General features: G+C 43.5%; 177 protein-coding genes, 8 pseudogenes and 1 riboswitch (2 of these 186 only partly in view). Of the genes and pseudogenes, 140 read left to right on the top strand and 45 right to left on the bottom strand.

Annotated features, from left to right (window positions below; translation table 11 throughout):
* The 3 genes and pseudogenes from PAEAM_RS11805 to PAEAM_RS11795 form a co-directional block, all read right to left on the bottom strand.
* A protein-coding gene (locus tag PAEAM_RS11805; RefSeq protein WP_100527628.1) for a Ger(x)C family spore germination protein crosses the window boundary here: on the bottom strand, positions 1–912 show its 5' portion. Its footprint begins 210 nt before the window's first position; only the first 912 of its 1,122 coding nucleotides appear in the window; the start codon lies at positions 910–912; its stop codon lies off the left edge, out of view.
* A complete protein-coding gene (locus tag PAEAM_RS11800) occupies positions 909–1,997 on the bottom strand; it encodes a GerAB/ArcD/ProY family transporter (RefSeq protein WP_100527627.1) in 1,089 nt (362 codons plus the stop codon). The genes PAEAM_RS11805 and PAEAM_RS11800 overlap by 4 nt, the downstream gene beginning before the upstream one ends.
* A pseudogene (locus PAEAM_RS11795) lies at positions 1,990–3,452 on the bottom strand (spore germination protein). The gene PAEAM_RS11800 and the pseudogene PAEAM_RS11795 overlap by 8 nt, the downstream one beginning before the upstream one ends.
* A 232-nt stretch (positions 3,453–3,684) precedes the next feature.
* Here PAEAM_RS11795 and PAEAM_RS11790 point away from each other — a divergent pair.
* From PAEAM_RS11790 to PAEAM_RS11735, 12 genes are all read left to right on the top strand, one after another.
* Positions 3,685–5,985, top strand: coding sequence for a copper amine oxidase N-terminal domain-containing protein (locus PAEAM_RS11790; protein ID WP_100527626.1), 2,301 nt, complete (start codon positions 3,685–3,687; stop codon positions 5,983–5,985).
* 116 nt (positions 5,986–6,101) lie between these two features.
* On the top strand, positions 6,102–8,387 hold the full coding sequence (locus PAEAM_RS11785; RefSeq protein ID WP_100527625.1) for a preprotein translocase subunit SecA: 2,286 nt from the start codon (positions 6,102–6,104) through the stop codon (positions 8,385–8,387).
* Between the two features lie 20 nt (positions 8,388–8,407).
* Complete coding sequence (locus PAEAM_RS11780; protein WP_100527624.1) at positions 8,408–9,163, top strand: class I SAM-dependent methyltransferase; 756 nt, start codon at positions 8,408–8,410, stop codon at positions 9,161–9,163.
* A 198-nt stretch (positions 9,164–9,361) separates the two neighbouring features.
* On the top strand, positions 9,362–10,309 hold the full coding sequence (locus PAEAM_RS11775; RefSeq protein WP_036671347.1) for an ABC transporter permease: 948 nt from the start codon (positions 9,362–9,364) through the stop codon (positions 10,307–10,309).
* Between the two features lie 13 nt (positions 10,310–10,322).
* Positions 10,323–11,192 (top strand): carbohydrate ABC transporter permease, encoded by an 870-nt coding sequence (locus tag PAEAM_RS11770; RefSeq protein ID WP_036615551.1) that lies wholly within the window; start codon positions 10,323–10,325, stop codon positions 11,190–11,192.
* A gap of 65 nt (positions 11,193–11,257) precedes the next feature.
* Positions 11,258–12,844 (top strand): extracellular solute-binding protein, encoded by a 1,587-nt coding sequence (locus tag PAEAM_RS11765; protein ID WP_100527623.1) that lies wholly within the window; start codon positions 11,258–11,260, stop codon positions 12,842–12,844.
* 315 nt (positions 12,845–13,159) lie between these two features.
* On the top strand, positions 13,160–14,677 hold the full coding sequence (locus PAEAM_RS11760; RefSeq protein ID WP_243391314.1) for a sensor histidine kinase: 1,518 nt from the start codon (positions 13,160–13,162) through the stop codon (positions 14,675–14,677).
* On the top strand, positions 14,677–16,287 hold the full coding sequence (locus tag PAEAM_RS11755) for a response regulator transcription factor (RefSeq protein ID WP_100527621.1): 1,611 nt from the start codon (positions 14,677–14,679) through the stop codon (positions 16,285–16,287). The genes PAEAM_RS11760 and PAEAM_RS11755 overlap by 1 nt, the downstream gene beginning before the upstream one ends.
* A 96-nt stretch (positions 16,288–16,383) precedes the next feature.
* Positions 16,384–18,615 (top strand): FAD-dependent oxidoreductase, encoded by a 2,232-nt coding sequence (locus tag PAEAM_RS11750; RefSeq protein ID WP_100527620.1) that lies wholly within the window; start codon positions 16,384–16,386, stop codon positions 18,613–18,615.
* A 17-nt stretch (positions 18,616–18,632) separates the two neighbouring features.
* A complete protein-coding gene (locus PAEAM_RS11745) occupies positions 18,633–19,841 on the top strand; it encodes an SGNH/GDSL hydrolase family protein (protein ID WP_100527619.1) in 1,209 nt (402 codons plus the stop codon).
* A gap of 307 nt (positions 19,842–20,148) precedes the next feature.
* Complete coding sequence (locus PAEAM_RS11740) at positions 20,149–25,176, top strand: golvesin C-terminal-like domain-containing protein (protein ID WP_165789883.1); 5,028 nt, start codon at positions 20,149–20,151, stop codon at positions 25,174–25,176.
* Positions 25,177–25,515: 339 nt separating this feature from the next.
* Positions 25,516–26,403, top strand: coding sequence for a cation diffusion facilitator family transporter (locus PAEAM_RS11735; protein ID WP_100527617.1), 888 nt, complete (start codon positions 25,516–25,518; stop codon positions 26,401–26,403).
* Positions 26,404–26,530: 127 nt separating this feature from the next.
* On the opposite strand, the gene PAEAM_RS11730 is transcribed toward PAEAM_RS11735, so the two are convergent.
* The 4 genes from PAEAM_RS11730 to PAEAM_RS11710 form a co-directional block, all read right to left on the bottom strand.
* On the bottom strand, positions 26,531–27,001 hold the full coding sequence (locus PAEAM_RS11730; RefSeq protein WP_100527616.1) for a ferritin-like domain-containing protein: 471 nt from the start codon (positions 26,999–27,001) through the stop codon (positions 26,531–26,533).
* A gap of 106 nt (positions 27,002–27,107) precedes the next feature.
* A complete protein-coding gene (locus PAEAM_RS11725) occupies positions 27,108–27,548 on the bottom strand; it encodes a hypothetical protein (protein WP_100527615.1) in 441 nt (146 codons plus the stop codon).
* Positions 27,549–27,997: 449 nt separating this feature from the next.
* The gene (locus tag PAEAM_RS11715; protein ID WP_243391332.1) at positions 27,998–29,374 is read right to left on the bottom strand and encodes an MmgE/PrpD family protein; all 1,377 of its coding nucleotides are present in this window, start codon (positions 29,372–29,374) and stop codon (positions 27,998–28,000) included.
* A 163-nt stretch (positions 29,375–29,537) separates the two neighbouring features.
* The gene (locus PAEAM_RS11710) at positions 29,538–30,497 is read right to left on the bottom strand and encodes a LysR family transcriptional regulator (RefSeq protein WP_076327529.1); all 960 of its coding nucleotides are present in this window, start codon (positions 30,495–30,497) and stop codon (positions 29,538–29,540) included.
* Positions 30,498–30,729: 232 nt separating this feature from the next.
* On the opposite strand from PAEAM_RS11710, the gene PAEAM_RS11705 reads away from it, so the two are divergent.
* Genes PAEAM_RS11705 through PAEAM_RS11690 form a run of 4 tightly spaced genes read left to right on the top strand, consistent with a single transcriptional unit; the run spans position 30,730 to position 35,210 of the window.
* Complete coding sequence (locus tag PAEAM_RS11705; RefSeq protein WP_100527611.1) at positions 30,730–31,287, top strand: DJ-1 family glyoxalase III; 558 nt, start codon at positions 30,730–30,732, stop codon at positions 31,285–31,287.
* 12 nt (positions 31,288–31,299) lie between these two features.
* Complete coding sequence (locus PAEAM_RS11700) at positions 31,300–31,854, top strand: DJ-1 family glyoxalase III (RefSeq protein WP_207765563.1); 555 nt, start codon at positions 31,300–31,302, stop codon at positions 31,852–31,854.
* A gap of 27 nt (positions 31,855–31,881) precedes the next feature.
* Positions 31,882–33,783, top strand: coding sequence for a glucose PTS transporter subunit IIA (locus tag PAEAM_RS11695; protein ID WP_100527610.1), 1,902 nt, complete (start codon positions 31,882–31,884; stop codon positions 33,781–33,783).
* Between the two features lie 11 nt (positions 33,784–33,794).
* A complete protein-coding gene (locus tag PAEAM_RS11690) occupies positions 33,795–35,210 on the top strand; it encodes a 6-phospho-beta-glucosidase (RefSeq protein ID WP_100527609.1) in 1,416 nt (471 codons plus the stop codon).
* A gap of 114 nt (positions 35,211–35,324) precedes the next feature.
* Here PAEAM_RS11690 and PAEAM_RS11685 read toward each other — a convergent pair whose 3' ends face one another.
* Positions 35,325–36,686, bottom strand: a complete 1,362-nt coding sequence (locus PAEAM_RS11685) for an alkaline phosphatase (RefSeq protein ID WP_100527608.1) — start codon at positions 36,684–36,686, stop codon at positions 35,325–35,327.
* A 354-nt stretch (positions 36,687–37,040) separates the two neighbouring features.
* On the opposite strand from PAEAM_RS11685, the gene PAEAM_RS11680 reads away from it, so the two are divergent.
* From PAEAM_RS11680 to PAEAM_RS11640, 9 genes are all read left to right on the top strand, one after another.
* The gene (locus tag PAEAM_RS11680; protein WP_100527607.1) at positions 37,041–38,855 is read left to right on the top strand and encodes a glycoside hydrolase family 43 protein; all 1,815 of its coding nucleotides are present in this window, start codon (positions 37,041–37,043) and stop codon (positions 38,853–38,855) included.
* A gap of 232 nt (positions 38,856–39,087) precedes the next feature.
* Positions 39,088–39,402, top strand: coding sequence for an ArsR/SmtB family transcription factor (locus PAEAM_RS11675; RefSeq protein ID WP_036615511.1), 315 nt, complete (start codon positions 39,088–39,090; stop codon positions 39,400–39,402).
* Positions 39,399–41,867: an FAD-dependent oxidoreductase gene (locus tag PAEAM_RS11670; protein WP_100527606.1), complete on the top strand. Its 2,469-nt coding sequence runs from the start codon at positions 39,399–39,401 to the stop codon at positions 41,865–41,867. Before PAEAM_RS11675 ends, PAEAM_RS11670 begins: the two co-directional genes overlap by 4 nt.
* Positions 41,868–42,119: 252 nt before the next feature.
* A complete protein-coding gene (locus PAEAM_RS11665) occupies positions 42,120–42,938 on the top strand; it encodes a MerR family transcriptional regulator (RefSeq protein ID WP_100527677.1) in 819 nt (272 codons plus the stop codon).
* Between the two features lie 24 nt (positions 42,939–42,962).
* Complete coding sequence (locus tag PAEAM_RS11660) at positions 42,963–44,135, top strand: MFS transporter (RefSeq protein ID WP_100527605.1); 1,173 nt, start codon at positions 42,963–42,965, stop codon at positions 44,133–44,135.
* Positions 44,136–44,364: 229 nt separating this feature from the next.
* Positions 44,365–44,949 carry a TetR/AcrR family transcriptional regulator gene (locus tag PAEAM_RS11655; protein ID WP_243391313.1) on the top strand — a complete coding sequence of 195 codons (585 nt, stop codon included), beginning with the start codon at positions 44,365–44,367 and terminating at the stop codon, positions 44,947–44,949.
* Positions 44,950–45,107: 158 nt separating this feature from the next.
* Positions 45,108–45,977: an NAD(P)-dependent oxidoreductase gene (locus PAEAM_RS11650; RefSeq protein ID WP_100527604.1), complete on the top strand. Its 870-nt coding sequence runs from the start codon at positions 45,108–45,110 to the stop codon at positions 45,975–45,977.
* A gap of 28 nt (positions 45,978–46,005) precedes the next feature.
* Positions 46,006–47,058 carry an LLM class flavin-dependent oxidoreductase gene (locus tag PAEAM_RS11645; RefSeq protein ID WP_036671403.1) on the top strand — a complete coding sequence of 351 codons (1,053 nt, stop codon included), beginning with the start codon at positions 46,006–46,008 and terminating at the stop codon, positions 47,056–47,058.
* Between the two features lie 56 nt (positions 47,059–47,114).
* Positions 47,115–48,068: an alpha/beta hydrolase gene (locus PAEAM_RS11640; protein WP_100527603.1), complete on the top strand. Its 954-nt coding sequence runs from the start codon at positions 47,115–47,117 to the stop codon at positions 48,066–48,068.
* Between the two features lie 139 nt (positions 48,069–48,207).
* Here the strand turns inward: PAEAM_RS11640 and PAEAM_RS32275 are convergent, their stop codons facing one another.
* Entirely contained in the window at positions 48,208–48,360 is a 153-nt protein-coding gene (locus PAEAM_RS32275; protein WP_243391333.1) for a hypothetical protein, read from the bottom strand.
* Here PAEAM_RS32275 and PAEAM_RS11635 point away from each other — a divergent pair.
* Positions 48,289–48,468, top strand: coding sequence for an ROK family protein (locus tag PAEAM_RS11635; protein WP_243391331.1), 180 nt, complete (start codon positions 48,289–48,291; stop codon positions 48,466–48,468). The two genes, PAEAM_RS32275 and PAEAM_RS11635, sit on opposite strands and share 72 nt — an antisense overlap.
* A 196-nt stretch (positions 48,469–48,664) precedes the next feature.
* Here the strand turns inward: PAEAM_RS11635 and PAEAM_RS11630 are convergent, their stop codons facing one another.
* A complete protein-coding gene (locus tag PAEAM_RS11630; RefSeq protein WP_100527602.1) occupies positions 48,665–49,474 on the bottom strand; it encodes a helix-turn-helix transcriptional regulator in 810 nt (269 codons plus the stop codon).
* A gap of 135 nt (positions 49,475–49,609) precedes the next feature.
* Here PAEAM_RS11630 and PAEAM_RS11625 point away from each other — a divergent pair, with 135 nt between their 5' ends.
* Complete coding sequence (locus PAEAM_RS11625) at positions 49,610–51,031, top strand: family 43 glycosylhydrolase (RefSeq protein ID WP_100527601.1); 1,422 nt, start codon at positions 49,610–49,612, stop codon at positions 51,029–51,031.
* 121 nt (positions 51,032–51,152) lie between these two features.
* On the opposite strand, the gene PAEAM_RS11620 is transcribed toward PAEAM_RS11625, so the two are convergent.
* Positions 51,153–52,067: an AraC family transcriptional regulator gene (locus tag PAEAM_RS11620; protein WP_100527600.1), complete on the bottom strand. Its 915-nt coding sequence runs from the start codon at positions 52,065–52,067 to the stop codon at positions 51,153–51,155.
* 216 nt (positions 52,068–52,283) lie between these two features.
* On the opposite strand from PAEAM_RS11620, the gene PAEAM_RS11615 reads away from it, so the two are divergent.
* From PAEAM_RS11615 to PAEAM_RS11585, 7 genes are all read left to right on the top strand, one after another.
* A complete protein-coding gene (locus PAEAM_RS11615) occupies positions 52,284–53,159 on the top strand; it encodes a fumarylacetoacetate hydrolase family protein (protein WP_076253160.1) in 876 nt (291 codons plus the stop codon).
* Positions 53,160–53,180: 21 nt separating this feature from the next.
* On the top strand, positions 53,181–54,647 hold the full coding sequence (gene gucD / locus PAEAM_RS11610) for an alpha-ketoglutaric semialdehyde dehydrogenase GucD (RefSeq protein WP_036671416.1): 1,467 nt from the start codon (positions 53,181–53,183) through the stop codon (positions 54,645–54,647).
* A gap of 16 nt (positions 54,648–54,663) precedes the next feature.
* The gene (locus tag PAEAM_RS11605) at positions 54,664–56,640 is read left to right on the top strand and encodes a YjhG/YagF family D-xylonate dehydratase (RefSeq protein ID WP_100527599.1); all 1,977 of its coding nucleotides are present in this window, start codon (positions 54,664–54,666) and stop codon (positions 56,638–56,640) included.
* 62 nt (positions 56,641–56,702) lie between these two features.
* Positions 56,703–58,319, top strand: coding sequence for a glycoside hydrolase family 43 protein (locus PAEAM_RS11600; RefSeq protein WP_100527598.1), 1,617 nt, complete (start codon positions 56,703–56,705; stop codon positions 58,317–58,319).
* Positions 58,320–58,591: 272 nt separating this feature from the next.
* On the top strand, positions 58,592–59,815 hold the full coding sequence (locus PAEAM_RS11595) for a sensor histidine kinase (RefSeq protein ID WP_100527597.1): 1,224 nt from the start codon (positions 58,592–58,594) through the stop codon (positions 59,813–59,815).
* Positions 59,812–60,459 (top strand): response regulator, encoded by a 648-nt coding sequence (locus PAEAM_RS11590; protein ID WP_100527596.1) that lies wholly within the window; start codon positions 59,812–59,814, stop codon positions 60,457–60,459. The genes PAEAM_RS11595 and PAEAM_RS11590 overlap by 4 nt, the downstream gene beginning before the upstream one ends.
* A gap of 112 nt (positions 60,460–60,571) precedes the next feature.
* Complete coding sequence (locus PAEAM_RS11585) at positions 60,572–61,846, top strand: alpha/beta hydrolase (protein WP_243391312.1); 1,275 nt, start codon at positions 60,572–60,574, stop codon at positions 61,844–61,846.
* Between the two features lie 220 nt (positions 61,847–62,066).
* On the opposite strand, the gene PAEAM_RS11580 is transcribed toward PAEAM_RS11585, so the two are convergent.
* A complete protein-coding gene (locus tag PAEAM_RS11580; protein ID WP_100527595.1) occupies positions 62,067–62,426 on the bottom strand; it encodes a DUF3221 domain-containing protein in 360 nt (119 codons plus the stop codon).
* A gap of 173 nt (positions 62,427–62,599) precedes the next feature.
* On the opposite strand from PAEAM_RS11580, the gene PAEAM_RS11575 reads away from it, so the two are divergent.
* Both PAEAM_RS11575 and PAEAM_RS11570 read left to right on the top strand, forming a co-directional pair.
* On the top strand, positions 62,600–62,902 hold the full coding sequence (locus PAEAM_RS11575; RefSeq protein WP_243391311.1) for an immunity 53 family protein: 303 nt from the start codon (positions 62,600–62,602) through the stop codon (positions 62,900–62,902).
* A 41-nt stretch (positions 62,903–62,943) separates the two neighbouring features.
* A complete protein-coding gene (locus tag PAEAM_RS11570; protein WP_100527593.1) occupies positions 62,944–63,315 on the top strand; it encodes a hypothetical protein in 372 nt (123 codons plus the stop codon).
* 285 nt (positions 63,316–63,600) lie between these two features.
* On the opposite strand, the pseudogene PAEAM_RS11565 reads toward PAEAM_RS11570, so the two are convergent.
* Positions 63,601–64,214, bottom strand: a pseudogene (locus tag PAEAM_RS11565) (TetR/AcrR family transcriptional regulator).
* A 176-nt stretch (positions 64,215–64,390) separates the two neighbouring features.
* Between PAEAM_RS11565 and PAEAM_RS11560 the strand changes: the two are divergent.
* On the top strand, positions 64,391–65,128 hold the full coding sequence (locus tag PAEAM_RS11560; protein ID WP_100527592.1) for an SDR family NAD(P)-dependent oxidoreductase: 738 nt from the start codon (positions 64,391–64,393) through the stop codon (positions 65,126–65,128).
* 128 nt (positions 65,129–65,256) lie between these two features.
* Here PAEAM_RS11560 and PAEAM_RS11555 read toward each other — a convergent pair whose 3' ends face one another.
* Positions 65,257–66,129 (bottom strand): helix-turn-helix transcriptional regulator, encoded by an 873-nt coding sequence (locus tag PAEAM_RS11555; RefSeq protein WP_100527591.1) that lies wholly within the window; start codon positions 66,127–66,129, stop codon positions 65,257–65,259.
* Between the two features lie 208 nt (positions 66,130–66,337).
* Between PAEAM_RS11555 and PAEAM_RS11550 the strand changes: the two genes are divergently transcribed.
* The 8 genes and pseudogenes from PAEAM_RS11550 (at position 66,338) to PAEAM_RS11515 (ending at position 83,366) form a co-directional block, all read left to right on the top strand.
* The gene (locus PAEAM_RS11550) at positions 66,338–72,721 is read left to right on the top strand and encodes a rhamnogalacturonan lyase family protein (protein WP_100527590.1); all 6,384 of its coding nucleotides are present in this window, start codon (positions 66,338–66,340) and stop codon (positions 72,719–72,721) included.
* 285 nt (positions 72,722–73,006) lie between these two features.
* A complete protein-coding gene (locus tag PAEAM_RS11545; protein WP_100527589.1) occupies positions 73,007–74,719 on the top strand; it encodes a sensor histidine kinase in 1,713 nt (570 codons plus the stop codon).
* A complete protein-coding gene (locus PAEAM_RS11540; protein WP_100527588.1) occupies positions 74,716–76,122 on the top strand; it encodes a response regulator transcription factor in 1,407 nt (468 codons plus the stop codon). The genes PAEAM_RS11545 and PAEAM_RS11540 overlap by 4 nt, the downstream gene beginning before the upstream one ends.
* A 251-nt stretch (positions 76,123–76,373) precedes the next feature.
* Positions 76,374–78,110 (top strand): type 2 periplasmic-binding domain-containing protein, encoded by a 1,737-nt coding sequence (locus tag PAEAM_RS11535; RefSeq protein ID WP_100527587.1) that lies wholly within the window; start codon positions 76,374–76,376, stop codon positions 78,108–78,110.
* A 60-nt stretch (positions 78,111–78,170) separates the two neighbouring features.
* The gene (locus PAEAM_RS11530) at positions 78,171–79,085 is read left to right on the top strand and encodes an ABC transporter permease (protein ID WP_047843154.1); all 915 of its coding nucleotides are present in this window, start codon (positions 78,171–78,173) and stop codon (positions 79,083–79,085) included.
* A gap of 13 nt (positions 79,086–79,098) precedes the next feature.
* A complete protein-coding gene (locus PAEAM_RS11525; protein ID WP_100527586.1) occupies positions 79,099–79,992 on the top strand; it encodes a carbohydrate ABC transporter permease in 894 nt (297 codons plus the stop codon).
* A 22-nt stretch (positions 79,993–80,014) separates the two neighbouring features.
* Entirely contained in the window at positions 80,015–81,643 is a 1,629-nt protein-coding gene (locus PAEAM_RS11520; protein ID WP_100527585.1) for a glycoside hydrolase family 13 protein, read from the top strand.
* 52 nt (positions 81,644–81,695) lie between these two features.
* Positions 81,696–83,366, top strand: a pseudogene (locus PAEAM_RS11515) (glycoside hydrolase family 13 protein).
* A gap of 102 nt (positions 83,367–83,468) precedes the next feature.
* Here PAEAM_RS11515 and PAEAM_RS11510 read toward each other — a convergent pair.
* Both PAEAM_RS11510 and PAEAM_RS11505 read right to left on the bottom strand, forming a co-directional pair.
* On the bottom strand, positions 83,469–83,750 hold the full coding sequence (locus tag PAEAM_RS11510; protein WP_036615433.1) for a GNAT family N-acetyltransferase: 282 nt from the start codon (positions 83,748–83,750) through the stop codon (positions 83,469–83,471).
* Positions 83,743–83,994 carry a (4Fe-4S)-binding protein gene (locus PAEAM_RS11505; protein ID WP_100527584.1) on the bottom strand — a complete coding sequence of 84 codons (252 nt, stop codon included), beginning with the start codon at positions 83,992–83,994 and terminating at the stop codon, positions 83,743–83,745. The genes PAEAM_RS11510 and PAEAM_RS11505 overlap by 8 nt, the downstream gene beginning before the upstream one ends.
* Positions 83,995–84,570: 576 nt before the next feature.
* Between PAEAM_RS11505 and PAEAM_RS11500 the strand changes: the two genes are divergently transcribed.
* Positions 84,571–85,149 carry a YiiX/YebB-like N1pC/P60 family cysteine hydrolase gene (locus PAEAM_RS11500; RefSeq protein ID WP_165789882.1) on the top strand — a complete coding sequence of 193 codons (579 nt, stop codon included), beginning with the start codon at positions 84,571–84,573 and terminating at the stop codon, positions 85,147–85,149.
* A gap of 63 nt (positions 85,150–85,212) precedes the next feature.
* On the opposite strand, the gene PAEAM_RS11495 is transcribed toward PAEAM_RS11500, so the two are convergent.
* Entirely contained in the window at positions 85,213–85,584 is a 372-nt protein-coding gene (locus tag PAEAM_RS11495) for a CcdC protein domain-containing protein (protein ID WP_100527582.1), read from the bottom strand.
* A gap of 377 nt (positions 85,585–85,961) precedes the next feature.
* On the opposite strand from PAEAM_RS11495, the gene PAEAM_RS11490 reads away from it, so the two are divergent.
* From PAEAM_RS11490 to PAEAM_RS11480, 3 genes are all read left to right on the top strand, one after another.
* A complete protein-coding gene (locus tag PAEAM_RS11490; protein ID WP_100527674.1) occupies positions 85,962–86,537 on the top strand; it encodes a cupin domain-containing protein in 576 nt (191 codons plus the stop codon).
* A 445-nt stretch (positions 86,538–86,982) separates the two neighbouring features.
* The gene (locus PAEAM_RS11485; RefSeq protein ID WP_100527581.1) at positions 86,983–91,347 is read left to right on the top strand and encodes an AAA family ATPase; all 4,365 of its coding nucleotides are present in this window, start codon (positions 86,983–86,985) and stop codon (positions 91,345–91,347) included.
* A 236-nt stretch (positions 91,348–91,583) separates the two neighbouring features.
* Positions 91,584–95,057 carry an S-layer homology domain-containing protein gene (locus tag PAEAM_RS11480; protein WP_165789881.1) on the top strand — a complete coding sequence of 1,158 codons (3,474 nt, stop codon included), beginning with the start codon at positions 91,584–91,586 and terminating at the stop codon, positions 95,055–95,057.
* Between the two features lie 115 nt (positions 95,058–95,172).
* Here the strand turns inward: PAEAM_RS11480 and PAEAM_RS11475 are convergent, their stop codons facing one another.
* Entirely contained in the window at positions 95,173–96,012 is an 840-nt protein-coding gene (locus PAEAM_RS11475) for an alpha/beta fold hydrolase (RefSeq protein ID WP_100527579.1), read from the bottom strand.
* Between the two features lie 151 nt (positions 96,013–96,163).
* On the opposite strand from PAEAM_RS11475, the gene PAEAM_RS11470 reads away from it, so the two are divergent.
* Complete coding sequence (locus PAEAM_RS11470; RefSeq protein WP_083684771.1) at positions 96,164–97,027, top strand: LysR family transcriptional regulator; 864 nt, start codon at positions 96,164–96,166, stop codon at positions 97,025–97,027.
* A gap of 18 nt (positions 97,028–97,045) precedes the next feature.
* Here the strand turns inward: PAEAM_RS11470 and PAEAM_RS11465 are convergent, their stop codons facing one another.
* The gene (locus PAEAM_RS11465) at positions 97,046–97,450 is read right to left on the bottom strand and encodes a VOC family protein (RefSeq protein ID WP_100527578.1); all 405 of its coding nucleotides are present in this window, start codon (positions 97,448–97,450) and stop codon (positions 97,046–97,048) included.
* Between the two features lie 264 nt (positions 97,451–97,714).
* Between PAEAM_RS11465 and PAEAM_RS11460 the strand changes: the two genes are divergently transcribed.
* Positions 97,715–99,454, top strand: coding sequence for an ABC-F family ATP-binding cassette domain-containing protein (locus PAEAM_RS11460; RefSeq protein WP_100527577.1), 1,740 nt, complete (start codon positions 97,715–97,717; stop codon positions 99,452–99,454).
* Positions 99,455–99,524: 70 nt separating this feature from the next.
* Here PAEAM_RS11460 and PAEAM_RS31775 read toward each other — a convergent pair whose 3' ends face one another.
* Positions 99,525–99,899, bottom strand: coding sequence for a collagen-like protein (locus PAEAM_RS31775; protein ID WP_165789880.1), 375 nt, complete (start codon positions 99,897–99,899; stop codon positions 99,525–99,527).
* Between the two features lie 474 nt (positions 99,900–100,373).
* Here PAEAM_RS31775 and PAEAM_RS11450 point away from each other — a divergent pair, with 474 nt between their 5' ends.
* The 7 genes and pseudogenes from PAEAM_RS11450 to PAEAM_RS11425 all read left to right on the top strand — a co-directional run bounded on the left by PAEAM_RS11450 (position 100,374) and on the right by PAEAM_RS11425 (position 112,228).
* Positions 100,374–103,046 carry an endo-1,4-beta-xylanase gene (locus PAEAM_RS11450; RefSeq protein ID WP_100527575.1) on the top strand — a complete coding sequence of 891 codons (2,673 nt, stop codon included), beginning with the start codon at positions 100,374–100,376 and terminating at the stop codon, positions 103,044–103,046.
* Between the two features lie 206 nt (positions 103,047–103,252).
* A riboswitch (TPP riboswitch) is annotated at positions 103,253–103,350 on the top strand.
* Positions 103,351–103,463: 113 nt separating this feature from the next.
* Positions 103,464–104,126 (top strand): thiaminase II, encoded by a 663-nt coding sequence (gene tenA, locus PAEAM_RS11445; protein ID WP_100527574.1) that lies wholly within the window; start codon positions 103,464–103,466, stop codon positions 104,124–104,126.
* A gap of 320 nt (positions 104,127–104,446) precedes the next feature.
* A pseudogene (locus PAEAM_RS11440) lies at positions 104,447–104,713 on the top strand (CD3324 family protein).
* Between the two features lie 168 nt (positions 104,714–104,881).
* Positions 104,882–105,964, top strand: a complete 1,083-nt coding sequence (locus PAEAM_RS11435; RefSeq protein ID WP_100527573.1) for a nucleotidyltransferase domain-containing protein — start codon at positions 104,882–104,884, stop codon at positions 105,962–105,964.
* Positions 105,965–106,163: 199 nt separating this feature from the next.
* Positions 106,164–106,310 (top strand): hypothetical protein, encoded by a 147-nt coding sequence (locus tag PAEAM_RS31770; RefSeq protein WP_165789879.1) that lies wholly within the window; start codon positions 106,164–106,166, stop codon positions 106,308–106,310.
* 394 nt (positions 106,311–106,704) lie between these two features.
* Positions 106,705–108,297 (top strand): glycoside hydrolase family 32 protein, encoded by a 1,593-nt coding sequence (locus tag PAEAM_RS11430; protein WP_100527572.1) that lies wholly within the window; start codon positions 106,705–106,707, stop codon positions 108,295–108,297.
* A gap of 127 nt (positions 108,298–108,424) precedes the next feature.
* Positions 108,425–112,228, top strand: coding sequence for a GH32 C-terminal domain-containing protein (locus PAEAM_RS11425; protein WP_100527571.1), 3,804 nt, complete (start codon positions 108,425–108,427; stop codon positions 112,226–112,228).
* A 105-nt stretch (positions 112,229–112,333) separates the two neighbouring features.
* Here PAEAM_RS11425 and PAEAM_RS11420 read toward each other — a convergent pair whose 3' ends face one another.
* On the bottom strand, positions 112,334–114,085 hold the full coding sequence (locus PAEAM_RS11420; RefSeq protein ID WP_100527570.1) for a PucR family transcriptional regulator: 1,752 nt from the start codon (positions 114,083–114,085) through the stop codon (positions 112,334–112,336).
* Between the two features lie 163 nt (positions 114,086–114,248).
* On the opposite strand from PAEAM_RS11420, the gene PAEAM_RS11415 reads away from it, so the two are divergent.
* The 6 genes from PAEAM_RS11415 (at position 114,249) to PAEAM_RS11390 (ending at position 121,394) form a co-directional block, all read left to right on the top strand.
* The gene (locus PAEAM_RS11415; protein ID WP_243391309.1) at positions 114,249–115,457 is read left to right on the top strand and encodes an amidohydrolase family protein; all 1,209 of its coding nucleotides are present in this window, start codon (positions 114,249–114,251) and stop codon (positions 115,455–115,457) included.
* 23 nt (positions 115,458–115,480) lie between these two features.
* Positions 115,481–116,701: an amidohydrolase family protein gene (locus PAEAM_RS11410; protein ID WP_100527568.1), complete on the top strand. Its 1,221-nt coding sequence runs from the start codon at positions 115,481–115,483 to the stop codon at positions 116,699–116,701.
* Between the two features lie 332 nt (positions 116,702–117,033).
* Positions 117,034–117,966: an ABC transporter permease gene (locus PAEAM_RS11405; protein WP_036615375.1), complete on the top strand. Its 933-nt coding sequence runs from the start codon at positions 117,034–117,036 to the stop codon at positions 117,964–117,966.
* Between the two features lie 41 nt (positions 117,967–118,007).
* Positions 118,008–118,865 carry a carbohydrate ABC transporter permease gene (locus PAEAM_RS11400; RefSeq protein WP_243391308.1) on the top strand — a complete coding sequence of 286 codons (858 nt, stop codon included), beginning with the start codon at positions 118,008–118,010 and terminating at the stop codon, positions 118,863–118,865.
* A 95-nt stretch (positions 118,866–118,960) separates the two neighbouring features.
* On the top strand, positions 118,961–120,415 hold the full coding sequence (locus PAEAM_RS11395) for an ABC transporter substrate-binding protein (protein WP_165789878.1): 1,455 nt from the start codon (positions 118,961–118,963) through the stop codon (positions 120,413–120,415).
* A gap of 16 nt (positions 120,416–120,431) precedes the next feature.
* Positions 120,432–121,394, top strand: a complete 963-nt coding sequence (locus PAEAM_RS11390; RefSeq protein WP_076327488.1) for an amidohydrolase family protein — start codon at positions 120,432–120,434, stop codon at positions 121,392–121,394.
* Positions 121,395–121,478: 84 nt separating this feature from the next.
* Here PAEAM_RS11390 and arr read toward each other — a convergent pair whose 3' ends face one another.
* Positions 121,479–121,895 (bottom strand): NAD(+)--rifampin ADP-ribosyltransferase, encoded by a 417-nt coding sequence (gene arr / locus PAEAM_RS11385; protein WP_100527565.1) that lies wholly within the window; start codon positions 121,893–121,895, stop codon positions 121,479–121,481.
* 385 nt (positions 121,896–122,280) lie between these two features.
* Here arr and PAEAM_RS11380 point away from each other — a divergent pair, with 385 nt between their 5' ends.
* The 9 genes from PAEAM_RS11380 to PAEAM_RS11345 all read left to right on the top strand — a co-directional run bounded on the left by PAEAM_RS11380 (position 122,281) and on the right by PAEAM_RS11345 (position 131,742).
* The gene (locus PAEAM_RS11380) at positions 122,281–122,763 is read left to right on the top strand and encodes a MarR family transcriptional regulator (RefSeq protein ID WP_100527564.1); all 483 of its coding nucleotides are present in this window, start codon (positions 122,281–122,283) and stop codon (positions 122,761–122,763) included.
* A gap of 20 nt (positions 122,764–122,783) precedes the next feature.
* Positions 122,784–123,359 carry a nitroreductase family protein gene (locus PAEAM_RS11375; protein WP_100527563.1) on the top strand — a complete coding sequence of 192 codons (576 nt, stop codon included), beginning with the start codon at positions 122,784–122,786 and terminating at the stop codon, positions 123,357–123,359.
* Positions 123,360–123,376: 17 nt separating this feature from the next.
* Complete coding sequence (locus tag PAEAM_RS11370; RefSeq protein WP_100527562.1) at positions 123,377–123,862, top strand: nitroreductase family protein; 486 nt, start codon at positions 123,377–123,379, stop codon at positions 123,860–123,862.
* A gap of 26 nt (positions 123,863–123,888) precedes the next feature.
* A complete protein-coding gene (locus PAEAM_RS31765) occupies positions 123,889–124,038 on the top strand; it encodes a hypothetical protein (RefSeq protein WP_165789877.1) in 150 nt (49 codons plus the stop codon).
* A gap of 369 nt (positions 124,039–124,407) precedes the next feature.
* Complete coding sequence (locus tag PAEAM_RS11365; RefSeq protein WP_100527561.1) at positions 124,408–125,274, top strand: carbohydrate ABC transporter permease; 867 nt, start codon at positions 124,408–124,410, stop codon at positions 125,272–125,274.
* Between the two features lie 16 nt (positions 125,275–125,290).
* Entirely contained in the window at positions 125,291–126,169 is an 879-nt protein-coding gene (locus tag PAEAM_RS11360) for a carbohydrate ABC transporter permease (RefSeq protein WP_100527560.1), read from the top strand.
* 36 nt (positions 126,170–126,205) lie between these two features.
* Entirely contained in the window at positions 126,206–127,363 is a 1,158-nt protein-coding gene (locus PAEAM_RS11355; protein ID WP_100527559.1) for an efflux RND transporter periplasmic adaptor subunit, read from the top strand.
* 40 nt (positions 127,364–127,403) lie between these two features.
* Positions 127,404–128,735: an ABC transporter substrate-binding protein gene (locus tag PAEAM_RS11350; RefSeq protein ID WP_100527558.1), complete on the top strand. Its 1,332-nt coding sequence runs from the start codon at positions 127,404–127,406 to the stop codon at positions 128,733–128,735.
* A gap of 94 nt (positions 128,736–128,829) precedes the next feature.
* Positions 128,830–131,742, top strand: a complete 2,913-nt coding sequence (locus tag PAEAM_RS11345) for a hypothetical protein (RefSeq protein ID WP_100527557.1) — start codon at positions 128,830–128,832, stop codon at positions 131,740–131,742.
* A gap of 167 nt (positions 131,743–131,909) precedes the next feature.
* On the opposite strand, the gene PAEAM_RS11340 is transcribed toward PAEAM_RS11345, so the two are convergent.
* Positions 131,910–132,872: an NAD(P)-dependent oxidoreductase gene (locus PAEAM_RS11340; protein ID WP_243391307.1), complete on the bottom strand. Its 963-nt coding sequence runs from the start codon at positions 132,870–132,872 to the stop codon at positions 131,910–131,912.
* A 159-nt stretch (positions 132,873–133,031) separates the two neighbouring features.
* On the opposite strand from PAEAM_RS11340, the pseudogene PAEAM_RS11335 reads away from it, so the two are divergent.
* Positions 133,032–133,334 (top strand): annotated as a pseudogene (locus PAEAM_RS11335) (MFS transporter); the annotation flags it as partial.
* A gap of 52 nt (positions 133,335–133,386) precedes the next feature.
* On the opposite strand, the gene PAEAM_RS11330 reads toward PAEAM_RS11335, so the two are convergent.
* The 3 genes from PAEAM_RS11330 to PAEAM_RS11320 all read right to left on the bottom strand — a co-directional run bounded on the left by PAEAM_RS11330 (position 133,387) and on the right by PAEAM_RS11320 (position 136,401).
* On the bottom strand, positions 133,387–134,943 hold the full coding sequence (locus PAEAM_RS11330; protein ID WP_100527555.1) for a glycine betaine uptake BCCT transporter: 1,557 nt from the start codon (positions 134,941–134,943) through the stop codon (positions 133,387–133,389).
* Between the two features lie 261 nt (positions 134,944–135,204).
* Positions 135,205–135,630 (bottom strand): MarR family winged helix-turn-helix transcriptional regulator, encoded by a 426-nt coding sequence (locus PAEAM_RS11325; RefSeq protein WP_100527554.1) that lies wholly within the window; start codon positions 135,628–135,630, stop codon positions 135,205–135,207.
* A 132-nt stretch (positions 135,631–135,762) separates the two neighbouring features.
* On the bottom strand, positions 135,763–136,401 hold the full coding sequence (locus tag PAEAM_RS11320; RefSeq protein ID WP_100527553.1) for a nitroreductase family protein: 639 nt from the start codon (positions 136,399–136,401) through the stop codon (positions 135,763–135,765).
* Positions 136,402–136,687: 286 nt separating this feature from the next.
* Between PAEAM_RS11320 and PAEAM_RS11315 the strand changes: the two genes are divergently transcribed.
* Entirely contained in the window at positions 136,688–137,623 is a 936-nt protein-coding gene (locus tag PAEAM_RS11315; RefSeq protein ID WP_100527552.1) for an NADP-dependent oxidoreductase, read from the top strand.
* A gap of 124 nt (positions 137,624–137,747) precedes the next feature.
* On the opposite strand, the pseudogene PAEAM_RS11310 reads toward PAEAM_RS11315, so the two are convergent.
* Positions 137,748–137,858, bottom strand: a pseudogene (locus tag PAEAM_RS11310) (GlsB/YeaQ/YmgE family stress response membrane protein); the annotation flags it as partial.
* 335 nt (positions 137,859–138,193) lie between these two features.
* Here PAEAM_RS11310 and PAEAM_RS11300 point away from each other — a divergent pair.
* The 5 genes from PAEAM_RS11300 to PAEAM_RS11280 all read left to right on the top strand — a co-directional run bounded on the left by PAEAM_RS11300 (position 138,194) and on the right by PAEAM_RS11280 (position 144,724).
* The gene (locus PAEAM_RS11300; protein ID WP_243391306.1) at positions 138,194–138,673 is read left to right on the top strand and encodes a sensor histidine kinase; all 480 of its coding nucleotides are present in this window, start codon (positions 138,194–138,196) and stop codon (positions 138,671–138,673) included.
* A 242-nt stretch (positions 138,674–138,915) separates the two neighbouring features.
* On the top strand, positions 138,916–141,276 hold the full coding sequence (locus PAEAM_RS11295; RefSeq protein ID WP_100527551.1) for a beta strand repeat-containing protein: 2,361 nt from the start codon (positions 138,916–138,918) through the stop codon (positions 141,274–141,276).
* 109 nt (positions 141,277–141,385) lie between these two features.
* A complete protein-coding gene (locus PAEAM_RS32270; RefSeq protein ID WP_243391305.1) occupies positions 141,386–143,053 on the top strand; it encodes a hypothetical protein in 1,668 nt (555 codons plus the stop codon).
* 57 nt (positions 143,054–143,110) lie between these two features.
* On the top strand, positions 143,111–144,319 hold the full coding sequence (locus tag PAEAM_RS11285; protein WP_100527550.1) for a hypothetical protein: 1,209 nt from the start codon (positions 143,111–143,113) through the stop codon (positions 144,317–144,319).
* Between the two features lie 51 nt (positions 144,320–144,370).
* Entirely contained in the window at positions 144,371–144,724 is a 354-nt protein-coding gene (locus tag PAEAM_RS11280; protein WP_076250592.1) for a hypothetical protein, read from the top strand.
* Between the two features lie 291 nt (positions 144,725–145,015).
* Here PAEAM_RS11280 and PAEAM_RS11275 read toward each other — a convergent pair.
* Positions 145,016–145,126: pseudogene (locus PAEAM_RS11275) on the bottom strand (GlsB/YeaQ/YmgE family stress response membrane protein); the annotation flags it as partial.
* A 157-nt stretch (positions 145,127–145,283) separates the two neighbouring features.
* On the opposite strand from PAEAM_RS11275, the gene PAEAM_RS11270 reads away from it, so the two are divergent.
* The 3 genes from PAEAM_RS11270 (at position 145,284) to PAEAM_RS11260 (ending at position 148,233) form a co-directional block, all read left to right on the top strand.
* Positions 145,284–145,991 carry a response regulator transcription factor gene (locus PAEAM_RS11270; protein WP_100527549.1) on the top strand — a complete coding sequence of 236 codons (708 nt, stop codon included), beginning with the start codon at positions 145,284–145,286 and terminating at the stop codon, positions 145,989–145,991.
* Between the two features lie 71 nt (positions 145,992–146,062).
* Positions 146,063–147,427 (top strand): sensor histidine kinase, encoded by a 1,365-nt coding sequence (locus PAEAM_RS11265; protein ID WP_243391304.1) that lies wholly within the window; start codon positions 146,063–146,065, stop codon positions 147,425–147,427.
* A gap of 101 nt (positions 147,428–147,528) precedes the next feature.
* Positions 147,529–148,233 carry a hypothetical protein gene (locus tag PAEAM_RS11260; RefSeq protein ID WP_243391303.1) on the top strand — a complete coding sequence of 235 codons (705 nt, stop codon included), beginning with the start codon at positions 147,529–147,531 and terminating at the stop codon, positions 148,231–148,233.
* A 122-nt stretch (positions 148,234–148,355) separates the two neighbouring features.
* Here PAEAM_RS11260 and PAEAM_RS11255 read toward each other — a convergent pair whose 3' ends face one another.
* The 3 genes from PAEAM_RS11255 to PAEAM_RS11245 are packed head-to-tail and all read right to left on the bottom strand — an operon-like array spanning position 148,356 to position 151,285.
* A complete protein-coding gene (locus PAEAM_RS11255) occupies positions 148,356–149,651 on the bottom strand; it encodes a sensor histidine kinase (protein ID WP_207765562.1) in 1,296 nt (431 codons plus the stop codon).
* Positions 149,638–150,336 carry a response regulator transcription factor gene (locus PAEAM_RS11250; RefSeq protein ID WP_036613934.1) on the bottom strand — a complete coding sequence of 233 codons (699 nt, stop codon included), beginning with the start codon at positions 150,334–150,336 and terminating at the stop codon, positions 149,638–149,640. Before PAEAM_RS11250 ends, PAEAM_RS11255 begins: the two co-directional genes overlap by 14 nt.
* Entirely contained in the window at positions 150,323–151,285 is a 963-nt protein-coding gene (locus PAEAM_RS11245) for a phosphatidylinositol-specific phospholipase C/glycerophosphodiester phosphodiesterase family protein (RefSeq protein WP_100527546.1), read from the bottom strand. The genes PAEAM_RS11250 and PAEAM_RS11245 overlap by 14 nt, the downstream gene beginning before the upstream one ends.
* 337 nt (positions 151,286–151,622) lie before the next feature.
* On the opposite strand from PAEAM_RS11245, the gene PAEAM_RS11240 reads away from it, so the two are divergent.
* On the top strand, positions 151,623–151,988 hold the full coding sequence (locus PAEAM_RS11240) for a nuclear transport factor 2 family protein (protein WP_235193835.1): 366 nt from the start codon (positions 151,623–151,625) through the stop codon (positions 151,986–151,988).
* A 302-nt stretch (positions 151,989–152,290) separates the two neighbouring features.
* Here the strand turns inward: PAEAM_RS11240 and PAEAM_RS11235 are convergent, their stop codons facing one another.
* Positions 152,291–152,860 (bottom strand): TetR/AcrR family transcriptional regulator, encoded by a 570-nt coding sequence (locus tag PAEAM_RS11235; protein WP_100527545.1) that lies wholly within the window; start codon positions 152,858–152,860, stop codon positions 152,291–152,293.
* Between the two features lie 165 nt (positions 152,861–153,025).
* Between PAEAM_RS11235 and PAEAM_RS11230 the strand changes: the two genes are divergently transcribed.
* The 3 genes from PAEAM_RS11230 (at position 153,026) to PAEAM_RS11220 (ending at position 157,686) form a co-directional block, all read left to right on the top strand.
* Positions 153,026–154,531, top strand: coding sequence for an FAD-dependent oxidoreductase (locus PAEAM_RS11230; RefSeq protein WP_165789893.1), 1,506 nt, complete (start codon positions 153,026–153,028; stop codon positions 154,529–154,531).
* A gap of 424 nt (positions 154,532–154,955) precedes the next feature.
* A complete protein-coding gene (locus PAEAM_RS11225; RefSeq protein WP_100527543.1) occupies positions 154,956–156,380 on the top strand; it encodes a glycoside hydrolase family 1 protein in 1,425 nt (474 codons plus the stop codon).
* A 133-nt stretch (positions 156,381–156,513) separates the two neighbouring features.
* Complete coding sequence (locus tag PAEAM_RS11220; RefSeq protein ID WP_100527542.1) at positions 156,514–157,686, top strand: MFS transporter; 1,173 nt, start codon at positions 156,514–156,516, stop codon at positions 157,684–157,686.
* Positions 157,687–157,778: 92 nt separating this feature from the next.
* Here PAEAM_RS11220 and PAEAM_RS11215 read toward each other — a convergent pair whose 3' ends face one another.
* Positions 157,779–158,531, bottom strand: a complete 753-nt coding sequence (locus PAEAM_RS11215) for a MurR/RpiR family transcriptional regulator (RefSeq protein ID WP_100527541.1) — start codon at positions 158,529–158,531, stop codon at positions 157,779–157,781.
* A 415-nt stretch (positions 158,532–158,946) separates the two neighbouring features.
* Between PAEAM_RS11215 and PAEAM_RS11210 the strand changes: the two genes are divergently transcribed.
* The 7 genes from PAEAM_RS11210 to PAEAM_RS11180 all read left to right on the top strand — a co-directional run bounded on the left by PAEAM_RS11210 (position 158,947) and on the right by PAEAM_RS11180 (position 166,442).
* A complete protein-coding gene (locus PAEAM_RS11210; RefSeq protein WP_100527540.1) occupies positions 158,947–160,809 on the top strand; it encodes a beta-glucoside-specific PTS transporter subunit IIABC in 1,863 nt (620 codons plus the stop codon).
* Positions 160,810–161,311: 502 nt separating this feature from the next.
* Positions 161,312–162,475 carry an MFS transporter gene (locus tag PAEAM_RS11205; RefSeq protein ID WP_243391328.1) on the top strand — a complete coding sequence of 388 codons (1,164 nt, stop codon included), beginning with the start codon at positions 161,312–161,314 and terminating at the stop codon, positions 162,473–162,475.
* Positions 162,476–163,057: 582 nt separating this feature from the next.
* A complete protein-coding gene (locus PAEAM_RS11200) occupies positions 163,058–163,303 on the top strand; it encodes a hypothetical protein (protein WP_100527538.1) in 246 nt (81 codons plus the stop codon).
* Between the two features lie 349 nt (positions 163,304–163,652).
* Positions 163,653–164,216 carry a GNAT family N-acetyltransferase gene (locus tag PAEAM_RS11195; RefSeq protein ID WP_100527672.1) on the top strand — a complete coding sequence of 188 codons (564 nt, stop codon included), beginning with the start codon at positions 163,653–163,655 and terminating at the stop codon, positions 164,214–164,216.
* Between the two features lie 95 nt (positions 164,217–164,311).
* Positions 164,312–164,887, top strand: a complete 576-nt coding sequence (locus PAEAM_RS11190; protein ID WP_100527537.1) for a TetR/AcrR family transcriptional regulator — start codon at positions 164,312–164,314, stop codon at positions 164,885–164,887.
* Positions 164,888–165,092: 205 nt separating this feature from the next.
* The gene (locus tag PAEAM_RS11185) at positions 165,093–166,133 is read left to right on the top strand and encodes an NADH:flavin oxidoreductase (RefSeq protein ID WP_207765561.1); all 1,041 of its coding nucleotides are present in this window, start codon (positions 165,093–165,095) and stop codon (positions 166,131–166,133) included.
* A gap of 72 nt (positions 166,134–166,205) precedes the next feature.
* Positions 166,206–166,442: a hypothetical protein gene (locus PAEAM_RS11180; protein ID WP_100527536.1), complete on the top strand. Its 237-nt coding sequence runs from the start codon at positions 166,206–166,208 to the stop codon at positions 166,440–166,442.
* Here PAEAM_RS11180 and PAEAM_RS11175 read toward each other — a convergent pair.
* Positions 166,422–167,441 carry an alpha/beta fold hydrolase gene (locus PAEAM_RS11175; RefSeq protein WP_100527535.1) on the bottom strand — a complete coding sequence of 340 codons (1,020 nt, stop codon included), beginning with the start codon at positions 167,439–167,441 and terminating at the stop codon, positions 166,422–166,424. The genes PAEAM_RS11180 and PAEAM_RS11175 overlap by 21 nt on opposite strands.
* A gap of 145 nt (positions 167,442–167,586) precedes the next feature.
* On the opposite strand from PAEAM_RS11175, the gene PAEAM_RS11170 reads away from it, so the two are divergent.
* The 12 genes from PAEAM_RS11170 (at position 167,587) to PAEAM_RS11115 (ending at position 180,849) form a co-directional block, all read left to right on the top strand.
* Positions 167,587–168,495: a LysR family transcriptional regulator gene (locus PAEAM_RS11170; RefSeq protein ID WP_100527534.1), complete on the top strand. Its 909-nt coding sequence runs from the start codon at positions 167,587–167,589 to the stop codon at positions 168,493–168,495.
* Between the two features lie 66 nt (positions 168,496–168,561).
* Positions 168,562–169,278, top strand: coding sequence for a class I SAM-dependent methyltransferase (locus PAEAM_RS11165; RefSeq protein WP_100527533.1), 717 nt, complete (start codon positions 168,562–168,564; stop codon positions 169,276–169,278).
* A 255-nt stretch (positions 169,279–169,533) separates the two neighbouring features.
* A complete protein-coding gene (locus PAEAM_RS11160; RefSeq protein WP_100527532.1) occupies positions 169,534–171,465 on the top strand; it encodes a fructose-1,6-bisphosphatase in 1,932 nt (643 codons plus the stop codon).
* A 192-nt stretch (positions 171,466–171,657) separates the two neighbouring features.
* A complete protein-coding gene (locus tag PAEAM_RS11155) occupies positions 171,658–172,545 on the top strand; it encodes an RCC1 domain-containing protein (RefSeq protein WP_100527531.1) in 888 nt (295 codons plus the stop codon).
* 303 nt (positions 172,546–172,848) lie between these two features.
* The gene (gene licT / locus PAEAM_RS11150) at positions 172,849–173,688 is read left to right on the top strand and encodes a BglG family transcription antiterminator LicT (RefSeq protein ID WP_076250546.1); all 840 of its coding nucleotides are present in this window, start codon (positions 172,849–172,851) and stop codon (positions 173,686–173,688) included.
* Between the two features lie 146 nt (positions 173,689–173,834).
* Positions 173,835–175,700, top strand: a complete 1,866-nt coding sequence (locus tag PAEAM_RS11145) for a beta-glucoside-specific PTS transporter subunit IIABC (protein ID WP_100527530.1) — start codon at positions 173,835–173,837, stop codon at positions 175,698–175,700.
* Positions 175,701–175,713: 13 nt separating this feature from the next.
* Positions 175,714–177,174 (top strand): glycoside hydrolase family 1 protein, encoded by a 1,461-nt coding sequence (locus tag PAEAM_RS11140; RefSeq protein ID WP_100527529.1) that lies wholly within the window; start codon positions 175,714–175,716, stop codon positions 177,172–177,174.
* A gap of 307 nt (positions 177,175–177,481) precedes the next feature.
* Complete coding sequence (locus tag PAEAM_RS11135; protein ID WP_165789892.1) at positions 177,482–178,699, top strand: DNA polymerase IV; 1,218 nt, start codon at positions 177,482–177,484, stop codon at positions 178,697–178,699.
* Positions 178,696–179,043, top strand: coding sequence for a YolD-like family protein (locus PAEAM_RS11130; RefSeq protein WP_100527527.1), 348 nt, complete (start codon positions 178,696–178,698; stop codon positions 179,041–179,043). Before PAEAM_RS11135 ends, PAEAM_RS11130 begins: the two co-directional genes overlap by 4 nt.
* Position 179,044: 1 nt before the next feature.
* Positions 179,045–179,413, top strand: coding sequence for a YhjD family protein (locus PAEAM_RS11125; protein ID WP_091029878.1), 369 nt, complete (start codon positions 179,045–179,047; stop codon positions 179,411–179,413).
* A 110-nt stretch (positions 179,414–179,523) separates the two neighbouring features.
* Positions 179,524–179,919, top strand: a complete 396-nt coding sequence (locus tag PAEAM_RS11120) for a Ger(x)C family spore germination protein (protein ID WP_100527526.1) — start codon at positions 179,524–179,526, stop codon at positions 179,917–179,919.
* A gap of 96 nt (positions 179,920–180,015) precedes the next feature.
* Positions 180,016–180,849 carry an SPL family radical SAM protein gene (locus PAEAM_RS11115; RefSeq protein ID WP_100527525.1) on the top strand — a complete coding sequence of 278 codons (834 nt, stop codon included), beginning with the start codon at positions 180,016–180,018 and terminating at the stop codon, positions 180,847–180,849.
* Between the two features lie 196 nt (positions 180,850–181,045).
* Here the strand turns inward: PAEAM_RS11115 and PAEAM_RS11110 are convergent, their stop codons facing one another.
* Positions 181,046–181,402, bottom strand: coding sequence for a winged helix-turn-helix transcriptional regulator (locus PAEAM_RS11110; RefSeq protein WP_036613919.1), 357 nt, complete (start codon positions 181,400–181,402; stop codon positions 181,046–181,048).
* A 369-nt stretch (positions 181,403–181,771) separates the two neighbouring features.
* Here PAEAM_RS11110 and PAEAM_RS11100 point away from each other — a divergent pair, with 369 nt between their 5' ends.
* Positions 181,772–182,191, top strand: a complete 420-nt coding sequence (locus tag PAEAM_RS11100; RefSeq protein ID WP_100527523.1) for an ester cyclase — start codon at positions 181,772–181,774, stop codon at positions 182,189–182,191.
* An 82-nt stretch (positions 182,192–182,273) separates the two neighbouring features.
* Here PAEAM_RS11100 and PAEAM_RS11095 read toward each other — a convergent pair whose 3' ends face one another.
* Entirely contained in the window at positions 182,274–183,584 is a 1,311-nt protein-coding gene (locus tag PAEAM_RS11095) for an amidohydrolase family protein (protein WP_100527522.1), read from the bottom strand.
* Between the two features lie 166 nt (positions 183,585–183,750).
* Here PAEAM_RS11095 and PAEAM_RS11090 point away from each other — a divergent pair, with 166 nt between their 5' ends.
* From PAEAM_RS11090 to PAEAM_RS11080, 3 genes are all read left to right on the top strand, one after another.
* Positions 183,751–184,179, top strand: coding sequence for a MarR family winged helix-turn-helix transcriptional regulator (locus tag PAEAM_RS11090; protein WP_036613915.1), 429 nt, complete (start codon positions 183,751–183,753; stop codon positions 184,177–184,179).
* 163 nt (positions 184,180–184,342) lie between these two features.
* Positions 184,343–184,789 carry a GNAT family N-acetyltransferase gene (locus PAEAM_RS11085; protein ID WP_036673639.1) on the top strand — a complete coding sequence of 149 codons (447 nt, stop codon included), beginning with the start codon at positions 184,343–184,345 and terminating at the stop codon, positions 184,787–184,789.
* Positions 184,790–185,195: 406 nt separating this feature from the next.
* A complete protein-coding gene (locus PAEAM_RS11080) occupies positions 185,196–185,987 on the top strand; it encodes an SDR family oxidoreductase (protein ID WP_100527521.1) in 792 nt (263 codons plus the stop codon).
* Positions 185,988–186,146: 159 nt separating this feature from the next.
* Here PAEAM_RS11080 and PAEAM_RS11075 read toward each other — a convergent pair whose 3' ends face one another.
* A complete protein-coding gene (locus PAEAM_RS11075; protein ID WP_074095306.1) occupies positions 186,147–186,404 on the bottom strand; it encodes a GlsB/YeaQ/YmgE family stress response membrane protein in 258 nt (85 codons plus the stop codon).
* A gap of 198 nt (positions 186,405–186,602) precedes the next feature.
* Here PAEAM_RS11075 and PAEAM_RS11070 point away from each other — a divergent pair, with 198 nt between their 5' ends.
* The 9 genes from PAEAM_RS11070 to PAEAM_RS11025 all read left to right on the top strand — a co-directional run bounded on the left by PAEAM_RS11070 (position 186,603) and on the right by PAEAM_RS11025 (position 196,873).
* On the top strand, positions 186,603–188,255 hold the full coding sequence (locus tag PAEAM_RS11070) for an extracellular solute-binding protein (RefSeq protein WP_243391327.1): 1,653 nt from the start codon (positions 186,603–186,605) through the stop codon (positions 188,253–188,255).
* A gap of 95 nt (positions 188,256–188,350) precedes the next feature.
* On the top strand, positions 188,351–190,168 hold the full coding sequence (locus PAEAM_RS11065; RefSeq protein ID WP_165789876.1) for a sensor histidine kinase: 1,818 nt from the start codon (positions 188,351–188,353) through the stop codon (positions 190,166–190,168).
* A gap of 3 nt (positions 190,169–190,171) precedes the next feature.
* Positions 190,172–191,713, top strand: a complete 1,542-nt coding sequence (locus tag PAEAM_RS11060; protein WP_100527518.1) for a response regulator — start codon at positions 190,172–190,174, stop codon at positions 191,711–191,713.
* A 153-nt stretch (positions 191,714–191,866) separates the two neighbouring features.
* Complete coding sequence (locus tag PAEAM_RS11055; RefSeq protein ID WP_243391301.1) at positions 191,867–193,915, top strand: glycoside hydrolase family 16 protein; 2,049 nt, start codon at positions 191,867–191,869, stop codon at positions 193,913–193,915.
* Positions 193,916–194,117: 202 nt separating this feature from the next.
* On the top strand, positions 194,118–194,492 hold the full coding sequence (locus PAEAM_RS11050) for a DUF2750 domain-containing protein (protein ID WP_100527517.1): 375 nt from the start codon (positions 194,118–194,120) through the stop codon (positions 194,490–194,492).
* A 32-nt stretch (positions 194,493–194,524) separates the two neighbouring features.
* Complete coding sequence (locus PAEAM_RS11045) at positions 194,525–194,962, top strand: Imm26 family immunity protein (protein ID WP_100527516.1); 438 nt, start codon at positions 194,525–194,527, stop codon at positions 194,960–194,962.
* A gap of 324 nt (positions 194,963–195,286) precedes the next feature.
* On the top strand, positions 195,287–195,493 hold the full coding sequence (locus PAEAM_RS11035; RefSeq protein ID WP_036613900.1) for a helix-turn-helix transcriptional regulator: 207 nt from the start codon (positions 195,287–195,289) through the stop codon (positions 195,491–195,493).
* Positions 195,494–195,934 carry a hypothetical protein gene (locus PAEAM_RS11030; protein WP_100527515.1) on the top strand — a complete coding sequence of 147 codons (441 nt, stop codon included), beginning with the start codon at positions 195,494–195,496 and terminating at the stop codon, positions 195,932–195,934.
* Positions 195,935–196,108: 174 nt separating this feature from the next.
* Positions 196,109–196,873 carry an AAA family ATPase gene (locus PAEAM_RS11025; RefSeq protein WP_430213944.1) on the top strand — a complete coding sequence of 255 codons (765 nt, stop codon included), beginning with the start codon at positions 196,109–196,111 and terminating at the stop codon, positions 196,871–196,873.
* Positions 196,874–197,541: 668 nt separating this feature from the next.
* Here PAEAM_RS11025 and PAEAM_RS11020 read toward each other — a convergent pair.
* Positions 197,542–197,742 (bottom strand): hypothetical protein, encoded by a 201-nt coding sequence (locus tag PAEAM_RS11020; protein ID WP_100527514.1) that lies wholly within the window; start codon positions 197,740–197,742, stop codon positions 197,542–197,544.
* Between the two features lie 300 nt (positions 197,743–198,042).
* Here PAEAM_RS11020 and PAEAM_RS11015 point away from each other — a divergent pair, with 300 nt between their 5' ends.
* On the top strand, positions 198,043–199,233 hold the full coding sequence (locus tag PAEAM_RS11015; RefSeq protein WP_036673649.1) for a glycine C-acetyltransferase: 1,191 nt from the start codon (positions 198,043–198,045) through the stop codon (positions 199,231–199,233).
* Between the two features lie 37 nt (positions 199,234–199,270).
* Positions 199,271–200,230, top strand: a complete 960-nt coding sequence (locus tag PAEAM_RS11010; RefSeq protein ID WP_076250511.1) for an L-threonine 3-dehydrogenase — start codon at positions 199,271–199,273, stop codon at positions 200,228–200,230.
* Between the two features lie 648 nt (positions 200,231–200,878).
* On the opposite strand, the gene PAEAM_RS11005 is transcribed toward PAEAM_RS11010, so the two are convergent.
* A complete protein-coding gene (locus tag PAEAM_RS11005; protein ID WP_051447337.1) occupies positions 200,879–201,463 on the bottom strand; it encodes a TetR/AcrR family transcriptional regulator in 585 nt (194 codons plus the stop codon).
* A 157-nt stretch (positions 201,464–201,620) separates the two neighbouring features.
* Between PAEAM_RS11005 and PAEAM_RS11000 the strand changes: the two genes are divergently transcribed.
* The 4 genes from PAEAM_RS11000 to PAEAM_RS10990 all read left to right on the top strand — a co-directional run bounded on the left by PAEAM_RS11000 (position 201,621) and on the right by PAEAM_RS10990 (position 205,831).
* A complete protein-coding gene (locus tag PAEAM_RS11000; protein ID WP_100527513.1) occupies positions 201,621–202,310 on the top strand; it encodes an SDR family NAD(P)-dependent oxidoreductase in 690 nt (229 codons plus the stop codon).
* Between the two features lie 424 nt (positions 202,311–202,734).
* Complete coding sequence (locus PAEAM_RS10995; protein ID WP_100527512.1) at positions 202,735–203,730, top strand: glycoside hydrolase family 43 protein; 996 nt, start codon at positions 202,735–202,737, stop codon at positions 203,728–203,730.
* Positions 203,731–204,329: 599 nt separating this feature from the next.
* Complete coding sequence (locus tag PAEAM_RS31555) at positions 204,330–204,467, top strand: paeninodin family lasso peptide (protein WP_106427116.1); 138 nt, start codon at positions 204,330–204,332, stop codon at positions 204,465–204,467.
* A 527-nt stretch (positions 204,468–204,994) separates the two neighbouring features.
* Positions 204,995–205,831 (top strand): class I SAM-dependent methyltransferase, encoded by an 837-nt coding sequence (locus PAEAM_RS10990; protein ID WP_100527511.1) that lies wholly within the window; start codon positions 204,995–204,997, stop codon positions 205,829–205,831.
* Positions 205,832–206,018: 187 nt separating this feature from the next.
* Here the strand turns inward: PAEAM_RS10990 and PAEAM_RS10985 are convergent, their stop codons facing one another.
* Positions 206,019–207,083 carry a GntR family transcriptional regulator gene (locus tag PAEAM_RS10985; RefSeq protein ID WP_017688249.1) on the bottom strand — a complete coding sequence of 355 codons (1,065 nt, stop codon included), beginning with the start codon at positions 207,081–207,083 and terminating at the stop codon, positions 206,019–206,021.
* Positions 207,084–207,344: 261 nt separating this feature from the next.
* Between PAEAM_RS10985 and PAEAM_RS10980 the strand changes: the two genes are divergently transcribed.
* From PAEAM_RS10980 to PAEAM_RS10915, 14 genes and pseudogenes are all read left to right on the top strand, one after another.
* Complete coding sequence (locus PAEAM_RS10980; protein WP_100527510.1) at positions 207,345–208,682, top strand: ABC transporter substrate-binding protein; 1,338 nt, start codon at positions 207,345–207,347, stop codon at positions 208,680–208,682.
* 84 nt (positions 208,683–208,766) lie between these two features.
* Positions 208,767–209,663, top strand: coding sequence for a carbohydrate ABC transporter permease (locus PAEAM_RS10975; RefSeq protein WP_100527509.1), 897 nt, complete (start codon positions 208,767–208,769; stop codon positions 209,661–209,663).
* A gap of 31 nt (positions 209,664–209,694) precedes the next feature.
* Positions 209,695–210,513 carry a carbohydrate ABC transporter permease gene (locus PAEAM_RS10970; RefSeq protein WP_415841495.1) on the top strand — a complete coding sequence of 273 codons (819 nt, stop codon included), beginning with the start codon at positions 209,695–209,697 and terminating at the stop codon, positions 210,511–210,513.
* A 28-nt stretch (positions 210,514–210,541) separates the two neighbouring features.
* Positions 210,542–211,525 (top strand): glycoside hydrolase family 43 protein, encoded by a 984-nt coding sequence (locus PAEAM_RS10965; RefSeq protein WP_100527508.1) that lies wholly within the window; start codon positions 210,542–210,544, stop codon positions 211,523–211,525.
* Positions 211,526–212,216: 691 nt separating this feature from the next.
* Positions 212,217–214,193, top strand: coding sequence for a sigma-70 family RNA polymerase sigma factor (locus tag PAEAM_RS10960; protein WP_100527507.1), 1,977 nt, complete (start codon positions 212,217–212,219; stop codon positions 214,191–214,193).
* A gap of 610 nt (positions 214,194–214,803) precedes the next feature.
* Complete coding sequence (locus PAEAM_RS10955) at positions 214,804–215,469, top strand: GntR family transcriptional regulator (protein ID WP_100527506.1); 666 nt, start codon at positions 214,804–214,806, stop codon at positions 215,467–215,469.
* A 15-nt stretch (positions 215,470–215,484) separates the two neighbouring features.
* Complete coding sequence (gene ilvD, locus PAEAM_RS10950) at positions 215,485–217,176, top strand: dihydroxy-acid dehydratase (protein ID WP_017688240.1); 1,692 nt, start codon at positions 215,485–215,487, stop codon at positions 217,174–217,176.
* A 701-nt stretch (positions 217,177–217,877) separates the two neighbouring features.
* On the top strand, positions 217,878–218,093 hold the full coding sequence (locus PAEAM_RS32695; protein ID WP_100527669.1) for a histidine phosphatase family protein: 216 nt from the start codon (positions 217,878–217,880) through the stop codon (positions 218,091–218,093).
* Positions 218,069–218,296 (top strand): annotated as a pseudogene (locus PAEAM_RS32690) (histidine phosphatase family protein); the annotation flags it as partial. The gene PAEAM_RS32695 and the pseudogene PAEAM_RS32690, both read left to right, overlap by 25 nt.
* Positions 218,297–218,360: 64 nt before the next feature.
* Positions 218,361–219,119, top strand: a complete 759-nt coding sequence (locus PAEAM_RS10935) for a formylglycine-generating enzyme family protein (protein WP_100527504.1) — start codon at positions 218,361–218,363, stop codon at positions 219,117–219,119.
* Between the two features lie 743 nt (positions 219,120–219,862).
* Positions 219,863–220,798 carry a hypothetical protein gene (locus tag PAEAM_RS10930; protein ID WP_100527503.1) on the top strand — a complete coding sequence of 312 codons (936 nt, stop codon included), beginning with the start codon at positions 219,863–219,865 and terminating at the stop codon, positions 220,796–220,798.
* Between the two features lie 377 nt (positions 220,799–221,175).
* Positions 221,176–222,336 (top strand): hypothetical protein, encoded by a 1,161-nt coding sequence (locus PAEAM_RS10925; protein ID WP_100527502.1) that lies wholly within the window; start codon positions 221,176–221,178, stop codon positions 222,334–222,336.
* Complete coding sequence (locus PAEAM_RS10920; RefSeq protein WP_243391300.1) at positions 222,333–222,869, top strand: hypothetical protein; 537 nt, start codon at positions 222,333–222,335, stop codon at positions 222,867–222,869. Before PAEAM_RS10925 ends, PAEAM_RS10920 begins: the two co-directional genes overlap by 4 nt.
* A 157-nt stretch (positions 222,870–223,026) precedes the next feature.
* Entirely contained in the window at positions 223,027–223,230 is a 204-nt protein-coding gene (locus PAEAM_RS10915; RefSeq protein ID WP_100527501.1) for a hypothetical protein, read from the top strand.
* A gap of 756 nt (positions 223,231–223,986) precedes the next feature.
* Here PAEAM_RS10915 and PAEAM_RS10910 read toward each other — a convergent pair.
* The 5 genes from PAEAM_RS10910 to PAEAM_RS10890 form a co-directional block, all read right to left on the bottom strand.
* Entirely contained in the window at positions 223,987–224,385 is a 399-nt protein-coding gene (locus tag PAEAM_RS10910) for an RDD family protein (protein WP_081746009.1), read from the bottom strand.
* A 314-nt stretch (positions 224,386–224,699) separates the two neighbouring features.
* The gene (locus PAEAM_RS31760; RefSeq protein ID WP_165789875.1) at positions 224,700–224,909 is read right to left on the bottom strand and encodes a hypothetical protein; all 210 of its coding nucleotides are present in this window, start codon (positions 224,907–224,909) and stop codon (positions 224,700–224,702) included.
* 403 nt (positions 224,910–225,312) lie between these two features.
* A complete protein-coding gene (locus tag PAEAM_RS10900) occupies positions 225,313–226,275 on the bottom strand; it encodes an ABC transporter substrate-binding protein (RefSeq protein WP_243391299.1) in 963 nt (320 codons plus the stop codon).
* An 83-nt stretch (positions 226,276–226,358) separates the two neighbouring features.
* A complete protein-coding gene (locus tag PAEAM_RS10895) occupies positions 226,359–228,107 on the bottom strand; it encodes an ABC transporter ATP-binding protein (protein ID WP_100527499.1) in 1,749 nt (582 codons plus the stop codon).
* Positions 228,104–229,903, bottom strand: coding sequence for an ABC transporter ATP-binding protein (locus PAEAM_RS10890; RefSeq protein WP_100527498.1), 1,800 nt, complete (start codon positions 229,901–229,903; stop codon positions 228,104–228,106). Before PAEAM_RS10890 ends, PAEAM_RS10895 begins: the two co-directional genes overlap by 4 nt.
* A 431-nt stretch (positions 229,904–230,334) precedes the next feature.
* Between PAEAM_RS10890 and PAEAM_RS10885 the strand changes: the two genes are divergently transcribed.
* Positions 230,335–230,686 carry the 5' portion of a helix-turn-helix domain-containing protein gene (locus tag PAEAM_RS10885; RefSeq protein WP_100527497.1) on the top strand. 206 nt of this gene lie beyond the right edge of the window, so 352 of the gene's 558 nt are visible here — the first part of the coding sequence; its start codon is at positions 230,335–230,337; the stop codon falls past the right edge of the window.

Raw genomic sequence — 230,686 nt, 5'->3', positions numbered from 1 at the left:
GTTCAGACGTTCAATCGTGTCCTTTTCCTGAAGATGATTCATTGCATACTCAACGATCGTTACTGGAAGTTCGATACGGAGGTTCACATCAATTTGGCTATCACTTGCCACCTTTACCGCAAGTTTGCGCTTAATTTGTGCGATATTTGCTTCATAAGTGACATAGTTCCGCGGGTTGTTGGAAGGCCCTGGGTGGACCTTTTTGACAAAACGCGCTGCTTTATTCCATTTCCCACTCATAATAATGTATAGAGAAGCCTGTTCGGTAGTAAGACTCCCATTGAACCTTTGCCCATGAAACAGGGCGATTCCCCGAGCATCAATCTCCTCTCCATCCTTATATAGATAAGGCAGTGTAAAATCCTGTCCCGGATCCAGCATGGGAGGGAGAAGGGTCTCTAACGTCATTTCCGGAAAAATACATAATTCCTCCAGACTCTTAATTTTTTTGGTAATAAAATCACCAATTAATATGCTGCCAACTTTTTTTTGGTGTACCAGATCTCCGGCATTGCCATCCACAATCGCAATTTTCACATGTGAGGTTGGGTAATCGGGTTCCCGATACAAGACGTCCAGGTAGGGGTAGATATCATTTTGTGCGAGTTTGTTGCCGTATAAGATCATCCCATATTTGAAAAACCGGATATCACCAGTCACTTTAGCACGAATTCTATCTGTACTTTGACGGACGGATCTCCCGGTGCCTGAGTGGACTTCATTACCGTTGCTCCCTTGTTGACTCTCAGAATCATCGACAATTTCAAGCGTCTGTTTAATTTCACCCTCTGAGGTGATGTCGAACGCCGAAGCATTAGCCAGTCTTGCATCTTTTAAACTATCCTGATCCCAGCATCCCGTCATCACCATAAGCAGGATCAGCAGGACAAGGATTTTTCCTCGTTTACTCATATCATCTTCTCTTTTCGTTTCATTATATAAGATAGAACCAACAGTAGCAGAGGCAGGATCATGAGGAAAAAGTATGCCGATCTGTTGGCTACCGTACTAATTAACTCAAGTTTTTCCTTCTGTTGTGGCAGATAGGCAATTATGCAAGAAGCAAGAACGACATAAGGCACCGCTTTTTTATGGTGTTTTTGTTTGAAGAGATAACTTATACCATAGGATGCCGTATAGTAATAGCCACATATGGCCCCAAAAATTGAAATTAACCAGATAGGGAGGAACAGGAAATCGGCCCGATCCATTGTTCCGAGTGGGATAGAGCGGAGCAGATATATGACCGGTTCAGGCATTAAGTCAAGTTGCTGGGGGCTGAACGCCGTTGAACAAATGAACACGGTGAATGCATACAACACCACGACTACAGCACTTGCTAAAGCAACAGACTTGAGTTTGCCACCGCTGCTACCTTCAACCATAGGAAACACAACGAGAAAAAACTCGAATCCGAACATAGCCATTAATGTTTCGGTTGATCCACTAATGATATTGGGCCATCCTGCTTCGGTTAAAGGCAAAAGATATAACAGATTGATTTCCTTGAGTCCATAACTGATCAATACCATCATGGGCAAGACCAAAAAGGAGATGAGTACAAGTACTCGCGCAATGATTCGTAATTTTTGCCGAACCAAATAGATACTGCTGAACAAGAAGAGGGCTAATATAGCCCACCGAGGCGTATCCTGCAGCATCCAGCGATTAATCACACCGTAAGCGTTCACCAGAACAGAAGTACCCATTAACAGGAAATATCCAACGTATGCAATGATCAGCAACTTGCCAATCCATTTACCCGTAATCAGCGTTACGATGTGATAAATGGACGAACTCGGGAATCTTCGCATCAAAAGCCAGCACAACAGTATGACAAGTTGGATCAGGAACCCTCCAAGAAAAACAGAAATCCATCCTCCGCCTTTAGAGATAAGGTGTATACGGTAAGGGAGGGACAGAATATCTACACCGATCTCAAATTTCAAAATGAGCAAGAATAGTTGTCCCCGAGTGATTGTTGTTTCCTTATTCACGTTTTTTCCAACTCCTAGAGAACTTCTGCTGATTCAGCCGCTGCGGGCGGGCATCATGAGGACGCCCGCGAAGCGCCCAGATGGGAAATCGAATCCATACATCCTTCATGTCAGCTAATCGGAAAGGGCCACTGGAGCAAAATAAGGCGATCCGAAGTTTTCCATCTTACAGAGGTGAATGGTTAGAATCACCAGACCAAATGCGATGCCGATATATCCAAAAAGCGCCGCTCCAATCATCATTGGAAAGCGGAGAATACGGACTGCCGAACTCATCTCATGCGAAGGCACCAAAAACGACGAGATAGCGGTTAGTGAAACCACAATAATCATTGTATAGGATACAAGCCCCGCACGAACGATAGCATCTCCGATAACCAAACCGCCAACGATGCCGATGGTCTGGCCCACTCGGCTGGGAAGTCGGACCCCGGCTTCTCTTAATACTTCAAAGATCAGTTCAAGCAGCATTGCCTATACAAGTGCAGGAAAGGGGATGTTCTGCAATGATTTCTTGATCGTGTGTGCCAGTTCGATCGGTAAAATAGCGGAGTGAAAAGAGATGGTTGCAATATAAACAGCAGGTAATGTAAAAGCAATGACAAAACTCATCATGCGAATTAACCGTAAAAAGGAACTGACAATCCAGCGACCATGGTAATCATCCGGACTTTGATAAAAAGCAAAAAACGTAACTGGAGCGATAAGAGCTGAAGGACTTCCTTCCGCAAGTATGGCGACACGTCCTTCCATCAAGTTGGCAATAACCCGGTCAGGTCTTTCTGTATTGAGCTGCTGGGGAAACAGAGAGAAGGGGTTATCCTCCATAAACTCTTCAATAAAACCTGGAGCGAGCACCATATCTGAAGATATGGACGTGATTCGCTCTTTTACTTCGTTCACCAACTCCGGATTGGCCAAGTCCTGAAGATATACAACTGCAATTTTGGTATGTGTCTTCTCGCCGACGTTAAAATATCGAACGATTAAGGATGGACTAATAATTTGTCTACGGATCAGATTCAAATTAACCGAAAGCTGCTCTACGAATCCATTGTGCGGCCCTCGAATAACGCCTTCATTCTCCGGTTCGGTTGTGCTTCGGACATACATTTTCTCGGTAGAAAGAATGTAAAACTCCGGGTACCCATCGATTATGTAAAGACTTTTCCCTTGAATAAGTGAATCTATTCCACGTTGCAGATCCGTATCTTTTCTACTTTCTAAAGTGGTGAACGATGGGTAAATCTCCGAATGAGCTTGGCTATTCAGTGCTGTTAAGACATGTGTTTGAATGATCTCCTGATCTACAAGTGAATCGATATAGAGAAGCACACTCTGTACACCATTAAGTAGAAGCTGTTGTTGTTTCAAATCGTCAGTACAGTAGAGGGACTGTTCAACATAAGAAATATTCATTTTTAATTCAGAAAAAGCCTGATTGGTTGGGGTCATTGATCCACCTCTTTATAAAATGCGACATGGATTATCTTGTGCAAAATCAAAACTATTATTCAATAGGCGCTTCTTATTCAAAGAACTTATAACCAAACATTGAAAAAATAGTTGCACAAAAATCCATAATTTACAATTCAATTAGAAACTTTTTCCTAAATCTAGCGTCTAATACTATGACTTTTTGAGGGGTTATACATTACTAGAGAGTAGAAGGAGCCAAAGACAACACATGAATATGAAGAAGAAATTATCCATTTTTACCGCTTTAGCCGTTTTTCAAGCATTTGCAGTTGGTTCTGTGAGTGCGCAATCAGCACCGCAAGGTGACACCGCGTCAGTAAACACAGCCAATGTAGAATCAGTTGAGGTGTTACAGCAAGAGCAACCGATTGCAGAGCGTGAAGTGAAGACGGAGAGCAATAACAAATCTATCAATACTCCGCCCACTGAAGCCAAGGACACACAAACCTCAACCGGCACTGAGGCAACACCTAAAACAGAGAGCGAGAAACCTGCATTGGATGGGGGAGAGACCCCTGCAAACGAAACGGGTACAAAACCTGTAGTTCAAGAGGAAACCCCTGAGAAGGTTGAAACGCCAGCTACGCCTGCTCAGATAGAGCAACCATCCGTTGATGGGACGTCTCCTGCAGTAGCAGGTGGAAATCTGACGTTGTACATGAATAGCAACAAAATGGAGCAGGATGGAAAAACGTATCTTGCTGGACAGCCAATGGCTGTAAAAAACGGTGTATCCTATGTTGCAATCCGTGCGCTGGTTGACCGTGTGGGATATGGCGTCAAATACGATAACAAAACCAAGGAAACCATCATTATTAGTGGTGAGGATGAACTCCGATTCAAAACTAACAGCAAGGACTATACGGTAAATGGAGAGACCAGAACGATGAAAGGCCCTGCTTATCAGCAAAAAAGTACATTCATGGTGCCGTTAACTTCCATTACTCAAGCTCTGAACATCACCTATAAAGTGAATCAGTCGGCTAAAACGGTTGTGTTGAATCTTAATACAAAACCTGTTGCAAGCTTTACCATTTCCCAAAAGGAAATTTTTGCGGGTGATCAAGTAGACTACGTGACTTCTTCCAGTTCACCTAATGGAATGGATATCGTTGACGAACGCTGGGCTGGTCGCCAGGATTCATTTGATCAAGCAGGTACATATACGATTTCATATCAAGTACAGGATTCCAATGGTCAATGGAGCGATCCCTATTCAACTACGATTGAAGTTTTGGCTCCTAATCTTCCTCCTGTAGCCATGTTCGCCACGGATAAAGAAGAGTATAAAATGGGCGAAAAAATAACATACACAGACCAAAGTACAGATGATGAAAATAATATTGATAAAGCGGTGTGGGAGAATAATTCACTTGCGTTCTTTGAACCGGGTCCAAAAACGGTGACACTTACTGTTACCGATAATCACGGCGCTACAAACACGTACTCCAAAGTCATTACCATAACGAATGAGACCTTATATTCATTTACCGACTTCAATTTACTCTTCACGCCGGTAGGACAGAAATTCACCTTTAATGGCGGCGAAGTGACTACGATGGAGAAAGTGCCTTATACGTACATGGATGAGCCAAGTTTGCTGATCCGCAGTAACAGTCCGGAAACTGTGAATACGGAAGGCATTGTATATAAAGAATCATCTTCGGGGCAGACCCGTTTCATGATTCACCACGTGAACAATACAGGCAAAAGAGTAAAAATGTATGTAATTGCAACCAATAACAACCCAAATCCGGCAGTATTTGAACAACAGAATATGGGCTTTGCCGGACCTACACCGTATGCTACCGTAGCTGGGAAATTGTCTATTGATAAATGGTTCAAGTCGATTCAGACTGGAGCGGATCAAAAGAAAGAGTACCTTCAACCTGGGGAAAGCAAACTGATTTTGACAGAACTTAATAAAACGCCAATGAAAGAAGGACAAGTAATCTCCCTCTATTCGGACGCTTATAGTGATTATTCCTTAGACTATAACGTTATCCTGGTGGAAGAAAATAAAGATCCTTTCGAGGCTTTGTCATTGCTACCTGTGCTGGATCGTGACGGAGTGCACAACCGGGGTACGTACCCGAATGCGACTCGCATTATAAAATACGATGAGCACGTGGGAATCAAACCTGCCCGTCTGCCACTTGGTGACAATTCAAGCGATCCCAATCTGGTAGGAACAGATCCGATGGCTTACACAGACGCATCCAATGCGGGTAATTTTGGCGTATTGTACAAAATCACGCTGACCAATGTTGCACCGCGTACGCTTATCTCCTTTAACCCTCGTGGAGGGAAGTACTCCGGAGTAGCGCTGGTGAACAATCAGTTGGTATCGATTGCCGAAGGTAACGTTGCGGTTGCCAATTCAAGTGAACAAAGCGTTCTTTACCGCACCGGGTTAACTGGAGAGAGCGTAACGATTCTTTTCTCTGCCGCGCCAGGAAGCAACCTGCCGGTCAATCTGCTCTTTACACCACTCCCATCGGAGAAGTAAAGTAGGTTTCTCTTATAACGAATGGTTTGGTGGCACTTTAATCATCGACAGAAAAGACTCCATATGGAGTCTTTTCTTTTCACAACTTATTTCTACTAAGGAGGAATCAAATTCCGATGAATGTAGTCGTCAAGTTGATACGTGAATTCAAAGAGCGAGATAACCGGCGTTTGTTGAAGGATTATCGAGACAAAGTGGAGCTTATCAGGAAACGGAACTTGGAAATTTGGGATGATCAGCACCTGCAAGCGGAATCTCTTCGGCTGCAAGAAGAAGCAAGATCAGGCACGCCTTTGGATGAGCTACTTGTTGATGCTTATGCTTTAGTCTGCGAGGCTGCGAAGAGAACACTCGGATTACATCCTTATGATGTCCAGATTATGGCTGCTATCGCTTTGCACGAAAGATTTTTGATCGAGCAGCATACCGGTGAAGGAAAAACACTCTCTGCTGTTATGCCTGTTTATCTCAACGCTTTGACAGGCAAAGGCGTTCATGTGCTTACTTTTAACGACTACTTGGCAAATCGAGATGCAGCGTGGATGGGACCGATCTATCGCTTCCTCGGGTTAACGGTAAGCTCGGTTCAAGCGGGCATGAGCCTGTTCGAGAAACGGGAAGCTTACGCCAAGGACATAACCTATGTTACAGCTAAAGAAGCAGGGTTCGATTATTTGCGCGACACAATCGCATTTAATGAAGCTGATACCGTGCATCGTCCTTTCCATTACGTCATCGTCGATGAAGCAGATTCATTGCTTCTTGATGAAGCACGAGTGCCGTTAGTCATTAGTGGCGATTCGAGTGCTTCCAAAAGTGATGGCGTTCTTTTCGCAGAAGTGGCCCGGCAGCTGCAGCCAGGAGAGCATTACGATTTTGACGAGTTCCAGCGGAACGTTTACTTGAATGAAGCGGGTGCTGCAAAAGCAGAGTTGCTGCTGGGATGTGGCAATTTGTACGATAGCCATAACAGTCATTGGTTAACGTCATTGAATTGTGCGCTGCATGTGGAATCGTTATTAAAAAAAGACGTTGATTACATCGTCAGGGACGGTGTAATCGAGCTAATCGAAGAACACACCGGACGCGTGGCCGAGAACAGGTATTTGCCAGACGGGCTGCAAGCTGCGCTGGTGGCAAAAGAAGGGTTGCAGTGGAAGGCCGGTGGGAGAATTCTCGGCACGATCACTATTCAACATTTTATTAGCCTGTATTCGGGAATTTGCGGAATGACGGCTACGGCGCATGCTTCAGCAATGGAATTTGAGGATATCTATGCGCTGCAAGTCGTGCAAATACCGCCAAACCAGCCAAACATACGGATCGATCACAAACACCGAATTTACACCCATAAAGAAGCCAAATATAAGGCGCTTGTACAAGAAATCTCTTCCGTCCATAGGGTAGGACGCCCCATTCTTATTGGTACGTCAAGCGTCGAGGAATCTGATATGCTCGCGGAGGCGCTTTCCGTTGCTGGCGTACCTTGCCAGGTTCTGAATGCAAAAAACGATGCAAAAGAAGCCAAAATCATCGCTAAAGCGGGAGAAATAGGCGCGGTAACGGTATCTACGAATATGGCAGGGCGCGGCGTCGACATTCGTCTCGGTGGCGGTAATCCCGCACAGGCAGAAGTGGTTGCCAAACTGGGCGGATTATACGTGATAGGTACATATGTGAACGAAAGCATGCGGATTGACGACCAGTTGCGCGGACGTTGCGGCCGCCAAGCTGACCCTGGGTCTTCCGTATTTTATATTAGCCTGGAGGACGAGTTGATGCTTCGCTTTGGCATTCATAAACTGTTTCGCGCTCCAAATCAGGACGAGGTTCTTGATGATCCGGCGCTCCACAGCAAAATCGAGCATATCCAGCGCGTTATTATAGGTCAAAACTTCGATATTCAGCGGGAATTGAACTGTTATTCGGATATGGTGGAGGATCAGAGGCGAATTCTATATGAAGAACGGTTCGGAATTTTGAAAGCTGAGAGACTGATGAGTCCATCGGAGCGGCGTGTACGGCTTTTTTATATCGACGAGTTCTGGGCTGACCATCTGGCATACGTTTCTTACATTCGTGAAAGCATTCATCTCGAGAGCATTACCAGTCGTAACCCACTCGACGAGTTTCATACGCAAATCACCCAAGCATTCGAGCAAATTCCGGCTAAAATAGATCATGAATCGGCAAATATGCTTAGAAAACTCGCAGGTTCGAATGATCCCGAGAAATGGGAACAGTTCGGTCTGAAGAGTCCTATTTCGACTCGGACTTATATGATCAACGATCAATACAGCCAAGATAAGCGCAGCTCATGGACCGGAACGACGGTATTTGCTTTTTGGGGCAGCAAGATTTTGAAGCTATTACTGAAGCCAGTATATAGGATGTCAAAATAGTGATGGGAGCGTGACGATCGATGAACAATAGAGAACGGTTTTCGAGCCGGGTCGATTCGTATTTGAAATACCGCCCGAGTTATCCAAAAGAGGCTATTGACTATTTGTACGACGTCGTTGGTTTACGTGTGAGCAGTAATATAGCAGACATCGGTTCAGGCACTGGCATCATTTCAAAACTACTTCTGGAACGCGGAAGCTATGTAGTCGCAGTCGAGCCAAATCAGGCAATGCGGGAAGCCGCCGAGCAAATGTTAGAAAGTAATCCGAAATTTCAGAGTACATCAGGTTCTGCTGAGTCTACTGGATTACCTGATCAGTCGGTTGATTTTATTGTCTGTGCTCAGGCATTTCACTGGTTTGATCGCTCCGCAGCCCAAATCGAGTTCCGCAGAATTCTACGGCCAGGTGGGAGAGTAATACTCATCTGGAATTCACGTCTTACTAACGGTACTCCATTTCGTGAAGAGTACAATCAACTGCTCCATACATATGGAACCGACTACGAAAAAGTTAATCATAAAAATATTTCTCAGGCGATGCTTCTCTCTTTTTTCAAGGAAGGTTCAATGCATGAAATGCGATTCAGAATGAGTCAGGAGTTCGATTTCGAGGGATTGAAAGGCCGGTTGTTATCATCTTCTTACAGCCCTGTACCCGGGCATCCAAATTACGATCCTATGATGACAGAACTGCGTAATTTATTTGATAAAAATAATCAAAATGGTCTTGTTGAATTCGATTATGAAACTGAGATTTTTTGGGGAGAAGTATAAATACGGCATTTGAAAGTCGCTATTATAGCGGCTTTTTTTTATTTTAGTAGAACAGTTCTTGTCTCACCTGCCGGGATTAGCTGTTGGAACGAGCCAGGCACACTTCCTTAAAATCTTATAAGAAATTCTTGATATTTCAGAAATTTATCCGGTAGGTGGGTGCTATTATACAAATACAAACAAAGACGAGGTGATGAAATGCAAGCAAAATTGGCAGCGGACGCCATTCCCATCTCCAAAAAGCGAAAGACATGGATAAGGACGATACAAAAGCACAAAGTGATGTATGCTCTCTTATTACCAGCTTTAATTTACTTTGCGGTATTCAAATACATTCCTATGGCGGGAATTATGATTGCTTTTAAAAACTACAACCTGGCTTTGGGACTATGGGATAGCCCATGGGTGGGATTCAAAAATTTTACGGATTTTATGAACGGCGTTTATTTTTGGGACATCATGAAAAATACGATCGTCATATCGCTGTATAAGCTATTGTTCGGTTTCTCCGCGCCCATCGTGCTGGCTTTACTCCTCAATGAAGTTTACAGCCAATGGTTTAAAAAAATCGTACAGACCATCACTTATTTGCCTCATTTTCTATCATGGGTCATCGTGTATGGAATTATGGTAGCCTTACTAGCCCCAGGGGATGGTCTCTTTAACATGATTTTGAAGGATTTTGGTGTTGAACCCATCTCGTTTCTAACGGAACCTGCCTGGGGCAGAATGCTGATCATCTTATCTGAAGTATGGAAGGATATTGGATGGGGGGCGATTTTGTACCTTGCCGCCTTGGCAGGAATCGATCCAAGCTTGTATGAAGCAGCTCGAATGGATGGTGCATCCAAATGGAGACAGCTCTGGCATATCACGTTACCTGGTATTCGAGGAGTCATTATTCTGATGCTGATTCTTAAATTAAGCCATATCCTGGATGCGGGTTTTGACCAAATATTCATGTTTGCCAACACCTTTAACCAAGAGAAGATCGATATTATCGACACATGGGTATACCGGGAAGGGTTGGAGCGTCTTAAGATTGGCTTGGCTACTGCTGTAGGATTGTTTAAAGCTGTCATCGGATTTGCTTTAGTGTTGGCAGCAAACAAGCTCGCCAAAAAATTCGATGGGCAAATCTGGTGAGGTGGTCTTTAGAATGATCCATATGACAATCGGGGAAAAAGTCTGGCAAACCGTCGTTTATGTAGTTCTTATTATATTATCCCTACTGTGCGTGCTGCCCTTTCTATATGTGGTTGCTGTCTCCGTAACACCTGAATCGGAAGTATTAAGAAGGGGGATTGTGATTATACCAGAATCCTTTACCTTTCTGGCCTATAAAGAAGTATTCATTTCTCATGGAATCTGGCAGGCGTATAAAATTACGTTGTTCCGAACGATTGTAGGGACTGCGTTAAACGTGTTTTTTACGGTAATCGCGGCCTACCCGTTATCCAAAAAATATTTGCCCGGAAGAAGTCCATTTTTACTCTTCATTGTGTTTACCATGATGTTCAGTGGGGGATTAATTCCGACTTATTTACTAATCCGCTCTTTGGGATTGTTAAACAGTCCTTGGGTATTGATTATTCCAAATCTCATTAGTGCATTTAATCTGGTGATCATCAAAGGTTTTTTTGAACAATTACCTGGTGAAATTGAGGAATCAGCGAGGGTAGACGGTGCCAGTGAACTTCAGACGTTATGGCGGATCATTTTACCCCTGTCCTTACCCGTACTGTCCACCATTTCCTTATTCTACGCAGTCGGGCATTGGAACAGTTATTTTGATGCCATTGTATATATCAATGATTCCAACTACATGCCACTTCAAGTGATTTTGCGTAACATCCTGCTTAACGTTGCAACTCAAAGCGCTGATTCGCTCGCCAATTCCGGGGCTGTCAGTACGTTCGCTGTGCAGATGGCTACAGTAGTTGTAACTACAGTCCCGATATTGATCGTTTATCCATTTTTGCAAAAGCATTTTACCAAAGGTGTACTCCTGGGATCCGTTAAAGGATAAAAGGTGTACCAACCTAACTTATTACGGGGAAACCGTGATAATATACAAGCAAAGGAGAGGTCAATATGCAGCGTAAAAAGATTTCATTTGCTATTCTGTCGGCAATCTTAGGACTTGGAACGCTTTTGTCAGGATGTGGGGGAAATGAAGAAGTTGCATCGACAAATTCGGGTAATTCGCAAGGCCAGACTGGCCAGTTTGCAACCAAAATGAAAATCTCAATGTTTAACCAAGGCACTTTTAATGCTGCTGCTCCAGTACCTCCACGTGATGAAGATATTCAACGCCAAATGTTGGAAGAAGAGATGAACATCGACTTGGAGATGATGATTCCTCAGGCTGGGCAAGCAACAACCAAACTGAATACACTCATTGCAGGCGGGGATATTCCAGACTTGATCTTCTTGAAGAGTCGTGCTGACCTTGCGCAATATTACGACCAAGGTGTTCTTGCGGATTTGACACCGTATATGGACCAATTCCCTGAACTACAGAAACGGTTTGGCACCGACTCATGGGAGGCAATGTCCTATCAAGGAAAAACCATTGGAGTTCCAGGCTATGATAATGTAAACGGTATCAGTCGAAGCTTCTTCATCCGTAACGATTGGCTCAAAAAGTTGAATATGGAAGTACCAACGACACCTGATGAGTTGTTCGAAGTTATGAAAGCCTTTACAGAGAAAGATCCGGACGGGAATGGCAAAAACGATACGTACGGATTCATCGGCGGTATGAATAAAGAAGGTAATCTGCAAACATACGGCTTTGATAGCTTAATGTGGATGTTTGGCGTCAATCCTCCTTCAGCCGTTGAGATAAAAGATAATGAACCGGTATTTCTGTTTATCGATCCCAAAATGAAAGAGGCGCTTGCTTACATTAATAAAATGATGGCAGCCAAGGTGGTTGACCCGGACTGGGTGACAATGAATTCGCCTGATCTGTTGGACCAAAAGATGTTTAAGGGTAGAGTTGGCTTCATGATCAGAGATGCTCGTAGACTGGAACCGGACTATCAACAGAAAATGAAAGAAATTAGTGGAGAGGTGCCCGAATGGATCGTCATTCCTCCGATGAAAGGTCCTTACGGGGATCAAATTGTAGAGAGAAAATCATTCCAAGGCAATTCATGGGCCATATCCGCAAAAGCGGACGAGGATAAAATCATTCGGATCTTGTCCATGCTGAATTATCTCTTTACGGATGAAGAAGCTTATCCAAACTTTGCATACGGAATCAAAGGCATCCATTGGGATGTTGTAGACGGCAAGATCAAAAATAAAACCTCCGAGTTATCAAAGGAAATGAAAGAAAAGTACCTGTGGGTTGATCATTATAGAATGCCGCGCCGTGGTGATGATGCGGAGTACTTCAGCTTCCAGAATCCGAAGACGGCGGAAGCTTTCAAGGACAATCAGCAATATGTGGGGCCAACGTTGCCCGGAAATTTATTGACCCCAGACCCAAGCGATAGCTTGGATGCTGACCGCACACGCTTCATTAATGAAAGCTTGGTTAAATTTATGACGGGCAAAGAGCCTCTTTCCAACTGGGACAATTTCCTCCAGACGCTGGATACCAAGTTTGACATGCAGAAATATAAGGAAACAGCAATCCAGCAATTTAAAGAAGCCGGCCTTATCAAGTAAAAATAAACGAAGAGAGAGTGGCTATTCGTAGCCCCTCTCTTTATTAGCATATGCTATTCTTAGTTTAAAACGGAACTAAAAGGAAGATGATGGATGCGAAGAAGAATCAGCTTGCCTTTAAAATTATTTTTTATCGTATTTGCCTTTGTATTAGGCTGCATCATCTTGATAAGCCAATTGTCTTATCGTTATGTCCAAAAGGAAATAAGAACCAATGACATTTTTTACACCAATCAAATATTAGACAAGGTTGACCAGTATTTTACTGTTAATTTTTCCTCCTTCCAGACGATTCTCTTCTCAGTCGAAACATCAGTGAAAGCCAACATTAACAATACCGAAGTGATTAAAAAGCAATTAAGGGAGCTGTATGAACTCAACAGTATTTATGTCAGTAATATTTATTTGATCAAAAGTGATTTATCCATTCTGGGTGGAAGTACACCTACTCGAATATTCGATGAACCTTTATCTGAAAGAGCACCTTTATTTGATGCGGCTGACAAAAATAGAAGGACTACCTTTGTTAGTGAACCTTACAAATCGAAGTATTCTGGCTGGACCGTTACGATGGTTCGATATCTGAACGGTGCTCCGTTTCCTATGGCTATTGCGGTTGATTTGGATCTAAATGCCATTGAAGAAACCTTATTCAAGATTAATAAACAGGAACAAATGAATCTGGCTCTGATCACTTCGTCAGGTAAGATCATTGCCGGATTTTCTGAAAATAAAGGACCTCTGAATATTCAAGATCATTCTTTTTCGATCGGAGAGACGTCAGCGGAAGAAATTCTGGATACGACAGAAACAAACCTTCAACTGTATACCAACGATGGTATTCCGGTCTCCCTTTTGAAAAAACCAACGGAGAAGTTCAACTGGACCATCATCTCGATCAACGATGAATCACGCTTAAAAGCAGCGTTGTCCAGATTGGAAACCTATTACCTCGAGCTACTCGCTGCAGGTCTTATTTTAAGTTTGTTCATTTCTTTTTTGGTTGCCAAATATATAAGAAAACCACTTTATACGCTCAAAACAAAAATGAAGCAGGTAGAGCAAGGCATCCTCACAACAACAATAACCATTAATCGAAACGATGAGTTTGGAGATCTTTCACGAGCATTCGATCGTATGTTACAGCAAATTGTGGGACTGATTCGCCGGGCCGAGCTTCATAATGAACTTGAGCGGAAGCTGGAAATCCAAGTGTTACAGTCTCAAATAAACCCACATTTTCTGTATAACACACTTGGTTCAATCAGCAATGTGATACGTCTCGGACAAATAGAGAAAGTAGATGTGGTGATCGGGTCACTTATTTCATTATTGGAGTATGGGATAGACGATGCATCTGAGAAGGTTTCCCTACGCCAGGAATTACGCAATGTTGCGGACTATATCGAGATCCAGAACATTCGGTATAACCGAAACTTCCACTTGATTGAAGATATCGAAGCAGGACTGATGGATTTCCCAGTTTTCCGGATGCTGTTGCAGCCCCTTGTCGAGAATAGTATCTTCCATGGTTATAACGGAGGGGGAATTGAGGGGCCTATTACGATTCATGCATACAGGGAGGACGGCATCGTCATCATCGAAGTTGTTGATCAAGGTGAGGGAATTCCAGCTGATAAAATAAAACATATTTTAAACTCAGAACCGAGTGAAGAGGAAGTAAAAAGAAAAAGAATTGGGCTGAACAATATTCATGGGCGAATAAGACTTCACTACGGAGATCAATTCGGGCTGGATATCATAAGCATACCTAAGGAAATAACCCGTATACGCGCTGTATTCCCGGCAGAATTGACAAAAGGAGATGCATAATGGGGAGAGACTATACCTGCTTCATTGTTGACGATGAAGACCTGATCATTCAACGATTGGAATTGTTTTTTAATGAACTCTCTCATAGGGATCGACGATTTGTTCTGGTGGGCAAAGCGAATAATGGGCTGAATGGGATCGAGGAGATCATAAAACTTAAACCGGATATCGTCATATCCGATATTGTAATGCCGCGAATGGACGGAATCTCCATGATTGAGCAGCTCAAGGCGGAGCTCCCCCATACCCAGTACATACTTCTGACCGCCTATTCATCCTTCGAATACGCTCAGCGGGCGATTCAAGCCAACGTATTGGAGTACATTGTAAAGGTTCCGCTGAGGGAAGCCGATTTGAATCGAGCGTTGGATAAGGCAGCCGGAATTTTAAATGAGTTTGAGAAAAAAGAGGCGGAATTTCACTCGTTAAACGTATCCGTGCTTGAAAATAAATACAGAGTCCGCAAGCAATTTTTTAACGAATTGATCCGAGGTGAAATTCCTTCTCATCGGGCATCGGATTTTGCCAATCGCATGCAGTTTCATTTCTTTCAAGCCAACTATTGCTGCTTCATCGTTGAGATGAATACGTACGAAAGTTTCCGAAACGAATACGCGGCCGCAGATCAAAACATCTTGAAGTATGCGATAACAAATATCATCGAAGAAACAGTGATGAATGGTAGTAGTGGGGTAGCTGCGGATCTGTCGGATAATCGTTTTATTGGTTTTCTATCCTGGGAAAATAACCGCAGTGATATGGAAACGGAATATGCTTGCCTATCTTTGGGAGGGCAGATCATCTCTCATTTGCATCAATATTTGAATAAAAGAGTATCTGTCGCTTTTGGAAGTCCACACCGAGGCTGGGAATCGATCAAACAGGCGTACACGGAAGCTAAAAATGTGAGTGAGGATTTCTATTATCATACCGAAAAAGTCGTAAAAACACCGATGCATCGGTTCCAATACCATAATGACAAAAAAGCAGACTTTCAGCAGAAGCTTGCTGATTTTCTTATACGCCTGAAGAGGAAGATTTCCAAGGAAGAGCTGGACAATGCACTTGCCGATCTGTCGCAATTTGTTTCGGACCATAAAATTCACAAGTCTATCATGGCGCCAATGATTAGAGATTTGTACAGAGACATTACCGTGAAATTTAAATCGGGGAATAAGATGGCCACGGAAGTTCCAGACTTCCCCATGGAATTTATGGCATTTCAGGAGCAGCTCGCCTATATTGGCGATTTCACATTTGAATACGTGCATGCGGGCCAACTATTACATCGTGCAGAAATTATGAGTGCTATGCATTTTATAGAGACAAACTTGAAACAACGTTTAACGTTGGAGGCAATTGCGGAGGAAGTGAATCTAGCGCCATCGTATTTTAGCAGCTTATTCAAAAAAACAATGAACGAAGGCGTGATCAGCTACATTAATCGTAAAAAAATCCATCTCGCCCTCGAGTTGTTAAACGTCCGGGATTATTCTTTATTGGAATTGTGCGAGGAAGTAGGCATCGTCAATGAAGGGTACTTTTGCAAACTGTTCAAAGAATACACGGGTGATACACCTAAGCAATATCGGATAAAAATGACACGGTAGGAATCCAAATAAGGATGCAAAAAATGTATGATTTTTTCGCGAAATCCTGTAAAAAAAAACGGACCAAAACCATTACCATGATAGGAGCATCTAATCATGGAGGTTATCAAAATGGAGCTTATGAAATCAGATGTAACCGTCATTGGTGGAGGAGTTGCCGGGATATGTGCTGCCATTGCTGCCGCACGCCAAGGTCTGCACGTTTCACTTATTAATGATCGACCGGTTCTGGGGGGAAATGCGAGCAGCGAGGTCAGAGTTCACATTAACGGGTCGGCATATCTCGGAAACAGTCCATCCTATTATGCTCGCGAAGGCGGGTTGGTGGAAGAACTCAAGCTGAAGATCTTTCATTATAATCCGTTATACAACAAGAAGCTTATGCTTTCGCTATCAGATACGGTCTTGCTCGACATGGTTTATGATGAGCCTAACATTTCTCTGTTTCTGAATACATGTGTACATGAAACGGGTATGGAGAACGGCAGAATTCAATGGGTGGAGGGCCTTCAATTGGCTTCCGAGAGAAAATTCCGTTTTGAAAGCCCTACCTATATCGATTGCTCCGGGGATGGGATTGTTGGGTATCAAGCAGGTGCTCACTTCCGATGGGGAAGAGAGGCGAAGCATGAGTACCAGGAGGAGCTGGCTCCAGAAGTGGCGGATCATTACACGATGGGCGATACGATTCTGTTTCAAGCCCGTGACGTAGACTATGCCGTTCCTTACAAAAGGCCTGGATTTGCGTATGATATTACGAAATTGGAGTTTTTCGATAGTATCAGAAAAGGATTAAACCATCGGTCTTTTCCAAGGAAAATCAACGGGCTTGGTGGATTGTGGTGGCTGGAATACGGCGGACATCTGGATATTATCAAGAATAATGAAGACATCGCATTGGAACTGCGGAAATTGGTGTACGGGATATGGGATTATATCAAAAATAGCGGTGAGTTTGATGATGTAGACAATCTCATCCTGGATTATGTATGCCCGATTCCGGGAAAGCGGGAGTCGAGACGGTTTATAGGGGAACACATGCTGTCTCAGAACGATCTTACAGAAAAGACTCATTTCGAAGATGCGGTATCCGTCGGAGGTTGGTATATGGATCTGCATGCGAATTACGGCATCTACGATGAAGGGCCGGCTACCGCGTGGAATTTCGTGCCGGGATTGTATAATATCCCGTTTCGCAGCTTATTTTCACGTAATATCCCAAATCTCATGTTCGCTGGCCGCAATATAAGCGCTACTCATGTGGCTTTTGGCTCTACAAGGGTGATGGCAACTTGTGGTTGTATGGGGCAGGCGGTAGGAACGGCTGCTGCGTTATGCGTAAAATATGATACAAACCCTGCGGACATCGTCAAAGCCCATATGGGTGAGCTTCAGGCGCAGCTGCTTCGAGACGGGCAAACGATTGTAGGGCTTCAAGAGCCGTTAGATCCTTATTTCGCAGACGGATTAACGATTCGTGCCTCGTCTCAGCGAAGTTATGAACAACTTCATCCAACCGAAGAGATCTCCTTGGAGAAAGCGATATGTTTGGTCTTGCCGATTCAGACACCCGTGGTTGAAAGCGTGCAGATCAAAATTAAAAATAGATCCGAGCATTCGGAAACGTTGCAAGTGAAGCTGTTTGGTGGGGATCGGAAGGAAAACTATATTCCCACCAGCGAGCTGAAAGGCTACAACTTGGTGATTTCAGCGGGTCACGATGACTGGATTACACTGGACCTCAACTGCAAGAAGCCAGAAGACGACAAAATCTACATCGTATTGGAAGGTACGGCGAGCCTTGCCGTGTATGGCAATGAAGAGAAAATGACTGGAGCGGTGAGCTTCCTTTATAGACCGGAAGAGCCATCCAGGCTGAAGAAGCTTAATAAGAGCATTTGCTTCAAAGATCTGATACCATCCCAGGATATATATAATCCCGCGAATGTCGTCAACGGTTTCTCCAGACCTTATGGTCTGCCGAACGTCTGGATTTCGGAACGTACGGAAGGACAGGAATGGTTGGAATTTGGTTTTGCAAGCCCCAAGAATCTGGATGAAATCCATCTTGTTTTTAATTCGCAGCTGAATTTGGAGCATTTCGATGATCCAATCGAGCCATTAATTCAAGATTATGATGTGACTTTAACCTTGGAAGATGGAAGCGAGAGTGAAATTAAAGTCCGTGGGAATTATCTTTCGTTGAACAAACATCAGGTGTTTGCACAAGGTGTAACCCAAATCCGGTTTGATTTCTGTGCAACATATGGTTCGCCTTATTATGAAGTGTTTGCTGTAAAATTTTTTGCTCCTAAAAACGCTAAGTGAGGGCGGGTGAAGTCGAGATGAAGGAATTTTTCCCACGAAGAGGGCTACCTAATGTCATTCAGAAGTTGGAAAATGGAGAAACAATAACAATCGTTTATTTCGGCGGCAGTAATACACGTTCTGAAGGATACAGGGTCATGACGGCGGATTGGCTGCGGGGGCAATATCCCCATGCGGATATCCGCTCTGTGAATGCAGGCATTGATGGGACAGGATCGGACCTCGGCTGCGCCCGTTTGGAGACAGATGTACTGCGTCATCAGCCTGATCTCGTGTTTGTTGAATTTGTTGGCAATGATGGCGGAGTTCCCGAGTCCAAAGCGCGGATCGAAGGCATTGTCCGACAGATTCGTAAGCGCAGCCGGTTTATCGATATCCTGTTTGTATATACGGTTAAGGAGCGGGATTTGATCTCATTTCAATCCGGCGAATACCAGAAGGGAGCTCTTATGCAAGAGGAAGTCGCCGACTATTACGGCATTCCTTCCATTCATCTGGGCGTAGCGGTCAGTCAATTGGTTTCGGATGGAAAACTTATTTTTACTTCAAGAGCAGACGTGTCCATCCCCGGAGCCGTTATTTTCACGCATGATTCTATCCATCCAACAATTCCCGAAGGACACCAGATCTACACAGACACCATCATTCGGTCGTTTGAGAAAATGAGCGAACTTCGAGATCACGTGGGAAAAGTCGAACATCACTTGCCGCAGGACCCATTGGTCCCGTCCAATCCTTGGGAGTATGCAACCATGCAGCCACTGGATTATCTTACTCATTTTACCGCAGGGTGGTCTTACGTGACCTCTGATGACTTTCCTTTAGTGCGTGAGTATGATTGGTTGTTCCCCGGTCTATGGCGAGCAGTTGATCCCGGAGAGGCGATCACAGTGGAGTTTGAGGGTACCCACATCGGGCTATTTGATATCGGGGGGCCGGATTCTGGCCGATTGAAGGTGTCGGTGGATGGAGGGGAACCCTTCCTTATTGATCGATTCACACCCTATAACGATCATAATCGAAATCAATATGTTTTCTTGCCGGAGCTACCAAATGGGAAACATACAGTTCGCTTCGAGATCGATCAGGAGAAAACTGACAAAGCGGCCGTGTTTGAGGCAAGTGGCAATGAACGAAGTATGGAACATGTTCGGCAACATCCAGCTTGGTATGATCAAACCGTCATTCAGCTTGGAAAGTTGTTATTGGTGCAGCCGCCTTTATAATTGATAAGTCCTCTTGCAACACTTGGAAGACCTATATTCTATCTGACTGCTACTGAGCAATCAATTAGGATGTAGGTTTCTTTTTTTACTTAAAATCGTATAAGAAATTCTTAAAATGAAAGAAATATCACCGTAATCTAACATGCTAAGATAAAAACGACAGAGCGGAATTAGACAGAAGGGGAAGGTTAATTGCTTTTTTACAATCATTTGAGCAAAAGGCAATGCATTTATGGAAGCGTTATCATTTTAAGGAGAGGCTGTGAATTGTATGGTCAAAAGGAAGCTGTTTTTCTTCATCGTTTTCATGTTGACGGTCGTAGTTCCTTCCAGCCTGATCGGAATAAGGACCGCTTATGCGGAGACCTTACCTTATCAGACAATTATCATCGATGACGGGAGTATCAAGATCAATGATGTTGTGACACCTGATGCGGGTAACGAGAACAATGGATATGCGGCTCCGAATTGGACTACAAGCACAGGGGTGAAGGGGTATGATCTTTCCAGCACCAAATATACGAGTACAGCAGGCAGAACGATAACATGGAATCCACGCTTGGAAGCAGGAACGGCGAAAATATCGTTCTATAAGCTGGATTGGGCGGATAAGGCTGATAGCAATGTAAAAATCGAAATTGTTCATAATGGAACAACGGATGTAGTCTTTATGGATCTAAGACCCTCATCTGGCGCTCCAGCAGGGTGGGTTGATTTGGGAGAGTACTATTTTTCTGGAGTTGGTGAAGAATTCGTTCAATTGACCCGGTCTACCGGCACCACAAACACGATCCTTACACGCGCGGATGCGGTCAAGTTCGAAGGGAATATAACGCAGAAAGAGCCACATAAGACAATCATCATTGATGATGGGAGCCTCACAATTGATCATGTCGTTACGGTTGATTCCGGCAACGCTAATAACGGATTCTCCGCTCCATATTGGAGCACAAGCGCGGGAGTGAAGGGATACAATAATTCCAGTTCCAAATTTACAGACGCTGTAGGTAGAAGCATCACCTGGAATCCACGCTTGGAAGCAGGGACGGCGAGAATATCGTTTTATAAGCTGGATTGGGCGGATAAAGCAGATAGTAATGTGAAAATTGAGATTGTTCATAACGGGATTACGGATGTTAAGTTTATGGATCTAAGACCTTCGTCAGGTCCATCGGTTGGATGGGTGGATCTGGGGGAGTATGAGTTTAGTGGTAATGATAGCGAATTTGTCAGGCTGACTCGAACACAGCCTTCTACGGGTACAATTATTACGCGGGCTGATGCAGTCAAGTTCGAGGGGAATATCCGTCAACAGGCACCACCGTTGCCCCCGCTGCGGAGCCGCACATTAACGAATCTCAGTTACACAGAGAAAGGTAGCATCGAAAATGATAACTATAAGGCGACCTTCTATGAAGCGGCATGGGATGAAGGTAAATCCATCGTGCGTGACATGTTCTACAAAAACACGGAGACAGGGAACTGGGTTCCAATCAATAATGAATCGGAAAGACTTGAGGAACAATGGGTTTTATTGGACGGGAATGCGGGGAGCCGAACCAATTACTACGATACGATGAACAAACGCTGGATTACATTCGACGGGGTCCATTTTCCAGACAGCCAGACTGCGGTATTAACCGATTCTACGCATGGCAGTGATTACGATTTTGAAGTGAATTGGTCCATGGCAGGGGATAAACCAGATGTTTCTTTTGCCTTTACACCTCGCCGCGACGGCAATTATGTGATTGGATATCAGTCCTTCACAACAGAGACAGTCTCGGGCATCAATGAAGTGTTAAATGGATTCAGGTCCCATGCCAAAATGGTAGGTACGGTGGAATCAACAAGTTTAAGAGAGCTGAGCGCTCCGATGAGCCTGGTTGAGAAAAAAGATGGTTCGGGAAATCCATTAACGTATGGCGTATTTGTACCTTCGGCAGAGCTTCCGGTTGAATTTGAACCGACGGGAGGTGTGACGAAACAACGGCTTGGCATGAGCCTGGTCAACAACGAAGGCAGTGTGCAGCCCATCCTGTATGCCCCTCAATTAGGGACTTATTCGCAAATGACCGCAGAAAGCACGTATCAATTTCATATGGGGCTAATTGCTCAAAAAAGCAATCTATATGATTCCTACGTGGATATTCTTCGCAATGAGTACGATTATTCGGCATACCGGGAAAATGTGTCAGATCAGTCGCTTACTGACGCGATGTTTAATATGATCGATTTGCTTAAGATAGAGCCGCAAGGAGACGACTCTGTTAATTATGTCCCATCACCCAGCGGGTGGTGGAGCCGTGCCAAGGGTTTTATTGATATCGAAAACGAGGATAGCGTCCGAACAAGCTCAAATGCGGTTCTTTTGGGAGCTTATTATTTAACTGGGGATGACCAGCTTTACGATACGAGAGCACTACCGTCCGTCCAGTATGGCGTATCGCGAAATGGTATCGGTTGGTCGCCAACGCAGAAGAAAGTATACGGTGTGCCTTCTTTATGGAAAATGGCTACTCTGCCTTTTGATGTTTCAAGCGTAGCGGCTGTTAATCAGATGATGGGCACATCGGGAGGCATTGGTGCACTCGCTCAGGAAGAGTACCTTGTACGTGACCCGGATCAGAAAGACCGTGGGCCTGTCATTCAGCCCCTGATGATGTATCGGATGACGGGAGATGCACAGTATTTGCAAGCTGCGAAGGATGCAGCCGACAGTTATATCACGCAACATATCGATACGCCTGCATCCGTCGATGTGAGTAAAAATGAGTTCATTTATTATTACAGCAAGCTGTGGATGGAGATCTTGGAGCTATATGAGGAAACGCAGGATCCCAAATACTTGGATGCCGCCTATATGGAAGCCAAACGCTATGCAACCATGTTTGTTGCTCGTCCAGTTCCTGAAGGTAACGTTACGATTCCTCAGCCGGAGACATATAATTACGCCGAGTCGTTCCATTGGCCGGAAAGTGGTAAATTTCAATATCCTAGGCTCAAGCTTCCCGAAGATATTGCCGGAGGTGTTCAAGCGGAGCGTTGGCTTGTTTCACCGAGCGGATTGACGTTTGAAGCAGGAAGTACAACCGGCTATTATCGGATGAATGCTCAGGAAGCTCCGTTCATGCTGAGATTGTCGCTTTATACAGGGGATGAACTGCTACAGGATATTGCTCATAATGCGGTTATTGGACGATATTCCAGTTATCCAGGTTATTATTATAAAGGCTTCGCCGTTAGCCAACTTGAACCGGACTTTCCTCTGGAAGGCCCAAGCGGGGCTACATCCATCTATTATCACCATATCCCGGGGCAACTCGGGCAAACGATGGATTATTTGATCAGCGAACAATCATTGAAATCGAACGGCAGTATTACGTTTCCTTCCGTTTTTGAAACGAATTTTTTATGGTTCAAATATCACCTCTACGGGAATAAACCAGGTCAATTTTATGGTAATTCGGACGTTTGGCTCTGGATGCCCAAGGGGATTATTAAGACCAACCATCCTCAATTGAACTGGATAACGGGTGAGAGCGGGGATAAATTTTACATCGGATTAAGCAATGCATCGTCTGAAGAAGTTCAGACTCCGATTGAATTGAATGAACAGATCATTGGATTCAACCCGGCACAAGATTACGCCGTAACGATTATCCGCGACAATGGTACACCAGAGCAAACGGTTATGAGTGGTGGAATCATTCAAGCTACGGTTTCAGGCAAGGGCATCACCGCGATCATTGTAGAAGGACTTAACATTAATGTGCCGCTGCATCAGGTTAGAACGGCAGATACATCGGATGCAAGTTATTTCTTTGATACCCACAGTCCAATTGATGCGGTTAAAGGCATGCTGATGGTTAAGCCTGACGAAACGGTTTATGATGCTTATGTGCAGGCCAAAACAACGAAACCAGCGACAATCCACTATTCCTTGGATGGCGGGGCAACGTACACGACCATCCCAGATACGATCTATCCGATGGAATGGTCGATACGAGTGAATGATCTATCCCAAACCTTTACGTATTACGTGGAATCGGAGGGGAAGCAGACCCGAAAGCGGACACTTTATCTGCCTGATCAGGTAACGGAAACTCCAGTCCAACCCGATGGGCAGGATAGTTCAACCATCATCGTGGATAATACGGAGGCGGAGACAGAAGGCGTCTGGATAAGGGATACGACGGCTGACAACTATTACTATGATAACTATGTGTATGCCAAATCTACGGCTGGCACAGCGACAAGTAAAATGAGATGGCGGCCAGCGCTGCCGGAAAGTGTCACTTACAGTGTGTATTACAAGATTCCGCAAATCACCGCTGCGAGTGAAAATTGGGCAACAAATGCCTCATTTACCGTTTATCATAGCGGAGGCTCCGAGACGGTTACAGTTGATGAGACAACGGCGAATGGTACTTGGGTGCACTTGGGGGATTATCCTTTTGCTGCAGGCGATAGCGGGTACGTGGAATTAACCAATAAGGCCAACAAGTCCAGAGTCGTTGCCGATGCTATCATGTGGGTGGACCCAAACAGGGTACCGCAATTGGAGTCTGCTGTGATCCTGTCCGATCGGAACGAATTGCAGATGACTCAAACCGCACAACTGAGCGTAACTGGCTATCTGGATAACGGTTTGGTCGGTGATCTTACACAGGCCGATGTGCAGTATTTCGTTGATCGTACGGATCTTGCCGAAGTGAATAGCAGTGGGGTGTTGACCCTTCTTAATCTTGATGGGGACACGGATCACATTGAGGTATGGGCTACTGTCACGATTGACGGAGTAACCTTAACCACAGCGCCTTTGAATATCACGATCAGGGACCTAACGGTTATCGTCGATAGTACAAATACAACGGGGTTATACACGACAGAAGGGTCGTGGAGCCAAAGCAATTTAGCCGGATACAAAATTGGGGTTAAATCCCGCTATTCAACAGTTCAAGGATCATCAGCGACGTGGAAAGGCGAGTTTCCAGAAGGGAAATATACGGTCTCGATCTATAAACTCGTCCATACGACGGGAAATGATAATAATGTCAAAGTGGAAGTGCAGCATAAAACGGGTACCGAGGTCATCTATATGGATGCAACGGTCGGCTCATCGGGTTGGGTTAATCTGGGGACGTTCGACTTTACGGGTGACGGTAGCGAGTATGTCCGGTTAACCAGAGTTAGCCCTACAACGGTAGATCCGCCAACGCTTCCTGCGGATATGATCTATACGAGGGTTGACGCAGTTATGTTCGAACGGCATTCCGATGATTCGGAGCTGCTTGCTAATGAGGAGCCAGGTGAACCGACACTTTCTGAATAATGGCAGTGAATTATGAATGGAATTGGAACAACGGTAAGTGATGTTATACAAATTTATTGTAAAATAACGCTAAGAGCCGAGTGGATCAAAACGATCCATTTGGCTCTTTTTGTCTAGGTGCAAGAAAGTATGGTTACCAGGAAGGCAGCCGGCCACCTTCCTCTTACCACCCATTAAGCACTTAAGTTTGCCAAATCCAACTTTTTTGGGTTCTCGTAAAAGTCTTGCCGCATTCAGATTATGTTTCATAACACTTAAAACGTTTCTCTAGACCCACACAAATGTTCGATGATACCATCATAAACGTGCCAGAAATGAAGATAGCAGGGGGATATCATTGTGGATCAACTCAAATACGATAATCTAAAGCTGGGGGAGCGCGGAGCCATCATCAGCATTATCGCCTACATATGTTTGACCGTATTAAAACTGGTCATTGGTAACATGGCCGGATCAGAAGCACTCAAGGCGGATGGATTAAACAATGCCACTGATATTGTGGCCTCAATAGCTGTACTGATCGGTTTGAAGCTTGCCCAACGCCCCGCCGACAAAGATCACAGATATGGTCACTGGAGAGCAGAGACTGTTGCATCACTAGTTGCTTCTTTCATTATGATGGCGGTAGGTTTGCAAGTACTGTTTGAAGCCATTGGTTCTGTGTTTCAGGGTACACATGAATCTCCGGATATCATCGCCGCTTACACAGGCATTTTCTGTGCGGTTGTCATGTATCTGGTCTATCGCTATAACAAAAGACTTGCTACACGTATTAAAAGTCAGGCGGTCATGGCTGCAGCTCGAGATAATATCTCCGATGCCTGGGTGAGCATCGGTACGGTCATCGGAATCGTGGGTTCCCAGTTCGGCCTCCCATGGCTGGACCCTGTAACGGCTGTCATCGTAGGTTTCCTGATCTGCAAGACCGCTTGGGACATTTTCAAGGAAGCCACGCACCATCTGACCGATGGTTTTGATGTTGAACTTATTCAGGAGTACAAAAAAACGATTGCCGGAATTGACAGCGTAGAGACAGTTAAAGACGTGAGAGCGCGGAACTATGGCAATAACGTTGTAGTAGACGTTGTCATAACAGTCCATGCTGGCCTGGACCTTCAACAAGCACACGATATCTGTACAGACGTGGAGAACGAGTTAATGGAGGAGCATGACGTATACACCGTTCACGTTCATGTTGAACCTGATATGTTGGAAGAGTGCATTTAAACTCAGGATTATAAAAGTGAGACTCAGCAAAGCAAAAAACCAGTGAGCTTTACTCATTCACTGGTTTTTTGCTGATTTCAATTGTTCATCATTAAAAGAATCCGCACGTTATTTATCCCATACATGACTATCTAGGCAAATTGTAGGTAATCAGATTGTTATATTTATCGGCATGTTTCTGTTCGTCCAGGATGATTCCCCACACCGTGTCTTTATATATGCCATAAGGGAGACCAAACCATATTTTTCTATACTTTTCCACGGCCGCCAATTCACCCTGAAACGCCTTTTGCAGTCCGGCAAGATAAGAGGTGACTGTCTCAACCGGCTCACTGCTTATGCCCGTAATCTCCTGACCTGTCAGATCCTTGTACATTTGGCGGAACATTTGATTATGTCCGCGTTCATCATTGCGGATGCTCGTGATGATAGCAGCCTGATTGGCATCAGGTGACATCTGAATCAGTGAATCATAGAATATCTCATCATTTCTTTCTCCTTGAACAGCCGTCTTGATTAATTCAAGCGCTTCGGCTGAAGATGTTGCCCATACCGGAGTAAAAGTGTACCTGTAACCATAAGGATATGCCACATACATTACGAATCCCTCCAAGACGAATATGAGTTAAGATATGCACGTATGCCCATCAGCGTTAACCCATATCATCTGTCCTGCCTTATTAGTCGAAAGCTTCAGTGAAACTTCACTTCGTATACCTCAATAGTTTACTGTAACCATAAGCAAGAACAAATGGCAGGAGGTATGACAAAAAGGTCCAAAGAATGTTCCATCCATTAAAATAAATGACATGCCCCATCATTTTGGCAAGCCATTCTAATAATGTGAGAGACGCGGCTGAAACAAGAATCGCCACCCATGGCTTGGCATCTTTGACTATGACGGCATACATCATCAGGCATCCGGCAATTGGATAGACCCCAAGATTCATCGGAAGAGCAGCGAAGGATTGGTTATGTGTATTCGGGAGAATATTCCAGAAGTAATTAAACCCAATATTGTTGATGCAAGACGCAATAGCCACGCCGAGTGGATAATATAGAATAAGGATTGTAAAGTTCCGACGCAGAATCCATACACCCAATATAATGGGAATGACCATACCCAACAAAAAATTTCCTAACATGCATTTTTCCTCCAAAGCTTGTTACTTGTATAGCTCACAATAAGCTGCATCACTCCGTTGTCTTCTCCTCCAGAAGGCGATCTACCTTATCTGTAAGTGCATCCAATTTTTTATCATAATGCTTGTACGTATAGAATCCAATGACTGCTTTGACTGCAAAAAAGAGCACCGCAGCAATGACAATGAGAATATAGTTGTGGGCAATCTGCCTTAACCAATCGTTAACTGCATTTATCGGATTTCTCTCCCTTCAATGCAAGTGGTTTTGTATAAGGTAACCAACTCCATGGAATATAATGCATAATAGCAAATTCCGAACAGGCATGTGTGAGTCCAAACGTTAAAAAGGCCGCTTATCCAACAAGAGTAAGCGACCTGGGTGAACTACGGTTCACCCTTTTTAATATTCATCTTATTCAACTGAGAATGGTATTAGCTAGTCAAGTCGCTTACACACAAAGCAGTTTATCCACATGATTTAAGTTCTCCAAATGTTGAATAAGCTTAAATCGTTCTTGTTTTGTTCCATCAAAAGGTGTTCCTTCAAGAAATCGATTGAATTTCTGTTCAAGCATATTCCAGCCAAACGGAGTTTCCATATCGCCTAGAGGTACAGGCATCCACCGTTCATATATACTGCCATCATGTGTTGTTATAACAACATGGGCAGCGCAAAAATGGGTCGGATTCTCAGCCAGATATTGCTGCACTTCATCATCCAGGGTTACTGTAATTTTTTGCACCAGCTCCTGAACCTCCGGATCGGTGAAGCTATTTAATATTAATTCCTCTGAGTCCATACGACCGTATTTGAGAGCCACGGCTGAAGTGAATTGTGTGCTGGCCTGTGCTCCGATTGCGGTCTTGGGCTTAGGATTCGTCAGACGATATACAAATGAAGAGGTCCTCACATCAACAGACTTGATCTTGGATGGTGTTAAACTATAGTCTTCACGAAGTTCCAACATAGCATCCAGAGTGGCGTGTAATCCACGCTGGCAGGCATGACGTTTGAAATAAATGTCAGTCACTTTAAAATCAGTTCCCAGTCCTTCCAGCACATGACTTGTGTCACAATGCCCGCTTGTTCCTTTGAAGGCCTGAAAGAATCCATACTTTCCTTCCAAAGCTGCATCAGGACCCGTGAAACCACAGGATGCCAGTCTCACGGCCCTTAATCCGGTCAATGCCGCCCAGCCACTGCATAAAATTTTCCCTGAAGTTCCATCATTCTGATATTCAATCAAACCTCCTGTGAACAGAGAAGCAATTCCCATCGCATCCTTGGTCTGCTTGGCATCTGCATTTGTTAATTTACTTACCAAGGCCGCTGCTGCGACAGCGCCGCATACCCCGGTAGCATCAAATCCTCTTTCCCGGTACATAAATGGATTGATCGCTTCGCCTAACCGAGCATATACGTCATAAGCCGCAACAATGGCGGTGATCATCTGTTTCCCATCGTTTCGGTGAAGCTGAGCCATACTTAACAGGAGGGGAACAAGCACAGATCCAGGGTGGCCCATGGCGTGGCGATAGCCGTCATCCAGGTCTGCACAACGTGCCATCATGGTATGAATAAAGACAGCATGATCTGTGCTAGTGCGAACATCCTGTTGACCAATCAATGAGACCAAGTCTTCATTTTTAATAATAGAGTCTGCCAATCTTGCATATTCCAAAATGCGCTCACTTGTTTCAGAGTATCGACCAAATACCATATTACCGTAAGAGTCCAGTATTACCTGTTTACCTACTTCGATAGCCCTCTCCGAGAGATCCTCATATTGAAGACGGGTTACGTAGTTGGCAAGTTCTACAATCATATGATTCACAACAGTTCACCTCGTTATTTTGACTTCAATCCGCAAATACACGGGAAGTTTACATAACAAGAATATAAAGTTGGCATGATGTTGAACTCAAGCACAAGTTAACTGCACTAACTCAACTTTTGTATGCACATAAGTAACTAAACGCCAATATGATTCAATTGCTTTGATGCAACGAAGGGGTGCAATAACGTTTGACTATTTTTTTAAAATCCTCTACGTAAGAGGGGAAAATTTTAGATTTGTGATAGATCAATGCGAGCGGGTGAAGATAAGAAAAATCAGCGATTGGAAATACATGAAGGTGAGAATTCGTATGATTAGACTCATTCAATGCATGAATCCCTGAAAGATACATCGTTAATGAAAAACTGGCCGCGTAATCCTCAGCACACAAAAGGTGATGGATATCCGGTTGCGTCAATTCGTTAATACAATGCAGGGATATGTTACGTTCAGCGAGATGTTTATCGAGCAAAATACGGGAATTGAAGTTTTTCTTATTCAGAACAAAGGGTACATGTTGAAACAGACTCAAATCCGCACCCTGGTTAAATGTTTCGATGCACTCGGGATATTGATCAGGGAAATACTGCTTGAGCAAATTGTCCGAGATCACCATGTACATCTGCTCAAGCAGAATCGTTTCATACTTTACATTTTGCGTTACGATATTGTCTACACCCGAGAGAAACAGATCCAGTGAATTGTTTAACACCATCTCCTGCATTTGCGGTGAGGTTGTACGATGAATTTTAAGCTCCACTTTGGGATGCAGGGCATAAAACTCTTTTAATAATTTCGGCACGATAATGGGATAGCGACCTTCGGTAACGCCAAAATGAATCGTGCCTGACTTATCCTCTTTAAGATCAGTAAGTTGATTCTCCATGTTTTGATCCAGCAGCTCAATTTGACGTAGCGTATCTTGCATAATTTTCCCCGCTGCTGTCAGCGCAATTTTAGGTTTTCTTTCGAAGAACGCAACACCATGTTTTTCTTCCAAGCTTTTTAGGTATTTGCTGAGTGATTGATGGGAAATATATAGTCGTTTCGCTGCATTGGAAATGTTTAACTCTTCGGACAGAACCAAAAAATATTTATAGTTATTAAGCATGCATACCTCCTGAGGGAATCTTCTGTGTGACTCTGATGTAAACACTATAGATGCAACACGGTTAAAGATCATCATACTGCAACTATTAGTTACATACAAGCAATCTAAATGTGCTTTGGGGTTGCGAATATCTATGATAAATTATGAATGTATTCACGATGTCCATAGCGGTGTAAGCGTGAGCAATATGCAAATGTCTGCTCCAAAATATAATTAACAGGAGGTTATGTGCGTGAGTAAAGTTGCAGTTCTATTAGCAGAAGGATTTGAAGAAAGTGAAACCCTGACGATTGTTGATATTTTGAGAAGAGCACATATCGAATGTCACATGATTAGTACAGCGGGTGAAATGGTTCGTGGTAGTCATGACATCGTGGTCAAGGCTGATGCGCTCATCAATGAAGATGTTACAACCTACGATATGATTGTACTCCCTGGAGGAATGCCTGGGGCCGCTAATCTTCGTGATGATGACCGTGTAATTCAACTTATTCAGGAAATGAACCAGTCCGGCAAATATGTAGCAGCCATGTGTGCAGCACCTCTTGCACTAGGCAAAGCAGGTGTGTTGGAGAACAAAAATTTTACCGCTTATGTAGGTTATGATCAGAAAATTGAAACGAGCGGTACTTTTAAAGAAGATATTGTTGTTAAAGATGGAAATCTGATTACAAGCCGCGGCCCTGCGACGTCTTATGCTTTCGCTTTTGCATTAGTGGATGCCTTAGGCGGAGACAGTATGGCTGTCAAAAATCGTATGGTATATTTCAATGCATTTGATGCTGAATAGGAGGGAACTGAAATGATGAATAAAGTAGCAGTATTGATGGCGGAAGGTTACGAAGAGGGCGAAACGCTGACGATTGTTGATATTTTGAGAAGAGCTGGCCTGACATGTGACACGTTTTATTTTGGCGATAAGTTGGTTAAGGGCATGCACGGCATCTTTGTAGAAGCAGACAAACCTTTTGGCGAAGAAGTAAAGCAGTATGACATGATCGTTCTGCCGGGAGGCCGCCCAGGTGGACAAAACCTGAAGGAAAATCCGGATGTAATTGACATGGTGCAGTACTTCAATCAGAACAACAAGTACATTGGCGCAATGTGTTCTGGTACGGTGGTACTGTCCGATGCAAAGGTCATTGAGGGCAAACAGGTAACAGGTTATGTAGGGTACGCTGAGAAATTGATTGGCGGCATCTTCAAGGATGAAGTCGTCGTAGCTGACCAGAATCTCGTTACAAGCCAAGGGCCTGCAACACCTTATCCATTTGCATACAAAATTGCAGAAATCTTCGGCAAAGATACATCAGGCCTACGTGAAAAGATGTTATACAACTTTGCCGGAGGCAAGTAAAGACAGCTAAGAGGGCGGGGGAATCATATGAAAACAGAGGAATTGGCTAAGGAGATTATCGCTAACATTGGACAGGATAATATTACGTATGCCACGCATTGTGCAACCAGATTGAGATTCAACGTAAAAGATGAGTCTCAGGTTAACTTGAAAGCGCTTGATCGACTGGAAGGTGTCCTGCGAGCCCAGTTTAACAGCGGTCAGTTACAGATCATCATTGGCGCAAAAGTGAAAAGCGTTTTTGACGCAGTAAGTGAAAAGCTTGACTTGGAAAATCAGGACATTGAAGTGAAAGCAGTACAACAAAAAAAGAATGTGATTTCCCGAGTCGTGGAAACGGTGGCAGGTATATTCGGGCCAGTCATTCCAGTGTTGATTGGGTGCGGTATGGTGAAGTCTGTGCTTGCAATCCTGACGACAATGAATATTCTTGAGACAACAAGTGGTGCGTACCAAACCTTTAATCTGATTAGCGATCTTATTTTCTATTTTTTCCCCTTCTTCCTTGCAGTCAGCGCGGCCAAGAAGTTCAAAACCAACGAATATCTGGCTGTGGCCCTTGCCGGGGCTTACATGTATCCCACCATTATGGAAGGTGCAGCAAAAGTGGCAGAGACGGGTGTTACCAGTTTAAGCTTTTTCGGCCTTCCATTATTGCTCGTGAACTATAAATCAACGATCATTCCGATTATTATTTCGGTTTGGGTGATGAGCTACGTCTACCGATTTGTTAATAAGCGAATACCCGATATGTTTAAAATTTTGTTTGTGCCGATGATTGTGTTGTTCATTATGGTTCCACTTGGATTAATTGTTTTCGGACCTTTAGGAACCTACTTCGGCAGTGGAGTTGCTCAAATTGTAACGTATTTGTATACGGTGAATGGCGTCATTGGTGCATTTTTGTTTGGAACATTCAGACCCCTTCTAATTATATTTGGCATGCATTACGCAATTACTCCAATTAACAGCCAGCTCATTGCTGAATATGGATACTCGGTAATTTCACCTGCGAACTTGACAGGAAATCTGGCTCAAGCCGGGGCATGTATTGGTGTATTCCTCTTATTGAAACATAAAGCGAGCAAATCCAGTGCTTTATCCAGTGGTGTAACGGCGATGTTTGGTATTACCGAACCGGCTATCTTCGGATTCAACCTTAAGTACAAGCGTCCTTTTATCTGTGCGATGCTTGCAGGAGGTATCGGAGCAGCTTACATCAATTTCTGGGGTGGAGGAGCAACAGCTCTGATTCTGCCAGGTATTCTGGCCTTGCCAACCTATATCGCTGACAGTTATATCCACATCATTATCGGGGTAGCAATCAGCATTACGCTCGCACTGGTTGCCGTCTTGATCTGGGGAATTGAAGAAGAGATTCCAGCTCCAATTGCTGCAAGTGTTGGCAATGGAACAGATGGTTCTGCTGCCGCTAATGCGATTGCGGCGACCTCAGAATCCCATGCTTTGACTCGACCAACCGGAACACTGATCATTGGCTCTCCGATTAACGGGATAGTTAAAAATATAACTGAAATAGACGATCCCATCTTTGCTCTGGGGAGCGGTGCTGCAGTTGAATCAATCGATGGCAAAGTATACGCGCCATTTGACGGTAAAGTTGTATCGCTGTTCCCAACCAAACATGCCATTGGACTGATGTCGAATGAAGGAGTGGAGATGCTTGTTCACGTAGGGATAAATACAGTCAAGTTGAAAGGAAAGCATTTCACAGCTTATGTGCAGCAGGATCAGGTGATTAAGCAAGGAGATCTGCTGATCGAATATGATCATGAAGCTATTCGCGCAGCAGGATTTGACACGGTCGTGCCCATCATTATATCGAATACTTTTGAATATCAGAGTGTTGAGCAGATTGCTGAGGATCGGGTTGTCCAAAACGAAGCATTGTTACGCATTCAAGCTTAGAGGTGGTAAATATGAGTAAATTATCTGAAGATTTTCTTTGGGGAGGCGCTGCAGCGGCCAACCAGTTAGAAGGTGGATGGAATGAGGCCGGCAAAGGAGTCAGTGTTGCAGATGTCATGACAGCAGCAACACATGGCTTGGAGCGAAGAATTACACAGGGAATTGAGGAGAATGTATATTACCCTAGTCATCAGGCTAGTGATTTTTATACAAGATACAAGGAAGATATTCAGTTGTTTCATGAGATGGGATTCAAATGCTTTCGAACCAGCATCGCGTGGACACGGATATTTCCAAACGGAGATGAGACGAAACCGAATGAGGAAGGTCTGCAATTCTATGATGACTTATTTGACACCTGTTTGGCATACGGGATTCAGCCAGTAGTCACCATATCTCATTTCGAAATGCCATATCATCTAGTGACGGAATATGGGGGATGGCGCAATCGTAAATTGATTGATTTTTACTTAAACTTCTGCGAAGCAGTCTACACCAGATATCGAACTAAGGTTAAATACTGGATGACGTTTAACGAAATCAATATGATTGTGCGCAAGCCATGGAAACCGGGAGGCATTCAGTGGAACGATGGGGAAAACAAACTTCAGACCATGTACCAGGCTGCGCATTATATGCTGATAGCCAGTGCCAAAGCAGTCAAGCTTGGTAAAGAGATCAACCCGGACTTTGTGATCGGCGGCATGTTCCTTCATCCAACATCATACGCAGCTACATGCGACCCTGAAGATGTGCTTGCCCAGGTCAAAAAACTTCAACAAGCTTACTTCTTTCTTGATGTACATGTCAGAGGCAAATATCCACGCTCATATTATGGGTTCCTGAAGCAGCATCAATTGGAAATTGAAACTGCTCCTGAGGATGAATTGATTCTGAGAGAAGGAACCGTAGATTATATCGGATTCAGTTATTACTCCAGCTCTGTCGTTATGGCTAATCCAACCGATCAGGACAAGAGTGAGGGGAATGAAATAAGCGGTTATAAAAATCCTCTCTTGCCTGCCAGTGAATGGGGATGGCAGATTGATCCGGTAGGTCTCCGGATTACATTAAACTGGCTGTATGATAAGTATCAGATCCCGCTATTTATTGTAGAGAATGGTTTAGGCGCAGTGGATACGCTCGAAGAGGATGGGTCAGTGCATGATCCGTATCGGATTGATTACCTTAGACAGCATGTGAGTGAGATGAAAAAAGCCATTCTGGAAGACGGGGTCGAAGTGATAGGTTACACTCCTTGGGGTTGCATTGACCTTGTCAGTGCCGGAACAGGAGAGATGAAAAAGAGATATGGCTTAATCTATGTCGATAAAGACAATGATGGAAAGGGTTCATTAAAGCGAGTTAAAAAAGATTCTTTCTACTGGTATAAAGAATGTATTAAAAGTCAAGGAAAAATAATATAACACTTCGTCAAGTACACGAATGATCAATTAAAAGCCCTTGTCTCCATCGGCAACAACTGGAGACAAGGGCTTAAGCTTTTTCAAAGATTAACCGAAATTTATTAGAGATTTTTTTTACTGGTGCTTGCTGAGAATATCAAATATGATCTTGGCATTATCTGTGTTGTCGATCAAACCAGCGAAGCGATGACTTGCCGGGCCGTAGGCATAAACCGGAACATCTTCACCTGTATGTCCACCTGTTGTCCAACCGGTAAATGAACGGTTATCAATAATCGCTTCAATAGCATTATCAATCTTTGTTACATCCGCACTTTTGGCTGCTTCGTTCACCGATTGAATCTCTTCAGGTTTCAACTCCAGTTTGAGATAACTTTTCAGTGTTTCTTCAACCGAAGCACCTTTTGCAATTTGTGCTGCCATGAAGTCAGGTGTGCGCAGTGCAGCTTTGATTGGGTCTACGAAGAAGTTGTATTCTCCGTCTTTTCCAAGCGTAAGTCCGCCCGTGGAGTGGTCGGCAGTAGCTACGACAAGTGTTTCACCGTCTTTTTTGGCAAAATCAATAGCTGCCTGAAATGCTGCTGCGAAATCATCCATTTCACTCATCGCGCCAACGATATCATTATCATGTCCTGCCCAGTCAATCTGGCTACCTTCGACCATTAGAAAAAATCCTTTGTCGTTCGAACTGAGGCGATCAATCGCTGTATTGGTCATCTCAGCCAATGATGGAGTTGCAGCAGTACGATCAATCAACTTGTCCAGACCTCCGTCCGCAAACAGTCCAAGAACTTGTTGATTCTTATCAGCGAGGAGAGAGGAACGATCCGTCACATAGCTGAATCCGGCCTTCTGGAACTCCTTCGTCAGGTCACGACCCTCACGTACAAAATTGGATTTCCCTCCACCAAGAAGTACATCCACCTTATGCTTGCCATTAATCAACTCATCATAATAATCGTCCGCAATAGCATCCATATTTTTTCGACTGATATCATGGGCACCAAATGCAGCTGGTGTGGCATGAGTGATCTCCGACGTAGCCACGAGTCCGGTGGACTTGCCGTTTTCTTTGGCTTGCTCAAGTACGGTTTTGACTTCCTTCTGCTCAGGGTCAACCGCAATGGCCGCATTGTATGTTTTCACGCCCGCCGACATAGCCGTTGCTGCGGAAGCGGAATCCGTTACATTTTGTTTATCATCATCCGGATAGGTCATTTGTGCCCCAACAAGATAAGGGTCGAATACGGTTTTGTCCATGCCCTTCGTTGAAGGATCATCTTTCATATAACGGTAGGCTGAAGTATAAGAGGTCCCCATGCCATCCCCAATGAGGAAGATGATGTTCTTGATTTGTTTTTTCTCCACACTTACAGCTTGAACGGCACTTGCTTGTCCGCCGGACAAGAGAGTAGAAGCCGATACAGCCAGAGTCAGCGCTACCGCTGGTAATACTCTTTTGGATAATTTCACAATGATTCCTCCTCGTAATATCTCAACAACAAAAATGAATGCATGAATCTATATTCATTTGTTCATCATTAAGAAGATTAGCATTTATATGTAAATGAAAACCAAGAACTTTGTATACCTGAGGTAAAATAAACAAATACGGCGATAACTTTAATTTCTTTGCATGAGGAGCAAGTCAAACATTTCAATTAGGGCATATGTTTCCGGCGAAAGATTCACATGATCTTCTACATACGAGATTATAAAAAAATACTCATTCTACTGTTTTTGAAGTATGATACAACATAAGTAGAACGCTTTCATTTTTATATTACTGTTAATATAAAATCAATTTCATTTTCAGGAGGCTCTTTACCATTGACCAAAACAACTCCAAATTATGATGGGTATCTCTTTGTACATTTTATTGGCGAACAACCAGACGGAGAGCAGGTTTATTTCTCCTATAGCGAGGATGGTCTTCACTGGAAGGACCTTAATGGCGGATCGCCTGTGCTGTTTTCCGACCTTGGAGAAAAGGGGGTACGGGACCCGTTTCTGGTTCGTTCAGTCAAGGATAATAAATTTTATCTGATTGCTACGGATCTCCGCATCGCAAGCGGCAAAGGATGGACTCATGCCGTTAATGCCGGGAGCCGTGACGTAATTATATGGGAATCCAGCAATCTCGTGAACTGGTCATCCCCATGGAACGTTACACTAGGTGTTGAGGGCGCTGGATGTGTCTGGGCACCAGAAGCTGTGTATGATGAAATGGCAGATGAGTTTCTTGTATTCTGGGCTTCTGCGACGAAGGAACCACAGGAGCAAGAACGAAAACAAAAAATATACAGTGCTCGCACAAAAGACTTTCGTACGTTCTCTTCATCGGAAAAATACATTGAGCGGGATAATCATATTATTGATACAACGATTCTTCCTGCGGATGGCTCTTATTATCGATACTCCAAGGATGAAACAACCAAAAACATACGGGTAGAAAAAGGAGACTCTCTCGACAAAGAGGCGTTTGTTACTTTGCAAGCCCCGGTACTGGAGGCTTTGGCAGGTGTGGAGGGACCTCAAATCTTTAAATTCAATGACCGGGAGGAATGGTGCCTGATTGTTGATCGATTTTCTGAAGGCAAGGGGTATCTTCCTCTGCTGACTACAGATCTGGGAAGCGGAGAATTCCGAATCGTCCCTGATGGTGAATTCGATATGGGATCAACTCAAAAGCGGCATGGAAGTGTCCTGCCAATCACAGCTGAGGAGTGCAGCCGGCTTCTCGCGGCTTTTGGGGATGGTCATCAGGTGCTTCCCGGACAATATGCCGATCCTGATGTTGCACAGTTTGGGGATCGTTACTATATGTATCCGACAACAGATGGCTTCGAGGGGTGGTCAGGGACACAGTTCAAAGTGTTTTCTTCTTCAGACCTGAAGCATTGGCAAGACGAAGGTGTTATCCTTGATCTGGGAACAGAGGATGTCACCTGGGCAACCGGTAATGCCTGGGCACCGGCAATTGCCAGCCGTAACGAAAAGTTCTATTTTTATTTCTGTGGCAAAATGCTGAACGGCGACAGTGCCATTGGCGTTGCTGTAGCGGATACACCGATTGGTCCATTCCTGGCCGAGTCGCAACCTTTGATCACAATGGAGCAGTTGAAACGTCTGGGCATTGCTATGGGCCAAGCTATTGATCCCTCCATCTATGTCGAAGATGATGGAAGACCGTATCTGCTATTTGGCAATGGACATGGTGCCATTGTGGAGCTTGGTGAAGACATGATAAGTGTCGTTGAGGACACAATGAGCAATCTGGCGGGCTTGCATGATTTTCGTGAGGCGGTAACCGTGTTGAAGCAGGGTGGACTATACCACTTTACATGGTCCTGTGATGACACAGGTAGCGAAGACTATCATGTGAATTATGGTACGGCAGAGCAATTATATGGTCCAATTACCTATCGATACCCAATCCTGAGCAAAAATGTGGAGAAGGGCATGCTGGGAACAGGTCATCACTGTATCTTTAATGAAAATGAAACCGGTCAACTACGGATTGCCTATCACCGTTTTGTAACGCCACTATCCAGATTTTCATCTGGAAAGGGGTATCACCGCGAAATATGTATGGACCCGATTCTTTTTGGTAAGGACGGACTGATTCAGCCGGTCATACTCTAACATAAGATGTTCAATTAAATCACTATTTTATGAAGAACTGATACAGCATGATTGCCTGTCAAATGTCGCTTTTAGCGGTTTTGGCAGGCATTTTTATCATCCACCTGGAACAAGCCAAAACAGTAGGGTTGAGCGTGTATGGAACTTATTAAACGCATTAACTCCAGAATACATTTGACAGGAGAATCAATAAATCGTATTATTACGATATAACGATTTAGGAGGAATACTTTTGAACACTCCCGCTTTTGACAGCAATAACATTAAACAGTTCGATGAACCAGCTAATCTGCTGAAAGCTTTGTCTCACCCCATTCGTTTATGCATTGTGCGGGGACTGATGATGAAAAAAAAATGTAATGTTTCTTATATGCAGGAATGTCTGGATCTTCCCCAATCTACAGTGTCACAACACCTCCAGAAACTTCGTAGTGCAGGTATTGTTGCTACGGAGCGGAATGGTCTTGAAGTGAACTATGTGCTTGCCGATCAACGGGTTGAACAGATTATCAAAACTTTATTTGAAAAGGATGATTGTGAATCATGAGCAAAAAAGTACTCATTGTTGGCGGTGTAGCTGGAGGTGCATCTGCAGCTGCACGTCTTCGCCGTCTGGATGAACATGCCGAGATTATTATCTTTGAGAAAGGGCCCTACATTTCATTTGCCAATTGTGGTTTGCCTTATTATATAGGTGGCTCAATCGATGATCGAGAGCGTCTGCTGGTGCAAACGCCAAAAGGGATGGCAGATCGCTTTCGTATTGATGTGCGTACAGGAAGTGAGGTCGTGGCTATCGATTCGCAGAAGAGAGTGGTTAAGATACAGTCTCAGGAGCGCGGTGCATATGAAGAAAGCTATGACGAGTTGATATTGTCACCAGGTGCAAAACCGATCATTCCCGATCTGCCGGGCAAGGACAATCCACTAATTTATACCGTACGAAGTATTCCAGATATTGATCGGATCAAAGACCAGGTAAGTTCGTCTAACAACAAGTCTTCGATTGTCATAGGCGGTGGGTTTATAGGCGTGGAAATGGCTGAGAATTTAAAGGAAGCTGGTCTGGATGTAACGTTGATTGAGGGGAACGCACAAGTACTCACACCCTATGATACCGAGTTAGCAGCCGCATTAGCCCAGGAAATGGAGAATCATGGTGTAAACTTGCTGTTTTCCAAACGTGTTCAAGGATTTCATTCCTTAGAGCAGGGCATAGGGGTTGAACTGGCGGATGGTCATGTGTTGACAGCTGACATGGTTATTCTTGCGATAGGCGTAACACCGGACACCTATTTTTTGAAAGATAGCGGCGTTTCGCTGGGTGCACGTGGACATATTATCGTAAATGAAGCTTTAGAAAGCAGTGTGCCACATATCTATGCTGTCGGGGATGCTATCGAAGTAACCGAAACCATTCATGGTACGAAGGCAACGATACCACTTGCCGGACCTGCCAACAAACAAGGCCGTATTGTTGCCGACCGTATCGCAGGGCTTCATTCTACCTATAAAGGAACACAAGGTACGTCCATTATCAAAGTATTTGGAATGACCGCAGCGACGACAGGCAGTAATGAGAAAACACTGCAGCGTCTCGGCGTGGACTATCAAACCGTTATCGTACACCCTGCTTCTCATGCATCGTATTATCCGGGTTCAAGTGCAATTACTCTTAAACTGCTGTTTACTCCGGAAGGCAAAATTTTAGGCGCACAAGCAGTCGGTTATGATGGAGTGGATAAACGAATTGATGATATTGCTGTAGCCATTCATTTTGGAGGACATGTCCGGGATTTAACAGAGCTTGAACTGAGTTACGCGCCTCCTTATTCGTCTGCCAAAGATCCCGTGAATATGGCTGGATATGCAGCAGAGAATATGATTACCGGACGTGTTCAGACGTTCACCTATAATCAACTGGCTGATCGTCAGCCGGGGCAGTCGATACTTCTGGATGTTCGCAGTCAAATCGAGCATCAAAATGGTCATATTCCGGATTCACTCTCTATTCCAGTTGATGAGCTTCGTCAACGTTTAGATGAATTAGACCCATCCAAAGAAATCTGGCTATACTGTCAAGTCGGCTTACGTGGTTACACTGCTTCGCAAATTTTGCGCCAGCATGGTTTTAGTGTAAAAAACTTGAGTGGTGGTTATAAAACATACCGTCAAGCCCAGTTTAAGCCTGCTCCATTTACTGCTGTAAAACAAGAGCAGCATGATCCTGTGATAGACGCAAAGGAAAAGGAGTCTATTCCCACTGCCTTAACACAGCCGCAACGTATTGATCATGAGTTGAACGTATGCGGATTAAGTTGTCCTGGTCCGCTAATTCAGGTTAAGCAGAAAATGGATCAACTCTCAAACGGAGAAACCCTTCGTGTGAAAGCTTCCGATCCAGGATTCTATGAAGATGTCAAAGCATGGGCCACGATGTCGGGTTCCACCATCTTGCAGTTGGAAAGACTGAAAGGCGGTACAATTGAGTCTGTCATTGCTAAAAATACAGCACAACCCGTATCCGATTCCCCCATCAGCGATCCTGCCAGCACGATGGTTGTTTTCAGTGGTGATCTGGATAAAGCGATCGCTTCACTCATTATTGCAAATGGGGCAGCAGCCAGTGGACGGAAAGTAACCCTATTTTTCACGTTTTGGGGATTGAGTATTATTCGTAAGCCGCAACCTCAGAAGTTATCCAAAACTATGATCGGCCGTATGTTTGATATGATGTTACCTCGCGGGAGCCAGAAGCTTGGCATGTCCAAAATGAATATGCTCGGAGCAGGCCCGAAGATGATCCGTGGTTTGATGAAAAAACATCATGTGCCTTCGTTGGAAGAATTGATAGAGAGCGCAATTGCACAAGGAGTAGAGATCGTTGCCTGTCAAATGTCTATGGATTTAATGGGGATACAGCGTGAAGAATTAATAGATCAAGTCAAAATTGGTGGTGTAGGTTACTATCTTGGACAAGCATCACAAGCCAATCATAATCTGTTTATTTAAAAATTAGTAATGCTGAGCAGGATAATTGAATGAGTACCGAAAAGATGCCACGATATGTGGCATTTTTTTGTTCAAAAAAAATGAACGTTTCATTCAGAAACGGTTCTTTGACTTACATTTAACAGCAACATAGAGTGATGACAAGGACGGTGGTTGATTCAGCTAGGCAAATGAGAAGAATATACACCCTTGACTTTCCCCTGTACGGGAAACTATATACTCGCATTATGTTAAAAGATTGGAGATGATATGTTGTTCAAAATCAGTGCGTTTTCCAGGCTAAGTAGAGTCTCATTAAAAACACTGCGTTATTATGACCAGATTGGCATACTTAAGCCGAGAAAGGTAGATCACGATACGGGTTACCGTTACTATTCCGCAGATCAGCTTCTCGAGCTCAACCGAATCTTCATTTATAAAGAATTGGGGTTCACGTTGCCACAAATCACACAGCTGTTACAGGAGCATATTACATTGGAGAATATTCAAGGCATGTTTAAGCTAAAAAGAAGCGAAATTCAGCAGATTATCGATACGGAACAAGCCAAACTCGTCCGGATTGAGGAACGCATGCAGCTTATAGAGGAAGAGGGGCACGTCGAAACTGGACAAGAAATTCGAATCAAAGAGGAGGGTGCTCGGCAGTTTCTTTTTCAGACAGGGTGCGGGAGGGAAGAGGATATCCCGAGTTTATTTCATCAGTTTGACCAGTCATTAACAAAAGAAATGCGCCAACTGATCGACGGACCTCAGGTTGTTTTGTGGAAAGAAATCGCAGGACAAGAGGAAGAATTCGAGTTTGAAATAGGTTACTTCTTAAGCTGTGAGCTGCGATCACCTCCCGACCCATTTCAACTGCGGACTCTTCCTGCCGAGCCCATGATGGCCACCATAGCTTATCGTTCCAATGCCACCTTTGCCTGTAAAGCCTGTGTTCATCTAGCTACATGGATTGAGAAGAATAACTATCAGATCAAGGAGAACGAAGCTGGTAGAGAATTATATTTACCCTTATCTCAAGATCAAGATGTACAGTTTATAGAAATACAAATTCCAATACTAAATAGATAACTAGAGAAGACGGAGTGGATTAAAGTGAAAAATAAATGGATTATATATATCTTGGCATTGGCTGTTTTTCTGATCGGAACCCTTGAATACATTATTACAGGAGTCATAGAAATGATCGCCTCAGACTTGAGCGTATCTACTTCCGAAGTGGGTTTACTGGTGACTGTATTCGCTCTGGCAGCGGCCATTATCGCTCCGATTCTCATTGCAATTACAATAAATATGGATCGCAAGAAGTTACTCTTGTCCGCCCTCAGTGTGTTTATTGTCAGCAACGGACTTATGCTTGTTGACCTTTCTTACGAAACTTTACTATGGGTGCGAATTATTCAAGGGGCTAGCGGAGGAGTGGCTACCGTAGTAGCAATGGCCGTATCGACACGACTGGTTGAAAAAGAAAAAAGGGGCAATGCCATCGGCATCATTTTGATGGGGCTAAGCAGTTCGCTAGTGCTCGGTGTCCCATTGGGCACATTTTTTAGTGAAATGTTTGGATGGAGAGTTCTATTTATATTCATTGGATTGTTAAGTGTTCTTCCATTACTTATTATCTACAAAAAGGTTCCGGCAATCAAAGAGGAAGAAAAGATCACCCTCAGAATGCAACTCTCCATTTTAAAAAATCCACTCATTCTGACTGCCTTGCTTATTACATTATTGTATATCGGCGGCTATTCGACACTGTTCACGTATATTACGCCTTTCTTGCAAGCTACGTCTTCTCTTTCCATGACCGAGATAAGCGGTGTTCTGTTTCTCGCGGGAATTTGCAGCTTTGTCGGATCAAAAGTGGGCGGACAATTGGCAGATGCAAAGGGATCAAAGTTTACAATTTGTCTAGGCCTTCTGTTACAAGGCGTAACTCTTCTTTTGTTTGCTCTAGCTGGAGTTAATCTTATGATGTTAATCTTGGTTTTAATGATTTTTATGTTAGCAACGTGGAGCATATCTCCGGCCCAGCAACTATATCTGGTTACACTGGCACCTCGTAATCCCGACATTGCCCTTAGCGTAAATACGTCGTTTATCCAATTTGGTTTTGCACTGGGATCTGGATTAGGTGGGATTGTGATCAGTCGTACATCTGTCCTGTACTTAAATTGGTTGGGGTTTGGAGCTGTAAGCATTGCTTTACTTCTTGCCATCTTACTATTTAAGAAATCGAGAAGCAGGACTGGAACGCCAGATCCAGTGTAATTTCAGTGATGGGTAATTCTTGCTTATGAGTAAAATAAAAAGAGGATCTCTTCAGCATTCACTGCTCAAGAGATCTTTTTGGTGTATAACAAAGTTAATATTTTTGGAGTTAGATGTAAAATATAGCTCATATATTATTCAATGGATAAATTTTTAATAACGATTAACAACCGGCAAGATTCTTTTCTGGACTGATCAGTTCAGATATGTTATATTTCTGAAACGGGAGGTGTTACTTATCGCCAGGACTAAAGAATTTGACAAAAATCAAGCGTTACACGAAGCGATGCTGTTGTTTTGGAAAAAAGGATACGAGGCTGCTAGTATACCGGATTTACTGGAAGTGATGGGCATTAGCCGATCCAGCCTTTATGATACGTTTTCCGACAAGCAAACCCTGTACAGAGATGCTCTGGAGCATTATAAAAAAGGGAGTTCCAATAAACAGACCATTCTTGACCAAGCGTCCAACGTTAGAGAAGGAATTCTTCAATTTTTTGAGTATCATATTGCTTCAGCATACGATACCAGCCTACCGGGCGGATGTTTTGTAACAAATACAGCAACAACATTGGAGTCACCAGATGAACAGATAAATGTCTTGATACAGACTAGTTTTTCGGATTTGGAACAAGCATTTTGCGAGCTTTTGGAAAAGGGCCAACAATCGGGAGAGATAGATAAAACAACAGATATCAAAACATTGTCTTATTTATTGCTGAATTTACATCAAAGCATAAATATTATGGCCAAAACAGGTCAAAATCCAGAACGTGCAAAAGAGATGATTAGCTTTGTAATTGCAGGGATATAATTTTTTTTAGCAATATTGGAATGATTGTTCCGTTATTATATTCCTCATATTTTGAAGGTGTCATTTGAAGAGTATCTGTAAGACCATAATTTTTTAATCATTCCGGAACATTCATTCCGTTATCGAAACAATCCATCAACAATAAGGAGATGCAACCAATGAAGGTATCGTTTATTGGACTTGGTAATATGGGGCTTCCAATGGCACAAAACCTGTTGAACGCGGGGTATGAATTAGTCATCTTTAATCGGACCCCTGAAAAAGTTGAACCGTTAATAAAACAGGGAGCACGTTATGTCCAAACACCACTAGAGGCAGCGAAAGAAAGCAATCTTGTAATTACCATGTTATCTGATGATGCTGCTTTGAGAGAGATTGTTGAGGAACCAAATGGAGTTCTGAACGGATTATCTGAAAATGGAATTCACGTATCTGCCAGTACGATCAGCGTAGATCTGGCTCGGAAATTATCCGCTTTGCATGCGGAGAGACACCAGCACTTTGTGTCTGCCACCGTAATGGGGCGCCCGGATGAAGCTAAAGCAGCTACATTGCGCATTATTTTAGCTGGTCCTGAACATGCAAGACAACGAGTACTTCCCATGTTAACAGCACTAGGTCAAGAGATATTTGAGATCGGGGATCGTGGCGAAGAAGGTAACATTGTCAAAATAGGCGTTAACTTTCTAATTGCTTCAATGCTGGAAGCTTTGTCGGAAGCGCAGCTCATGGTTGAAAAGCACGGCATTAAGCCGTCCCGATATATGGATGTTGTGAATGCTCTTTTTCAATCTCCGGTATATCAGAACTATGGCGCGATCATGACCGAACAGCGGTTTGAACCAGCCGGTTTTAATATGAAGCTCGGGTTAAAGGATGTTGCATTAGCTATCGAAGCAGCCAAGTCAGTTCAAGCTCCACTACCTTTAGGTCAGCTTATTCATCAACACCTCTCTGAAGGAATTACCCATGGTTATGGTGAGTTGGATTGGACGGCTTTAATCCGTTGTCTTGAGCATTCCTCTTAAGGAAAGAAAATCTAAGGAGAGATTAATTATGGAAATAGGTGTTACTTCATTCGTAGAAACAAAGCCTGATACTAAGACCGGAGTTGTGATGAGTCACGCACAGCGATTGCGAGAAGTCGTGGAAGAAATCGTCCTTGCAGATCAGGTAGGACTTGATGTGTTTGGCATAGGTGAGCATCATCGTGATGATTATGCAGCATCTTCACCAGCAATGGTGTTGTCCGCTGCCGCGCCCCTCACAAAACGGATTCGATTGACAAGTGCTGTGACGGTCCTATCTTCAGCAGATCCTGTCCGTGTGTTTCAGGATTTTGCCACGCTTGACGGTCTCTCCAATGGACGTGCCGAGATTATAGCGGGTCGAGGTTCCTTCATTGAGTCCTTTCCACTGTTTGGTTATAACCTGCATGACTACGAGGATTTATTTAATGAAAACATTGAATTGCTTCTTAAATTACGGGAATCCGAGAAAGTAACATGGAATGGAGGCCATCGACCAGCGATACATAATCTGGGGGTATACCCGCGGCCTGTTCAGAATTCTATACCTGTATGGATTGGTAGCGGAGGTACTCAGGAGTCTGCCATACGTGCTGGAATTCTAGGTCTGCCACTAGTTCTGGCAATTATCGGTGGTAATCCAACGAAATTTGCGCCACTTGTAGAACTGTATAAAAAGGCGGCAACTCATGCTGGTCATGATGTATCACAGCTTCGGGTAGGTTCACATTCTATCGGATTTGTTGCAGAAGATACGGAAAAAGCCGCAGAACTCTTTTTCCCGTCCACTCAGTACGGCATGAATAAACTCGGCAAAGAGCGGGGGTGGGCATATTACGATCGTTCCAGCTATGACGCTGCCCGCAGCTCTGATGGTGCGTTGTATGTAGGGGACCCGGAAACAGTTGCTCAAAAAATTATTCATCTGCGCAAGCATGTAGGAATTACACGTTTCATGATGTATGTTCCCTTAAGCACGATGCCACATGAGTTGGTAATGCAGGCTATAGAACTGCTCGGTAAAGAGGTTGCACCGCGAGTACGAGAGGAAATTTCCAAGTGGGAAGCTGAAATGAGATAAGGATTAACTAAAAAACATAAATGAACGAATTCATTATTATATTTGGAGGAATTATCATGAGTATTGAGACACGTATATTACCAGAATTAAGAGAGGTATATTCACAATTTCCAGGGTTTGAATTGGAGAAAAATTTAGAGTGGAGCAGAAACTTAGTATCGGCTGCATCGGTGAAAAAATCAGAGCATGTAAACACAACTAGCCGGAAAATTCCGAGGGATGGAGGTGAGATGCTGGTCAAAATTTATGAGCCAGCCGAACGAACGAATGATTTACTACCAGCCATGTTATGGATTCATGGGGGTGGGTACGTGTTAGGACATCCAGATATGGACGACAAATTGTGCGAACGTTTTGTTCAGACAGCAGAATGTATTGTCGTATCAGTCGATTATAGGCTCGCTCCTGAGCACCCTTATCCTGCGGGGATTGAAGATTGTTATGCTGGATTGGTATGGATGACGGAGGAGGCCGCATTGCTTGGCATTGATGTGAATCGGGTTGCGATTGCCGGTGCTAGCGGTGGCGGAGGACTGACAGCAGCACTCGCGCTGATGGCACGTGATAAAGGAGGTCCGTCTATTATCTTCCAAATGCCATTGTATCCGATGTTAGATAATCGTAACATCACGCCATCTAGTCATGAGATTACAGAAGAGGGTTCAATCTGGAACCGAACGGACAACGTGGCTGCTTGGAATATGTACCTTGGTGAGGAGAACGATATCAGTGGAAGTTCTTCTTATGCAATACCTTCGAGAGCAGAGAGCTTGGCCGGATTGCCACCAGCCTATACTTGTGTAGGTCAGCTCGATCTATTCCGAGACGAGACGATGGAGTATGTGGCACGATTAGCACAAGCAGGTGTGGATGTAGAATTTCACCTCTATCCAGGTTGCTTCCACCTTTTCGAAATTCTTGCTCCAGAAACAGAAGTGAGTCAACGTACTGTTAAGGGTTATATGGATGCAATGGCTCGTGCTCTTCATCCCAATAGAACCCTTAATTAAGGATTGATGAATCAGAACCTTTTAAGTTAAAGAAAATTTATAATAGGAAACTTTATGTCAGAAGAAGTCACTAAATTAGTGACTTCTTTTGTTTGGAGATATAAGTATAGATAAATAATCCAAAAAGTTCGAAATGGGGTTAAGCTCCAGGATTCCAATCAGGAAGACTCTTGGATTTGGTCTTTCCAATGTAATCAATCTGTTCAATCCAGAAGTGATTATTGTTGGTGGAGGAAAGTCGGCAGCCGGTGACCGCTTGCTGAATACAGTACGTGACACGGTTAAAAATCATGCATTGCATCTCTCATCCGGTGTATGTCCTATCGTACAAGCAAAGTTAGGTGGGCAAGCAGGAATGATCGGCGCGGCTGCATATGCAAAAAATAAGATGCCATTATAAGGTATCACAATATGATAATTGATCAATCATGCTTGAGAATATGTCATTGCATCATACAGTCTAAAACCTTAACTTAAAATGACAGCAGAGAACGCTAACAACCTCGATGACGTTTATACCGATTGAATGGCTAAGGTATGTGTAAACGCCCATTGGACAGAGTGGGAATTTTTCCATTGATCTAAGTACATCCCCCTTAAAAGTGAGATTTATATCCCAACTCTGTTAAGTCAGCCGGGACACCTTCACGTCGTTTATGAAACTGTTTGGGCGAGGAACCGGTCATTTGTTTGAACTGCCTGCAAAAATGCTCGACATTACGGTAACCGCATCGATCGGCAATCTCTGCAACCGTATACAAATGATGTCTGAGATATTCTTTGGCCAGACGTATTCTGCTATGAATAACATCCTCCATACATGAGAGGCCAAACGATTTCTTGTACATCAACTGCAAGTACCCCGGACTGACGTTTATGATCTTCGCCATTTCTGATATTGTCCAAGGATGGCTGGGATGGTTATGAATTGCCGTTCGAAGCTTCAACAGAGGATAGTGCTGAGGACTAATATCCTCTTGGACACAAGACTCAAGCAATTTATTGAACAACGTTCGCAGCAGGCAATTGATGGATGATTCCCGGTAATCGTTCTGAAAAGAATGCTCTGCAACAAGCAATTGGAACAGCTTATGACAGTATTCCGGATCATCCAGTGGGAAAGGTGTGCCTGGCGGAAGGGAGGTATCGGTTACAAACGGTTCATCACTTTCAAAACGAATCCAATCATTTATATAGCGCTCTGAACAAGCCCGATAATATATTTTTTGATACGGTTTGAAAAGTACAGCACAATGAGCCGGGTATTCCTTAAGTTGTCCATCAACCCAAAACTGGGCAGGGGTATGTGTAATGACTAATAACCAGGCATCATGTCCTTCAGGGATATCAAAAACAAAATGATTCTGATGTACCGCGTCACATTCAACGTAAAAAATAGATGTCATGGTTCTTCCCCTTTATCTTTAAGTTGTAGAAAAGAATAACCCATACTCTACTTAAGCTATTTTCTATTATACGAGAGTTATCTTTATTTCATAGAACGAATGTACTATTACGATGATATGAGGAGTGTAGCTGGAATGAACAAGCAGGGGTTCAACCCATATCTTCCATCCTGGGAGTACGTACCTGATAGTGAGCCTTATGTATTCAATGAAAGAGTGTATGTGTATGGTTCACATGACCGTTTTAACGGACATGCCTTCTGTCTGAACGATTATGTATGCTGGTCTGCACCCGTGAATGACCTTGGGAATTGGAGAAATGAAGGGGTGATCTACCGAAAAACAGATGACCCGCTGAATCCGAATGGCCATATGTGTTTATATGCGCCAGATGTTACGCTGGGTCCCGATGGGCGGTATTATCTGTATTATGTGCTGGATAAGGTACCCGTTGTTTCGGTGGCTGTATGTGATGCACCTGCCGGTAAATATGAATTCTATGGTTATGTACAATATGACGACGGCACTCGTCTGGGCGAAAGAGAAGGGGACGAGCCCCAGTTCGATCCCGGCGTGATGACTGAAGGACAGCACACTTATCTGTATACCGGCTTCTGTGCGGCCGGAGACCAATCAAGACATGGCGCGATGGCCACGATGCTAGGTCCGGATATGCTGACGATTGTGGAAGAACCCATATTCGTAGCACCGAGCGAGCCTTACAGTGAGGGCAGCGGTTATGAGGGCCATGAATTTTTTGAGGCTCCTTCCATCCGGAAGAGAGGTGATACCTACTATCTGGTGTATTCCTCCATCGTTATGCATGAATTATGTTATGCCACCAGTCGATTTCCAAATAAAGGATTTACATATCAGGGCGTCATCGTAAGCAACTGTGATCTCCATATCGACTCCTACAAACCTGCTGACAAACCCATGTATTATGGAGGCAATAACCATGGCAGCATTGTGGAGATCAACGGAGACTGGTATGTCTTCTATCACCGTCATACCAATGGGGACGCATTCAACCGGCAGGGCTGTATTGAGAAGATATCTTTTGAAGAGGACGGCAGCATTCCTCAGGTGGAAATGACCTCCTCTGGTCCAAGTGGGAGACCGCTTGAAGGAAAAGGCGAGTACCCCGCATATCTTGCATGTAATCTTTTGACCAAAGATGATCAGAAGTACACTGGAGGTTTCGGGGCTGGAGCCTGGCTGGACAGCCGCTTTCCAAAGATCACCCAGGATGGTAGAGACGGTGATGAAGAAGTCGGATATATCGCCAATATGGTTGAATCCGCAACGGCAGGTTTTAAATACTTTGATTGCCGAGGAATTCGCCAGGTCTCGATCAAGGTACGAGGATATTGTCACGGGGTATTTGAGGTCAAAACCGCATGGAACGGTCCTGTCCTGGGTACAATCCCGGTACATTTCACCAATCATTGGCAACCATATTCAGTCGAGATGACCATTCCGGATGGTATACAGGCTTTGTATTTTACGTACAGAGGTTCTGGAAGTGCAAGCCTTGCATCATTTATTTTAGCGTAATCCTCAAACACATGATCTGAGCAATCCAGACAAAACAAAGCAGCTGCTGTTATCCAGTAGCTGTTTTGTTGACCGATCAGCCTATGCGGCTCAGACAATTGGGGTTTTTATGATTAAACTTTTAGTCATCTGCAACGTTGGCTTCTCCAGCCTGCTGCGAATGGCTGCGATATTCGCTTGGCGCGATGCCTGTCCACCGCTTGAATTGGCGGCTGAAATGCGCATTGGTCTTATACCCCAGCATCATCGCAATATGGTCTATGTTCAGGTCGGTTTGCTTTAACAACCGCTGCGCTTCGTTCAGAAGGGTTTCGGATAGAAACTTGCGTGGAGCGATGCCGTACACCTGCCGAAAAATACGATTAACCTGTGACGGGCTAATGCTCAGCGACTTGGCAATGTCCTGAATCCAGGTTCGATCGCTCTCCTGAATTTCCCCGTGAAGATGGATATATCTTACCGAATCCTCAATGTGCTCAGCAATCTGATGAGCAATGGTTTCTTTTCTCGACAACGTAACGGAAGCTTGCTGAGATAACTGACCGACCAGGGAACCGAGCAGTTCAAACACGGCCGCGTGTACCTTCATTTGTTTGGAGGAAGTTAGCGAGCTAGACAAATGCTCTGTAGCCAAACCATACAAGGTAGACAGGGAAGGGGAGAGCCCCAGAGCCAAATTCGAATTTGCCGGATAATAGATGTCTTTGCAACGGTTAAGTTCTCTGCAAAAGGATGTATCGTGTATGCTGAAATGCACGGAAAAATAAGTAAACCCCTCCGGTCCGGCTCCGGTGCAAGAGTGGGTCATACCAGGCCGGATGAACAGAAGGTCACCAACCGACTGACGATAAGACTGCCCGTTGACAACCATGTTCATCTGCCCGTCCATCATCCAGTGCACTTCATACATTGAATGTTCATGAGACGGATAAGTCCAGCTGGAATCTACTTTTCTTGCATGCAGCCCCAATAATTGAAAAGACATGCTAACATCGGGTAGACGACCTAAATACACAGCATCCGAAAGCTTGGTCACAGCAAACCAACCCCCTTGTACTATTCTATATACCAACATCCTGTCATCGGATTGTCCTCGTAAATTATCTTTAGTTTAATGGATCTAACCTCATCTTAACAGAAAAAAATGCGTGAAAAGGGTAAATCGTCGGAGTGATTAGAACATCGTCATGAACCATAGCGGGTGCTATGGTAGTATTATCAACCCGATGGGGAAAAATGGAGGCAAGCTTGAATGAGAATTATTCGATTTCTGGACGGACAACAGAAGTGGCTGGCAGCCGTTACGGATGATGAACAAGCGTATCGTTTGCCACAAGCAGATTTTATGACTTTGATCTATCAAGCAAGAAAGCAGGGGATTTCTCCAGTTCAACTTGTTGAAAGCGCTTTTAAACCGTTAAACAAGTTAACTGACGATTGGACTTCCTTACATCTACTCACTCCATTGGAAGCTCCGGAAGTATGGGCCGCGGGTGTGACTTATCAGCGCAGCCGGGAAGCGCGAAATTATGAAGCAACGGAAGGCAAGCTGGATGCAAAGACCTTTTACGATAAAGTTTATGATGCCGAAAGGCCGGAGATCTTTTTTAAATCTACAGCAGCCCGCACCATCGGGCCCAATGAGGCTGTCACACTTCGCAGCGATTCCAATTGGCAGATCCCGGAGCCTGAGCTGGGGTTGGTGCTTGCCGCGGATGGCAGCATTGTGGGATACATCGTTGGTAATGACATGAGCTGCCGCGATATTGAAGGGGAGAATCCGCTGTATCTACCGCAAGCAAAAATGTGGCGCAATTCCTGCTCGATAGGGCCAGCCATTCGTCTAGCGGAAACGGTGCAAAATCCATATGCGTTCAACATTGTCTGCGAAATATATCGCGAAGGTGAAATAGTTGTCAAAAGCGAGGCAAGCACAAGTGAGTTAAACCGAAAACTCGATGAGCTGGTCTCTTTTCTGGCCAGAGATAACGATCTCTTTGACGGTACGGTGTTATTAACAGGCACAAGCATCGTGCCACCCAATGATTTTACACTTGCACCCGGGGACCGCATTGAAATATCCATTAGCGATATCGGGACACTTATTAATCCAGTCATTTCAAACTAATGTACAAGGAGGATGAATGCAATGACCACATTTCAGGTAGAGCAGACATACAGCAATTACATTAACGGAGAATGGGTGAAGGCGACATCCGGTGAAACCGAACCGAGCATCAACCCGGCGAATCGGAAGGAGGTAGTTGGCTACGTACCCACCTCAGGCGTAGAGGATCTGAACCGGGCTGTTGCAGCCGCGAAGGAAGCAGCAAAAGATTGGCGGAGGTTATCGGGCGCGGAACGCGGAAACTATCTATTTCAAGCAGCCAATGTGCTGGAACGCCGGGCCGATGAAGTTGCAGAGGCGATGACCAGGGAAATGGGCAAAACACTCCCAGAAGCTAAAGGAGAGACACTGCGCGGTGTAGCAATCTTAAGGTATTACGCCGGAGAAGGCATGCGAAAAACCGGGGATGTCATTCCATCAACGGACAGCGAAGCACTGATGTTTACGACTCGCGTACCCCTTGGCGTTGTTGGGGTTATTGCTCCTTGGAATTTCCCGGTAGCCATTCCGATTTGGAAAACGGCTCCGGCCTTGATTTACGGCAATACGGTTGTGTTGAAGCCTGCTCAGGAAACTGCGGTCACTGCGGCTAAAGTAATGGAGTGTTTTGAAGAGGCGGGCATTCCGGCAGGCGTTCTTAATCTGGTATGCGGCAGAGGCTCAGTGATCGGATCTGCACTTGCTGAGCATCCGGATGTGGGCGGAATAACGTTCACAGGTTCCAATGAAGTGGGCAAACGGGTCGGCGGCGCAGCACTGGCACGTGGGGCCAAGTATCAACTTGAAATGGGTGGGAAAAACCCGATTATTATCGCGGCTGACGCTGACCTGGATTTGGCTGTGGAAGCCACGATCAGCGGTGGGTTGAAATCGACCGGGCAAAAATGTACGGCCACCAGCAAGGTCATTATTGAACGAAAAGTATACGATGCCTTCAAAGAAAAGCTGCTCTCGCAAATCCAGGAAATTCGGCTGGGTGACGGCATGTCTTCTGGAAGCTGGATGGGTCCATGTGCAAGCGAAGGACAGCTCAATACCGTGCTGAGTTATATTCAAAAAGGCCAAGATGAAGGTGCCGTTCTGCTCACTGGTGGAAAAAGAGGGGACGGTCCGGGATTAGAAGAGGGATTCTATGTGCAGCCGACCGTATTTGAAGGGGTCGAATCCCATATGTCCATCGCCCGGGAAGAAATTTTTGGCCCGGTTCTGGCCTTGATTGCGGTAGATTCCCTGGAGGAAGCCATCGAAGCGGCTAATGATAGCGATTATGGCTTGAGTGCTTCCATCTATACACAGAACGTCGGAGCCATGTTGTCTTTCATCCGGGACATGGATGCAGGACTGGTCAGAATTAATGCAGAAACAGCCGGCGTAGAGCTGCAGGCTCCGTTTGGCGGAATGAAGATGTCAAGTTCACACTCCAGAGAACAGGGGCAAGCGGCTATCGAGTTTTTCACGGCCATCAAAACGGTCTTTGTGAAGTCATAAACTGTGGGAGGCTATCATGTACGAACAGATTACGTCGATTATGGGAGAGACCGCGTCCAACTGCTTCGATATCATAGCACATGCTCCAGGGGCTGCCGGACGTCTGCCTTTAACGGATGATTTGCTGCGGAATGCTCCAAGCGGCGACTTGTTCGGCATGTCCCAGAATGTTGGAATGGGCTGGAAGCCCGGGGAATTGAACGGAAAACAATTTCTGATCTTGAGTACACAAGGTGGCATACGCAATGAAGACGGCAGCCCGGCAGCACTCGGTTACCATACCGGCCACTGGGAGGTCGGCCTGCTGATGAAGGCTGCCGCAGAAGAACTGTCAAGCCGGGGAGGAATCCCGTTTGCTGGATATGTCAGCGATCCGTGTGACGGCAGATCACAGGGGACAACCGGCATGTTTGACTCGCTTCCGTACCGGAACGATGCCGCTATGGTATTTCGCAGACTGATTCGCTCGCTGCCAACTCGTAAAGGCGTGCTTGGTGTCGCCACTTGTGACAAAGGTCTTCCAGCGATGATGCTCGCACTTGCCGGCATGCCGCAATTGCCTGGTGTAATCGTTCCCGGTGGCGTCACACTTCCGCCTACCGATGGAGAGGATGCCGGTAAAATTCAGACCATCGGTGCACGGTACGTCAACGGGGAACTTTCTCTGGAAATGGCTTCGGATTTAGGATGTCGAGCTTGTGCTACACCGGGAGGAGGCTGTCAGTTTCTAGGTACCGCGGCTACGGCCCAGGTTGTAGCAGAGGCACTGGGTATGACAGTGCCACATGCCGCGCTTGCACCTTCCGGGCAGCCCATCTGGTTTGAAATGGCGCGCCAATCGTCACGTGCACTCATCCATATGGAGTCACAGGGGATGAGGATGGCAAACATTGTCACTGATGCATCCATTCGCAATGCGATGACCGTTCATGCTGCGTTTGGCGGATCGACCAATCTGCTTCTTCACATACCGGCGATTGCCCATGCCGCCGGTTTAACCGTACCCACGGTACAGGACTGGATACAGGTCAACAAAAATGTTCCAAGGCTGGTTAGCGCCCTGCCAAACGGACCGATCTTTTATCCGACCATACGTGTCTTTCAGGCAGGAGGTGTACCGGAGGTCATGCTACACCTCAGACAGCTTGGTCTGTTGGATGAGTCTGTACCAACGGTTACAGGTACTTCATTGGGTCAGGTACTGGAATGGTGGGAATCGTCGGAACGCCGTCATCTCATGCGGAAGCAGTTAAAAGAGCAGGACGGCATCGATCCGGACAGTGTCATCATGAGTGTAGAACACGCTCAGCGGCTTGGAATCTCATCGACTGTAACATTTCCAACCGGGAATATCGCTCCAGAAGGTTCTGTCATCAAATCCACCTCTATTGATCCTGCTGTACTGGATGAGCATGGCGTATACCGTCATCGTGGCAGAGCAAAGGTGTTTACCACTGAACGTGAGGCGATCCATGCGATTAAGACCGGAGGTATTCTGGCTGGCGACGTTGTTGTGCTTCTCGGGCGAGGTCCATCGGGAACTGGAATGGAGGAGACGTACCAGCTTACATCTGCGCTTAAACATTTGCCTTTTGGCAAATACGTGTCACTGATTACGGATGCCCGGTTCTCGGGTGTTTCCACCGGAGCATGTATTGGTCATGTTGGCCCCGAAGCGCTGGCAGGCGGACCGATTGGCAAGCTGCGGAACGGAGACCTGATTGACATCGCGGTTGATCGTAACACGCTGGAGGGTAGCATTAACTTTGTCGGAGAAGGCGAATTGGAGTTTTCACCGGAGGAAGGTGCTCTCATCCTGGCACAAAGGCCCTTTCATCCAGATATGAGGCCTGATGAGGCTTTGCCGGATGATACAAAGCTCTGGGCTGCATTGCAATCGGTCAGCGGTGGGACTTGGAGAGGGAATGTATATGATGTCGAGCGGATCATAACCGCCCTGGAAGCCGGCAAAAAAGCGCTAGGCTGGTACTGATATCTACCTTTCGTGAATCTGCTGTTGTACAGATCATTACTTTCATACCGGAGGTTTCTTCCATGAATAAGATCAAGAAAATGATCACCAATCCCATCCTGCCCGGTTTCCATCCCGATCCGTCCATCTGCCGAGCAGGGGAGGACTATTATATCGCCACTTCCACCTTTGAATGGTTCCCTGGTGTACGGATTCACCATTCCCGGTATCTGGTTCATTGGCGGCCCATCGCTTCTCCGCTGACTCGTGTAACGCAGTTGAACATGGAGGGCAACATTAATTCCGGAGGCGTATGGGCACCCTGTCTTAGTTACAACAACGGTGTGTTTTACCTGATATACACCGATGTCAAAAGCCGGGTAGGCGCTTTTAAAGATACCCACAATTACCTTGTGACAGCAACGGATATCGAGGGACCTTGGTCCGAGCCGGTTTATCTGAACAGCAGCGGTTTTGATCCTTCCCTGTTTCATGATGAAGACGGACGTAAATGGCTGGTCAATATGATATGGGATCACCGTAAGGGCAAAAACCGGTTTGCAGGCATCGTTCTTCAGGAATATTCCGTCCAAGAACATAAGCTGATCGGACCGGCCGTTAACATATTTAAGGGAACAGAATTAGGCCTGACCGAAGCACCCCACCTGTATAAACACAACGACTATTATTATCTCATTACGGCTGAAGGTGGAACCGGTTATGAGCATGCGGTTACCGCAGCACGTTCCCGTACGTTACAAGGTCCTTATGAGGTCGATCCTGTCAATCCGATCCTCACTTCATACGGCAGACCAGATTTAGCTCTGCAAAAGGCAGGCCACGGTAGTCTGGTCAAAACGCATACCGGCGAATGGTACATGGCTCATCTGGTCGGACGACCCGTTCATCACAAATATTGCATTCTTGGACGTGAGACTGCACTTCAGCCATGTACGTGGAGTGAGGACGGCTGGCTGAGACTTGCGAGCGGTGACCGATATCCGGAGGTTCAGGTGCCTGCACCGATGATCCAGTCCCATCCGTTTGAGCCGATTGCTGAAATGGATGACTTTGATCACTTTGAGCTTCGGCATGATTGGAATACACTTCGCATTCCACCCGATTCGACTTGGCTCAGCTTGACGGAACGTCCCGGTTACTTACGATTGCACGGCATGGAGTCGATGAGTTCAACGCACAGGCAAAGCATGATCGCACGTAGACTTCAGGCCTTGAAGTGTGAAGCCGAGACGTGTCTGGAATTTGCGCCGGACCATCCACAGCAAATGGCCGGATTGATTTTGTACTACGATACCCAGGACTATCTCTACTTACGTGTAACTTATCATGAGGAGAAAGGGCTCTGCCTGGGGATCATTCAGTCCAAATACGGGGTATACGACGAACTGCTGGAGGATATTCCGCTAGAGTTGGTGAGCACGCTCCGTTTAAAGGCTGTGGTGGATCAAGATCGCGCCCGCTTTTATTATGCGTTAAATAGTGATTCATCCTGGAATACAGCAGGCGAGTGGGTTGATATCACACATCTGTCCGATGAATCTCCGGAGTATATCCGGTTTACGGGAACCTATATCGGTCTTTGTGTGCAGGATCTAGGTGGAACCCGAAAACATGCCGATTTTGATTACTTTATGTATAAAGAAACAAAGCATGCAGCTGGTGTATTGGAAAACATGTGACGGTCTTTTTGGAAGGAGCAGAGGACCATGAAATGAAATTGGGTAGTATAGCAGCAGAATAGAGGAATACATGCTCACAGAAGAAATGGATGATGGGATAGTGCGGGGCGGTAAGGCTGCGTGGAATTGTGACGATTCTGCTGGGGCTGGACTTCGAGACACTTCGTACATTAACATAGATGGAGTGAGTCAATGATCGGTACAGTAATGTACCGTTTTTTTTGTGTTTAGAGAGATTGTTTTGAGATAGTACTTGATAGAGGTGATCAAGCATGAGTGATTATTCGAAAGACAAACCGTATACAAGCTCCCGATCTGATATCCAAAATGTTCTGCGTGATTCTCGTCTGCCTGCTTTGATCTGGGGCATTCTGATTTATTTTTCTGCATTGTACTCCCAGCTACCGATGTTGCCAACATGGTTTGAATTTATGATGTTTACAGCTCTCATTCTGGTTCACGTTCTGCTGCATTGGTATGCAGGATACGTTGTCGATCGAAGACCCTGGATTTATATTGTGACACAAGGATGTATTGTCTGGGGGTGTGCGTTATTCATGCCTAATGCTCATTCTCTCATTTTTGTAAGTCTATTGACGGCTTTGGCCGGTCAGAGTATTGGCGTATACGCTCAACGGATGAAGGTGCTTCTGGTATGTACCTTTTACTGTACCTTGTTTTCTGCCTCCCTGGTTTGGCTCGGGACTACCGAGGATTTGCCATCTACAGTACCATCGCTCTTCTTCATCATGTTTTTCGTAATCGGCTATGCTGCTTTGTTCTATAAACAAGTTCGTGCCAAATTGCGGACCCAGTCGTTTTTACGTGAATTGGAACGAGCGCACAGGAAAGTGGAGGAGCTAACGATTGCCAATGAACGTCAAAGGATGGCCCGTGATTTACATGATACCCTTGCACAAGGGCTGGCAGGTCTTATCATGCAGCTTGATGCCGTGGATGCGCATTTAGAAAATGATAATAACCATCGTGCCCACGAGATTGTTCAGTTGTCAAAAGCCCAAGCAAAGCGCACGCTTTCAGAAGCGAGAAGCGCAATTGACGACTTGCGTTCGTATTCTGCAGAGGTCATAGATATTTCTAAAGCAGTGAAGGAAGAGGCTGAACATTTCTCACATATAACAGGGATTCGTGTTGTCACTCGGTTATCGATGCCCCATCTGGTGGTGCCGAAGTTGATCTTCGAACATAGCTTACATATCATCCGAGAATGCTTGGCCAATACAGCTAAATATGCTAATGCTACGAATGTAGAAATCGTGGTTGCTGCACGGGAAAAGGAAGTCGAGCTAAACATAACGGATGACGGAATAGGGTTCGATACCAACCTCATCGAGAAACAATCCGGTAGTTATGGTTTAATTGGTTTATATGAACGAACTCGAATTATGGACGGGGAGATCGAAATTGAAAGCGGAAAGCAAGGAACCCAAGTTTCTGTTCGCATCCCATTACAGCAGGAGGAAACCAACGCATGACAATCAAGATTCTTATCGTGGACGACCATTTCGTCGTTCGGGAGGGACTTAAGCTGATCCTGGAAACCAATCAAAGGTACGAGGTAATTGCAGAAGCATCTAACGGTAAGGAAGCGATTCGACGGGTAGATACTTACAATCCGGACATAATTCTATTGGATTTAAACATGCCTGAAATGGGCGGCCTGGATACCATGACAGCGCTCAGAGCTAAAGGAATGGATATACCGATCATTATTTTGACTACATATAACGAGGATGAAATGATGATCCGCGGGCTGGCTTTAGGTGCTAAAGGGTATTTGCTAAAGGACACGGGAAGAGAGATGATATTTCGCTCGATTGATGCAGCGATGCGGGGAGAAACGTTGCTACTTCCGGAGATCAGCGAGAAAGTATTTGCTCACAAGACATCAGAAAAGGCGAAAGAATCATCCTCGACGAGGATATCTCTCACAGACAAAGAGCTAATCGTGCTTCAAGCGATTGCCCGTGGCTCTCGAAGTAAAGAAATCGGCTTTGATATGGGCATATCCGAACGGACTGTAAAGACTCATTTAACGAGTATCTACAATAAATTGGGTGTAGATTCGAGACCGCAGGCCGTCGCCGTCGCGGTAGAACGTGGAATCTTGCATTTATAATCGAACATTTCATAGATTTGCCCGATCGTACATTTGGGGATTGCCCTTTTGTACGATTTTTTATTTTTTTCCTCCGTTTATGATAGTTGCATGAATACAAATTGGAGGAAAAATGATGAAAAAAAGACTGACAACGATTCTCGCAACTGTTCTCTCACTGACCATGCTCTCCGCCTGCAGTAGCACGAATAGCGGGACTTCCACACAGGAGGAAATTCCTAAACCTGAAAATAGTGTTGCTTCCGATCAGAATGAGTTTCCGAAACCAATGGGAAGTTATACGGTCGGGCGTACACAGATGGACTTCAAGTACACAGCATCAGACCATTCAGAAAGAGAACTGACGGCATTATTTTTCTATCCGTCCGACAGCAGTGAAGGCAAGCCGACGGCAGAATATGCATTTCCAGAGTTTCATTCACTAAGGGATGAGCTTCTCGTTAGATTAGGGGGCACAGCGGGTGGCGAGCAGCTATTTGATTCCAATTTCAAAACGTGGTCTTACGACGATCTGGCCTTGTCTGAAAAGGAAAAACAATATCCGGTTTTATTCTATTCTCATGGTGCAGGCGCTTACCCGCAGCAAGGTACTTTGTTCGCTCAAGACCTGGCAAGCGCTGGCTATATTGTGGTATCCATCGGCCATGCCAAAAGTGGTGTGTACAAACTTAAAGATGGACGAACGGTTGGATTGTCAGAGAAATTTATGGACGAAGTAACGAAATACGGAATGGAAGCGGCCACCCTAACTCCACCTGAAATTGTGACAGAGAAGCTTGAGGTAGAAGAAGCTATTGAGATTGCTCGCAAATTAACTTCCGCGCCTGAAGCAGTCAAGTTTGCAAAATATGCCGTTTTACAGAGCGAGGATATTCGATATGTTGCAGATAACTTGTACAAAATGAATACAGGTGACATGGAATCCATGTTTAAAGGCAGATTGCAGCTTGATCTCGGTATGGGTGTGTTCGGACATTCTTTTGGAGGAACGACAGCGGCAATTGTTAGCCGTGATGATGATCGATTTGTCGGCGCTGTAAACCTTGACGGTAATATGTTAGGTGCCTTGGATAGTGATTTTAAGAAACCCTTCATGCAGCTCAGCACTGTACTTGCCTATAATACGAATGCATTTCTTCTTGAATCCAACAGCAAGGACACCTACTTTGCCATTATTGATAATGTAGTCCATGGTGACTTCTCCGATTCCTTGTTTACAACTACGGATAAAGCATCCAGAGGAACCCGGGACGCGATGGAACAGCGCAACATTATCACTTCTTATACAAAGGCGTTCTTTGATAAATATATGTTGAAAAAGGATGCGGATATTGATAGCCTTACCTTTGACGGCGTAGAGATGATTAAAAAACCTCAAAAGCCTTAGTATTGATTTGCCTGAATTTCGGGAGGGTTTATCGCGTAATAAAAGGAGAGAACCGGGTGGTCGGATTTAACTGCACGTGATTCAACTCTGATCTTGAAATTAAAATGATAAAGAGACCTTACTTTTGCTTTAAAACGTTAAGGTCTTTTTATCATTTGGGGAAATATATTTCGAATGAGAGAATGATACATAACTTAAAATAGTTCATATTTAATAAGTTTTAATCATTGATTTTTTCAATACTCACAACGGTTCTAATGGGTGGCGAGGGTTCTAGTTGGTCAAAGCCAGTAGTAATTCTTACTCTTTGCCCTACCTCAATTGTTTCATATGTTTCTCTATTGACCAAATAATACGAACCTTCCTGGTCTTGTGCTAATTCTATAAAATCCTCAAGATTTCCATTCTCCAGGTCTTCCTTACTTACATTTTGAAGAACAAGAAATTTGTACTTGTCATTTTCATCTGTTTTAAATACTACAGTGCCCTCGAAAACTGGATAATTCTCTTTCTCATCCTTGTTAGAACAGCCCGAAAGTATAATCATACTAATGAAGATAAACAATATTATTTTTTTCATAATGACCTCCTTGATTTGAAATAAAGTTTTCCCCTTGTTTTTAAGTATACCCTACATAAAAAAAGTAAATTATTACTAAAAGGTAATTCATACGAAAAAAGTATGCAACATGGCATGAGAATTCCTTTAAATAATAAGTCCCTAGAGTAGAAAAAACAAAAAAAGAGGTCACGATGATGGATATCCTAAAATGGATTCAAAGCTGGTATTATGAAAACTGTGACGGTGATTGGGAGCATTCATACGGTGTGCGAATTGATACGGTGGATAATCCTGGTTGGTCTGTCGAAATCGATTTGACGGATACCTATTTAGAAGATGTGCCATTTGATTCGATTGAAGAAGAGAGAAATGAAGAAGATTGGTTCTACTGTATCGTGAGAGATGGAGTGTTTTACAGTGCAGGGGGAGCAAAAAATTTAGAAGAAATGCTTAATTGCTTCAAAAATTGGGCTTCAAGTTTGGATAGAAGTTAATAATGCACTAACCATCGGGAGTAATCTAAGGAGAGAATCGGATGTATCTAAAAGAATTTGATTTGGATTTACCGTATATTGTAGATGATGAAAATATTGAATCTATAATAAAAAAACAAAAATGTGAGTACAACGAAGCAACCTCCAGGATTGAAGATGGTATCTGGAAAGTGATTGGTAATGCTCCAATACCTAGGATGACATTTCCCATGTACAAAGAGGAAACTGAAGATGGATATACATTGGTAGATCATAAGGGTGATATTGTGACTGAAACTCCCAGTGCTTCACAGATTGAAGTTGCCTCCGAACTGGAATCTTGGTCACCTGTTAGTTTAGAAAAAGCAGTCATTGCTAGATTTGTAACTGGAGAATGGGACCCGTATTATAATGATTTAATTTATATAGAGTAGTCTATGTTCAATGGTCTAGAGAAAAGGACATAGTCCGTTTACCGCTTGGGCTTGTATCTAATTAATTTTCACTTAGGCATGCATTTATTTTGAGGATTTCATTCCTCTCGTGTAAATGACATGCCCGTTTTTATTTATGCTTTAAATCCCCTTGTGATTTTGCGTCCTGTTGGTGTCTGGGCATGTCCCTGAGTAATCAGGAGCATCTGCTCCATCTGCAACTAGCCTGTTATCTAAAGCAGACATATCGTTCATCGTGATGTTCACAAATCAACTTACTTGAGATCAAGATTCAAACGTGTTACCGACATAATGAAAAGAGTGAATATGCGTTTTGGTGAGATCAATCACGTTTTTGATAAATGCCTCACGTGATTCACGATATCCGCTTAATATCCAATTATTTAATAGTCCAAAAAAACCGTAGGCGGTATAGTACTTGAAATAATCCATATTAACTGGGGAGTTGTTGATCGTCTCAAAGACAAATTGCTCCTGATAGATTTTGAGTATGGTTTGCGGAAAGCCTGTATGTAGACCGGGTAACGTATCATCGTATTGAATCAGTTCGAAGAAATCACGGTGCTCGTAGATATAATCCACGATTTGAAAAGATTCGGCATCCAGCTTGTTTGTTGAAACCTTTTGACCGTGCCAATAAGGTTTGCCTACTGCGCCCCTCAATCCTTCGAGTGTCATACTCAACAACTCTTCGGCGAGAATATATTTATCCTGGTAGTGTAAATAAAACGTGCTGCGATTATAACCCGCCTGATCAACGATGTCTTTGACAGAAACACCATGGAATCCTTTTTTCTTAATGAGCTGAATCAGAGCAGTTTTAGGTGCTCCTTGGTTCGATTACGATGTTGAGATGTCACAATAAGTTCATTATTCATTCAAAAAAACTCCTATAAATATAGACATAGTTTTATAAAGTGTCTACGAGGTAGACACTTGGTCACATCTTAATGATTGGATTGTTACAATTTTAAGCATAAAATAAGTTTTGTAAACATCATATAGCACTATTTATATAGGCGCTATTCAAAATATTATACTGGGGGATTTATTCATGGGCAAACTTCAAGATAAAGTTGCAGTCATCACAGGAGGAGCATCCGGGATTGGTGCAGCGACAGCTTGCTTATTCGTTTCCGAAGGAGCTAAAGTGGTCTTGGTGGATCTGAATGAAGAAAAAGGTAAGGCGTTTGAGCAGGAACTGAAAGCGCTTAAAGCAGAGGCTCTCTTTATTAAAGCAAACATAACAAGTGAAGAAGAGGTTTCTGAGATTTTCAAACAAACCGTAGAAGCATTTGGTCAAGTCGATATCGTATTCAACAATGCGGGAATCGGACGTGTTCATCCCACGCATGAGCTTGATTATGCCGAATGGCGCAATACAGTCAATGTTGATCTGGACGGCGTATTCTTGGTTGCACGTGAAGCGATTCGCGAAATGCTCAAAATTGGTGGAGGTACAATCGTCAACACGGCTTCCATGTACGGATGGGTTGGTTCACCTGGCTCTGCAGCCTACAATGCAGCTAAAGGCGGCGTTGTGAACCTGACTCGTTCGCTCGCGCTGGAGTATGCTGAGCAGAATATTCGGGTGAACTCCCTTTGCCCTGGCTTCATCGATACACCGATTATCCCGGAAGAGAGCAAACAAGCACTTTCAGCGGCAACACCAATGAAACGTCTGGGTCAAGCAGATGAGATGGCAAAAGCCGTTCTGTTCCTGGCTAGCGACGATTCTTCATATATGACAGGAAATAGCTTGATCATAGACGGAGGATACACCGCTCAATAAGTGTAGCAATTATCGAAGCACACAAAGAACATAGTTCCATTAAAAGTCGCTATTCTAGCGGCTTTTTTTATTGTATTGGTATAAGAGCAGTTCCCAATTCAAGGACAACTAGCAAACAGCGAGGTTAGCTATTCATAATAGATGGCCTCATAAGGAAACTCTAACTTATTCAAGCGATATTCTTTGGGCGACATGGACATATATTGCCGAAAAACTTTGCCGAAATAGCTGGGACTCTCAAACCCGCATTGTTGACCAATCTGAGAAATCGGAAGTTCCGTTGTGCGGAGTAGTCGGATTGCAACCTCAATGCGTCTGTCTTTGAGATAGGCTAGCGGTGATGTTTTCTCGGATTTCTGAAATAACCTGCACAAGTAGTGTTTATTGATATCGCAATGGCTGGCTAGAAGATCCAACGTCAATGGAGATGCATAATTCTCTCGGATGAACTTTTTACATTTCTCAATCGTTGTTATGGATAGGGCACCGATATCCTTCTCCACATCCCGACTCGTCTGTACCAGGATAAGCAACCACCGATAGATTTGCATGGACAAGCGATACTTGTCCGTAACCTTCTCTTGATGAATCAAATGGATAATTTGCCATAACTCTTGAATCAAGGGAGAGTCCGCGTTTCGTCGAATGACATGTCCCTCATTATCATGCATCATATCCCAAATTCGGTTAGCTTCATCCCCGCGAATGTTGATCCATATAAATTCCCATGGTTCGTTGTTCTCTTGTTTATAGTAATAGCAATGTTCTCCTGCAATTTTGACAAGTAGGGCATGTCCCTTCGGTAAAGGGAGCGTTTGATTGTCAATATCCAGATAACCCTGGCCATTAAGCGTGTATTGAAAAACGACGTGCCCCGGGTCCGGTCTATCATCACTTGGACAACGATATTCCTCGCTAGAAACGATCTGCCATCCAATAGAGTCCAGTGTCATGATTGATGTATCGTCATTACGAAAAGCATAAGAAACCGTATGAACCATCGTTTCATCTCCTTCCTAAAAAAGTCAATTATCTTATATAATACGTCACATTTTTTAGATTGTCTGTCTTTTTTTAGACCTGTAAGATAAATGTAAGCGGTAACATAAAAAGGAGGTGGCTGTAAATTGTGTTCATATGACAACAAGCTGGGCAGGATCGAACTGATGATTCTAAAAATGAATTTTTAGATAAGGGGGAGTTAATCGAATGATCCGAAGAACTGTTTCCATCCAAAAATCGATGTTTGTCTCTTTTTTAGCACTCCTTATGGTTATTTCACTGGCTGTTCCTCCGGCGCCGATACGTGCAGAGTCATCAAGCAGCCTGCCGGGTCGCCAAGCTGAGTATCTTAACCGGGGTTTGGTTGCGGTTCTCGTAGACAACGGCGTTTTTTTAAGCTGGAGGTATTTAAACAACGATCCAGATGATATCGCTTTTAATATATATAAAAACGGAACCAAAGTGAACGCATCGCCCATAAGCGATGTGACGAACTATGTGGACACCACTGGTTTCGACAGCTCGCAATATCAGATCTCCACCGTTATTGCAGGCAAAGAGCAAATGCAACCGGAGGTTGTATCGGTCTGGCATAACGATTATCTGCCTATTCCGCTCGATAAACCGGCCGATGGTCGGACCAAGGATGGCGGAACGTACTCCTATTATGCTGGAGATGCTTCAGTAGCTGACTTGGACGGGGATGGCGAATATGAAATTGTTTTCTTGTGGAGTCCGAGCAATTCCAAGGACAATTCGCAGGCCGGTTATACCGGCAATGTCTATATCGATGCCATCAAACTGGACGGCACCAAGCTGTGGAGGATTGACCTGGGAGTCAACATCCGCGCCGGAGCGCATTATACGCAGTTAATGGTGTATGACCTGGATGGCAACGGAAAGGCAGAGGTTGTTGTCAAGACGGCGGACGGCACGAAGGATGGCCAAGGCACAGTCATTGGTGATGGCACGAAGGATTATCGCAACGACGGCGGATACATATTGTCAGGTCCAGAATATCTCACGCTGTTTAACGGTGAGACTGGCGCGGCTGTATCCACTGTGAATTATGATCCTCCAAGAGGCAACGTCAACGATTGGGGTGACGGCTATGGCAACCGTGTAGATCGGTTCCTTGGCGGCATCGCTTATCTGGACGGTACGAAGCCAAGTGTCGTGATGAGCCGGGGGTATTATACCCGCACAGTGCTTGTTGCTTATGATTATGTTGGCGGGGAACTCGTCAAACGCTGGACGTTCGACACAAACGAAGCAGGATCACAATATCAATCACAGGGCAACCATAATCTAAGTGTGCTGGATGTCGACAAGGACGGCAAGGACGAAATTATGTTTGGCGCCTTGGCCATTGATGATGACGGCAGCTTGCTGTACAGCACCGGACTCGGCCACGGTGACGCCATGCACGCCGGCCAGCTCGATCCGAACCGGGAGGGTTATCAGGTCGTAAGCGTGCATGAGCATTCGGATGCGGCATACGGACTGGAGATGCGCGATGCGGCAACAGGTGAAATCCTCTGGGGTGAGAAAACAGGTTTTGACACCGGTCGCGGGATGTCGGCGGACATTGATCCCAACTATCCGGGTTACGAATCATGGGCCACGACCGTTACCAACGGGCAAAGTGTACCTGTAACCAATACCTATTCTGCAGCAGGAGAGGCTATCTACACTGTGGACGAAGGGCCCAAAACCGCCAATTTCGCCATCTGGTGGGATGGAGATCTTCAGCGGGAGCTGTTGGACCATGAGTGGGATAATAGCTCAGCCAAAGGTATTCCACTCATCTATAAGTGGGATTACCAAAACAAAAAGCTGAATGAAATCTTCCGGGCGACCGGTACGTTAACGAACAACCATACCAAAGGCAATCCGGCACTTCAGGCGGACATTCTGGGCGACTGGCGTGAGGAGCTTCTGTTGCGGAGCGAAGATAGTTCGGAGTATCGTCTCTACACAACGACCATTCCTTCAGACTATCGCATCCCTACGCTGATGCAGGACCCTGTGTATCGACTTGGCGTAGCCTGGCAAAATGTAGCCTACAACCAGCCGCCTCATACCGGCTTTTATCTTGGAGCGGAAGCTACAGCATTCCCTAAAGCCGATCTGACTCTGACCCGCGAAGCTGAAATGCTGGAGCCGGTCTACCGCTTTAATTTCGGTACAGAGACTGCGTCAGGAAGTACGAACATACAGGATACGCTCTACGCACAAGATCCGGGATACGGCTTCAAGGATACAAGTGATGTTACGGTAGGGGCAAACCAGGTCTCGGTCGCTACAGGTACGACATTTTCTGTTGACCTGCCAAATGCCAACTATAAGGTGACGCTGCGATTGGGCAATGATAAAAAAGACTCGAACGTTGGAGTCAAATCCGAATTCGTCCAGAAGCTCGCCTTAACCAATGTGACAGCAGGAGCACCACTGGAGTATTCCTATGATGTTGCATTGGTGGATGGACAGCTCGATCTTCTCTTCACGGGTACAGCCATAGACATCCAAGACGTCATCATCGAGAAATATCCAGAGAAAGCGGCTGGTGCGGCAACGACGATCTATATGGCTGGTGATTCAACCATGCAATCGTACAGTGAAGCGCAGGCTCCTCAAGAAGGATGGGGGCAGCAATTCGGACGTTATTTCTCCAATGGGGCAGTGATCGTGAACGATGCGATCGGCGGTCGAAGCAGCAAATCGTTTATGGTAGACGGTCGTCTCGATACGATCCTGCAGCGAATTAAGCCGAGGGACTTCTTCTTCATTTCCTTTGGTCATAACGACGCGAGTGCAGGGATACCGGACCGTTACGCATCACCAGAGGACTATAAGATTTACTTGGCTCGTTATGTAAATGGTGCCAAACAGCGCGGCGCTACACCGGTATTGCTCACTCCGGTTGGACGCAGAGATTTCAACACGGTGACTCAAGAATTCAACGTCAGCTTCCCGGCATACGTTCAGGCTGCCAAAGAAGTGGCAGAAGAGCTTGACGTGCCGCTGATTGATCTGAGCAAGTTAAGTATTGCGTACTACGACAAAATTGGTAATACCGCTACGGAAAAAGTATTCCTATATGCTAATCCAGGTGAATATCCAAAATATCCGAATGGGATCAACGATAATACGCATTTCAGCAGCTATGGTGCACAGAAAATCGCCGGACTCGTTGCTGGTGCAGTCAAAGACATGGAGCTGAGCATTTCATCACTGGTCATCGACCCGGATATTTCCGAGCCAGAACCAGAGCCGGAAGCCCAGCTATATGAGGAGGACTTTGAAGGCGACGCTGCCAACTACCAATATGCGATGGTCAATGCCACGGGTATTGCAGGAACCATGACAGGAACCGTTGTTGAACAGTCTGGAAATAAGGTACTGTCCGTCGCGGGTTCCGGATCGGGTAATCGGGCCAAGGTATTCCGTCTGTTCGATGCCGTAAACGGCGATCAAGTGAACGTGAATTTTGACTGGCAATCCGGTAATGTGAGTGCCTATCCATCAGAAGGTCACCTCACAATACAGGATTCTAACGAAAATGCCCTGTTCACGCTGTATACCAAAACCGGAAGCACCAAAATTCATTATTTTGTCGGTGCATATAACCCAGACTACGGCACAGGTGATACAGCCATACCCGAAGGGGGAACGGCTACAGATATTTCCAAGAACCAGTGGGTCAATGTGGATGCAACCGTTAATTTTGCCGAGAAGACATTGGATCTGACATTAACGAACCTAGCCGATCCGACAGTTACCCAAACGATTGCAGATATCTCGCTGAGTTCCGGTGCATATGCGGACAACGTCAGATCCATGCGGTTCCTGGGAACGAGAAAAGGCGGTGGAGGCACGTTGAACTGGACTACCCAGATCGACAACGTGCGGATTGAAGGCACTCAGCTCTCTTCGGAGAGTGGCGATCAGACGGCCTTAATCGCTCTGTACGATGAGATCAAAGCACTGAATCTGTCGGATTATACAGATGCATCGAAGGCCGTGGTGAACCGGGCTTTGGCAGCTGCGGAAGCTATATTCAATACGGAAGCCACGCAAGCTCAAGTTGACCATGCGTTTAATATGTTAACTGTTGCGAAGGATTCATTGACAAGTGAACCAACCGAAGAGATAAGTGAATACAAATTTGACTTTGGTTCTGGCGGCGCAGCCGACGGATACATCAAGGTAGATGCCAAAAGAGCGTACATTGAAGGCAATGGGTACGGCTTTGCTGATACTGCGCTGACCAAAGATGAGAACCGGGGAACCGGAGATCTGCTCAAGGAAGATTTCACACGAGTAAACGGTACCTCCTTCCTGGCGGAAATGGAGCCGGCGAATTACCGGGTAACGATGACCATCGGGGATGCGGAGGAATCAACCAGCGCAAATGTGGTTGTAGAGCAGATGACAAAGCTGCCGCTTACAAGCATTGCCAAGGGCGAATTCAAAGAAATCACGTATGACGTTGCCCTGATCGATGGGGTCTTTAACTTCAACTTTACCGGTAATGCACCAAAGATCAATGCGCTGAAGCTGGAGCGACTGCCAGATCACAGTGCAAGTGATAAACCAGTTATTTATTTGGCCAGCGATTCCACGGTGGCCAATTACGCGGAAAACTATCGTCCGCAAGCGGGCTGGGGAGAAACGTTGGGTGGATTTTTTGATCCAAATGAAGTCAGTATTGATAACCGGGCAGTTGGAGGTTTGAGTAGTAAAACCTTCCTGGTCGGTGGATATCTCAACGATATTTTACTCGACATTCAAGAAGGTGACTATTTGTTTATGCAGTGGTCTCATAACGACTCCACACCTTCACGTCCAGAGCGTTATCTTACGCCCGAGCAGTTCAAGGTATATTTGAAAGAATACATTAACGGCGCTCTGCAGAGAGGTGCGATTCCGGTTCTGGTCACACCAGTGAACCGTCGTGATTTTACCGGAGAGGTGCTGAACAAAAGCTTCCCGGAATACGTACAGGCGATGAAAGAAACGGCGCAGGAAACGGAAACGCTTATCATCGATCTGAACCAAGCCAGTTGGGAGCATTTCCAGGAGCTTGGCACAGAAGGAACCAAATCGATATTCATGTGGGTAGGCACAACGGAAGACAATACACATTTGCAAATGAACGGTGCAATCAAGGTGTCTGAACTCGTAGCACGCCTTGTGAAGGAATTGAATATACCTTTATCTGATTTTGTTACGTTGGAAGGAGAATCTCCGGAGCAGAAGGCCCCGCATACTACGGCAACTGTGGAAGGAGAATTGCAGAACGGCTGGTATACTTCTCCGGCACAAGTAACCTTCACAGCAAGCGATGAAGATTCCGAAATTGAAGGGACCTATTATCAAATTAATGGTGGCGAAACGGTAAGTGGTACACAGTTGACTCTAACTGAAGAAGGTACACATACCATCACCTACTGGAGTGTCGATGTCGACGGTAACAAAGAGAGTGAACAGTCTTTGTCCATATCCATTGATCTCGTACCTCCAACCATTGAAATTCATGGTCAAACCGAGTACACCATTGATCAGCAGGTGGAAATTGGCTATACAGCCTCCGATTCGGTATCCGGTGTAGAAGAACCAGAGGGTGTGCTTCTCGACACTCCTGCGTATACACTGGAACCCGGACTGAACCAGGTTACGGCAACCGTCTCCGATTTGGCTGGGTGGGAACAGACTGTAGAATATAGTTTTGCAGTTATTGCTACATTCGACAGCCTGATTAATCTGACCAACGCCTTTGCTGATGAATCGATCGATCCTAATGCTGGTGTTCTTGCTGATCAGCTTGCGAATACCTTACAACTGGCCAAACAGGCAGCAAACGATCATGAAGGAGCAAAAGCGCGTCAACTGCTTGCATCCTACGGTAATGACGTTCAAGCAGCTAGAGGAACCGTATTTACGGATGAGCAGACAAGTGTGCTGATTAAGTGGGAGGAATGGCTCCATCAGACAACGCCACTTGCAAACGGTGCCCCAGGCACTCCGGTGTTATCTGATAATAATGGTTACGACACGGGGCTCAAAGACGGAGACTATACAATCACGATGAGTCTGTGGTGGGGAAATAACGGTAATCAGTTCAAGCTGTATGAGAATGGTGAACTGATTAAAGAAATTTCTCTGGTCGATCAATCCCCGTCCGCCCAATCTGTTCAAGTTGATATTACTGGAAAGAAAAATGGCACCTATATCTATACTGGAGAATTGATCAATGCACTGGGTTCAACCATGAGTGTTCCACTAACAGTCATCGTCACGGATGCTTCCCCGGGGCAAGCTGTTCTGTCGAACGACAACTGGGACGGTGACGGCAACTATAATGTCACCATGAATCTGTGGTGGGGAACAAACGCAACCGAATACGAACTTTACGAAAATGGTGTATCGATTGACACACAATCGCTACAATCTCATTCGCCTGGTGCACAGTCTGCGGTTACCTCAATCTCTGGAAGAGTACCTGGAATCTACGAGTATGAAGCTGTACTTCGTAATTCTTCAGGGGAAACCAGATCACACAAATTAAATGTGACGGTACGAGAGTAGACTGAAATGTTGGAGCATTCCATTAACAAGAAGTAATTACAACTGAAGTAAGGTACGCATATAAAAAGTGCTATTCCTCATCATTTTGAGGAGTAGCACTTTTTATATGGCACAGTATGAAAGCGTTTGACTTATTTCAATATCAATCTATAATGATGAAAGGAAATTGGACTTGGACGAGGCCTATGGAGAAAACGATAACCGGCATAGCTGTAAGTATATCCACAGCAAGCTTCCATACGCAGGAGGCTTGCTGTTTCATTTTCAGAAGGAGAATAGGTTCCCATGACACTTAAAAAAAGAATATTTTTACTGTTCTTTCTCAGTGCGTTTATCCCCTTTATCAGTATATTTGCAATTTCTTATTATACGATCGACTCCATTTTCGCAAATAAGATCGATGATGGTATCCGCAGCAATTTACAACAGGTGACATCCTCATTGGAGAATTCCATCACCAATCTGAATCATGTGACGCAACAATTATCTTACAGGGGTACTTTAGGCAAAAGAATGGATGAATTCTTGAATCCGTCCTCCGATATCTTCGAACTGATTGAGGCCAGGGACGAAATAAAGAACGAGTTAAGTGTTGTCACCTTCACCAATCCTAATATCGGATTAACTCTGTATTACTTTCAAAAAGAAGGTACTACTCAGTTCGGCAACTTTCCAATCAAGGATCGTTTCTCTCCTGAGTCTCTGCCTGTGCTCTTCCAAACCTATGGCATTAAGTACTATGGCCCCCATATGAGTATGAACCGATTCGATGATCAACTCGTTCTGTCTGCTATGCGAAAAGTACAACTTTCCGAGAGGAACGACGTGTTCATTTACGTAGAATCAGGCTTTCGCCTCACACAGGATATCTTGGGCTACAATCAATACAACGGCGCATTGTCTCATCTCATCCTGGATGGTGAGGGAAACATTGTGTACAGTGAAATACCGGAAGCCATGAAGGTAGGGGAGAATTTCTCCAGCTTAACAGTTGATCCTGCCAAAGACGGGATATCCCGCGGGTATCACTGGTTCAAGGAGGATTCCTCACAGAAATGGAGTGTCGTATCGGTCATTTCGCAGTCTCAATATCAACAGGAGAAAAACCAGTGGTTGCTTCAAATTTTGCTGGTCGCTTTATTTTTCCTCGGCTTTACCGTGTTTCTCGCTTGGCTTCTGTGGAAGATGGTCTACAAACCACTCGGTCTGTTTCATTCGGAGATCAATGGAATGTCCAAAAATCCACAAACAAAAGGGAGCCGAGCTCGCACTCAGATTCCCGAATTTGATTTTCTGTTGGGTGAATTTTCGAACATGCAGCATCAGATTGGTGACCTCTTCAAGGAAGTACAGCAGAAAGAGAAGATTCGTGCAGACCTGGAAGTGGAAAAGCTGCTCTATCAGATCAACCCGCACTTTCTGATGAATACGCTCGATACAGTGCACTGGCTGGCCGTCATGAACGGACAAGGGGAGATCGACAAGCTGGTGCAGTCATTGAACAAGCTGCTCTATTACAATCTAGGCAAATTAGGGCAAGTATCCACCATGGAAGAGGAGATCGATGCGTTAAGACAGTATCTGATTTTGCAGCAAATTCGCTATGACTTTGAATTTGACGTCCGTATTACTGCAGATGAACAAGTGCTTCAAATTCCTGTGCCCCGCTTCATTCTGCAACCGCTGGTTGAAAATTCGTTATATCATGGATTGAGTGACGAAGGTTTTATTCAGATTGAAGTGACATGCACTTCAACATTGAACATTATGATACAAGATAATGGCGCAGGTATGACTGAGGGAACCATTCATAATCTGCTGAACAATCGTGAAGCTGAACAACAAAAAGTAGGGATGGGCATCGGACTCAATTACGTTCACCGCATGTTGAAAGCACAGTACGGGGACCAAGCACAACTGGTGATTGAGAGTGAATTGGGAACAGGGACAAGCATACTGCTCGTATTGCCTATTAAAGGAGAAGATATCTCGGCATGATTAAGGTATTGATTGTAGATGATGATAAGCTGGTACGCAAAGGTATTAGCTCTGCGATGCCATGGAACGAGTTCGACATGGAGGTTGTAGGAGAAGCAAGCAACGGGTTGAAAGCACTGGATTTTCTGAAAACCCAACCGGTCGATCTGATGCTAACGGATCTTGCGATGCCCGTCATGTCAGGGATCGAACTGATGCGAGCTGCGAGGCAGCTCTATCCCGAACTTCATATCGTTGTGTTAACACTGCATCAGGATTTCGATTATATCCAGGAAGCGCTAAGACTGGGAGCCATCGATTATATAGCCAAAGTGCAGCTGGAGAAAGAGCAATTCGAACATGTTCTGCAACGGATTCATACCCGAATTAACGGGTTGACAAGCACAATAAGAAAGATGCCTTCGCTGGATGAAATCAATGTCCATTATCCAAATGTGTATGCTTTTGTTTCACAAGATCGGAAATCAGAGCATAAGTGGCCAATGGAGCTAACTGCGCATGAAGATGAGATAAGATGGGAGGTTGAGCGTAATAGCTGCATGTGGGCTACATCCCCGTCCGAAGAGGATCAACTATTTCATCAATTAAAGGAATGCCTGCATCAAGTTCCCCAGTGTACGTTGTTGGTTTTGTCTGATGTACAAGAGCAAACATGGTCGCAAATCAAAAACTGGATTATGAATTATACAGAGACGTCTTTATTCTATGTTTACAACCCCAATAACCAAGTCATTACCGTTTCGATGAAGAAGGAAGACACATGTTCAAATGAACCACAGGATGAGGACCTTGACCGGATTAAACAAATTTGGTTCCAAACCCCATGGACCCACCACGACAGTTACTACAATCAACTCATTGACCAGTTTATATCCTTACGATTACATAAAGGTCAGTTGATGGGATTGCTGTACTCGATCGTGATGGAGTGGAACCACCTTTTTGCCCAAACTACGCTTGGAAGAATCTCGATGATCCATTCTTTCGGTTCTTGGTACGAGGTTGAAGAATGGATCAAACAGACTGCTGCAAGCATTCGCAAGGCTGATGAACAGACTTCGTACTCACAGGAAATCATCGATGCCGTGAAAAAAGCGGTGATGATCGTGCAGCAGGATTTGGAACAGGCCTATACGGCTTCAGGTCTCTCCCAACAACTCAACATCAGCCGAAGTTATTTCAGTCAATGTTTCAAAGATCTGATGGGGAAAACCTTTAATGAGTACTCCCGCTTCATCCGGGTAGAGAAATCCAAAGAGTACTTGCTCAATACGAATAATACGATTTTCTGGATTGCGGAGCGAGTGGGTTATTCGGATGAAAAATATTTCAGCCGGATTTTCCGCGAACTGACAGGTCTTCTGCCAAGCGAATATCGGCAGCTAGGTAGAGGAAATAAATAGCCGACAGCTTCCTGTTTTAGGAGCTGCCGGCTTTTGTTTTGATCGAGAAGAGGGGTAGATAGACAAATGTTAGTCAGTAGGTAGGGTAAATGATCACAAGTTAACCATACTTCATCATACGGACTGAAAACTGTAACCATTTCTCTATCCAAACGGACGTGTAATCCCTATCTCGATTGGCCTTCACTTCATTTTATAATGAAAGCGTAAACAAATATATTGAACATCAGAATAAAGGGGAATCGAACTAGATGAGAACAAAATGGTCTATGAAAAGCAAACGGGTGACAAAGCGCCTGGCCGTGCTGTCCATGTCCGCCTTGATGATTGCAGCCCTCGCGGCATGTGGAGACTCTTCCAATCCTCCTACTGCAGAGGAAGCAGGCAAATATGAGGTAACGCCGGGAGATCCGTTCAGTGCCTATAAAGACGAAATAACCGTAACCATGGGACGGGTAACCACAGCCAACCCAAAACTGCCGGCTGGTGATACCTATGAGAACAACGCATATACTCGGCTGGTCAAAGACACGTTTAACGCTCAGATTACAGACCAATTTGAAGCCAATGGTGAAGATTATAGCCGTCAAGTTTCGCTTGCCATCGCATCCGGGGAATTGCCTGACATGATGCGTGTTGATTCCAAAGATGAACTGAAAGAACTGGTGGATAACGATCTGATTGAGGATCTGACCGCCATTTATGATCAATATGCAACGGATAACATCAAGCAGATGTACGATTCCTATGATGGACGTGCATTAGACAATGCAACAATCGATGGACGTTTGATGGGCCTTCCGGCGACTTCCCTGGATTCCGCACCAACGATGGTTTGGGTTCGTCAAGATTGGCTGGATCTGCTGGGGATTCAACTGGATGCAGACGGAGACGGTGCCCTTTCACTGGATGAAGTGGAGAAAACAGCGCTGGAATTCCTGAAAAGAGATCCTGGCCAATCCGGGAACCCGGTAGGTATTCCATTTGTGAACACGATGAATACAACAGATTATAATGGCTCTGCTTATACGATGCTGGGTGTGGCCTCAACCGAGGGAGCCTTCCCGCAATATTGGATGAATGGTGAAGACGGCAAAATCGTGTATGGTTCCACAACAGAAGAAACGAAGCAGATGCTGGGCACCATGGCGGATTGGTTCAAGAATGGCATTATCGACCCGCAATTCGGAACCCGCACCTTTGACGATATTACCGCACTCTACGCCAATGGCCAAAGCGGTATTGCCTTTGGACCGTGGCATATCCCTGACTGGGGACTGATCAGTGCAAAACAGATGGATAAAAATGCGAAATTCTCGGCTTATACGCTGGAGGATGCAAATGGCAAGGTCAACGTGGCGCATGCCAATCCATCCAATCAGTTTATCGTGGTGAGAAAGGGATATGAACACCCTGAACTGGCCGTTAAGATTGTAAACCTGTTCTACGATAAACTGGCCAATGATAAAGATGCCACAACAACCATGCCGGAAGCTGCGAAATATCAGGAGACCGGGGTAGACGGATCTACGAGACCTTTTAATATCGAAGTCAACTCGGCTACATCGCTGCTGGATGATTACTCTGACGTTGTTCGAGGAATCAAAGGAGAGATTTCCCTGGATGAGGTTCGCACTACCGAATCGAAGAACAATATCGGAAGCATCAAAACCTATTTGAGTGACATGGATACGGATGATGTGACTGCTTGGTCTAAATATCATTCGCGGATCAACGGTGTTGGACTGATCGACAAACTGACACAAGAAAACAAATTTGTATGGATGACACCTGCTTTCTCTGGCACTACACCAAGCATGAAACAGACGTGGGCCAATCTGACAAAGTTGGAGCAGGAATCGTTTATCAAAATTGTAACGGGTTCAGAACCGCTCGATTATTTCGATACATTCGTCAGCAATTGGAAGAAACAAGGTGGTGATCAAGTCATTCAGGAAATTGAAGACGAGATCGCATCGAAACAATAATATCCATGAACAGTGGAAGGGCTGCGATACGCAGCCTTTCTTCAGGAAAGGGGTTCATCCATGAAACAGGGGAATTGGAAAGCGAGAGGGCGGCTCGGCCCAGGTGCCATGTACCATATGATGATGCTTCCGGGCATTTTGTTTTTGCTTGTATTCAGCTATGTTCCAATGGTCGGCATCATTACGGCGTTCCAGGACTATATACCGGCCAAGGGCATGTTTGGCTCCGAATTTGTAGGCCTGAAGCATTTTATGTATATGTTCAAGCTTCCGGATATCGCGCAGGTCGTCAGCAATACGTTGGTGATTGCGATTGGCAAGATTCTGCTCGGAACGATGATGGCCATCATTTTTTCCGTTTTATTAAATGAAATTCGTATCAAATACGTTAAAAAATCTGTGCAGACGATTGTTTATCTGCCACACTTTCTATCCTGGGTTGTACTGGCATCGGTTGTTGTCAACATGTTCAGTTTGGATGGCATTGTGAATCAAATGTTGGCGTTCTTTGGCCTCGAAAATATTAATTTCCTTGGCAGCAACACCTGGTTCCAGCCACTGATTATCGGTACAGACGTATGGAAAGAGTTTGGTTACAGTTCCATCGTTTATCTGGCTGCAATTACGTCCATTGATCCCGGTCTGTATGAAGCGGCAGGAATGGATGGAGCAAGTTGGTGGAGAAAAGTGTGGCATATTACATTGCCAGGCATGCTGCCTATTATTCTGCTCATGGGCGTAATGAGCTTGACCAACATTTTGAGCGCCGGTTTCGATCAAGTCTATAATCTGTATAACCCGGTTGTCTATGAGTCAGGCGACATTCTGGATACTTATGTCTATCGGATCGGTCTCGTTGGACGACAGTATAGCTTCGGTACGGCAGTTGGCTTGTTCAAGTCCGTCATCGGTATTGTTTTGCTCATGTCTGCCAACCAGTTGGCCAAAAAATATACGGACAGAAAAATATTCTAAGGAGGCCAAACCTGTGTCCTATTCTGCAAACTTAAAAGATCGAATCGGCCGGTTTGCCATCTATGCCATCGTCATCATGCTGGCATTGGTCTGCCTTCTTCCGTTATGGAATATCGTCGCCATTTCATTCAGCAGCAGCGAGGCAGTATCCGCGAACGCAGTAGGTCTCGTTCCAGTTAATTTCACAACAGCAGCGTATACCAAAATTATCGAAGATGCACAGTTCTGGCGCTCCTTTGGTATATCCGTTCTACGTGTTGCGCTAGCTCTTGTGCTTAACATGATTTTGATTATTTTGATGGCTTATCCACTATCCAAATCGAAAAGGGATTTTAAAGGCAGAAACATTTATATGAATATCATGATTTTTGCCATGTTGTTCAGTGGAGGCATGATTCCGAGTTACCTGCTGATCAAAAACCTGGACATGCTGAATACGATCTGGGCACTTGTTCTGCCAGGCGCTGTCCCCATATTCAGTGTCATTCTCGTGATGAATTTCTTCTCCGCTGTACCTAAAGCGCTTGAAGAAGCAGCATTCATCGATGGGGCCAATCCGCTCCAGGTATTGTTCAAAGTGTATGTTCCCGTATCCATTCCTGCACTGGCGACAGTCGCCTTGTTCAGTATCGTGGGTACGTGGAATGACTTTTTCGGCGGGTTGATCTATATGACCAAAGTGAGTAATTATCCGCTAATGACCTATATTCAGTCCCTTAACGTGAATATTGCTGATTTGCTTCAAGCGGGCACCAATTCCAGCGAACTCAGTAACCTGACTGAAATATCGAACAAAAACCTGAATGCAGCCAAAATCGTAGTTGCTGTTATCCCGCTATTGCTGATTTATCCCTTGCTGCAAAAATACTTTGTGACGGGCATTGTTGTAGGATCGGTCAAAGAATAACCCTAGAAAGGTTGAATGGAACATGGAAAATAAAAAATGGTGGAAAGAAACCGTCGTATATCAAATATATCCACTCAGCTTTCAAGATCATAATGGTGATGGAATTGGCGACTTGGAGGGCATTGTGTCCCGATTGGATTATTTGCAGCAACTCGGCATTGGTGCGATCTGGTTATCACCTGTTTGCAAGTCTCCTCAAGATGATTACGGATATGATATTTCAGATTATCAGGACATCGATCCGATGTTTGGGTCTTTGGAAGATATGGAAACGTTAATTCTTGAAGCCAAGAAACGAGACATTCGGATCATCATGGATTTGGTTTTGAACCATACCTCGGATGAACACCCCTGGTTTCTAGAAGCCAAAAAAGGTAAAGACAATCCGTACCATGACTACTACATCTGGAGAGATGGCGTTGAAGGAACGCCCCCAAACGACTTGGGGTCCACCTTCGGTGGTTCAGCCTGGAAATGGGTGCCTGAGATCGGGCAATATTATTTACATCTATTTTCCGTAAAACAGCCTGATCTCAACTGGGAAAACCCCAAAGTCCGGCAGGAAATATACAACATGATCAACTGGTGGATCGACAAGGGTGTGGGTGGTTTTCGACTTGACGTGATCGACTTAATCGGTAAAGAACCGGATTTGAAGATTACGGGAAACGGACCTAATTTGCATAAATATATTAGGGAACTGAGCAAGGAGACATTTCAAAAAGCGGAAGACCTGCTAACGGTTGGAGAAACATGGGGCGCCACCCCGGAGATCGCCAAACTGTACAGCAACCCGGACGGAAGTGAGTTCTCAATGGTCTTCCAATTTGAACACATCAGCTTGGATGAACAAGAAGGCAAAGGAAAGTGGGATCTTAAACCTTTGGATGTGATGGCATTAAAAAAAGTGCTGTCCAAGTGGCAAACGGAGCTTAAGGGTGATGCCTGGAACAGTCTGTTCTGGAATAACCATGACTTGCCTCGAATCGTATCACGTTGGGGAAATGATGGAGAATTCCGGGTCGAATCGGCTAAAATGTTGGCTACCCTTCTTCATGGCATGCAAGGTACGCCTTACATATATCAGGGTGAAGAATTGGGGATGACGAATGTTCAATATACGATCGAGGATTATCGGGATATTGAATTGCTCAACTTTTATAAGGAAAGAATGGGCAAAGGTTATCCTGAACAAAGTGTGATGGAGTCGATCTACGCCAAGGGACGTGATAATGCACGCACACCTATGCAATGGGATACTTCGGATAACGCGGGTTTTACACAAGGGGAACCTTGGATTAAGGTGAATCCAAATTATACGCATATCCATGCCGAGGAAAGTTTGAATAACCCTGAATCCATATTCCATTATTACCGGAAGTTAATCCAATTACGAAAAGATCATGAAGTCATCGTATATGGTGATTATGAGTTGATCTTTCCAGAGAACCCAGACGTATTTGCTTATACCCGAACGTTGAATAGTACGACAATTCTTGTGGTATGCAATTTCCAAGGATATACGACTGAACTCCCGCTTCAGGAGCAATTAACAGGGGCCTATCAGCTTTTGATAGCTAACTATACAGGTGAACTCTCGGAGAGCAAATTACGTCCATATGAAGCCAGAATGTACCTTATTCATAATTAAAGCATAATACGTTATATAATGTTCAGTTCTCAAGAAAGAAGGATTATATTCAATGAAAAGAGTATGGTGGAAAGAAGCAGTAGCTTATCAAATCTATCCGAGAAGTTTTATGGATTCCAACGGGGATGGCATTGGTGACATCCAGGGGATCATATCTAAACTGGATTATATTCAAGATCTCGGTATTGATCTGATATGGATCTGTCCAATGTATAAGTCCCCTAACGACGATAATGGGTATGACATCAGCGATTACTGTTCCATTATGGATGAATTCGGCACGATGGCGGATTTTGATCAATTACTGCATGAAGTGCATCACCGCGGCATGAAACTCATCATGGACTTGGTGATCAATCATACAAGTGATGAGCACCCATGGTTCATTGAATCCAGAGCTTCGCTGGATAACCCCAAACGAGATTGGTACATCTGGAGAGATGGGAAGAATGGAGACGAACCAAATAACTGGGAGAGCATCTTTGGCGGTTCTGCTTGGGAATATGATGAAGTCTCCGGACAGTACTATCTCCATCTGTTTTCCAAGAAACAACCAGACTTGAATTGGGCAAATCAGGAGGTTCGGAAATCCATATATGAAATGATGAATTGGTGGCTGGATAAAGGGATTGATGGTTTCCGTGTGGATGCCATCAGCCATATTCACAAAGAAGAGGGTCTCTTAGACATGCCAATAAGAGAAGGCGTCAAGTACATCTCCTCTTTTGAAAAGCATATGAATGTCAAGGGAATCCAGAGCTATCTGCAAGAAATGAAAGAGAATACATTATCCAGATATGACGTCGTGACTGTTGGGGAAGCAAATGGAGTTAAGGTAGAGGACCAAGAAGATCTGCTGGATTGGATCTGTGAAGTCAGAGGGAAATTTAATATGGTCTTCCAATTCGAACACCTGGACCTTTGGAAAAACAGCACAGACAGGCAACTGGATGTTCCCAAATTGAAAAACGTCTTGACCAAGTGGCAAAAATCACTGGAAGGCGTAGGTTGGAATGCATTGTTTATTGAAAATCATGATCAGCCTCGCAAAGTTTCATCCTGGGGAAATGATACGGAGTATTGGTATGAAAGTGCCACAGCACTTGGAGCCATGTACTTTTTCATGCAAGGCACCCCTTTCATATATCAGTAGCAAGAGATAGGCATGACAAACGTAGCTTACCCTTCCATAGAGGATTATAACGACATAGCCGATCGGAATTTATATCAGATCAAACGCGAAGAGGGGATGTCGCATGAGGAGATCATTAACATCATCTGGGTTTCGAGTCGTGATAACTCCAGAACGCCGATGCAATGGTCTTCGGCCAAAGAGGCCGGGTTTACCAGCGGTACGCCATGGCTAAAAGTGAATGACAATTACGTCCATATTAATGTAGAGAAACAACTCCAGGAACCAGGTTCCATCCTTCACTTTTATAAACAAATGATTCAGCTGCGAAAAGAACACGATACGTTGACTTATGGTATTTATGAGCTTCTTATGCCGGATCACCCGAGTGTATATGCATATACACGTACACTGGCAGACCAACAGGTGCTGGTAGTAATCAATCTTTCTGAAGATATTGTGCAGCTTGGGGAAGAAGAACTCGGCCTCAACTTCTCAGAGATCTGGCTTACCAACTATGAGAATGGCTTGCTGCCACTGGTGTTGCGACCGTTTGAAACTATTGTTGGATTAAGCGATATAGTAAAGTAAAGTAGGATACGTAAAAAGAAAAAGGCGCCTATATCATTCAGAAAATGATATAGACGCCTTTTATTGTTGTGTAACCACATGAAAATCCGCTTCGAATATTTGTTATTGATGGAGAACATCCGCGTATTCGGAGATACGTTCGAAACGTCCCTTGGCAAACGGACATAGAGGTAAAATCTTAATACCGTTTTCCCGCGCGTATTCCACCATAGCTTTGATAAGTTCATCGCCAAGCCCTTGTCCTCGGTAAGCATTTTCCACCAAGGTGTGATCGATTATGTATAGCTCTGGACTCGAGATTACATAGGTCATCACCGCAGCAATATCACCGTTATCTTGAATAAGGAATCTTTTATTGGCAGGTTCATGTTCTACGTTATGCATGTTCATCCTCTTTCTTTGTTGAATATTCACCGTCCAGAAGCTTATACGTCAATGCTCCGCTTGGACATGTGTCAATATGCCGGGCAATGGCCTCCGAAGTGTCACCATCAGGATCAACCCAAGGACGCTTGCTTAAATCAAAAACAGCAGGAAGGCCCTTTACGCAAATACCGGAATGAATGCAGACATCCGAATTAAACATGACCTCGATATCTTTACCGTAATATAATCTCTCTTTAACCATAGTGCACTCACATCTTTCACTGTTGAGTTTGTTACAGATCGATAGCCCAAACATCCATGGAAGCCATGTCTACCAGGCTCTTAATGTCCGAATTATAAATGAGGAATCGTTAATAAGTCAACGTAACGAATCTCCTAATACGTTGGTGGAAGCTACCTTTCACAAGAGAATAATGGGCTTCGGAAGATATTCAACTTATCGCAGACAAGCTTGAACAACTGAACGACGGGATCCCACCTTCATGCTCGACAATTTAAGTATTTGAGATTACTGGGAAAACGAAAGATCGATCTATTGCGTGATGTGCTGTCTCGCTATCATATTTCAATTTACGTGGTGGTCATAGCGTTGACCTTCTGCATTTCTGGTAGGATGGCGTGCGTACATGCAGAAAAATAACGTAACGAAGTGGTATTACCAGCGAATTACGACTTTGTTTGGACGATTGACCAAAGGGATGCGCATTATTTGCGGTCAGTTGCGTGAAAGGGGACCCGTGTCGAGGAGTAAGAATATAATAGAAGACCTGATTGCTGGGTATGTTAAAAGGCAAACGAAACGAAGGGATGTATGGTCATGGAGTCAAGTCAATATCTAAATATCCGAGATCAAATTAAAAATGGAGATTTTCTATTTTGTAGTGGTAACGGACCAATGAGTGAATTAATAAAAAAAGCAACCAATTCCCCTTATAGTCACGTTGCTTTGCTGATGTGGTTCCACGATCGTCTTATGGTTCTAGAAAGTGTTGAGACAATTGGCGTGCACATGGTGCCGTTATCATCCTATGTACAAAATTATAACAATACAAATAAGCCTTATAATGGGGATGTATTTATCGGTCGACATAACATTCTTTCTGATCTACTCGTTAGCCCAAATACAGAAAAAACCACAACGTTACGTATCATGCAACGAGCCCTAGATTTATTGGGGAAAAAATATGGAACCAAAGATTTAGCAAAGATAGCGTTAAGGCTTACTACGGGTATAGGTAGACGAGAAGATGACGATGAATACATCTGTTCAGAGTATGTAGCAGAGTGTCTTCGTCCGGTAGGAATATCTTTTACAAACATTGGAGGGTTTACTGTTCCTAAGCAAATAGCGGAGGATCCAATGGTAGATATCTGGAGTAGAATTATCGTAAATTAATACTCAATCCCAATTTTGTGCTTTGCTCTATCGAGGGGAAAGAAGATGGCCCTTTTGAAGTCGCTATATAGCGGCTTTTTTTGTTTTATCGATACAAGTTCTTCTCCCTAGCCAAGGACAAGAAATTGTAATGATTTCCAAGATAAACAGGGCGATTACATTATTCAGGAATCCCAGTGTTTTGGGATCAATGTCTGTGATGAACATGAAGTCAAAAAAGCGGATCCCAAAGATAACAACGATGAAAACATAGAGAGATACGTTTCTTTTATAATACATCCCGCCATCTGATTTCCGTTCAAATTGCGTCACCAGAATTAATGGGATCGATAGAATCGCACCTATTGCAACCGAGCTAATAATTCTGCCAGTCGTAATCACCAGCGCAGGGTCAAACAACTCAAACAAAGATGTAGAGATATATAAGATCGGAATTAAAAGTTTCCGTGCAAGGGTTTCTTACTGCCCTGAATAAACCCCTCAAAATTAGCAGGACAATTAGTATCGAGATTGTTAAAGATAATACATTCATAGTAAGCACCTCGTCTGTTTTTTTGTGTAACCTAAGTATCGAGGATATTTAAATTTTTTATAAGTGAACAAATTCATTCGTTTATATGACTTTTGTCATCTTCCCGACAGGATAGAGCGTCACAGCTAGAAGTATATTAGTTATCATTCTTTTCATGGCAGTGTACTACTTTCGTATGACTACAAGCTCCTATAATTCTCTCTACAATGTTAGTTGGGATTGAATTATAGGAGCTTTTTTGTGCGAAGACAATCAGGATACTTTTATCGGTTGTTGTGCAATGAATGAATACAAGGAGCGATTATCAGTGAAACAAACGGTTACGAATAAAGTGACAGGTGAACAAATTACGTTTATAGAGACGGCAAAGGATACGAACGGTGAATATTTATTAATAGAAGTCGCACTTCCACCACGTGGCAAAGGTCCACCCCTACATATTCATGATCACTTCGAAGAGGAATTTGAAGTGATCGCTGGTTCGCTCACAGTTACCTTGGGTAAAACAAAGCACTTGTTAGTGACTGGTGAACGTTGCGTTGCCCCGCTCAGAACGCCACATACATTTACAAATGATCACGATCATCCTGTTGTATTTCGCGTTCGATTAACGCCACCAAGCAAGTTCGAGCAATCCGTACGCATTCATTACGGACTTATGGACGATGGATTAACCGATGAGAAGGGCAATCCTAAATCTCTCGCCCATACCGCTTTAGTATTAACATTACAAAACACACTGATCATTGGTATTCCACTCTGGCTGCAACGCTGCCTCTTTGGACTAATCATTAAGCGTGCCCGCAAAAAAGGCATTTATGCATCGCTAGAAAAGTATACCGGACAGGAAGTCTGAATAGATGAACGATGAAGAGTTAGCGGTTCCAACAACTATTGAAGAACCTAATCGGGAGCGCCACCACACTCACACCGAAAGCAGCTATCACCCGAGCTGAAGTTGCCGTCGTTATTCAATGACTGCTAAAAAAATCGGAGTTGATCTAATAACACTGATCACAGATTACTAGACCAAGAATTAATAACATTATAATAAAAGGCGTTTGCTCAGAAATTGAGCAAACGCCTTTTATTATTTAAGTTCTAACCATTCATACCTATTTAAAAGCGTAACGTCTGCTTCCTCTTCCTATATTACGTAAGCTAGACTCTACATGCATCATAGATTAAAATTCATTTAAGTAAGTATCTTAATAAATCCATTTCATCAAACCAAAATTTTGATTATTAAATTCTGATACATATCCTTATCCCGAAACGAAATATAACTTAGATAGGTGTGCATGAACATCAAGATTTTAAGAGACTACATCACAGATCCCCCAATAGAGCTTACTATGTTCATTGAACTATCTATTATACTGGCCGAAATGGTGCAGCGTGAACACGAGCAGAATAGGATCATTGGATACCTTAGCCCTGACCATATCAGTGTGCAGTGGCAGGGGAAAACGGCGCATATAACCTGGCATACGGAAAGTCATGCAGCTTATCATTCTCCAGAGCAATTTGCACGACTCAATCTCGTGCCGAGTGAACGCAGTGATCTCTACGCATTAGGTGTTATTCTCTACGAGTTGTTGACCGGGCAATTGCCTTTTCATGCTGACAATGATGACAACTGGGATACCGTACACACCCGTAAGGTTCCTCATCCTTTATCCGATATTCGACCGGAGTTAGACGAAACACTGCAAGCGATACTGATGAAATTACTTGCCAAATCACAGGTGGAGCGTTATCAGAGTACATATGGGGTGCTTGAAGATCTGAAGTTGTATCAGAACCTGATGGATAACGATGGAGTGTTTACGCCATTGGAAGTGGGACGTTTCGATAAAATCCGGACGCTTTCCCTATCCGATTCGTGGTATGGACGTCGTGCCGAAGTGGTGCAAATGGAGACCGGACTGGAACAAGCTTTTCAAGGAATGAATGCCTTTCGTTGGGTAATAGGCAAAGAGGGAACGGGTAAAACGACGCTTGTCCATAGAATCCAACAAAACGTCGTGCGGCATGGAGGCCGGCTGATTACTATGAAAGCGGAACCTTCTCAACAAAACATGCGGTTTGGTCCGATCCTTCAGGGGATGCGGGAATGGATCTATCAACTGTGGAGTGAGCCGGTTGAAATCATTACACGTCTGAAATCCAAACTTCAAGCCGAGTTCGAACCAGAAATGCAGGTAATCGTCTCCTGCTGGCCCGAGGCCAAACTATTGTTCAACAACGATGCGAAGGTCTGGGACCGGTTTGAAGAATTACTGCCCGACTTGATCTGTTGTATGGCTGAAAGCAAACCACCGCTTGTTCTGTTTATGGACAATCTACAGTGGATCGACAAAGGTACACAAGACGTCATTCGAGAACTTGCATTATCACAAAAAGCGCATGGATTATTCCTAATCGGGGCTTATCGTACGGAGGAGATGATCACTTCCGCTGAGGATGAAGCGAATGCTGATCAAGAGGAATTTCTGATTTGGTTAAGCCAAAGATGCCGTGCGAATCCAGAGGAACAAGTGACTCTGCTTCCGCTGGCTTACGAGGATGTGAGGAAACTGATCTCTGATGTTCTATATGAGAAATCCGCTCGCATTCAACTTCTGGCACGGTCTGTCTATGATCAGACAGGTGGTAATCCCGGCTCGGTTCGTCTCTTACTGGAGGAATGGTTAAAGGAGAACAGACTACACTTTGACGAGGAACGACGTCAGTGGGTATGGGACTCAGAAATAACCCGGCAACGAAGCAGGTCGGAAGAACATCTACGGCTGCTGGAGATAAGCTTCTCCAAGCTTGAGGAAGATCGGAAGGAGTTCATTGCTATGGCGGCTGCAATAGGTCCGGTATTTCAGTTAACACTCTTGGCCGAAGTGTGTGGCATAGCAGTGGATAGGGTATTCCGTAATCTTCAAGAGGCGGAAGCAAAAGGATTTATTTATCAGGAAGACGAAGCAGGACAAGAACATGGACAGGATTCAACTTATGTGTTTGCCCATGAGTTCATTCACCGAATGGCATATGCCTTCGATTCAGGACGCAATATCCACCGACACCTAGCAATTGGACGTATGCTACTAGATCGCACGTCAGAGTCGCGTGATGACCTGTCAAGAACAGCGATTGATCATCTGAACTTGGCTGCTTCGGTATTATCGGAGCAAGAAACGAAGCAATTAATCGAGCACAATCTTCAAGCGGGACAAGAGGCGTTGACATCCGCGCGTTATGCGAAAGGGAAGCATTATGCCGAAAATGGGCTTCATCTGTTGGCAACATGCAAAGTTGATGTACCAGATACACTCGATGTCGGATTGCAGCTGGTATTAGCATGGACGGAGTATATGGGTGGCAATAGTGCACGGGCGAAAAAACTGCTGGTGGACTTGAACCAAGACAGCGATCGACTGAGCCGATCAGAGCGGCTCAAAATCTGGGCACCTTTAATCCAATTCCATGCACTCGCGGACAATGAGACTGCGGTTCAATTTGGAATGGAGGCGCTAGGATCCTATGGTTGGAAGCTTGAGAAGAAAAGTACACTGTTGTCTATAGGCAAGGAAGTGACCCGAACCGCGATCCTCTTACATCGAAAACGGGAGAAGCATCTTCTGCTGTCCGACCCACTCGATGAGGATTATGAAGAATTATGCCATGTAATGGAGCTGTTGTTTCTTCCATTGCTTGCACACGATGCGCGATCGCTTCTGGAATTGTATGCCCGATTTATTCGTTATGGGTTGCATAAAGGGGTGAATGAGTCCCTAGCCGCAATGATCGGTGCATACGAACTGATTGTGCAAAGGTCATTTCCGAGCTTTGTTCGAGCGACTCCGATTGCTGAGCAGGTGTTCCTGCAAATCGCCAACACCTCTACATTCAGGAAAAAGCATGTATTTACGTTTCTGAGCGGAATGATCAAGCAAATGGACAGTCCTTTGGAATCTTCTGTTGTCCTGTTCATTGCGATGCGTCAAGCGATGGAAGCCGGTGATCATGACTTTGCTAATCCTGCCTTAATTTTCAGTGTTATGTGTAATCATGGGAATGTATATGCCCTGAATGATTTGCTCCAATACTTTGAGGAGAACATGCGACATGTTGCCGACGACAAGATACTGGACATGATGCGGCTGACGAGCAGTTACGCAGCAGTGCTGCAAGACGATTCTTTGATCGACAGTTTTGTTACTATTCCACAAGTGCCGGCTGACAGCGAGTTTGAGCAACAGGACGAGGATAACTATAGCTGTGGTCGCCGGCTCGAGGTGGCGTATCTGTCGGGCAGGTACAAGGAAGCGCTATATTGGTCGCAGCGAGGAAGGGGAAACGAATTACATCTGGATTGGATGCAAATTCGTAAACACCGCGTTTTCGAGGCTTTGACGTTAACTGGATCTTATTTCGAGACGAATAGAGAGGACCGTAAGCGGATCCGGAAGGCCATACGCGCGCAATTGCGATTAATGAAGAGTTGGCGAGGATTCTTGGACAGTACGTCCTCCGCATACTTGCTAATCAAAGCAGAGGCTGAACGGATCTCAGGGAATTCGGTGAGCGCCATGCAACAATATACGGCTGCAATCAGGCTAGCGAGAATCGAGAAATACGTGCTGCTGGAAGCCATTGCTTGCGAACGGCTTGCGGTATGTTATCAAGATGATCTGCTCAGCCGATCCGGAGCGGCAATTACGATGATGGATGCATGTGCGGCATACGCCGAATGGGGAATCACCTTCAAAGTAACTCAGATTAGAAGCAGAGATGCTAAATTGCTGGACCCGATATACAAGCGTTATGAAGGTCCTGTATTACAGGATCGAATCCAAATGACTCAAACCGGCACATCGTTACCTCACCAGAACGGCTCCAAGACGGGTGAAGGCTTGAAGAGTGAAGAGGAACTCGAGCTTTTGCAACGACTCATCCATGGGTTAGCACAGCAGAATAAGGTCGATTGGAAGGTAAATCTATTGGAAACGGCTTTACGACAAGCCGGAGCAGAGCGTGGTCTGTTGTTGAAGCGTCAAAATAATGAATTCGATATTGAAGCTAGTCGTTCTGACTGGACTGATCAGGAAAACGGAGCCGGCCTGTATGCGGAGAGCGTCTTACGTCATACAACGATGACGGGAAAACCGCTAATTTTGCATGATGCGCTTCAGAGTTTTTGGGTGAAGGATGCTTATATTGCAGCAAGAAAACAGAGGTCGATTCTATGCATGTCCATTGATGCTCCGGGAGAACAAACTTCCTATCTACTCTACTTGGAAAATCGACAGATGCCGGGTGTGTTCACAAAGAGGGATGTTCAGATGTTGGAGCTTTTTGCGACACGGATCATATATCTCAAACTGCTGCAAGACGAAGCTGCGAATACAACAATCCCGAGTGCTTTCGAAAGTAAGGCCTCGTCTGTGGTTCCAAGTCCCAGTCAACCAGGGCTGACGGAACCGCTGACGGAACGAGAAACGGAAATTATAACAGCAATTGCAAAAGGCTTGTCGAACAGAGAGATTGCCGAACTCTTTGGGATCGCAGAGACGACGGTCAAGACACATACATCTAGAATATACGGCAAGTTGGGTGTAAAACGGCGGGGGCAAGCTGTCCTACGTGCCAGAGAGCTACAATTGATAGAGTGACAAACAAGGAAGCGAGCCTTAAGGGGCCGCTTCCTTGTTTGTTAAGACGGACGACAATCTTTTTTATGGAGTACTACTTTAGTAGGACTTAAATATCCTCTGACGAGACTATGATGTTTAGATGGAGTCAAATGAAAAGAGGTCATTATGAACAATAACGAATTGTATGAAAGGAAGTGTACATGGTGAGAAAGAGAGTTGTCTCGATTGCGAGCATGCTCGTTGTAATCGTGTTTATGGCATTTATCGTAATTTTTAATAATCAAAGTTTAGCTTCTGCCAATGTAGTTTCGTCACCTATTTTTGCAGCAGAGGATACAACTATCATTTATGAGTCTGGAATGATTTATGAGGATGGAAACCTCAGGTATCTGGATGTAGGCTATCAAGGAACATTTGGTGTTCCCTTAGAGGCTCAGGTATTACTAAAGTTTAATTTGCCAACAATCCCTGCAGGGTATGAAGTTGAAACTGCGAGTCTGTATCTGCCTGTAACAGGTGGTACTTTTCAGGCAACAACTAATTTTTCGCTAAAAGTTTCAACGAGTACAAATCATAGCTGGGCACAGGATAGTGGAATAACATCGCCACCAGCTCCAACGTCAGGTTCTACACAATCAAGATTATTATCCAATAATGTCCCCCAACTTAAACCTACATTAGCTCCGTTTAATTTTACTAGCTACATATCAAGGGAATCCGCGGAACCTGATCCTAGAGCAACCTTCATTCTATCGGGTATGACGGCTCAAGAAGCAGCTGAAGCAGGAATAACACATGCTGATCATTTTATACAAATGACTGAAAATCATGCACATGATGGCAGTTTGGGCCCGTATTTGATTATTACGTATTCTGAAATTGTTAATATTGAAATAACTGGAGTCGTAGATGGCGGTCTATACAATACAAATCCAACGCCAACATTCAACATCGGTACAGCAACTTTGAATGGAAGTCCATTTACAAGTGGAACACAAATTACTGCTGAAGGTTCATATACACTAACAGTTACAGCAGGCAGTCAATCAGAAACGATCCAATTCCAAATAGATAAGACCCCTCCGACTGGAACGGTCATAGTAAATCAAGGTAACCAATACACAAATAGTTCGTCTGTACTTATTTCAACAAGTCCTGATGCGGGAGTAACTGATATCACGCATATCCAATATTCGATTAATGGAACCCCATTTTCAGAAATACCTTATGTACCAGTCTTTTTGTTATCTATAGGAAGTAATGATGGAGATAAGGTCTTAAAATTTAAACTAGTTGATCGTGCAGGGAACCAATCAACTGAATATCAAAGAACCATAACACGGGATACCGAAGTGCCAACAGGCTCTATTGTTATTAATAATGGCAACGTGTATACAACTAATCGTGAAATAACGCTTAATCTATCTTTAGGCAACGGTGTAACAGATGTGGTAGCGGTACAATTTTCTAATAACAATAGTTCTTGGTCAGGAGTTGAAGCCTTTAGTTCCATAAAGAGCTATACGTTACCAACTGGAGATGGTAATAAAACGGTGTATGTACGTTTAATTGATCGAGCAGGTAATATTACTGTAATTCATAATAGCATTATTTTGGATACAACAGCTCCAACAGGAACGCTAACACTTATAACCCCAAGTGTAACGAATGCAACTACTGTATTATTAACGGTAACAAGTAGTAATACGGATTATATGGAGTTAGGCGAGACGGGCCAAGATTACGGCGATTCAGTAGTGTATAGCGCTAGTCCACAATCGTATACATTGCAGGATACAGAGGAAGATGGCGTGAAGACGCTGCAGATTCGCTTATCTGATTTGGCAGGAAATACGACAGTGCTTACACAAACCGTAACACTGGATCGTGAAATACCAACAGGAACAGTCGTTGTGAATGAAGGTAAGACTTACGCAAATGATTCGGATGTAGCAGTTGAAGTGACACCAGCAGCGGGCGTAACAGATATTGTGAATATTCGCTATAGCGTTAACGGGTCAGCACCAACAACCATAGCGTATACGAATAACTTTACAATAGATGTAGGAAGTATAGATGGAGCGAAGGCGATTATTTTACAGCTTATTGACGGTGCAGGAAATGAATCAGTGGAGTACAGTTCAACGGTAACATTAGATACCGTACCACCCACAGGAACAGTTGCCATTAATGGAGGAGCTGCTTACGCAACAGATCGTGAAGTAACCCTCGGGTTTACTTTAGGAGCAGGTGTTACGGATGTTGTAGCCGTGCAGTTCTCGAATGATGACGCTACATGGTCAGCTGAACAGACTTATGAAGCAAGCATGAGCTATACATTGCCAGCAGGTGATGGCAGCAAGACGGTTTATGTTCGCTTCATCGACCGAGCAGGAAATATGGGCTCTGCCGAAGCAAGTATTGTACTGGACACTACAGCTCCGATCGTTACAGGTGTAACAGATGGAGAGAGCTATAATTCCTCCCGAACCATTACCTTTAATGAAGGTACAGCAACATTGAACGGGCAAAACTTTATAAGTGGCTCACCTGTGGACGCTGAAGGTTCCTATGTACTTGTTGTTACAGATGCCGCAGGTAATTCGATTACCCTTGTATTCACCATTATTAAATATAGCGTAGGCTATGACGGGAATGGAGCTACTGGAGGAGCGGTACCCCTAGATAGTCAAACCTATGAAGCGGGGAGTAGTGTAACCATCGCCGATAATGTTGGAAGTCTAGTGAAGACTGGATTTAAGTTGATTGGTTGGAATACGGAAGCAGATGGAAGTGGGAAAAGCTATGTAGCGAATGATACTTTCCATATAAACGAAGCTGATGTCCTGTTGTATGCGGCGTGGGAAATTAATCACTATACCTTGTCTTTTGAGTCAAATGGAGGAAGTCTGGTAGCGCTTCAGAATAAACCTTACAATGAACAGGCAACTGAACCGAGCACACCAACGAGACCAGGTTATACATTTGGTGGTTGGTTTAAGGAGACCTCTCTCACTAACCAGTGGAACTTTACGAAAGATGTCATTACAGCGGATAAGACGTTGTATGCGAAGTGGAGTATAAACAATCCTTCTAACAATAACGGAGGAGGAAGTAATCCACCGCCTCCTCAAAATTCAATACCGGTACCAACACCCAATCCGCAACCTACCCCAGAAGAACCCAAACCTGAGCCTGAACCACCTGTCGTTACTTTTGACGACCTTTCAGGACATTGGGCAAAAGGAATGATTGAGGAACTAGCAAGTCAAGGGATAATTGCAGGGTATCCAGACGGTTCTTTTCACCCGAATGAACACATCAAGCGCCATCATATGGCTCTACTATTCACACGTGCTTTCAAGTTTGAACCCATACGTGAGGCAGTTTCGTTTTCTGACGTATCACCAAGTCATCCTTACTATGAAGCCATCATGTCACTGCAACAAGCAGGAATAGTCGATGGAGCCAATGGGAATTTTAATCCAAACCATTCGCTGACTCGTGCAGAGATGGCTAAAATTTTGACGCTGGCCCTTGGGATAGAACCAGGTGGAACAGTTGCTTTCCAAGATGTTCCTACAACGCATTGGAGCTATGATTACATCGCTGCACTGGCAGAACTAGAGATTGTACTCGGGGATAACGGAAAATTTAAGCCGGATGAACCAGTGACACGTGCACAGTTTGTGGCGATGATGTACCGAGCATTGAATGTTATACAATAAGTATCTAATTACATTAATCAGCAACGTATTCGGAAGATACAACCCAAGGTTAAAGTAAATAAAAAAACACGAGGGACTGCATTCGCGCCTCGTGTTTTTTCTTTAGCATCCTAACTCACGGATGTTTATTGCAGAAACGGTCGATATAATCAGAACATTGCCCCGGCTCATCTTCCATGACGAAATGACCAGCTTTGGGAATGACATGTAGGCAGGCATGGGGAATATCCTGGACAAGCCTTTTTGCATAAGCGAGGGGCTGCCATTCATCTTCCTCGCCCCATAGAATTTGAACAGGGACTTTCAGCTTGGGTAAATCTGTTCCATAGGATTCAGTATATTTTGCATTATAGTGAGCTACCTGATGGGAGAAAAAAGAGGCTTTGCCCAATGAACCTGCATGGGGTGCCAGATACGCATCCAGTGTATCGCCAGTCATAAGCTCTTTATTATACACTGCCATGGGTAATTGTTTCTTTAGCATGGTATCAAAATCAGCACGGGGCATTTGTTCAACCTGTTCAAGCTGTTCTTCGATAATTTTCTTCCAGGTTGGTGAGGGCCACGAATCATAACTGGGCATGTTGAGTAACGTAAGCGATTGTACACGCTCAGGCTGTTCCAAGGCCAGTTGGACTCCGACAATTCCACCTAGATCGTGGGCTGCGACATGTAAACGATCCATTCCAAGTTCGTCTAAAAGCTGACTGAACAGCGTATATTGTGCTGCCACAGAAGTATCTGCTTCGAGTGGTCTTTCGGATGCTCCATATCCCAGAAGGTCATGAACGTAGACTTTGTACCCTTTTTGAACCAGAGCGGGTATTACTTTTCTCCATTCATAGCTATAAGACGGTGTTCCATGAAGGAGCCATATGGGAGAGCCTTCTCCGTATTGCTCATAAGCGATTCGATATCCATTAATCAAGATGGATGACGTTGCTGCTTTTTGCATAGTGATTACTCCCTTCCATAAACGATTGAGATTAAAAATGAAATGGGCTCTTAATGAGCTACATTGAATATAAACGATTGCTTTCCATTAGTTAAATTGATAGTTTATATGTAAACGATCAGTTTTAATGAAGTTAAAAAGAAGGGAGCCAATGATGGAAATACGTCATTTGGTCACATTTATTACAATTGTGGAACACGAGGGATTTACCAAAGCTGCTGAACATCTTGGATACGCGCAATCTACAATTACATTGCATATTAAGGCGTTGGAAGAGGAGATTAACTACCCTTTATTTGATCGAATTGGTAAGCGGGTTATTTTAACGGAGACTGGGAAAAAATTGTTGCCACATGCCCAAAAAATGCTTGACCTGTATCACATGATTAAGGAAGTGACTGCTGCACAAGGGGAATTAACGGGTAATATCGTGATCAGTATTGGGGAAACGTTGTTGATTTATCGTTTTCCACCTATTATTGAGGAATTTAAAAAATTGCATCCTCATGTCAATATCGAGTGGCACCAATTAGATTCCGTATATTATAAAGAGAATCTGATGCAAGGTAAAAGTGATATTTCCTTCATGTTGGGGACAGAGGTGCATGATCCCAATCTGTACAGTGAGAAATTGGCTGAGGAGCCCATGATGCTGCTTTACCCCAATTCATTTGAGCTACAACGCGACATTGTACGAAGCAATTTACTTTTTACCGAAAGAGGTTGCGGTTATCGCACATTGTTTGAACAATGCATTGAGGAGTATCAGATTGGAATTACTTCCAATATTGAATTCTGGAGTATTGAAGCTGTGAAACAGTCGATATTGAGCGGTATGGGCATATCCTTGTTACCTCGAATTACGGTAGAGAAGGAGCTGAAGGAAGAAAAACTTTCAGGTCAGCAGTACAAACAAAATCTAGCTACACAGTTGCTGTATCCCAAAAACAAGTGGATCTCTCCCCAAGTAGAAGCATTTATTGAGATTGTTAGAAAGCATGCCTCCCTCTGGTGAGCTCATTTCAACTATCCTTTATAGCCTACCACTGAACCGTTGGATTGCTTCCTCGGTCACCGGCGTGAAGAGATTAACCAGATTACCGTCAGGATCGCGAAACAGCACAGCACGATTCCCCCACGGCATTGTGGTAGGTTCCTTTACCCACTCATCGACAAACGGCTTCAAGCGCTCGTATTCGGCATCGACATCGTGGACGTGGAACTCAATAATGACAGTACGATTGTTGGCCGCCACAGCGGAACCAGCGCCAAACAGTTGCACCGTCTGGGAGTGGCCGATCGCTAGAGTGCACGATGGCATAACGAGTTCGGCAAAGACAGGTGCAGGGCGTTCCGCCGAAACACCCGTGATTTTCTCATAGAACTCGGCAAGACGATCCACGTCATCAGTAATGATGCGCACAGAAGCAAAATTCACGAGATATCATCCTTCCTATAATAAGTAATACAATTGCTTACTCCAACTATACAAAAACACTACTGACAACGGTATGTCAGTAGTGTTTTATGAAGTAACCACCGTCCACTAGCCATCATTCTATAGAACGTATTAGAGTTCCAAAGTGAGGGTAAGGGCTAAAAATCGATTGTACTTGGTGGTAAACAGTGTTACTCTAAAAGTCTGTGTTCGACAATATATTTAAGATTAGCCACCAATTTAGTTGTAAAGAAAGGTAACACTATGATAAAAGTTGAAAACCTATCCTTCTCATTTCCACAAAAGGAACTATATAAAAACATTTCATTTACGTTTGAAGAGGCACAACATTGTGCTTTTATCGGAACAAGCGGAAGTGGAAAAAGTACATTGATCGATATCCTGATGGATCCGGAACGATATTTGTTCGAGGGCAAGTTAGAGATAGACCCCGATTGCAGAATCGGGTATGTGAGTCAGTTTTTGCAAGTAGACAAAACAAAAGAAATGACCGTTTTTGAATATATCGCAGAAGAATTCATCAAGATACAAGATGAAATTACAGCGATTTATGCGGAGATGGCCACCACATCGGATATGGATTCCCTGATGGAAAAGCTTCAATTGGCTTTGGATGCCTTCGAGGCGATGGATGGGGATAATTTCGAAAAAAACATCAATAAACAGTTAAACCTTGCCAACCTCATGAAGCTCAAAGATCTTAGTATATCCGCCATAAGCGGCGGGGAATTCAAACTTATTCAAGTGATGAAGGAAATGCTGAATCGTCCAGACTTCATGATTATGGACGAACCTGATGTATTTTTAGACTTTGAAAACCTGAACGCGCTTAAAAAATTGATTAACACCCACAAGGGAATGCTGCTGGTCGTTACGCACAACCGGTATCTGTTGAATCATTGTTTCAACAAAATCATACACCTAGAAAACACAGAGCTCCAAGAGTTTGACGGGCGATATATCGATTATAACTTCTCACTGCTTCAGTCTAAGATCGAACTGCAAGAAATCGCAGTTGCTGAAGCTGAGGAAATTGAGAGATATGATCACATCATCGACAATCTTAGAGAGATCGCCACGTATAATTCGGAAGCTTCCAGAGGAAGAGCGTTAAAAGCCAGAGTCAAGTTTCAAGAGAGATTGGAAGCGCGTCGAATAAAAGAGCCATTTGTCGATATCAAACAGCCGAATATCCGTTTTGGAATTGATAAGGAAATGGAAGACACCGTTGTGGTTAACGTCAATAACTATAGCGTTTCCTTTGACGAGTTGCTTTTGGAAAATGTGAACTTTGAGATCAAATCAACAGATAAAGTAGCCCTGATCGGTCCTAACGGTACCGGGAAAACGACTTTACTCCGAGAAATCTTCAAAAATAATCAGGATTCCATTGAAATCAATGCTGATGTTAAAGTGGCTTATTTATCTCAGGTTCAAGGTGAAATGTTAAAAGATTCGAATACCATACTAAATGAATTCATAGATGCTGGTTTTCAAACGTATGACGAGATTAGATCGTATCTTCCAAACTATGGCTTTGAAGGAGAAATCCTTGATCAAAAGATTGAATCGTTATCAGGCGGAGAAAAAAACATGCTTCAATTGGCTAAAGTTTCTGCCAGTCAGGCCAACGTATTGCTCCTGGATGAACCGACAAGCCATTTGGATATCTATACACAAATCGCATTGGAGAAAGCCATTGAAGACTACAAAGGTGCGATTATCATGATTTCTCATGATTTCTATTCTGTTGTAAATGGTATGGATTATGTTTTAATTATTGAGGACAAAACGATTAGTAAAATGAGTATAGAAGAATTTAGACAGATGATTTATGCTAGTCATTTTGATGAAAACTATCTAGAAAATGAACAAAAGAAAAAGTCTGTTGAAATGAAAATTGAATTGGCTTTAAAAGATACTAATTTTGAACTTGCAAAGAGTTTGGTTGATGAGCTAGAAAAGCTGATTAAGTTGCTTTAGACAAGGTGAATATTCCATAAATCTAAATCCCCCAGTATGTGGATTAATCCGCATACTGGGGGATTTACTTCTAGAAACAGCTAAACGAGCTGATTCGCTGCAGATCAATGCCGGTGTATAGCCAGAAGAAGCCATTCCAACGGAAGCCAGCCACCGAGTTTCTACCTACAAATACCGGGTACATCCAGAAGCCGGGACCACGATCCGGCCAAATATATGTGTAGCGAAACAGACAGCCGGATATGGCTCTTGGATCTACCGCAAATAACGAAGCGGGTTGCTGTGGAATGAATGATGGTGGCGGTCCGGTAGGTGCCTGCACGCCTTGTGGTCCGCCGCCTCCACCCCCGGGGAACGATGGCGGACCAGGAAATCCGCCGGGTCCTCCGGGACCCCCAGGTCCGCCAAACCCTCCACCAGGTCCAAAAGGAGGTAAAAATGTCATATCACATCACTCCTGTTCATTAGTCTAATGTATTGTATGTAGGCAATTGAGAAGGGGAATGGGTGGAAGCCTATAGAAGGCCGCTAATAATCAAGTCGAATCAAGTAAATTAAATTGCAGAAAAATGTCGAATAAAGTGATTGCTAACTAATTTATTATAACGAATTGAATGCTGTTACTGGTAAAGCAGGCATGACCAAAATGATTTTGCATTTTCCTTATGTGAGTAGGGGAAGGCATATCGTTTTGGTCTTTTTTATATCCAAATCGGATTCCGACAAAAATAACGGACCAAAGCAAAAACAGAGTTGGATTTCCAGCTTCCTAAACCTACAGTACATTACCAAATGATAACTTTTTATTGTAATTATTGTAAATTTGTTATATGTAAGCGCTGTCTAAAGAGCTATAATCTATTTATCTGGATGTTAATCCGTTCAGAAATACGTAGACCAAATCAAGAGGAGGAATTGTATGAAACGGTTAGGTCAATGGAATATAACTGCCTTGATTCTTGTTCTCGTACTCGCCATGCTTCCATTTTCGAATGTCTCACATGCAGCCAAGGCAGTTACGGAAGTGGAGGGAGGTCATTTGAGCACAAACTTTGAAGACGGTACACTTCAGGGATGGACTCCACGTGTCGGTAGCGAAAGGCTGACAGTGACACAGCAGGAAGCATACGAAGGTCAGTCCAGCATGCTGGTCGCCAATCGTGAGCGTTCCTATCATGGACCGATGTTATCCATGAAGGATCTGCTTAAGCGTAACCAAGAGTACGAAATTTCGGCATATGTAAGACTTACTCAGGAGCCCACCACGGATCAAACACTACAGCTCACCACACATAAAAAAACAACTGCCGAAAGCTGGAACCCGATCGGTAGCGTGAAAATTGCCAAAGCAGAATGGAATACATGGCACAAGATCACCGGAAAATTTCAATATAGCGATGATCCCACTGAATTGAATTTGTTCATCGAAACACCCTACATCTCTGAAGATAGCGTAGATACGTTATCGTTCTATGTGGATGATGTATCATTTACTCTGGCCGAGCAACTGGAGATTGAAGAAGGGATTCTGTCTCTGGAGGACCTGTATCAAGATGATTTCCCCATTGGTGCAGCGGTGTATCGCTGGCAGTTGGAAGGCGCATATGGACAACTGCTCACAAAGCACTTTAACAGCTTGACCGCAACCTATGAGATGAAACCGAAGTACATGTCTCCTTCCGAAGGTGTTTATGAGTTCGAGGCAGCCGATCAATATGTTCAGTTCGCGGAGGAGCATGGTATGGGCGTACGCGCACATGCGTTGTTGTGGCATATTGATGCAGCAGAGTGGATGTTCAAGGATCCTCAGGGTAACCCTGCGAGTCGAGAATTATTACTTGCCCGGATTCAGGATTACGTTGAAACTGTCATGACCCGATACAAAGGTAAGATCTATGCCTGGGATGTGGTAAACGAGGCGATTGCGGATAGCAATGGTGATGCCAACGGTTTACGTAAAAGTCCCTTTTATGAACTAATCGGTCCGGATTACATTGAGAAGACCTATGAATTCGCTCGTGCAGCCGATCCGAATGCCAAATTATATTACAACGAATACTTCACGGAAATCCCTGAGAAAAGAGAGCATATGTATCAGTTGGTCAAACGACTGAAAGAGAAAGGGCTCATTGATGGTGTGGGTTTGCAATCTCACTATAACCTGGAATCCCCGCCCATCGACGAAATTGAAAAAACGATCAACATGTTCGCCGAACTTGGATTGGATATTCAGATCACGGAACTGGATGTGGATAGCGGAATTCCATTTGGTGAAGAGATGTCCGATGAAGTTGCGGTAAAGCAGGCGTATCGATATAAGGAACTGTTGGATTTGTACAAAAAACACAAAGACCACATTTCTTCAGTTACCTTATGGGGACTCCAAGATGAGAAGTCTTACAACAACCAGGCTATGCTGTTTGATTCAGCCCTGAAGGCCAAAAAAGCATACTGGGGACTTGTGGATGAATCCAGCTTGCCTGTGTTGACACAGAGAGCCGTCTCACTTTCGGGTAAACCGGATATCAAAAAACAGTCACAAGATCCGCTCTGGAACAAAGCGGTGTCTACTCCACTGAAGGGTGACTCTGCGGGATCAGCCAATTTCCGCACCTTATGGGATCATAGTAACCTGTATATCCTCGTGGATGTTCAGGATGCGAAGGCAGATGTGAATGACAGAGTAGAACTCTTTGTTGATCTCAATAATGGCAAGACCACTTCATATGAAGCAGATGACCGACACGTAATCATTAAGCGGTCGGGCAAAGCTGAGGGTGTGGAGCAGCGTTCATATCGTGTACGCGAGACAAAAGCCGGATATCAGGTTGAATTGTCCATTCCGTGGGGTGGTATCCAAGTCGGATCAGAATATGAAGCCGGCTTGGATATCCGCGTGACTGATGGCGGTGCAAGTGGGACACAACCTTATAATCCACTGTACTGGAATGATCGAACACAGTCTCAGGAACAAGATACAAGCAAATACGGCGCGATTCAGCTTGCCCCTATGCCCAAATCTGCAAAAGCTGTGCAAGGGATTGTTCAGATTGATGGGAAGAAAGACGCCCTATGGAATAAGGCTGCACCATTTGAAGTAAAACGATTGAATGAGACCGAAGGTGCAGAGGCAGTGGCTCGCGCAATGTGGTCAGGTGAGTATCTATATCTGCTGATCGACGTCACTGATCCAAACATCATTACAGACAGCATCAACCCATGGGATCAGGATTCGGTTGAGATTTTCCTGGACGAGAATCACCAGCGCACACCGTATTTTCAATATGATGATGCCCAGTTCAGAATCAGTGCTGACAATGTGGGAACCTTTGCAGGGGGGGCCTCGCCCGGACGCCTTGTAAGTGCTGTGAAGACAACGAATAAAGGATATCTCGTAGAAGCCAGAATCCAGTTGCAATCATTGACGCCCAAAGCAGGGAATGTTCTCGGTTTCGAGCTTCAAATTAACGACAACCAGGGCGGAGGTAAGCAGAGCGTAGCCAAGTGGAATGATACGACCAATGAGAGCTGGAGAAACACTTCCCAGTACGGAATACTCACTTTTGTCGGAAAGAACAAACTCGGGCATTAAACCATCGGCAGTAGTTGCAAGAATAGAAACCATCATAACAGTGGCTAAAACTCAACCATTGTTGTGATGGTTTCCATCGTTTACATACGTCACCAAAGGTGATGAGGGGCGATACAATCTGCCTTGACTATATTTAACAGCCCTTGATATACTAAATGGATGTTATTTTTTCTTTTATGTGGATAAGAAAGTAATCAACTACATACAACCGTTTGCGAGGGAGCCTTAACCGGCTGAGAGGGTATTAAACCGACCTTACCTGATTTGGATAATGCCAACGTAGGGATGCAACGATGAAACACTGTACTTGGGTAGCTCATGCGAACCCACTTGTTTTAGTGTATTTGTCTGCGAAACATCCTATGGATGTTTCGTTTTTTTGTTTTTGAATACGTACATTATGAATTGGAGGAACACATGTTGACTATTTCAGAGAGACTATATCAGGCAGCACAGCCTGTGTGGAAGGAATGTCTTGAGCATCCCTTTGTTAAAGGAATCGGAGATGGTTCCTTACCGGTCGAACAATTTCGTTATTATTTGCTGCAAGACTACTTGTACCTGTTCGATTATGCCCGTGTATTTGCACTAGGTATCGTCAAGTCGCACGACCCCAAATTGATGCAGTTTTTTAGTAAAAACGTAGATAACATCCTGAATGGTGAAATGAAAATTCATCGTTCTTATATGGAGCGATTAGGAATTACAGAGGATCATGTTTTCCAGGTAAAACCTGCACTGAAAAATGCAGCCTATACTAACTATATGCTCTCTGTTTCCCATGCGGGTGGCATAGCAGAAGTACTTGTATCCATTCTGGCCTGCTCATGGAGCTATGCAGAGATTGGTCAAGTCCTTGCCCAAAAGCCAGGTGCAGCTGAGCATCCTTTTTACGGAGAGTGGATCACAGGATATGCTTCCTCTGAATACAACAGCAACAATCAATCCCTAGTGACGTTAACTGATAAGCTATTAGAAGGCTGTAGCGAGGGAACGTACCAACGGATGGAAGATATTTTCGTGATGTGCAGTCGCTTTGAACTTGATTTTTGGGAGATGTCATGGAGGCTGGAGTCATGAGTTCACTGGTAAAGTAGAGAGCAGCTAATCAAGGTGAGTACAGAATAATCAGAACATGTTAGCCCAAAAATACATGATTAAACATTTGAACAACAAGCCCTGATATAATAAGCAAATAGCAACTATCTATTTTCTGGAGGTGAGGCTATTGAAAACAATCGGAGTAGGATTCTTACATGCACGGCTCTATGCAAAGCCAGTGAAGGATATGGCAATGCTTTGCATAGAGCCCGGGAATAATCACATTGCCAACGACGAATCGTAATATTCTACTAACTGGCTTTGCACCTTATTGATCTATTAAATAAGGAGTGAGGCCCATGAAATATTCAAAAGCCGAGTCTATTTTTCCGGAAGAATTGTTACGTATCATTTAGGAATACGTTCAAGGGGAATTGGTTTATATCCCAAAACCCAAAGAGGCGCACCTGAAATGGGGCGAGAAAACAGAGAGCAAGAGCAGGGTCTCTGCTCGAAACGCTGAGATTAAATCCTTATTCCGCAATGGAGTCAGGATAGAGGAGTTGGCGGATCGGTATTTCTTGTCCTGCGAAAGCATAAAGAAAATAGTCTATACAAAGAACTAATCAAGGAACTAATGAAATCCGCTAACTCGTCGTATCGACGGTTTAGCGGATTTTGTGCAAAGATGACTTAAATCAACTTATACATAGTAACCGTACCTCTAAGTCGATAGACTCAAGTTAAGGTTGTTGTGATGAAGGACGGCCGGATCATACAAAGAGGTGTAACGAATGAACGAAATCATAAAGAAGAAGCTGCTGGACAAAAACGAACTGCTCATTAACATGGTGATTGAACGCGTAAAAAGAGATTTTCTAGATGATATCGCCATTATTGGGCTTACTGGTTCATTTAGCACCGGTGACTTTCACGAGAAGAGCGATCTTGATTTAATTATCATTAATAATACAGAAAAGGGATGGGGAATATCCGATTGCTTCATCTTGGACGACGTTGGATATGATATCTATTGCACGCCATGGGATTCAAGAATACAAGAGCAATCCACCTTGGAGAGTCCCAACGTATCGAGCCTAACCGACCTGAAAATACTCTACTATGCAACGCCTGAGGATTTGGAGAAATTGAACGACTTCCAGCAAAAAGCTCTTGATGCACTTGCGAATCCGATAGGAGAAGTGTGTCTTAATCGAGCAAATAAATGGATCGATCTGGCTAAGCAAGCATACAGTGATACGATGCTTGGTGAAGATATCGGTTCAGTGCGATATGCATCTGCTGGCGTTCTGTACAATCTCGTCAATGCCTTGGTGAGTCTGAATAACACGTGTATCAAACGAGGGATCAAGCGATATTTGGAAGAGATACGTTCGTTTCGCTATGTTCCAGATGATCTCGAATCCTTATACATGTCAATCATCGAAGCTCATACCATTGAAGATATTCGAATAACATCTTTTAATATGTTGAATAGCGTTACGAGGTTACATAGCACGATGTGTGATAACTTCATTGTTAAACCGGCTCCGACCTTTGATAATCTGAGGGGAACATATGAAGAATTGTGGTGCAACTACCGCAATAAAATTTTGAACAGTGTTACAGCGAACGATGCTTCCTACGTCTTTCTTTCGGCCTTTGGAGCACATGGGTATCTTGCTGAAATGGCCATGGAGAAAGGCACCAAGAAATATGATCTTATGCAGTACTTTGATGCAAATGATTTACCAGTTATGAAAGAGAAGCTCCTTGAAGTGATGGATGATTATCGAGAAGAGTATGATAAGGTCGGCAGAAAAGTCGAACGTTTTACAACATTTGAGCAACTATATGCCCATTATATGAATCAATGACCTTACGTTCCAGGTAGTAATAAGTCCAGGAATTGTACACAAGGAAAAAATACTTTTACAATGATTGGCAGTACGTTATAATACAATCACCAGGTAGATCACCCAACAAAAAAGTGAAATATTGTAATACCCAGTCACACTCGGCTCGTCATATTCTTGAGCCGCTTATTACAACATAATAGATATCGGAGGTATGGTTATGGTCAAGAAGAAAATTTCGACAGCCATCAGCGCAGCTTTAATCGTTTCTATGCTGGCTACTGGCGTGATCGTCGCTATTGAAGGTAAAACAACGTTAGAGGTAGCGAAGTCAGCAGGGGATAAAAAGGTTGAAGTTATTAAATGAAGGCAAGACGTTAATTAATTAACCTGCCGCGGGAAATGAACATATTCCTATTGAAGTCGCTATTTTAGCGGCTTTTTTTGTTTTATCGGTAAAATTGGGTTTAATACTAACGATATTTTGTTGAACAAGTAAAGAGAAGTTTAGATGCAACCTTTTTTACATTTGTAAACTCTTAGGTTTAAAGTGATAAAAAAATGATTAGACAACTTAAATAAAAAACTGTTATTTTCTATAATCAATCATAAATTGTGCAAATGTAAACTGAAACGGATTTATACATAAAAAATAGTGTTCATTTAAACAAAAATACTTTGACAAATGAAAACGAGTGGCTTATTTTGTTAATAAGGAATGCAAATTACTTTTTTTAGATTTTAAATAGCCTTAAGGGAGCGTGAATAAAATTAAAAAAGTACATCTATCAGGTGAAAATAGTATCAGCAAAGATCCAGAAAACTTTATTTATAAAAATGAATACCGACCGCAAATACATTATTCCCCTAAGGGAAATTGGATGAACGATCCTAACGGAATGGTTTATTACGAAGGAGAATATCACCTTTTCTACCAATATACTCCCCATGATACGCAGCCTGACTTCGGCAGAATGCATTGGGGGCATGCAGTAAGTAATGATTTAGTACATTGGGATGAACTCCCACCAGCCATCTCGCCTGGGGAAGATGGAGCGATATTTTCGGGAAGTGCGGTAGTCGATAAGAACAATACAAGCGGATTCTTCAACGAAGCAGGATCAGGATTGGTTGCAATTTATACTAATAATGGTAACAACGCTCAACCCGGTAAACCGCAGGTTCAAAGCATCGCTTACAGCAAGGACAAAGGTCGAACCTGGACAAAATATGAAGGTAACCCTGTTTTATTCCCTACGGAGACGCTAGACTTTCGAGACCCAAAGGTATTCTGGCATGAAGAATCTTCAAACTGGGTAATGGTTCTTGCTGTAAGTGACCGTGTAGAATTTTACACATCTTCGAATCTTAAGGATTGGTTTTTTGCAAGCGGTTTCGGTTCTGATATTCCAGGCATACATCGTGGGATTTTTGAATGTCCTGATGTTTTTAAATTCCAAGTGGATGAGGACCCTAATACCACTAAATGGATTCTGACACTAAGTGTCGGAGATAGAAATGGCGTAAATCCAAACGATTCAGAACCACCCGCAGGCGGTTCTGGCATGATGTATTTTATAGGTCACTTTGATGGTAAGGTTTTTACACTAGATGAAACATTGGAATCATTCGATACAATCCAATGGATAGATTACGGATCTGACTTTTACGCGGCCGTGACCTGGGATGGTATACCGAATGAGGATGGGCGAAAGATTTGGGTCGGCTGGATGAATAATTGGCGTTATGCTTCCACTCTTCCTTCTAAAGAATGGCGTGGCCATATGTCCATCCCACGAGAGATTCAGCTCAGGACGTATTCGGAAGGACTTCGCTTAATTCAAGCACCCATAAGTGAGTTAAATCAACTTAGAAGATCAATTCTGTCTCTACAAGACATTACGATTAAACCAGATATGAACGTTTTGTCTGCTGTTTCTGCTGCAAAGATGGAAATTATTGCGGAATTCGAAATCGGTAATGCAATAGAATTTGGGTTCAAGGTGCGAAAGTCTTCCTCTTCCAACCAGGAGACAGTCATCGGATATAATGTCTTGAATGAGGAGTTGTTTGTCGATCGAACGAAGTCAAACGCTGTTGATTTCCATCCTGATTTTGCTGCAAAACACAATGCCCCTATGAAGCCAGAGCATAAACGGTTACAGTTGAGCATCTATGTTGATTGGTCAAGTGTAGAGATCTTTGGCAACAATGGGACAACTATCATTTCAGACACGATTTTCCCCGACTTGGGAAGTAGAGGACTGGAACTCTATGCCATTGGTGGAGAACTAAAGGTCGTGTCGCTTCAAATCAATGATCTCGTAAGCATTTGGGAGAATCAGAGTGTTTAGAATTTAGTAATGGCTTGATTCCCCTTAATGGTTACTGCGCGGTTTTGGGCAACCGAACTGAACTGGTTGTCCAAAACCAATTAAATTTGAACCAACTTCACAATATTATTAGAAAAGAGGGTAAGGAATGAACGATAAATCTAAATTCGCAATATGTCTTCTGATGGCAACGGGATTAACTCTGACTTCAAACGGTATTTTTACATCTAAATCATTTGCGGCTAGTGCTGTGCTCGCTGATCAGGAAACAAATAAACAGGCAAAGGAGGAGCTTGATATTTTTGAAAGCGCATCCAAATCAAATACCAATCTGATAGGCTGGCAAGTGAAAGGAAAAGGAGGATTAGAGGATACTTCAGAAGGAATCTTGCTAACTTCACAGCCTAAAGAAAATGTAATGGCCATCTCAGAGACAGTGTCCGATGATTTTATCTATGAAGCTGATGTCATGATCAGGGATACGAAGGCGGATGCAACATTGTTGTTTCGATCTAATGAGGATGGCTTTAGCTCGTACATGCTGCAAATCGTTCCGGACGCAGGTCTGATTCGGTTAAGAGATGCAAGAAATGGAGATGGGAAATTAAAGGAGGAGCGTAAAGTTTCTGTTGAAATGGGGCAAATCTATCATCTCAAAGTGAAGGCAGTGGGTTCCTCGCTAAAAGTATATTGGGGCAATCAATATAAACCATTAATTGATGTTCAAGACATTTCGTATCAAAGCGGAAAGCTTGGACTCCATGTATGGGATGGATCCGCCTTGTTTTCGAACATCGTGGTGAGCGATCTGAAAGGTAATTTGGGGACGGTGATTTCTAGCAAGGGAAAATGGCAACCTGATATCAACGGCAAAAGAGGGACGGTAGAACAGGGGAGCATAGCACAGCAAATCTATACCAAAGAGGCGACTGATATGGTCTATGAAGGGATTATTACCCTTCGTCCTGATTCTATTGCAGCTCTCGCATTTCGATCTTCAAGCGATGGAGCTGAAGGATATGAAGCTACTCTTACGAAGGAAGGAGATCAGGTCCGTGTAAGTTTGACGAATACAAAAGGAACAGTAATTGCAAGTTCGCAACGTACTTATCCGAGTCAGATGGGAGCCAAACATCATGTGGAAATCAAGGCAAAGGGAGATCGAATTCAGGTCCTCCTGGACGGATACACTACGGCCGCGATTGACGTGAAAGATTCAACCTACAGGAGTGGAAGTACCGGAATCGTCGTAAAAAAGGGGACGGCTTACTTTCAGGATACTTATGTGACGGAACTGAGCCAATATTACAATGAGATATATCGTCCACAATATCATTACACGCCAATACGTGGTTCAGCGAGTGATCCAAATGGACTTGTCTACTTCGAAGGAGAATATCATCTCTTCCATCAGGATGGAGGAACATGGGCGCATGCGGTAAGTAAAGATATGCTGAACTGGAAACGGCTTCCGATTGCACTTCCCTGGAATGATCACGGACATGTCTGGTCTGGGTCGGCTGTTGCGGATATGACAAATGCATCTGGTTTATTCGGAGATTCAGGAGGCAAGGGCCTTATTGCATATTATACTTCCTTTAACCCAGATAGCCCGAATGGGAACCAGCGTATAGGTCTGGCATACAGTAAAGACCAAGGTCGTACTTGGGAGTATTCGAAGGAACGCCCGATTGTGATCGAGAACCCAGGTAAGAGCGGAAATGAAGCTGGGAATTGGGATTTCCGCGATCCGAAAGTGATCCGTGATGATGAGAATAACCGCTGGATTATGGTTGTGTCCGGAGGAGATCATATTCGTTTCTACACGTCAGCGAATTTACTTGACTGGACATTGACAGATAATTGGGGATATGGGGATTACGTCCGCGGAGGCGTATGGGAATGCCCTGATTTGTTCCAGCTTCCGGTAGACGGAACATCACAGAAGAAGTGGGTTATGATGATCAGTACAGGAGCAAATCCCAAAACAGGCGGATCAGATGCCGAGTATTTTATCGGTCATTTAACAGCTGATGGTAAATTCGTGAACGATAATCCGGCAGGTAAGGTGTTAAGAACAGATTTTGGTAAAGAATTTTACGCTTCGATGTCTTTCGCTAATATGCCTGATCATCGCACAGTGATGATGGCGTGGATGACGAATTGGGACTATCCGTTCGCTTTCCCAACGTCCAATTGGAAAGGTGAACTAACCATTCCGAGAGAAGTATCATTGGTAACAACCAAAGATGGAATTCGGATGGCGCAAAGTCCAATCAAAGAATTGGAATCACTGCGTAAACCTTTGTATTCTGCTTCTAACAAGTCGGTGAGTCCTTCTTCCGGGAATCTGTTAAAAGGTATTATTTCAGGTGCTTACGAAATTGAAGCTGAAATTGAAATCCCTGAAACCAGCACAGTGACCGAGTTTGGCTTTAACATTCGTGAGGGTGCAAATCAGAAGACGGTCGTGGGTTATAAGGCAAGTGATAGTCATATGTTTGTGGACCGAACTGCATCCGGTGAAACGGATTTTTCTAACCTTTTCAGTAAGAAACATGAAGCACCTACGCAGATGGAGAATAATCGGATCAAGATGCGTATTCTTGTGGATGAGTCTTCTCTTGAAGCCTTTGGTAACAACGGCAAAGTCGTCTTTTCAGATGTAATATTTCCGGACCCTGCTAGTAGAGCGATGGGTTTTTACGTGAAAGGTGGGAATGTGAACGTTGTTTCCTTGAAAGTGCATCAACTTCAATCTGTCTGGAATGAGGACACTCCTTCAAAAGCTCAAATAAAGATGGATACGAGGGTTCGGGAACTGGGGGTAGGCGAGTCGGATACACTGCAGGCGATGGTCGAGTATGGACCAGGTTTAGGCGCTCAACCGCTTAAGTGGAATTCCAGTAATAACGAAGTAATAGCCATAGACTTGGTAGACAAATCACACGCGGTTATTAAGGCAAAAAAAGAAGGGGAGTCCATAGTCACCGTATCTACTCCGAATGGTAAAACTTCCAGTAGTGTGCTCGTTAAAGTCTCAGGTGGCGAGTTCCGGACAAACCTGAGTGGATGGACTAAAGATCTATCTGCTGCTTCATGGTTAGTTAGTGAACATGGGATTCGTGGTAAATATTTTAGCGATGCGAATTATATTGCCAAAGAAAAGGCTGGGAATTTTACGTATGAAGCAGACATGATGCTTGGTGAAACAGGAGGGGCAGGTTCTATTTTGTTCAGGGCTAGCGAGGATGGTCGCAGTGGTTATTATCTGAATCTAGACCCTAACATGAAAGCAATTCGTCTGTTCTATAAAATCAATGGAGGATTTGAAGAACGTCAGGTTCTTGCAAAAGTACCAACTTTCATTCAGCCAGGTCAAACGTATAAGGTGAAAATAGAAGCGAATGGTCCGCATATTATCGTTCATATGAACAGTCAAAAAGTCATAGATATCATGGATGGTACTTTTGCAGAAGGCCACTTTGGACTGAATGTATTTGGCGGCTCCGCATCTTATCAGAACGTCAATGTCAGCAACGGTGAACCTGCAAACATCACCAAGTCCAGTCTTATAAATGCCGCAACACAGAAATCCATTTATACCGTGAACCTTGTCAACGGGGAGCCGGTTACCTTGCAAGATACAAGTGCAGCTTCCGTCCAGAAGTGGGTATTTGTTCCGACAGGTGACGAAGCAGGTTCGTATTCGATTCGTACTACGGCCGGTCAGACGCTTGATCTGGATATAGGGCAAAACAAACTTCAGTTGTATCATTACTTAGGGTACAACAACCAGCGTTGGGTCCTTCACGAGAACAAAGACGGATCCGTTCATATTACTTCAGCTCATCATCAAAAAGCATTAGAGGTATCGGAAGATGGGACCGAACTCTTCTTAAGTGAACTGAATCCATCACTTGATCGACAAAAGTGGATATTAACGAAATAATAAATTTATTCCATGATGGCGTATCTCATAGATATTCCAATAAAGAAGTGTCGCGAGACAGGAACATGTTCAATTCAAGTCGCTATTATAGCGGCTTTTTTTGTTTTAATCTTGTCCTAGCAGAGGTTCGATGGCTAGCGCTATGCGGATTCGTAAGCTTTCAGTTGGATCTTTGAGTTTCACACCCAGGATTTTTTCACACTTTTCCAGTCGATACACCACCGTATTTCGATGAACGAAAAGTTGCTTGGATGTTTCGACAAGCTGGCATTGTGTATCGTAAAAAGCGTTTAAGGTGCGCAGCAACTCTTTTTTTTCATGTTCGTCTGCAATCTGCAGCAGTCCGTTTAAGGTCGCGTCGTAAAATTGTTTCAGTTCGTTGTGGGGAAGCATGTGGAATAAATATCCGATGTCCTTGGCTTGGTAAGATTGGACAAATTGCTTGCGTTTTAGCCAGTAGCCGAATTGCAATGCATTAACTGCTTCTGTATAAGAATGACGAACGCCGAGTACATTTGTTGCAGGTTTGCCAATGCCGATAGACAGACTCAGTCCTGTCTCAACATGTAGCTCTTTAAGCATTCCCGACAACTGCTCGGTGATTTTCACCTCATCCCACCCCAACTCAGGGATAGATAACAGAAGACAGTAGGTATCATGTTTGGTAAACATGACGAAGGATTGATCTAACCCACCAAAAAGACGTTTGATGTGCTCGTATTGCTCCTCTTGCTCCGTGATATTATCTCCTTTCGGAGGCGCCGAACCTTCGTGATTAGGAAATCTTTGATGCATGTGATGCACCTCGTCATTACGCATGGTCAGCACGACGCTTGCACGCCCCTTGATAAGCCCACATCTCTTGCCGCGGTTCAGCGCCTCCTGCTCAGAAGTGATATATCCCTCAATCAGATCGGAAAAGAATTCGTTTTTGTGTCTGCGGGAGCGCTCTTTGACAGCCTGTGATTTGGTCAGCTCCATTCCAATGACGTTGGAGGCCTGCTCAAGCGTCAGACCAAAAAGGCCAGTCCATTGATCCGGCGAATGAAAGGATAACAAATAGCCTTCGTGGCGGTAAGTTTTTACTGGATATACCAGCATGCAGCAACGCTCTCGGACTGATGTGTTGATGAGGCACAACGAAGTGGGACTAGAAATATCAGAGAAGTCTTGAAGTGTATTTACAGCGGCTGCAGTGAGTTCAGCAACACTTGTATTCTGGCTGGAAGCAGAGATAGTTTGCCATTTGTAGTTTAACAGAACGACTGGGGATGAGAACAGTTTGGACAGAGAATCGATAATGCTGGAAATTCCTTTGCCGCGCATGATCATCTCGGAGAATTTTTTGTGGATGCTGAGTGCATATTGCAGTTCGTCGCTCTTGTTATTCAGAATCACACTGGTCGATCGCTGCAAAATTTCGCCAAGGGATAGACGGACATCGGAAATTTCGATGATGGGAAATTCGTTCTGATCCGCTTCCCAAAGTATTTCATCAGGGATTGGTAGTTCAAAGCGCTTGGTTTTGATGGCCAACCCCGAGCACTGAAGACGCTGCATGTCCCTGATTAGATGAATAAACATCTCTGGCTGCTGCTTCATGAAAAAGCCGTTGGTCAGCAAGAGCTCATTTGGCCTTAGAAACCGAATGATATCCGGACAGTCCATAATGTTGACCGTTTGAACCTCACGTATTAGACCCTTATGCCCCGTAATCACTCTGGCATCATCGTAAATGCCGTTTTTCAGCAAATCTGTCAGCAGCACATCGACCCATCCCTTTCTGGAACAAGTTATTTTATTGTTAAGTAATATAACACTACGATCATGTGGAGTAAATATCTTTGGTTTGATCATCCAAGATTGCTAATTATTTTTATCCTTTTCATCCAATGATTTCTCAGAAAGAGTGAATTATGCTTAAAGTGTTTCTTGCGTGTAATAAAAGCGTACATGAACGGAGGATGTAATTATTGATCTACTTATCACAGATACGGTGATTTCCGGGGCTGAAAGGCGAATGGATGTCGGGATATCCTCAGGCAAGATTGCATTTGTCACGCCATGCGGGGAAAGGAAAACCGAAGCGTCTCGTTTAGTGCGGGGCAAAGGAGGCTTATTGCTGCCCGGATTCGTCGAGCCGCATATTCATTTGGAAAAAGCATATTTGCTGGATTCCATGGATCGGGAGGCGGAGTCTCTCCAGGACGCGATCCAGATAACATCCAAACTGAAAAGTTCATTCACGAGGGAGGACATGTATCGTCGCTCGCTGGTTGTCATTCAGGAAGCCGTCAGGAATGGTGTAACCCATATGCGTTGCCATGCAGAGGTCGATCCGGTTCTTGGACTCAGAGCTGTCGAATCTGCTCTTCGTCTCAAACAATCCTTAAAACATCAACTGGATTTACAGGTAGTTGCCTTTCCGCAAGAAGGGGTGTTCAAGAGTCCGGGGACTGCTGAGTTGATGGAAGAGGCCGTTCGTATGGGAGCCGATGTGATCGGAGGAATCACGTATCAGGATGCAGACCTAGGGGAACACTTGGATTTTGCATTTGCTCTGGCAGGGAAGTACGGAAAACCACTAGATTTTCACGCGGATTTCTCGGTCGATTCCAACGACCGTGCCGTTGTGGAAATTGCAAAAAGGACAATTGCTGCAGGCATGCAGGGGCATGTAGCCGCCGGACATGTAACCTCGCTCGGTTCCCTCCCTAAACACGAAGCTTCGGCTATCGGGAAGCTTCTGTGTCTTGCCGGAATCAGCGTCATTACGCTGCCGATGACGGACCTCTTTTTGAATGGAAGGGAAGGCCCAGAAGGTTATCATAGAGGTCTGACTCCTGTGAAACTGCTCCAGGATTGTGGAGTGAATGTGGCAATCGGAGTCAATAACGTGCGCAACCCATTCACGCCGTTTGGCAAAACAGACCCGATTGAGGTTGCCTGGCTATTGGCGATTACTTCTTACATGGGCGGCAAACGGGATGCGCTCATCTTGACCAACATGCTGACGCATAACGCGGCACAGGCGTTAGGCATTGATAATTATGGCGTTAAGGTTGGCGCTCCGGCTGATATGGTATTGTTCCGAGAGCGGTCGGAAAGGGAAGTTCTGCTTAATAAACCGGAGGCCCGCACGGTTTGGAAATCGGGATTACAGGTAGCTTGTACTGACTCAAAACTTTTGGAATTACCGTGGTTGTCGGATGGGATAGAAACAATCTAATTATGAAGTAAGGGGATGGAGTTATGGAGAAAGGCTTAACACTCGTGAAAAATGTCAAATGGTCGGAAAACCTGTTTGATCTAACGATTGATCAAGCAACTGGACTTATTGTCAGCATTGAGACTGTCGGAACGGATGCGGATCTCACATCTGTAAATATTGCCGGTAGGCCGACAACCGTCATTGACGCGGATGGGCTGCACTATGTACCGCCAATGACAGATATGCATACCCATCTGGACAAGCATTTTATTGGTGAGCCGTGGAAATCTTTGCAGCCGTTTGTCACGCTGCCCGGCCAGTTGGAATTTGAGAAAAGTATGTTGGGGGAACTACCGACCGGGGCGGGAGAACGCGCGAAACGAATGTTGGATTTAATGTTAGCCCAAGGCACAACGGCAATCCGCACACACGTTGACGTGGATCCGCAAATTGGCCTCTCTCATCTTGAGGAGGTCTTGGAAGTGCGTGAGATGTACCGGGGACGCATTGATATGGAAATTGTGGCGTTTCCCCAGCAAGGCCTGCTTCGATCCGACTCCGTTTCCGTCATGCGGCAAGCGCTTCGTGCTGGAGCCAACTATGTTGGTGGTGTGGATCCGGCCGGACTGGACCGCCGAGTGGATGCCAGTCTGGAAGCCATGTTTGAACTTGCGACAGAATTCTCTGCTGGCATCGACTTGCATCTGCATGACCCGAGTCATCTCGGAATATACACGATCAGCCGCTTCGCCGAACTGACAGAACAAGCCGGTATGTCCGGCCGTACCGCGGTAAGCCATGCCTACTGTTTGGGCCAGGTTGGGGAAACAGAGGTGCGCTCACTCGCGGAAAGGTTGTGTGCGACCGGCGTAGCCATCATGACGAGCGTGCCCATTGACAGGCCCATGCCCCCCATCAAACTGTTGATGGAAACGGGAGTGTCCGTGCATATCGGTTCCGATAACATTTTGGATTCGTGGAGCCCATTCGGAAATGGCGATATGCTCTCCCGTGGGTCACGTCTCGCTGAAGCATCCGGTTGGGTGGAGGACTTCTGGTTGCTAGAAACGTACAAGCTTATATCCAATGCGCCATTAACTCCAAAAGTGGGTGAACGAGGCACTTTCTCGTTGGTAAATGCCATAAATGCGATGCATGCATTGGCGGCGGCACCTCCACGCGAAGCTGTATTTTCGGGTGGTGTGCTTGTTGGTGGTCGGATGTTTCCCAACAGCAGAAAGATGGCAGCCATCCATTCGTAACAATCTTTAATATACATGAAGCAGCGCATCCTTTTTCAGGTGCGTTGCTTTTTGGCATGAAAAGGCTGATCACAGGGCTTATAATACGTTGCTTAATGCAGTGAATGTAATAATACATAACATTAAAATTTAGACAGGCTTTTCTTTTGGTGTAATAATCCAAATGAAATCATTTTTTTTAGTGAATCACACCAATGACTGAGGCTTACTTACATCGTATTATTCATATAAGAACAATTTCGAGTCATATAAACTGACATTCATAGAATAGGAGGGATGTTGGAGGAGTTACACAAACCAAACATCATTGTTACGAACAGGGGGAGAGAGACATGCGTCGAGGTTTCCATGCAAACCGCATCCAAAACATCAGAAAGCATGGGCTGTTATTGGTCATGATTTTGCCAGGCATCGTCTATCTGTTCATCAACAATTACTTGCCCATGTTCGGCATTGTGATTGCGTTCAAAGATATCAATTTTGCAAAAGGAATCTGGGGAAGTGACTGGGTAGGCTTCGATAATTTCGCCTATCTGTTCCAAACGCAGGATGCTTGGGTGATTACCCGAAACACGTTACTCTACAACGGCGCATTTATCGTGCTTGGAACAGTGCTCTCCATAGCTGTGGCGGTATTGTTGAACGAGGTAAAAAAGCGATTTGCCTCCCGACTGTACCAAAGCATCATTTTGCTGCCCTATCTGATCTCGATGGTCATTGTCGCTTACTTGGTTCTGGCATTGCTCAACGAGGAAAACGGATTCGTCAACCATTACGTGCTTCCTTTACTGGGGATAGACCCTGTGTCGTGGTATGCGGATTCCGGTAAATGGCCCTTTATATTAAGTGTCGTATATCTGTGGAAAAACGTTGGTTATACATGCATTGTTTATCTGGCCTCAATTGTAGGCATCAGCCAAGAATATTATGAATCCGCTACGCTGGACGGAGCATCCAAGTGGAGGCAAGTCTGGAGCATTACCCTTCCTCTGCTTAAACCCACGATGGTCATTATGGTGCTTCTTGCAGTGGGACGCATCTTCAATTCCGATTTCGGATTGTTCTATCAGGTTCCGTTGAATTCGGGTGCACTGCAAACGACTACCGATGTCATTGACACATACGTTTATCGTGGATTGATGACTTTTGGGGATTTCGGAATGTCATCCGCTGCCGGACTTTATCAGTCCATAGTCGGTTTTCTGTTAGTATTAACGACCAATGCGATCGTTCGTCGCAAAAACCGGGATTTGGCGCTGTTTTAGCTAAGGGGGAGAACAACATGTATTCAAATAGGATATATCAAATGGCTGTTCACCTCGTGCTCATCATGATGGGAATCGCTGCAGTGTTTCCGTTTATACTTCTGATATCCGCTTCCCTAACCGAGGAACAAGCCATTATCAGGGATGGTTATCGTTTGTTACCGGCTCAATTCAGCTTTGATGCTTATATGTATCTGTTTAATCAGTATTCGTTGATTCTGCGGTCGTATGGAATTACGACGTTCATCACGGTCGTGGGCACGATCGTTGGGTTGTTGATCACAACCCTGGTCGCTTATCCGCTATCCAGAAATGTGCTTCCATTTCGTTCGTTCCTGTCATTCTTCGTATTTTTCACCCTGCTTTTCAATGGGGGGCTGGTGCCGATGTACCTGGTTTATACGGACCTCTTCCATTTGAAAGATACCATCTGGTCGCTAATCATCCCGAATTTACTGACCAACGGGTTCTACATTTTGTTGATGCGCAGTTTCTTTTCCACATCAATTCCCGGCGAAGTCGTGGAGTCAGCCTATGTGGATGGAGCCAACGAATGGGTTATTTATTGCAAAATCGTTCTCCCGCTTGCTCTTCCAAGCCTGGCAACCATTGGTCTGATGCTCATGATCTCGTATTGGAACGATTGGTTTAACGGTCTGATCTTCATCAATGACGGAAGCCTCTACAGCATTCAAAACCTGCTTAATCGAATGTTGTCTGATGTCCAGTACTTGCAGCAAAGCAGTTTGTCTGGTCAGACAGCAGTTGTCTCATCCGTACCTCTCGGCAGTGTGAGAATGGCTATTGCCGTAATCGGCGTGTTGCCGCTGATCGCAGCGTATCCGTTTTTCCAGAAGTTCTTCGTCAAGGGATTGACTATTGGTGCCGTAAAAGGTTAGTTATGCTTCGTATCCAAGATGTCTTATCCAAAAGCAAACATGGGGAGTGAATGAAGATGTTCAGAAAAAGATTGCCTGTGGGTTTCATAAAGGTAATGTCCTTAATTTGTGCGGCCCCTCTATTGTTGACGGCATGCGGAAACCCAGACAGTAAGGAGGGGGCAGAACTTGGAAAAGCTTCAGCAACAGACATGTATGAAGTGGTCATGACGTATCCGGCTTTTGGGGATGTAACAGATGTTAAGGAAATTCAGGAAGCCATCAGTGATATTACAGCGGAAAAGGTAGGCGCCACCGTGAAGCTCTTGCCTGTTAATGGATCGAACTATGCCAATCAAATGAACTTGATGCTGGCGGGCAGCGAGAAACTGGATCTGGTGTATACCAGCGTATGGTTCGGCCTTGAATCCCAAATCGGCAGGGGGCAGTTACTGCCCATGGACGAATCGTTGAATGAATTTGGTAAAAAGATACTGGAGGCTGTTCCGGAGGAAGCCGCAGAAGCCGGGAAGATGAATGGCGAAACATATGGCGTTCCCAGCATTAAAGCTTGGGCACTTTCCCCCAGTTTTGTGATGGACAAAGAGCTTGCCGATAAACATGCTATTGACCTTAGCGCCATAAAAACCTGGAATGATATCTCTGCTGTATTGCAGCTTATCAAGGACAAGGAGCCGGGTGTCACGCCGATTGTCAGCTATAACTCACAGGAAACACCCGGACAAGCCATGCTGAATTTTGATCCATTGGGAACAGCACCTGGCGTACTGGATTTTGGCGGGGAGGACTTCACCGTGCAGAACCTTTTTGCGACTTCGCGGTTCTCCACAATGGCTGACCTGATGCGTGATTGGTATCAAAAAGGTTATTTCAGCAAAGATGTCGCAACGTCACAGGAAACGGGCTCCAATCTGATCAAGGCAGGCAAAGCCTTCTCGTATATCCGGAATATCAATGAATGTTACTCGGAATCACTTGCGGCTGGGACTGAACTTGTATGCGTCCCCCTTGAGGATTCGTATATGACGCGAAATAGCGTAGCTTCCAACATGATGTCTTTGGCAAGGAACAGTGAGCAGCCGGATAAGGCGATTCAAGTATTGGAACTGTTTTACTCGGACGAAGCAGTCATTAATCTGTTTACGAATGGGATCGAAGGCAAGCATTATGTTAAACGGGATAATGACCTAATCGGCAAGCCGGAAGGTGTTACTGTAACAGGATACGATTCAAACCAATATGCCGTGGGGAACAATTTCCTGTCCTATATATGGGAAGGGAACGATCCTGACATGTGGGAGCACTTGAGGGGCGAAAATGAGAGTGCCGTAAAATCAAGGGCGATGGGTTTCAGCTTCGACATCAATCCGGTCAAAACACAAATTACCTCGGTGGCCAACGTCCAAAACCAGTATGATGCAGGCTTTCAGACAGGAACTTTTGACCCGTCAGAACTGGGTGCTTATACCGACAAACTAAAGAATGCAGGCGTAGAGAAAATATTGACGGAAAAGCAAAACCAGTTAAACCAATGGCTTGAAAATAAATAGAAGGAGCTGATCACGCATGTTTAATCCTGTCATTGATGTTCACCACCATATCATCTCTAAAGAAATGCAACGAAAGCAGCGGGAGTTGGGAATGGAGATTCCAAGTTTTATGCCAAAGTGGACGCCCGAGATCGGGATGCAAAAAATGGATGTATGTGACATCTCGTTTTCATTCCTTTCAGCCCCGTCAGACCTGACGTTCATCGACCAATCTTCTGCCAACGCATTGGCACGTAAAATGAATGAAGAGCTCGCATCGTATGCTCAACTTTATCCTGAGCGGTATGGTGCATTTGCAACGCTTCCACTCCCCGATCCCGCAGCAGCCATGGAAGAAACATTGTATGCACTTGATGTTCTCGGGATGGATGGTGTTGCAATGCTGACAAGTTATCAGGGGAAATATTTAAGCCATCCAGATTACACCGAATTGTTAACCGAATTGGATCGGCGCAGTGCTGTTGTGTTTCTGCATCCCATCCTCATACCGCAAAAAATCGCTGGGCTTAGTCCTGCATTGCTTGAGGGCACCTTCGATACAACGCGGGCTGTCACTACGATGGCTGTTCATCGCATTTTCGACCAATATCCATCCATTACGTTCATTCTTCCCCATACAGGGGGCATGGTGCCGTATATCAAATGGAGAATTGCGCTTGCCGCCATCGGACAAGATTCGATTCAGGTTGAAACAACACCGGAACAATTTCAAGCTGAAATAGCCAAACTGGACCACCTTTATTATGATTCCACGTTGAACCTCGGCACGATCCAAAAGTTGATTGCGCCTGATCGGATTCTGTTCGGAGCGGACATACCTTGGCCAGCGGACAGCGTCCTTCGGATACAACGGGAGTCGGTATTCCATGAAGCACAGCAGATCAGCGAAGAAAACGCGAAAGCGATCGCTTATGGCAATGCCTTTCGTCTATTTCCCCGCATTTCTAAGCTTTTTGATATAGAGAAAAAGTTAATTTAAAGTGAGAGGAAAAGTTAACTCAATAATATTAAGAAAGCAGCTGATCCAAGTGATCGGCTGCTTTTATTCAGCTAACTAGAGGAATCAATCATATATTATATTTTTTCCTTCTTCACTTAGTTTTCTCAAAGAGGTAATCATGTGATTAATCTCTTCTTCAGAGTGTCTTTCCCATGAAGCTAATTCAGCTACTATTTTAAGTGGCGATTTAGATCGATATGAACGTGTTGGATTTCCAGGAAATTTTTTATCAGTTACGTTAGGATCACTTTCAAAATCTCCTAATGGTTCTACAATGTATATTCTTTCTTTTGCATTAGATCTTGCCAATTCAGCACCCCATTTGGCAGCATTTAATGTTGCAGTAAAGTATATATGGTTAGAATTTTTTTCTTGGTAATTTGATAAAAATTGTGGTTCTAATAAATCACCAATTTGCAGTCCTGCTTTTGTACCATGAAAAAAAGGACCTTGGTCTATGATCACTTTTTTGTCATCCATACGGATCCACCTCGTTTTTAGTTTTGTATTTAGCAGTATAGTGTAGGAATCTCAAAAAAAACAGTCTATAAAAAAATAAAAAATAACGGTATAATTTAAGTAGAGAGAACGATACTGAGTCCAATAACCCAAGTTTAAGAAAGCAGCCGATCAGCGTGATCGGCTGCTTTTGTTTAACTAACGAGCAGATTAAAAGATAATCCGTTCAAGGCAGGTCTCTGTCCTGGATTATAGAGTAATGTTGTAATGTCAGAGAATATAGTTGATAAGCATTATCATTCATGATATATTGTTAACCAGTAAACTAAATATAAGAATTTATTTAGAATAACTCTATTTTTAAAAGAATATTTTTGTTTACAAGTAAATAAGGAGCGATCAAAGAATGATCTCAAAAGATCGAACAAAACAGTTGCTTTATGACCAATTTATCCGTTTTTTACATGTGTATGAGAACCACAAGGATACAGAAATCGAGCATTTCCTAAGTATCGCCCAGCGTGAAAGCATCGAGAAAATCCCTCAGCATTTGACCGCGGTTCATATGATAGATTGCATAGGCAAGCATGAGCCCATTAACAACACGGGTATTGCCGAGGCGATGAACTTGTCCAAAGCAAGTATCACCAAAATTGGCAACAAACTGCTAGAGGAAGGATTCGTCAAACGTACGAAAATGAACGACAACAAAAAGGAGAGCTATTTCCGGTTGTCACCGCAAGGCAGAAAAATCTTTGAACTGCATGAACGTCTGCATATACATGAGGCTGAGCGCTTTTATCGTACTCTCGACAAATATTCGGAAACGGAGCTAAAAGTAATCCATCAATTTCTTCAAGACAGCAGTATAAATATTGAATCCAGATAGAACAAAGGAGAGTGAAGCATATGAGTCTGGCGGAATTGATCAGGGAGCGCAGGAGTATTCGTAAATGTAACTCTACGCCGGTGGACCAGAAGTTGGTTGTTGAACTACTGCGTAAGGCTATACGGCTTCAACCATTTGTTGAGTCTGGCTCATGGCGTGTAGTATATGCCGGAACTCCAGAAGCACGCAAACGGTTGGTGGACTGCATGCTGGAACAGATGTCACAAAGCAAGCTCGGCAAGCTGATTCCAGGGAAACTTCTGGATGTTTTTAAAAAGAGATTTACCGATATTCCTGCGCACGTCATTGTTATGTCGACTGTAGGATCGAATCGTCTGACCAATGACCGCAATTATGCGGCTGCCTGCGGGGTGATGCAGAGCTTCCAACTGCTGGGCTGGGAACGAGGGTTAGGAATGTTATGGGATACAGAGTCCATGATTCAGCATGAAGGGTTCTTCAATGGAATTGGCTTACGTGAGGATGAAAGATTTGTTGGTATTCTTCATATAGGATATTACGACAAAGCGCCAAGAAGTCGGAAAAGGACACCAGCCGAGCAGAAGTGGACCGTATTGCGAGGACAGTCTACATAGGAGAGGAGGATAAGAAAATGAAATTGTCAGATCTGGAAGGAGACATGGACGGTCCGAGTGAGTTTTTGGATCAACCGGTATCGCAGGACCTAATCCTTGAATTGCTCAATCATGCCGTATGGGCGCCAAATGATGGCCTCCGAGAGCCGTGGCGATTTATCTTTGTTGATAACCAGTATGGGGACTTCATGCAGGGATTACAGAACCAGGCCCCTGCGTATCTTCTGGTCTTGGTGAAGGAAGAGGCGGATCAATATAAGCGGGAAGAGGATTTTGCAGCTGTCTGCTGCCTAATTCAGAATTTCCGCTTGCTGGCTCATGAGCAAAGTCTGGGTGTGCACTGTACCTTACATGACTGGATGTACGACCCGAGCCGTACTGAAATGTTTGGTGTACTGAGTAACGAGCGCATTGCTGCGGTTCTGGAATTGGGTTACGGTGCACATCAGTGGAAAGGAAATACGAAGTTACCTGAGACTCAACTTCATTTTGAACTGCTGTAAGGTGGGGAGATAGAGGAGGTATGATTATGGTCAAGAAGAAGAAAATGTCCACAGCACTCAGTGCAGCTTTAATCGTTTCTATGTTGGCTACTGGCGTGATAGTCGCTACTCAAGGTACAACAACGTTAGAAGTAGCGAAGTCAGCAGGGGATAAAAAGGTTGAAGTTATTAAATAAAGCATACGCGAGACCTTCTAGAAAGTTAAAAGAACCTCAGCTCGGTTAACCGGGCTGAGGTTTTTTTCTGTATCATTATGCATTGAAAAAATGCAACTCTAGATGAAATAAGAATAGAAAAAAAGTAAAGGGATGCCGCGGGGCAAGAGCTTCTACCAAGTGCCTATTAGGCGTATCTAATCATTATTTTGCCCTTTAATTCGTTAAGCTGCTCACGAAACCGCAAAATCAGTAAGAAACTTTAGAATTTTTTAATATCTTACCACTATTTTCTTAAACACTCTTTTCTAAAATGAGTGGAAAGGGAGGCAAAACAGGAAACAGAATGAAAGACTAAAGTTAACAGTGAAAGGATGAATTTAGAAAACCATGAAAAAATGGCTCCGTAAGGATGCTTCGGCGGCCATGTTCTTCCTTGTGCCAAGCGGCATCGGATTTGCACTCTTTTACCTTATCCCGTTTGCCATGGGCGTGTATTATTCGTTTATGAGCCATTCGGTAGACGGTCATTTTGTGGGACTCGATAATTATCGTGAGCTGCTCGGAAGTGCTTCTTTCCTCAAAGCAGCTTCCAACACGTTATATTTCAGTACGATCAGTGTTCCACTTATGATCATGCTGTCATTGGGGCTCGCGATGCTTCTACATAAAAATGTCTATATCCAAAAATGGCTTCGAACAGCTTATGTGATGCCGCTTGTTGTGCCCACCGCCTCGATCATCATGATTTGGCAGATCCTTTTTGATTGGAACGGGTCCCTTAACGCCTGGCTGGATAGTTTCGGATACGGACGGGTGGATTGGATGAAATCCGAATCGGCACGTATAGTCGTGATTATGGTCTATATATGGAAGAACATAGGTTACAACGTTATTTTATTCCTTGCCGGACTTCAGCAAATACCGAAGGATTACTACGAAACGGCTCGAATTGAAGGTGCTGGTCGTTTACGGCAATTTCGGAGTGTTACACTGGTTTATCTGACTTCGACGATGTTTTTTGTAGTGATTATGTCCATTATTAACTCATTTAAAGTGTTTCGGGAAACGTATCTGATTGCTGGCGGTTATCCCCATGACAGTATTTACATGATGCAGCACTATATGAATAATATGTTCATATCACTCGACATTCAGAAACTAACCGCAGCGGCATCCTTGATGTTTGTCAGTATACTGCTGATCGTTCTGGCTCTGTTTGCGATGGAACGTCGGCATCGGAAATACATGGAATAGGAGGTGAGCGAAGTCTGTGCGAGTAGTGTACATATTGAAAAATGGTGTATTAACATTCAGCCTGAGTGTTATTGCCTTGCTCTTAATATCACCAATTGTGATTATATTCACAAATTCAATGATGACAGAACAGGAAATTGGGATTAATTATGGCCTCATCGGGCAAATGAATGAAACAGCCTTAGGTAGAGACAGTGCATTTGCAAACCTGAAACTGATTCCGGATAAAGTTTCCTTTGCACAGTATGGAAAGGTATTTATCGACAACCCGAAATTTATGATGATGTTCTGGAATTCGGTGTTCATGGTCGTACCGATTATTGTAGGTCAGACTCTTGTTGCGGCTCTGGCTGCCTATGCATTCTCCAAGCTACAATTTCGCGGCCGAGACTCTATGTTTTTGGTATATGTCATGACGATGCTCATGCCATTCCAAGTCACGCTGGTACCCAATTACATTATGGTCGATATGCTTGGGATGCTGAATAGTACGAGTGCCATCATTGTTCCTGGCATCTTCGCAGCTTTCGGTGTGTTTATGCTTAGACAATTCATGCTGGACATTCCCTACGCCTATATTGAAGCTGCCAAAATGGACGGAGCAGGACATTTAAGGATATTTGTTACGATGATTGTTCCGATGATCAAGCCAGGATTAGCCGCACTTGTGATTTTGCTCTTCGTTGATTATTGGAACATGGTGGAACAGCCTCTTATTTTTTTAGACGACCCGTTCAAGCAGCCGCTGTCCGTTTTTTTATCCACGATTAATCAAAGCGACAAGGGCATTGCTTTTGCTGCATCCATGCTCTATATGGCCCCGATGGTGATGGTATTTCTGTATGCGGAGTCGTATTTCATTGAGGGTATTCAATTATCCGGAGTTAAAGGTTAACTTTTCAGTGCTGGTTTTGGGAGGAGAAGAAAGGATATGGAGTTAAATACAGGGGCTGCTGAGCAAAGACGAAAGCGAATCATTCTAGTCGTGTTCATAAGCTTTATGGGATTGTTGCTGCTCTTCACATTGTTCAGCAATACACTGCAATCGCTGACATTACCGAAAGTGACTACGGAGCAGCCAAAAATGGGAGACATCCCGTTAGTTATCGAAGGGAGCGGAATCCTTCAGCCGATCGCTGAAGCCAAGCTGTCCGGTTCAACCGAGCGGAAGACTCAGCAGATTTTTGTGAAAGAAGGCGATCGTGTAAAGAAAGGACAGAAGCTTATCACCTATGATAGTCAATCGACAAAACAAGAAATTGAACTTGAAGTAACAAATCTGGATAAGCAGAAGATCGAGCAGCAGAATCTTCAGGACCAGTTCATCCAATCGTCCCTCGAAGAAGATGAACTTAAGCTGCGCAGCGCACAACGGGAAATTGAAAAAGGCAAACTTGATATTGCTGCGCAGGAGCGCAAGATCAACGAAATGAGAGAACAACTGACCAAAGATCAGGTACTGACCGCTCCGTTCGACGGTATTATAACGAAGTTGAACGCGGTAGAAGGTCTGGCTTCCGCAGGCGAGCCGGACATCATTGTCTCGAACAGCGGGCAAGGGTACAAGTTCGAGGTTAATGCGGATGCAAAGCGTTTGTCCAGATTAGGGATATCCATCGGAGAGCGGATCAAGGTAGAGGTAGATACAGATCAAGAGCAGCAAGCCAACAGCATGGACGGCATCATTGAAGAAATCATTAATGCGGAGCCACTTATAGAGGGAGCATCTGATGAAGGAGCGGGGATGGTAACCCTTCCGCAAAAGATCCTTCGTATTAAGCTCCTCGATGCCGAACTGAAGGGAGGTGAGCAGGCTCGGATTAAAATCGAGAAAAGTTCTCTCGATCAAGGGCTGCTTGTTTCCAATGAAGCTATTCATCAGGACCGGGAAGGCACTTATGTTTTTGTAGTCGAGGAGCAGCCGGGGGCACTCGGTAATGTATTTGTTGTTCGCAAAGTCAAGATTGAGTCCAGCGAGAAGAATGACAAAGAAACGATGATCCAAACCGACATCATCTATGCAGAGGATAAGATCATTCTGAAAAGTAGCGAGCCTCTGCAAGATGGCGACCGTATCCGCTTGGAATAGTGAGACGTAACAATAAGAAGAGTTCAGGAGGAATTATACAATGAAAAAATGGCTTTTGCTCCTTTCTATGGGGGCTATTATCACGAGTTTAACCGCATGCAGTTCAGGGGGAAGTAGTACAGCGGATAAAGTGACATCGAAAGATGGAAAAACAATCCTTACCCTTTCTGTGACAGAGTCGACCCCATTCTATCAAACAGTGGAGAAAAAGTTCGAAGAGAAATACCCGGACATCGATCTGCAGATCAATGCATATAAGACGGGAGGACAATGGGGATCAGGGGACTACGAGAAGTATCGGAATTCTATGAATACAGCCATGTTATCGGGAAAAAGCATGGATATCATTGAAGTTGATGACCTCCCATTCAAAGAATATGTAAGCAAAGGTGTTCTTCTCGACATGAACGACTTGCTCAATAAAGATCAGACATTGGATAAAGACGATTTGCAAATGAATATTTTGAACGGTTTGAAGGTGAATGATGGAATGTATACCGTACCTTTGGGGTACATGTTACGAGCATTTGTAGGAGATGGGGAAATGCTGAGCAACTCTAATGTTAAGTTTGATGATAAGACCTGGAACTGGAAAGAGTTTGAGAAGGTTTCAAAAGAAGTAATCCAAAAGAAAAGCGGTACCGATGAGGTTTATGCGTTAGCGTCCTACCCGCCCGAACTCCTCTTTCAGGAGATGCTTGTTGAGAACTACGCTGCATTTGTCGATCCTTCGGCCAAAAAGGCAACATTCGATTCTACCGAATTTGTGAATCTGTTCGAGCAGGTTAAACAAATGTACGAGGAAAAGATTGTGACATCGGAAGAAGCAAAGCCGGGCAATCAAATGTTCAATTCCACGTCAATTACGTCGCCAATTGATTTTATCGAAGGTCCCTACATGCTTTTTGATCAACCCAAGCTGCTGCAATCACCGCAGGCGGGAGAAACCGGAGATCGAAAAGGCTCGCGAGTAGCTACTATAAAACAGTTCGCAATCCATGCCAAATCGCCCGTAAAGGATGAAGCCTGGAAGTTCATCAGCTTCTTATTGTCGGAAGAAGTGCAAATGTTACAAGATCGAGAAGGATTCTCGATGCTTAAATCCGTGAATGAAAAGAAAATTGATGATCTTCAAGAAAAAGTTAAAAATGGCGAATACAAGCTTCCAAATGGGGAGATGGCAAAAGTATCGGATGAACAGTTCGCCGTGTTTAAACAAATTGTTCAATCCGCCGATCAATATGTAGATCTGGATGTTAAAGTGTTAAGTATTGCCGGAGAAGAGTCCGTTGCATTCTTTAGCGGACAGAAAACTGCCGAGGAAGTAGCCAAACTGATCCAAAACCGGGTCACAACTTATCTAAACGAATAGGTAAATGGCGGGAAGCAGCCTGCATTCGTGCGCTGCTTCCTGCTTCACAGAATGAAAAGCGGGCAAATGTCTTTTTATACAGGGAGGTAGATTCATGTATAGGCCGAAAAAAACAGTTGTGACAATACTACTCAGTGCCGCCGTGTTGGGTCATTTCATGGCCCTTGACGTATACGGGGCATCCACGGCTGATCACCTCGTTTCCAAATCTGCTGTAGCCGCGTCTGGTCTGACATTAGATCAACTGGGCTCAGTTTCGTTGAAGCAGAGCGTCCATGTAAAGCTGACCGGGACGGATGTTTTTACTCAGCCAGGCGGAAGTATTCTCATATATACGCTTCATTACAGTAACAGCAGCGGCAATAGGGTGGATCTTATCGATTATTTTTCCAAGATTTCTACGCCTAGTGGTACGACTATAAAAGGAAAAGCAGTGACCCGTGATGCTGATAAACGAACGGTGCCTGCGAACAGCAGCCTGTCTGTGACGTACTATGCAAACATTGGAAACTCGACAAAGGTCAACGGAATCAAAATTTCCATGTTCGGATGGGATTTTAACAGCGCAAATTATCAGAAAAAGCTGGGACAATTCACGATTCCTGCTCAGTACTCATCTATAATTCCGATAGGTAAGAGCAAAAAGATCACAATAAATAATCTTCCTGTCACAGCCAAGGTGGATACCTTTCAGAGGTATGAAATTAATGGAAAAGTGTATGTTCAATTGGGACTCAGGCTCTCGAACGGAGGAACCAAGATGCTAAGTGACCCTGGGTATAAAGCATATCTAAGGTCAGCGGGCGGTTCAACATTTGAGCTTGTACCCGATTCAGCCAGCTCAGGCTACAAACTTCAGTCTCAGGAGAGCAGAGTCATCAGTTACTGGGCTGAGATACCCTCCACGATGAAGACACCTGGCATGACTCTGCAGCTTGCGCAGGAAGATGAAGTATTGAAGATCCAGATCCCAGTGCAATCGTTCAACCTTCCCGATGCAGCCCCGGATGTTGCTGTAGTGAAGGGCAAAAGCACCAAGATCATGATGAAACAGCAGCCAGTCACGGTCAAGGCGGAACGGATGCAGCGAATGAATCATAATGGAAAAGTATACATGAGAGTGGCCGTTCAATTTGCAAACGGGGGCAAGAAGGTACTAAGCGATCCCGGATATAAAGCACAACTGAAATCGGCCGGGGGCTCAGTATTCGATCTTGTGCCTGAGGATGATACAGGGAGCAACTTCAAGATCCAGCCAGGGCAGAAACGAACGATGTATTATTTGGCAGAGGTTCCATCCAACCTTAAAACAGAACTTATGACGATGCAATTTACGCAAGAAGACGAAACGTTGAACATGATGCTACCAGTAAAAACCTTCAAGCTTCCAGCTGTTACCGCTGATAAGCCTGTGCCGGATTATGGCATCAGAAAAATTTCGGTGAACCATCAAACGATTGAAACCCAGTTGAAATATGCTTCTGTATATACTGAGAACAATACTGGCAAATGGAATATTCAATTCCGCATTAAAAATCTCAATGAAAAATCCGTGAAGCTGCCAGCTTATGAGCTTTCCATCTTTACGGATGAAGGTTATAGCATTCCGGTGAATGCCAAGGCAATTGACCATGTTACGCTGAAACCGATGGAGGAGAAGCTTATCGATCTGGATGTAGATGTGCCATTGCATATGAAACAGAATACGCTGCAGCTGCAATTGACGGAGCCTGCTACGGAAGGGAAGATTAGCTTCCCGACGGCCCTTTATAAAATTCCACATGCTCAAGAAGGCAAAAGTCATCAGGGCTCAGAGAATATCATCGAGAATAGTCACGGGACATTTGGCGTGAAGCTTAGCTCATATCAGCGGCTGCCATGGGGAGATAAAGATCAGATCGTAGCCCGAATCAGCATTCGTAACACCAAAACGACGACCGTGCAGCTGCCTGTGTTAAAAGCAGCAATAAATGCTGGAATGCGGGATCTCAGTAATACAGGCCAAATCGTGGTACAGGATAACCAAACGACCTTGGCGCCCAATGAAACCGTGGAACTCTATATCCTTGCCAACATACCGTATTCGTATAATTTCAATCAATTACGAATTGAGCTCCAGGAAACAGCTGGCGAGGACATTACTAAATTTCTGTCGTTGAACTTTAACGCGTTCAACAACGCTATGAGCCTGGTTCCTGCAGGCGACTCTTATCCCATCCATACTCCGGGCAAGAAATCAGAAGTCCGTGAACGCTTGACCACCATTTACCATGACGCTAAGTCCAATCTAATGTACACGGAACTGGAAATGACCAACCAGGAAAAACGGCAATCCAAGCAGTCACAGTTAGTTGCTTACTACAAAACACCAGATAATGAGTATTTTGAGGCAGAGGTCAGCCAATCGTCCACCAAGACCAGTCCAAAAGGGAAAAACCTGGTGACGGTCTGGAGCAAGCTTCCACTAAATGTGAATACTTCGCAGCTTGAACTCTATGTCGGAGAAGGGGTTGCGAATGGAAAGATGGCAGATGTGGGGGATGAACTCACGGGTTCTATTAATACTGTTCGTTTAGCACTTAGCCCTAGAGTTGTACAACCAGCAACGAACCTGCAACATGTGGAATTGTTTCCGTATCAGCTCAACATTACGAGAGGTGAAGGAACGCTTAGCGCAGGGGACGATATGCTTAATATCGTTATTTATTATGATCTCTTAAGGAATGGAGATTATGAGACAGGTTCTACTGACCATAAGCTCATTATGGAAGTCATTGACCCGAGCGGGAAATCCATAGAGAAGGTATTAACACTTGGTACCGAATTAACCGTTGGCAATAATAAATCATACTTCATGAACTTGAATACCAACTTAAGCAAAATCATAAATAGTGGGACAGTTCGAATCAATCTGTATGATGAGTTCCAAGGACGAAGAATATTGCTCGGAAGTCAAGTCTATCCATTCATATATGAAGAGCAGGCCAATAAACCAGATAGCGAATAAAGATAATAATATACAAGCTGTTGGAGGACAACATCTCTGAAGATATGATACTATATTTCGGAGATGTTTTTTGTCGACGGACAAGAACATACTCCCATCAAGGTCGCTATTTTAGGCGACTTTTTATTTTATCGGTACACGGGGAAAGATACCCCTGCACCAAAACATCATAACTGATTGAGCTTGCTTTCAGGCTCCTCACCATTTTCTACACGTTTTATATTCTTTATAAAGAAATCATATCTTGTTTTATGAAATTTCCGACCATCAGGCATTCCTGCTGTATGGGGAGTAAGTATCACATTACCCAGATTCCGGAGCTCACTATCAATAGGAAGCGGTTCTGATTCAAACACATCCAGGCATGCGCCTGAAATATCCCCGTTTTTTAATGCATCAATCAAGTCTCTTTCGTTGACAATGCCTCCGCGGGCTGTATTGATAAAAAGAGTGGTATTTTTCATTTTTTTGAATGCCGCTTTGTTGATCAGCTGTTTGGTTTGCTGATTCAAGGGTACATGTACACTGACTATGTCCGATGTGCTTACAAGAGTATCAAAATCCGTCTTCTTCACAAAACCTTCCGATTGTGCAGTGGCATTTCTCGCATACGCCAGCACATTCATATCAAAAACCCTGCAAAACGCAGCGACTTTTTTTCCAATAGCACCCAAACCGATAATCCCAATTGTTTTGCCCTTTAACTCACTCCCTGCATAGTCCAATTGATTTTCATCCATCTTGTTTTTCATGAAAGTATCAAGAAACGGTATGTTTTTATAATAAGACAATATCAGTGCCATTACATGTTCGGCCACTGCCTGTGCATTCACTCCTCCAGCATTGGCCACCCAAATGCCGCGCTGTGTACAGGCAGGGACATCCACATTATCAAATCCTGCACCCGTCTGTACTAATTTTAATTTTTTTGCGTTAGAAAGCAGACTGTGATCCACTTTAATATGTTCAGGGATGAGTACCTGGCAATCTTCAATATGATCCAGCATTTCTTTTCCGGGCGGAACAATTACAACGTTCCAGTCTTGCGGAAAACTCCTTGCAATATTTGATTTTGAGGTCTCGCTAAAATAGCCCACTATGAGAATCTTCATTGCTAAACCACCTTTCATAAGCTATACCATTCTTCGAATAAAACCGTTGATGCTCGTCATTTTATCCTTTTAATACAATTTTATCAATAAAATCTCATCACGTTCTATTGAACGGGAATGGAAAAGAATCTAGATAAACAATATACTAGCTATATAGTTTTTTTTGTTGAGGTGAATAGTTCTAATGTCATTCTGTTGTGGATCGTCATACTCGGAATTGGTGGAGGTTTCGCCTTTAGTTTGGCCATGATGTTTTTCGGGTTGCGTACTGAAAATGCGCATCAAGCAGCGGAACTATCTGGCATGGCCCAATCGATCGGATATCTTCTTGCCGCAATCGGTCCAGCCCTTATAGGATATCTGCACGATGCAACAAATAGTTGGAACCTGCCACTTTTCATTCTTCTTGGGGCTTCGGTGTTACTCTTTGTAGTTGGTATAGGAGCAGCAAGTAATCAAAAACTCAATACCATGAAATAATAAAAAGCCCGCAAGGACGCGGGCTTTTGTTAGTTTTAACATCAAGTATACATTACCTGCCGGAAATTTCCTTCAACGAGATTTCTTGTTCCGCCAGCAGTCGTTTCAGCTTTTGGCGCTGCCGTTTTTCCTTCTGACGGCGCTCTTTGTCCTCAGCCTTTAGAGCCTTGAGCAGGGAGAAACACATACCGATAAGGACAATAGCGAACGGCAATGCGGTTACAATGGATGCTGTCTGGAGGCCAGTTAACCCCCCGCTGATTAGCAGTACTACCGCGATGGAGGACTGCATAATTCCCCAGGTTAATTTCACTCTTGTACTTGGGTCCAGTTTGCCATCTGAAGTGAGCATGCCCAGTACAAAGGTAGCTGAATCAGCCGACGTAATAAAGAAGATCATGATCAGCATTGTGGCGATGAATGCCACGATCGTGCCCAAAGGCAGCTGCTCCAGCATAAGGAATAAAGCGGTTGTCGTATCTTCCTTGACAGCCTCCGCCAGATGAGCGGCATTGAACAATTCCATGTGAAGTCCTGTTCCGCCAAAGACGGAGAACCAGATAAATCCGAAAAGACTTGGAATAACCATGACGTAAATTACAAATTCTTTTATGGTTCTTCCTCTGGATACCCTTGCGATAAAAGTGCCGACAAAAGGAGCCCACGAGATCCACCATGCCCAGTAAAATAACGTCCATGCTCCAATCCAGGTTTCTCTTGAGAACGGCGTCAGTCTCAAACTCATGTTAATAATATTCTGCATGTAACTGCCCAAGGTTGTTGTGAATGTGTCAAATATAAAAGACGTCGGTCCAGTCACCAATACAAACAACATCAATAATAAAGCTATAACGAGGTTGACGTTGCTCAGAATCTTAATACCTTTATCCAGACCGGAGGTTGCCGAGATTAAAAACAGTACGGTTACAACTATGATAATGACAACCTGAGACAGAGTCGAGTTAGGAATACCAAATAAGTGATTCAGACCCCCGCCGATCTGAAGAGCACCCAATCCAAGCGAGGTCGCAACACCAAAGATGGTGGATATGACCGCCAGAATATCAATAACCTTACCAAGCCAGCCTGCAGCAAGACGCTCACCGATCAGAGGAATAAAAGTGGAACTGATCAGCCCTTTGTATCCTTTCCGGAACTGGAAGTAAGCAAGTGCTAAGCCGATGACGGTATAGATAGCCCAAGGATGCAGCCCCCAGTGGAAAAAGGAATAACGCATTGAAAGTATGGCTGCTTGCGTTGTTTCGGGTACCGCCCCTTCAGGTGCAGATAAATAGTGGGACAGCGGTTCAGCAACTCCCCAGAAAACCAGCCCAATGCCCATACCCGCGCTAAACAGCATGGACAGCCAGGAAACCGTAGAATACTCCGGCTCATCATCGTCATCCCCAAGCCTAATACCGCCAAATCGGCTGAACGCCAGATAAAAAGCAAAGATCAGGAAGAACAGTGTCGCTAGCAAATAAAACCAGCCAAAATTCTGAATAGAGAAGTTGTAGGCAACATTAGCCACATCCGCCAGCTGATCAGGAGCGACGGCTCCCCATATTGCAAACAGTGCAACGATGATAATTGTGATTGTAAATACCATGATGAGACCTCCATTATGTAAGCTTCAGCCAACTGTTTCCTTAGTATGTGCTAGTCCAACTTGTAATATTTCGAAAAGCTAGCTGTTGATAAATTAAAACAAACCGCCATGTAATGAAACACTCAGCGGTTTGTTTTGATCTTGCCTGAATAATATATGGCCTATAATCTCTTGTTAATCTGAGATATTGTATCATCTCATCTAACTAGTTTTATTCATTTATGAAAAGAAATCTGAAGAAGGCTGACTGTCATCGTAAATTTACAGATCCTTCAGATTATATTGCATGCGAGTAAGCATGTCGGTCATCATTGCAACTTCTTCTTCACTGAAATCCAGTATCATCTGATGAAGAAACTGGTTTCGATCCTGTTTGAAATTGGCGATATGCGTTAGCCCTTGTTCTGTTAACCGGACGAAGGTTTCCCGATGATCGTCGGGGTTTTTTCTTCGTGACACCAAACCGTCTGCTTCCAGTTGCTTCAAATGGCGTGTAACAGCAGCACTGTCAATATGAATGGCCTTCTGCAAATGGCTTTGTGTAACTTCTTCATGAAGATAGAGATGATACAACAGAACGTATCGTGAGGAACTGATCCCCGTACAACGTTCAAATTTAGGTTTCAACTGATTGCTTATATTTTTAAGTAATATTAATAAGGTTTCTTGTTCCAGCGAACAATTCATGTTTGCCCCTCCTTGAATGGTGCAGAATGTCTTGAAAAGCTTCATGTAACAAGGGCAGATTCCTTCCAAGACATTCAGCAACTAAAGGCAACTATATCACAATGTGGAGACTGCTCGCACTATCGCTTTGAATCATGCCCAAAACGTGGTCTTTTCGGCTGGCATACGGTAGGAGGTGTATCCCTCGCTTGCAGCTTTTCCAATTGTCAGTAGCATGACTGGTACATAGCGTTCTTTATCCAAGCCAAACACTTCGGCTATTTGATCTTTTTCATAACCGCCGACTGGATTGGTGTCATACCCATGTGCACGGGCAACCAGCATCAATTGCATGGAAACCAGACCGGCGTCAAGCATAATGACATCGTTCATTTCAGCATCGGACATGTTGTTATAGATCGGTTTGAATGCCTTCAACTGAAAGTCCTTAACATCTTGTGGCATTAAGCCATGCTCAACAGCTTTTCCATAGATGTTTTCTGCATAATCGAAATTGTTTTTGTCTGCAAACACAGCAATGACAGCAGAAGCTTGAGCGACTTTTTCTTTGTTAAAGCGGGACAGTGGGACGAGTTTTTCTTTTCCCTCTGGAGTATCCACCACAAGGAAGCGCCAAGGCTGCATGTTGATGGAGGAAGGGGCAGTGCTAGCTTCATTGATGATTTGAGTCATTTCTTCCCTGCTGATTTTTACGGATGAATCGTATGTCTTAATGGAACGGCGTCCATAAATAATTTCGTTAAAATCGTTTGTTTGTTGGTATGGTTTCATAATAGTTACTCTCCCTTTATATTTAGTTGATCCATCAATGTTTGACTAGTCAATTGTTGATAAGTCAAATATAAACGAAAACTAAGTCCATTTCAATAGTTTTTTTATGTAAAATTATAACAATAAAAGCAACATTTCCGACAATTCTAACTTAACTTTTGCATAATTTTATCCTGGTTGTTTAAAAATGAGTAAGGATCATATGCATGAACCCCAGTGACTAGATACAAATAAATAATCGGGAATAACATGTAAAAGGATATTAGCTTAGAGGAGTGATACAAAAATGAAAGCAGTTGTGATTAATCAATATGGAAGTAAAGAAGAGTTAGTTGAGCAGGAAGTGAATAAACCGAGGGCAGAAGCCAATCAAGTGGTTGTAAAATTAGAGGCTACATCCATTAATCCAATCGATTGGAAATTAAGAGAGGGTTACTTAAAAGAAATGTATGATTGGGAATTTCCTATTATCTTAGGCTGGGATGTAGCTGGGGTCATAACTGAAATTGGTTCAAACGTTAGAAAATGGAAAGTTGGAGATCGAGTATTCAGTCGTCCTGATACAACACGATTCGGTTCGTATGCTGAATATACAGCAGTTGATGAGCACCTTCTGGCAAAACTACCTGATTCAATCTCATATGAGGAGGCTGCGGCTGTACCTTTGGCTGGTTTAACAGCATGGCAGGTACTGTTTACTCATGGCGATCTAAAAGAAGGTGAAACTGTACTTATTCACGCTGGAGCTGGTGGTGTAGGTATGTATGCCATTCAATTAGCAAAGCATGCCGGCGCTCATGTTATTACAACAGCAAGTGAAAAAAATCATGAACTTCTTTATTCGTTAGGTGCTGATCAGGTGATTGATTACAAAAAGGAAAATTTTGAAGAAATTCTAAAAGATATAGATTTAGTGTTTGACACGATGGGTGGAGAAGTAGCTGAGAATAGCTATAAGGTGCTTAAGCCAAATACCGGAAGACTGATTACCATTGTTGGTGAACCCAATCATGATACTGCTAAGTCTCACAATGTATTAGCAAAGGGGATTTGGCTACAGCCAGATGGTGATCAATTGCAGAGAATGGCAGATCTGATGGAAGAGAACAAGATAAAGTCAATTGTAGGGGCAACATTCCCGTTTAGTAGACAGGGGATTTATGATGCACATGCTTTGAGTGAAACTCACCACGCTGTAGGTAAAATCGTCATTACATTTTAAAAAAGGACCGTAAGTGTTCATCTTCCATCGATGAATGCTTTCGGTCCTTTTATGTTTATCCTGTACTAATGAACGACGGGATCGGTTTCCGCCTCTCTATGTTAACGTCTTCGGAAGGCTCCGCAAAACCCGCAATAATGTTCCCGAGTACACCGCCCGGTACGTCCCGCCCAATCAAGTTGCCGCTTAAACAGCCAATAAATCCACCAACAATGAGTACCCAGAGCAGATCCATGGATTGTTCTCCTTTCTTCGAGTATTACAAGTTATGTTGGGCTGATTGGAATATACGATGAAATCGCAATCAGAGATTTAATTGAGCTTGTACTGAGAAGAGAAAACTACGTCGTTCAAAACGGCTGAGAACGGTAAAATAGCCTTGCAGCTGCTGGATACTTTTGGGCCGGATCTGGTGGTGCTTGATTTGATGCTTTCATAGAGACTGCTCTAATCAGCCCTGCAGAAAAATTACTGAACATGTATTTCCGATTTGATATCATTTTGACTTAAAAATTTCATTAAATCATTACGCAGCTGCACAATCTCATTGTTAGCATTATTCGCATAATCGTGCAGGAATCGGATCGGCTGACACGTTTGATTAATGAACTGTTGTTGCTATCCCGATTCGACAAGGCTGGTTCTAACGAACTGGAAGTCGAGAAGACAGAAATGAACGAACTGATTCAGCAAGTCGCAACGAGTATGGGTGCCAAGGCCAAAGATAAAGGAATCGAGATTATGTTCAGGGAGGATGAAGCGAATTCCGAGGATAAGCTTCTGACGAAAGTCCACGCCAACGTGAATCCAATGCTGATGTCCCATGCGATCGCCAACCTTGTGGACAATGCCATCAAATATTCAGGCAGTCCATCGCTAATCGAATTGAAGTTGAAACATACGACAAGCGAGATAGTTCTACGGATACGTGATCAAGGTATCGGTATCGCGAGCGATGAGCTGGAGAGAGTGCAGGAACGTTTTTACCGGGCGAAAAATGCAAGCACAGCGAACGGTTCAGGTCGATGTAAAAGAACGAATACCCTTTAAAGTCGCTATTTTAGCGGCTTTTTTTGTTGTAAAGAAAAGGTACAAGTGCTTTCCAGAGTCAAGTAATTCACTTTAATGAAAAAATAAAAGTACACCATGAATGGATGTGAATATGTGGCATAGAGAAGGAGGATGACCAAGCCGCTGAAATTGTCGGTCTATAGGAGTTAGAAAAGGATTAGGATATAAGGAATGCAGATTTCTCACCTGTTCCTGAAAACGTAAAGAAAGGGGGGGAATAATTGGCCATTTTATCAACTGGACCGATCGAGAATAATCCCGTTAGTGGCTTGAGACCAACACAACAGTTGACCATTAATATTGATAATAGAAATACGGTTACGAATGCAATTGTTTTAATTCAGGGTTATTACCTAAACGGGACTAGAACGGAATATATACTCGAATTAATTAGCGTAAATCCAAATCAAGCCATAAAAAAAGATTATTTTGCAAACCTAGACGTATTTGAATTTGTCTTTACAACGAGCGGTTTAGCAGAACAACAAGTAGAAATTTCAGTTTGGGGAAAAAACTCCACGGGACAGCTCGTAACGCCTCACCGTATCGTATCTTCAGAATTGTTAGAAGCCAATGGAGCCACAGGCGTAACCGGTGAGACTGGGGCAACGGGCGTAACTGGAGCTACGGGGAACACAGGCACAACCGGTGAAACAGGTGCAACTGGCGTAACTGGAGCCACAGGGATTACTGGCCCCGCTGGAGGAGCCACGGGCGTAACTGGAGCAACGGGCGTAACTGGAGCTATGGGGACCACAGGTGCAACCGGGGAGACAGGGACAACAGGTGCAACAGGTGCAACAGGTCCAACGGGTGCAAGTGGAGCCACAGGCATCACAGGTACAACTGGAGAGACAGGTGCAACGGGCGTAACTGGAGCTACGGGTACCACAGGTCCAACCGGTGAAACAGGAGCCACGGGCGTAACTGGAGCTACGGGTACCACAGGCACAACCGGTGAAACAGGTGCAACTGGCGTAACTGGAGCCACAGGGATTACTGGCCCCGCTGGAGGAGCCACGGGTGATACAGGCACAACGGGCGTAACTGGGGCCACGGGGAACACAGGTGCAACCGGCGTAACCGGAGATACGGGCATCACGGGTGCAACCGGCGAGACTGGGGCCACGGGCGTAACCGGAGCTACGGGCATCACAGGTACTACCGGAGAGACAGGGGCCACGGGCGTAACTGGGGCTACAGGCATCACGGGTGCAACCGGAGAGACTGGGGCCACGGGCGTAACCGGAGCTACGGGCATCACAGGTACTACCGGAGAGACAGGGGCAACCGGCGTAACTGGGGCTACAGGCATCACAGGTACAACCGGAGAGACAGGCGCCACGGGCATAACTGGTGCCACAGGGAACACAGGTGCAACCGGTGTAACAGGTGCAACGGGCGTAACTGGAGCTACGGGCATCTCAGGTGCAACCGGCGAAACAGGTGCAACGGGTGTAACCGGAGCCACAGGCATCTCAGGTGCAACCGGCGTAACCGGGGCAACCGGGATCACAGGTGCTACTGGGGAAACTGGGGCAACCGGCGTAACGGGAGCAACCGGGATCACAGGTGCTACTGGGGAAACTGGGGCAACCGGCGTAACCGGGGCAACCGGGATCACAGGTGCTACTGGGGAAACTGGGGCAACCGGCGTAACCGGGGCAACCGGGATCACAGGTGCTACTGGGGAAACTGGGGCAACCGGCGTAACCGGAGCTACGGGCATCACGGGTGCAACCGGAGAGACTGGGGCAACCGGTGTAACCGGAGCCACGGGCATCACTGGTGTAACCGGCGAGACTGGGGCAACGGGGGTAACCGGAGCCACGGGCATCACGGGCGCAACGGGTGAGACTGGTGAAACAGGTATAACTGGAGCCACGGGCATCACTGGTGTAACCGGCGAGACTGGGGCAACGGGGGTAACCGGAGCCACGGGCATCTCAGGCGCAACCGGCGAGACTGGGGCAACCGGTGTAACCGGAGCCACAGGCATCTCAGGCGCAACCGGAGGGACAGGTGCAACGGGGGTAACCGGAGCCACAGGCATCTCAGGCACAACGGGCATAACTGGGGCAACGGGGATCTCAGGTGCGACTGGGCAAACAGGCACAAGTGGGGCAACAGGTGCAACGGGCTCAACTGGAGCCACAGGGAGCACAGGTGCAACCGGGGCAAATGCCACAATACAAAATGGGTTATTTAATGTTAGTGTACCTTCTGTTGTAAATGCGACAGCTATTTCGTATACGACCGTATTTATTAATGGCACTAACATATTGCATCCTACAAGTACAACCTTTGTACTGGCAATAGGCCACATTTATTTGGTTTCGTATACATTTAGAGCAACGAGTTCTGTAGTTGGGAACGTTACGGTCACACCAAGAACTAACCTCGTATTTCAAAGTCGGTTTTCAGGGAGAGCAGTTACAGGAACTTTAGATGCGAATGTAAGTGTATCGGGTACGTTTTTAGCTGATGCTACTTCAACTGCGCTTACAATCGATTTTCTTTATAATGGATCGGCAACAGCTACACTTACAGATGGTTCTGTTTCGATTATTCAGGTTCAGTAGCGGAGTGGAAGATGAGCGCCTAAATTTTTGTTAGTTTAAAACCAAAGGGGTGGAGGTGGATGAATATTTCTACCTCTAATCATTTTGGAAAAAAGGAGAATAAAATTTTATGGCTATTTTATCAACCGGACCGATTGAGAATAATCCGGTCAGTGGTGTAAGGCCAACGCAGCAACTGACAATTAAAATGGATAACCGAGATTTAATTAATAGTGCCGATATCTTGATTCAAGGATATTATCTAGACGGAGCTCGAAACTTATACGTAAACGAACTCATTAATGTGAATCCAAATGAAGTAATAACGAAGAATTATGATGGGAACTTTAATGCTTTTGAATTTGTCTTTACAACGAGCGGTTTAGCAGAAGATCAGATGGGAATCTCGGTTTGGGGAAAAAATGTAGAGGGGCAACTTGTAATTCCCCATCGCATTGTATCTTCAGAATTGCTAGGCGCAAATGAAGTAACAGGACCCACAGGAACAACGGGAGCTACAGGAGCCATAGGAGCCACTGGGGCTACAGGGGCTACAGGAGTCACAGGAGCGACGGGAGCCCCAGGTACGATTGAGCCTAATGCGACCATCGTGGGAGTAGGACCAAATGTCAGCTCTCAATTTAACGAATTAAGAACCAACGAAAAAACGCCGATTATTGAGTTGACTTCTGTATATGGCTTATCCAACCTAAGAGACATTGTTTTAACATTGGGCGATGCTACAGTGGGAAGTAATAATACGGAATTTCAATTAACTACAACTATATCCGGATCTGACATTGCTATTCTTCAAAGCTCGGAGAGAGGAAGGTATGAATCAGGTTTAGCGGGAGAAATAGGAATAGGAGTTCGATTGCCGGCTCCACCGACAGGGGCCCAAGTGGTCAGATGGGGCGCTTTTGACGATCAGAACGGCTTATTCTTTGGGCAGAGCGTAGTGAATGGAATATTTGTAGCGATCAGAAGAGCAGGTGTTGACACTATTATTCCTCAAGCATCTTGGAATGTGGATAAATTAGATGGAACAGGTCCGAGTGGCGCAACGCTTAGTTTATCTACAGGGAATATATTTCAAATCGTATTTACATGGTACGGGTATGGAGTAATCGAATTTAGAGTCGTCATCCCTGATCCTTCAACTTTAGCACAAGAAGTAATTATCGTTCATCGCTTTTCCCCCAATGGGCAAACCAGTCTGGCCGATCCTAATCTTCCGCTACGTGCGGAAATCTTTAATAATGGCACAGAATCAGAACTCAATTTATTCGTTGGAGGAAGACAATACAGTATATTGGGTAAATATAATCCCGTTTTCAGGGTTACTTCCGAAAGGAGAACTGTAACTGCAACAGGGTCACTCACACCAATTTTGTCTTTCCAGAGAAAGACATCCTTCCCGCCAGGTTCAGGTAGGGCAAATTCAGTGAGTGTCAAATTAGAAAATATTGATCTTATAACTACTGATGATATTTATTATCAGATCATATTAGGCGGAACGATTAATGGAGGCTTCGTAAACTTTCCAACAGCAACGACTAATATTCCAACTTCGGAAACAGCTCTTCTAATTAACAACACACTAACGACAATTGCGGATGGTCAAGTCCTATTACAAGGCTTAGTAGCCGGAGTTGCGGGAAGTGTCAGAATATCAGCTTCAGCTTCATTATTGGATTTCCAATTACCTGACTCTGAAATTGTGACTTTAGCCGTAGCGAATTTAAGCGGGGGGACTAATCCTGTTACGGCCACCTTCAGTCTTACTGAAGAATGGTAAAAAGTAATAGGAGAAGGAGGGAATTCACTTTTCCCTTCCTGCGAAGGAGGAACTAACTTGTCGGATATTATAATCTCAAATGTGGGTCCCAATATAAGTTCGCAATACGATGAGCTAATTGTATCGGAAAAAACCCCAATTGTGGAGTTAACATCTGCATATGGTCTATCCATTCTAAGAGATTCCGTTACAACCATTGGGGATGGTACGGTTACCAATGATGCAACGGAATTTAATCTAAGCAATACCACTAACGGAATAGATTCAGCCATTCTAGAAAGTGTATTACGAGGTAGATACGAGCCAGGATTCGCAGGAGAAGCCGGAATCGGCGTTCGAATACCTATGCTGCCGATAGGTAATCAGATTGGAAGATGGGGATTCTTTGACGATCAGAACGGGGCTTTTTTTGGAGTGGATAGCACAAATGTATTCGTGGCTATACGGCGAGGAGGCTCCGATACAACTTTTCCTCAAAGTTCATGGAATGTGGACCCATTGGATGGTACTGGATTAAGCGGAGCGACACTAAATCTATCTAAAGGGAATATATTTCAAATCGTATTTACTTGGTATGGGTATGGAGTAATCGAATTTAGAGTGGTCATTCCTAATCCGTCGACTTTAGCGCAAGAGGTAATTACCGTCCACCGATTCTCCCCAACAGGTCAAACGAGTTTTATTGACCCCAATCTTCCCATAAGAGCACAAATTGATAATAACGGAACTGCCGAAACCTATACCCTTTTTGTTGGAGGAAGACAATATAGTATTATCGGAAAATATAATCCCACCTTTAGAGTCACTTCGGAAAGGAGGAGGGTTACCAATCTCACATCAGCACTAACACCCGTACTATCATTTACAAGAAAAGCAATCTTCCCTTCGGGATCAGCTAGAACGAACTCTGTTCAGGTGGATCTAGAAGAAATAAACATTATCTCATCCGTAGATCTTAGTTATCAAGTACTTGTGGGTGGAATTCTCGATGGAGCATTTATTAATTATCCAACAGCTACAACGATCATTCCCGATAGTGAAACAGCTTTGTTGGTAAACAATTCGTCTACAACGATTACCGGAGGAGAAGTAGTGTTTCAAGGTGTTACAGGAGGCGGAACAGGTGTTGCCAGAATATTAGCTTCATCAGAACTATTGGACTTCACGCTTCCTGAAAATCAGGTCGTAACATTAGCTGTATCAAATATTGGTGGGGCAGGCTCAAATATAGTTGATGTGGTATTTAGAGTTGCTGAGAGCTGGTAAAACCTCAGGTCATAATGATGCACAATAGATGTTGGGAAGGGGTAAGAGAGAATGATTTTATCCACCGGACCGATAGAAAATAATCCTGTAGATAATGTAAGACCGACACAACAGTTGACGATCAAAATAGATAATCGCAACTTAGTCGATGGCTCGAATATCCTGATTCAAGGTTATTATTTGAATGGAACAAGAACACTATATGTACTTGAGTTAGTTTCTATAAATCCTAATCAAGTCCTAACCAAAAATTATTATGCAGATTTTAATTCTTTTGAATTTGTCTTTACAACGAGCGGTTTAGCAGAACAACAAGTTCAAATTTCAGTTTGGGGTAAGGATGCCGCCGGACAACTTGTCTCAGCTCATCGCTTAGTATCTTCTGAACAACATGACGAAACATAAGAAGCAAGATAAACGGCGGGCTTGAATTAGATAAAACAAACTAGTCAAAGCACTTTAGAAAAGAAATGAAGAGGATGGTGGATGTGTCTTTTGGCTCAGGGGATGATAACTGCCAAAAACCAATCTTCCGAAAACACGACAATGGATGAAATCGGTACAAAAATAAAAAAAGGACCGTAAGTGTTCATCTTCCATCGATGAATGCTTTCGGTCCTTTTATGTTTATCCCATACTAATGAACGACGGGATCGGTTTCCGCCTCTCTATGTTAACGTCTTCGGAAGGCTCCGCAAAACCCGCAATAATGTTCCCAAGTACACCGCCCGGTACGTCCCGCCCAATCAAGTTGCCGCTTAACCAGCCAATAAGTCCACCAACAATGAGTACCCAAAGCAGATCCATGGATTGTTCTCCTTTCTTCGAGTTTATTACAAGTTATGTTGGGCTGAGTGGAATATACCTCACCTTCCAGTTGGTGGAGGAATCTAAAGTGTCTGTGCTAAGATGGGTTAATAGTTGATTGAAGCTGGTGAAAACAAGGCTAGATAGGGGTGTACAGTTGAAGAAAATCCTAATCATTGATGATGAAATCGCAATTCGAGATTTAATTGAGCTGGTGCTAAGGCGAGAAAACTACGATGTGCAGACCGCAGAGGACGGCAAAACGGGCTTGCAGCTGCTCGACTCTTTTCAACCCGATATAGTGGTACTTGATTTAATGCTGCCTGACTGCTCCGGATATGACCTGTGCAAGGAAATCACCGGGAAACGTGCCGTTCCTGTGATCATGCTCTCTGCCAAGAACGAGGTAATCGACAAGGTGTTGGGACTAGAGCTAGGGGCGGAAGATTACATGACCAAACCCTTTGACAACCGTGAATTGCTCGCTCGGATCAAGGTCATTCTGAGAAGAAACGAGAGCAAGGAGGAATCAAGTGAAGGAACAGAAGTGAAATCTACACGCATCATTCATGAAGAACTGACATTTGATCTGGAAAGCCGCAGGGTGCTGAAAAACGGTGTACCCGTGTCTTTAACGGCCAAAGAGTTTAAAATTCTGGAAACGTTACTCAAAAGGCCAGACAAAATCTTTACCCGGGATGAGCTGCTGCAGATCGGATGGGGATATGACTTTATGGGAGACAGTCGCAGTGTGGATATGACCATCATGCGATTACGGAAGAAGCTGGAGGATAACGCCGACGAACCGAAGTATGTCAGGACGATCTATGGATTTGGCTATCAACTTGGAGGTGGCGAGGCCTGAAGTATGCAACCCGGTTACTGCTGAATTATTTATTTTTCTCCGTGCTGTCCTTTGGCATCATCATTTTTGCGGTGAATAAAGCCATCGATTACTACAGCTTCATTACCATTGAGAAACAGATGATGGAGAAGGCGGATCTGTCCGAGTTGTCCTTCCGTGAGGTGTTATCACAGCATAGGTCATCTTCAGGAGAGGCCCAGACCAAGGAAATTGTCAGACTTGCTCTGGAGAAGCTGAAAGCTTCAGGCAAGGAAGTACGTATCTATGACAGCTCCAAGCAGTTGCTGGGCTTGGCTGTGGATGGCATCATCATTAATGATGGCAAACCTCTTATTTTCGAAAAGAATATTGAGAAAGCCCTGAGCGGCAGTTATGCCTACACCGTAACGGAAGATCATCTGCTTTATTTCGCGACGCCCATTCAGGATCAATTCTACGAGAACGCTTATGTGTATGAGTTCGTGGAGGACATTTCCTACTTTTATGCGATTATGGATCAAATCCGTTATATCCTGTTTGCGGGTGCAGGCGGATTTATTGTGCTGATTACCTTATCCAGCCTGTGGATTGCCCGCAACACAACCAAGCCGATTAAACTGTTGCTTAGCGCTGCGCAAAGTTTCTCTAGACAGGAGTTTCGGAGAGTTCATCTCAACCGGAAGGATGAACTGGGCATGCTGGCAGATGGACTGGATTCCATGGGGCGGCAGCTTCATGATTACATTCAGTACCAGAAACAATTTGTCTCCAACGTATCTCACGAGTTAAAAACACCCTTGGCAGCCATTCGTGGTTTCTCTCAGTACTTGGTTGAAGGGGAGAACGAGGACAAGGAGTTGCAAAAAATCTATGCTCACCTGCTGCAGGAATCAGATCGGCTGACACGTTTGATTAATGAACTGTTGTTGTTATCCCGATTCGACAAGGCTGGTTCTAACGAACTGGAAGTCGAGAAAACGGAGATGAACGAACTGATTCAGCAAGTTGCAATGAGTATGGGTGCCAAGGCTAAGGATAAAGGGATAGAGATCAGAGTTAGTCAGGCGGAGGAAGAACCGGATGATGAGGGTAAAACAAGAGTTTACGCCAACGTGAATCCAATGCTGATGTCCCATGCAATCGCCAACGTTGTGGACAATGCCATCAAATATTCCGGCAGTCCATCGCTGATCGAATTAAATTTGGAACATACGCCAAGCGAGGTAGTTATACGGATACGTGATCAAGGTATCGGTATCTCGGGCGAGGAGCTGGAGCGAGTGCAGGAACGTTTTTACCGGGCCAAAAATGCTAGCACAGCGAACGGTTCAGGTCTTGGGCTTTCTATTTGCAAGGAGATTGTCGAGCGGTTTAATGGTTATATTGACATGGAAAGTCAAATCGGGGAAGGAACAACCGTTACGATTGTGTTGCCCCGTGCGGAAACACGCGGGTAAATAATTAACGTTACAAGATTGGTACATTTCTGTTATGAGACTAACAAATGTTTTATTTATAATCACTTCATAAGAACAAATCACACATTTATGGAGGGATCATGATGAAATTGATAAACAAAGCAACAGGTGTTATCGTACTAGGTGCTCTACTAACGGTGGCATTAGCGGGCTGTCAGTCCAATGATGCTACGCCCCCAGCAACCGGACAGAACACAGCGAATGAACAGAGCAAAGGCGAAGGAGCAACCAATTCTCCTGCGCCTGCTTCCGAAAGTTCGGAAGAAAAGGGTACTGAGGCTATTAAAGAAGGTTCGATGGAGAAGGAAGGTAATGTGGTGCTGAAGGAGCTTGCTTTTGTCTATAATGAGCACACCATTGCGATTTCGGATACAGCGAATGAAGATCAGATGGAAAAGATGCTGGGCAAACCGGATAACCTGAAATCTCATACGTACAGTGCCGACGATGGAACCAACATGGATACGTTAATCGGTTTTACAGAAAAGGTCTATACGTATCCTGGTCTGGAGATTAAAACAATCAGTATACCAGAGGGAAAACAAGACTCCATCTTTCATATCGAAATCACAGATCCTAAGTACGCGACAGTGCGAAACATTAAAGCAGGAGATAGCCTGGATACACTCAAAAACGCCTACCCTGAGGGGAAACTGCTTGGTGATGGAGCCCCTAATGAGGAGGATGACTTCCGTTACGAGCCATCCAATTATGTGGATGTGATGTCGTTCCATATCAAGGATGCCAAGGTGGAGAGCATTCAGATCTACAGCCTTTTGGACTAATATTTAGGAATCGATGTTGGTAAGCCATTCATACGATTCACCTTTAATACCTGATAAAAATGAAAAGTTAACCCTCATACTCCTGAAAAGGAGCATTGAGGGTTAACGTAGTTTTAGGACTTTTAAATTAAGCGCTGCTTGGGCAAATGCAGAATAACGTTGAATTGATCACCATGAATTTCTATTTTGATCTCCCCGCCGTGCAGCTCAACGATACTTTTCACAATGGACAGCCCTAGGCCGGAGCCTTCTGTCTGGCGGGATTCATCTGCTCTTTTGAAACGTTCGAACAACTCTTCCGCAGCAAAATCAATCTCATAAGCAGCAGTATTTTGAATTTTGAATAGCACCAGATCATCAGACTCGTCCAAATAAATATAGATTCTGGTTCCCGGAAGCGAATATTTCTGCGCGTTACCAATTAAATTTTCGAATACACGCCAAATTTTATTGCCGTCCAAATGTGCATGGATCGGGAATTTCGCAATCCTCTCCCGAATCACAGGCGACGCTTGTCCCATACTGGTGTTGGACTCGGCAATCGCCTGTGTCAACAATGTCGCGACATCGACGTACTCAATATCCAGCTCTACTGTACCGCTGGCCATCTTTGAGATTTCGAACAGGTCTTCAATCAACAGCTTCATCCGTAGCGCCTTCCGGTCCAGGGTTTCAATATAGGATCGGGTGGTCTCTGTAGACAGATTTTCTTTTTTTAATAAATCAACATAGTTGATAATAGAAGTAAGTGGGGTCTTCAAATCATGCGATACGTTGGTAATCAGCTCTGTTTTTAACCGTTCGCTCTTCATCTGATTCTCCAGCGCGCTTTGATACCCGGCTTTCATATTGTTAATATAACCAGCAAGCTTGGATAGATCATCCTTGCCGGTATCCTGAATTGTGTTCTGAATGTTCCCTTCGGCAATCTCTTTGCTCCCGTTGATAATGGCGATGAATCTTCTAAGCTTGGAAAGTATATATGGAACCAAGAACAACACGTAGAGCAACAAATAAAGTAGAAGCCACCCCTGTCCGTAATATGTGACTGCCTGCCAAATACAAATGCCGGCCATCGCGGTTAGCAAAAGCATCATGATGAGGCCAAACGTTAGTCTCCAGTTTTGTAAACTGGCTCTAAGACCGGTTCTCCAAATATGAAAGTAATCCATCAGCAGACTGCCATGCCAGAAGGAACGACTACTATGGGGTGCCTTAAAATAAAGAAACAGTCTGCTTGCCAGCAGGCAAAGAATAATAATGGCAAGCAGTGTCTGGATGTAACTTGAAGTTGAATAGCTCAGACTCAACCCCGTGTATGAATACCTGTTTATGAGTACGAGGCTCCATAAAATCGCGGCGACAATGATGACAATAAGGTCAATTGGAACCTTCCGATCGGCTTTATTTTTTCTCAATTTTGTATCCAATTCCCCATACCACCTTTAAATATTTTGGGTCTTTGGGATTGATTTCAATTTTTTCACGAATGTTTCTCACATGTACGGCAACCGTATTCTCTGAAGTGAAGATCAGTTCATTCCACACGCGCTCATAAATCTCTTCGATTGAGAAAACTCTGCCCTTGTTCTCCATCAGCAGCTCCAAAATTTTGTATTCTTTCGGGGTCAATCTGACGTCCTCTCCATCTATCTCAACAGTCTTCGAGCTTTTGTTCAGCACGAGTCCTCTTACTTGAATGAGCTCATCCCCGTTTGACTGGAAGGAACCTAAATTCGTAAACCGGCGCAGCTGAGATCGGACTCTAGCGATCAGCTCTAGAGGATTGAACGGCTTCGTAATATAGTCATCAGCCCCAACGTTGAGTCCCAAAATCTTGTCGCTATCTTCTGACTTGGCGGAAAGCATAATGATCGGTATATTTTTGTTTTCACGAATTTTAAATGTCGTTTTAATTCCATCGAGCTGTGGCATCATGTTGTCCATGATAATAAGATGAATGGTTTCTTGTTCAAGAATTTCCAGCGCTTCCAATCCGTTAGAGGCAGTTAATACATCCACATCTTCGCTTTTCAAATAAATAACGAGCGCTTCTCGAATTTCCGGTTCATCGTCTACAACAAGAATGTTATTTATAGCCATTATTTCTCACCTTCATCACGATATTTCTTATATTTACTAATCCGGAACTCATGTATCCCGAAAATTCAACATGGCCGGGGGGAGCGTCTGCAAGCATCAGCTCCTCTGGTGATTTTTCCTGATCCGTGTAAAATCCATGCACCCCGAACCTGGACAGAATCTGCATAACCGGTCTGCTGTTGACGGTGTGAACATAGCTTTTTACCCCAAACTTATGTAGTGTTGGAACTAAATTGGGGTTTAGATACACACGGTATACAGGCATGGCGACCGCTGTCAGTTGTTTGTCCCTTACGAATTCTACAATACTTTCGGCGGAGGCGCCAGTTTTGTAAAGTGAATATATTTTGTTTGGAAAGGGGTGGATTCCCATAACCGTGTCATACATTTCCGGGCTGAAAATTTCAGGTATAATCCGGTTGAGCAGTGCAGGATCCGTACGTCGAACCTCATTGACTAGATGCGCAAACTGCTGCTGAATTTGCTCTTTGCTGCCTGCTTTCGTATCCACAATTAAGTCAAAATCAGGATATTGCTTCATCATCTGCAGTATGTCCGGCAGGGTAAGAGGGCGGAATCTTCCCATAATAAGCGAGTTTGCAAACTGAAGCTTTGTTACGTTTCGTCCGCGATGAGTGGCCAAATCCGGCTGTAGCTTCTGCGACCAATCATGTCTGGCTACAAGTTTCCCGTCCGTCGTCTGCACCAGATCAACCTCGAACAAACGGTACCCTCTATTGTAATTGGTTATAAACGCCTCATAAGAATTGGTGTAGCTAGCCCCGTTAACTCCACCAAATGCATGTGCAATAAGCCTATTTTCCTGCCAGCCGCTGGTGCCAAATGTAGAGTCCGGCTGATTCTGACCTGTCCTAACAAGCCCCCAGTTGAACCAGATCATTCCTGCCGTAATGACTATGAGTAAGGTTAACATTATCGTTTTCTTCATTCGTTGTGCTCCTTCGTTATCCCGATGTAAGACATACTACAGGACGCAAATGAAGAAGGAGTCGTATAAAAACGAAGGAATTTATGAAGTTTTTACATTTCACTACCAAACGAGATTTCTTCACTGAAGAGAAGACATTCACAGTCACAACTTTCCGCCTAGTCACGCCCACCGTATGCACTGTTCAATGACCCCGAATGAAATGAAATTGGTACTTCAGAGTTTAAGAAGAGTTTTGGTAATCAACAAGTATTAATTTTTAATTTGAAAAGGATAGATTTATGGCCTTACCGCTGGCAATACTACCAACTCTCTGAACACCGATGCAAACATCACGATGTTAAATAATTATTTTCGCTTGTTTGATGCATCTCGCACTGACGATCGGGCTATGAAGGACTTGTTATCCCTGTTCACGCAGAATGCTGAAATTGTTTCAAACGGTAGCAGTTGTACAGGATTCGAGGTGGTTATTAAGACTTTTTATGAATACAATAAAGACATTAAACATATGTCGGATGCATGGGTTCTTCAGCCCGACGGCAGTTATCGAACTAACTGGGCAGTATGCGGGCAAGCAGTAGATGGCACGGTGTATGCGAAGGCGGGTATAGATATTATGCGTGTGAACGAGTCAGGGCAGATCGTGTATCTGAAGAACGTGCAGACGACTGAAGATGCTTACAATGAATATAACTCGTAAGATGAATATAGGTGGTTGTTACTTCATAGGCCTCTGGTAAGCAACCATTGCTAGTTTGCTACATAGTAACCCATTTTTTTGATCAGTAGACATAATTTTATCGACTTATATTTTAGATTCACAGCATCTGTGGCCTTCAACCGAACTATCCTAAAACTAAAGAAACCGATGGGACTTTACATAAGTAAAATGCCCATCGGTTTTTATTTTATCTCAACAATAAGATACCTTCTTATTCTGGTGGTGAAAATAGGTCAGGCTGGATAACTTGGCTAGGTACGTCGCGTAGAGTGAGCTTCATGCTAATCTAACATGATTTTCTCGTTAACCATTTGATAGTAATACTCATCCATCTGTTCTGCCGTAACATCTTCTTCAAGATGATATATCCACCACGTCACAAGTAAACTAATGACCCCTGAATGATATTCGGCTAAGAGTTCTATGGGAGGTGAAAATGGTTTACCTCTTCTTTTTAATTCCAGAAAATCTCTTCTGGATATATCTCCGATATAGTTTTCGAAAAAGTCAGTAAATCCCTTGTCATTCTTCTGGTTTTGAACAATCGGCTCCAGTAAATTCTCCAACATGAATCTAGATAGGCTTTGCAAGGGCTGCCGAAGCCGATCTTCTATACTCATTTGTAAATAATCCTGAAGAACCCACGTGAGGGTAGCGGACAACAGCGCAAATTTATCCTCAAAATATTTGTAAAACGTTGTACGGTGAACCATCGCTTTGTCACATATCTCATTAATCGTGATATTGCTGAATAGTTTGCCTTGCTCAGATAACAGATCTCTAAAGGCCGTAATTAACAATTTATGAGTCCGGGCAACTCTTAAATCAAGCTTTTTTTCAATGATTTTCATCTACACCACTTCCATATCGTAGTTTAACTATATACCAACGCTATATTGATTCTTACTATAAAAGAAATTTTGATTATATATTGGTATTATAAGTAATATTTTGATTGATCTACAAGTGTAGATTAAAATCTAATTTCTAGAAAGGATGAATCTTCGGTGTCTGACATGAAAAAAGCTGTGGTGATCGGAGCAGGGATTGCTGGATTAATTACTGCAAGAATGTTAGCTGATTATTATGAGGAAATATGTGTGATTGAGAGGGATGAATTCCCTTCGGAGCCAAATAACCGACAGGGTGTGCCTCAATCTTTTCATCCACACCGTGTACAACCACGCGGCGCGCTAATTATGGAACATTATTTCCCAGGATACAATGACGAATTGATAGCATTGGGAGCGATCTCTTCACACGATGAGAAGCTTATAGTTACTAATCGATACGGTACATTAGTTAACAAAGAGGATCCTTCTTCATTAAAAATTGCATCGTGCAGCAGAGCTTTGCTGGAATGGGTGCTGCGCAAACGAATCCAAAATATCCCTCATATAAGCTTCTTAACAAGTATGGAAGTTACCGGACTCATCGTATCTGAAGACCAGCATGCTGTTACAGGCATTTATACCAAAGAAAGAAGCGGTGAAAAAAGGGAAGACCAACTTCCAGCGGATATGGTTATTGATGCCTCAGGACGTTCTTCCAAATTGATTAGGTGGCTTGATAAAATAAGGTTGAATGTGCCAGAACCAGAAGTGCTAAAGGTATCTCTTGGTTATAGCACTCGTTATTACAAAATAAAATCCTCTATTCCAAATGAATTCGTGATGTCTGATTCAGATCCTGAGCAAGGTATTCGTGCAGGCATATTTACGCGCATTGAAGATGATATCGCTGGACTCATTCTTTTCAATGCTGGAGGGGAGGAGTATCCTTCAACTCAGCCAGAGGAGTTTCAAGAACAACTCAAGCATCTATTTGCTTCAGATAAAATTGTGGAGTTGATGGAACGGTTGGAGCCTGTGCAAGGGCCGCGCGGATATCGTATATCCGAGTCTATTCGTCAGCATTTTGAACTCATGGAAGATTGGCCATCTGGTTTACTCGTCCTTGGTGATGCATTTTGCAGCTTTGATCCAATTCATGGACAAGGCATCACCGTTGCTGCGATCGAAGCTGAGACTATAGGAAAATGTTTGGAAGCACAGCGCTTGCATCCCGATCCGCAGTTTGAACGGAACGTATTGCTGCGTATGCAGCAGGCCATCGATCCGGCTTGGTGGCTTAGTTCCGTGGCTGACCTTCGTTGGAGAGGGGTAGAACATGGTGGGCCTTATGAACTGAAAGGAGTGGATTTTGCTCAGAAATATATCAACTTATTTACGAAGCAAGCGATGAAAAAAGCGGATCAGGAAAAAGATAACCATCTCTTTTTTATGCAATTCCTGATGAATGCTTTGATCCTTCCTCCAAGTGAATATTTTAAAGGTCATGTGCTGGACATGATTCTGAACGACAATGGTTCAGAAGAAGAAAAGGAATTACGAGCAACGCTTGGTATCCAGGATCCGGATTTGTACCAGCAAAAATTAGATGAGGTAATTCCATTATTCCAACTGGACTATGATGAAGAGATTAAGAAACTGCTGGAAACTCTTCAGCCTGCGATGAGCTAATAAAACAACTTAAAAGCTGTGTGTAGGGGTGAGTACAACCACCACAACTAATAGTCGAGAAACCCAGGTGATTCATAGACCTTGGGTTTCTTTCGTGTTTGAATGAGGCCGTACAATTGAATAACGAGGTGACGGTGCTCGCAAGTGAGGAGGCTGCACCCTGTTTGACCGGAGCCATTCCGCTTATTAAAAGTAAAGTTACCCTCGAGCTAGCATGCAGCAATCCTTCGAAACACTGTGTTACTTTTATGTTACAAATGTGAATCTGTGATACCTTGAACTAAATACGAAATAACATATATTTTATGAATTAATCTATGTAGCATAAGTTGTGCAAACAAATACATGATAAAAAAACCGATAAAGCGGGATTCGTTTTTTGTCCAGATCAGCTGAAGGTTTAAAAGAAAGGTGGGCTTACCAAATGAGTAAAACATTTCAATTTCCTAATGGTTTTTTGTGGGGCGGTTCCGTCTCTGCGAACCAAATTGAGGGTGCATATCTAGAGGACGGGAAAGGACTATCCATTTCGGATATCATGCCACACGGCATTCAGACACCTCCAACAACAGAACCAACAGAGGAGAATATGAAGTTAATCGCAATTGACTTCTATCATCGCTACAAAGAAGATATTAAACTCCTTGCCGAAATGGGTTTCAAAGTTTTCCGCACGTCTATCGCCTGGTCCAGAATCTTCCCCAAAGGGGATGAACTTGAGCCAAACGAAAAAGGCCTCCAATTTTACGACAACCTTTTTGACGAGTGCCGGAAATACGGAATTAAACCTCTAGTTACGATCTCTCATTATGAGACTCCTCTACATCTCGTTAGGGAATATGATGGCTGGGCGAATCGAAAAATGATCGGTTTCTATGAACGGTATGTGCGAGCCATTTTCGACAGATATAAAGACAAAGTGAAGTATTGGCTTACATTTAACGAGATTAATTCTATTCTGGAACACCCGTTTGTGGGCGGCGGGATTAACACGCATGCGGATCAACTTAGCAAACAGGATCTGTACCAAGCGGTTCACCACGAGTTTGTTGCAAGTGCTCTGGCGGTTAAAATAGGGCATGAAATTAACCCTGATTTCAAAATTGGTTGTATGGTCATTGCTATGCCGATTTACCCATTGACTCCTGACCCTAATGATATGATCAAAGTGATGGAAGCTGATCATAAGAATACAGGTTTCACGGATGTCCATGTGCGTGGTTACTACCCAGGCTACATGAAACGTTATTTGAAAGATAACGGGATTACTATTCATTTTGAACCTGGCGACGAAGAAATATTGAAAAACACCGTTGACTTTATTTCCTTTAGCTACTATCAAAGTTGTTGTGAAACGGCTGATCCTGCCAAGCAAATTAAAGGAGAAGGAAACCTGATTGGTGGTGTCCCAAATCCGCTCTTGGCCGCGAGTGATTGGGGTTGGCAGATCGACCCCCAAGGCTTAAGGTACATCATGAATGCGATGTATGATCGTTATCAGAAACCATTATTCATCGTTGAAAATGGATTAGGAGCCGTAGATGAACTGATCACGGACGAGCATGGCCACAAAACAGTTATTGATGATTATCGCATCAATTATTTGAAGGAGCACTTGCTTCAAGTCGCTGAAGCCATCCAAGATGGTGTTGAATTAATGGGCTATGCAACATGGGGTTGTATTGACTTGGTTAGTGCAACAACTGCAGAAATGAAAAAACGGTACGGATTCATCTATGTGGATCGTCATGATGATGGTTCAGGAACATTGGAACGCTATCGTAAGAAATCCTTCCACTGGTATAAAGATATCATTCAGAGCAACGGGAGCAGCTTGTTTCGTGAATAGCAACAGGTGCTGATGTTGGAATACGTATATTACAGATTAGCGTACAGGCCTACAGAATAAATTAAGAAAGGGCCGCCAGTCAGCGGCTCTTTCTTAATTTAATATTGATATTTGAACGATTAGGGAGCAGAATATGAGAAAAAAAATGTTTTTAATAATTGCATTATTTGTTGCTACATTGAATTTGCGCCCAGCTATTAATTCTATATCTCCGCTGCTAGATACGATTCGGGAAGATCTGGGGATGAGCGCTGCACTAGCCAGTTTGCTAACTTCTATACCTGTACTATGTATGGGCGTATTTTCACCTTTTGCCGTCAAAGCAAGTGGGAGATGGGGAATAGAACGAATCATTGGATATTCCCTGATTGTGGTGGGAATCGGAATAGGCACTCGGCTATTTACACAGTCTACGTTCGTTTTACTTTTATCTGCATTAATCGTAGGTATCGGGATCGCTTCGATTGGCCCGTTAACTTCAGGTTTTATTAAAAAATATTTTCCCGATCATGTTCCATCTATGATTGCACTCTATAGTATTGCGATCACTGTAGGGGCTGCAGTTAGTTCAATGGTATCCATTCCCTTAGAGGCATACTTCAATTCTTGGCAGACAGCGGTAGGAGGGTGGGCATTAATTGCCTTTGTGGCAGCGATCGTTTGGTGGATCATGGTGAAGCCGCGGTCTGAATCTGTTCATGTGAGTGAAATAAAAGAACGTCCGCAAATTAAACTTCCTTGGGGAAATAGAAGCGCATGGACGCTTACGCTTTCATTTGGATTAATGGCTATGTTGTTTTATTCTTTTACAGCGTGGCTCCCGTTAATGATTCAGGAAATGGGGTATAGCAAATCCTATGCAACGCTTTGTCTGACCATATTTGTTGTAATCCAAATCCCGATTAGCTTTATACTTCCTGTATTATTGAAGAACTTTCCCTCAAGAAGAGTATGGATGGTTGGTGAATCTCTGTTCATGATTGTTGGTTTGATTTTATTGATGATGAATTTCATACCGATGGTTTCCGTTGTACTCTTTGGAGTTGGAGCAGGGGGCTTGTTCACTTTAAACCTGATGTTACCGATTGATTCTACAACCAATGTGAACGATGCAACTTCCTGGTCAGCGATGCAGCAATCTGCCGGGTATGTTATTGGAGCGATGGGTCCAATATTGCTGGGTTGGATTCATGATGCTTCCAATAGTTTCACACCTGCTATGATTGGAATGATTGTAATCATCATCCTAATGATTATGACGCAAATTGCAGCAACACGAGGGAAAAAAGTAATGGAAAGCATCTAACGTAGTCATCCCATAGAGAGTCATAAAGACTGAAAAGAGAGCCTAGAAGGCTCTCTTTCTGGTGCGTATTTATAAAAAGATCGAGTTCTCTCTCATAGCTCTAATTCTGTATTTACCATTTCCTTGAAAACCTCTCGTCCCAGCCATTCCAACAGGAAAGTAACAGGAACCTGAGTGGTGATGTTCGTGGATTCGTAATACTCTTCTTTTACATAATAAGGGATACTTACATCTGATATTTTAGCCATGGTGGATTGGCGATCGTTCGTTATCGCCACAATTTTATTTTTCTCCTGCTTGATCCGTTGGAGATAAGGTAGTACAAACGGGTTTTCACCTCGCGTAGATAATGCAATCGTAACACTGTCTTTTTGAATTCTGGTATGGATGGGGTAATGAGGATCTTTTATGTACACGGAACAGATCCCTAGATTTGAAAAAAATCGGGCTCCATACTCGCCTATTATTCCGGAGCTCCCGATACCAATAAAAATAACGCTACTGGCATTAGCAATTAACTTTGCTGCCGTCCGAATGTTCTCCTCCAATTCAGGAGATTGAGAACGTTCAAAAAACTCATACACAGCATGATGTGGACTTTTTAACTCCTGCTTCGTTAGTTTATCTTTTTGGGAAACGAGCATTTTAAGTTTTACTTTGAATTCCGAAAATCCCTCACATTGATTCTTTCTGCAAAATCGCATAATGGTGGCTGTAGATACATGAGTTTCATCGGCCAGCTCTCTAATCCGCATGTACGCCACTTTTTCCATGTTCTGAGAAATATAATTATATAAAGATAGCTCCAATTCATTATAGGATGAGATTTGTTCACTGGTGAACATGGATATGCACTCCCTTAGACCATAATAAAAATAATAGGTAACCTGCTTAGGCAGTATACATTACCTGTTTTCAAAAAACAACACGTTACATTTTTGTTACAAAAATCATTTCGTGTCAAAGGAAACTAAACACTTAAACAATATATATTTTCTTCTCTGTTCTGAGTAACATGACGTTATAACATATGTTTCGCACTTCCATTATAACTGGCTAACGCGTCCATGGTCAGAGAACGAAGGTGGCAACGAATAAACCAACCTACCCTTAACTAGTTCCAGTTTCAAGCTTGTTGAGCTTCCTTAGTCTGCTTAAGAATGTCACAATAGCTGTCATATGAAAACATAATGAGTTTGTTTTGCCATCCTCAAAAATTTAGCTTTACTACCTTAATATACGTCGAAGGAGCCTTACATCATGGATAAACAACAATTGTCCAAAGATATTCTCAAACTGGTTGGTGGGGAAGAGAATATCGATCAAGTTACGCACTGTATGACTCGACTCAGATTCAATCTAAACGATAACAATCTAGCAGACAGAACAACGTTAAAAAACACACCTGGCGTTATGGGTGTAACGGAAAACGGTGGACAGTTTCAGGTGATTATTGGCAATGAAGTTTCCGAAGTGTACAAAGCACTAGTGAACAATATGAGCATGAAGCCTAACGGAGAGAGTGCTCCAAAAGGTGGAAAGAAACAAAGAAATCCGATCAGCGCATTATTTGATTTCATCTCGGGCATGTTCACGCCAATCCTGCCAGCAATTGCTGGCGCAGGTATGATTAAAGGGATCGTGTCCATTCTGGTGGCTCTTGGTTGGATGACAAATACAAGTTCAACCTATATCATTTTGTCTGCGGTTGGCGATGGCGCATTCTACTTCCTGCCTATTATTCTGGCCATTAGTGCTGCGAAGAAAATGGGGAGCAATGTTTATGTAGGTGCTGCACTAGCGGCTGGTCTCATGCATCCAACCATTACAGCGTTGCTTCAAGAGGGTAATACTTCGTTTGCAGGCATTACGGTTATTGCCACATCCTATGCATCATCGGTTATTCCCATCGTCATTGCAATCTGGATCGCTGCTTACGTGGAGAGAGCGATTGACCGCATCACTCATTCTTCACTGAAACTGATTGTTGTACCAACTGTTACGTTACTCATCATGGTACCACTAACCTTGATCGCGATCGGGCCACTGGGTGGCGTTATTGGAAACGGTTTATCTGGGGGTATCAGATGGTTATTTGATAACGCATCCATTTTGGCAAGTATCTTGATTGGTGGCACAATGTCTGTGCTGATTATTACAGGCATGCATTATGCACTGTTGCCGCTTGCAGTTGGTTCGATTGCAACACTTGGTTACGATTTTATCGTTCCGTTAATGTTCGCAGCTAATATGGCCCAGGGTGGTGCTGCATTTGGTGTGGGCTTTAAGTCTAAAAACACCCAAACCAAATCACTTTCATATTCTACAGGACTGACCGCTCTTATGGGAATTACGGAGCCTGCCATGTACGGAATTAACATGAAATTCAAAAAACCATTTATTGCAGCGCTCATTGGGGGCGCAGTCGCTGGGGCGTTTCTGGGAACCTTTTCTATTAAAGCCTATTTCATTAGCACTGTAGGTCTTCCGGGAGCTGCCTCATATGTCGGTCCAGACATTAGCAACCTGCTCTTTGCACTGATTGCTGCTTTAATTGCATTCGTTGTAGCTAGCATAATTACTTATTTTCTGGGCTTCCAGGAAGAGGTACCTGCACTATCAGCAACGTCTGCAACTATACCTGTAGTAGCTGAAGACACTAAATTACAGGATGAACAAATATTCAGCCCTATGAGTGGGGAAGTTAAGCCACTTAGCCTGGTTCCAGATCCTGCTTTTTCAGAAGAAATGATGGGTAAAGGATTTGCCATTCAACCTTCAGAAGGACGTGCAGTTTCCCCAGTTAACGGCACAGTATTCTCTGTTTCTAAGAGTGGTCACGCTATTGGTCTCGTAAGTGATCTTGGCGCAGAGATGCTGATTCACATCGGGATTGATACGGTAAAGCTGAAAGGCCAATTTTTCTCGCCCAAGATTCAGGCAGGAGCAAAAGTATCCGTAGGTGATCTATTGATAGAATTTGACCGTGAAGAGATCGAAAAAGCGGGTTACAATATGATTACCCCGGTCATTATTACGAACATGGTTCAATATACCGATGTCCAATCGGCTGGGCGTACCACAATTAATGAAAAAGAATTGATGTACACAGTCAAAGCCTAATTTGGTGTTATTAATAGCGGCAGTGATTCCAAGTTATTTCTGGAACGCTGCCGTTTTTGTCATGGTGCTGCATAGTAAAACCAAAAAAAATTGTTCTTTCTACATAATATTAAAAAACACTGCGTTACTTTTGAGTAACAAATGTGATCTCATGTTAATTCAAACTAAAATGCCAAAATGTATATATTTATTTGAATAATAAAAGTAACATAAGTTTTGCAAAACAAAATGTATTACAGACGGATAAGTAGGATTACTCTGAATATGGAGAAATCTCTTACGGAGTTAACACTGAAAGGTGGAACACACAAATGAGTCTAACCATTCGATTAGCGGATGTTTTAATATGGGAAGGTCTTTAGCTACTAATTCAATAGAAGGGGCATATATAGAAAATGGTTTTGTCCCAGATGAGTGAATGTAGAATATTTATTTTAGTGAATAGTTAATTAATCTATTTTTCTAGAAATACAGAAATAAGAAGGTGAAATTGTTGAAAAATATGTGGAAAATATATTTATTAGCTGTAATTAGTTTTCTTAATGGCGCATCAGAATATGTTATTGCCGGGATCCTAGACAAAATTGCTGAATCTAGCAACATTTCAGTTTCTTCTGCTGGACAGCTAATTACAGTGTTCTCTATAGCATTTGGCGTAGGTACTCCTTTTTTAATTGCTTTCACATCTAAATTAGATCGAAAAAAACTCTTAGTTTATGCATTAACTGTATTCTCTGTTATTAACATTTTAATTGCAACGATAACAGGATATGAGATGCTTATCGTAGCTAGAATTATTTCAGCACTTAGTGCCGGTGTTATTCAGGTTACGCTCCTTACTCTTGCTGCGGTTTTGGCTGCTCCAGGAAAGCAAGGCAGTTCAATTGCTACTGTTATTATGGGAAATAGTACGGCATTAGTTATCGGTGTACCCATAGGCAGGGTTGTAGCTTCCCATTATGATTGGAACATCATATTTATTGGTCTTGGAGTAATAGGACTTATTCTCTTATTCCTAGCGCTGCTGATCATACCCAAAGTAGTTGCTGAAGAAGTTGTTCCTTTGCGTGATCAGTTTAAATTCATCATGCAACCGCGTATCGCAGCAGCGTTACTGATTACGTTCGTGTGGTTAGGCTCATATTCCATTTTATTTACGTACATTTCACCGTATCTCCTTGATATATTTAGCATGAGTGATCAAGGTGTAACGGTAGCCCTGTTTATATTTGGTATCGCTAGTGCTATTGGTTCCAAAATAGGAGGACTCAGTACAGATAAATGGGGTACATTCCGTACCCTAGCTGGTGGAATGATACTCCACGCCACTGCATTACTGTTGTTCCCGCTTATAGGCCAATCCATATTTCTTCTATATATATTACTTATTTTCTGGGCAATAGCAGCCTGGTCCTCAGGTACGCCGATCCAATTTCAGCTTATAAGTCTCGCTCCCGCTGCTTCAGGTATTGTACTTAGTTTGCATAGCGCGATTGGACAAGTTGGAATGGCTGCCGGAGCTGGTATCGGGGGTATTGCTGTCAACCACAGTTTGTTGAACTACATCCCATGGATCGGTGCGCTTGCCCTTGTGATTGGCATCGTAACAACGTTGCTTGATAACTCTCTATCTAAAAGAAAACAAACGAAAAAATCTTTGCAATAAATAAACACTTGTATCATCTTCGTTTGTTACATGCCTCTTAACGATGTATAAAACCTTCTATAACAATAAGAAAGCAGCTGACCCAAGTGATCAGCTGCTTTCTTTGTTTTATAATTCATAACTCATTAACCCCATGATAGTAGGTCCAACTGCACCAAAGTTTGATGTGATGGGATTAAGTTCGCAGCGAATGAAGTCAAGCTTATCGACGGTTTCCGCATACATTTATGTTCCGATTGAGGCGAGTACTAACCTCCAAGCCTTGTTACACCACAACTAACAATTCTCAAATTTGCATCTTTCATCTGATAATAGGAAAGTATTTATTTCATCGTATAGCAAAGTAAATCAACTGGAAGAGAATTATGTCGAGTTATTAGAAGAATTTTTTATTTGGTCGATATGAACAACAATCCTTAGCGGCAAATTTTCCATCAGTTATTGAAAACTATTTTAGGAAATATCTTAAAGGAGAATTTTTTTTGTTAAACTAAGGAGTAAGTTAGTGTAATTTCCCGTTTTAGATAACGTTATAATATAAACAGAGTTCAAGACATGAATACAATAAATGGAGGGGTAGGATTGAACAAGTATGTGTTACATATAGTTGCAAGTGTAATTTGCATATTGTTACCTGCTGTTGGTCTCTTATATGTTTTGTGGGATAGCCACCAACCCAAAATAGGACCTGTAGGAGACGGAAAACCAAATTATCCTTCAATATCTCAATGGATATCTATTAGCTCTTCTTTTATTCTTGGAGTAGTTAATTTACCTCTTTCCATAATTCGATATAGACAAAAGGCTAAAGAAGATATTAAAAGTTAATGCTTTATTACGCTAACGTAGAAACTATAATTGAATAAACGACGAAAATGAAGCTGCCTGTGTTAGCCGGCAGCCTTCATTACGTTAATGGGCAGGGTAGATGAATTTTGTGAATATACGCCAGGTATGCGAACGATAAAAACATAAACTTTTAAGATTAAAGACATGCTACAGTCTTCAGAATCGCAGAAAAAAGAGGTCGAACCCGCCCGGATTTTATGGCTATCAGCCCTTCGATGGTGAAGTGCCTTCATGCACAAGATACGATCATAATCCATTAAACCGGAAGGAATATCTCTTACATGTCTTGAATCACGATAAATCTGAATTAAAGCTGGAGGCGAATGAGATGCTGGAATTAGAGTTTACGACTACAGAGGAGTGGGATGAAGCATTGTGGGCGCGGATGGAGCGCATCTATCATGAGGCTTTTCAAAGCGGCGCTAAGACAAAAGCGATTCTGCGCAGTATGCTGGACCGGAAGATTGGTTATTTACACACAGGCGTGCATCATGGAGAAGTGGTTGCGATGGCTGTTACTGGACTGGAGGGGATGGTTGCGGAGCGCATCCTGATCATCGATTACCTCGCGGTTGAACAGAAGTTGCGTGGGTGGGGCATAGGGACCTGGATGCTAGAGCAGCTCAGAGCCTGGGCGTTAAGGGAGCACCGGATCAAAGGTATGATTATCGAGGCGGAGTTCGGGACAACGGAGGCTCATCAGGAGCGCATTCAGTTCTGGCAACGCAACGGGTTCATCCTAACCTCCTATGTCCATCAATATAGAATGGTGCCAGAGCCGTATCAGGCAATGATGCTGCCGCTGGATACAAGTACGCATGTGCCTGATGATGGTGAAGCACTGTTTCGTTATATTAATGCTTTTCACAAGGTTGCTTACCGGAAGAGTTAGACCGCATTCAATGGACCTGCAGGAAAATACCGTAGAGATTAGATGTAAAATGATCAGTTCTTGACTACATGGTCAAAAACTGATACATTAATCCCATGAGCAGACCAAGAGAATTTGATGTCGATCGTGTATTACACCAGTCTATGGAAGTGTTCTGGAATCAAGGCTTCAAAGCAACTTCTTATGAGGACCTTACGCGTACTACAGGAGTCAAAAAGCAAAGTTTGTACTGTGTTTTTAAAGACAAGCGATCGTTGTTCCTGAAGGCGCTGGCACTTTACCGTGAACAGGTTATAGCGAAACTGAAACAGATTGAAGCCCTGGATTCGTCTCCCGTTGATAAACTGAATACCTTACGATATTCCCTTTTAGACGATGAAACTAGCTGCCAAGGGTGTCTAATTGTGAATGCATCACTCGAATTCGGAACAGATGACGAGCAGGTCACACTAGAAGCTGAGCTCATGGCAGAAGAGATTCAACTGGTATTAGAGAAGATCATAAGTAGTGGCCAGAATCAACAGTTAATTTCCAACCGGTATACGAGTATAGAGCTTGCATCTTATCTAAATAACACCATTCTTGGTGTGAGAGTTATGGAGAAATCAGGTTCATCCCGTGAACAGATCGAGACGGTTCTGCGTACTTCATTTGGCATGATCATGTCTTGATCTTTTTTTTGTGAAATTCTTGACTACGAAGTCAAAAATAATTAAAGGCGGATTAATACACCACGAAACCTTGAAGGAGGTGGGGCTTTTCGATAAAAATCGTGTATTGATTCATTTGGAAATAACGTCTAGCTGTTAACCAGGCTGGTTGCTGTTTAACATCCCCTAGGTCAATTTATATAAAACGAAATATGTGGAGGTTATTATGAATTATTCTCAATCCGTAGAAGCATTGTTCCAACCTATAGAGTTAGGTCACTTGAAGTTATCCAATCGAATCGTGATGGCGCCGATGACGCGTCAATTTTCTCCGGACGGTATCCCGGGTTCGAATGTTGCGGGCTATTACCGCCGTAGAGCAGAGAACGCAGTGGGGCTTATTGTGACAGAAGGGACAATAATTAATCATCCGGATGCATCCAATCAAGCCAATGTGCCTCACTTTTATGGCGAAGCTGCGATGAATGGTTGGGCACATGTTGTATCTGAAGTACATGAAGCTGGCGGTCGAATTATTCCACAGATCTGGCATATGGGAGCCAAAGGTCATGTTAATGATTATTCGGAAGCTGAGATTGCTACAATCGTTCAGGAATTCGCACAAGCAGCCTCAGAAGCGAAACGCGTTGGGTTCGATGGTGTTGAAATCCATGGAGCACACGGCTATCTGATCGACCAATTCCTGTATGAGAAAACCAACTCTCGTACCGATCGTTATGGTGGAGATATGATGGCTCGCACACGTTTTGCAGTTGAAGTGATTGAGGCTTGCCGTAAAGTAGTGGGATCGGAATTCCCGATTGTACTGCGTTTATCTCAGTGGAAGACAGATGATTATCAGGCTAAATTGGCTGAAACACCGGAATTACTGGAGCAGCTTCTCGCACCGTTGGTTCAAGCTGGAGTCGATATCTTCCACTGTTCCACACGCCGTTTCTGGGAGCCGGAATTCGAAGGGTCTGATCTGAATTTTGCTGGATGGACCAAAAAACTGACTGGTAAACCGACAATCACTGTTGGATCGATTGGTCTTGATGGTGACTTTACAAGTCTGTTCACAGAAGGTAAAGGCGCAGGTAACGTCGGTATCGAGGGATTGGTACAACGACTTCAGAATGATGAGTTTGATCTGGTTGCTGTAGGCCGTGCTCTTCTAGTCGACCCTGAATGGGTTAAGAAAATTCAAGAAGGACGTACTGATGATCTGGTTCCATTCACAAGAGAGGCGATGACTGTACTTACTTAATTGTAGTTATAATCATTAGGAATATGTATTAATCAAACACACCTTCAAGATCATCTTGGAGGTGTGTTTGTAATGCCAACCAGAGTGAGTTATCCGGTGGAATTAAAGATGAAAGACATAGAAATGAGACTGGCAGAGGATGCAAAAGAAACATCGGATAAGGTCCTCAACTTCATTATTGCTGGTTGCTTAATTTCTACATCATCACTCAACAACACCACTGCTGGGGGAGCTCTCCCTCTGAAAGATCAACGCTTCTCTTCACTGAATTCCCATGCAAGTGACGATCTATTCATTAGTGCTAAGTGACAACAAGTGTTTTAGATTCTCATCAATAAATTGATTATCGGCACTGTTGATTCCACGACCGGCAAAATGGCCCCAGATCGATTGGATTGGTTTCAAGACAGCATTAGGTATACGCTTAACTTCGTATTCATTATCGTCCGCAGTGCAGAAGAGATCCGTGCTTCCCGGCATGATACAGGCATAAGCTTTTATGCTCTGAAGTGCTTTATCAAAGTCTCCGTTATAGGAGGGATTTGCACTGATATCAGCATGTTGGCCTGTCCATAACATGGCCAGAACATTATGCGGATCCATATTCATAAAGCTATTTTCCCAGACACCAGCTACAAAATCCTCCAGTGTGTCAAATCCCATCTCACGGTATAGCTCTTCTCTATAAAACGCATGTGATAGTCCCCATCCTGCATAGACCCGACCAACGGCACGCATGTCTGTAGAACTTAGTTGGTTTAATTTACTTGAGTCGAAGCCGACTGCAGATAGCAGCGAAGCTTTCACGCCTTCCAGGACCACAAATGTGTGTGGCCAAGGTTTGGCGATGCCTCCGAAAGGTGCGATTCGTTCAACCATCTCCGGGTAACTTGCCCCCCATTGAAATGCCTGAATACCACCCATCGACCACCCGACGACGAGAACAATCTTTTCAATACCGAATTTTTCGGTCAGCAGTTGGTGCTGGAAACGTACGTTGTCATAGATGGTTACCTGTGGAAAGTTAGCGCGATCGAATGGAGGAGGCGTGTTACTGGGAGAGGAAGAGAGTCCATTGCCCAGCAAATTGGGAACGATAATAAAATATTTCTCTGGATCCAGTGCCATCCCACTGCCAATGAGCCATTCATTCTGAACATGCTGATCACCAAAAGCCGTTGGATAGACAATAACATTATCTTTCTGTTCATTTAATTTTCCGTAAGTTTGATAAGCGAGATAAGCGTTTGGTAACGTCATTCCTGATTGTAAGATGACATCACCCAAGTTAAAAATTTCATAATCCATCGTATAATTGCTCCCTTCAAAATGAAACACCACAGGTTCACTGTGATCTCTTGTACTCAGTATAGAGCTGTGATACTCTCAATAAAAGTGAATAGAATTCATAATAGTATTCAATAAAATTGAAAGATGAAGGGGGAATCATCGGATGGAATTGCGTCAACTGAATACGTTTTGTACGGTTGCAAAAACATTGAATTTCACGCGGGCAGCGGAAGTGCTGAGCTACGTTCCTTCCAACGTCACGATGCAAATTAAAGCATTGGAAGATGAGCTAGGGGCTCGCCTATTTGATCGGTTGGGCAAGCAACTCGCGCTCACAACTGCGGGTAAACGCTTTTTAACACACGCCCAAGGCGTTCTTGAAAAAATGGACGAAGCTCGTAGTGCTGTCCATGATAATGAAAAACTAAGTGGTACCTTAACGATAAGTGCAAATGAGGTTATTTGCTCCTACCGGCTCCCACCTGTCTTCCAACGGTTTCGTTCGCAGCATCCGGGAGTTCGCCTAATTTTCCGCTCAGTTCCGAATCAAGAGCTCAAGCAAACGCTCTTTGAGGGAACCACGGATATTGTTTATATGTTGGATGAACCCATTCGCTCGAGTGGACTTTCCGTGGAACCTTTGCTGGAAGAACATTTCCGATTGTTAGCTGCTCCAGATCACCCACTCGCCAAACGAACTGTGCTGCAATTGGAAGATTTTCATGATGAAGTGTTCCTGACAAATGAGAAGGGTTGTCCCTATCGAACGATGTTTGATCGGTCATTTGAGAAAGAGGGCATTGATAGCATTACATATTTAGAGTTTCAAAGTGCTGAAGCCATTAAACAATGTGCAATTTCAGGAATAGGTATTGCCTTTCTTCCTGAGATCGTCGCGGAATCTGAAGTTGAACGCGGAGAACTTGTTGTCCTCCCTTGGCAAATTCCGGACTTGCAGGTATATACACAGATGTTGTGGCATAAAGACAAGTGGCTTTCACCAATGATGTTATCTTTTATAGAAGCAACCAGGGTAGTGTTTGGTTCACAGAGTGAGAATAAAACAGGATAACTTATGTACGAGACATCAAACTGTTGAGCACAGTAAAATGCTGTTGAAAGTGAGGAGACATTATTTATGATTCCATTAGTATATGACCAGATTAACCATTGGGGAAAAGACGATGAATTTTTCCTTTCATTATTAAAGAGATTACAAGTAGAATCTATAGCTGACCTGGGCTGTGGAACAGGAAGATGGACTACTCATCTTGTTCAGTGCGGTTATAAAATTACCGCTATAGATCCCAATGAAGAAGCGATTGAAATAGCGAAAAGTAAAGATAATTCTGAAAGTGTGGAATGGATTATAGGTGATAGTGCGGATTTACAAACCAATACCTATGATGCGGTAATTATGACAGCGAATGTTGCACAGGTATTTCTTACAGATGACAGTTGGAAGCGAGTAATCTCAGACGTATTCCGATCCCTAAAAATCGGGGGTCACTTTATTTTTGATACAAGAAACCCTTTGGTAAAAGTATGGGAAGAATGGGAGAAGGACAAAACTCCTGACTTAGCTAAAGATAGACTAAGCGGAGATCCTTTAGAAATTTATACAGAATATGAAGGGTTTGAGGGAGATATTTACACTTTCTATGAAATTGTAAAAAATACTAAAACAGACAAAGTGTTAGTTCATGAAAAAATGCAGCTGAGGTTTCGAAATCAAGAAGAATTCAATGAGTCGCTGAAACAAATCGGTTTTTCAAAAATTAAAACATATGGGGATTGGGAATTTAAACAAGCAAGTTCTGAGAATAGATCGTTTATTTTTCATTGTGTAAAATAGCAGTTAGTAAAAAAACCTCAAGGGACCAGAGCAGATTGAACACACTTCTTATTCCTAAAATAACTACAAACATGGTTCATTCAAATCCATTCAATGAAATTTGTTCATATATGATGAACTGGAGTATGATGGGGGAAGGCGATGCTGATAATTACCATATAATCAATGCCAAGTATAGAGTGTAATTTGATATAGGTCTAAAGCTTTTGGACCCGGCTATACAACACCATACTTCCTTGAAGGGGGACATCTGTTTTGGATGAGCAGTTTCTAGATTTATTGGCCGAGAAATATGATACGGAAGAAAAAATCATAACAGAGATCATCAACCTTGAAGCGATCTCCAATCTCCCGAAGGGAACCGAGCATTTTGTCAGTGATTTGCATGGGGAGTTTCAGGCTTTTCAGCATGTACTACGAAACGGTTCGGGTACCGTCAAAGAGAAAATCAAAGAATTATTCCGGGAAGTTTGGACGGAACAAGAAATCAATGATTTTGCGGCGTTGGTTTATTACCCGGAAGAAAAAATTCAGCTGGTTATAGGGGAACTGAGCAATAAACAGGCTTTGAACCAGTGGTATAGACTAACAATTGAACACATGCTTAAGCTTATTTCTTATGCCTCTTCCAAGTATACACGCTCAAAATTGCGTAAAGCTCTGCCAGAGCAATATGTATATATTGTAGAAGAGCTTTTATACAAGACGGATTCGACCAACAATAAGGATCCTTATTACGAGGAAATATATCGGCAAATTATATCCTTGGGCCAGGCGGACAATCTCATTATCGGCCTTGCTTATACGACACAGCGCCTGGTGGTTGACCATCTTCATGTAGTTGGAGATATCTATGACCGGGGGCCGTACCCCGATAAAATTATGGATACGCTGATCAACTACCATTCTGTAGACATACAGTGGGGGAACCATGATGTCCTCTGGATCGGAGCCTACGCAGGTTCTCTGGTCTGCCTTGCGAATATTATTCGGATCTGCGCCAGATACGATAATCTGGACATCATTGAAGATGTATACGGAATCAATCTGCGCCCACTGCTAAACCTGGCGGAGAAATATTACGAAGACAATCCGTCCTTCAGACCTAAGTTACAGGCTGGACATAATGTATCGGAGCAGGAAATTCTGCAGATCACCAAAATTCACCAAGCCATTGCCATGATTCAGTTTAAACTTGAAAGCCCGATTATCAAGAGACGCCCATACTTTAATATGTCTGAAAGACTTTTGCTGGAGCAGATTGATTACGACAACAATGAAATCAACATCTGCGGTAAAACGTACCTGCTGGAAAACACCTGTTTTGCAACCATAAATCCGCAGAAGCCTGAACAATTGCTGGAGGAAGAACGCCAGGTAATGGAAAAGCTGCTGTTTTCCGTTCAGCATTCCGAAAAGATGGCCAGACATATGAATTTTCTCATGAAAAAGGGTAGCCTTTATTTAAAGTACAACGGGAATTTGTTAATCCACGGCTGTATTCCTTTGGATGAAGAAGGAAATATGGAAGAAATGCAGATTGAAGACAAGACATATGCGGGCCGTCAATTGCTTGATGTTTTTGAAGATTATTTACGTTACGCCTTTGCGCATCCGGAAGAGACAGAAGATCTGGCGACGGATATGGTATGGTACATCTGGACAGGGGAATGTTCCTCGCTCTTTGGAAAGAGAGAAATGACTACTTTTGAGCGGTATTTCATCCAAGATAAAGAAGCACATAAAGAGAGAAAGAATCCTTACTACCATTTACGTGAAAATGAAGATATCTGTCGAATAATCTTGCAGGAGTTTGATTTGAATCCAGATCATGGACATGTCATTAACGGGCACACGCCAGTCAAAGAAATTAGTGGAGAGAGCCCTGTTAAAGCAAACGGAAAAATGATCGTGATTGACGGCGGTTTTTCCAAAGCCTATCAATCCACAACGGGCATTGCCGGATATACCTTGTTGTACAATTCCTTTGGCATGCAGCTCGTTGCCCACAAGAAATTTAATTCAAAAGAAGATGTGTTATGTAACGGAACGGACGTGTTATCTCTAAAAAGATTGGTGGACAAAGAACTGGCGCGGAAGCTGGTGAGGGAAACCAATGTCGGAGAAAAGCTGTTGCAGAAAATTTCAAATTTGAAGGATCTATTAGACTATCGCTACATGAAATGAAACGATTGCTAAAGTACACATTCGGATCAACCGTTTGAGTGCAATATGACATAGACGCTCGTATTGGGCAGGGAAGTAATAATACCCTGCCTGTGCGAGCCTTTCTTTTTTCACAGTGCGATTTAACTACAAACTTTATGACTTAACAGTTGAACTAACGGCGGATTTTCAATTGGTGGAGGGGAGAAAGATATGGACTACAATTCACGGAAGGAAGCGGTTTTTGAGACGAAACGGTTCCGTAACTGTACCATAGCGGCAGGTCGCCGTCATACCGTTGCTCTTAAATCTGACGGAACAGTAATAGCTGTGGGTGATAATAAATATGGTCAATGTAAGGTAAGCGATTGGTGCCATATCGTCGCAGTTGCAGCGGGTAATGTTCATATGGCTACGAACACCGGTAATGCACATACCGTTGGTCTTAAATCTGATGGTACGGTAACTGCTATAGGTTGGAATAAGCATGACCAATGCAATGTAAGCGAATGGCGCGATATTGTAACCGTTTCGGCAGGTTGGTGCCGTACGGTTGGGGTTAAATCAGATGGCACCGTGGTTGCGGTGGGGCGAAATAATGAAGGGGAATGCAACGTGAGCAACTGGCGCGATATTGTATCGGTCACGACGGGTGACTGGCATACAGTCGGTTTAAAAATAGACGGAACGGTAACAGCAGTTGGTAACAATAAGTATAACCAATGTAACGTAAACGACTGGGGCGACATATTGGCTGTTTTGGCGGGGTATCTTCATACAGTTGGGCTTAGATCGGATGGCACGGTATTGGCTGTGGGTAGAAATAATAATGGCGAATGCGACGTAAGCGGATGGCGCGATATTGTAGCAGTTGCAGCGGGGAGTTATCATACTGTTGGTCTTAAGTCCGACGCTACAATGGTTGCTGCGGGTTCGAATAAACATCACCAATGTGATGTACGTGGCTGGCACGGAATTAGAGCTGTTTCGGCGGGGTGTGCCCATACGATTGGACTGAAATCGGATGGTACCATGGTTGCTGTGGGTGATAATGATTATGGACAATGTGATGTAAGCGGATGGAGTAACATTCAACCATAAAATGTCGAGGTATAAGGACATATTCCTATGGAAGTCGCTATTTTAGCGGCACGCTTAACGTATAATTTTAATGGATCGTTTTAAGTTATAGAAAGTACTCCAAATGACTATATTGACAAATTTAACGCCTTCCACTAAGATAATCGTACAAGTAAATAATGAATATAATCAGGATTGTTACTGATCAGCAGGCAAGACCGATTAATATGCAAACATGTAGAGTATAATTACCATGTGTGCACTATTAATGGTCTTTTTTATTTGCTAAATTCTGTTAACGTTTCATTTTAAAAGGAGATTCGTATGAAAATCACGCGAATTATTAATAATAATGTCGTCTGCGCTGTAAATGAAAGACGCCAAGAGATGATGCTTTTAGGAAGTGGCATTGGTTTTCAGAAGAAAAAAGGAGACGATGTGGACACAGAGAAGATTGAGAAAGAATTTTTTCTGAAGTCCAAAAATGTAACTGGCAAATTATATGCCCTGCTCGCGCAGATTCCGATGGAGTACATCCGTGTGTCCGATAGTATTATTCAATATGCCAAGCAGTCCTTGGATAAAGAGCTGAATGAAAATATATATTTGACGCTAACAGACCATATTAACTTCGCCGTATCACGCTATAAACAGGGAATGAACTTCAACAATGCGTTATTGTCTGAAATTAAAGCATTCTACGCCAATGAGTATCGAGTGGCTTTGAAGGCTTTGGATATGATTAATCAAGAATTCAACATTACGTTGCCTGAAGATGAGGCTGGATTTATTGCGCTTCATATTGTCAATGCAGAGCTCGGATCTGAAATGGAAGATACCATGAAGATGACACAATTGATTCAAAAGGTCTTAAATATTATTCGTTATCAGTTCAAAATTCACTTTAACGAAAGCTCCCTTCACTACTCCAGACTGATCACGCATCTAAAGTTTTTTGCCTATCGTCTGTTTAACAATACGGTGATGAAAAGTAATGATAACGATTTCCTCAATATTATTAAAGAAAAATATAAGCTAGAGTACCAATGTAGTCTAAGAATTGCGCAGTTGATTCGGGTAGACTATGGGAAAGAATTAACCGAAGACGAATTGGTGTATTTAACTGTTCATATCAAAAGGGTGACTGATGAAGAAAGGGATTGACCCATCATCGCTCCATAATGACTATACTAGGATTGTTACTGGTGATGCAGGCAAGACCTAGAGTTCCATCGTGTATAGAGCATATCTATATTCGATAGAACTCTAGGTCTTTTTTTGTAGAATAATACATTGAAGGGGGAACAAAAATGAAACATGAACAAACGGCTACCGACATTCTAAAACTTGTTGGTGGTGAAAAAAACATTGAAAGTGTTACACACTGTGCTACCAGGCTGCGCTTTAACTTAAAAGACGAGTCGATTGCTAACAACGAAGCACTGAAAAACGTACAAGGAGTTGTGGGCGTTGCCAGTAGTGGAGGTCAGTATCAGGTCATTATTGGTAATGAGGTCAACAACGTCTATAAAGCCCTTGCGCAGCTAGGGAACTTTACAAGCAAGAATGATGCTCCAACTGTGAAAAAAGGAAAAGTTTCTACTGTTCTGGACACGATTTCCGGAATCTTTACACCCATCCTACCGGCGATGATCGGTTGTGCCATGATTAAGGCAGTTCTTCTTATTTTGAAAACCTTTGATCTCGTTGACCTTGACGGTCAATTTAATACGATTATGACTTTCGTCGGGGATGCGGCTTATTACTTCTTGCCAATGCTACTCGCCTGGAGTGCTGCTGTTAAACTTAAAGCTAATGTGGGCTTTGCGTTAACCATTGCGGGTATCTTGTTACATCCTAGCTTTTCGGCGTTAATGTCTGCAGGTGAGCCTGTTACGTTCTTTGGTCTGCCTGTCACACAAGCGACGTATTCTTCTTCCGTTATTCCAATTATTCTAGCCGTATGGATCCTGTCATATGTGGAACGATTTGCTGAAAAGTATTCTCCTTCCGTGATCAAATCCATTTTGAAACCTTTAGTTGTAATCCTTGTTATGGCGCCTCTAACATTAATTATTCTAGGACCATTGGGTGCAATTGCCGGTAACTATCTTGCTTCTGCTGTATCCTATGTCAATACACACGCAGGATGGTTAGTGTCTGGTATTATCGGCGGGGCATTCCCATTCCTGATTCTGACGGGGATGCACTATAGTTTGGGACCTGTTGTCCTCACTGCTTATGCACAAACAAAAACAGATGGCATTGTTGGCCCAGGTATGCTCGTACATAATGTTGCTCAAGGTGCAGCTGCGCTCGCGGTCGCATTAAGAACCAAAAATAAAGCGTTTAAACAAGTTGCTTACTCTACTAGCGTAACTGCGCTGTTAGGAATTAGCGAACCTGCATTGTTTGGTGTAAATCTACGGTTGAAAAAACCACTGATCGCTGTTGTCATTGGTGGTATTGTAGGCGGAATATACGTTGGCTTGTTCGGAGTAGCCCGATCTGCTCTAGGCATTGCCGGCTTGGCTACGTTACCAGCATTTATCACAGATAATCCATGGAACCTAATCCATGCAGCAATTGGTCTGGTCATTGGCTTTGTTGTTACCTTCTTGATGACGCTTATTTTAGGATTTGAAGATGTGCCTGAGGATGGAGAGGATCAACAAACACCAGCCAATTCATCTTCAACAAACCGTGTGCCTGTTGTTAGTGTTTCTGAACATGTGCTCATAGCACCAATGACTGGTCGAGTTCTAGAGTTATCAACAATAAAGGACGAAGCCTTTGCAACTGGAGCTATGGGAAAAGGGATCGCCATTGAACCTACAATTGGAAAGCTTGTTTCACCAGCCGATGGTGTCATATCCGCGGTATTCCCTACCTTCCACGCAATCGGTATTAGCTCGAATAATGGCGCTGAACTCCTCGTTCATATCGGCATGAACACGGTGAAGCTGAAAGGTGAACATTTCGAGGTGCATGTACAAGAAGGTGATGAAGTAAAAGCTGGGGATTTACTTATTGAATTCGATACAGATGCAATAGCCGCCAAAGGTTATGATCTGACTACACCTATTATTGTTACGAATTCAGATGACTTTACAGATGTAATTGGTATAGACAAACCATCGATTACGATCGGGGAAAAACTAATTAAGATCATATAAGGAGGAATTTCCAATGAAGAACACAACCGTATTCCCAGACTCTTTTATGTGGGGCGGCGCAACAGCGGCGAATCAATACGAGGGTGCCTGGAACATTGATGGTAAAAAGGCAAGTACAGCAGATATGATGACGGGTGGAACGCATACTACTCCAAGACGGATCACCAAACACATTGAGGAGGGCGTAAACTATCCTTCCCATGAGGCAGTAGACTTTTACCATCATTACAAAGAAGATATCCGTCTGTTTGCAGAGATGGGCTTTCGATGCTTCAGAATGTCCATTGCTTGGTCCAGAATATTCCCCAACGGGGACGATGTAACGCCAAATGAAGCAGGACTTCAATTTTACGACAAGGTGTTCAGTGAACTGAAAAAGTATAATATTGAACCTATCGTTACGATCTCACATTACGAAGCTCCGTTTGCGCTAACAGAGAAATTCAATGCCTGGGCTTCCAGAGAGATGATCGACTGCTACGTACGGTATTGTGAGACCATTTTCACCCGTTACAAGGATGTCGTGAAGTACTGGATTACATTTAATGAGATCAATAGTTTAATTGTTCCAGCAGGTGCATATATAGCAGGGGCATTATTAGTTGATGATAGTGGTGTATTTAACAATACGGTTGTGGATAGTACGCAATTAAGATTCCAGGCTTTACATCATCAATTTATAGCAAGTGCAAAAGCAGTCAAACTTGCTCATGAGATTAATCCGGCGTTCCAAATCGGTTGTATGATTAATTATAGTCATGGTTACGGAAGTACATGTAAACCGGAAGATATGTTGAAGGCTCTGAGAATGGATCAGATTAACAATATGCTGAGCAGCGACGTGCAAGTTAGAGGGGAATACCCTGACTTTGCCAAGAGATATTTTAATGAGAACAATATTCAGATTGAGATGGCAGAAGAGGACGTAGAAGTGCTAAAACAAGGCTGTGTTGATTTCTATAGCTTCAGCTACTACAAGTCTCATGTAGTGGGTACCCGCCCAGAAGGTGATGAGACCCAGGGGAATGTCTTTGGTGGATTCAAAAATCCTTATTTGAAGGCAAATGATTGGGGATGGCAAATCGATCCAGTTGGACTTCGTTACGTACTCAATCATGTGTACGATCGGTATAGAATCCCTGTAATGATCGTTGAAAATGGTCTGGGAGCGGTTGATATCATCGAAGAGGATGGCTCTATCCATGATACGTATAGAATCAATTTCCTGCGAGATCATATCGAACAAATGAGAGAAGCTATCCTCGATGGCGTTAATCTTATCGGCTACACGGCTTGGGGTTGCATCGACATCGTTAGTGCCTCAACTGGCGAAATGGAGAAACGCTACGGATTCATTTATGTAGATAAGGATAACGAGGGCAGAGGTACCCTGAAAAGAAGTAAAAAGGATAGTTTCCACTGGTATAAAAAGGTGATTGAATCCAACGGGGAAAGATTGGATTTGGAAATATAATTTGCACTCGAACGAAAGATGATCCAATCTTTAAATTCTATCAAATAGACCAAGTACTTATCACTTTGTGAGACAAGTACTTGGTTTTTTGTGCATCAATAATAAAACTAAAAATTAATTATTTGGATGGCTAAAGTGGCTGACAATATCCAGTCTACAGTTCATTATGGTGTCCAAGGGTTTTCAAAAGCTAATTATAAATATTTACCTCTTGCATAAAGAACGTGCGTTCGGTCTATAATATATACAAACATACGTTCTCAAAAGTACAGGAGTGATTACAGTGTTGACTAAGCAACGAACCATTATGCTCATTGATATGCAGAGCTTTTATGCTTCAGTCGAAAAGGCAAAAATGCCTCAATACAAAAATAGACCATTAGCTGTTGCGGGAGACCCCGCAAGACGCTCTGGAATTATCCTAGCCGCTTGTCCACTAGCCAAAGCGAAGGGTGTGTCTACCGCGGAACCACTCTGGCAGTCTCTTCAGAAGTGCCCTGAACTGATCATTGTGAGACCACACATGCAAGAATATATCGAAGTATCCACTCAAATCATGTCCATTATTGAAGAGTTCACCGATCTGGTCGAACCGTACAGTATAGACGAATTATTCGCTGATTTTACAGGGTCTATGCATCTATTCGGTAATGATCCAGTCGATTTGGCCAAGCAAATTCAAGACAAAATCTATAATGAAACAGGCGTTTACGCGAGAGCTGGCATTGGTGAAAACAAAATCATCAGTAAATTATGCTGCGATATGATCGCTAAAAAAGCAGAGGGGGGCATTTTCCACTTAAAAAAAGAGGAGTTACACCTCCATATTGGAGATAAGCCCATCCGCGATATGTGGGGGATAGGCTCCAGAATGGAAAAACATCTGTGGAAGATGGGCATCCGAACCATTAGAGACCTGGCAAATACACCTCTTACTAAACTAAGAAATAAGTGGGGGGTTAATGGAGAAGTCATCTGGCGAGTCGCAAATGGACTCGACAAGTCGCCGGTAACCGTCAACACGCACAGTACACAAAAAGATATTGGAAACGGAATGACCCTGCCTAGAGATTTCACAGAGGCTTGGGAGATCGAAGTGGTTATTCTCGATATCTGCACAGAAGTATGCAGAAGAGCCCGCAAAAAGGGACTGATGAGTAGCGTCGTATCTGTGAGTGTGTCTGGAGCGGATTTTGACCACCCCACTGGTTTTCACAGGCAGGTTAAACTGTCTGATCCTACAAACATAACCGTTGATGTATGCAAGATAGCCAAACGCATATTTCATCAACACTGGGATGGGCAACCTGTGCGCCGTGTAGGCGTATCCCTGTCTCAATTATCCAACGCGGATACATATCAACTATCTTTTTATGATGATCAAGAACAGAAACGGGCCATTGATCAGGTGATGGACGACATTAAGGATCGATTTGGCGACATTGCCATTCTACGAGCAAGCTCCATTACGGCTGCGGGTCAAGCGATCGATCGAGCATCTAAAATTGGGGGGCATTATAAATGAGCAAAAAACTGGAGGCCAATGGATTATGGGAATCGAGCCGCATGATGCTTCCTCAACATAAAGAACGAATTATACAGCATCGTACTCAAGTTCATTATCTAACGAAACCGCTGATCCATGAAGATGAGTGGGAGATTATTACACAAAATATAGATATGTCGCTCAATTATACATTGCAAGCCACCTTTGAAATATTTACTGAGTCAGGCAATCGGGATATACACGGGATCGTCACTTCAGTCAGTACCTTTGGAAAGAAAATCAAAATTGAAATGGAGAATGGATTTGAATGGGTCGATTTTGATCAATTGGTCGCTGTAAAACTTGAAGAAGGAGGCGTGTAAAGTGCGACAGACTTTCGAGGAACTTTCACTCGTGAAGAGGGTGGTAGAGCTCCCTTATCTGTTAGGTGCTCTGGAGGTAGATAAGCATAAAATATACGCTTCAAACTTCAAAATGAAATCTGTATATGTTGACTACTTGGACGGTACTCAAAAGAAAATTGCTTTAGAGATGTACAAATCAAAACAAAGGCTAAAGGAACATCATATTAAAATCATAGATGAAGTGAGATCTGAGCTGAGTTTAACGGTAGATTATTCGGTGAGAGGTTACATCCATAAAATGACATTATTATGGAGCAAAGTGAAAGTGGATGTAACCTTAATGCTTACCGAACATATGAACGTTGATATTACTGATTTGCTCAAATGAACATAGAAAAGTAAGAGTCTAACTCATCAATGCGGCAACCAATACGAGCAGATCTTTCGGCAAATCGGGAATCACAAAAAAGATAAATAAAAAGGCAGAGTAAACTATGTTTGGATCTCAAAGATAAAAAACTCCATTATTATATATCTGCCCCTGTATTCAGTAAGGACATTCAAAAGAAAAGCCGCGAAGGGGGAGGAATAGCAGAAGGTTTAAGACAGTCTAAAAATCAGCTGGATGCCCAATTTCCGAGTTCGCTTGCGGGACGTAATTATCAAGTCATCATTGTAGGGAAACAATTGCTCCAATATAAGGATTGGTTTAAAGTACTTGATGTCACGTTCCGCGATCCTCGCAATACGATTACCGACCGCATCATTGCTTTTGACGGTCCTATTGCGGATATTTTCAATTTTCAAGCCAAAGATAAGCCGCCGTTACCTTTATTTATAAAAACGGTTGTTTTGTTGTTAACACCCAATAGTTACATTCTGGTTCCTATCTAATAAAAAGGTGCCTACTTTTCAAGTAGCATGAGAAATTTTAAGATAAAACGCAAGAGGAGAAGCGGGCATAAAAGTAATTGAGGGGATGGTAGCGTCATGCCAATTGAAATCAAAGACATTGTGTCTAAGAAAATATTAAGTGAAGTAACAGGTTATCTAGATATTGGTTTTACTCATTCACTAAATCCCTATACGGGTTGTGCATTTGCTTGCGAATACTGTTACGTCAGAGAAATGCCTATTCAAAAGTTTAAGGATATTCCTTGGGGATCGTGGGTGGATGTTAAGAAAAATGCAGCAGAAAACTATCTAAGGGAAGTCTCTCTTCTAAGACGTAAAAATAAACCCATAAGTATATTCATGTCATCAGCCACAGATCCTTATCAACCTGTAGAGCAGAGGGCAAACATTACAAGAAGCCTATTGGAAGAAATGGATAAAAACCCACCAGATTCACTTCAAATTCAAACTAGAAGCCCGCTGGTTGCCAGAGACCTTGATATACTGCTGAAATTAAAGGAAAAATGTAGAATTATGGTTTCAATGACAATCGAGACAGATCGCGAAGACGTGAAACGAATTTTTTCGCCTTATGCTCCTGGAATAGATTTACGAGTTAAAGCCTTGAAAAAGATAAATGATGCAGGGATACATACACAAGTATCTATTTCCCCTGTGCTACCTTTTTCACCTAATTTCGCTAACATGTTACAAGGCATAACTGATCGAATTTGGATTGATACGCTATTGATTGGTGATGGTCAAATGGGGATGAGATCTAAGCGGTTAGGGATGCCACAATTATTTGAGGCGAACGGCTGGGAGAAATGGTACGAGAAAAGCATTCATCTGAAAGTCGAAAAATATTTTAAGGCAAGGTTTCCATCTGAAATTATTCATGTATCCAAAAACAATGCATATCCATTTTGATTTTAAATAGCCAATTATTTAATGAGGATCTTGTCCGTTTTTTCTTCATGCAATAGAAATATTGCAGAAACTGGTGTTCGAAGATCAACTCTCTCATACGAATTAATGGAGGACGCATGAGTCCTCCATTGACTTAACTTGAAGATGTAGAGGAATTTATTCTATTTTGAAATGACCGTGGAGTAACAATTTGACATCATTCACTCTGATGAATATCGTTTGGAAGTTCATCATTGAGTTTCTGGTACCCGAGTCCCCATGTTTCCATAGAGAATATAATTGGCTTCAGTGAATTTCCTAAATCACTTAAGCTGTATTCGACTCTCGGAGGGACTTCTGCAAAAACAGTACGAATGACAATTCCATCCTCTTCCATTGAACGTAAATTTTCAGTGAGAACCTTTTGACTGATCTCCGGGATACTTTTACGAAGTTCTCCGAATCGATGAGTTCCCTTCAAAAGATCCCTCATAACCAATAACTTCCACTTGTTACCTATCAATCCAACTGTCGTTGCGACGGGACACAACGGCAACTCTTTTTTTGAAATCACTGTATTATCGCCTCCAATAGTTACTATTAGTTTCCTATATAACAAAAAGGTGCCTACTTTCAAAATCAATACATTGCTTATATTATAATTCTGTCAATGAAAAATCAAATTAAAATAAATGAAAGGAGGAGGGAGTTTGCAAGAGAGTTTATGCAACTGAGTGACTATTTTTCGAATCATATGTTAACGTTCTTGAATTCTTGGAGACAGCATTTAGAGATCAGTTTATTGGCTCTGCAACCTAGAGATAAAATAATAGTTACAAAAAGGTTCCTATATAACAAAAAGGTGCCTACTTACCAATTATCTAAAGTAGCGATAAAATTTAAGTGAAGGCATATGCTCACGAAAATAGAAAGGGGTTTAAATATGACGATTACAGAAAACAAACAATTGATGCATCGTTTCACGAACTTCATTAATACGGCAAGCAAGGAACTTGCTGAAGAATTGATTTCTCCAGATGCTGTTTTTTATGTACCTATGCAAAAAGAACCAATGAATGGTCCAAGTGGTTATCTCTCCATAATTCATATGATGAGATCTGGTTTTTCCGATATACAATGGACTGTTAAGGAGCTGGTAGCAGAAGAGGATCTAGTAGCAGCTCATTTTGTCATGAAGGGCACACAAGACGGAGAGTTTCTCGGGTTTCCACCAACGAGCAAAAAAATCGAAGTAAATGCAATGAATTTTTATCGGATCTCTAATGGCCAAATTATTGAAGAGTATGGTCAACCCGATATGCTTGGCTTGCTTCAACAAATAGGGGCAATTCCAAAAGCATAATTAGATTAAAGTAGAAGAGGGACTGCATTTTGCAATCCCTCTTCTTAGTGATTTTACAATTAGGAAATATAAACTACTAGTTTTAGCCTAGTTTTTGCGAACCATTGGACCACACGGATTTGATTGACAAGGTATCTGAAATATTAGTGATCGGATCACCGTTTATGAGAATAAGATCAGCACGTGCACCTTCGGTAATCCGGCCACGATCATGTAGACCAAAGCAACGGGCCGGTTTGGAAGTAGCCGACTGAAGAGCTTCGATCGGAGTGAACCCAGCCTTCACCAGCAGCTGCATTTCGTGATGAACACTGGCCCCATGAGCAAGACCACCAAGGTTCGGAACGGGAACCGGTGCGACATCCGTCCCTACAAGAATATCAACTCCGGCACGGTGAAGATCCATCAGATTCTTAAAGCTGTTCTCCATATTGCCTTGTGGGAATGTATTGAAGCTTGAGTTCAAGATATCGATCCAATCAGGACTTAATTTGGAATGAACTCGTGGATCATTAGCCAATTCTGATGCCGGATTACCTATAATCGATGAATTCAACACCAAGCACGGTGTAACAAAAGCTCCAGAATCAGCTATGGATTTGACCAATTCGGACGTGTACTCGGGTCTGTCGATAAACAAGTGGCCCAAACCGTCGACTCCAAAATCGATGGCTGCTTTCGATGAAAGAGCCGTCAAGACGTGGGCAATGACCAACTTATCGAACTTGTGGGCTTCAGTAACAGCTGTTTTTAGAATCTCGTCACTTAGAACAGGCAGGCCAGGTGCACCCATGACCGTTCCCTCTTCAATCATGATCTTAATATAGTCAGATCCATTCTCCACTTGGGTATGCACATGTTTGATCGCTTCTTCAACTGTCGTCACTTGAGGTATTTCGTCGTGATCGTGAGCGTAGGCGGCCAACATTGCTTCCCGGTCTTCCTCCGACAACTTCTCTAGTTCCTTTAATACGAATTCAGGTATTTCATCTCCATCAGGCAGTAATTCATCTGGGTGCCCACCAGGAGCGGTAATCGCCGTACCAGCAGATCGAACGTCTGCGATGTCATCCACATTTTTTAGCTGAATTTCGCGCCCTCTTTTCGTAAAATCGCCGTTCATTTCAAGTTCTGTTGTAACACCGAATTTTAAGGCATCTCGTAATCCACCAATGGAGGTATGGACATGTGCATCAATCAGACCAGGTATTAATGTCGCATTTTCTCCATCGATAATTGTTGCATCGCTTGGGATGTCTCCGCCCACTGAAATAATGGAAACCCCTTTAATGACAATATGTCTGGGAGCAATAATTTGATATCCATCAAAGATTCGTACATTTGTAATCGCCGTAATTTCTTCAGACCCAGCATTCTGATTTAATTTCTCCATCATAAATCCTCCTAATGTGTTTGTAACTGAACACTTCGCAGTATAACTGTTAGATATCTAACAGTCAATAGTCTAACTTTTGTTTGACAAGCCTACTGGGATCACTGTATATTTTAGCTACTTACAATTAGATTCCTAACAATTACAGAGGGGACGATGGACGGTCATGCCTTCCCGAGAAGATACGCCTTATATGGAGTTGTTTCAAATTATCGGTCTTAAGTTAAAGAAAAGAGCGGATGAGAGTATAAAAGAGCTAGGATTAAGTTCTCAACAAGGAAAAGTAATCGATTATATTTATGAGAATCAAGATAATCATATTATTCAAAAGGATCTTGCAGATCGGTTTCATCTGCGTGGGGCAAGCGTTACAAGCATGCTTCAAGGTCTAGAGCAAAAAGGTTTCATCGAACGTAAAATCCCGGCCAATAATGAACGGCAAAAAAATATTTATGTATTACCAAAAGCGGTTGACTTGATTGAAGACTTCAATAACTCATTTCAAAAAGTGGAGGATGAAATCGTTCAAGCCCTTAATGACGAGGAGAAGCAAATCTTAAAGAAATTACTGATCAGAATTAATGAACGCATATAATAGACTGGCAGGCAGAGGTAACTGGTGGCCATAGAACACTGATGACATTGATTTCTCATCAGGAATTATTACTTACAATGGAACGAAAATCTTGGATCAAGAAGATATTTTTCAAGTCAATACTGCATCGTTTGAAAATCTTTCTATTTAAGGCGGTATATTAATGAACAAACTTGAAATTAAAGTATCTAACTATAATCCCAAGTATGCTGAACATACAGTGAAAATGTGGAGAGATAGTAAGGAACGGGCAATTGGTCAGGCTGAAACCCATAGCTTCGAAAACCATCTATATTTTTTAAATCATATACTATCTAAACAGTATCAAATAGATTTAGCGTTAATTGATGAAAAAGTAGTTGGAATGATTGCCTATAGTGAAACTGAGATAAGCCAACTTTATATTCATATTGATTATCAAGGGAATGGAATAGGGCGAACCTTGCTTAATAAAGCAAAAGCACAAGCAAATGGAAAATTAACTTTATATACATTTGAAGTGAATAAAAATGCCCAAAGATTTTATGAGAATAATGGATTTGAAATTACTGGTAGAGGACAAGAAAATGAAGAGAATTTACCTGATATACGATATGAATTGAAGTTGTAAAAATCGAATATAAAGTTACATTCAAAAAAGTGAACAGTCTGCAGGTTAGCAGGATGCTTGACCACCCAACCATTTTCACTGGAAATGTAATCCCATGTATTTGTCTTGACAGTAATTGAGTCTGACTCGTAATATTTAAAGTGGAGATGTAGGAAAGGGGACTCGCCGGACAATGTGGACTTCCTTGTAATGGTTATCTAAACTGGATCGCTCGACTTGGTGTTTTGGTTATAACCACACGCCTGGTTTGTGATGCCGATCCGCAATCATTCAAGGGACGCGAGGAACCGTTTGAATCAAACCCGGGCGCGGATACTTGATGTATCCGCTTTTTGTTATACCTAGGATAATTCCATCTCCAATGAAAAATGGTTTTCTCCCTCCCTTATTAAACGGAGGTAATAAAATGACCAAACTATACGGAAAAACCGCTATTGTGACAGGCACAAGCCGCCCCGGAGGTATTGGAACCGCTGTCTGCCGCACGTTGGCACAAGAAGGCGCTAATGTGTTCTATACCCATCTGTACGATTACGATAAAACAGAGAATCCGGGGGATGCCGACAAAAACTGGCCGGATCTCTTCGCCGAAGAACTTCGCTCTTATGGCATTAAGGCAGCGCATATGGAGGTCGATCTTACCGATCCCAATTCTCCAGCGCAACTGCTTGATGCATGCCGATCGGCTCTCGGGCTGCCGACCATTCTCGTCAACAACGCTACCTACAGTGTAGCAGCTGATTTCCGTCAATTAAATGCATCATTGATCGATGCGCACTGTGCCATGAACATTCGAGGTACATTCATGCTATCGGCCGAATTTGCGCGTATGCTGGAGGTTGAACTGGCCGTCCATCAGGACCTTTGCGGCGGCCGGATCATCAACCTCACGTCCGGTCAAGGTAAGGGGCCGATGCCTGGCAATCTCGCTTATGCCGCAACAAAAGGCGCTGTCTCCACCTTTACCGAATGTCTATCTGCTGAACTGGCTCCGTTTCACATTACTGTGAATGCGGTTGATCCCGGGCCTACTGATACGGGTTGGATGTCAGAAGAAGTGAAAAAAGCTTTGCTACCGGAATTTCCGATGGGCAGGATCGGTCTTCCTGAAGATGTATCCCGTCTGATTGCTTTTCTGGCAAGCGACGATTCCCAATGGATCACCGGACAAATCATTCATTCTAGAGGTGGTTTCTAATTTCCATAAAACCAAAGGAGGCCGCCGATCAACAGGATCGGCGGCTTTATTCGACTACCGGGTGGAAACTACGCTTTGTGAAGAAGATGATGCAACGGTGGCGAAAGAAGCTTTACGTCAATACCCAATCAATTGGGTAAAACTTGTCGTCTCCGCCTGTTAACGTCTTCGGAACGCTCCACCGCGCGCCAGAGCATAGAAAATCAAGAGAGCAATGATTGACCCGACGATCGCGGGTATGATATGAAATCCACCCACCACCGGCCCCCTCGGTCCCAACAGTTCATACCCTAACCACGATCCAACAAAGCCAGCAATGATATTGCCGAGTACACCTCCCGGTACGTCCCGTCCAATCAGATTTCCGCTTAACCAGCCAATTAGCCCACCGACAATAAGTATCCAGATTAAATACACGAATTGGTCCCCCTTCTATTGGTTTATTACAAGTTATGTTTCGTTAGGGGGAATGTTGCGGATCATCTGCGAATCGACCACTAAACCATTTCCATTTTAATCCAAGGGTAGTAAAATCGGTTGTACCACCACTAGTATGAATGCTGGTGCAGATGGGGATGGAGATGGCCAGTATAGAAAGGAGGCGCTCAGGTGTTTATGTTTCGAAGTCCTTTTATTACAGCCTTGTTGATGATGTTTCTGATGTCAGGCTTGTCTGCTTGTTCTGAGTCAGAGCAATCGGAAGATAGGGGTGCTTCGACAAAGGCTGACGTCACGGAGCAGATACAGAGCCTTAATCTGAATCTAGAAGAACCATCATGGAAGCTGGATACCACCCCCGTGAATCTAACGTGGTTCGTTGGAGCCGAATGGTACGGGCATACTTGGGGTGAGAGCCTGACTTCCAAATATGTCACCCAAAAAACAGGGGTCAATATCGAATTTGAAGTATCAACTGGTGAACCAAGCGAGATGTTATCACGAATGTTGACGACCGGTAGTCTGCCGGATCTGATAACTATCGGCTCCTGGGAGAGTGCGGTTAACAAACTTCGGGAGAGTAATCTCATCTATGCCTTGGATGAGCTAGCAAACAAGTACGATCCTTACTTTTACAAGGTAGCAGGTGATGGTTCTCTACAATGGTATCGGCAGGAAGACGGCCATACCTATGTCATCCCCAATGATGCGTACAGTCCCGAACAGATGCGTTCAACCGGCTTGACGGGAGCGAACCAAACCTTTCTCGTACGAAAAGATCTGTATGAGTCGATGGGCAAACCGGACCTTACCACACCGAAAGGTTTTCTAAATGCATTGCAATTGCTGAAGAATCAATATTCTGTTTATAAAGGTCAGCTGATCAGTCCGTTTTGGGCACAGGGGAATGCATCCTATGGGATGACCGAATATTTGCAAAATCTGCTTGCGATCCCCCATGAACAGAACGGTAAAGTATACGACCGAATGACAGATCCGGATTATATTGAGTGGCTGAAAACATTTCGTATCGCTTACGAGCAGGGCCTGATTAATGTTGATTTTCTGGTCGACTCCAGTGCACAGGTGCAGGAAAAAACCAACCAAGCCCAATATTTTATGATGATTCGGGAATGGACAGACATATCGGACCTTAATTCGAAATTGGAAGTCCTTACGAATCAGAATTCATACTATATTGCTGTAGATGGACCCCGGAGCAGCAGGGGAGAATCCGCCAAACTGTTTCCCGGCAGCATGGATGGCTGGATGGTTACGTTGATTAGCAAATCCACGGAAAACCCTGAACGGGCCATTCGATTTTTGACCTATCTGGCCAGCGAAGAAGGCCAAAGGGATTTATTTTTGGGCAAAGAAGGTGAAACCTGGGAGATGAAAAACGGCAAACCACAGTTGACGGCGGCAATGGTTCAGTTGCATGACACGGATAGGGAGCGGCTGGAAAAGGAATATGGCATTATGGATACCTACTGGATGCTGCGAAACCCTGCTTTCGTTAACAAGTGGAGACCAGAGAATGCCCCATCCATTAAGCAAATGGAGGAGTTCGCCAACCAACAGGCCGACCTGGACAGCGGCATCTATAAGGGACTAGATCCTATAGGGGATTCCGATATCGCGTTAGCCTGGTCACGTATTTCTCAGAACTGGGAAGAAGTGTTGCCAGAACTGATTACAGCGAAGGATGAAGCTGCCTTTGACAAAATTTTTGAGAATTTTCTGATACGTCGTGTGAACTACGGCTTTAACCAGGTGATGGAATATCGCCAGGCTGAACTGGAACTGCGAAAAGCCAAGATAGCCAGATAACCATTCCTACTACATTGTTAATTATCAGCTAACTAGTAATATATGGTATAACCAAAGGTGGTGAATACATCAGAATGAAATACCTACTAACGAGATTGAGGAAGCTTTATCGCAATGCCCGTATATCCCAAAAGCTGTTTCTGGCATTTAGCCTGATGATTGCCATACCTGTTATTTTGATATCCTTTGTGTATATCCGCATGCAAGAAACCCAGCTATATAAGGATGCTATGGCAACGGGCAACAGCCACGTTTCATGGCTGAATGAACAATTGCGCAGAAGAATGGATATGATTGAGAACGTTTCCAATACAGCCCTTACTCAAAAGTCATTTGTGGATTTTATTCATTCCAATATGCTTGTGGATGGACTGCGTCTGGTGAAGTTTAAGCAGAACCAGTTTGAGCAAATGCTTAATATCATTCAAAGCAATGCGATGATCAGTGAGCTTAGCTTTTACGTCGATAACCCAAACTTGTATGAAATCTGGCCTGAAATCTATCATTATAAGAAATTTTGGCCGCAGGATTATTGGGTAAAGCTTCGGGACGAAGGTGGTGCGGCTTACCGTTTATTTTCTTTTAGGGATGGTGAACACACATTATCCTACTATCGTCTGGTTCGCCTTCAAGGGCAGGAACAAAAACGCCCTAGTATTATGGAAGTGCGAGTCCCGCACAGCATGTTTTTCAGCGACCTTCTCCAGGAGAGCAAGGGGGACTTCTTTTCGGTGTTGATGAACGCAAGTGATCCTCCCCAGTATGTTTACAATCCCCAGCATGAGTTTTCTGAGAAGTACGGGCAGGGGATGGAGGAGATCCTTGGCAGTATTCATCACCAGCTGGATATATTACCGGAGGAAAGCCCGCTTCAGGTTAAGGTGGGAGATCAGAGCTTCTATGCATTGTATCGATACATCGCTCCGTTGAACACTTATGTGGTCGAGATTGCTTCCCATCAGGCATTGATGAAGGGGCCGCGCAGTTGGTATGCATTTGTGGTAACGATTACATTATGTGTATTGCTGCTGATTATGCTACTCGTATCCCAAACGACACGGCGTATTTTCCGGCGGTTGGACAGCGTACTGGTATCCATGCGTCAGGTACGGAAAGGCGAGCTGGATGCAATGATTGATACAGGCCTTGATGAGAACGAAAGAGGGGATGAAATCGATGAGGTGGCGGTGAATTACAATAAAATGTTACATGAGGTCAAACGTCTAATGACACAGGTCGTGGATAAACAGTTAATTGCCAAAAACGCACAGTTGCACTCGCTACATTCGCAGATTAATTCTCATTTTTTATATAACGCCCTGGAATCGATCCGTATGGTGGCAGAGGTACAGAAGCAGCCTGCTATAGCCAATTCATTGGTGTCGTTGGGCTCGCAGCTACGTTACAGCATGCAGTGGCGTAGCGATACCGTTGCTTTTCGTGAGGAGCTTGCCAATATCCAAAGTTATATTGAATTTATCAACTTTATGGAAGGCGGCAGTATCGTTGTGACGGCGGATCTTCCTCAGGAGATACTTCGCTACGCCATTCCCAAGATGTGTATGCAGCCCATCGTTGAAAATGTAGTTCATCACGGGGAACCTTCAGGCGGCAGGGTAACTATAGAGATTACCTTTTCTGTGGAGAATGACAGTCTGCTTTTCATTAACATAAGAGATGACGGAAAGGGGTTAGAGCCTGAGATGTTACACCGTCTTCAGGCAGTACTGAGGAGCGAATCGGATACACCGATGGTTACTAGCAGGAGCGGACTTGGTTTGGAAAACGTGAATAAGCGATTACAGCTTCATTATGGCAAGAATTGCGGTCTTTGGATTGATAGTGTTCAAGGTGCATATACCTGTGTAACGATACGCTTGCCTTGGGAAAATGTAAATCTTGGAGGGTGGTAGAGCATGATTAATATCCTGATTGTGGACGATCAAAAACACATTCGTGACGGCCTGCAGGCCATGCTGCATCAATTTCCTCTGGAGCTGAACAACATATACTGTGCCGCGAGTGGGATTGAGGCGCTGTCCCTATTGCAGCTGCATTGCATTCACATCGTTATTACCGATATTATGATGCCCGATATGGATGGGTTGACGCTCATGGCTCAAACCAAAGAGGAATACAGGGATGTGGAATACCTCATTATCAGTGGTTATAGTGATTTTACATATGCCCAAAAAGCGATCGGGCTTGGGGCAAAGGGTTACTTGCTCAAACCTTTGAAGCGAGAGGATCTGCAACATTCCCTGGAGCAAATATGGCAAGAGATCCAGACACGGCAGGCACTTACACATAATATGCAGCGTGTATCCCGCCTCGCCCAAGAGACCGATCGTAAAGAATTAAGAATGTTTATGCAAGGTGCGTTAAGTGATGACACATGGATCCTTCAGATTGAGGAACAACAAGATGCGTTATGGCGTAATTATCGCCTAGCCCTGCTGCGGGAAGAAGTTTACATGAACCAGCCCGGAGCCAGCAGCGCTCATAGTATGGAAGCCATTGCTTGTCGTGTGTTTGGCAGACAAGGTTGTATTTGCCTGCAGCATCGCCCATACCTGATCCTTGCGGTGGATGCGTCCATAGATTCAAGTGTTTTGCCTGCAGCGCTCAAGGAAGGAAAGATCAATGCCATAACGGCCATGACTAACCCGATGCAGGGGTTAAAAGAACTACCCGACAGCTATACCCAAGTGCTTGAGCTCTATCGCCACAGTTACCTGTTTCCTGATCAGTACAGTATCTCCCCAGCACATATTGAGCATATGGAACAGCAGTGGCAACTGCCCTATGAAGACTTATATGAACTGTTCCAGTCGATTGGAACAGATAACAGCGGAACAATTACTCAGGGTATTTCTGCAATATTTCACAAAAAGGTGCTGCAACGTTATCCTATTCGCTATACCCAACAGCTCTGCGCCGCCACCGTTCAGATGATGGAGGAATACCAACGAGTTATCCACCCTTATATGGGGGAAGAAGTGCTGGATCTTGAATCCTTGCGTAATCTCTTTGATTATCAAGGGATACGTGAGTATCTACAAGCACTGCAACAGCAGCTGCTTCGGCTGAATCAGTTATATTATGACTATAAGTGCAGCTATCGCCATTCGCAGGATCTAAATGAAGCCATTCGTTTTATACACGAGAGTTACCACAAACCGCTGGACCTCGCGATGGTATCCAATCATGTATCGCTTAATTATGCTTATTTTTCAAATCTGTTTAAGAAGAATATTGGTAAAGGTTTTGCTGAATACCTACGAGATGTGCGTCTGGATAAAGCGCGGCGGCTTCTCGCCGAAACCGATCATAAAATTGTGGAGGTGGCTGCTATGGTTGGCTATGAAAGCTATAAAAGCTTTACACGCGCGTTCCGACTTGCGATGCAGATCCAACCCACAGAGTACCGACAGATGATGCGGCAGAAGGCAGAATGAATCAAAAGCCAAAAAAATGGGATACCACAAAAACAATTGTACCTTTTCAGCGAATTAATCTATTCGATAGAATAAAGATACCCCTTCATGTAAGCGATTTCCTTAATGCGCATGGATTGGGAGAAGCTAATATTTTATTAAAGGAGGACTATCATGAAACCATCTCACTTTGCGGCGAAACGGTTTATGAAAAAGGTACTCGGTATGTTCCTTGTGGTTGTGATGCTGACTAGTATTGGCATACTGCCAGCTTCAAAGGTTCAGGCAGCGGGAACTACCGTAACCTCAATGGAGTACTTCTCACCAGCAGACGGGCCTGTTATTTCAAAATCAGGGGTTGGCAAGGCCAGCTACGGATTTGTTATGCCTAAGTTCAATGGAGGCTCCGCGACATGGAATGATGTTCACAGTGATGTCGGCGTGAATGTAAAAGTGGGCAACAACTGGGTTGATATCGACCAGGCAGGCGGTTATATCTATAACCAAAACTGGGGGCACTGGAGCGATGGCGGCTTCAATGGTTATTGGTTCACCCTCTCCGCAACAACTGAGATTCAACTGTACTCCAAAGCGAATGGTGTTAAGCTGGAGTATCAACTTGTATTCCAAAACATCAACAAAACAACTATCACCGCGATGAATCCAACACAAGGTCCACAAATCACAGCAAGTTTCACAGGCGGTGCAGGCTTTACATATCCAACGTTCAACAATAATCCTGCGGTCACTTATGAAGCTGTTGCGGATGATTTGAAGGTGTATGTCAAACCTGTAAACAGCAGCACCTGGATTGATATTGACAATAACGCAGCCAGCGGCTGGATCTACGATCACAACTTTGGCCAATTCACCGACGGTGGAGGAGGCTACTGGTTTAACGTAACGGAATCGATCAATGTCAAATTGGAATCAAAGACTTCTTCGGCTAATCTTGTTTATACCATTACGTTTAATGAACCTACAAGAAATTCATATGTTATTACGCCATACGAAGGAACAACCTTCACAGCAGATGCGAATGGTTCCATCGGGGTTCCGCTTCCCAAAATTGATGGGGGGGCGCCAATCGCCAAGGAACTAGGCAATTTTGTATACCAGATTAACATGAATGGGCAATGGGTTGATTTGAGTAACTCCAGCCAGAGCAAATTTGCATACTCCGCTAATGGGTATAACAATATGTCCGATGCCAACCAGTGGGGTTACTGGGCCGATTATATCTATGGTCTTTGGTTCCAGCCAATCCAAGAAAATATGCAGATCCGTATCGGATATCCGCTGAACGGACAGGCGGGTGGAAATATTGGCAACAACTTCGTCAACTATACCTTCATCGGCAATCCAAATGCTCCGCGTCCGGATGTATTCGATCAAGAGGATATCTCAATCGGAACGCCAACCGACCCGGCAATCGCGGGCATGAACCTCATTTGGCAGGATGAATTCAATGGAACTACGCTGGATACAAATAAATGGAACTATGAAACAGGATATTATCTCAATAACGATCCCGGTACTTGGGGATGGGGAAATGCAGAACTGCAGCACTACACAAACAGCACTCAAAATGTTTATGTACAGGACGGGAAGCTGAATATCAAAGCCATGAACGACAGCAAATCTTTCCCACAAGACCCGAATCGGTATGCACAGTATTCTTCGGGAAAGATTAACACCAAGGATAAGCTGTCCTTGAAATACGGCAGAGTCGATTTTCGTGCCAAGCTTCCTACAGGTGATGGTGTATGGCCAGCACTGTGGATGCTTCCAAAAGATTCAGTATACGGCACTTGGGCTGCATCAGGTGAAATTGATGTTATGGAAGCGAGAGGCCGTCTGCCTGGATCAGTAAGCGGTACCATACACTTTGGTGGACAATGGCCCGGGAACCAGTATTCCGGCGGCGATTATCACTTCCCGGAGGGGCAAACTTTTGCCAATGATTATCATGTATACTCGGTAGTCTGGGAAGAGGACAACATTAAATGGTATGTAGACGGCAAGTTTTACTATAAAGTCACTAACGAGCAGTGGTATTCCGCAGCTGCACCGAATAATCCGAATGCACCTTTTGATGAGCCGTTCTACCTCATTATGAATTTGGCAGTCGGCGGAAACTTTGACGGCGGCCGTACTCCGAACGCCTCCGATATCCCGGCGACGATGCAAGTGGATTATGTGCGCGTGTATAAAGAACAGTAATTTGCGATTTCGGATAGAGCGAATGAAGATCAGATGGAACAGATGCTGGGCAAACCGGAGATCCTGAAATCTCATACTCTATAATTGGCTTACGACCGATTCCCAATATTTTTACCTGGGAATCGGTCGTTTAATTTTAGAATTGATAATGTAGTTCATCGGCTGCAACTCTTGTCGAAGGACATGAACATTAGGAGGAAATATGAATCAGAAAGAATTTGAATCAGTCATCAATCTCCCTGCAAATATTCGTTATGAATACTTCATCAAAAAAGTAGTGGATTCAGAAGAAGTGTGGGGGCTTTATGAGAATGGTTGGTCAGTTACTGAAGATGATAAAGGTAATAAATTACTTCCATTTTGGCCTAAGAAAGAATTCGCGGAATACTGTGCAACTGATGGTTGGGAAATTTACTCAAGTAAACGTATGGATTTGTACGAGTTCATAGACGATTTTCTACCCAATTTAAAAAAAGAGGGTTTTAAACCTTCAATATTCTTAAATAATGCTGATTCTGCTGTATTAGAAGTCGATATACTAATTGAGGATTTAAAGACAGGACTTGAAAAATACTAACTTAAAACCTCAACGAAGGAGTTTGGAAAACCGTGAAAAATACGAGACGTAAACGAATAAAATTGGGTGATATCTACGCTATACCTCTGCCTAACGGTAAGTTTGCCTTTGGGAAAAGGCTTAAAGATGCCAGCATTGCAATCTATAATGTGATAAGTGACACGATAGAAGAGATACCTCAAGAAGAGGAATACCAATTTATCGTGGGTGTATATGATGATGTACTGAAATCAGGCAATTGGCCGGTCATTGAGAATCGTCCATTCCCGGATGAAGAAGAGGCATGGCCCCCACCTGCCTGTATCATTGATAGGATATCAGGAGGGTATGAAATATATCATTTGGGAGAGATTAGACCTTCTACTCGCGAAGAATGTGAAGGGTTAGAGATGGCGGCTGCTTGGGAAGCCCATCATATTGTTGATAGAATAATGGGAGATGATAAGTGGCACCGAGACCCGAATAAATAGTGTACGAGTATACCATCTATGGTTCCAGAGATCAGGTGTAGCAGTTTGAACCGCTTTTTCACTTTCCAATACAAACATTAAGTCACGGCCTACATACGTTTCTATAGGGGTAACACCAAGCGCTTCAACCATTTGCTCTGTTTAAGTAAACTCTTCTGGCATCTTATATAATCAAAAATCAACCGAGCCAAGCCCTCCTTTTACAAAGAGGGGCTTAGCTTGTTTTGCATTCAGAGGTAAGTAAAAATGCAAAGTGAACTTGACACATAATGCAAAGTGAACTATGCTAAAAATGCAAAGTAAACATTGCAAGGACGTGATCACTTGAAGACAAGAATTGCAGAACTGCGTAAGCAGCATAAGCTGTCACAGGAAGAGCTGGGACGAATTGTTGGTGTTACCCGGCAAACCATTACCTCTCTTGAAAGGGGAAAATACACGGCTTCCCTTATTCTTGCTTACAAAATTGCCAATTTTTTTGGACTCGCCATTGAAGATGTTTTTGATTTCAGCGAAGTGGAGGAAATGTAAATGGACAAGTACAAGATTAAAATAAAAACTCGCAAAAACGTACTGTCACTGGTAGCCACTGCTACCCTATTGATCTATGTAGGACTTATATTTTACCGAGGTGGACTACCCGATTTACCTAGTTTTATAAAGGGATTTCACACAGGCGCTTTTATCGGGGTTGAAGTGGCCGTCGCTTTTTTCCTAGTCAGGTATATAAAAGCCAGTAATAATGAAGCCGAGCTGAAGAAGCAGTATATTGAGGAGAATGACGAGCGGAGTGTAATGATACTCCAGAGAGCCGGCACACTCAGCACAGCAATCATTCTCATTGGTATGGGCATCGCCTCCGTGATCGCCGGTTTCTTTAATCCCTTGATATTCTATACCTTACTAACTTGCTTATTATTTGTTTTAATCGTATTTTTTGCACTGTGGATGTTTTATGCGAGAAAAATTTAAGGTTTAGATCAAAGCAGTGGAGAGAGGTGAATGTTTACCGGATATCGATTTACGGACAGGTTATTTTCGGTATATGGTATTATTTGTTTGATGGAGTAAACTAAAGCTTGAGACAAACATCAGTCAGTGTTTTCCAAAAAAAGGTAAGCATAACGATCAAAGTTTTAAAAGGGAGTGAACTATATTAATATACAGCATCCCTATTTACGACAAATTCAGCTTAAGAGGCAACAAGTACCCACCTATAATCGTTACCCCTTTGATTTGGCGGTCATTCGAAACCTAAATACTCTTGATTTTCACCCCAAGGTAACCTATATCGTAGGTGAAAATGGGATGGGCAAATCAACACTGATGGAGTCCATTGCTGTCGCATGGGGATTTAACCCGGAGGGTGGGACGATCAACTTTTCCTTTTCAACCCAGGCTACTCACTCGAGCTTATATGAATATATACAATTGATCAGAGGTCCGCGACGCCCGAGGGATGGCTTCTTTTTCCGGGCAGAAAGTTATTATAATTTAGCCACAACGATCGATGAGTTGGACAGCCAACCATCATTCGCTCGCCCTATTATAGAATCTTACGGTGGCAAGTCCTTGCATGAGCAATCGCACGGAGAGTCGTTCTTTTCCACTTTCATTCATCGGTTCGGGGAGAAGGGATTATATATACTGGATGAGCCTGAGGCTGCATTGTCTCCCCTTCGCCAAATGGCGATGCTGACACGAATCCATGAACTTGTTTTGCAAAACTCTCAATTTATAATTGCGACCCATTCCCCAATCCTTATGGCATATCCAGATTCGATTATTTACAATCTGAAGCCGGATGGTATCGAGGTCCAAGTATTGGAAGAAACCGACCATTATATGATTATGAAAGAGTTTGTAAATAACAAGGATCGGATGCTCAGAGAGTTATTTGAAGAAGCTTAAGATTAATTCCACTACTATCCTATGGAATCTAAAAGCTTAAGAGAGATCGTTACAAAGAAAGCGATCTATTGTCGAGATTAAGCTAACGGGAAACGTTAGCTTAATCAAACTTAATAAGGCATCAAATTGATCATCTGCTGATTTCAACTAGCGGACTGACAACAGGGATCGTTGCAGAAATGCTAACGATCCTTTTTTGTATATGTTTACGTATGAGTATTTAAATCACGAAAAAGGGCTCCTCCGTAGACTAGGACGCCCCAAGTGCAGGTCAGCGATCACGTACCTGGATATAAAGGGAAAACAGTGGGTGTTGCCCAACAAAGTGACGTTTTTATTTTTCACAGTCCGATCGGTAATTTTGGTGATGCTGAGTATCTACATGCTGTAAGCTTAGTAGAAGTGACTTTGTAGAACCATTCAAACGCTCTACACAGAGAAACAACGGATCGAACAGGAAGAACGGTACAACTATATTGGACTGTTATGGAAAAACAAGGTATAGAAAACCGCTGCCTCTATATATTTTAAAACAGAAGATTCTATTTTCTGGCATGGGTGCTTGTAGGGGGGGAATGCATGTTTCATTATTTTCTGAAGATAAGCAGAAACATTGTTAGGATTGCAACTGCGAAGCATTCGTCCTAAATCGAGGAAGTATAAATATACTATTCTCTATTTTCATCATCAAATCGCCGACGAAATATCAAAGCCGAAACAGCAAATATAATAAAAGATAATGTTGAAGCAGCAGTAACCATCTTCAACACACTTCCTATTGGGGGGTTAAACAACAGAGCAATTGAGATGATTAAAACAGCACCTGTTAAACCCATTCCCAAAATCGAGATCGCTAAAATCTTGTTCATCAAATCACCTCACAGGTTGAAATAGAGTTTCTCATTGCATAATAATAGTTTAACACATGATGAATTAGTATAGAATGTAACAAAAAGTATAGCAAAGATTTAGTAGCGATTGCTTCCGAGAATGGGGAAGCAATCGCTATGTATTTTTGCGGATTTTTTTATTTTTTTGTCCGCCACATGTGTACAAAAAATAAAAATGATGATACATTGAATTTAGTTTATTTCCTTTTATAACAGGGTTTTTTCGAATAGTACTGTGTCTCCTGTACGAGGACATGCGTATATCGAGGAGGGAATGGAATGTCAAGTCAAGCATTGGACCAATTTTTAAGTTCGAACATCGAAGATCTAAAGACTAAAGGTCTATATAACGTCATCGATACGCTGCAGGGTGCAAATGGTCCTGTTATTCGTATCGACGGAAAGTCCTTAATCAATTTGTCTTCCAATAACTATTTGGGACTGGCAACAGATCACCGCCTGATTGATGCTTCAGTTAAGGCGTCGCAGACATACGGGGCAGGCGCAGGGGCTGTGAGAACAATTAATGGTACGATGGATCTTCATATTGAGCTTGAAGAAAAACTGGCCCGTTTCAAAAAAACGGAAGCCGTTATCGTGTATCAATCGGGATTTAACTGCAATATGGCTGCTATATCCGCGGTAATGGACCAGCATGATGCGATTTTATCAGATGAGCTGAACCACGCTTCGATTATTGATGGCTGCCGCCTGTCGAGAGCCAAGGTGATTCGCTTTAAGCATTCGGATATGAATGATTTAAGACAGCAGGCGAAAGATGCCAAGGAATCCGGTCAGTACCATAAAATTATGGTCATCACCGACGGGGTTTTCTCCATGGATGGTGATATAGCAAAGCTGCCTGAAATCGTGAAAATAGCAGAAGAATTCGATCTGATTACTTATGTGGATGATGCCCACGGTTCGGGCGTTCTCGGAGCAGGTGCGGGAACCGTGAAGCATTTTGGATTGTCCGACCGCATTGACTTTCAAATTGGTACTCTTTCCAAGGCGATTGGCGTTGTCGGCGGTTATGTGGCGGGTAAAAAACAACTGATCGAATGGTTGAAGCTGAGAAGCCGTCCGTTTCTGTTCTCGACATCGCTACCTCCGGCTGCAATCGCTTCTTGCAGCGCTTCTGTCGACATTTTGATGAATGACAAAGAGCTGATCGAGAAGCTGTGGGAGAACGGCAATGATTTGAAAAATGGCTTGAGCCGGCTTGGATATGATGTAGGCCAAAGCGAAACGCCGATCACACCTTGTATCATTGGCGATGAAGTAACCACCCAACAGTTCAGCAAACGGCTTTATGAAGAAGGAGTTTACGCCAAGGCAATCCTGTTTCCGACGGTTCCGAAAGGAACCGGAAGAATACGCAACATGCCGACAGCTGCCCATACCAAGGAGATGCTCGATCAGGTGATCTCCGTTTATGAGAAAGTTGGCAAGGAAATGAAGCTGATTTAGCTGCATTCGCGGGAGTACATTTCGGGAGGAATGTCTTATGAACAAGATTTTGGTGACCGGAGCACTGGGCCAAATCGGTTCTGAGTTAGTTGTTAAATTACGTGAAATTTATGGTGCGGATCACGTCATTGCTACGGATCTCAGATCATCAGCCCACGAAATTACCCGATCCGGGCCATTCGAGCTGCTGGACGTTACGAATGATAAGGCGATGTTCGAAATCGCCAAGCGGTACGAAGTTGATACCGTCATCCATTTGGCTGCGCTGCTGTCGGCTACCGCAGAGGAGAAACCGCTGCTTGCCTGGAATTTGAATATGGGTGGATTGATGAATGCACTTGAAATATCCAGGGAGCTCGGCTGCCAATTTTTCACTCCAAGCTCCATTGGATCTTTTGGTCCTTTGACTCCGAAAGACAATACCCCTCAGGATACGATCCAGAGGCCCAATACGATGTACGGCGTGAACAAAGTGTCCGGCGAACTGCTTTGTGATTATTATTTTCACAAATACGGCCTGGATACTAGGGGACTGCGATTCCCGGGTTTGATATCTTATATGACGCCTCCCGGCGGAGGAACGACGGATTACGCCGTGGAAATTTATTACGCAGCCGTGACGGCTGGCCGGTATACATCTTATATCGCCAAGGACTCAAACATGGACATGATGTATATGCCGGATGCCCTGAACGCAATCATCGATTTGATGGAAGCGGATTCTTCCCGGTTGATGCACCGAAATTCATTTAATGTCACCGCAATGAGCGTGGATCCAGAGGCGATCGCTGCAGCGATTCGGGATGAGCTTCCCGGCTTTATCCTCGATTATGACGTTGATCCGAAGAGACAGGCGATTGCCGATAGCTGGCCGCATTCCATTGATGCGACGGCAGCGAAAACAGAATGGGGATTTCATGCTCGCTACGACCTGAAGGCCATGACGAAGGATATGCTTTCACATCTAAGCGAGAGACAAATGCTTCGCAAGGCTTAAAGTTATTATGAATTCGATCGAAGAGTGACATCGCTAAAAAAAGCAAGAAAGGGGAACTTATAAAAACAAAAACAGAACGAAATTGTCGAGGGACAAGAACATTGTTCCATTAAAGTCGCTATTACAGCGGCTTTTTTTGTTTTAAGGACAAGAACATTGTGTCATTTCGAATTAGGTATCTATCTAAATAGCATCATGATGAAGATCATGTGGCAAGAAAAAAGCACATGAATTTAAGAATTCGCGTGAATAACGATTTTTTTATTAGAAATAACGTTTTTCCGGTAAAGACCAATCAATCTGCGCCAACCATCGGGACGCGAATATGTGCTTACGAACTCGTCGATGTCGGTTTCGTAGATTGCTCTTGGTATCTCACGCTCATGCTTAGGAACACGAATTGTGGCTTCTTGGCAGAGGTAGTAATTCAAATGTTCGTGTCCAAATATGATTGTCATGTGGATTCATGACAGGCTCATGGTACTTGGAAGCGTTGAGAACGCCGGAGTAAGGACAGTACCGTTATCTTCGTATCTGACTGCAAACATTATTTTATGCCTGCCTAGTTCTGACAGATCTAAGCAGGGAGTCGAGCCAGATCAGATTCGGCAAGAATAGCCTTTCTGTTCAGATCATACTAGTTTATTATCAAGTATCCTTCAGCAAGTCAACCATGTTAGAATAGTGAATTTCACTCAGTTGCTCGATAAAGTTATCTACCCTGTAGTTCTCCGGTTCAACTATCCAGAGACAAATTACTCCTACCAATCCAGATATCATGTATTCGATGCCAATTTTTATCTTCTCATCGTGGCGATGATCGCCGATTCCCGAAAAAATGATCGTTTTAAAAGCCTCTTTCAAGTATACGGAGAAGTTTGGATAAATATTTTGAGTGATCATTGTCTTAAAAAATATCATATTGGCTTCAATATCGTCGAAAATCGTTTTTAACATGGTAGCAAACATATCTTTATCCATCTCATGAATTGAACTCACTTCCAGGCTTAAGCAAGCATTTAAACTCTCCACGTTTTCCTGAAATAACTTCTCCATGAATTGAGGTTTATCTACATAGTGCAAATAAAATGTGTTGCGATTTATCATCGCTTCTTTGGCAATGTCCTGCACAGTAATTCGTTCATAGCCTTTGGTTTGTACTAATCTCAGAAACGCTTCTTTAATGGCTTTCCGCGTTTTGAGAATGCGCAGATCTACTTTATCTTTACCCAATTCGTACTTCCCCTCCATAAATAATAGTCGGATTTATCAAAAGTGATGTTTAATTAACATATTGAACAATATCAACCATTGAGTCGTTTAAGTGTACGTTTTACAATCAAAACTGTCAATTGAACTCACTAACTCATTCATAAAAGGAGAATCATAAATGAAAACACTGGCGATTATTGGTGCAGGTAAGGGATTAGGATTATCTATTGCGAAGAGCTTTGGCAAGCGCGGCTTCCAAGTGGCATTAATTGCAAGAAATGCTGCAAAGCTGCAAGATATGGTGGATGAACTGAAAGCGGATGGTATCGAGGCATCTTATTTCGTAGCAGATATTTTTAACAAGGAACAGATTGAACAGGCTATGACCAACATGAAAGAAAAGTATGGTCAGATTGATGTGTTGGAATTCAGTCCAACAGCAGGCAATTATCCTCCCACTTCTGTATTGGAGCTAACGGCGGAGAACGCCAGGGACGCATTTGAGGCGAATGTGGTTAGTGCCATCCATGTCGTCAATGCTGTTCTCCCTGATATGCTCGCTAGGAAAGAGGGAGCCTTGCTCTTTACCTCAGGATTATCCGCCATGTACCCTGTGTCCATGATGGGGAATATCGGTATTGCTCTTGCAGGGTTACGCAATTATGTTGCTAATCTTCATACTTCATTGTCTGCTCAAGGGATTTTTGTGGGCCACCGCTCATTAGGTTTATTGATCAAGGAGTCAGGTACCGGCGCAATTAATGATCCGGATGTAATTGCAGAGATGTGGTACCAGGCCTATGTAGAGAAAAACGTATGGGAAGAAGAGTATCCTAAGGGGGTTACCCCCGAAACCATTCTGTTTTAACATTGGTGATGATTTCAGCAGGTCATAACATACAGTTTTAACCAAGTAGATGAGCTTGAGAACTAGGCATATATTTTGTGCTAAGAAACGCTTGAAAGAGATGAAGAAGCCGCTAATTTAGCGGCTTTTTTGTTTTTCGGTACAAGTTCTTGTCCCGAGCCAAAGACAAGAACTTGTACCGATGACAAGACAACGCAAAAAAGATCACTTCATTGTAGAATATAAGAATTATGAGATGGGCGGGAATTGTACATTTTTTCGGGGGAAGTTCTTTATTATGTGTACTAGGAAAGAATAAGCGGAGCTTATACAATAACATTAGAGATTGTAAACGCTTGCTTTTAATTCTGAGGATGCAATCAATGAATTACTGTAATCCCGTATATGAAGGATTCTATTATTCCAATACCAAAGGAGATGCCTTATGAATCAACAACAACTACCTAAGCCCCACCAACCGCTCGTAACCCACATCTTCACTGCTGACCCGTCCGCCCATGTCTATGAGGGCAAAATCTACATCTATCCTTCCCATGACCTCGATCATGACGAGCCGAGCAACGATAACGGCGACCAGTATAAAATGGAAGACTATCATGTCCTCTCGATGAACAACTTCGATTCCCCGGTGGTTGATCACGGCGAAGCGTTGCATCTGAGAGATATTCCGTGGGCCTCCAAGCAGCTCTGGGCACCAGATGCCGCTTATAAGAACAATACCTATTACCTGTTTTTCCCGGCACGGGATCATGACGACATCTTCCGTCTGGGTGTGGCAACATCAGAGTCTCCGGCAGGCCCATTCATGCCGCAACCGAATTATATGGAAGGCAGCTTCAGTATCGATCCGGCCGTACTGGTGGATGACGACAATCAGTCATACATCTATTTCGGCGGACTCTGGGGTGGCCAGTTGGAGAAATGGCAGACCGACAGCTTCGTGCCAGATGCAGAAGGACCTGCTCCTGACCAGCCGGCGCTTGGACCGCAAGTTGCACTGCTTAGCGACGACATGCTGTCCTTCCAAGGCAAGCCTGCCGAGATATCGATTGTCGATGAAGACGGGAATCCGATTCTGGCTGGGGATGAGGAACGGAGATATTTTGAAGGCCCATGGGTGCATAAATATAACGGCTATTACTACCTGTCCTACTCTACAGGAACCACGCATAAGCTCGTATATGCGATCGGCAAGAACCCGATGGGACCATTCACGTTCAAGGGCGAGATTCTCTCTCCGGTTATCGGCTGGACAACCCATCACTCCATTGTGCAAGTTGAAGACAAGTGGTATCTGTTCTATCACGACAGCTCCCTGTCGGAAGGCGTCAACCACAAGCGCTGCGTTAAATATTCGGAGCTGAACTACAACGAAGATGGAACGATCCAGAAGATCAATCCTTATCCGGGTGCCGAGTAAGTTAGCTGGTTAGCGGAAACAGATAAGATTACAATATAAGGCATAATACATGAGGCAGCTCCTGACGGGGCTGCTTTTTTGATAGGAGGAGGATCAGTTGTTTCACTCAAACTTGGAGAAAATCTCTGCTGAACAAAGAATACTTCAGCAGTATACTGATTGAATTAATAAATTTATCTTAATTAAACATAAAGCCTTCTTTCCTTCGGAGAGAAGGTTTTTAGTTTAATTAGAATTTTGTTGACACACATATATCCTAATGGCTTTATCCAGTTGAGTGCGTGAAGCGCGTGTCGACGAGTTTTAGTAGAGAACTTCTTTTCCTGTCGAGGGACAAGAAAATAGTCCGATTAACGATTAGATGAGTATCAAAATAAAAAAGCTATATAGAGGAGAGTGGGCTTTAACTCGGGTCAGTAGCGCTACAGGGGAATACTTAACCCATAGAAAGGGATGAAATAGTTGTTTACTTAGATACGTATTGTGTCTTATAATTTTCACAAAGATACATATCGTATCTTAAAAAAGTTTGTATCGCACAAGTAATGTAAGGGTGCTCGCATCTTGGTTCCAGTTTTTGTAGAAAGAGGGGACGACCGATGGAAACGAAAAAAACGCCTTGGCAGGCACCGGAATTAGAGGTGCTGGATGTGCAGCAAACGATGGCTGGCTATGGATTCAGGCAAATTGATTGGATCGAAGAACATGATGCAGACCTATATGATCCATCGTCCTGATGATCATACTTCAAATTGAAAATCGTATTCTTGCTCAAAAGGTCGCCTGCGGGCGGCTTTTTCGATGCTCAGATGAGGGATAAGAACGTAGCCAGCCTCCTGTTGATGTAACATTTGTTCGAATACGTTGCGAAATTCGTTACGCCGCTCGACAAACATTGTCCAATTGAGGCCTCCACGAAAAAATGATTTCTCCAAAAACGGCTTATACAGACAGTTCATAATTATAACGGAACCTGTTCTTTCAAATCCAGTGGTTGAGACACATGTGATGCATCATCGTAAACGGCTCTTCTTTTGTCAGCTTCAAATGGACGGGGGTGAAGGAGTCAAAATGTACTCTTCTCTAAATACGATTGAATTGTGCATGATCAGATTCCCTTCGCTTCGTAAGTCATTTGGATGGAAGCATTGCTTACGGACAGTATGTCTGTATTTTTCGGCGCATTCAACCATATATTGGATTCGTTTATTATGTTAAAGAGGTTCTACACCATTTATAGCGTTGTGAGAGGGGAGTGATCATTTTGAATACTTCTAAACAAATGATGTCTCATAATTCCAATGATCGTTTTAGTAAACTTGGAATTTATAGCGTCCAAAGTGTCTTTATTATTCTGTTCTTGCTGTTAACCCCTGTCTACTATTTGAACAAATGGGACTTTAAACGTCACAAAAAGCGGAATCCTTTCTACACCAGTAAATTGGTTCGATTGCAAGAGCGTTATCCGATTTTCTACGAATTGGCCATGTACGTTCAAAATTTTCCTATTCCTCGTAATGTTTACAAAGTTTTACCCCCTTTAAAGGGCGATGTTCTTCAGGTGGGCTGTGGTACAGGTTTATTGAACAAGTATCTTCGCAAGCAGAATGATGTTCGTTTTCTCAACATGGATCCGAATATAAATGCTCTAAAACTTGGAAAGAAGTGGGGAAGGTTTAATTCTTATATCCATGCTTTCATTGATAAACCGACTTCTTTACCTGATCATAGCTGCGATATGATTTTGTTTGCAAGAAGCTTTCATCACATTCGCTATCACAAAAAAGCCTTCATAGAGAGCTGCAGACTGTTACGTGACGGTGGATCTATCATTATTGCGGACCCGGTTGTTCTCAAGTCTCTTTCAGGTTCTGTAACGGACGGTGGTTATATGGCGAACTCTTCGATTGATGGTGTAATTTGGAGATTTACCAAAGAAACATTAATTACTCACATAGAGCGCTGTCTTCCTCCTGAATTAAAGATAGAATCAGTAACCGAAACGAGACAAGTGCATGTAACGAATTATAATTTATTTGTACCTCAGACAGATATCGTAGTGGTACTGCGAAAAAGGGAGGCTGTAAACAATGACAACTAAATTTATTTATGGTGTTTGAAATCTGCAGCATTATTCAATGTTTATCCGTTGCTCAGCCAGAAACATGTCTTGCGGATAATATAGGTAAAGGTATCTCTCCACAGAGGTGCCTTTTTTTGTTTTTAGGAACCAAGTCTTGTCCCAAGCTGAAGACAAGATCATTGTGTAGGCTGCAACGTTTGTCGTGTCAAGGGAAGATGAGTTGCACGGGAATAACGGCGTTCTTAGGAGAATAGATATCATCCATTTGTTCACGTAACAGCTTTACGGCTGTTCGTGCCATTTCTTGTTCATCCTGCTGCACATAAGCTACGCCTGAAAGATGTGGATTATCAAAAGATAGCAAGTCGATATTTGAGTGAACGTTCAGAAGACTGATAGCGGCGGATGTAAGGCGTGCTGTTTCTTCAGTCAAGGAAAAGGCTGCCGAAATTCCACTGTGGTTCTGCAAGAAGTTGCTTACATAGTCCAATGCTTGCTCGCTGCGTAGAATGTCGAGAGGGATGTGACACCACAAGCTCTTGTCAATCGAGATGCCTTGATCTGTGTACGCCTGCTCAAAGCCGAGCGTACGATCCTCGACGGCTGTATTGGCATTTTCAGGTGAGATGAGCGCAATCTGCTGATGACTCTTGGATAACAAATGGGATACAGCTTTATACGCACCGCCGTAATTGTCGGATGTAATGGTGTACGTCTCAATGTTGCGCAGATAGCGGTCGATGAACACACACGGGAATTTATCGAGCGACAGACGCAGTAATGATTCGTTATACTTCTCATCTTCTGTTGGAAAAACGATCAACCCCTTCACACCGAGCTCCGTTAGTGTACGAATGACGTTTGATTCGATAGAGGAGGACTCGCGCGTGATGCTTAGTACCATGCTGAGGCAGGCTTCTTGTAGGAAGTGTTCCGTGTAGTCAACGAGCTTCTGAATGACACGGGTTCTCATCGTCGGAATGATGAAGCCGATGAGCGGCATGGAGCACGCGCTGCTTGGGGATGGCGAGAAATTGATGCTAGAAACAACAAGACTAGAAGAGACGAATGAGCCTTTGCCTTGTACGCGTATAATTAATCCTTCGTCAGCTAGTAGGGTTAGGGCGTTCCTGACGGTTATTTTACTTACTCTGAATTCGTCCATTAGTTCTTGTTCAGAAGGAATGCGGTCCGTTGGCCGAAGCTGCCCTGATTTAATTTTCTGTATAATATTTTCTCGAATTTGTTTGTAGAGCGCCAGCTTTTTCAAAGAGTAGCATCTCCCCATAAACTTTATGATTTTATAATCAATTGGTTATATAAAGCTTATTTCATATATATTATAATACGGCTTGTAAAGCGCTTACAATATGGAATCTGAGAAATTGTTGCGAAGGGGTCTTTTCTTTGAAAGGTTAGAATTATGTTAAGGATGGTGGTGCCAAGATGGATTGTAACCGCTTAAATTAACAGAACTAACCAGTCAGCCGACTTTTCAAATGCATAACAAAAAAGAGAGGATGACGAACAAATGAAAAAACGCAGTGCTTTAATCTCCATCGTTACACTCCTTATTATGTCACTTGTTTTTACTGCATGTGGTAATCCTTCTGGTTCAAAAACGGAAACACAGCAATTAGGCGCTAATGCCGGTGAGAATGCAACAGAATTATCATTTTGGACATTCGCAGATTTGCACGGCAAGCATTTGGATAAAATGCTGGGGTTATGGAACCAACAGAACCCAGACAAACAGATTAAGTTGAATGTAACGGTTATGCCTTACGATGATATGCACAACAAGCTCTTATTGGCAGTTACAAGCGGAAAAGGTGCTCCTGATATCGCGGATATTGAGCTTGGTCAATTCCCTAAATTCTTGGAAGGTGACAACGTTCCCCTGGAATCTTTGAATGATGTATTTGCACCATACAAAGACGTTGTTGTTTCTTCACGTGTCGAGATTTACTCCAAAGCTGATCAGGTTTATGGCTTTGATTATCACGTAGGTGCTACGCTTGCTTTCTACAACACTGAAATTCTCGAACAAGCAGGTGTTGACTACAAGACAATCAAAACGTGGGAAGATTACAAACAAGCAGGTATCAAGGTTTACGAAAAGACTGGCAAGTACTTAGGTACTGCTGATACATCAGCTTCGTGGCAAGCATCGCTGCTACTAGCTCAGCAAAATGCCGATTTTACAGATGAAAATGGCAATCCAAAAGTGAACTCGCCTGAAATGATTAAAGCGTATGAAATGTTAGTCGATCTGCAGAAGAACAATGTTATTCATACGATCCCTGGCGGACAACCCGACACAGAAGAAGCAAAAGGTGAATATAACAAAGGCAACTACGCAAGTGCATTGATGCCTGAGTGGTACATGTCCCGCTTTGTAAACGAAATGAAAGACCTTAAAGGTAAGTATGCAATAGCTCCATTGCCTGTATTCGAAGAAGGTAATCCTCGTTCAGTTGGCTTAGGCGGTACTGGCACAGTTGTTACTAAGAATGGTAAAAACGTTCAGTTGGCAAAAGAATTTGTAGCCTTTGCTAAGCTTTCGAAAGAAGCTACTACAGAAATCTGGAATACACTTGGATTTGACCCAATCAACATGGAAGTATGGAAAGATGATGCAGTTACGAAAAACCCTGAAAATGAATACGTCCAATACTTTAAAACAAATGCATTTGATACTTTGAATGAAATCAAGGACGAAATTAGAGCGATTAAGTCCGTTAAAGCTTCACCAACCATCGGCAATATATTCAATACGGTTACTTTGAATGCTATCTTTGAAGATGGCCAAGACGTGAAGGAAGCGTTGGATGAAGCACAAGCAGCAATTGAACAAGAATTGAAATAAATATAATAAGTAAATGATTTGATTAAACCTGTCGGCAGGTACAGTGGTCGGCAGGTTTAACCATAGTCAAGGGAGATTGAGAATATGATAAAGAAATTTGTATACTCTCAAAAAGTTGCACCTTATGTTTTTGTATTGCCATTTATACTCATATTTTTGATATTCTGGTTTTTCCCGCTTGTAAATTCATTCGTAATGAGCTTTCAAGATAGGATGCTGGGACAGGATCCTAAATGGATTGGTGAAGCAAATTATTCGAAATTACTTACTGATAAAGTGTTTTTGACATCTATTAAAAATAGCGTTGTGTACATGTTAGGAACCTTAGTGCTGTTGATTCCTTTTCCCATGTTATTCGCCGTTATGATCAACAGTAAGTTAATGATGGGAAGAGAGTTTTTTAAATCTTCTTTCTTTCTCCCTGCATTGACATCTGTCGCAGTTGCGGGTACCATTTTCCGCCTTACATTCGGTGAGATGGAAGGTTCATTAATGAACAGTTTCCTAGGTCTATTTGGTGTAGAGCCTATCAAATTTTTGAAAGACGGAAATTGGAGTATGGCAGCACTGTTAATCCTCGCATGTTGGAGATGGACAGGCGTTAATATGCTTTACTATCTATCGGGTTTGAAAAGCATTGACAATGAATATTATGAGGCTGCTTCAATTGACGGTGCATCTGCTTGGCAGAAGTTTAGAACGATCACAATGCCATTATTGAAGCCGACCACGGTATATGTTACCACAATTAGTGTTTATGCAGGTTTAGCAATGTTTACCGAGAGCCTGATGATGTTCAACGGTAACAAATCACCCCAAAATATTGGCTTAACCATTGTTGGATACCTGTATAGACAAGGGATTGAGCAGAATAAGCTGGGTTACGCAGCAGCAGTTGGTATCGTTCTGTTAGTCATTGCTATGGTTATCAATTTAACGCAGTTGAAATTTAGTGGAATGTTCAAAAAGGAGGAGGATTAAAGTGGGCAGAAGTCAGACGAGGAGTGATTTCATCTCTAGAATAGTAATTATTTGTTTATTCATTATACTATTCGTTATAATTATGATCCCATTCTACGCAGTGGCCCTATCTTCCTTTAAACCAGGTGAATCATTAGTTAGATATGGTCTTAACCTAAGTTTGGATTTTGAAATCATGAGTTTTGATAATTTCATCTTTCTGTTTACTGGAGAACATGATTATTTTGTGTGGTTTTGGAACAGTATGATTTTAACAATCGTTCAAGTGGTTTTAACACTTTTTGTAAGCGCATTTGTTGCATATGGTTTTGCAGCATATCATTTTAAAGGTAAGAACTTCCTCTTTATATGTGTTTTGCTCATTATGATGGTGCCTTTCGAAATACTGCTGGTTCCTTTGTACAGCCTAATTAATGATTTGGGAATGGTGAATAGCTATACGGCAATCATTCTGCCCGGTATAGCCAATGCCGCGACAATATTTTTCTTCAGGCAATATCTACGAAGCATACCCAAAGAGATTATTCAATCTGGGCGGGTTGATGGCGCAAACGAGTATGCGATTTATTTCAGACTAATTATGCCGATTATGAAGCCATCGTTTGCAGCAATGGCCATATTGAATGGTATGAATAGCTGGAATAATCTATTGTGGCCATTCATGGTGCTCGGAGATCAGAGTAAATATACACTTCCAATCGGTTTGAAAACGTTGTTAACTCCTTATGGCAATAACTATGACTTATTGATCGTGGGCTCCTTCTTCTCCATCATTCCAATTTTCATACTATTCATTGCTTTTCAGAAATATTTCATAGACGGTATGACTGCAGGCGCTGTTAAAGGGTAATCTATATTATGATGAAACAGGTGATAAGATGGAAATCCAACAACGAGCGTCACACGACATTCAACCATTAATTGAACAGAGAGCTGATCCTTTTATTTACAGACATTCGGATGGTTATTATTACTTCGTAGCATCCGTTCCGGAGTATGATCGGATTGAAATCCGTAGAGCCCAGAACCTTGAGAAGCTTGTTACATCAACTCCTGTAGTGATCTGGAGAAAGCGCGAGACTGGTATCCTTAGTGCTAATATTTGGGCACCAGAACTGCATTTTATTGATAACAAATGGTACGTGTATTTCGCTGCCGCACACACGACGGAAACGAATGAAGGCTTGTTCGACCATCGGATGTACGTGCTAGAGAATGAAAATGCCAATCCGCTCGAAGGCATTTGGACGGAAAGAGGGCAGGTTCGTACCGAGTGGGAAAGCTTCGCCCTCGATGCCACTACCTTTGAGCATAATGGAAGCCGTTATTACGTATGGGCACAAAAGGATCCGAATATTGAAGGTAACTCTAATCTGTATATATCTAAAATGAGCAATCCGTGGACGCTGACTGGGTCGCAAACGATGATTTCGATGCCGGAATATGACTGGGAGATCATTGGTTATAAAGTGAACGAAGGCGCGGTATTTCTTCGCAAGGGTAATCGGGTATTCCTCTCTTACTCGGCTAGCGCCACCGATTTCAATTATTGCATGGGCTTACTTGAAGCCGATGCGGATGCTGATTTGCTCGATGCCACCTCATGGCGCAAGTCTCAAACAGCGGTTCTCTCGACAGATGAGAGTATCTCAATGTATGGTCCCGGTCATAATTCCTTCACGGTGTCAGAGGACGACGAAGAGACGCTATTTGTGTTTCACGCAAGAACGTACAAGAACATTATAGGAGATCCGCTGTACGATCCGAATCGCCATACATTTGTGACAGCGCTTTTGTGGACGGCTGACGGCAGACCCGATTTCCGCGGTTCTGTTGCAGCACTTGCACGTTCTTTACAATGAACGAGTGTCCCAACAAGGTTGGTTGATGGATTTGAGTTCGTTTATCCAACTTGCCACAGAGAGACAGTAAGAACATCGAAGGCACCCTACTGGGTGCCTTCGATTTCGCTCTACAGATAATACGCCGAACCGTATCATAAGGGCAGGATAGTTTAACAAATAAGTCGAAGAGTTGAGTGGGGCTAACCTTGCTTAAAGAGGAAAGAGATAACGTTAAATTAATAAAAATGTTGTTCACACTTAAATTAACCATGAATTAACCAAAAGTGAGGAAAAAATACTTGTGATAATTTTGGGTTTTATCGAACAGATGGCTTTAAGTAATGATGTTGATGTTCGAAATGTTGTAAGTGTATCAGTTATGGCTCGGTTAGGCGACGATACAACAGTTCTGACTAACGAGTTGAAATATCTAGGGGAACAAACAAATGTATTGTCTAAAGAAATTGAGGCGAGTTGTCGAGGGACAAGAACATATTCCCATTGAAGTCGCTATTTTAGCGGCTTTTTTATTTTATCGGTACAAGTTCTTGTCCCAAGCTAAGGATAAGAACTTGTACCGATTGCCGATTAGATGTATATCTAAATAATCAGCATATGCACTTATTTGGGAACAACTATAAGAATAATGTTACATTAATTAAATCCAAACCCCCGAGTTAGCTGTCTATATAACAGGAGGTGAACGACAATGATCGATGCACAGCAACAAATCAACGCCGCACAAAACGGAGATCACGATGCCTTCGTATCTCTTATAAAGGATCGAACGGATAAGCTGCACCGAGTGGCTCGCCATTATGTACGGGAGTCCAAAGATGCGGAGGATATCGTTCAGGATGCCCTGGTTAAGGCTTATGAGTCACTGCAAACGCTGCAGCAAGCCGAAGCGTTTGAGAGCTGGCTTACCAGAATTGTGGTGAACCGAGCGCTCAATCATTTGAAGAAATCCAAGCGTGTTCACCTGAGCGAAGACCCGCAGGCGCAAGAGCCAGTGGTCGTTAATGATATCGATCAAACCCTGGATCTGGAGCGTGCATTGGCCAGTCTGAATCCGAAGCTGCGTCAGCTCCTGTTCTTAAAATATAAGAAGGACCTGACCCAGCAGCAAATCGCCCATCTCCTGGATATGCCATTAGGTACTGTAAAAACACAATTACGGAAGGGGCTGGAACATTTGCGCAACGAAATGGCTCAAGATTTTCTCGAACGAGACCTTGATACATTACGCCTGCAGTTAAGACAACAGGCAGAGCACCAGTTTGCCGTTTCACCGGATTATGATCTGATCGTCAATGACTATCAAGAGAACACCGGGAGGGGAACAGGGAAGGGAGAAGCGGGATTCTTATGGGTTAAAACGGGGAGTGATGACGCCGTTTCTGCTACGCTCTCCAGGGACGGCAACTTGCTAGACTATGCCATTTCCTGGGCCTCATTGGACAACGAGACACGGATATCTGAGGAGGAGCTCAAACAGCAGGCAGAGCAATTCCTGGAAGATCATTATCCCGGCGCACTGCGTGATTTTCCGTATTGTGAGATGGAGTGGATGGAAGGGATGTTTGTGTACACACGACAGCAGAAGGCGATGGGGCTGCCACTTCCTGAGACGGGATGCCTGATTATGGTTCATCCCAGCGGTCGCGTGGTCGGATTTAGGTACTACGGAACCGTTCCAGGGCCAGCACTCCCAACCATGATCACACCAGAAGAGGAACAGATGGCGTGTATGAAGGCGAATTTTTTGCTACATGTGGAATATTGCGTATTGGACAAAGCCGTGTACACGGATGGTGACGATCAGGTCCATCTTGTTTACGCCCCCCGAAGTAGAGGGCTAATCTATACTGCATCATCACAGGAGGAAGTTCCGACAGCCTATAGGGCAGAAGCTGTCCCCTCTGACCCAAGAACTCTGGACGAGTGGCCAGGTGAGTTCCCGCCCGCACGAAGCCTAGAAGAGTGGATTGGCGTAAACAACGACCAATTTCAGTTAGTACAAGACGACAATATTGGCTCGAACACCAAGTTGATGGTGTGGAAGCAACAGAATGAAGAGCGTCCAGCCAAGAATGACCGGTCTTGGAAGGCCTATTGGGCTGATCAGATGGAGGGAGCGGTCAAGGCGCGAGTAGACAGCCAAACCGGACAACTGATTGACTTTGTTTCGCATGGTAAGCCAGATCAACTAGCTCCATTAACCTGGGATCGAGACGCATGTATAGAAGTAGCTATGGACTATGTCCGAGGACTAGCAGCCGAAATGTTGCCGTATCTCAAGCTTCTAACTGAAGAGACCGACGACGAAGATCGTTTGGAAATCATTCGCTTTGGTGTATATGTTCAAGACGTATCTGTCAGGGATGAATGCTATCAACTAGCTGTTGACCGCTCTAATGGGAGGGTCAAAAGTTTGATGTCCCCCTCCATAAGGCCAGAACAGTTAAAGAAGCTGGAGACCGTGCCTTCATTTGATTACCAGACAGCCATCCTCCGATGGACGGCACAGGCCAAGCTGCGTCTGCAATGGGAACGGATGCACAATACTAGGGCGGAAGAGGCCCCGTACGAACTAGTGTATCGAATGATTGGTAGCGAGCACGAGCGGACGCCCGAAGTGCTTGATGCGCATACGGGGAAGTTATACGAAAATACTTTTTACTGACAAACAAAAACATCTAGCCCGAAACTAAGGGCTGGAAGGCATTCAAAAGCCTGCGGACGTAGAACAGCATTTTAAAAATAGACGTTTAACACAACGTTCTATAGAAAAACTTGTTGAGAAATATGCAACAGCCTTTGGAAAGCCGGCTTTGAGAGTCGATCAAACCGGCATATTAATTGTGTCCATTGAATTTTAAAAACGCCGAACTCGGAATATGAGTTCGGCGTTTTAGGTAGATTATACGACGGAGGGGTGGGAGTTAAAACTACAAACTCATGTCGAGGGACAAGAACATGTACCGATTACCGTAATGGACAAGAACATCGTCCGATTGCCGATTAGATGTGTACTTAAGTAAAAAGTACATAAGCCCTCATTAGTACCAAATATTTTATATAAGAACATTCTCATTAAAATATATTACTTATGTAACATTTCTCAAAGAAAGACTTTTAAATTATAGTTCTCTTTTTTGTCTCAAACTCTCAATAAAAACAGGTAGTGATCTCGATAAACTTAATGGAGCGAGTAAAAAATGAAATAATAATTGCTTCTCGATTATGTATGCGATATATTGCATATAAGAATAATTGTAATGAGGATGAAAAGAATGCCAATACCTAAAGATTTTTCCTTACCAGTCCGTATGTCCGCAAAAGAAAGAGCGTTTTCTCAGATTCAGCGATGGATCATTGATGGAACACTGCAACCAGGTGAAAAGCTTATTGATGCGGAAATGGCTGAATCGCTTGGAGTCAGCCGTACACCGATTCGGGAGGCATTTCAGTTACTCGAAGTTCAAGGCCTCGTGTCCATGCATCCAGGAAAAGAAACAAAAGTAACGAATATTGAGAAAAACGATATTTTTAAGATGTATTCAACGATGGCTGCTCTTCAGGCCTTAGCTGCTGAAATCACCGCCCAAACTATTGTTCCAGAACAGATCGAGAAACTAAGATCCATAAATTTGGAATTCGCAAGTTCTATTAAAAATGGACAAGTTTATCAGGCTATGGAGGTGGATGAGCAATTTCATAATTATATTGTGGAGCTCTCAGATAATCCTTATGTAGCTACATTTAATACATCTCTTCAGATTCACATTAGGCGATTTAAATACGTATTTTTAAAACAACCTATTACGGCTACACTAGCTTCAGTTGAAGAACATGATCAGATTATTAAAGCTTTTGAAGGCAAAAATAGCAACGATGCCCATAATTTAATGAAACAAAATTTTATTCGACCAATGCAGGAACTGAACGAAATACTTTGAAATGAGGGAAGAAACATGGAAAATAAAAAAGATCTTCGCATTCGAAGCAAGGTAATCAGTGAAGGTGCTAACCGGGTACCGAACAGAGCGATGCTGCGTGCAGTTGGATTTCAAGATGAGGATTTTAAAAAGCCAATGATCGGAATAGCAAGTACGTGGAGTGAAGTAACACCGTGTAATATGCACATCAATGATTTAGCGGTGCAAGCTAAGCGGGGCGCACGTAATAACGGCGGTGCCCCACTAATTTTTAATACGATTACCGTTTCTGATGGGATCTCGATGGGGCATGGCGGGATGTTGTTCTCGCTACCAAGTCGGGAAGCTATAGCTGATTCGATTGAAATTGTGACCGGAGCCGAGCGTTTTGACGGCGTTGTTGCAATCGGTGGGTGTGACAAGAATACGCCTGCATGTTTGATGGCTATTGGACGGATGAATATTCCTTCTGTTTATGTATATGGAGGAACCATTCAACCTGGTAATCTCGACGGTAAAAAAGTGGATATCGTTTCAGCTTTTGAAGCCGTTGGGCAATATCAAGATGGAAAAATAACAGACGAACAATTGCATAAGGTCGAATGCAGTGTTTGTCCAGGTCCAGGGGCTTGTGGGGGGATGTATACCGCTAATACGATGGCCGCAGCTGCAGAAGCAATGGGTATGTGTTTGCCTGGTTCTTCTTCGACATCAGCTATCTCAGCGGATAAAGCATTGGAATGCGAAGCAGCCGGTAAGCAGGTCATCTCACTTCTTGAACAGGAAATCTACCCAAGAGACATTATGACGAAGAAAGCATTTGAGAATGCGATCACCGTTGTTATGGCTCTTGGGGGATCAACCAACGCATTTCTCCATCTGCTAGCTATTGCGCACTCCGTAGAAGTGGATTTAACCTTGGATGATTTTGAACGAATTCGCTTGCGTGTTCCTCATTTGGCAGATCTGAAGCCAAGTGGTCAGTATGTCATGCAGGATTTGAATGATATTGGTGGTGTTTCCGGGGTAATGAAGCTATTGCTCGCTGAGGGATTACTTCATGGGGATTGCCTCACCGTAACTGGTAAAACGTTGGCGGAGAATTTAGCGGAAGCTGCTCCACTTCAGAATGATCAAGAGATTATACGTCCACTCAATAATCCGCTTAAACCAAATGGACCACTGGTTGTGCTTCGAGGAAACCTAGCTCCTGAAGGCGCTGTTGCCAAAATGTCAGGCATGAAGATACAACAGTTTTCCGGACCGACAAAGGTGTACGATAGCGAAGATGAAGCGACAGAAGCGATCATGAATGATGAAATTCAAGAAGGGGACGTATTGGTCATACGCTATTGTGGACCGAAGGGTGGACCAGGTATGCCTGAGATGCTTTCCGTTACAGCACTCATTGTAGGGAAAGGTCTCGGTGGGAAAGTTGCTCTCATAACAGATGGTAGGTTCTCGGGTGGCTCGCATGGATTTGTAGTCGGCCATGTATCCCCTGAGGCACAAGTAGGTGGACCGATCTCTTTGCTCCAAAATGGAGATATTATCACCATCGATAGCGACATTCAGGAAATTAAGGTTGAAGTGCCAGAAGAAGAGTTGGCCGCTCGAGCGCAAGCTTGGGTACAACCGCCACTGAAAGTGAAATCCGGTGTACTTGCCAAATATGCTAAATTAGTTTCCTCTGCTTCAAGAGGTGCAGTAACAGATTTGATGGAATAGACAATTAAACATTGATGCTACATATAAAATGGGAGGGGAGAAGCTACTACAACGAATGCATGAAGCGCGCTAAACAAAAAAACGCCAGCTTTAGAGATCAAGAATGTCGCAAGAAAAAGATGAAGAATTTAGTTTCATCATTTGAAAATGAAGTACACCCCCTAGAATAGACATTGGAAAAACCTCTGAGTTTAGCCGATGAAATTCTAGGGGGTGTATTTTTGCTTGTACCGTTTCTCGACTTTCATTAATTGGGGGTTCGCTACGAATAGCAAGCAGGTTCCGGCTAGTGCAGGAATGTTTGGATGGTCTAAATCTCGAATGAGTAAATATTGCCAATGCAAGTCGCTAGCCCGTTAGGCAATCCAAACTAGCTGGTTTCAATATTAAATTAAACTCTCGAATGTCGAGGGACAAGAACATGTTCCTATTTCCGGTTAGACGCATAACTAATCGTCATCTTGCCCTTCAATTCATTAAACTAACGGGCAGTATAGTTCCAATATGTGGTACTATTTGTTTGGGCAATGATGGGGCAGGTATGGCGACCACAATAGGTCTTATTAGACATGGGGTTACTGAATGCAATAATCTTAGATCTTAGCAAGGCTCAAGGAATATCTGATATACCGCTAAACGAAGAAGGAATAGAGCAAGCAACTGCACTGACAAAATGACTTTCAAGCTAAGAATGGGATGTCATATTCTCCAGTAATCTAACGAGAGCTAAGCAAACTGCCGAAATCATTCAGCAATGTTTAGGAGTACTCGTATTCAATGATGAACGTATTAGAGAGATTAATTGCGGCCTAATTGAGGGCACCACAGAGGAAGAGCGTATCACTCGTTGGGGAGCAAATTGGAGTGAGCAAAATCTTGGTATGAAGATTTCAAAATGGTCGCAAAGCGAGGTCTAACTTTTCTCGAAAAACTGATTAAAGAATATGTTGATAAAAGAATATTAGTTATAAGTCATGGAGCATTGATTGGGCTATCATTACAACATCTTTTGCCGCAACATTTCCAAAAAACGTATATAGATAATACTTCTATAACCATATTAGACGCGGTGAACCACACTAAAAGTATCGACAAATTTATCGTCGTTAGCAACTATTAAGCTGGATAATACAGTTTCTGGGTCGAATTTGGTTGGCGGTAAGTTAGAATGGGGGGGATAACATATGGAAAAGTACGGAAGTGACAAGGTACGTTTTCTAAAAGAAATAATGGATTTGATGGTACCCATAGAAGGCGGATCAATTGAACTACGCGATTTTCTTAATACAGATAAATGGCTTAGCACTGATTACACTTTATCTAACCCAGGAAGTAGTAAAAAGACTATAACGTGGACTGAAGCTATAGAGCCATTCCATGTAATGAAGTATCCAGTAACACAGCAGTTATATCATTTTGTCATGCATGAAGAAGAAATAGAGCCGATTGTGAGTAAGCTGCCAATTACGGAAGTTTCGTGGATGGATGCTATTGCTTTCTGTAATGAGTTATCGAGAAAGCTTGGCAGGATGGAATGTTACACAGTTACAAACGAAAGTGAGAACATAATATTTAACAAAATAGCGAATGGATTTCGATTACTGTCAGACGCTGAATGGCAGTATGCGTGCAAAGCAGGATCAAAGGGATATCGGTATGCAAGAATTGATCAAATTGCATGGTATCAAGGAAATTCCAATGGATCTGTTCATAAAGTAGGACAGTTGCTTCCTAATCCATGGGGACTTTATGATTTGATCGGTAACGTCTGGGAATGGTGCTGGGATCTATATGATGCTGAACGATATGGGAACTATAGAGTTTTCAGGGGAGGCAGTTGGGCTGAAGTGGAGAACAATTGTGGTTCTACGAGTAGAAGGAAAAGCATGCCCAATTTTAAAATAGATGATCTTGGTTTTAGAATAGCACTTACAAATCCTTGAGAAAACGACACATCGAGTATGCTCAAGTCGTTGAGCTAACGGTAGGTGTTCAACTATCCGGAAACTATAACTTACTGATGACCAGAAGGCAGCCGACGACTAAGATCGGCTGGCTATTAGTCTTTTATGGTAAGATTATAGAATCACCTACAAAGTAAAACTCAATACTCAATGGAGGACACAACAAGTGTCGAGGGACAAGAACATAGTCCTATTGAAGTCGCTATTTTAGCGGCTTTTAGTTGCCCGCATTCTGAAAAGATTTTTTCAAAAAAGACTCATATCTACACTAAATCCAAGAAAAAAGTTAAAAAGCTATGAGCAGTGGAGCTACTTTATGGATGATACATATACCTTGTTACCATCGAGAACCAGCCATACGCAGTTACTTATTCGGTGGTCACTTAGCCCGAAATTATATATTATACATCCAAATTAGTTAAATTACAGAAAAGACGATTTACATCTATTTAATTATGGTTAGATCGTTTAATTAAGTAGGTCAAAAATCACACAATAAAATGCGGATAATTAACGCCAACATGATCCCTTTGTGTCCTACCCATTCACATTCTATGATTTCGAGCTGGAATATAGGCAAAATGAAGAAGAAGCTACTATCGGCAGATATAACATTGTTCGGTTGACAATAGAATGTTTTTAACGTGTATCTAAATGTTAAAATCGAATATGGTGGAAATGATGAAGATGTCGATCTCAATTGAAATTCTGGGGGGAACTTAATGTACTCACGATTAGTACAAAACACCGATTTATCAAAACTACTGGCAAAGACATACATTAAATATGGATTAACCAATGATGAATTTATTATCTTAAACGCATACTGCATGCATGAAGGGTTCTATACACCAGAAATTGATTGGGATGAGCTCTCTGAGATGACGCATACAAACAAGATACAACTGAAAAAGATTTTCGCTTCACTCGCTGACCGAAACAAACTTATTTTTGACGGGACTCGGATTGATAACCATGAATTAAGCCTAGCTCTTCAAGCTGTGTATGACACTGTTAAAACAATTGGTGATCGAATTACGGAAAGCATTTATTTTACACAAGGAATGGGATATAACCAAAATAAGCATATGGGCTACGTTGTTTTGATTCCATTCAGAGAGGGTGTAGGCGTTACTCGCAATAACGATGACTGGTCTTCAGTTTCTCAAGAAATGTGGGATAAAGAAGATATGTTAAAACTAGCAAATGAGATAAGATCGTTTGCTGAAAAAATTGATGATGAATACGTTTCTGTGTATAACGATAGATTTAAAAGAAATCAGATGTTGGAACTTGAACGTGAAAATGAAAAAAGAGAGGAGGATCATCGGAAGAAACAACAGAGGAAACTGCCTAAACCTGGTTTTGTGATTCTATTCCGTGATTCAGTTAATCGCTATTACTTTTCGTATACAACTACGATTCTACTAGATCAAAAGATGGCAGACATTCGTAATAAACATGGACAAAATAACATTCATTTTGTACATACATTCGAAACTATTGACACTTCGAATTTTATTCATCAGTTTATAAGAAAACAGTTCTCAAACAGGTTAATAGAGAATACTACTTCATATGCGCTTACAGATGACGATGTTAGATTCATCAAGGAAGAAAATTTCCCACCGAATGCCATGAAATGGCTAGAAGGTTAATATGTATCGGCCATTTCTCGCTAATTTAAATGTTACAGTCGAACACAGCCTGGAACTAGCAGTTACGCGTCAATAAACAAGTAACTTATTGGATAAATATAGTTCTTACATGGAAGTCGCTTATAAAGCGGCTTTTTTGTTTGGAACAAGTGCTTTCAAAGAATGGAGTATAGGATATAACTACTTAAATTTATCCATTTATTCAGTAAAATAACTGCAGAATAATTAAAAACGTTCCTGGATAAATTAAATCCCGAGACATCAATGGGCGAAACTGCCAAGTCTATTTGTCGGCAGAAATTTAGATGAGAAAGCCCACCTTATTTTTAACGAACGACAAAGCATGAGAATATAAGAGCGAGAAATAGGAGCGAACAATGATAAAACCAATTGAACCGATCACTCACCCCCCATTCAACCCAATTCACGACAAGCTCTATAATCCGTTTGAGTTACTTGAGCATTTTAATCCGGAAAATGTACTGAGTTTACCTGCTACGCCCGATTTCCAGTGCTTTTTATACTTTCATCAACAAGGGGGGACTACTATCTCGGACCCTTACGCCGCGATGATGGAAGCTTTGCATGACACATCAGTTGTAAGGGAAATGAATGTATTTCTGGCAACAGAGGTGCAGGCAGGACGCCGTCCTGTCGCAATCATGGGCGGGCATCGAGAGCGACGCGGCAGCGATGCATATCGCGAGGTTGCACGAATTGCTCAGAAGCTTTCTGAATCTGGTTTCATCGTTGTTAGTGGTGGTGGACCAGGTTGCATGGAAGCGACTCATCTTGGTGCACTTTTCGCAGGACGTTCAGAAGAATCACTTACATCCGCAATCAATAGGTTAGCGGAAAAACCATATGATGAATTCCCAAAAAACATGCATCACCTCATTGGAAAAGATGGAAGGACAATCAATGAAGATTTGTTAAGTGATCTCCACGCATGGATGCTTCCAGCTTGGAAAATTGCTAATGAACTTAAGGACCAACTTACGCCTCTCAATCGTAGTTTGGCATTGCCGACATGGCATTATGGTCACGAACCATTTACGCCTTTTGCAACCCATGTGGCAAAATACTTCCTAAACAGCATACGAGAAGATGTTCTCCTGACGCTAGCTTCATGCGGCATCGTTTTTTCTGAAGGGCGGGGAGGCACTATCCAAGAAGTGTTCCAAGACGCGGGCCAAGTATACTACCGCGACACAGAAAATAAAGCTCCTATTACTTCAATGTTGTTTCTTGATAGCAAGTTCTGGACAGTTCCGGAAGTCCCAGATGGTAAGGTGCACATACCAGTGTTGGAATTGCTTCATCAACTCTTCGTAGTTAGTGGGAATATGACAGAGGAGGAATTCAAACGCTATATCCGGCTCGTCGATGATGCCGATGAAGTTGTGAACATCATCATTGAAAATGCTCCGTCCGCAAGCGAAGTCGTGCATAAGCTTAGAAGGTTCGGCATCAGTAATATCAATTCAGAGCTCATGGCCGAAAGGGTTGAGACTCTTGTTAGTCAAAGGAGGAAATGAGGCTAAGGCTTGCTGCTTACAATGTGGAAAACTTCTTTGAGCGCGCGAAGATACTAAACGCCGATGAATGGATGAAAAACAGGAGCTTATCTGGTCGGGAAGTTTTGGAAGGATTTGCTCAACTTAATTCGCTTTTAGCCCAGCCGACATACAGCTCATCTGATAAGAATGAAATTGTGCGCTTGATGGAAACACTGGGGCTTAAAGAATTAGATGAGTCCACGTTTGTCATGCTGCGGCGCAATCATGGAACTCTTGTCACCAGAAGGAACGGTGAATTAAAAGTTGTTGCGAACGGTCGAGAAGATTGGATCGGCTGGATTGAGTTGACGACTGAAGCAGTTAACGAACATGCTACGCAGAACACCGCTAGGGTCATCCGAAACGTTGATGCTCAAATCATGGTGGTGGTGGAGGCAGAGCACAGGCCCTCACTTGTTAGATTCAATGAACAAGTGCTTCATCCCATTGCTAAATGGCGTTTTGATCACGTGCGCTTGATGGATGGTAATTACGTAGATCTGGATATTTAAGCTTCCCTATGAGAAAAACAGAAAATAGTAAAATATGAGCGTTTCCCGGTGTTCAATACGGGAAACGCTCTTTTAATCTTAACCTGGAACAATCTAGCTTATCAGGGGTATAATCCAAAGAGAGTAGATAGATATTGGAAAGAATAGGAGGCCAATCATGGGAAGAAATTTTTTGAAAATAAACAATTTTGAATATAGGATGGTAAGCGATCCAGAGGAAACGGATCAAGAAATGATTGATAACGGCTATATAAAAGTTACAGATGCTCAGTTTGACAAAGCATTCAATTTCTATCCAAAGCTAATGAACAATGAGGTTACTTACAGCGATATTTTGAAAGAAATAAAAGTACTACCCTAAAGCACGTTCCGAACGGCACAAACGATATCCACGCAACTCTTCACTGACACAGTGCAATGATAGGAATTATGTCGATTGAAAAGAGCACATTACCATAAAAAGTCGCTAAAATAGAGGGCGTGTGAGCTAAGAACAGATCCCACCAAAAAACTAATTGTAAAGTAATATCCATTTTTAAAGTTAACGGGCAGTTTAGTTTAATGAACAATGCTAAAATAAAGAAAATATAAGAATAAATTGAGGTAAGAAATTGAAAACAAAGAAAAGTATGAGACAGATATGCCCAAAATGTGGGTACGAGAAATGTGTTCCCAAACTGTATATCGATAATCCAAAATATCCTTCTGGTTCGATTCTGAGATGTAAGCAGTGTAAATCACTTTTTTCGCTTAAAAATGGAGGATGGGTCTTTTGGAAGGAATGGGAATAAGCTAACGAGAACCGTTAGCTCAATCAAACATAAAAAGCAGCCGATCATATGCGTTTGGCTTCTTTACACCGTGATCCGTGAGAAGTGCAGTATACTAACATGGCGATTTGTGGAGGGACAAGAACATGTTCCCATTGAAATCGCTATTATAGCGGCTTTTTTGTTTTATCGGTACGTATTGGGGCAGGTATGGCGTATGGCGTTTGACGATTTGATTCCATCTGTACATATGTACAAAATACGAGTTTTGTGAAACAGTACTAATGATTTAAAAGCTCTGTACGTGATTTTTACCCCTGTACAGCCAATTCTTTATAATCTTCGAGTTAATCCCAAACTACTTCTGTTCCTGCTACAAAGTCATGAATCGCACGTCGATCCTCACGCAAACCGACCATAAAAGCACTCACAATAACTCCGATACCCAAAGTTAATACGTACACAAGTCCAGCTACAACAACTCGCATCAGCATCGTACCAATTTTTGGCGGTTCGTGTGTATCGTATTGGCGGATTCGAATTCCACATATACGTTTGCCTATGGTTCGACCATACCAGTAAACTGGTAATAAAATTGAGTATAACGCACTAAGCAGTTTGGCAATCGGCTCATCCGTATCAAAGTTGCCCGTCAGCACACCTGCAATAATCACTAACGGAATTGAAATAATAAGACTATCCAATACACCTGCTCCTAATCTAATCCAAAAACCTGCTTTATACAAAATGCTTTCCTCCAAAATACAATTTTAAACTAAACGGCTAATTTACTTCATGAACTCCCTTCATTAAAATATCTAACTTTATGTACACAACCCAAATAGTATAACAGAAAATTTTACCTTTTTACGATAAAACTCCTATTTCATTTTAATTACATCCTTTGTGAATTTTATAACAAACTATCGAATTAACTTACTGCTGTACATGTTCACTATTTACTCTTACATAATCCTTTCTAAATATTGTATTTGGCCTCTGAGCCCCCAATGAAAACACCATAATAATTATGTAAACCAAGAAGGCTACTCAACATTTGTTAAGTAGCCTTCTGTTCGTTCTGCATCTGCCCTCTTCGCCAAATCTTATTCTCCACAATGGCATAAACTAACCCCGCGATGGCAAATATCCATATCGATGTCATTCGGTTCAGATAGTATCCTTTCACGAAATATGGACTGTACATGAGATCAAAAACCCACAGCCCGCCCCATCCAAACCCAATCATATAGATGAAAGTTCTCACCATAGGAAAGCATACATATTTCCGCAGCAGCCATGAGATCGGGCTAATAATAACAACATAAAAAGCGACTAAATAGTGACCGAATCCCAGGATAAGCGAAAGAATATATATTACTCCCCCTGCATTGCGTAAGCCGTAATACTCTGTCGTTGTAATATGGTACCCTTCAACCCTTTCAAGAACGAGATATGCAGTCAAGCTTATACCTATAAATATAAGTCCTAATACCATGTACCGTTGAACCACGTTCACCAACATCAGATCACCCCAATGTCTAAACGCAGCCAGAACCGCTCAAGTTACATGATTTCGAACAAAATACACAATTCCACAATTAACATAGGCGTTATTAGGTTCTGTTAAATGTTAAATTTAATCTATCGTTTCAATTGCTCTAATCCAACGACTACTTCTGACCTTCCAGAATCATCGTACCCAAACGGTCCATAAGCTCCATTCTCCCCATCGCTGTGTACGAATAATTATAATTATCGACATTAGAGATTTTATAGATCTTTTCATTCTTCACTGCGTTCATGTTATTCCACACCTTACTATCGACCATCTTGTTCTCACTATTCTCCATCAATAACAGACGATCCGGATTAACGGTAGCCAGAGCCTCCAGTGCGATCTGTTTACCGCCCCAGCCCTCTGGATCAGGGATACCCTCTGTGCGCTTCAGGCCCCATTCACCGTATAACATCTCAGCTGCCCCTTTATTGGAATAGATGACCAGGTTGTTTGGATATGTCTCAATTACGGCAAAGGATTCACCATGTACAGTCGCCTCCAGCTTTTGTTTCCACTCTGCAGATTTCGCATCATACTTGGCCAGATATTCATCTTTCTTGCTTTCTTCTCCAAACGTATCTGCCAAGAATGTCAGGCGTTCTCTCCAATCATAGTAAGAATAAGGCAATGCAATCGTAGGCGCAATTTTGGATAAAGTTTCATATTGATCCGTGTTAAAATCCTTTCCCAGAATAATCAGGTCCGGATTAGCACCCGCTATAGCTTCAATGCTGAACGGTGAACCATACCAGCCCAGATTAACAGTATCTGCACTCAGTTGATCCTTAATGGTTGGAGTGATTTCCTCCGGGTTACCGTAATCCGCACTCATCGTTGCAACAGGTGTTTTCCCAATAATCAGTAACTCTTCTGTAGAGCCGGATAGATCAACAATGCGCTCTGGATTCAAAGGGATCGTAATCTCTTCTCCATTCGGGTTAGTAATCATTTTGGTCGTCGCTTGTGTGGTTGCCTCTGAGGAGCTCGCCACTTCATTGGTCGTCTGGGTCGCTCCACAGGCCGCCAACGTGAGCATACAGCATAGTGCAATCCATACAGGAATTCGTTTAAACATCGTTGTCATTCTCCTTTTATGTCAGTTCATTAGCCACATTAGGCTTATTTGCTTCAGTTACTTTATCTATCTCATCGAACTCATTATCCGTTTGCTTTTACCTGCCAGCCTTCTGCATCCTGTTGTAATTGCCACAACCGAGCGTAGATGCCTGAGTGATCTAACAAATGCGCATGAGTTCCTTGCTCTACGAGCTGACCTTGGTCCAAAACAAGGATCTGATCGGCATTTTGAATGGTCTTTAATCGGTGTGCAATCAAAATAACCGTCTTGTCCGCGACTAGCTCATTAATCGCTTGCTGCACCACGGCTTCGTTCTCCGGATCAAGTGAAGCGGTGGCTTCGTCGAGCAAGACGATCGATGCATTTTTCAATAAAGCACGTGCAATGGAGATCCGTTGCTTCTCCCCACCAGATAACGTCGATCCACCCTCGCCAACGAGCGTATCGTACCCTTGAGGCAGACTGGAGATAAACTCATGACAACAAGCTCTGCGTGCTGCTTCCTCAATCTCGAATTGCGAAGCGTCTTTCTTTCCTACACGAATGTTGTTGCCGATCGTATCCTGGAACAGATACACGTCCTGGAAGACCACAGAGATATCCTGCAACAGCTTCTCGGGGTCCATCTGATTAACGGGTCTGCCACCAATGCGAATGGTGCCTTGCTGTACATCCCAGAAGCGGGCAATGAGACGTGTGACTGTACTCTTACCACTACCGGATGGGCCAACCAAGGCAGTAATGGTATGCGGCTCAATCGTAAAGGACAAGTCTTTCAAGACCGGCTGCCGGTCATCATATCCAAAGGTCACCTGGTCGAATGAAATCGCCTGATTGGGCTGTACATCTCTCGTTCCTGCCATCGGGGCCTCCTGCTGCACATCCATAATGCGTCTTGCACTATATGCGGAGTACCGCATCTCCCCATAACTCATCAGTACAACCGTTAACGGTTCGAATACCTTTGTACCTACCAGCAAAAATAACAGAAATACCGGTAAGGACAACTCACCACCTGCAAGCAAATAACTGCCCACCAGAATCATCCACGTCATCCCCGATCGTGCGAGCAACATCGCGCCCATGATCATCGGTCCCATGATACCTTCCAACCGAATGGAAGCTGATTTCAATTCGTCAAAAGAACGACGCAGCCGTTCAAAACGTTTGCCCCCCATATTGTGGGCCTTAATCTCACGAATACCGCTCAGATACTCCTGAAGTCGACTGGCGGCTTCGTTTTTGGCTCGAACATGGTTCTCACTCAGTCGTGCCTGAATGGAATCCGTAAGCCATAACAGAGCCACACCTAAGGGAACCGCAACAAACATGGCTACGGCCATTCTCCAATCCACCAACAGAAGTCCGCCAAAAGCAAGTACCGGAAGCACAATCGCGCTGATCAGCTGCGACAGATTGTGAGAGATCGTATGCTCGACCTGACCATAATCACTCAAGATCAGATTCGTCAGATCCCCAGGATCACGTTTTCCGAAGAATCCTAGCGACAGATGGCGAATATGTTCGGCCAGCTTTAACCTTCCTGAGGCCGCAAGGCTGTATGCTGCCCGATAGGTCTTGTCATAGAGCGAAGCATAAGCCACATACTCCACCAGAAGCCAGGCAAACAGGATGCAGCATACAACCCACATTCGGTTGATATCCAGTCCTTTGTCTGGTTCAGCAAAAGACTTATAGATCGTATTGAATATATCCACAAGCAGCGCCGCAGGAACAATCTTTGCAATCCCGTCCAGAATCGCTGCAATTACCGAAGGTAGCAGACTACGCGGGTTACCCCCAGATATATTGTATAAATAATTCTTCATCGTCCTGCACCTCCAAGCTTCCAGGAAGCCGCACTGATATGGGCCTGCCACATATGCTCATATACTCCGCCTAATGCACGTAATTGATCATGTGTCCCACGCTCGGTAATCGTTCCCTTTCGGATCACGAGTATTTGCTCAGCTGCACGAATCGTTGTTAGACGATGAGCAATAATCAGTACCGTTTTGCCTTGAACCAATTGGGCCAGACCTTGCTGGATCTTGTGTTCATTCTCTGCATCCGCGTAGGCTGTCGCTTCATCCAGGACCAGAATGGGAGCATTTTTGAGCAACGCCCGTGCAATCGCAATTCGCTGTGCTTCACCGCCGGACAGGTACGTGCCGCCTTCTCCGATTTTAGTGTCATATCCAGCATCCAGTTTCTCAATAAACTCATGACAGCAAGCAGTTTGAGCCGCAGCTATAACGTCCTGTAATGAAGCTGATGTATTGCCCATCCGAATATTTTCTTCAATCGTATCGTAGAACAGATGTACATCCTGAAATACAAAGGACACGGTATCCATCAGTTTCTCCGTACCCATCTCCTGAATCGGAATTCCACCAATCGTAATCTCACCTTCCTGTACATCCCAGAAACGAAGCAATAGATTCGCAATGGTTGACTTTCCTCCACCAGAAGGTCCGACAAGTGCGGTCATCTCTCCTGCGTTGGCTACAAAATCAACCTGTTCAAGTACAGGTTTATATGCTTCGCTCTCCTTACGCTCATAAGCAAAAGATACCTGCCGAAAGGCAACCTCATATGTATCCGGAACTTTGGGCAACTCAGGTTCTTGTACAACCGGCTCGGCAAACACCGATTCTATCCGTTTCTGTCCTTCCACAATCTCGCGCATTCCACTGCCCAGATACATTAACTTCAATAACGGAGCAGATAGACTCGGGGTAATGATCAGAAACAGAATAAACGTGATCGCAAACGACTGATTGCCCTCATTTCCACTCGACAGCAGAATACCCACCGGAACGATGAAGGTAAATAACGAGATCATGATTACAAAAAACAGCCCGTAGGATGTTTTACACAAATCTGTTATTTTCAATGAAATATCCCGATACCGCGTCACCGCCTGTTTAAACGTCAGAAACGAATCAGCTGTAATGCCAAATACTTTCACCGCCGGCATACCTCTCACGTATTCAACACCCGTCGCATTCATCTCTTCGATGGCAAGTTGAAAATCACGATAAGCCTGACGGCCGCGTTCACTGCGAAAGATACGACTTTGCAGCCAGAACCCGATTCCGATCGGAACCAACAGCGTCAGCGCCATGCGATAATCGAGCCAGAACAGATATCCCAAGAGCATCAGTGGAATAACGATCGCACTTACCAGATCCGGCAACTGATGGGCGATAAACTTCTCAATTTTCTCCACACTGACTTCGATGATCTTCTTCAGCTCACCGGTTGCCGTCCGAGTGTGATACCCCATGGGTACTTTGGCAACATGCTCCGCAAGTCTCACTCTGAGCTGGTACAAAATGTTGAATGCAGCGATGTGTGAGCACATCCCCCCGATATAAAGCGCAATAAGCCCTGCAATGAGGGCTACGAATGCGACGATCCCCCAATAGATCAACAGATCTCTGTCCATCGCAGATGGTTGGCCCGCATGCGTTAGCAGTTCCTCGACGATCTTATACACTCCGACAAAAGGAACAATCTGCAACAGACTCGACAGGGTCGAGAAGATACTTGCTGTAATCAGCAGACCTTTGCGCTCCTTCGTTACTTGCATTAGTCCGGACACTTCAGATGTGTTGTTCATCTCACCCCTCCTGATATTAATAATCATTCTCAATATAGCACAGTGCTATATACGCACATTAATATCTCATAGAGCCCTGAATGATCACTACCTCTTCACGGAGCATTAATACCTCATCACGGATTATTGTTGTCTAACAGCATCTTATAAGCCCTATTGGACATATGACCTCGTCGCTTAACTTGAGAATGTCTGGTGAAGTATTTACATTCTTGCCAAGCAAAAAAATTGTTGTTGGAGAAAGTTTTCGTTTTTTGCTTGTATAGATAAATATGACTTCTTTGATCTGTAACTCCCGTAATATTTTCCATTTAGTATGGATAAATATGTGAAAGAGTTACTTACATCATTAAACTGCCGCCTATTGAAATCAACTGTTAGTATGTTATATTACACTTTAACATGTTATAACATACAAAAGGAGTGATGCAATGCAATCGCCAGTATTAACTATTGGAGAACGGTTAAAAGAAATACGAGCAACGAGAAATCTTACACTTGAAGATGTTTCTAAACTTACTGATGTAAGTAAGCCTATGCTTGGACAAATTGAAAGAGGACAGTCTTCACCAACGATTACAACTCTTTGGAAAATCGCAGTCGGCTTAAAAGTTCCTTTATCTTTATTATTGGAAGAGCTAGAAGATGAGTGCAGTGTGGTTGATACACGATCCAAAGACGCTATCATTGAAAATGATGGAAAAATGAGAGCATTTCCTGTTTTTCCTTTTGACCCTACCCGTAACGTTGAAATATTTTATATCGAATTTGATCCTGGATGTC

This window comes from Paenibacillus sp. GM1FR, assembly GCF_002803315.1.
In the GTDB taxonomy this organism is placed as follows: domain Bacteria; phylum Bacillota; class Bacilli; order Paenibacillales; family Paenibacillaceae; genus Paenibacillus; species Paenibacillus amylolyticus.
Note: the sequence above shows the minus strand (reverse complement) of the source record. Positions and strands in the feature narration are given on the sequence as shown.

Excerpts from the sequence above, each read along its gene's own strand:
- PAEAM_RS11790 (WP_100527626.1), top strand. The coding sequence starts at position 3,685 with ATGAATATGAAGAAGAAATTATCCATTTTTACCGCTTTAGCCGTTTTT.
- PAEAM_RS11785 (WP_100527625.1), top strand. The coding sequence starts at position 6,102 with ATGAATGTAGTCGTCAAGTTGATACGTGAATTCAAAGAGCGAGATAAC.
- PAEAM_RS11780 (WP_100527624.1), top strand. The coding sequence starts at position 8,408 with ATGAACAATAGAGAACGGTTTTCGAGCCGGGTCGATTCGTATTTGAAA.
- PAEAM_RS11775 (WP_036671347.1), top strand. The coding sequence starts at position 9,362 with ATGCAAGCAAAATTGGCAGCGGACGCCATTCCCATCTCCAAAAAGCGA.
- PAEAM_RS11770 (WP_036615551.1), top strand. The coding sequence starts at position 10,323 with ATGATCCATATGACAATCGGGGAAAAAGTCTGGCAAACCGTCGTTTAT.
- PAEAM_RS11765 (WP_100527623.1), top strand. The coding sequence starts at position 11,258 with ATGCAGCGTAAAAAGATTTCATTTGCTATTCTGTCGGCAATCTTAGGA.
- PAEAM_RS11755 (WP_100527621.1), top strand. The coding sequence starts at position 14,677 with ATGGGGAGAGACTATACCTGCTTCATTGTTGACGATGAAGACCTGATC.
- PAEAM_RS11750 (WP_100527620.1), top strand. The coding sequence starts at position 16,384 with ATGGAGGTTATCAAAATGGAGCTTATGAAATCAGATGTAACCGTCATT.
- PAEAM_RS11745 (WP_100527619.1), top strand. The coding sequence starts at position 18,633 with ATGAAGGAATTTTTCCCACGAAGAGGGCTACCTAATGTCATTCAGAAG.
- PAEAM_RS11740 (WP_165789883.1), top strand. The coding sequence starts at position 20,149 with ATGTTGACGGTCGTAGTTCCTTCCAGCCTGATCGGAATAAGGACCGCT.
- PAEAM_RS11730 (WP_100527616.1), bottom strand. The coding sequence starts at position 27,001 with ATGTATGTGGCATATCCTTATGGTTACAGGTACACTTTTACTCCGGTA.
- PAEAM_RS11725 (WP_100527615.1), bottom strand. The coding sequence starts at position 27,548 with ATGTTAGGAAATTTTTTGTTGGGTATGGTCATTCCCATTATATTGGGT.
- PAEAM_RS11715 (WP_243391332.1), bottom strand. The coding sequence starts at position 29,374 with ATGATTGTAGAACTTGCCAACTACGTAACCCGTCTTCAATATGAGGAT.
- PAEAM_RS11710 (WP_076327529.1), bottom strand. The coding sequence starts at position 30,497 with ATGCTTAATAACTATAAATATTTTTTGGTTCTGTCCGAAGAGTTAAAC.
- PAEAM_RS11700 (WP_207765563.1), top strand. The coding sequence starts at position 31,300 with ATGATGAATAAAGTAGCAGTATTGATGGCGGAAGGTTACGAAGAGGGC.
- PAEAM_RS11695 (WP_100527610.1), top strand. The coding sequence starts at position 31,882 with ATGAAAACAGAGGAATTGGCTAAGGAGATTATCGCTAACATTGGACAG.
- PAEAM_RS11690 (WP_100527609.1), top strand. The coding sequence starts at position 33,795 with ATGAGTAAATTATCTGAAGATTTTCTTTGGGGAGGCGCTGCAGCGGCC.
- PAEAM_RS11670 (WP_100527606.1), top strand. The coding sequence starts at position 39,399 with ATGAGCAAAAAAGTACTCATTGTTGGCGGTGTAGCTGGAGGTGCATCT.
- PAEAM_RS11650 (WP_100527604.1), top strand. The coding sequence starts at position 45,108 with ATGAAGGTATCGTTTATTGGACTTGGTAATATGGGGCTTCCAATGGCA.
- PAEAM_RS11645 (WP_036671403.1), top strand. The coding sequence starts at position 46,006 with ATGGAAATAGGTGTTACTTCATTCGTAGAAACAAAGCCTGATACTAAG.
- PAEAM_RS11640 (WP_100527603.1), top strand. The coding sequence starts at position 47,115 with ATGAGTATTGAGACACGTATATTACCAGAATTAAGAGAGGTATATTCA.
- PAEAM_RS32275 (WP_243391333.1), bottom strand. The coding sequence starts at position 48,360 with ATGATTTTTAACCGTGTCACGTACTGTATTCAGCAAGCGGTCACCGGC.
- PAEAM_RS11630 (WP_100527602.1), bottom strand. The coding sequence starts at position 49,474 with ATGACATCTATTTTTTACGTTGAATGTGACGCGGTACATCAGAATCAT.
- PAEAM_RS11625 (WP_100527601.1), top strand. The coding sequence starts at position 49,610 with ATGAACAAGCAGGGGTTCAACCCATATCTTCCATCCTGGGAGTACGTA.
- PAEAM_RS11615 (WP_076253160.1), top strand. The coding sequence starts at position 52,284 with ATGAGAATTATTCGATTTCTGGACGGACAACAGAAGTGGCTGGCAGCC.
- gucD (WP_036671416.1), top strand. The coding sequence starts at position 53,181 with ATGACCACATTTCAGGTAGAGCAGACATACAGCAATTACATTAACGGA.
- PAEAM_RS11605 (WP_100527599.1), top strand. The coding sequence starts at position 54,664 with ATGTACGAACAGATTACGTCGATTATGGGAGAGACCGCGTCCAACTGC.
- PAEAM_RS11600 (WP_100527598.1), top strand. The coding sequence starts at position 56,703 with ATGAATAAGATCAAGAAAATGATCACCAATCCCATCCTGCCCGGTTTC.
- PAEAM_RS11595 (WP_100527597.1), top strand. The coding sequence starts at position 58,592 with ATGAGTGATTATTCGAAAGACAAACCGTATACAAGCTCCCGATCTGAT.
- PAEAM_RS11590 (WP_100527596.1), top strand. The coding sequence starts at position 59,812 with ATGACAATCAAGATTCTTATCGTGGACGACCATTTCGTCGTTCGGGAG.
- PAEAM_RS11585 (WP_243391312.1), top strand. The coding sequence starts at position 60,572 with ATGATGAAAAAAAGACTGACAACGATTCTCGCAACTGTTCTCTCACTG.
- PAEAM_RS11580 (WP_100527595.1), bottom strand. The coding sequence starts at position 62,426 with ATGAAAAAAATAATATTGTTTATCTTCATTAGTATGATTATACTTTCG.
- PAEAM_RS11575 (WP_243391311.1), top strand. The coding sequence starts at position 62,600 with ATGATGGATATCCTAAAATGGATTCAAAGCTGGTATTATGAAAACTGT.
- PAEAM_RS11570 (WP_100527593.1), top strand. The coding sequence starts at position 62,944 with ATGTATCTAAAAGAATTTGATTTGGATTTACCGTATATTGTAGATGAT.
- PAEAM_RS11560 (WP_100527592.1), top strand. The coding sequence starts at position 64,391 with ATGGGCAAACTTCAAGATAAAGTTGCAGTCATCACAGGAGGAGCATCC.
- PAEAM_RS11555 (WP_100527591.1), bottom strand. The coding sequence starts at position 66,129 with ATGGTTCATACGGTTTCTTATGCTTTTCGTAATGACGATACATCAATC.
- PAEAM_RS11550 (WP_100527590.1), top strand. The coding sequence starts at position 66,338 with ATGATCCGAAGAACTGTTTCCATCCAAAAATCGATGTTTGTCTCTTTT.
- PAEAM_RS11545 (WP_100527589.1), top strand. The coding sequence starts at position 73,007 with ATGACACTTAAAAAAAGAATATTTTTACTGTTCTTTCTCAGTGCGTTT.
- PAEAM_RS11540 (WP_100527588.1), top strand. The coding sequence starts at position 74,716 with ATGATTAAGGTATTGATTGTAGATGATGATAAGCTGGTACGCAAAGGT.
- PAEAM_RS11535 (WP_100527587.1), top strand. The coding sequence starts at position 76,374 with ATGAGAACAAAATGGTCTATGAAAAGCAAACGGGTGACAAAGCGCCTG.
- PAEAM_RS11530 (WP_047843154.1), top strand. The coding sequence starts at position 78,171 with ATGAAACAGGGGAATTGGAAAGCGAGAGGGCGGCTCGGCCCAGGTGCC.
- PAEAM_RS11520 (WP_100527585.1), top strand. The coding sequence starts at position 80,015 with ATGGAAAATAAAAAATGGTGGAAAGAAACCGTCGTATATCAAATATAT.
- PAEAM_RS11510 (WP_036615433.1), bottom strand. The coding sequence starts at position 83,750 with ATGCATAACGTAGAACATGAACCTGCCAATAAAAGATTCCTTATTCAA.
- PAEAM_RS11505 (WP_100527584.1), bottom strand. The coding sequence starts at position 83,994 with ATGGTTAAAGAGAGATTATATTACGGTAAAGATATCGAGGTCATGTTT.
- PAEAM_RS11500 (WP_165789882.1), top strand. The coding sequence starts at position 84,571 with ATGGAGTCAAGTCAATATCTAAATATCCGAGATCAAATTAAAAATGGA.
- PAEAM_RS11490 (WP_100527674.1), top strand. The coding sequence starts at position 85,962 with ATGAATGAATACAAGGAGCGATTATCAGTGAAACAAACGGTTACGAAT.
- PAEAM_RS11485 (WP_100527581.1), top strand. The coding sequence starts at position 86,983 with ATGAACATCAAGATTTTAAGAGACTACATCACAGATCCCCCAATAGAG.
- PAEAM_RS11480 (WP_165789881.1), top strand. The coding sequence starts at position 91,584 with ATGGCATTTATCGTAATTTTTAATAATCAAAGTTTAGCTTCTGCCAAT.
- PAEAM_RS11475 (WP_100527579.1), bottom strand. The coding sequence starts at position 96,012 with ATGCAAAAAGCAGCAACGTCATCCATCTTGATTAATGGATATCGAATC.
- PAEAM_RS11470 (WP_083684771.1), top strand. The coding sequence starts at position 96,164 with ATGATGGAAATACGTCATTTGGTCACATTTATTACAATTGTGGAACAC.
- PAEAM_RS11460 (WP_100527577.1), top strand. The coding sequence starts at position 97,715 with ATGATAAAAGTTGAAAACCTATCCTTCTCATTTCCACAAAAGGAACTA.
- PAEAM_RS31775 (WP_165789880.1), bottom strand. The coding sequence starts at position 99,899 with ATGACATTTTTACCTCCTTTTGGACCTGGTGGAGGGTTTGGCGGACCT.
- PAEAM_RS11450 (WP_100527575.1), top strand. The coding sequence starts at position 100,374 with ATGAAACGGTTAGGTCAATGGAATATAACTGCCTTGATTCTTGTTCTC.
- tenA (WP_100527574.1), top strand. The coding sequence starts at position 103,464 with ATGTTGACTATTTCAGAGAGACTATATCAGGCAGCACAGCCTGTGTGG.
- PAEAM_RS11435 (WP_100527573.1), top strand. The coding sequence starts at position 104,882 with ATGAACGAAATCATAAAGAAGAAGCTGCTGGACAAAAACGAACTGCTC.
- PAEAM_RS31770 (WP_165789879.1), top strand. The coding sequence starts at position 106,164 with ATGGTCAAGAAGAAAATTTCGACAGCCATCAGCGCAGCTTTAATCGTT.
- PAEAM_RS11425 (WP_100527571.1), top strand. The coding sequence starts at position 108,425 with ATGAACGATAAATCTAAATTCGCAATATGTCTTCTGATGGCAACGGGA.
- PAEAM_RS11420 (WP_100527570.1), bottom strand. The coding sequence starts at position 114,085 with ATGATCAAACCAAAGATATTTACTCCACATGATCGTAGTGTTATATTA.
- PAEAM_RS11415 (WP_243391309.1), top strand. The coding sequence starts at position 114,249 with ATGGATGTCGGGATATCCTCAGGCAAGATTGCATTTGTCACGCCATGC.
- PAEAM_RS11410 (WP_100527568.1), top strand. The coding sequence starts at position 115,481 with ATGGAGAAAGGCTTAACACTCGTGAAAAATGTCAAATGGTCGGAAAAC.
- PAEAM_RS11405 (WP_036615375.1), top strand. The coding sequence starts at position 117,034 with ATGCGTCGAGGTTTCCATGCAAACCGCATCCAAAACATCAGAAAGCAT.
- PAEAM_RS11400 (WP_243391308.1), top strand. The coding sequence starts at position 118,008 with ATGGCTGTTCACCTCGTGCTCATCATGATGGGAATCGCTGCAGTGTTT.
- PAEAM_RS11395 (WP_165789878.1), top strand. The coding sequence starts at position 118,961 with ATGTCCTTAATTTGTGCGGCCCCTCTATTGTTGACGGCATGCGGAAAC.
- PAEAM_RS11390 (WP_076327488.1), top strand. The coding sequence starts at position 120,432 with ATGTTTAATCCTGTCATTGATGTTCACCACCATATCATCTCTAAAGAA.
- arr (WP_100527565.1), bottom strand. The coding sequence starts at position 121,895 with ATGGATGACAAAAAAGTGATCATAGACCAAGGTCCTTTTTTTCATGGT.
- PAEAM_RS11380 (WP_100527564.1), top strand. The coding sequence starts at position 122,281 with ATGATCTCAAAAGATCGAACAAAACAGTTGCTTTATGACCAATTTATC.
- PAEAM_RS11375 (WP_100527563.1), top strand. The coding sequence starts at position 122,784 with ATGAGTCTGGCGGAATTGATCAGGGAGCGCAGGAGTATTCGTAAATGT.
- PAEAM_RS11370 (WP_100527562.1), top strand. The coding sequence starts at position 123,377 with ATGAAATTGTCAGATCTGGAAGGAGACATGGACGGTCCGAGTGAGTTT.
- PAEAM_RS31765 (WP_165789877.1), top strand. The coding sequence starts at position 123,889 with ATGGTCAAGAAGAAGAAAATGTCCACAGCACTCAGTGCAGCTTTAATC.
- PAEAM_RS11365 (WP_100527561.1), top strand. The coding sequence starts at position 124,408 with ATGAAAAAATGGCTCCGTAAGGATGCTTCGGCGGCCATGTTCTTCCTT.
- PAEAM_RS11355 (WP_100527559.1), top strand. The coding sequence starts at position 126,206 with ATGGAGTTAAATACAGGGGCTGCTGAGCAAAGACGAAAGCGAATCATT.
- PAEAM_RS11350 (WP_100527558.1), top strand. The coding sequence starts at position 127,404 with ATGAAAAAATGGCTTTTGCTCCTTTCTATGGGGGCTATTATCACGAGT.
- PAEAM_RS11345 (WP_100527557.1), top strand. The coding sequence starts at position 128,830 with ATGTATAGGCCGAAAAAAACAGTTGTGACAATACTACTCAGTGCCGCC.
- PAEAM_RS11340 (WP_243391307.1), bottom strand. The coding sequence starts at position 132,872 with ATGAAAGGTGGTTTAGCAATGAAGATTCTCATAGTGGGCTATTTTAGC.
- PAEAM_RS11330 (WP_100527555.1), bottom strand. The coding sequence starts at position 134,943 with ATGGTATTTACAATCACAATTATCATCGTTGCACTGTTTGCAATATGG.
- PAEAM_RS11325 (WP_100527554.1), bottom strand. The coding sequence starts at position 135,630 with ATGAATTGTTCGCTGGAACAAGAAACCTTATTAATATTACTTAAAAAT.
- PAEAM_RS11320 (WP_100527553.1), bottom strand. The coding sequence starts at position 136,401 with ATGAAACCATACCAACAAACAAACGATTTTAACGAAATTATTTATGGA.
- PAEAM_RS11315 (WP_100527552.1), top strand. The coding sequence starts at position 136,688 with ATGAAAGCAGTTGTGATTAATCAATATGGAAGTAAAGAAGAGTTAGTT.
- PAEAM_RS32270 (WP_243391305.1), top strand. The coding sequence starts at position 141,386 with ATGGCTATTTTATCAACCGGACCGATTGAGAATAATCCGGTCAGTGGT.
- PAEAM_RS11280 (WP_076250592.1), top strand. The coding sequence starts at position 144,371 with ATGATTTTATCCACCGGACCGATAGAAAATAATCCTGTAGATAATGTA.
- PAEAM_RS11260 (WP_243391303.1), top strand. The coding sequence starts at position 147,529 with ATGATGAAATTGATAAACAAAGCAACAGGTGTTATCGTACTAGGTGCT.
- PAEAM_RS11250 (WP_036613934.1), bottom strand. The coding sequence starts at position 150,336 with ATGGCTATAAATAACATTCTTGTTGTAGACGATGAACCGGAAATTCGA.
- PAEAM_RS11245 (WP_100527546.1), bottom strand. The coding sequence starts at position 151,285 with ATGAAGAAAACGATAATGTTAACCTTACTCATAGTCATTACGGCAGGA.
- PAEAM_RS11240 (WP_235193835.1), top strand. The coding sequence starts at position 151,623 with ATGTTAAATAATTATTTTCGCTTGTTTGATGCATCTCGCACTGACGAT.
- PAEAM_RS11235 (WP_100527545.1), bottom strand. The coding sequence starts at position 152,860 with ATGAAAATCATTGAAAAAAAGCTTGATTTAAGAGTTGCCCGGACTCAT.
- PAEAM_RS11230 (WP_165789893.1), top strand. The coding sequence starts at position 153,026 with ATGAAAAAAGCTGTGGTGATCGGAGCAGGGATTGCTGGATTAATTACT.
- PAEAM_RS11225 (WP_100527543.1), top strand. The coding sequence starts at position 154,956 with ATGAGTAAAACATTTCAATTTCCTAATGGTTTTTTGTGGGGCGGTTCC.
- PAEAM_RS11220 (WP_100527542.1), top strand. The coding sequence starts at position 156,514 with ATGAGAAAAAAAATGTTTTTAATAATTGCATTATTTGTTGCTACATTG.
- PAEAM_RS11215 (WP_100527541.1), bottom strand. The coding sequence starts at position 158,531 with ATGTTCACCAGTGAACAAATCTCATCCTATAATGAATTGGAGCTATCT.
- PAEAM_RS11210 (WP_100527540.1), top strand. The coding sequence starts at position 158,947 with ATGGATAAACAACAATTGTCCAAAGATATTCTCAAACTGGTTGGTGGG.
- PAEAM_RS11205 (WP_243391328.1), top strand. The coding sequence starts at position 161,312 with ATGTGGAAAATATATTTATTAGCTGTAATTAGTTTTCTTAATGGCGCA.
- PAEAM_RS11195 (WP_100527672.1), top strand. The coding sequence starts at position 163,653 with ATGCTGGAATTAGAGTTTACGACTACAGAGGAGTGGGATGAAGCATTG.
- PAEAM_RS11190 (WP_100527537.1), top strand. The coding sequence starts at position 164,312 with ATGAGCAGACCAAGAGAATTTGATGTCGATCGTGTATTACACCAGTCT.
- PAEAM_RS11185 (WP_207765561.1), top strand. The coding sequence starts at position 165,093 with ATGAATTATTCTCAATCCGTAGAAGCATTGTTCCAACCTATAGAGTTA.
- PAEAM_RS11180 (WP_100527536.1), top strand. The coding sequence starts at position 166,206 with ATGCCAACCAGAGTGAGTTATCCGGTGGAATTAAAGATGAAAGACATA.
- PAEAM_RS11175 (WP_100527535.1), bottom strand. The coding sequence starts at position 167,441 with ATGGATTATGAAATTTTTAACTTGGGTGATGTCATCTTACAATCAGGA.
- PAEAM_RS11170 (WP_100527534.1), top strand. The coding sequence starts at position 167,587 with ATGGAATTGCGTCAACTGAATACGTTTTGTACGGTTGCAAAAACATTG.
- PAEAM_RS11165 (WP_100527533.1), top strand. The coding sequence starts at position 168,562 with ATGATTCCATTAGTATATGACCAGATTAACCATTGGGGAAAAGACGAT.
- PAEAM_RS11155 (WP_100527531.1), top strand. The coding sequence starts at position 171,658 with ATGGACTACAATTCACGGAAGGAAGCGGTTTTTGAGACGAAACGGTTC.
- licT (WP_076250546.1), top strand. The coding sequence starts at position 172,849 with ATGAAAATCACGCGAATTATTAATAATAATGTCGTCTGCGCTGTAAAT.
- PAEAM_RS11145 (WP_100527530.1), top strand. The coding sequence starts at position 173,835 with ATGAAACATGAACAAACGGCTACCGACATTCTAAAACTTGTTGGTGGT.
- PAEAM_RS11140 (WP_100527529.1), top strand. The coding sequence starts at position 175,714 with ATGAAGAACACAACCGTATTCCCAGACTCTTTTATGTGGGGCGGCGCA.
- PAEAM_RS11135 (WP_165789892.1), top strand. The coding sequence starts at position 177,482 with ATGCTCATTGATATGCAGAGCTTTTATGCTTCAGTCGAAAAGGCAAAA.
- PAEAM_RS11130 (WP_100527527.1), top strand. The coding sequence starts at position 178,696 with ATGAGCAAAAAACTGGAGGCCAATGGATTATGGGAATCGAGCCGCATG.
- PAEAM_RS11115 (WP_100527525.1), top strand. The coding sequence starts at position 180,016 with ATGCCAATTGAAATCAAAGACATTGTGTCTAAGAAAATATTAAGTGAA.
- PAEAM_RS11100 (WP_100527523.1), top strand. The coding sequence starts at position 181,772 with ATGACGATTACAGAAAACAAACAATTGATGCATCGTTTCACGAACTTC.
- PAEAM_RS11095 (WP_100527522.1), bottom strand. The coding sequence starts at position 183,584 with ATGGAGAAATTAAATCAGAATGCTGGGTCTGAAGAAATTACGGCGATT.
- PAEAM_RS11090 (WP_036613915.1), top strand. The coding sequence starts at position 183,751 with ATGCCTTCCCGAGAAGATACGCCTTATATGGAGTTGTTTCAAATTATC.
- PAEAM_RS11085 (WP_036673639.1), top strand. The coding sequence starts at position 184,343 with ATGAACAAACTTGAAATTAAAGTATCTAACTATAATCCCAAGTATGCT.
- PAEAM_RS11080 (WP_100527521.1), top strand. The coding sequence starts at position 185,196 with ATGACCAAACTATACGGAAAAACCGCTATTGTGACAGGCACAAGCCGC.
- PAEAM_RS11070 (WP_243391327.1), top strand. The coding sequence starts at position 186,603 with ATGTTTCGAAGTCCTTTTATTACAGCCTTGTTGATGATGTTTCTGATG.
- PAEAM_RS11060 (WP_100527518.1), top strand. The coding sequence starts at position 190,172 with ATGATTAATATCCTGATTGTGGACGATCAAAAACACATTCGTGACGGC.
- PAEAM_RS11055 (WP_243391301.1), top strand. The coding sequence starts at position 191,867 with ATGAAACCATCTCACTTTGCGGCGAAACGGTTTATGAAAAAGGTACTC.
- PAEAM_RS11050 (WP_100527517.1), top strand. The coding sequence starts at position 194,118 with ATGAATCAGAAAGAATTTGAATCAGTCATCAATCTCCCTGCAAATATT.
- PAEAM_RS11030 (WP_100527515.1), top strand. The coding sequence starts at position 195,494 with ATGGACAAGTACAAGATTAAAATAAAAACTCGCAAAAACGTACTGTCA.
- PAEAM_RS11020 (WP_100527514.1), bottom strand. The coding sequence starts at position 197,742 with ATGAACAAGATTTTAGCGATCTCGATTTTGGGAATGGGTTTAACAGGT.
- PAEAM_RS11015 (WP_036673649.1), top strand. The coding sequence starts at position 198,043 with ATGTCAAGTCAAGCATTGGACCAATTTTTAAGTTCGAACATCGAAGAT.
- PAEAM_RS11010 (WP_076250511.1), top strand. The coding sequence starts at position 199,271 with ATGAACAAGATTTTGGTGACCGGAGCACTGGGCCAAATCGGTTCTGAG.
- PAEAM_RS11000 (WP_100527513.1), top strand. The coding sequence starts at position 201,621 with ATGAAAACACTGGCGATTATTGGTGCAGGTAAGGGATTAGGATTATCT.
- PAEAM_RS10995 (WP_100527512.1), top strand. The coding sequence starts at position 202,735 with ATGAATCAACAACAACTACCTAAGCCCCACCAACCGCTCGTAACCCAC.
- PAEAM_RS31555 (WP_106427116.1), top strand. The coding sequence starts at position 204,330 with ATGGAAACGAAAAAAACGCCTTGGCAGGCACCGGAATTAGAGGTGCTG.
- PAEAM_RS10980 (WP_100527510.1), top strand. The coding sequence starts at position 207,345 with ATGAAAAAACGCAGTGCTTTAATCTCCATCGTTACACTCCTTATTATG.
- PAEAM_RS10975 (WP_100527509.1), top strand. The coding sequence starts at position 208,767 with ATGATAAAGAAATTTGTATACTCTCAAAAAGTTGCACCTTATGTTTTT.
- PAEAM_RS10965 (WP_100527508.1), top strand. The coding sequence starts at position 210,542 with ATGGAAATCCAACAACGAGCGTCACACGACATTCAACCATTAATTGAA.
- PAEAM_RS10960 (WP_100527507.1), top strand. The coding sequence starts at position 212,217 with ATGATCGATGCACAGCAACAAATCAACGCCGCACAAAACGGAGATCAC.
- PAEAM_RS10955 (WP_100527506.1), top strand. The coding sequence starts at position 214,804 with ATGCCAATACCTAAAGATTTTTCCTTACCAGTCCGTATGTCCGCAAAA.
- ilvD (WP_017688240.1), top strand. The coding sequence starts at position 215,485 with ATGGAAAATAAAAAAGATCTTCGCATTCGAAGCAAGGTAATCAGTGAA.
- PAEAM_RS10935 (WP_100527504.1), top strand. The coding sequence starts at position 218,361 with ATGGAAAAGTACGGAAGTGACAAGGTACGTTTTCTAAAAGAAATAATG.
- PAEAM_RS10930 (WP_100527503.1), top strand. The coding sequence starts at position 219,863 with ATGTACTCACGATTAGTACAAAACACCGATTTATCAAAACTACTGGCA.
- PAEAM_RS10925 (WP_100527502.1), top strand. The coding sequence starts at position 221,176 with ATGATAAAACCAATTGAACCGATCACTCACCCCCCATTCAACCCAATT.
- PAEAM_RS10920 (WP_243391300.1), top strand. The coding sequence starts at position 222,333 with ATGAGGCTAAGGCTTGCTGCTTACAATGTGGAAAACTTCTTTGAGCGC.
- PAEAM_RS10915 (WP_100527501.1), top strand. The coding sequence starts at position 223,027 with ATGGGAAGAAATTTTTTGAAAATAAACAATTTTGAATATAGGATGGTA.
- PAEAM_RS31760 (WP_165789875.1), bottom strand. The coding sequence starts at position 224,909 with ATGGTGAGAACTTTCATCTATATGATTGGGTTTGGATGGGGCGGGCTG.
- PAEAM_RS10900 (WP_243391299.1), bottom strand. The coding sequence starts at position 226,275 with ATGTTTAAACGAATTCCTGTATGGATTGCACTATGCTGTATGCTCACG.
- PAEAM_RS10895 (WP_100527499.1), bottom strand. The coding sequence starts at position 228,107 with ATGAAGAATTATTTATACAATATATCTGGGGGTAACCCGCGTAGTCTG.
- PAEAM_RS10890 (WP_100527498.1), bottom strand. The coding sequence starts at position 229,903 with ATGAACAACACATCTGAAGTGTCCGGACTAATGCAAGTAACGAAGGAG.